We start from the raw sequence: 230,686 nt of genomic DNA, 5'->3' as shown, positions 1-230,686 counted from the left end.
TGGGTGACCGTGGCATTGACGTCTCGCCGCGTGAGCAGCAGCCCCATCGGCCGGCCGATCGTGACGCCGCGACCGACGACGACGACGTGCTTGCCCGAGAAGTCGTAGCCGTTGCGCACAAGAAGCTCGATCACGCCGCGCGGCGTGCACGGCAGCGGTGTGTGGATCGGCGCGTTGACGTTGAGCACCAGCCGGCCGAGGTTGGTCGGATGCAGACCGTCGGCGTCCTTGGCCGGGTCGATGCGCTCGAGGATGGCATCGGTGTCGAGGTGCTTCGGCAGCGGCAGCTGCACGATGTATCCGTGGCACGCCGGGTCGGCGTTGAGCTCATCGATCAGCGCTTCGACCTGCTGCTGGGTGGCATCCGCCGGCAGCTCGCGCTGGATGGAGTTCATGCCGATCGCCTCGGACTGGCGGTGCTTCATGCCGACGTAGAGCTGCGAGGCCGGGTCGGCCCCCACCAGCACGGTGGCGATGCCGGGCACGATGCCGCGGGCACGCAGCGCCGCGACGCGCTCGGTCAGCTCGCTCTTGATCTCGGCCGCAGCGGCCTTGCCGTCGAGGGTCTTCGCCGTCATGTCACGGTTCCTTTCACGGTCGTTCCCTTCCCCTCCCACGAGGAGTCCACTCCCACGAGGGGTCAGAAAACGTCGGGTCCGGGCATGCCCAGGCGACGTTTCTTGACCCCTCGTGGCGCGGGACGGGCCCTCGCGGGGAGGGAACGAGAGGGGGTTACTGCTGGAGGTCGGGGTACAGCGGGAAGGCCGTCGCGAGAGCATCCACGCGGGCGCGCAGCGCGTCGATGTCGGCACCCGGCTGCAGTGCCAGGGCGATCACATCGGCGACCTCGGTGAACTCGGCGTCGCCGAAGCCGCGCGTGGCGAGCGCCGGCGTGCCGATGCGCAGACCCGAGGTGACCATCGGCGGGCGCGGGTCGTTGGGCACCGCGTTGCGGTTGACGGTGATGTGGATCTCGTGCAGCAGGTCTTCAGCCTGCTTGCCGTCGATCTCGGCGTCACGCAGGTCGACCAGCACGAGGTGCACGTCGGTGCCGCCCGAGCGCACCGCGACACCGGCGTCCTTGACGTCCTGCTGCGACAGCCGGTCGGCGATGATCGCCGCACCGCGCAGCACGCGCTCCTGACGCTCCTTGAACTCCGGCGAACCGGCGATCTTGAACGCCGTCGCCTTGGCGGCGATGACGTGCATGAGCGGACCGCCCTGCTGACCGGGGAAGACAGCCGAGTTGATCTTCTTCGCGATGTCGGCATCGTTCGTCAGGATGAAGCCCGAGCGGGGGCCACCGATCGTCTTGTGCACGGTCGACGAGACCACGTGCGCGTGCGGCACCGGGTTGGGGTGCAGGCCCGCGGCGACGAGACCGGCGAAGTGGGCCATGTCGACCCAGAGCAGTGCGCCGACCTCATCGGCGATCTCACGGAACGCGGCGAAGTCGAGGGTGCGCGGGTACGCCGACCAGCCGGCGATGATCACCTTGGGCTTGTGCTCGATGGCGAGCGCACGCACCTCGTCCATGTCGATCTTCGAGGTCTCGGGGTCGACGCCGTACGCGACGATGTCGTACAGCCGGCCCGAGAAGTTGATCTTCATGCCGTGGGTGAGGTGGCCGCCGTGGTCGAGCGACAGGCCCAGCAGCGTGTCGCCGGGACGGGCGATGGCGTGCAGCACGGCCGCGTTGGCCGTCGCGCCCGAGTGGGGCTGGACGTTGGCGAACTCGGCGCCGAAGAGTTCCTTGGCGCGCGAGATGGCCAGCGACTCGGCGACGTCGACCTCTTCGCAACCGCCGTAGTAGCGGCGGCCGGGGTAGCCCTCGGCGTACTTGTTGGTGAGCACCGAGCCCTGCGACTGCAGAACCGAGACGGGCACGAAGTTCTCAGAGGCGATCATCTCGAGGTACGTGCGCTGGCGGTTCAGCTCGCGCTCGAGAACCTCGGCGATCTCGGGGTCGACCTCGGCGAGCGGGGCGTCGAAGTAGCGGTCGGTCATGGCAGTCTCCTGTTCACAGGGGAAATAGGGAATGTTCCTCATCGGCCCAGGCGCGCGGTCGAATCCCATGAGGTCGCTCCCCGGTGGTGACCCACCCAGACGCCAGTCGCGACGCACATGAGTCTAGCGGATCGGCCGGACTTAGACCGTTGCGCGTTTCCCGTGAACCGATAGGTTTTGTTCATGGCCCTTCCAGATTCCCTCCCCCTGATCCCCTCCCCGATCTCGGCCACGGCCGGAGAGGGGCGCCTCGCACTGACGCCGGGCACCCTCGTGCACGGGTGCGAGGCAGCATCCGCCACCCTGATCGATGCCGTCGAGCGCCGTACCGGCACCCGCCTCACCACGTCGGATGCCACCGATGACGCCGCGACCACGATCGCTCTGCGGGTCGACCCGGCGGCGGCCGCCGCCGAGGGCTACACGCTGCGCGTCGCCGAGAGCATCGAGGTGGTCGGCGCCGATGCGGCCGGTCTGTTCTACGGCGTCCAGACCCTGTTGCAGCTGCTGTGCGAGGGCGAGGACGGCTGGGGCTGGCAGCGCGCCGAGGTGGCGGATGCCCCCCGCTTCGCCTACCGCGGTGTGATGCTCGATGTCACCCGCCACTTCTTCCCCGTCGACGAGGTCAAGACCGTCATCGACCGCGCTGCCGCGCTGAAGTTCAACCACCTGCACCTGCACCTCACCGACGACCAGGGCTGGCGCATCGAGATCGATGCCTGGCCGCTGCTGGCAGAGAAGGCCTCGACGACGTCTGCCAACGGCGACGCCGGCGGCTTCTACACGAAGGACGACTACCGCGAGATCGTCGGGCACGCGGCATCGCGGCATGTCACGATCGTGCCCGAGATCGACCTGCCCGGCCACACGCACGCGATCGGCGTCGCCTACCCGGATCTCGTCGAAGAGCCTGTGCTCAACGACGAGCTCGTGCGCGCCACCGAGGCGTGGGGGCAGCAGCTGCCCGTACGCGGCGAGCCGTTCACCGGCTGGGGCGTGGGCCACTCCAGCGTGCGCATCCGCGACGAGCGCACGTACGACTTCGTGCGCGACGTGCTCACCGAGCTCGCCGAGATCACCCCCGGCCCGTACCTGCACATCGGTGGTGACGAGTCGCTGGGCACCTCGGCCGAGGACTTCGCATACTTCGTCGAGCGCGCGACGGCGATGGTGCAGCAGATCGGAAAGACTCCGGTCGCGTGGCACGAGGCCGGCGCTGCCGCCGAGATCGCCTCGGGCACGGTCGGCCAGTTCTGGGGTGCCCTCAAGCCGTCCGAGCTGCACGCGTCCGAGGCGGCGCATTTCGTCGCGCGCGGCGGTGGGCTGATCCTGTCGCCGTCCGACACGATCTACCTCGATATGAAGTACGACGCCGACTACCCGCTGGGCCTGGCCTGGGCGGGCCTGGTCAACGTGCGCCGCTCGTACGAGTGGGAACCGACCGACATGCTCGATGTGCCCGACGAGGCGATCCTCGGCATCGAGGGACCGCTGTGGACCGAGACGGTGCGCACCTTCGAAGACGCAGATCAGCTGATCTACCCGCGCATCGCGGCCGTCGCCGAGCGCGCATGGACGCCCGCAGGATCGCCGCAGCTGACCTGGGGCTCGTTCCGCACCCGACTGGGAGCAATGGCCCCGCTGTGGCAGGCTGACGGCATCCACTTCCACCGCGCAGCTGAGATCGACTGGAGCTCCTGATGACCCCGACCACCGACTTCCGCGGATCGCGGGTCGTCCATTCCGCACGCCTAGTCGACGGAGATGGTTCGATCACCGAGAACGCGTGGGTGCGTTTCGAGGATGGCTACGTCGCCGCCCGCGGTACGGGAACGGACTGGACCGATGCGGACGACGTGGTCGATGCCGTGTCGGTCGCCGGTCCCGGTGCGCTGCTGTGCCCTGGATTCATCGACATCCACGGTCATGGTGGTGCCGGCGCTGCCTATGACGACGGCGCCGAGGCGATCCGCACCGGCCGGAAGATGCACCGCGCGCACGGCACGACGCGTGCCGTGATCTCGTTGGTGACCGCCAGCGTCGACGCGCTCGCGCAGCAGGCCGCCGTGATCGCCGATCTCGCCGAGTCGGATGCCGAGATCCTCGGTAGCCACCTGGAGGGCCCCTTCCTCGATCCCGGCCATCAGGGCGCGCACGAGCCGTCGCTGCTGCGCCACCCGGAGACGGCCGACGTGGCGCGCCTGCTGGAGGCCGGCCGCGGGACGGTGCGTCAGGTCACGATCGCGCCGGAGCTGCCCGGTGGCCTCGACGCGGTCCGTCAGATCGTCGCGTCGGGCGCGGTCGCCGCGATCGGTCACACCGACGCGGATGCGGATGCCGCACGCGCGGCCTTCGAGGCGGGCGCATCGATCCTGACGCACGCGTTCAACGCCATGAACGGCATTCACCACCGCACGCCGGGGCCGGTCATCACTGCCGCGGCCGATCACCGCGTGGTGCTCGAGGGCATCGCCGACAACATCCACCTGCACCCGAACATCATCAAGCTGCTGTTCGACGTCGCGCCAGGTCGCGTGGCGCTGATCACCGATGCGATGGCGGCGGCCGGGAGCGCCGACGGTCACTACGACCTCGGCGCGGTGAAGGTCACGGTGAAGGACGGCGTCGCGCGCACCGACGACACTGGCTCGATCGCGGGTTCGACGCTGACGCAGGACGTGGCGTTGCGCAACGCCGTCGCCGCGGGTGTGCCGTTGGCCGAGGCCGTCCGCGCCCTCACGTCGACGCCTGCCGGCGCGATCGGATACGGCGCTTCGCTGGGAACATTGCAGCCGGGCTTCGTCGCCGATGCGGTGCTGCTGAGCGACGGGTTCGACGTGCAGGGCGTCTGGGTCGGAGCGGCGCCGACGCGCTCTTGCTGAGAAAACGGGGTTCGGGCCGCCGTACTCCCCAGCACGGCGGCCTCGCGTCCCCAGGAGCCGGTCGGACCGAAGGCTCCTCCCCCGAGGTCTTCGGCCCGAACCGGGTCATCGATGCGATACCCCGTGCATCGATGCTGCAACGCCGCCCCCCGGTGGTGCTGCAGTTCGCTCCGAGTAAGGAGACGCCGCTGTATCGGGTTCATTACGCGAGTCCCAACAAATTTCTCGAGAAAGTTCCGCTGCCCGGTTGGGGAGTTCTCCACAGGGTTGGTTTCGATGCTCGTTTGTGACCAGAATTGGGAGGACGCGTGATGAAACGACACTTCACGCGTCTCTTCGTGTGAGCGCGTTCCGATAGGCGCGTGGTGAGGACATCAAGTGGGAGACCAGAAAGCCGATCATTCGGCATCCGCCGATGCAGACCTGGTGTTGCGTGCGCGATCGGGCGACACCGAGGCATTCGCGGAACTCTGGCGACGACACCACGTGTCCGGCCTGACCGTGGCACGGTCGGTGACGTCATCGATCGACCCGGACGACCTGGTGCAAGAGGCCTACGCCCGCATCTACCAGGCGATCCTCAAGGGGGGCGGCCCGAATGGGTCGTTCCGCGCGTACCTGTTCACCAGCATCCGCAACACCGCGGCGGCATGGGGGCGCTCCCGCCGCGAAGTGCCCATCGATGAGATGGACGCGGTCGTCGATCCGCACAGTACCGACTCGGCCGCCGATGAAGCGTTGGATCGCGGGCTGACCGCTCAAGCGTTCCGGTCACTTCCCTCGCGCTGGCAGGAAGTGCTCTGGTACTCCGAGATCGAGCAGATGAAGCCGGCCGAGATCGCACCTCTGCTCGGGATGACCGCCGGCGCGGTCTCCCAGTTGACCTTCCGCGCGCGGGAGGGCCTGCGCGAAGCGTGGATCCAAGCGCATCTGCGCAGCGTCGCTGAGGGCTCCGAGTGCCAGTGGACGATCGAACACCTCGGCGCTCACTCACGCGGCAATCTCGGGCCGCGTGCGCAGCAGCGTATCGACGCGCACCTCGCGTCGTGCACGCGGTGCATCATCGTCGCCGCTGAGGCGAAGGACGTCTCCGGGCGCCTGGCGATCGTCATCCTTCCGCTCGTACTGGGCGCTGGCGCCGCCTCCAGCTACCTCGCCACTTTGCAGGGTGGCGGTGCCCCGATCGTCGCATTGGCCGCGATGCCCGCGGGTGTGGTGGATGTCGCCACAATCGGCGGGACGGCATCAAGTGTCGGTGCACCGACGATCTCCGGTGCGGGTGCGGTACCGCCGAGCATGGGCGGCGCCGAAGCTGCGGGAGCCGCGGGCTCCGGCGGCACTGGCGCGGGTGCGGGTTCCGTCGCCGGAATCGGCGCATTGGTCGGTGCGGGTTCAGCCGCACTGGTCGTCGCCGGCGTCGTCGCCGCCGTCGCGGTGGTGCCGGCGCTGACGTCGGCGGGCAGCGCCACATCTTCACCGAGCGCATCGCTGTCGGACTCTTCGGCGATCACTTCCGAGGTAAACCCCGACACCTCGAAGCCACTGGAGAACCCGCTGGTGATCGAGGTCGACGACGAGCCGCCAGCGGCGCCGTCACCCCTGCCAGGCGTCGAGGCTGCGCCTCCGGCCGACGAGACCACCCCCAGCGAACCCGCCGCACCCGAGACAGCCCCCGCGCCCGACCCGAGCCCGGAGCCGACGGTCACACCCGAGCCGAGCCCGGAGCCGACGGTCACGCCCGAGCCCACTCCCACCGTCACGCCGAAGCCGACGGTCACGCCGAAGCCGACCCCCACGCTCACCGTCACCCCGAAGCCGACACCGACCGTCACGCCGAAGCCGACCGTCACACCGACGGCCCCGCCGACGGTTCGCCCAACGCCAACGCCAACGCCCGTGCCTGAGCCAGAGCAGGATCTCGCACCGATCGTGTGGGACGGTCAGCGCGAGGTCTGGGTCGACGACGAGGGCAAGACCCACTACGTCCTCCCCGTCAGCGGCACCCCGAACGCCGTCGTACAGGCATGGCTGGGTGGCAGCCCCGGCGGAGGCGATGAGATCACTCTCGACTCCCAGGGCGAGGGCCTGATCGACCTGCGCCCGAACGCCTGGCAGATCGCGCTCGGCGCCGAGCTCGGACTGCGCTATGTCGTCGACGGCGAACCCGGTGAGTGGACGTACTTCACCATCAAGGGCTTCCTCAGCCGGTAGCGACCGCTCACCCGGCATCGGCGTGGGCCAGCGCGCCCGCCGAATAGACTGGACTCATGTCCCAGGATCCCGCCACCGAACCCGGTGTGACCCGCCCGAACGTCACCCCGCTCGACATCGTCCGCGTGCTCGTGCTGCTGGCGGCCCTTGCCAGCCTCGCCCTGTGGGGCTTCGCCACGTGGGCGATGCCGTGGAGCATCGTCGTCGGCATCGGTGCGCCGCTGATCGTGCTGGTGCTGTGGGCCCTCGTGCTCTCATCGAAGCCTGTTCTTCGTCTGCACCCGTTCCTGCGCGCCCTGGTCGAACTGCTGATCTACGTGGGTGTCACGCTGGCATGGTGGTCGATGGGCTCGACGTGGATCGGCATCGCTTTCGCCGTGGTGGCTGTCGCAACGGGGGTCATCTCCGGGCGCCGCGCCTTCCGCTGAACCCCGCGCGGCCATGACCGACGTCCTCGCACTGCTGCAGAGCGAACTCGGCGATATCGTCGATACGACGTCCGGCGCGCTCGAAGCCGCCAGGGCCGACCGTAGCGGACATCGTTCTGCCGGGCGCCCTCTGGCCGTGGTGCATGCCAGGACCGTCGACGAGGTGCAGCGCACGATGCGCATCGCCTCGCAGACCGAGACCCCGGTCGTGACCCGCGGCGCGGGTACGGGCCTCGCAGGCGGCGCGAACGCCGGCCCCGGCGAGATCGCGCTGTCGACAGCGGCGATGACCGGCATCCTCGAAGTACGGCCCGATGATCTCATCGCGGTCGTCGAGCCGGGCATCCTCAACGCCGACCTGAACGCGCACCTGGCACAGCACGACCTGTGGTGGGCACCCGACCCCGCCAGCCGCGAGATCAGCACGGTCGGCGGCAACATCGCCACCGGTGCCGGTGGTCTGCTGTGCGCAAAGTACGGCGTCGTACGCGATGCGGTGCTCGGGGTGGATCTGGTGCTCGCCGACGGACGGATGCTGCGCCTCGGTCACCGCACGGTGAAGGGCGTCACGGGCCTGGATCTGACCTCGCTGGCGATCGGCTCCGAAGGCCGGCTGGGCGTCATCGTGGGTGCGACGCTCAAATTGCGCCGGCGCCCTGCGGGCGTGGTCTGCACGCTCACGGCTTCGTTCCCGACAGTGAGCACTGCGGCCGCGGGCGCGGCCGCGGTGACGGCCGCCGGCGTGCAGCCGTCGATCATGGAGCTCATGGACGCCACAGCACTAGCCGCCGTCCACGATCTGCTCGGGATGCCGCTGCCAGCCGCGCGATCCGCGCAGCTGACCATCCAGACCGATGGCTCGGCCGCACGCGACGAGGCTGCCGCGATCGCACACGTGCTCGAAGCGTGCGGCGGCACTGTCGCGGTCACGGACGATCCGGATGCCGGCGAGGAACTCCTGCGCGTGCGCCGCTCCATGCACCCGGCGATGGCCGCACTCGGCACGACGCTGATCGAGGACGTCGCTGTTCCGCGCAGCGCGATGGCGGCGATGTTCGACGAGATTGAGCGGATCGAGCAACAGCACGGCGTCAGCATCCCGACCGTCGCGCACGCGGGCGATGGCAACCTGCATCCGAACTTCATCTTCGACGGCGAGGACGTACCCGATCACGTCTGGGCCGCCGCCGACGATCTCTTCCGCACGGCGGTGCGGCTGGGCGGCACCCTCACCGGTGAGCACGGCATCGGCATGCTGAAGAGCCGCTGGTTGGCCGAGGAGCTGGGCGCTGACCAGTGGCAGCTGCAACGCGATATCGTGCGCGTGTTCGATCCACAAGGAATCCTCAACCCGGGAAAGGTGTTCGATGCCTGATATCCACGTCAGCGCCGCGGTGATCGTCGACCGCGCCGGTCACGCGCTCGTGGTGCGCAAGCACGGCACCACCCGGTTCATGCAGCCCGGTGGCAAGCCCGAACCCGGCGAGACCGCCGCGCAGACGCTCATTCGGGAACTGGATGAGGAGCTCGCTCTGCGGGTCGACGAGACGGCGCTGCAGCCGCTGGGAAGGTTCGTATCGGCAGCGGCGAACGAGCCCGATCACCGCGTGGTCGCCGAGGCATTCGCGCTGCGGGCGGAATCTTCGGACGTCGTCGTGCAGGCCGAACTGGCCGAGCTGCGTTGGCTCGCCCCGGGCGATATGCACAGCGTTCCGCTCGCCCCGCTCAGCGTGGAGCATCTGCTTCCGCTCGCGTGGCGCTGAGCGGAAGCAGATGCCCGCCCGAGGGCCGGTGCTGGCTCAGATGCCCTGCCAGGCGGGCTTGTTCTCGTAGCTGTAGCGGTAGTAGTCGGCAAGCTTCAGTTCGCTGGCGGCGGCCTCGTCGAGGACGACCGTCACATGCGGATGCAGCTGGATGGCAGAGGCGGGCAGGATCGCACTGACGGGCCCTTCAACGGCCCCGGCGACGGCGCGCGCCTTGCCCTCACCGAACGCGAGCAGCACGAGGTGCTTGGCGCGCAGGATCGTTCCCAGTCCCTGGGTGACGCAGTGCCGGGGCACGTCGTCGATCGAGTCGAAGAACCGGGCGTTGTCCTCACGGGTGCGCTCGGTGAGCGTCTTGACGCGTGTGCTGGAGGCGAACGACGAACCGGGCTCGTTGAACCCGATGTGGCCGTCTGTGCCGATCCCGAGGATCTGCAGGTCGACGCCGCCCGCGGCCGCGATCGCCGCCTCGTAGTCGGCACCGGCGTGCTCGACGCTCTCGATGGCTCCGTTGGGCACGCGGATCAGCTCGGGGTCCAGCCCCAGAGGTTGGATGACCTCGCGGGTGATGACCGAACGGTAGCTCTCGGGGTGAGCCGGGTCGATGCCTACGTACTCGTCGAGCGCGAATCCGCGCAGGTGCGATACGTCGTGGCCGGCCAGGCGCTCGCGCAATGCCTCGTAGACCGGCAACGGCGTCGACCCCGTGGCAAGACCCAGCACGGGTTCGGCGACCGTGTCGATCAGTCGCACGATCTCATCGGCGATGAGCGCGCCTGCTTCGGCCTTGCTGGGGAGGATGACGACTTCAGCCATGGGGGACGATCTCCTTGTCGAGTGCGGTGGTATCTGCAGGTGCGCTGCCCAGCAAGGCGGCCCCGATGGCCGCCACCGGCGAGTCCGCCGGAAGCATCTCTATCCTCTCATCGAGGTGCAGCGACCGCAGGAACGGTGACGTTGCCGCATCTGCTCGCAACGCGGTGCGGATGCCGGGCTCGAGCCGTTCGGCGAGGGCGGTGAGTCCGCCGCCGATCACGACGCTCTCGACATCCACCGACAGCACGAGCGCCCGCACCGCCGCCGCCACGCCGCGGAACAGGTCGTCGCGCAGCACGGTCGCAGTCGGGTCACCGGCATCCGCGGCGTCGAGGATGTCTTTCACCGGCAGATCGACCTCGCGTGCCCAGGCGCGAGCCAGCGCTCCCCCGCCGCACATGGTCTCGATGCAGCCGCGCTGTCCGCAGCCGCACACGCGGCCCTGCGGATCGACCGAAAGGTGGCCGATCTCGCCGGCGATGCCGCGAGACCCTCGCCAGATCCGTCCGTCGATGACGATGCCGGCCGCGACCCCCGTGCCGAGGTTGAGGTAGGCGATCGGAGTGTTGTCGTCGCGCAACGACGCCGCACCCAGGGCAGCGGCCTTGACGTCGTTCTCGACGAAGCAGGGCAGGTCGAGAGCGCGCTGCACCTGCGCCGCGATGTCGAGCGATTCCACCCCCAGGTTGACTGCGTGCAGCACTCTCCCCGCGCTCGCGTCGACGAGCCCGGGAATGCCGATGCCGATCGAGCGGATGTCAGAACCGGGCAGCTGGTCGCGGAGGGCACGAGTAGCGTCGAGGATGCCCGCGATGACGGCGTCGCCGCCGATGCCGGTCGGCTGGCGGACGTCGGCGAGGATCGCGCCGTCATCGGCACGCGCGATTCCGGCGATCTTCGTGCCGCCGATGTCGAGGCCGATGCGCACGCCTGGATATCGGTTCACGATCGTCATATTTGTTAGTACACCTTACGAACCGCCTTTCGCGCAACATGGCGCGCCGCGGAGCCCGTGGGTTACCCAAACGTTACGGCGCGCATCGTTTCTTCAGCACCCCATGCACCCCACCCGCAGCACTCGTCATCTACCATGAGTGCATTGCGTCGCGCAATCCGTTGGGGGGCTGTTCCGTGACTGATGTGATCTCCGGACCCGATACGGGTGCCTCTTCCGAGGGCTCCGAGTCGGTCGACACGCGACCCCCCGGTGATATCGACCGCCCCATGGAGTGGGCGCCCGCTGAACCCGCTCCGAAGAAGCGCCGCCTCGGCCTGTGGATCGGCCTCGGCGGCGGCGCAGCGCTGATCGCCGCCGTCGGTGCATCGCTCGTGCTGATCGCCCCGGGTACCACCGTTGCGGGAGTGGCTGTCGGCGGGATGACTCCAGGCATGGCGATGGACGCCATCATCAATCGCGTTGCGACCACCGACGTCACGCTGACCGACATCGGTCAGGAGTCGCAGGTCAGCGGCGCTGACCTCGGCGCGAACATCGACGCCAAGCTGCTCGCGGAGCAGGCGTTCGCCGAACGCCCGATGTGGAACCTCGGCGCCTGGCTGGGCGCGCCCGTCGCCGCCACGGTGACACTCGACGCCGAGACCGCCACCAGCGCGCTGCGCGCCGCGGCCCCGGAGAGCTTCATCGACGCCACGGATGCTGCCGTCGTGTTCGACGACGGCGCGGCCGAGTACGTCGCGACGCCCGCCGCATCCGGCACGGGCATCTCGGTGGACGACCTCGCTGCCGCTTTCACCGACGCCGTCAATGAGGGCGCGACGACCCTGACATTCTCAGGAGCGCCGACGCCCGTGCAACCCCCGATCACCGATGAGAAGGCCGCCGCCGGTGTCGAGAAGCTCAATGGCATGCTCGGCACGATCGGCTTCTACGTCGGTGACGAGCGCACCGTACCGGTGAAGCCGAAGGTGGCCGCGAGCTGGCTGAGCGTCGAGGCCGTCGACGGCGAACTGCAGATCACCGCTGACTCCACTCAGATCCAGACTGTCGTCGACACGCTCGCGGAGTCCGTGAACCGAGAGCCCGAGCCCGCCAAGAACATCGTCGACTCGGACGGAAACGTGCTGCGGACGGAGACAGAAGGCGCCACCGGCCGCGAGCTCGCCGACACCGCCGGTATGGCATCCGAGTTCGCCACCGCGCTTGAGAAGGGCGACGCGGCCTACCCGCTCACGGTCACCGAGACGCCTTTCGAGACCACCGATGTCACCCGTAGCCTCACGGTCGACATCAGCGACCAGCGCACCTATCTGATCGAGAACGGCAAGGTCGTCAAGTCGTGGCTGGTGTCGACCGGGCTGCCCGGCACCCCGACGGACCTCGGGCACTTCCGCGTGCGCGCGCATGTCCCCATCCAAGACATGCGCGGCACGAATGCGGACGGCTCGACCTACGTCACCAAGGACGTGCCCTGGGTGCTCTACTTCAATGGCGACGAGGCCTTCCACGGCACGTGGTGGCACTCCAACTTCGGCAACCGCATGAGCCACGGCTGCGTCAACATGACCTTCGACGCCGCCAAGCAGGTGTACGACGCCTCGCCCCTCGGACTCGAGGTGTGGGTGCGCGAGTAACCTCGGCACGAAGACGTAAAGAGGGCGGATGCTGTCAGCATCCGCCCTCTTCCGCGTCTCGGACGCGACCCGATCAGGCCAGTGCGTCGATGACACCGTTCAGGGTCTGCGAGGGGCGCATGGCCGCCGCGACCTTCGCCGCGTCGGGCCGGTAGTAGCCGCCGATCTCGACGGGTGCACCCTGCACAGCGTTCAGCTCGTCGACGATCGTCTGCTCGTTCGCAGCCAGGGTCTCGGCGACCGGTGCGAATGCAGCGGCGAGCGCGGCGTCCTTCGTCTGCTTCGCCAGCTCCTGTGCCCAGTACATCGCCAGGTAGAAGTGGCTGCCGCGGTTGTCGATCGTGCCAAGGGCGCGGCCGGGCGAACGGTCCTCTTCGAGGAACGTGCCGGTCGCAGCGTCCAGCGTCTCGGCGAGGATGCGTGCACGCTCGTTGCCGACGCGGTCTGCCAGGTGTTCCAGCGACGCGGCCAAGGCGAAGAACTCACCCAGCGAGTCCCAGCGCAGGTAGTTCTGCTCGACGAGCTGCTGCACGTGCTTCGGCGCGGAACCACCGGCGCCCGTCTCGAACAGCCCACCGCCCGCGAGCAGCGGCACGATCGAGAGCATCTTGGCGCTGGTACCGACCTCGAGGATCGGGAACAGGTCGGTCAGGTAATCGCGCAGCACGTTGCCGGTCACCGAGATGGTGTCCAGGCCGTGGCGCATGCGCGCCAACGTGTAGCGAGTCGCCTCTTCGGGCGCGAGGATCGTGATCGTAATGCCGGCGGTGTCGAGCAGCGCGAGGCCCTGGTGCACCTTGGCGATGATCTGCGCGTCGTGCGAACGGTTGGCGTCCAGCCAGAACACGGCGGGTGCACCCGTGGCGCGTGCCCGCGTGACCGCGAGCTTGACCCAGTCCATGACCGCAATGTGCTTGGTCTGCGTGGCACGCCAGATGTCGCCGGCGCCGACGGTGTGCTCGATGAGCACGGTGCCTTCGCTGTCGACGATCTGCACCACGCCGTCCGCGGCGATCTCGAAGGTCTTGTCGTGGCTGCCGTACTCCTCGGCGGCCTGCGCCATCAGGCCCACGTTCGGCACGGTGCCGATCGTGGCGGGGTCGAGCGGACCGTTGGCGATGACATCATCGATCACGGTCTGGTAGACGCCGGCGTAGGACGAGTCGGGGATCACGGCAAGGGTGTCGCCCTCGGCGCCGTCAATGCCCCACATCTTGCCGCCGTTGCGCACGAGAGCAGGCATCGAGGCGTCGACGATCACGTCGCTGGGCACGTGCAGGTTGGTGATGCCCTTGTCGGAGTTCACGTACGACAGGCGCGGGCCATCGGCGATCGCTGCCTCGAACGCGGCGGCGATCTCGTCACCCCCGGCGATGTTCGACAGACCTGCGAGGATCGAGCCGAGACCGTCGTTGGCGCTCAGGCCTGCGTCGGCGAGCTGCTGGCCGTAGCGGCTGAAGGCGTCGGCGAAGAACGCCTTGACGACGTGGCCGAAGATGATCGGGTCGCTGACCTTCATCATGGTGGCCTTGAGGTGCACCGAGTAGAGCACGTCGTCGTTCTTGGCCGCTTCGAGCGTCTCGGCGAGGAAGGCATCGAGGTGCTTCGCCGACAGGAAAGTGGCGTCGATGATCTCGCGCGGCAGGACCTTCAGGCCCTCCTTCAGCACGGTGGTGGTTCCGTCTGCGGCGATGTGACGGATGCTCAGGACGTCGTCGTGCGCGGCGACCCACGAGCGCTCGTTCGACTTGAAGTCGTCGTGCCCCATCGTGGCGACACGCGTCTTCGAGCCCTCGGCGAACGGCTTGTTGCGGTGCGGGTGCTTCTTGGCGTAGTTCTTCACGGCCAACGGGGCACGGCGGTCGCTGTTGCCCTCGCGCAGCACGGGGTTCACGGCCGAGCCCTTGATGCGGTCGTAGCGGGCACGCACGTCGCGCTCATCGAGGTCCTTCGGCTCGTCCGGGTAGTCCGGGACGTCGAAGCCCTGCTGCTGCAGTTCGGCGATTGCCGCCTTCAACTGCGGGATCGATGCCGAGATGTTCGGCAGCTTGATGATGTTGGCCTCGGGCAGCGTGGCCAGTCCGCCGAGCTCGGCGAGGGCATCACCGATCTGCTGCTCGGGGGTGAGCTTCTGGGGGAAGGCGGCGAGGATGCGTCCTGCCAGCGAGATGTCACGCGTCTCCACCTCGATGCCTGCCTGGCTGGTGTATGCCTTGATGATCGGCAGGAAGGACGCGGTCGCCAGTGCCGGCGCCTCGTCTGTGTAGGTGTAGATGATGGCGTCGTCGGTCACCGGATCTCCGTTCACGAGGGCTTTTTATCTCGATACCAAGATACCCGAGTGCATTCGTACGACAGCATTCTCTGCACCGTCGCGCTGTAGGGGCTAGCCTGGGGGCATGTCGGAACTGCGTATGGTCGAACTCTCCGCGACGACGATCGTCGCCGTCAACAAGCTGTCGCTCAAGCCCGGACAGGAGCAGTTCCTCGCTCCGGTCTCCTACGGCATCGCCGCCACGGTCGTGAACCCCCAGACCACGTGGCAGCGCGTCGTGCTCGACGGCGACCAGGTCGTGGGCTTCGTCAGCGCGAGCTTCGACCCCGAGGCGTTGGAAGAGAACTTCCGCAGCGTGCTGTGGCGCATCAACGTGGATGCCGATGATCAGGGCCGCGGTGTCGGTCGCTTCGCTGTGCAGGCTCTGATCGACGAGGCCCGCGCCCGCGGCGTCGATCACGTGAACGTGATCTATGAAGCCGGTGATGGCGGCCCCGAGGCGTTCTTCCGACGCGTCGGCTTCGAACCGGTCGGCGAGACCGAGTACTCCGAGGTCATCGCCGAGATCCGCGTCACGGACTGAACCGGCGGCGGGGTCTCGAATCCCCTCCCCCATCGAGGCCCCGTCGCCGCTCGCCTTTTCTCAGGACGATCGCAAATTCTCAGGACGAATCAGCCGCCAGCATCCTGCAGAAGTGCATTCGTCCTGAAATCGTGCTCCCTCAGTCGCCGTGCACAGGCCCCGGGAACGATGAGTTGTGCACAGGCCGTGGAAACGGGCATCCGACGTGCACGCCCGCCGGGCCATGCTGGCCCGGTGAGATTGACGACGTGGCTCAGTAATCGCGGTGGTATCGGCCACCGCGATGACGCATCGGATGCCGGATTCCCGCCCGCTCGTGTGCGGGCGGCCATCCGCTCCGGAGAGGTGCTGCGGGTGCGCGCCAAGTGGGTGGCACTGCGGTCGGCGCCGCACGATCTGTTGATCGCCGCGCACAGCGGTGGTGTCGTGACCTGCACCACGCTCGCGCGGCGACGCGGCTGGTGGGTCCCACCGGATGCTGATGAGACCGTGCACCTGCACCTTCCGCCACATGAATCGCTGCGCGCCGACGTGCGCGCGCACTGGTCGAAGACGCTCGGTCCGCCACGCCCCCGTGTGCTGGAGGCATCGGTGGAAGACGCCCTGGCGGATGCGGCCCAGTGCCACCCGCTGGACCAGGCCGTCGCGATCTGGGAGTCGGCCATCCGCACCGGTGCCACCACGTGGGAAGCGCTCCACAGCGTGCCCTGGCGTAGCGCCGCCGCCCGGCGATGCATGCAGCATGCCCGGGCCGGCACGGACTCCTCGTTGGAGACGGTGTTTCACGTACGGCTGAGTTCGTGGGGCGTGCCGTTGCGCTTCCAGGTGCATCTCGCCGGGCATCCGGTCGACTTTCTGATCGGCACCCACCTCGTCGTGCAGATCGACGGCTGGTCGTTCCACTCGTCATCCGCTGATCGCACCCGCGATATCGCCCACGATGCCGAATTGCGCATGCGTGGGTTCACCGTGTTGCGCTTCTCGTACGCGCAGGTCATCTACGACTGGGAACACGTCGAGCGCACGATCGCGGCCGCGATCAGCAGAGGGTTGCACCTGGCGCCGGTCGGGTAGAGCGGTCTGCTCGCTCAAGAATCCAGGACGATCGCAACTTCTCAGGACGAAACTGCCACCAGCATCCTGCAGAAGTGCAATCGTCCTGAAAAAGTGAGCCGGGTCAGCGGCTGTCCCGCGGCGGATCGTCACGATGCGGGCGCGTCCACATCCCGAGCACGTCCGACGTGCGGTTGATCACGTCGGTGGTGCGTTCCACGAGAGTGCGCGCGGCATCGCGCAGCGCATCGGCCCCGTCGGGTTGCAGCTTCTCACCGCGCACACTGCGTTCGGCGAGATCGAAGGCGCGCTCGAGGCGCTCCACTGCGTCGCGGTACGCGCCGTAGTCGGATGCCGTCACCCGCTGCTCCTCGTTCGGCCGGAGCTCCCGCGCCTCCTGCACCGCGGCGAGGAAGGCCGCGGTGGCGGGGGCACGGGCATCCGACATCGCGGGGAACGCGAGCAGTTTGTCGGGGTCGGTCTCGTACTCCATCCAGCGAGTGAGAACGGCGTCGTGGCGGTGGCGCATGCGTTCCAGCGGGGCGCCCCCACCATGGCTCAACGCCGTGCGCTCGGCGACCACCCGTGCGCGGGCGGCCTTGACCCGAGCCGTCGCGGCCTTCGAGGCCAGCTGTGCCTCGCGTAGCGCGCGCCGTGCGGCCGCCACGGCGCCGGAATCCGTCCGCGAGGCGGCACGGTCGGCCGTGACCCTCGTCGCCTCGGCGCGAGCCACACGGGCGTTGTCGGCGGCGACGCGGGCGTCCTGCTGCGCCTGGCGCAGCTCGAGCCGCGCCGCGTCGTAACCGAGTCTCTTGTTGCTCACGCTGGCCCTCCGTGACACCACGACAGCGGTGGTCGCCCCGCCGATGACGACGGGTGCGACCCACCACAGCTCTGCTGCCATCGCCCAGAACGGATCCACACCTTCAACCTAACCACGTGCAGCACCGCTCGGAACAGAATCACACCAGAGTCTGCTGCCAGGCCGCGTGAAGCTGCGCGAACTTGCCCGAGCCACCGATCAGCGCCTGCGGGGTGTCGTCCTCGATGATGCGGCCGTGCTCCATCACCAGCACCCGGTCGGCGATCGCGACCGTCGACAGTCGGTGCGCGATGATGATCGCAGTACGGTCGGCGAGCAGCGTCTGCAGCGCATCCTGGATCAGGCGCTCGGACGGGATGTCCAGCGACGCGGTCGCCTCGTCGAGGATCAGCACCGCCGGATCGGCGAGGAAGGCCCGCGCGAACGAGATCAGCTGACGCTGCCCCGCGGACACGCGCCCGCCACGCTTGTTGACGTCGGTGTTGTATCCGTCGGGAAGATTCTCGATGAATCCGTCCGCGCCGACCGCGCGGGCAGCCGCGCGGATCTCATCGAGCGTGGCGTCCGGCTTGCCGAGCGCGATGTTGTCGGCGACCGTGCCGCTGAACAGATACGCCTCCTGTGTGACCATGACGATCGCGCGGCGCAGATCCTTGGGGTGCAGCATGCGCAGGTCGACACCGTCGAGGGTGACCGTGCCGATCGACGGGTCGTAGAACCGCGAGATGAGCTTGGCCAACGTCGACTTGCCCGCTCCCGTCGTACCCACCAAGGCGATGGTCTGCCCCGAGGGGATGTCGAGCGTGAAGTTCGGGAGGATCGTCTTCTCGCCGTTGTACCCGAAGGTGACCTCGTCGAAGCGGATCGCCCCACGCGACTCCCACAGGTCGACCGGCTTGTCGGGGTCGGGAACGGTGGGCACCTCGTCAAGCACTCCCGACACCTTCTCCAGTGCCGCCGTGGCGGACTGGTAGGAGTTCAGGAACATCGCGATCTCTTGCATGGGCGCGAAGAAGTTGCGCACGTACAGCACCGTGGCCAGCAGCACGCCGACGCCGAGAGCGCCGTCCGACACGCGGATGCCGCCCCACAGCACCACAAGAGCGATGGTCAGCGCCGACACGGCCATGAGCCCCGGTTCGAACGTGCCGAACAGCACCATCGAGCGGCGGTTCACGTCGCGGTAGTCGCCGGCGACCTTGCGGAATGTCTCATCGTTGCGCGGTTCCTTGCGGAACGACTTCACGGCGCGGATGCCGGTCATCGTCTCGACGAACTGCACGATCACCTTCGCACTGATCACGCGCGACTCGCGGTACACCAGCTGGGAGCGCTTGTAGAACCAGCGCATCAGCAGTGCCAGCGGAATGCCGGCGAGCGCGAGGATGAGCCCGGACTGCCAGTCGGCGATCACCAGGGCGATGAAGGTGAACACGCCGAACAACACGCCCGAGACGAGGTTGTTCAGACCGCCATCGAGTAGCTCACGGATCGAGTCGAGGTCGCTGGTCTGGCGCGAGATGATGCGCCCCGACGTGTACGACTCGTGGAACTCGAGGCTGAGCCGCTGGGTGTGCACGAAGATGCGCTTGCGCAGGTCGAGCAGCACGGCCTGGGTGATCTTGGCGGCGAGCACGACGTACAGGCCGATCAGCGCCGACCCCAGGATGCCTGCCACCAAGTACACGATGGTGACGGTGATCGCCGGCATCCAATCGGCGTTCTGGAGCAGTTGCGGGAGTGCGCGGTCGAGCGCGATGCCGATCAGGATGGGGCCGGCGACCTGCAGCGCAGTCGACACGACGAGCACGAGCGCGGCGACGACGATGCGCAGGCGAAGCGGCGTCACGAGCGACCCGAGCAGACGCAGTGAGCGCTGGCGGATGGCGCGGCTCTCTTCCCGCGTGTAGTCGGAACGATCCTCGTTCTGGGTTCCGGTGATGCTCATGCCTGCACCTCCTCGTCGTGGGTCTGGTCGTGCGGGGCGCTGCCCGCTTTCTCGTCTTGCTGACGCGCGTGTGCCTCGGCGACGGCGTCGGTGATGATCGGGATCGCGTCGGTGCGGGCGGCCTCCTCGGCTTCAAGACTGGAGATCACGTGCCGGTAGTGCGCGCTGGTGCGCAGCAGTTCGGAGTGCGTGCCGACCGCGCTGATGCGCCCGCGTTCGAGCAGAGCGACCCGGTCGGCGAGCGCGACCGTCGAAGGACGGTGCGCGACGATCAGTGCGGTCGTGTCGGCGAGCACGTGACGCAGTGCTTCCTCGACCAGGGCCTCGGTGTCGACGTCGAGTGCCGACAGGGGGTCGTCGAGCACCAGCACCTTGGGTGCGGCGGCCACGGCGCGGGCGAGTGCCAGGCGCTGGCGCTGTCCGCCCGACAGGCTCAGACCCTCTTCACCGATGATCGTCTCGACGCCGTCCGGGAGCTGATCGACGAAGCCTGCCTGGGCGACGTCGAGCGCCTCGCGCAGCACGCGCTCGGCCTCGTCGCCGTGCAGGTCGAGCTCAGCACGGCCGAGCAGCACGTTCTCACGGACGGACGCCGAGAACAACGTCGCGTCCTCGAAGGCCATCGCGATGTGGCGGCGCAGTTCCGACAGCTGCAGGTCGCGAACGTCGACGCCGTCGAGCGTCACGCGTCCGCCGGTGACGTCGTAGAGCCGGGCCGGCAAGGTCGTCAGCGTGGTCTTGCCGCTGCCGGTGAGTCCGACCAGGGCCATGGTCTCGCCGGGCTCGAGCACGAGATCGATGCCGTCGAGCAGGTCGCGCTCGGCGGCGCCGGCGTCCTGGTAGCGGAAGTGTGCGCCCTCGAAGGCCAGGCGTCCGCGGGGCTCGGCGATGTGCTTCGGGCTCTCAGGATCAGTGATCGTGTTGGTCTCCTGGAAGATGTCGAACACGCGATCGGTCGCCGTGCGGGCGTCGAGCATGAACGAGAACAGGAAGCCGATCGATTCGATCGGCCAGCGCAGCACGGTCGCCATCGCGAAGAACGCGAACAGCTGCGGCACGTCGATCGCACCATCGGCGATCAGCCAGATGCCGGTGATCAGGCTCAGCCCGAACGCGATCTGGGGCATCAGATCGAGCCAGAACCAGATCTCTCCGACGGCGCGAGCCTTGCTCAGCTCGGTCTGGCGCAGGGTCTCGGCTTGACGGCTGAAGCGGGTCAGCGCGTGCTTGCCACGGCCGAACGCCTTGAGCACCCGGATACCGTGCACGCTCTCCTCGACGCTGGTCGCGAGGTCGCCGGCCTGGTCCTGGCTACGGCGCGCGAGCACGCCGTACCGCTTCTCGAAAAGGTAGCCCTGGATCCACATCGGGATGCCGGTGACCAGGAAGATCGTGCCCAGCAGCCAGTGCCAGCGGAACAGCAGCACGGCGCCGATGCCGATCGTGAGGATATTGACCACCAGCAGGATGAGGCCGAACGCGATCCAGCGCCGGATCAGGCCGATGTCCTGCATCATGCGGCTCAGCAGCTGCCCGGACTGCCAGCGGTCGTGGAACGCGACGGGCAGGTTCTGCAACCGCGAGTACAGCTCGGAGCGCATCTGGAACTCGACCTCGGTGGCCGGGGTCAGCACGAACCAGCGGCGCAGCCACACCATGGCCGCTTCGCCGAGCGCGAGTGCGAGCACTCCGAAAGCGCCGACGGCGATCAGACCGGTGACGCCCGAGGCGATCGGGCCCTTCACGATCTGTTCGAGGACGATCGGGATCATCAGGGCGATGACGGCGGCGGCGAGCGCACTGAGCGCACCGCCGATGAGCCGGCCGATGATCGGGCGGACGAAGGGCTTCAGGCGCAGGAGCGCGGCGACGGTGGACAGAGACGACGAAGAAGCGGTGACAGACATGACTCTCAGTTGCGTTGCGAGCGGAAGACGAAGACGATGGCGGATGCCCGTGGCATCCGGTGTGAGGCAGTGCGACGCGCCGTGTCAGTGGCGCGGACCGCGATCAATCACGCAGGCGGGCTGCGCGCGAGCCGAGGGCGATGAACGTGACAATCGTCGTGGCCATGGTGTCCTCCTCAGGCTCGGCTTCGTCGGCCGGTCGGCGCGACAGCCTTTGAGCATATTCCCGCTAACGCATCTACCGCAAGGGAAATTTCCGAACCGGCACCGCACTCGGCGGTGACCTCGTGATGCGCGTTGCGTCCGATGACGGTCTACGCTCCGTCGCCGACAGTTTGTATCCAGTCCAAGTTCTGCGTATTTCGGCGAACAAGTTGACGCGCTGGAGCGCTTTACCCTAGCTTGGGACTCCAGCGGTCTTACCAGTGGCCGTGCATCATTCTTACGTTTCAGAGCGGAGCCGTAATGGGCATTCTCCCTACCCTTTTCCCCTCGGGCCTGCCCCTCGCGGACGACTGGACAACGGATGGCGTCAGCAACGAATCTATCGTCTTCCCGTATGACGGCACGGTTGTCGCCGAGGCGCCGGTAGGAGAAGTGGCCCACGCCGAGCGGGCGCTCGAAGCGGCGCTCGCGGTGCAGCCCGAGGTGGCCGCCCTGAGCGCGGGAGTGCGCCGTTCGATCCTGCTCGATGTGGCGGCCGAACTCGAACAGCACCGCGCCGAACTCGAAGACGTTCTCGTGCTCGAGACGGGCAAGCCGCTCCGTGATTGCCGCACCGAGGTGGATCGCACGCTGTTCACCTGGCATGCGGCCGCAGAGGCCGTGGCTCAGCTGCGGGGCGAGACGGTGCCGCTGGACATCCAGTCCGGCGGCGAAGGACTGATCGGGTACTGGACCCGCAAGCCGATCGGCGTCGTCATCGGCATCGCCGGATTCAACTACCCCCTGCTGCTGTCGAGCCACAAGATCGCACCCAGCATCGCCGCGGGGTGCGCCGTGATCTGCAAGCCGGCACCGCAGACGCCACTGGCCACGCTGTGGCTCGTCCACCTCGTGCGCGAGGTGCTCCGACGACACGGCGCTCCCCTCGCTGCGGTGCAGCTCGTGACCGGCGGCCCCGACGTCGGACGCACGCTGACGACAGACCCCCGCATCGGGGCGGTCAGCTTCACCGGCTCCGCCGCAGTGGGCCATCAGATCGCTCGCGACTGCGCTCCACGCAAGGCACTTCTGGAGCTTGGATCCAATGCGGCACTGGTCGTGGCTCACGACGCCGACCTCGCGGCGGCGGCGAACGCCGCGGTGCAGGGCGGCTTCTACGCCAACGGGCAGGCATGCATCTCGGTGCAGCGCGTCATCGTCGAGGCCGCGGTGGTCGATGAGTTCTCAGATCTCGTCGCACAGCGGATGGCGGATGTCTCCGTCGGAGACCCCCGCGACGAGAGTACGCAGGTCGCCGCGCTGATCGATGAGCGCTCCACCGAGCGCGTCCTGGAGTGGATCGCCGAGGCCGTCGACGGCGGAGCGCGGGTGGTCTCAGGCGGCGGCCGTCGAGGCACAGCCCTGGAGCCGACCGTTCTCACCGATGTTCCGCAGGGCGCACGGGTCTGGGACGAGGAGATCTTCGGTCCGGTGATCTGCATCCAATCGGTCCCGGACTTCGACGCGGCCGTCGCTGCCGTCAACCACTCCCGGTACGGGCTGCAGGCGGCCGTGTTCACCACCTCGCTCAAGACGGCGTTCCGCGCCGTCGAGGAGTTCGAGGTCGGTGGCGTCATCGTCAACCACGTACCCGGCTACCGCAACGACGTCATGCCCTACGGCGGTGTCAAGGACTCCGGCATCGGTCGCGAAGGTCCCCGATTCGCCGCCGAAGAGCTGACCGTCACCCGCATGGCCGTCATCCGGCCGTAGAACGAAGAAGGATCCCATGGACTACACCAACCTGTTCCGTCTCGACGGCCGCAAGGCGGTCGCCGTCGGCAGCGCCAGCGGCATCGGCCGCGAGAGCGCGCTGGCCCTGGCCGCTCACGGCGCGCACGTCGTCTGCGCCGACCGCAACCTCGACGGTGCCGAGGAGACGAGCCGGCTCATCCGCGAGCAGGGCGGCACCGCCGAGGCTCTTCAGCTCGACGTGCTCGACTCGGCGCAGGTCTTCGACGCGGCGGCTGAACACAACGATGCCGACACGCTGCTGTTCACCGCCGCGACCAACGTGCGCAAGCCGCTGCTCGACTACTCATCGGACGAGTACGACCGCGTCGTGGCGCTCAACCAGCGTTCGAGCTTCGACCTCATCCGCGCGTTCGGCGCGAACATGGTCGGGCGCCAGGGCGGCAGCATCATCGGGTTCTCCTCGATCCGCCACGTCGTCGTCGAGCCCGGCCAGGGCGTGTACGCGGCCAGCAAGGCGGCCACTGTCCAGTTGCTCCGCACCGCGGCGGCCGAGTTCGGACACGCCGGCGTGCGCGCGAACGCGATTGCCCCCGGGTGCGTCGACACGCCTCTCACCGACACCATCAAGGCGACACCCGAGTGGTACGACGCGTATGCCTCGAAGAGCGCGCTGGGACGCTGGTCGAAGCCGAGCGAGCTCGCCGGCGCCGTCGTGTACCTCGCGTCGGACGCATCGACGTTCGTCACCGGCAGCGTGCTGTACGTGGACGGCGGGTGGACGGCTGTCGACGGCCGGTTCACGCCCCCGATGAGCTAGACCCGGCCGCCGACCCCGAACCCGCACCCGAGCAGGAGACGATCCCGATGAATGCCCCTTCGCCGCCACCCGCGTACCGCGTCATCGCCGAACGCATCGAGCAGGCCGTGCTGTCCGGTGAGCTCCGGCCGGGTGACCACCTGCCCAGTGAGCGCGAGCTCGTCGAGCAGTACGGCGTGAGCCGGCCGACCGTGCGAGAAGCACTGCGGGTGCTGCAGAGCAACCACGTCGTGGAGTCGCGTCTCGGCGATCGGCGCGGCCCCGTGGTTCTGCCTCTGAGCTCTGCCCCGCTGGAGCGGGCGTTGAAGCAGGCGACGGCGCTCAGCGGCGCGGATCTCTCGTCGCTGTTGCAGTTCCGAATGGTGATCAGCAGCGCCGCCGCCGTCCTGGCCGCGCACCACCGCGATGACGAAGAGCTCGCGGCACTCGAACGCGCCAACGCACGCATGCGCGCCAGCGTCGGAACGAACCCGGTCGCCTTCGGAGAAGCCGACCTGGAGTTCCACAAGGTGCTCGCCAAGGCCAGTCGGAACACGCTGCTCGAGCTGGTCAACGAGGCCGTGCGCGGCGCCGTCCTATCGCTCATGGAGCAGAAGATCTCCTCGGCATCCGACAGCCGCGTGCTGATGCAATCGCTGATCCATCACCACGAGGAGATGCTCGACGCGATCCGGCGACGCGACGGCAAGCGCGCCGCCTGGCTCACCCGCGACGACACCTACTGGCACTACGTCGACTTCGTCGAACCTGAGCAGCAGGAGGCCCTGCGTGCTCTGGCCGACGAGGTCAAACCCCAGTGACGACGCACCCCTGACGTCGCTGCACGCTTCACCTTTACCCGTTCACTGCAATGTCGCATACAGATGGAGAACACCACATGTCCCGTGCTCGTACCCTGACCCTCACGGTGTCGACGCTCGCCGTCGCCACCCTCGCTCTGACGTCGTGCACGGCCGGCAGCTCCGGCGGTGCCACCGCCGATCCGGCCGGCACTGACTCGATCACCGTCGCACTCACCGGCCCGCCCGCGAACCTCGACTTCACCACCACCGCGGGCGCCGCCATCCCCCAGGCGCTCCTGGGCAACGTGTACGAGGGGCTCGTCCAGGTGAACCAGGACGGCGAGCTCGAGCCGCTGCTGGCGGAATCCTGGTCGCTGAGCGATGACCGCACGGTCGTGACGTTCACGCTGCGTTCGGACGTGACGTTCTCGAACGGCGCGGACTTCACCGCCGAAGACGTCAAGTTCAGCATCGATCGCGTGAAGTCGGATGCCTGGACGTCCGGGCTCAAGACGAAGATGGACATCGTCGAGTCGGTGAACGTGCTCAGCGACACCGAGGTCGAGGTGGTGCTCTCGCGCCCCAGCAATGTCTGGCTGTACGACATGGCCACGCGTGTGGGTGCGATGTTCGATGAGAGCGGCGTCGCGGATCTTGCCAATCAGGCCATCGGCACGGGGCCGTTCACGGTCGAGTCGTGGAAGCCGAACGAGGCGATCGACATGGCCGCCCGTTCCGACTACTGGGGCGATGCGCCGAAGGTGAGCACCGCGACGCTGAAGTACTTCGCCGAGGCGACCGCGACGACGAACGCACTGCAGTCGGGCGATGTCGACGTCATCTACAACATGCAGGCACCCGCACTGCTGTCGGCGTTCGAGGGCAAGCCCGAGTTCCAGGTGCTCAACGGCGAGTCGACCGGCGAGATCGTACTGTCGATGAACAACCGCGTCGCCCCCTTCGACGACGTCCGGGTCCGCCAGGCGGTGATGCACGCGATTGACCGCCAGGCGGTGATGGATGCGGCGTGGAACGGCAACGGCACCCTGGTCGGCGCCCCGGTGCCGCCGAGCGACCCGTACTACGAGGACCTCAACGGCGTCTACCCGTTCGACCCGGCGAAGGCCAAGGAACTGCTCAAGGAAGCCGGCGCGGAGGGCGTCTCGATCACCTTCACCGTCCCGACCCGTCCGTATGCGACCGCGATCTCGGAGATCGTCGTCGCGCAGCTCAAGGACGTCGGCATCGACGCCAAGATCGCTTCGGCGGAGTTCCCCGCGGTCTGGCTCGACGAGGTCTTCACCAAGCACGACTACCAGATGTCGATCATCCTCGCCGTCGAGCAGCGCGACGTGCTGACCATGTTCAACAACCCCGACTACTACATCGGCTACGACAACTCGAAGATCGCCGACGCCGCGGCGGCCGCGGACCAGGCGGACGAGGCGGGCTACATCTCGGGCATGAAGGAGGTCGTGCGCACCATCGTCGACGACGCCGCGTCCAACACCCTCTTCCTCTTCCCGAACACCGTCGTCGCCAAGGCCGAGGTCACCGGCATCCCCGCCAACGCGGTCTCCGAGGGCCTGTTCCTCGGAGACATCGGCTGGAACTAGTCGCCCGCACGGCTGCGAGTGCCGGCCCGCAACGGGGCCGGCACTCCCCCGGCACGCACGAACCATACGAAGGAGGCCACGGCATGGTCATGCGCATTCTGACCAACCTCGCCCGGTTCATCATCAGCATCATCGCCGCGAGCGTCATGGTGTTCGTGGTGCTCCGGCTCATCCCCGGCGATCCCGCACAGGTCGTTCTCGGCATCGACGCGAGCCCGGAGCTGCTCGAAGCCAAGCGCGCTGAGCTCGGCACGGATCGACCGCTCATCGTGCAGTACTGGGACTGGGCATCCGGCCTGCCGTTCGGTGACTTCGGCACGTCGCATCTCACCCAGCAGGACATCAGCCCGATGGTGCTCGACAAGCTCCAGGTGTCGCTGATCCTGGTGCTGCTGGCGATGCTGCTGGCCGTGATCATCGCGATCCCGTTCGGCACGTTCGCCGCCATGCGTCACAACCGGGTCTCCGGCGCGATGATCAGCGCGATCAGCCAGCTCGGCATCGCCATCCCCGGGTTCCTCGCGGGTCTGCTGCTGGTGGTCGTGTTCTCGTTGCAGCTCGGCTGGTTCCCGGCCAGCGGCTGGACGCCGCCGGGCATGGACTTCGCCGACTTCCTCTCGCGAGTGACGCTTCCGGTTGTCGCGCTGGCGTCGGTGCAGGCGGCAATCCTGACGCGCTACGTGCGCTCGGCGGTTCTCGAGGTGATGAGCGAGGACTACCTGCGCACGGCCCGGGCGAAGGGCCTCTCACCCCTGGGCGCACTGCTCAAGCACGGGTTGCGCAACGCCGCGATCCCGGTGATCACGGTCACCTCCATCCAGCTCGCGGCGCTGATCATCGGCGCCGTCGTCATCGAGCGCGTCTTCGTCATCCCGGGCCTCGGGTCGATGCTGCTGGATGCGGTCGGCAACCGCGACATGCTGACCGTGCAGTCCGTGGTGATGGTGCTCGTCGGCATCACCCTGTTCGTCAATCTGATGGTCGATGTGCTCTACACGGTCGTCGATCCGCGCATCCGCAACTCCGCACGAGGGAGCAGAGCATGACCACCACGTCGATCGCGGGCGTGTCCGTGAAGCCTTCCCGACGCCGCAACACGAGTATGCTCGTCGGCTCGATCCTGGTGGCGCTCGTCGTGGCCGCCGCGGTGATCTCCTTCATCTGGACGCCATTCGACCCGTACCAGCAGTTCCTCGACAACGCCCACCAGGGGTCGAGCCTGACCCATCCGATGGGCACCGATCGCCTGGGCCGCGACGTGTTCTCGAACATTCTCTACGGCGCTCGCATCACCCTGCTCGTCGGTCTGGTGGCTGTGGGAATCGCCCTGCTCATCGGCACGCCGCTCGGCATCCTCGCCGGCATGCGCCGTGGCGCGACCGAAGAGGTCACGATGCGCTTCGCCGACATCCTGCTGGCGTTCCCCGCGCTGCTGCTGGCGATCATGTTCGCCGCGGTCTACGGCCCTGGCACGGGGTCGGCGATGGTCGCGATCGGCATCGCCTCGATCCCGGGATTCGCCCGCGTCGCCCGCTCGGGCACCCTGCAGGTCATGAGCACGGAGTACGTGCTCGCCGCCCGGGCGTCCTCGCAGCCGGGCATCCGCGTCGCGATCCGGCACGTCCTGCCGAACATCGCCGGCATGGTCGTCGTGCAGTGCTCGGTGACCTTCGCCCTGGCCGTTCTCGCCGAAGCAGCCCTGTCGTTCCTGGGCCTGGGCACGCAGCCGCCGACGGCGTCGTGGGGACGGATGCTGCAGGAGTCACAGCAGTACCTCTGGATCAACCCGATGCTGGCTGTCTGGCCCGGTATCGCCATCGCCATCGCCGTGATGGGGTTCAACATGCTTGGAGACGGCCTGCGGGACCGCTTCGACCCGAAGCTGAACGGAGAGCGTTCATGACCGCCAACGAAAACCTCCTCTCAGTCGAAGGCCTGTCGGTGTTCACCGGCGATGCGCCGCTGGTGACCGACGTGAACTTCTCGCTCGCACGCGGCGAACGGATCGGTCTGATCGGCGAGTCCGGGTCGGGCAAGTCCCTGACGACGGCGAGCCTGATGGGCCTGCTTCCGGATGGCCTGCACGCCACCGGGAACGTGCGCATGGCGGGGCACGACGCCAATTTCGTCACCGCATCGGATGCTGTCATGCGCCGCATCCGCGGACGCGACATCGGCATGGTGTTCCAGGAGCCGCTCACGGCGCTGAACCCCCTGATGCGCGCCGGTGCGCAGGTTGCCGAGGTCATGCTCCAGCACAAGACCGTCCCGTCGCGGCGCGCGGCGAACGCGAAGGCGATCGAGATGCTGGCGTCGGTCAAGCTGCCCGATCCCGCCGAAGCCGCGCGCGCTTACCCTCATCAGCTGTCGGGTGGCCAACGTCAGCGCGTGATGCTGGCGATGGCACTGGCCAATGATCCGGGGCTGCTGCTGGCCGACGAGCCCACGACCGCGTTGGATGTCACCGTCCAGCGTCAGGTGCTCGACCTCGTCCTCGAGTCGGTCGTGGAACGTGGCACTGGGCTGCTGTTCATCACGCACGATCTGGCCGTGGTCGCCAACATGTGCACCCGCGTGCTCGTCATGAACAACGGTCGCGTCGTCGAGCAGGGGCGCACCGAAGACATCTTCACCCGCCCCCAGCATCCCTACACCCGGGGGCTGCTGGCCGCGAGCGATCTGGAGGCCACCGACAGCGACGGGCGCCTGTTCACGGTCGCATCCGCCGCGTCGTACGTCCCGCCCACGCTTGATGACGCACCCGAGGCTCCGACCGCCAGCGCGCCCGCCCCGGCGGATGCGCCCGACGCTCGGGCCACCGAGTCGGAGGCGGAGACCGACGATGCCCCCGTCATCGAGGTGAGGGACCTCACACGTCACTACACGCGCGGACGCTCGTCCCTTCGCGGCAAGCCGGTGACGGTCAAGGCGCTCCAAGACGCCAACTTCCGGGTGATGCCGGGCGAGCGCCTCGGTGTGGTCGGTGAATCCGGATCCGGCAAGTCCACCCTGCTGCGGATCCTCGCTGGGCTCGACCAGCCGACGTCAGGCTCGGTCGTCGTCAGCGGCAACGAGGTCGCCGGCGCACGGGAATCCGAGCTGGTGCAGCTGCGACAGCAGTTGCAGATCGTCTTCCAGGATCCGATGGGATCGTTGAATCCGCGGATGCGGGTCGTCGACATCATCACGGAGCCACTGCTGGTTCCCGGACGCGACGAGACGCCGGCACGGCGTCGGGAGATGGCCGCCGAGATGCTGCAGGCGGTCGGTCTGAGCGCCGACGCGCTGGATCGCTATCCGCATCAGTTCTCGGGAGGGCAGCGACAGCGCATCTCGATCGCACGGGCATTGATCTGCAGGCCCCGCGTCCTCGTCGCCGACGAACCGGTATCGGCCCTCGACGTGTCGGTGCGCGCACAGGTGCTGAACCTGCTCGCCGATCTGGTCGACGCCTACCAGCTCACGCTGGTGTTCGTCTCGCACGATCTGGCCGTCGTACGCCATCTGTGCGACAAGGTCGTGGTGATGCAGTCGGGCGTGATCGTCGAAGCGGGCGAGACCGAGAGCGTCTACACCGATCCACAGCACCCGTACACCGCGAAGCTCATCGCGAGCTCGATGAACCTGCGCTCCGAGATCCGCACCAAGCACCTGGCCGCCGAGGTCACGGCATGATGTCGCGCAGCGCAGAAGGAGGAGTCACCATGTCGCGCAACCTGCACGAGATGTCCGCCCATGAACTGGCGGCCGGCTACGCCGACGGGCTGGATCCCCGGGAGGTGGCCGAGGCGGTGCTGGCCAGAATCGCCGACCGGGAGCCGGTGCTCAACGCCTTCTATCTGCACGACCCGAGCCAGGTGCGCGCCGATGCCGAGGCGTCCGCCCAGCGCTGGGCAACGGGCACGCAGCTCTCCGCATTCGATGGCGTGCCCGCCACGGTGAAGGAGAACATCCCCCGCGCCGGAAAGCCGTTGCCGTCCGGTACGGCCATTCCGAATCCTCCGGCAGCACCCCAGAACGCCCCCATCACCGACCGGCTGCTCGAGTCCGGGCTCGTGATCCTGGGGTCGACGACTATGCCTGACTGGGGCATGCTCTCGTCGGGCGTCTCGTCTTTGCACGGCATCTCCCGCAACGCCTGGAACCCGGCGCTGACCACCGGTGGGTCGAGTGCGGGCAGCAGCGCCGCAGCCGCGGCCGGCTATGGGCCGTTGCACGTCGGCACCGACATCGGCGGGTCGATTCGACTTCCCGGTACATGGTCTGGACTGGCCACTCTCAAGCCCAGCGACGGCCTCGTGCCGTTGCACGCACCGTACCTGGGGCGGGCCGCCGGCCCGCTCACGCGCACTGTCGCGGACGCGCAGGCGCTCATGAGCGTGATCGCCCAGCCGGACGAACGCGATTACACCGCTCGACCGTACCCGCAGATGGACTGGTCCAAGACCCTTCCCGACGTCGCCGGACTGCGCATCGCCCTCCAGTTGGATGCCGGGTCGGGCGCCGACGTCGACGCGGAGGTGCTGTCGGCGGTGCAGGCGGCCGCGGATCTGTTCGCGGCGGCCGGCGCCACGGTCGTTCCCTTGGCGCCGTTCATGACGCCCGAGCAGCTGGCGGGTGTCGACGCCTTCTGGCGCACGCGCTCGTGGGTGGACTACAGCGCGCTCGATGATGAAGGCAGATCGCTCGTGCTGCCCTACATCGCTCGCTGGTGCGGGGCGGGTGCCGCGTACGACGGCGCGCAGACTCTGGTGAACTACGGCAGATTCGGCCAGATCCAGCAGGCCACCCGCGCGGCGACCGCGCCCTTCGACCTCGTGCTCTCCCCCGTCGCTCCCATGGCGGCGTTCCCGGCCGAAGACCCCATGCCGGTGAACGATCCCGACCGTCCGATGGCGCACATCTCGTTCACGATGCCGTACAACATGTCGGGCCAGCCTGCGGCCAGCATCAACTGCGGGTTCACCGCCGACGGCCGCACCATCGGGCTCCAGGTCGCCGGGCGCATCGGATCGGACGATCTCGTGCTGGCTGCCTGCGCTTGGTACGAGAGCGTTCGCGCAGACGCAACCCCGGATTGGTCGCTGATCGCCTGATGCCGCCTCGGGGGCGGTCCGGGCACGACGCACTATCATCAAGCCGATGGTCGTGACGGGGCCGTCCTCACACACGTGACCACGACGACGGCGAAAGGACGCAGCATGGGCGAGGTGCCGACGACGGTGGCGCGAGCCGTTCCGCTGGTCGACGAGATCGCGGCGGTGATCCGCGAGCGCATCTACTCGCATCACTATCCGACCGGGGCCTGGCTCCGCCAGGAACATCTGGCGGCCGAGTTGAACGTCAGCCGCACCCCGCTGCGCGAAGCGCTACGGCGTCTCGAACAGGAGGGGCTCGTCACGCACGAATCGGGCCGGGGCATGCGCATCGTCAGCGGCGATGCGGCCACCCTCATCGACGCGTACGAACTGCGCGGTGCGGTGGATGCCCTCGCCGCACGTCTGACCGCGACCGAGGCCACCGCCTCGGATGTGCGGAGTCTGCGCCGACTCATCGAGGCCCAGCGCGCCACGGTCACGCCGTGGGACGCACGTGCGTACACGAAGCTGAACGTCGACTTCCACGAGATGATCATGGTGATGACCGGCAACCAGTTCGTCATCGCCCAGAGTCCGATCCTGCGCATGACCGGGCAGGTCTTCGCCCCGATCGCGCACACCGGCCCGCGCAACGCGGTGCAGGCCATCCAGGAGCACGTCGAGATCGTCGACGCCATTGAGGCGGGTGACGCCGAGCGGGCCGAGCAGATGGCGCGCACGCACATCGATCGAACCATCACCGAGCTGCGCGCAGAAGCCGACCGGCGCACCACCGACTGACCGGCACGCCGAACACCCCCTCACGAGGGGGCTGTTCGGCGTGCCCGCGCCTGTGAGCGGTGCCGCCGCGGCGCGAAGCCCGAGGGGGTTCTTTTACTTGGACTTCCTACTATATAGTTGGGGGCACTAGGCAAATGGCGCGCAAATGGCGCTAGGCAATCGATGCGATGCCGCATCACGGAAGGACGCTTCACAATGACCCGTGAACTCACCCACTTCATCGGCGGCGAGCACGTCGCCGGCACCTCCGGTCGTTTCAGCGACGTGTACGACCCGTCCACCGGCGAGGTGCAGGCGCGCGTGCCGCTCGCCACCGCGGCCGAGGTGCAGGCAGCCATCGCGAACGCCGAAGAAGCGCAGATCGCGTGGGGTGCGACGAACCCGCAGAAGCGGGCACGGGTGCTGCTGAAGTTCCTCGAACTGATCGCAGAGGCGGCCCCGGAGCTGGCCAAGACGCTGTCCCGCGAGCACGGCAAGACCTACGAGGACTCGCTGGGCGACATCCAGCGCGGGGTCGAGGTCATCGAGTTCGCCGCAGGCGCGCCGCACCTGCTCAAGGGCGAATACTCCACGGGCGCGGGCACCGGAATCGATGTCTACTCGATGCGTCAGCCACTCGGCGTCGTGGCGGGCATCACCCCGTTCAACTTCCCCGCCATGATCCCGCTGTGGAAGATCGGCCCGGCGATCGCCGCGGGCAACGCGTTCATCCTCAAGCCCAGCGAGCGCGACCCCTCGGTCCCGCTGCGCATCGCGGAGCTGTTCCTCGAGGCGGGCCTGCCCGCCGGTGTGCTGAACGTCGTCAACGGCGACAAGGAATCCGTCGACGCGATCCTGCACGACGATCGCGTGCACGCGGTGGGCTTCGTCGGCTCGACCCCCATCGCGCAGTACATCTACGAGACGGCCGCACAGAACGGCAAGCGGGCGCAGTGCTTCGGCGGTGCGAAGAACCACATGATCATCATGCCGGATGCCGATCTCGACCAGGCCGCCGACGCCCTGATCGGCGCCGGCTACGGCTCGGCCGGTGAGCGCTGCATGGCGATCTCGGTCGCCGTCCCGGTGGGCCGTCAGACCGCGGATGCCCTTGCCGTCAAGCTCGCCGAGCGCGTCGCAGCACTGCGCGTCGGCCCCGCACTCGCCGACGGCGTGGACTACGGCCCGCTGGTCTCGGCCGACGCGCTCGCCCGCGTCGAGGGATACATCCAGAAGGGCATCGACGAGGGGGCTCAGCTGCTCGCCGACGGCCGCGGCTACACCGTCGAGGGCTACGAATCGGGCTTCTATCTCGGCCCGACCCTGTTCGACCACGTCACCACCGACATGACGGTGTACAAGGAAGAGGTGTTCGGCCCGGTGCTGTTCATCGCCCGCGCCGACGACTTCGAGCAGGCACTCGCAATGGCCACCGATCATGAGTACGGCAACGGCGTGTCGATCTTCACCCGCGACGGCGACGCGGCTCGCGACTTCGCTGCGCGCGTGAACGTCGGCATGGTGGGCGTGAACGTGCCGATCCCGGTACCGATCGCCTACCACACGTTCGGCGGCTGGAAGAAGTCCGGCTTCGGGGATCTGAACCAGCACGGCCCCGATGCCTTCCGCTTCTACACGAAGACCAAGACAGTGACCAGCCGCTGGCTCTCGCACGATCTCAAGGAAGGCGCGAGCTTCGTCATCCCGACGATGCACTGATCATGTACGCGACACTGACGACAGAAGAGCGCACCGCGCTCGTCGACGCCGTGCGCGACTTCGCGACCGCGCGGCTCGCACCGCACGCCGCGAACTGGGATGCCGACAAGCACTTCCCGGTCGACGCCCTGCAGGATGCCGGAGAGCTCGGCCTCGGCGGCATCTACGTGCGTGAGGACGTCGGCGGCTCCGGCCTGTCGCGTCTCGACGCGGTGGCGATCTTCGAGGAGCTCGCAAAGGGCGACACGACGATCGCCGCCTACATCTCGATCCACAACATGGTGGCGTGGATGATCGATGAGTTCGGTGATCAGCAGCAGCGCGAGCAGTGGCTTCCCGGACTGGTCGCGATGACCGACCTCGGCAGCTACTGCCTCACCGAGCCCGGCGCCGGATCGGATGCCGCGGCGATCACCACGACGGCGACCCGCGACGGCGACGAGTACGTGCTCAACGGCACCAAGCAGTTCATCTCCGGCGCGGGCACCTCGGCGGTATACCTCGTGATGGCGCGCACCGGGGCATCCGATTCCGGCGCGCGCGGCATCAGCGCGATCCTCGTGCCCGCGGATGCGGCGGGCCTCTCGTTCGGCCCGAACGAGCGGAAGATGGGGTGGAACGCCCAGCCCACGCGACAGGTGGTCTTCGACGGCGTCCGCGTGCCGGTGACCAATCGCCTGAGTGAAGAGGGCGAGGGCTTCGCCATCGCCATGAAGGGCCTCAACGGCGGGCGGGTGAACATGGGCGCCTGCTCGCTGGGTGGGGCGCAGTGGACGCTCGACCGGGCCATCGCCTATGTGAAGGACCGCGAGGCGTTCGGCGCCCCGCTCGCGGCGAACCAGTCGATCATGTTCGCGTTGGCCGATATGGAGACCGATCTGCAGGCGGCCCGTGCGCTGCTCTCGCGTGCGGCGGCCCAGATGGACGAGAAGTCGTCGGATGCCGCTTCCGCCTGCGCACTGGCCAAGAGGTTCGCCACCGACGCAGGGTTCCGGGTCGCCAATGAGGCGCTGCAGCTGCACGGTGGCTACGGCTACCTGCACGAGTACGGCATCGAACGCGTGGTCCGCGATCTGCGCGTGCACCAGATCCTCGAGGGCACGAACGAGATCATGCGGCTGATCGTGGGCCGCGGGCTGCTGGCGGGCGCACGATGACGGCGGATGCCACACCGGATGTGCTGATCGAACGGCGCGGGCGGGTCGGGGTGATCACCCTGAACCGCCCGCGCGCGATCAACGCCCTCACCCACCCGATGGTGCTTGCGATGCGCGCGGCCCTGGATGACTGGGCGCAGGACGACTCGGTTCGGACGGTCGCGATCACGGGTGCGGGCGAGCGCGGCCTCTGCGCGGGTGGCGACATCGTCAGCCTGTATCACGACGCCCGCTCGGGTGACGGCGCCGCCTCGGCCGCGTTCTGGTACGACGAGTACCGACTCAACGCGCAGATCGCCCGGTACGACAAGCCGATCGTGGCGGTCCAGGACGGCATCGTGCTGGGCGGCGGGATCGGCATCTCGGCGCACGCCTCTCACCGTGTGGTCACCGAGCGCAGCTCACTCGGGCTGCCCGAGGTGAGCATCGGCTTCGTCCCCGATGTCGGTGCGACCTGGCTGCTCGCGAATGCGCCAGGACACCTGGGCACATTCGCGGCGCTCACCGCCGCCACGCTGAATGCCGCGGATGCGATGCTCCTGGGCCTGAGCGATGCGTTCGTGCCCTCCGAGCGGATTCCGCGACTGCTCACCGCCCTGGAGAGCATGGAAGCGGGTGAGGCCGTGCTGCTGCTCAGCACGGACGCAGGTGCTCCCCCGTTGGCCTCGGCGCGCGAGTGGATCGACGCCGCGTTCGCCGCCGACTCGATCAGCGGCATCGCTCACCGGCTGCGGATGACCGGCGGGGCGGATGCCGACCGCGCAGCCGCTGCGATGGCTCGGCAGTCGCCGATGGCGCTGGCCGTGACCCTGGAGTCGCTGCGGCGCGCCGCGACGCTCGACACTCTGGAGCAGGCGCTCGGGCAGGAGTACCGCGTCTCACGTCACGCGCACGCGGCACCCGACTTCGTCGAGGGTGTGCGCGCACAGGTCATCGACAAGGACCGCCGGCCGCGCTGGCAGCCCTACAACGAACAGGACCGCGCGCTGGTCGACGCGTACTTCGCGCCGCACGGCGATCACGACCTGCTACTCACCACCGCACTCACCTCGTGAAGGGGAACCCTCATGTCTGACATCGCTTTTCTCGGTCTGGGCCACATGGGCGGCCCGATGGCCGCCAATCTCGTGGCGGCCGGGCACCGTGTTCTCGGTTTCGATCCCGTCTCGGCCGCGCGCGATGCCGCACGCGCGAACGGGATCGAGGTCGCCGCCAATCCGAATGCCGCCGTGGCCGGCGCCGAGATCGTCATCACCATGCTCCCGACGGGCGCTCATGTGATCGCGGCCTACCAGGGCGACGAGCACACTCCGGGCCTGCTCGCCTCGGCATCCCCGGGCACGCTCTTCCTGGACTGCTCGACGATCGCCGTCGATGAAGCACGCCGCGCGCACGACCTCGCGCTGACGGCCGGGCACCGTGCGGCGGATGCCCCGGTGTCGGGTGGTGTGATCGGCGCGCAGCGCGGAACACTGGCGTTCATGGTCGGCGGCAGCGACGAGGACTTCGCCGCGGCGCTCCCGGTGCTGCAGATCATGGGCGAACGGATCGTGCACTGCGGCGGATCCGGCCTGGGGCAGGCGGCGAAGGTGTGCAACAACATGATCCTCGGCATCACGCAGATCGCGGTCGCTGAGGCCTTCGTCCTCGGGGAGCGGCTCGGGCTGGGCCATCAAGCGCTGTTCGATGTGGCGTCCAACGCCTCGGGCCAGTGCTGGGCCCTGACCACGAACTGCCCTGTACCCGGCCCGGTCACCACGAGTCCGGCGAACGACGACTACCGACCGGGGTTCGCCGGCGCCTTGATGTCGAAGGATCTGGGCCTGGCCGAGGCCGCGATCGCACTCACCGGTGTCGACGCCCAACTCGGCATCCACGCGCGCGACATGTTCCGTGCGTACGCCGAAGGCGATGGTGCGCACCGGGACTTCTCCGGCATCATCGAGATGATCCGCGCGCAGAGCTCATCGATCGACGGCTGACGGCCGCCCGTTCGATCACAGCGGATCCGGCGGTGCGACGGGGTCGCTGAAGTCCCCCTCGCTCTTGCGGAACCGTGCCAGGATCCGCACGAGCTCCAGAGTGTCGTCGTCGGGCATTCCCGGCTCGGTGAAGACGGCGTTGAGGGCGACGGTGGCTTCTTCGATCAGTTCGCGCCCCGAGGGCGTGAGCACGACCATCGCGGCCCGGCCGTCCTCGGGGTGCGGAGCGCGCTCGACCAGGCCGTCGCTCACCAGCCGGTTCACCGCGTTCGTGACGCTCGTCGGATGCACCTGCAGGCGGGCGATGACGCTCGCCATCGGCATCCGCCCCTCCCGGGTGAACGCGAGCAGGCGCAGCATCTCGAATCGCGCGAACGACAGGTCGAACGGCTTGAGGGTGCGCTCCACTCTGGTGAGCATGAGCTGCTGTGCGCGGATGATGGAGGTCACGGCCGACATCCCCGAGGCGGCATCGGCCCACCCGTGAAGCACCCACTGCCGCTTCGCTTCGGCGATCGGGTCGACGGGTAACGGTTGGCGCTTGTTCATCGGGACTCCTTCACGTTCACGCTATCGCGTGACGTGGATGCTCACACGGAGCCCCTCGCGCACGTCACGCAGCGGTCGTCAACGCCTCGATCTGCGCCTGCAGCGCAAGCACGCGGCGAGCGTGCACGACATGGAGGTGCTCGATCATCTGACCGTCGACCACGGTGACGCCCTCGCCCGCGGCCTCGGCCTGCGAGAAGGCATCGATGACCTCATGCGCCCGTTGCACATCAACCTCTGAAGGGCCGAAGGCCGCGTTGGCCGGCCCGATCTGCGCGGGGTGCACCAGCGTCTTGCCGTCGAAACCCAGCGCACGCCCCTGGGCGGCCTCGGCGACGAAGCCCTCGGTGTCGCGCACGGCGTTGTAGACCCCGTCCAGAACCGCCTTGCCCGACGCCCTGGCCGCAAGGATCGTGTGCGACAGCGACGAGAGCACGGGCATCCGCCCCGGCACATGCAGCGCACCCAGATCGTTCACGAGGTCGTTCGTGCCGATCACGAGCCCCTCGATCCGGTCGCTCGATGCGGCGATCTCGGCGGCGGCCAGCACCGCGCGCGGGGTCTCGATCATGACCCACAGCCTCAGCGTCTGCGGCGCATCGAGCTCGTCAAGGGCATCCGCGAGTCGCGCGGCCTCGTGCGGTGAGTCCACCTTCGGAACCAGAACCCCGTGCGCAGGCGTCGCTGCGACGGCGCGCAGGTCGTCCCAATGCCAGGACGTACCGCGAGCGTTCACGCGCACCAGAACTTCGCGACGGCCGAAGGCCCGGGATTCGATCGCGGCGCAGACGCGCGTGCGCGACGCTTCTTTCTCTGCCGGCGCCACGGCGTCCTCCAGATCGAGAATGATCATGTCAGCGGCTAGACCAGTAGACTTCTCCAGGGCACGGGAGTTCGCACCGGGCACGTACAGAGCAGAGCGGCGAGGACGAACGATCTCAGACATGGCATGCTCACTTTCGTTGTGATTCGCTGATTTTTCAGGCTTCTGCGCCGGATATCCACCCGAGGTCCGAGACTTGACCACCACGCACCCTCGCCCTATCTTCGATTGTATCCAGATTGCATCGGCGATGCCATCGCCGAAGAACGAGAGACAAGGTCGTCTGATGACTGAAGCACCCGCCCCCGAAGCGCCGGCGCCGCTGCGCTCACTGCTCTTCTGCCCGGCCGACAACGAACGCCGGGTGCAGAAGATGAACGAGATCCGCCCCGACGCCGCGGCCCTCGACCTCGAGGATGCCGTCGCCGACGCCAACAAGACCGCGGCACGAGCACTGGCCAGAGCGGGCATCGCGAGCATCCCCGACGTGCGCAGCTACGTCCGGGTCAACCACCCGTCGACCGGGCGCACGCAGGCCGACATCGAGGCCGTCATCCAGCCCGACCTGAACGGCATCGTGCTGCCGAAGGTCGAGGACGTCGAGACGGTGCGCGCCGCAGACGAGTGGATCGGCGAGGCGGAGCGCTTGCACGGTGTGGCCCCAGGCTCGACGCGGATGCTGATCCTCATCGAGTCGGCGCTGGGCATCGCCGACGCACGACAGATCCTCGCGGCGAGCCCCCGCATCGAGACGGCGATCTTCGGCGCACACGACTTCATGCGCGACCTCGACATCGATGGACTCGACCACTCCGACAGCGCGGAGGAGCTGCTCTACGCGCGCTCCGCACTGGTGTTGGCGGCGCGCGCGGCGGGCGTCTCCAAACCCCTCGACGGCCCCTTCATCGCGTTCCAGGAGGACGAGCGTTTTCTCGCGATGTGCCGCCAGGCACGGCAGTTCGGGTTCCGCGGCAAGATGCTCATCCACCCGAACCAGGTCCCCCTGAGCAACCGTGGGTTCGAGGCGTCTGACGCCGAGAAGGCGAACGCCCGTATGATCCTCGAACTGTTCGCCGCCGCAGAGGCAGCCGGCTCGGGGGCCATCGTGCACGATGGCCGACTGGTCGACTACGCGATCGTGGAGCGCGCCGAGAAGATCCTCGGGGTCTGATCGAGCGAGTGCTCACCACCACCACGAAGCCCCTTTCGCCTGCGTTCAGGCGAAAGGGGCTTTCGGCATCTCCGGGCAGCTGCCGGTCAGACGGCGCCGGCGGCGCGCAGTTCGCCGATTCGGGCCTCGTCCAGTCCGAGCCACGACGCGTAGATCTCGGAGCTGTCGGCGCCGAGCTCGCGCCCGAGATGCTCGACTCGTCCCGGCGTGACCGACAACCGGGGCACGGGCACCTGCACACGCATACTGCCGAGGTCGGCATCCGGCATCCGCACGAAGGTCCCACGCGCCTGGTGGTGCGGGTCGGCGAGAAGCTGCTCGGCGTCGTAGACCGGGGCGACGGCGACCTGCTCGTCGGCGAAGATGCGCATGACGTCATCGAACGGGTGCGCGCCGATCCAGTCGGCGACCATGGCATCGATCTCGTCGGCGCGCTGCAACCGCTGCTGCGGATCGGCGTAGGCGGGGTCGTCGACCAGCTCCGGTCGACCGATCGCCTTGTAGACGCGCAACGCGATTGACGGGGCACTGCCCGACATCACGATCCACCGCCCGTCCTGGGTCTTGTACGTGTTGCGCGGCACGGTGATCGCCCAGCGGTTGCCCGTGCGCGCCGGGTTCTCGCCGAGCTGGTCGAAGGTCAGCACCGACTGCTCGAGCAGCCGCGCCAACGGCTCGACCAGATTCACATCGATCTTCTGCCCGCCACCTCCGCGCACGTCGCGGTGGTAGAGCGCGATCAGCACGGCGTACACCGCGTTCAATGATGCGACACCATCCGCCAGCATGAAGGACGGCAGCGTGGGCGGGCCGTCGGCCTCACCCGTGGTGTGGGCGAACCCGCTCATCGCCTCGCCCAGCGTTCCGAACCCCGGACGGTCGGTGTCGGGGCCACCCTCGCCGAATGCGGTGATGTGCAGGTAGATCAGGTGCGGATGCGTCTCGCGAAGCGACTCGTAGTCGAGCCCCCACTTCTCGAGCGTGCTCGGCCGAGTGTTGAAGATGATGACGTCGGCCTCACCGGCGAGCTGCTTGAGCAGCTCCTGCCCCGCGGAGGTGCGCAGATTCGCGGTGACGGGCTTCTTGTTGCGCGCGACGCTCTTCCACATCAGGCCGACGCCGTCCTTGCGCACGCCCCAGGCGCGCAACGCGTCGCCGGCGTTCGGGTCTTCGACCTTGATCACCTCGGCACCGAACTCGGCCAGATAGGTGGCCACCAGGGGTGCGGCGGCGAGCGAGGCCGCGTCGATCACGCGCAGGCCTGCGAGTGCGCTCGTGGGCGTCGTGCCTGTCATGGGTATCTCCTCACGTGGGAAGGCTGGAAATCCTCATGCTAGAACTTCTGGATACAATTTGCCAGCATTCCGTGCCAACCCCGCCGGATGACCCGATTTCGCGAGGAATCTCCGGACTTTGATTGAAACTCAGCGCCGCGTCGGTCATGATGGGGATCACCCAGAGGTAAGACCACTGGCTTCCACTGACTCGAGAGGACATACGCATGGCAAAGGTCGCTGTCGTCGGATGCGGAGCCATGGGCTCTGTCTATGCCGGCTTGATGCAAGAAGCCGGTCACGAAGTGCACGGAGTCACACTGTGGACCGACCACGTCGCCGCGGTGAACGAACGCGGGCTGCGCGTGTACGGCGACAGCGGCGACCGCACGGTACGCCTCGCGTCGATGTCGACGACGACCGACGGCATCGGCACCTGCGATCTGGTGATCATCGCGACCAAGGCATACGACATCGCCGCCGCAGCGCAGTCGGTGGCACCGCTGCTCGCCGAGCACACCATCGTTCAGACCGTGCAGAACGGACTCGGTTCCCCGCAGATCGCTGCGGAGCACATCGACCCCGACCGCATCGCCGTCGGTGTCGTCGGCGGCTTCGGGGCATCGGTGCCGACGCCCGGCGAGGCTCACCACAACGGTCGCGAGATCACGCGGTTCGGCTCGTACCGTGGACTCTCCCGTGAAGCGCTCGAGCGAGGCGGAGAGGTGTGGACCAGCGCAGGCTTCGGCGTAGCACTGTTCGACGACCTCGACCAGATGGTGTGGGAGAAGCTGATCATGAACGCGGCGTTCTCGGGAACCTCGTTCCTGACCGGCCTGCCCATCGGTCGCATCATCGACACGCCCGCCGCGTGGGAGATCGGCGGCGGGTGCGCACAGGAGGCGATCGACGTCGCGTCAGCGCTGGGGGTCACCCTCGATGTCGGCGACCCGATCGACCACATCCGGCACCTCGGCACCAGAATCGGCGACGCCTATCCGTCGGTGCGGCTGGACGGCGTGCTGCGACGGCGCAGCGAGATCGATGCGATCAACGGCGCGGTCGCCCGCGAAGGGCGCCGCGCCGGAGTGCCGACGCCGATCAACGACATGGTCGTCACGCTCGTGCACGCCACCGAGAGCGCCTACATCCACCTGGCGGATGTGACCCGCGTCGGCTGACCGCCCGGCAGTTCAGCCGACACCCACCGCTTCGCGCGCGAGCAGGCGTTGCTTGACCTCCAGCCCCCAGGCGAAGCCGCCGAGCGTCCCGTCGGCGCGCAGCACGCGATGACACGGTACAAACAGGGCGGGTGCGTTGCGGGCACAGATGGATGCCGCTGCGCGCACCGCCTGGGGGCTGCCGAGCTCGACCGCGAACTCGCTGTAGGTCAGCGGGCTGCCCGGCGTGATCCGGCGCAGCGCCTCCCAACCGGCTCGCTGCAGTTCGGTGCCGTGCAGGCGCACGACGACACCGTCGATCGCCGACAGGTCGCCCGCGTAGTACGCGCGGGCAGCGTCGGCAGCATCCGTCGCCCCGTCCGCGATTCCGTCAGGGCGCAACGACGGATGCACCCGCGCGACGATCTGGGCGTGATCGGCGCTCCAGCCAGAGGCGAGCACGCGCTGCTGGGCGTCGGCAAGGATCGTCAGGGCGCCGTCAGGGGTGTCGATGGTCTGGATGAGAGCGGTCATGAGGACTCCTTCAGGGTTGTCTTCGTCTGGCGTGGCGCCCGCACGGGCGCCGCGCGCCAGAGGTGCGCGGTGAGGTAACTGCGCCAGGGCGCCACGCGCGTGGCCCACTCGGCGAGGGGCTTCGCCTCGCCCGGTAGACCGCAGGCGGCAGCTCCGGCGCGCATGGCGACATCGCCGGGCAGGAACACATCGGGGTCGCCGATCACCCGCATCCGCACATAGTCCGCCGTCCACGGTCCGATACCCGGCATCGCGAGCAGCCGCTGCCGCTGCTCGGCCGCGTCGTCGCCGACCGTGAGGGTCAGCGACCCGTCGGCGAGCGCCGCCGCTGCCCCGGTGATCGCGCGGATGCGCGCGGCAGGGCCGCGCAGCACGTCGGTACCGTGCTCGGCGATCGCAGCCATGGTCGGGAACAGCATTCCGCCGTCAGCGGTGCGCTCCCCCAGGTGCTCGACCAGCGCCGTCAGCGCCGTGCGCGCGGCCGCGACGGTGATCTGCTGGCCGACCATGGCGCGGATGAGCATCTCGTGCGGGTCGGCGGCGCCGGGCACGCGGATGCCGGCGAGCGCCGCCACGCGGGGCGCGAGCTGCGGATGCGCGCTGAGCGCCTCGTCAACGGCCTGCGGATCGGCGTCGAGGTCGAACAGTCGCCGCGCGGTCGAGACGAGCGGGGCGAGGTCTCCCAGTCGGGTGACACGAGCACGCAGACGCAACTGCCCTTCTGGGGTCTGCCGCACCTCGAGATGTGCGGGTCCGCCGGGCATCCGCAGGTTCCGCGCGAAGGACGTCGCGGTGGCGACCTCCATCCCGGGCAGCGCACGGTCGGCCATCCAGGCGAACACGCCACCGGCATCCATCGGCGCGCGATGCGGCAGCAGCAGGTCGATGACTCCGCTCTCGGCGCCGATGGCGCCGCGACGCCGGGCCCGCAGCTCACCCGGAGTCATCGCGAAGACCTCGCGGATCGTGTCGTTGCACTGGCGGATGCTGGAGAAGCCGGCCGAGAAGGCGACCTCGGCGACCGGCAGATCGGTGCCGACCAGCAGCATGCGAGCGGTATGCGCTCGGTGCGCACGAGCCAGGGCGAGAGGGCCGGCGCCGAGTTCGGCGTTCAGCAGACGGGTGAGATGCCGGGGCGAGTATCCCAGACGCTGCGCGAGCCCCGGCACGCCCTCGTGCTCCACCGTTCCGGCGGCGATCAGCCGCATCGCCCGCGCGGCCACGTCTCCGCGCAGGTTCCATGCCGGCGAGCCCGGAGCAGCCTCGGGCAGGCAGCGCTTGCAGGCCCGGTACCCCGCTTCGTGCGCGGCGGCACTGGTCGGGTAGAACGTCACGTTCTCGGGCTTCGGGGTGCGCGCGGGGCAACTCGGCCGGCAGTAGATGCCGGTCGAGCGCACCGCTGTGACGAACTGCCCGTCGAACCGCGTGTCGCGCGCACTGATCGCCCGGTACCGCTCGGCGTGCTCGGTTGTGAGGCTCATACGTCCATCGTGACACGGTCACGACCGCCGGGCTGGCGGAAATCGGACACGGCAGTACGGTCTGTTCGCGCTGCTCTCGGACGAGTGCTCAGCGCGCGTCGAGGTGGATGCCTGCGAGCATGCAACGCACGGAACCGCCGGCGAGCTCGATCGGCGCGACATCGACGGGTACGATCCGGCACGATGCCGACAGTGTCTGCACCTGCTCATCGGTCAGACTGCGATAGCCGGTCTCGGAGATCACCAGCATCCGCTCGCCGCCGCGCCCACGCAGTTCCAGCGCGTTCCCCGCGAACGAGGCGACCTGCTGAGCCGTCAGCTCGATCAGCGTGCGCCCGGTCTCGCGGATGCGCCGCGCGATCTCGTCGCGGCGCGCGTCGCCGACGATCGCGTCCAGCCCGATGAGGGCGATGTCGGTGCCGATGCACATCATGACGTTGGTGTGATAGATCGGCACCCCGTCGGGGTCGACCGCATCGAAGACGACCGGTTCATACCCGAACACCGTGCAGAAGCGCTCCACGAGCACCGGGTCGCAGCGGTTCGAGCGCACCGCATAGGCGATCCGTGAAACGTGGTCGAGCACCATCGCTCCGGTGCCCTCAAGGAACAGGTCGTCGGGTTCGAGCCCCGAGTAGTCGATGACCTCCTGCACCCGGTACTGCGCCTTGAGCATCTCGATGATGTCGGCACGACGCTCACCTCGCCGGTTCGGCGTGTACATGGGGTACACCGCGACCCGGCCGCCGGCGTGTGTCGAGAACCAGTTGTTCGGGAAGACGCTGTCGGGGTGGGCGTCGCCCTCGTCCTCGAACACGTGCACGCGCACACCCGCCTCGGTGAGACGCTCGGCGACCTGCGTGCACACGTCGTACGCCTCGCGCGAGACGTCGTGGTCGGCGGGACGCTGGAAGGTGTTGTCGGCGGCCGTCTGCGGGTTCGGACGGAATCGGTGGGGACGGATCATCACCACCGCGCCCGGCGCCTGCGCCGAAGCTGCTCTCACGCCAGTGCGGGCGCGGCGGCGCCCTCGGCGACGAGCGCGAAGAGGTTCTTGGGGTCTTCGGGCTCGGCGATGATGTCGACCTCGGTGTAGAAGTCGGTACCCTCGATCGCGGCGGCGAGGTAGCGCAGGGCCGAGAAGTCCTCGACGGCGAAGCCGACCGAGTCGAACACCGTGATCTGGTCGGCGGATGCCCGACCCGCGGCCTCGCCGCGCAGCACGCGCCACAGCTCGGTGACGGGGTGCTCGGGGTCGAGCTGCTGGACCTCGCCCTCGATGCGGGTCTGCGGCGGGTACTCCACGAAGATCTCGGCGCGGTGCAGAATACGGGCGTCGAGCTCGGTCTTGCCCGGGCAGTCCCCACCGATCGCGTTGATGTGCACGCCGGGGCCCACCATGTCGTCGGTGAGCACTGTGGCGTTGGCCTTGTCGGCCGTGCAGGTCGTGATGATCTGCGCACCCGCGACCGCCTCGGCGGCACTCGACGCACGCACGATCTCGAAGCCCAGCGGGCGCATGTTGCGCGCGAACACGTCGAGCGCGTTCGGGTCGGTGTCCCACACACGCAGGTGCGTGATGCCCAGTAGAGCGCGGAAGGCCAGAGCCTGGAACTCGGCCTGGCTGCCGGTGCCGATCATGGCCATCGTCGTGGCATCCGCCGGAGCGAGCACGCGGGCGACCATCGCAGACGTCGCGGCGGTGCGCAGTGCCGTGAGGATGGTCATCTCGGTCCACAGCGTGGGGTAGCCGCTGTCGACGTCGGCCAGCACACCGAAGGCGGTAACGGTCTGCAGGCCCCGCCCGGGGTTGCTCGGGTGGCCGTTGACGTACTTGAAGCCGTACTGCTCGCCATCGCTGGTCGGCATCAGCTCGATCACGCCGATGTCGGAGTGGCTGGCGACGCGTGCGGTGCGGTCGAACTGCTCCCAGCGGCGGAAGTCCTCCACGAGAGTGTCGGCGATCCCCTCGATGGCACGCTCGATACCGGTGCTGATCAGCCAGCGGCGCATGTTCGGAACATCGACGAAACGGACCATCGCCCATCCTCTCTCTCGTGGAGATCCCAATCTACGAGGCCCGCGATGGCACTTTCAATCAGCAACCTGGATCATTTGCATCGCAGATCATGCAATCTGATTAGTCAGGATGTAAGTTCTGAAGAATGAGTTCCCTCGATGACCTCGATCGCCGCCTGCTGTCTCTGCTGCGCGCGAACAGTCGCGAGTCGGTGGTCAACCTCGCCCGCCGCCTGGGCGTCACCCGTGCCACCGTCGACAGCCGCTTGAAGCGGCTCGTCGAGAGCGGGGTGATCGTCGGTTTCTCGGTGCGCGTACACGACCCTGCCGAGACCTCGATCGTGCGGGCCATCATGCTGATCGCCGTCGAGGGTCGCAACACCCGAGAGGTGATCCGCAGCCTGCGGGGCGTGCCGCAGATCGCGTCGCTGCACACCACCAACGGGCGGTGGGACCTGGTGGCCGACATCAGCTGCGACAGCCTGGCCTCATTCGACGAGACGCTGAGCGTCATCCGCGGCATCGATGGCATCCGCGACAGCGAGACGAGCATCCTGCTGAGCTCCGCGACGATCTGATCCGCCGCCTCACCGCGCCCTGCCTCCACCCCGGCCGGCCCCTATCGCCGACACCCCCAGTACACGCCGAGACCCCCTGCTGCAGGCGCCTGCAACAGGGGGTCTCGGCGATAGATAGGGGTGTCGGCGGGCTGACCCGGGGAGCGTCAGACTCCGAGCCCCGCGTGAGTCAGTGGAAGAAGTGACGCTCGCCGGTGAAGAACATCGTCACGCCCGCCTTGCGAGCCGCGTCGATCACCTCGGCGTCGCGCACCGATCCACCCGGCTGCACGATCGCCGTGATCCCGGCGTCGATGAGCACCTGCGGTCCGTCGGCGAACGGGAAGAACGCATCGGATGCCGCCACCGAACCGGCTGCCCGGTCACCGGCGCGCTCGACCGCGAGGCGGCACGAGTCGACACGGTTGACCTGCCCCATGCCGACGCCGACGGTCGCGTTGCCCTTGGCCAGCACGATCGCGTTCGACTTGACGGCGCGGCACGCCTTCCACGAGAAGATCAGGTTCTCCATCTCGGCGTCATGGGGGCGCTCGCCCGAGACGAGCTCCCAGCCCTTGGCGACCGAGAAGATGTCGTCGGGGAACCGGTCGGCGTCCTGCAGCAGCAGACCGCCCGAGACGAGACGCACGTCCATACGCTCCTGCTGCCAGTCGTCGGGCAGCTGCAGCAGACGCAGGTTCTTCTTGGCCTTGAAGACCTCCAGTGCCGCCGGCTCGAAAGCGGGGGCCACGATCACCTCGGTGAAGATGTCCTTGAGGTTCTCGGCCATCTTCAGCGTCACGGTGCCGTTCGCCGCGATCACACCGCCGTACGCCGACACCGGGTCACACTCGTGGGCGCGCAGGTGCGCGCTGGCGATCGGGTCGAGCGCGTTGGGAGCGGTCGTGGCGATACCGCACGGGTTGGCGTGCTTGATGATCGCCACCGCGGGCAACACCATGTCGTATGCGGCGCGCAGCGCGGCATCCGCATCGACGTAGTTGTTGTACGACATCTCCTTGCCCTGCAGCTGCGTGGCCTGGGCGATGCCGTGACCACCCGCGCGGGTGTAGATGGCGCCGCGCTGATGCGAGTTCTCGCCGTAGCGCAGCGTCGCCAGGCGCTCGGCCTTGACGGTGAGGTGCGCGGGCAGATCGCCGGCCTCGGCGAGGGTGCCCTCGGCGAACCACTGCGCGACCGCGGAGTCGTAGTTGGCGGTGTGCGCGAACGCGCGGGCGGCGAGTTCGCGGCGCTGCACGAGCGTCGTGCCGCCCTCTGTCACCGATTCGATGATCGCCGGGTACGACTCGGGCGAGACGACGATGGCGACGTTGGCGTGGTTCTTGGCCGCGGCGCGCACCATCGCGGGGCCGCCGATGTCTATCTGCTCGACGATCGCGTCGGGCTCGGCACCGGATGCCACCGTCTCGACGAACGGGTACAGGTTGACCACCACGAGTTCGAAGGGCTCGATGCCGAGGTCGGCGAGCTGGCTCTCGTGGTCCTGCAGGCGCAGGTCGGCGAGCAGGCCGCCATGCACGTTCGGGTGCAGCGTCTTCACGCGGCCGTCGAGCATCTCGGCGACACCGGTGACGGCGGCGACGTCGGTCACCTCGTGCCCGGCGTCGCGGATGGTCTGTGCGGTCGAGCCGGTCGAGACGATCTCGACACCGGATGCCGCCAGCGCGGCGGCCAGTTCGAGCAGGCCGGACTTGTCACTGACCGACACCAGCGCGCGCCGGATCGGGACCAGGTCGCGGTCGCGGTACAGCGAGGGGTCAAGGCGGGGGCCGGCCATGAGGGTGCTCCTTCGTTCGTGCGGGTGTCGTTCGGGCGGTCAGGATGCCAGCGGCAGGTCGCCGGTCGCGATGCGCTGCACCACGTCGATGAGCAGGCGCCGCTCGACGGGTTTGATGCGCTCGTGCAGAGTGGCCTCGGTGTCTCCGGGCAGTACCGGGATGCGCTCCTGGGCGACGATGGGACCGCTGTCGACCCCGGCGTCGACCACGATCACGCTGGCGCCGGTCTGCGTCACCCCGGCGGCGAGCGCGTCACGCACGCCGTGGGCGCCGGGGAACTCGGGCAGATACGCGGGGTGCGTGTTGATGATGTTCGGGGCGTACCGGTCGACCACAGCGGCGGGCAGCAGCCGCATGAGTCCGCTGAGCACGATCAGGTCGGGCCGCCAGACATCGAGCTGCGCGGCGAGCTCGGCGCCCCAGTCCTCGCGGGTGGCGTACGCCGTGTAGGGCACCGTGAACGAGGGGATGCCGAACTCCTCGGCGTGCGCGAGACCGGCCGCATCCCGATCGGCTCCGACGGCGACCACACGCGCCGGGAAATCGGGGTGGCTGGCGGCCTCGAGCAGGGCCCGAAGATTCGAGCCGGTACCAGAGATGAGAACGGCGAGCGTCAGCACCCGGTCAGTCTACCGGGGCGGTGAGGGCGGCCATCTCTTCGTTCCAGCGGTCGGTGCGCTCCTCGGCGAGTTCGTCCGGATGGCGCGGCGTCAGCAGCAGGATGGCGCTGCCGATCAGCACCTCGACGCCGACCGCGAGGGCGAACGCGCCGACGTGGGGCCCGGCCTCGGCCATGCGCCCGGGGCCGATGGATCCGGACGCGAGTACCGCAGCAAGAGCGGCGGCTCCCGCCGACAGCAACGCGATCCCACCAGAGATCGCCGCGCGGGGTGCGAACGCGTCGCCCATGCCCTCCCACACCAGTCGCGAGCGCACCATCCAACCGGCGAGCGCACCGCACCCGATGGGGACGAGCACGATCACCAGCATCCAGATCGACGAGTTCTCGGGCACCAGACCGAGCACGGGGAACCCCGGGAGCGGTCCGAGCTCGGTGCCGACCGGCGACACGGAGGTGCCGGTGCCGATCGCGAATCCGGGGCCGGCGATCCACGCGGCCGCCCACACCAGCAGGGTGGGCACGTACGCCAGATGCACGATCGTGAGCATGGTCGCCCCGAGCGCATCGACGTGCGCGGCCTCGAACAGCGCGATGACCTCGCCACCGCGCAGCAGCGTCATCACGGCGAACCCGAGCCCCGCGGCGCCGGTCAAGGCGAGCAGGGCGATGCTCGCCCCGCGGATCGCCTCGCCGGGCACCGGAGACCAGTCATCCCATCCGTCGACGATGTCGTGCAACCAGTCGATGAAGCCGCCGTCGCCCTCGGTCCAGGCATGCACCAGCGCGCCGATCAGCAGTCCCGCGAGATACACGGATGCCGGGATGGCGATCGCCGCCCACAGCGGCGCGCGCAGCAGCGTGGCCTGCGCGGTCAGCGCGACGATCACGGTGATCAGCGTGAAGGTGACGGCGCCCGACGCGACGCCGTACGCCCAGGATCCCGCGACGGCCGCGCGACGACCCGAGCGCGCCGCGAAGAGCGCTCCGAAGGCAAGCAATGCGAGCGGCGGCACGGACAGCGCGAACTGGGCAGCGCTCTTCGGGATCGCCAGTGCAGACAGCACTTCATCCGGCAGAACCACCTCGAGCGGCACGCCATGGCCGAACTGCCACAGCGCACCCGTGAGTGGCCACAGTTCGCCCCATTGCGCGCTCGCGCCGAACGCGAGCACCCACAGCAGGGTGAGTGGCGCGAGCACGACCGCCAGCCCCACGGCCGCCGCGATGGCGGCGTCGAGAGCGGCGAGAAGCAGGACGGTGACGCGTTGCATGACTGTTCGAGCCTACGACGTGGATCGTTGGCATCCGCCCCGGCCACGCGCGCGGGCGCCGACACGATAGATTCACAGCGGAGGTTCTCGATGACAACTGCCCCTACCCGCCCCGACACCGAGCCCAAACCCACCGGCTCACTCGACCGCTACTTCGAGATCACCAAGCGAGGGTCCAGCTTCGGCGCTGAGATCCGCGGTGGTCTGGTCACCTTCGTGACGATGGCGTACATCGTCATCCTCAACCCGATCATCCTCGCCGGCAAACCCGATGTCGCCGGCAACATGCTCGACTTCAACGCCGTCGGCGCGGCCACCGCGCTGACCGCGGGTGTCATGACGATCCTGTTCGGGCTCATCAGCCGCCTGCCGTTCGGCTTCGCGGCAGGGCTCGGCATCAACGCGTTCGTGGCCTTCAGCGTCGTCGGCCAGGTCACCTGGCCCGAGGCGATGGCGCTGGTGATGATCAACGGCGCGCTGATCGTGCTGCTGGCGGCCACCGGTCTACGCAAGGCCATCTTCGATGCCGTGCCGTTCGAGCTGAAGATCGCGATCACCGTCGGCATCGGCCTGTTCATCGCCTTCATCGGCTTCGTCAACTCGGGCTTCGTCACCGCGACCGGCGCCAACTCTCCCCCGGTGGGCCTGGGCGTGAACGGCTCGGTCGCCACCGTGCCGACCCTGCTGTTCGTGGTGACCCTGCTGATCACGGGCGTGCTGGTCGCCCTGCGCGTCAAGGGCGGCATGCTGATCGGTCTGGTCACCGGTACGGTGCTGGCCGTCATCGTCGAGGCGATCTGGAAGATCGGCCCGCGCACCTTCGACGCCGAGGGCAACATCGTCAACCCGGGCGGGTGGGGTCTGACGGTTCCCGCGCTGAACGGCTCCCCGATCAGCGTGCCCGACCTCAGCCTGATCGGTGCCGTCGACTTCACGTTCGACCTGGGCAAGGTCAGCTCGGTCGCCCTGGTGATGATCGTCTTCACGCTGCTGTTCACGAACTTCTTCGACGCCATGGGCACCATGACGGGCCTGGCGAAGGAGGCCGACATCGCCGATAAGAAGGGCGACTTCCCGCGCATCAAGTCGGCGCTGGTCGTCGAGGGTGTCGGTGCGATCGCCGGTGGTGCGACCTCGTCGTCGTCGAGCACGGTGTTCATCGAGTCGGGCGCTGGCATCGGTGAGGGCGCGCGCACCGGATTCGCGAACCTCGTCACGGGCGGCATGTTCCTGATCGCGATGTTCTTGACCCCGCTGACCTCGATCGTGCCGACCGAGATCGCCGCGGCCGCCCTGATCATCGTGGGTGCGATGATGATGGCGCAGATCCGTCACATCGACTTCGCCGACTTCCGCGTGCTGCTGCCGGTGTTCCTGACCGTCACGGTGATGCCGCTGACGTACTCGATCGCCAACGGCATCGGCGCGGGCTTCGTCAGCTGGGTGATCATCCACGCGTTCTCGGGCCGCGCCAAGCAGATCAGCCCGTTGCTGTGGGTGGTCGGCGCAGGCTTCCTGATCTTCTTCGCCCGCGGGCCGATCGAGATGCTCTTCGGCGCCAGTATCTGAGGCGCTTCACACGAAAGGGGTCGGATGCTGGCATCCGACCCCTTTCGTGTATCCGGCGTTGCTCGACGCGGTCGCCACCGCCCGAGCGGCGGAGGTCAGCCCTCCAGCAGGGTCTCGCCGATGTACCCACCCTCACGGCATCCGGGCGGGATCGCGAACACGGCGCTGCCGATCGGGGTCGTCCACAGGTTCAGCAGGTCTGCCTGCGCCAGACGCTCCTGCATCGGGGTGAACTGCCGGGCGACATCGGCCTGGAACGAGATGAAGACGAGTCCCGACTCCGACACGGACGTCCCGGTCGGCGGCACGTCGTAGTTGTACGCGCGTCGGAAGATGCGCTCACGCGGGTCGGATGAGCGCGCCCGACGGATGTGCGCCAGATCGTCGATCACGGGGAACCCGCGCGGGCCCTTGGCCTCGAAGTCCGGTTCGTCGTGCTCATCCGTACCAGTCAGGGGTGCGCCGTTTCCGAGCGTACGACCGATGGAGAACTCCCGGGCGATGCGGTCGGCCTCGTCCCATTTGTCCACGTCCATGCGGATGCGCCGCACGACCATCCCGGTGCCGCCCGCGAGCCAGCCGTCACGGCTCCAGACGATGTCGTCGAACGCCTCTGTACCGGGGCGAACGTTCTCGGTGCCGTCGACCTGCCCGAACAGGTTGCGCATGGTCGTTCCGGGCGCCACGGTGCCGTGGGCGCGACGGAAGCCGTGCTGCAGCCAGCGCACGGTTGCGAAACTGCGGGTGTCCTTCAGGAGCATCCGCGTCGCGTGCGCCACGGTGAGCGGGTCGTCGGCGGCGATCTGCAGCAGCAGGTCGCCATGGCTGAACTCGTCGAGCAGCGCGTCGATCGAGAACGGCGGCAGCGGCGCCAACCAGGTCGGCGCCGAGGCTCCGGCCCGCGCGACGAACGCCGGGCCGAATCCGAACGTCACCGTCAGGTTCGCCGGGGATGCCGCCAGTTCCGGCTCGGAGTCCGCGAGGGCGGGGATGCCCGCGGTCAGCCGTGCGGCGTCGTCCGACAGCAGGCGCATCATTCGGCGCAGCGCCTCGCGGTCCGCCTCAGGGAGCAGGTCGAGGGCGACCAGCGTGGCGTGCGCCTGCGCGTCGGTGCCGATGCCGGCCTGGTGCGTCCCGTGGAAGGGCACGATCCCATCACCGTTGAGCGGCGCCGGAGTGGCGGCCGCGCGCGCGGCTATGCCGCGATCGATTCCGAGTGCCACGGCCGCGCCCGCACCGGCGGCAGCCCCTCCGAGGAGGAGCTGCCGCCGGGTGGCGCCGCGCCGAGGCCCGTTGACCTCGTGCGCCGACATCAGTTCTCGCCGTGCCCTTCGTGGCCCGACTCGTCGTCCATCTCGTGATCCGAGTCGTGGTCCATGTCGTGGTCCATGTCGTGGTCGGAGTACTCCTCCTGCGCGCCGGAGTAGTCCTTCACCGGGGCGGTGAACGTCATGGTGGAGTCATCCGCGAAGGTGAGGGTGAACGAGAGCTCCTCCCCCGCGACGACGGGCCCGGTCAGCCCCATCAGCATGAGGTGGTCCGCGCCGGGCTCAAGGGTGAGCGAGCCGTCGGCGGGAATCGTGAAGCCGTTCTCGACCTCGCGCATGGTCGACTTGCCGGCGTCGTCCACGACGATCTCGTGCAGCTCGGTCGATCCGGCGACCTCGGTGGTCGCCGAGACGACCACGACATCCTCATCGGAATCGTTGGTGAGCGTGCCGAACGCTGCGGTCATCCCCTCGGGGGCCGCCTTGACCCAGCCGTCGGTCATCGTGACGCTCTCGCCCGCTGCTGACGAGGCCTCGGCCACGGGTGAGCAGCCGGTCAGGACGAGCAGCGCTGCGGCGACGATCGAGACGCGGCGGGTGGTGCGCAGGCGGGTGTTGGTGTTCATGTCAGTGGTGCCTTTCGAGACTCTTCTGCGGGCGCGCGGGCGCGCGACCGCGCACGCCGGCTCAGCCGTGCGTGCAGGTCGCCCGTGATCGACGGGCGTCGCCCCGCACCACTCGGAGGGTGGGGGCGCTCAGAGAATCGCGAACAGTGGCGGGCCGCGACGGCCCAGCTGATGCACCACGCGCAGCGCGATGTGCGAACGGACATCGCCCTCCGGCGCGGGCCGCGCGGCGCGCGGACGCGCCTCGACCGGCAGCACCAGGGCGCGCGCGAGCACGGCGACGACCCAGCCGACGACGGTGCGTGCGGCATGCAGCAGTTGCTGGATCGCCCGCTCGCCGCGGTAGAGCAGCAGCGTCGTCGCACCGGCCGCCAGGGCGTGGCCCAGCCACATCCCGGCATCCGGCGCCACGAGGGCGAGGTCTCCCACCGCCGCGGGCAGCACGAGCGGTGCGCCGTGCTGGTGCCCCAGCGCCATGCCGGACGGCGTGATCGCCCCGAGCACGAAGAGCGTGTGGAACAGGAACTGGCTGACCGTCACCGACAGCGACAGGCGCAGCAGCGAGAGTCGACGTCCGGCCAGCACGACGCTGACCATCATCGACAGCAGCAACGGAACGAGTACGCCCAACCATCCGGGCATCTCACCGCCCGCCGCGACGTGCGAGAGCAAGGCGGTGAAGGTGGCCACCGCTGCCGCCGCCGAACCCCGCAGCAGGTGCGGGAGTCTCGACGGGCGCATGTCTCCATTCTGCCAGGCCGGGCGCAGCGTCCGTGCACGTGCCGCGCCCCGTCGCCGGAAACGACGAAGACCCAGGAAACGACGAAGGCCCCCGGGAATGACGAAGGCCCCGAGGTGGAGCTCGGGGCCTTCGTGAATCAGTCTACTCGCTTCAGAGTGCTTACAGCGCCTCGACGATCGCGCGCATCAGTTCGGCGGTCTCGGACGGCGTCTTGCCGACCTTGACACCGGCGGCCTCCAGGGCCTCCTTCTTCGCCTGAGCGGTGCCCGCCGAGCCCGAGACGATGGCGCCGGCGTGGCCCATGGTCTTGCCCTCGGGAGCGGTGAAGCCCGCCACGTAGCCGACGACCGGCTTGGTGACGTTCGCCTTGATGTACTCGGCCGCACGCTCTTCAGCGTCGCCACCGATCTCACCGATCATGACGATCGCCTTGGTGTCGGGGTCGGCCTCGAACGCGGCGAGCGCGTCGATGTGCGTGGTGCCGATGACCGGGTCGCCGCCGATGCCGATGGCGGTCGAGAAGCCGATGTCCTTCAGCTCGAACATCATCTGGTACGTCAGCGTGCCCGACTTCGACACCAGGCCGATGGGACCGCTGCCGGTGATGTTCGCCGGGGTGATGCCGGCGAGCGCCTCACCGGGGGTGATGATGCCGGGGCAGTTCGGGCCGATGATGCGGGTCTTGTTGCCCTTGGACTTGGCGTACGCCCAGGCCTCGGCGCTGTCGCCGACCGGGATGCCCTCGGTGATCACCACGAGCAGCGGGATCTCGGCATCGATGGCCTCGATCATCGCGTCCTTGGCGAACTTCGGCGGCACGAAGGCGACCGAGACGTCGGCACCGGTCTTCTGCATGGCCTCGGCGACCGAGCCGAACACGGGCAGCTCGATCTCGCCCTCGTGCGGCTTCTCGTGCGTGACGGTGGTGCCGGCCTTGCGGGCGTTGACACCGCCGACGATGTTGGTGCCGGCCTTGAGCATCAGTGCGGTGTGCTTGGTGCCTTCACCGCCAGTGATTCCCTGGACGATGACCTTGGAGTCCTTGTTGAGGTAGATCGACATATCTTCTGTCCTTCGCAGTCTCAGTCGGGCTCAGGCGTTCGCCAGCTCGGCGGCCTTGTCGGCACCCTCATCCATGCCTGCGGCAAGGGTGACCAGCGGGTGGTTGGCCTCGGCGAGGATCGCACGACCCTCTTCGACCTGGTTGCCGTCGAGACGCACGACGAGCGGCTTGGTCGCCGCGTCGCCGAGGATCTCGAGCGCCTTGACGATGCCCTCTGCGACAGCGACGCACGAGGTGATGCCACCGAAGACGTTGACGAACACGCTCTTGACCTGCTCGTCGCCCAGGATGACGTCAAGGCCGCTGGCCATGACCTGCGCGTTGGCGCCGCCACCGATGTCGAGGAAGTTGGCGGGCTTGACGCCGCCGTGGTTCTCGCCGGCGTAGGCGACGACGTCGAGCGTCGACATGACCAGGCCCGCGCCGTTGCCGATGATGCCCACCTGGCCGTCGAGCTTGACGTAGTTCAGGCCTGCGGCCTTGGCCTTGGCCTCGAGCGGGTCGGCGGCGTCCTTGTCTTCGAGCGCCTCGTGCGCGGGGTGGCGCACCTCGGAGCCGTTGTCGTCGAGGGTGACCTTGCCGTCGAGGGCGATGATGTCACCGGACTCGGTGCGCACCAGCGGGTTGACCTCGACGAGGGTGGCGTCCTCGCCCTTGTAGACGTCGTAGAGCTTCACGAACACATCGGCGACCTTCGAGACGAGGTCGTCGGGGAAGTTCGCTGCCTTGGCGATCTCGATCGCCTTGGTCTTGTTGATGCCGACCAGCGGGTCGACCTCGATGCGCGCGAGCGCCTCGGGCTTCTCGACGGCGAGCTGCTCGATCTCCATGCCGCCCTCGACGCTGCACAGCGACAGGTACGAGCGGTTGGCGCGGTCGAGCAGCACCGAGAAGTAGTACTCGTCGGCGATCGCGGCGCCCTGGGCGACCATGACGCGCTTGACGATGTGGCCCTTGATGTCGAGGCCGAGGATGGCCTTGGCCGCCTCGTACGCCTCGTCAGGAGTCTTCGCGACCTTGACGCCGCCGGCCTTGCCGCGACCACCGGTCTTGACCTGCGCCTTCACGACGACAACACCGCCGATCTTCTCGGCCGCCGCCTTCACCTCCTCCGGCGTATCCGCGACGATGCCGGCAAGAACCGGCACTCCGTACGATTCGAAAAGGTCTCGTGCCTGGTACTCGTAGAGATCCACTCTGCAGTCCTTCGCTGGTTGCGGCGGGTGGGACGCGACAAATGTGTCGGGTGTCGATATCATTCGACCCGATCCTCAAGCCTACTACCGCCCCGCGACAACGCGAGCACGCCGGGTCTAGGCTTCCGATATGCAGCATCCGACCCCGCTCCACTCCGGCGTTGTCGCCGCCGCCCTCGAGCTGTTCGCCACGCAGGGCTTCGAGGCGACCTCCGTCGAGCAGATCGCCAAGGCCGCCGGAGTCTCGCGCTCGACCTTCTTCCGCCAGTTCGGCGGCAAAGAGGATGTGATCTTCACCGATCACGAGCAGATGCTGAATGACCTGCGCGAGTTCCTCGACCGCCCGCACGAAGACCCGTGGGCCGCCGTATGCGAGGCCTCCGAGCAGGTGTTCACCGCGTTCGTGCAGAACCCCGTTCTGGCGCGGCGCCGCTACGAGGTCGTCCGTGAGGTGCCGGTGCTGCGCGAGCGCGAGATCATCACCGTGTTCCGCTACGAGCGACTGTTCGACGAGTACCTGCGCAGCGCCCTGCCGGGCCTGGCGCCGATCGATGCGGTCGGTTTCTCGGCGCTGGTCACCGCGGTGCACAATCACGTACTGCGGCAGCTGCTGCGTGGGGCGGACGTGCCCGTGACGGTGCTGCGCACCGCCCTGGACGACGTCCGCCGCCGCTACGGCGTGCTTCCGGGCGCTGCCGAGGCGGCATCCGATGATGTCGTGGTGGCCGTCTTCCCGCGATCGATGCCGATCGCCGAGATCTCACGCCGGGTTCAGGCCGAACTGTCGTGAGCGCTGCTCACTCGTCGCAACCGCAGCGGCCGGCCGCGGTCTTGACCATGAAGCACGTATCGCACACGCCGTAGTCGCGCTCAATCGGCTTGGGCTTGACCGCGCGGGGCTCGGCCTTCGGTTTTGCCGCCGAGCTCGCGCGCGACGAGCCGGAGCGCGAACCGGAGCGGCCTGCGGACGGTGCCCCGGGGAGCACGCTGGGGTGGTTGACGTAGAAGTACGGCGCGCGTCCTTCGCTGGGAAGCAGCGGCAGCGCGCGTCCGGCGACGAGCACCTGCTCGTCTTCGGTGAACCCGTTGGTGTAGGTGCGGCCGATGTGCAGTGCGGCGCCGTCGCGACGCAGCGCCTCGATGTAGCGACCGCGGTCGATGTAGGAGGTGACACCGACGGCGTCGGTGACGGCGACGATGAACTCGTGGTTCTCGTCGGGGATCCGGTGCGCGCGTAGCGCATCGGCGAGGGATCGGTACGGGCGGGAGGTTCCTGCGGGGGTCGGCCCCTGGACTTCGTTCATCGCTTCAATTCTCTCACCCCGTAAGCCGCGCCGACAGCCGTTTCCCCGCCCCTGGCCGACCGCCGTGCGACACTGAGGGCATGGCACGGGCGACAGTCATCGGCAGCGGACCGAACGGGCTGGTCGCGGCGGTGTCGCTGGCCCGCGCCGGCTACGAGGTCGAGGTGCTCGAGGCCGCGGCGACGGTCGGTGGTGGTGTGCGCACCGAGCCCGCACCCCTGCCGGGATACGTGTGGGATGTCTGCTCGGCGGTGCATCCGGCGACGGTCGCGTCGCCGTTCTTCCGCGCTTTCGACCTGGCCTCCCGCCTGGAGTGGATCACTCCCGAGATCTCATACGCGCATCCGTTGGACGACGGTCGCGCCGCGATTGCGTGGCGCGATCTGGAGCGCACGGCGGATGCCCTCGGCCCCGACAGCCGACACTGGCGGGCCCTGCTGCGCCCCCTGGTGGGACGCATCGAGGGGGTCGTCGACTTCACCGGCGACACCCTGCTGCGCCTGCCCCGAGACCCGGTCGCGGCGGCGCGCTTCGGCATTCGGATGCTCGAACAGGGCACCCCGTTGGCGCGGACGTCCCTGCGCACCGAGGCCGGTGCCGCGCTGCTGTCCGGCGTGATCGCGCATGCGAATGTGCCCTTGCCCTCGCTCAGCGGAGCGGCGGCGGGACTGCTGCTGGCCGCTCATGGTCACGCAGCCGGCTGGCCGTACCCGCGCGGTGGGGCGCAGCGCATCGCGGATGCCCTGGTCGCAGACCTCGAAGCGCACGGCGGCCGGGTGCGCACGGGTCGGTACGTCGACGACGTGGCGGCGCTCGACTGGGGTGACCCCGCGCAGGGGGATCTGCTGCTGTTGAACTCATCGCCGCGACTGGCGCTGACGCATCCGCGGATCCCCGCCGGCTACGCCCGGGCGCTGCGCGCTTACCGCTACGGCCCGGCCGCCGCCAAGGTCGACTTCGCGCTCGACGGCCCCGTGCCGTGGGCGAATGCGCAGGTGGCGCACGCTCCGACCGTGCATGTCGGCGGCACGCGCGAGGAGGTCTGGGAGAGCGAGAACGCCCTGGCCCGCGGCACGGTCGCCGATCGCCCGTACGTGTTGGCGGTGCAACCGTCGGTGTTCGATGACAGCAGGGCACCGACGGGTCACTCGGTGCTGTGGACGTACATACACGTGCCGGCTGGTTCGCGGCTCGACCCGACCGAGCTGATCACGCGCCAGATCGAGCGCTTCGCCCCCGGCTTCCGCGACCGGATTCTGACCAGTCGCGCCGTCGCCGCATCCGATCGCGCGCTGCTGAACCCGAGCGAGATTGGCGGTGACATCTTCGGCGGTGCGTTCACGATCCGTCAGGCGTTCCGCCGCCCCGTGCTCTCGCCCTCGCCGTGGCGCACGCCGATGCGCGGGGTGTACCTGGCGTCGGCGTCCACCCCGCCCGGCCCCGGCGTCAGCGGGATGGCCGGTTGGCACGCGGCCCGCACCGCGCTGCGCGATGCCGGCACGCCCGTCGCGCTCGACACGCTGTTCCCCTGAGAAGTGGGCGTCCCGAACTGCCGGCGGCACGTCGGGGTTGCGGGCGCCGGCCGCGTGCGGGGTAATGGATGCCATGTACGAGATCCCGGCACCGATGCTGGCCAAGGCCGCGGCATCCGTTCCCGATCCCACGCAGCGTCCGCTGCTCTACGAACCGAAGTGGGACGGCTTCCGCGGGTTGATCGCGTGGGACGGTACGGAGCTTCGGATCGGCTCCCGCGGCGCGAAGCCGCTGACCCGGTACTTCCCCGAGCTGGTCGAGCAACTGCCCGCGCTGTTGCCCGGCCCCTGCCTGCTCGACGGTGAGATCGTCGTCGCCACCGGCGAGGCGGGCGCGCAGCGACTCGACTGGATCGCGCTGAGCCAGCGCATCCATCCCGCCGCCTCGCGCGTCGCGCGACTCGCGGCCGAGACGCCGGCGTCGTTCATCGCCTTCGATCTGCTCGCCGAGGGTGCCGACGATCTGCAGCCGCTGCCGTTCTGTGAGCGCCGGGCACGGTTGGAGCGGATGCTGGCACGCACCGCCCCTCCCCTGCACCTGACCCGCACCACTGACGATCCCGATCTCGCCCGGCGGTGGCTGGCCGAGTTCGAGGGCGCCGGATTGGACGGCGTCGTCGCGAAGCCCCTGGATGATGCGTATGCCCCCGGCAAACGGACGCTGATCAAGATCAAGCACGCCCGCACCGCCGACGTTGTCGCGCTCGGGTATCGGATGCACAAGAGCGGGTCGGGCGTCGGATCGCTGCTGGTCGGCCTGTACGACGCCGACGGTGCGCTGCGTCAGGTGGGCGGCGTGGCGGCGTGGTCGGATGCCATGCGCCGTCAGCTCGTGACCGAGCTGGAGCCCCTCGTCGAACGCGACGACTCGGGGGCGGCCGTGACCGGCGCGGGGGAACGGTCGCGATTCAGCGGTGCGAAGGACGTGTCGTTCGTACGGCTGCGGCCGGAGCGCGTTCTGGAGGTGCGCTACGACCAGCTCGAGGGCGATCGGTTCCGGCACACGGTGCAGTTCGCACGGTGGCGTCCCGATCGCGACGCGCGCTCGTGCACGTACGAGCAACTCGAGACGGTGACCGGGTACGACCTGGCAAGGGTGCTGATCTGAGTCGCCTCACTCGGCGCTGTCATCCCAGTGCGCGGCGACCTTGCGGCTCGGTTGCACGCGCGGCGGCTCGCCGGGCATCTTGGGGAACTCGGGAGGGAAGGGCAGTTCGCCCAGCCCGTTCGCGAGATCGCGCTCCCACCATTCCAGCAGCGTGTCGATGCGCCCCGGCGCCCGATGCATGTCGGCCCACGGGTCGCCCACCTCGGCGAGCCGATGCGGGATGCTGCGCACGGTGTGCCGTGTCGGATCGACGTCATCGAGTTCGTCCCAGTGCAGCGGTGTCGACACCGGTGCGCCCGGAATCGCCCGCGGACTGTATGCGCCGGCCATCGTGCGGTCGCGATTGGCCTGGTTGAAGTCCACGAAGACGCGCTGGCCGCGCTCCTCCTTCCACCAGTTCATCGTCACCCGGTCGGGCATCCGCCGCTCCAGCTCACGCCCGGCGGCGATCACGGCATGTCTGACGACGAGGAACTCCCATGCGGGCTCGATGGGGCAGAACACGTGCAGTCCCCGGTTGCCGCTGGTCTTGATGAAGGCCTCCAGCCCCGCCTCGGCGAGCACCGCGCGCAGCTCGTGCGCCGCGGCCACGGTCTCGGTGATCCCCGTGCCCGGCTGCGGGTCCAGGTCGATGCGCAGCTCAACCGGGTTGTCGGTGTCGCCGGCCAGCGACGCCCACGGATGGAACACGATCGTGTTCATCTGCACGGCCCATACGATCGCGCTGGCGCGGTTCAACACGATCTGCGGATGCCGCCGGCCGCTGTTGTAGGTGACGGTGACGGCATCAACATAGTCGGGTGTGCCCTTGGGCGGGTTCTTCGAGAAGAACCCTTCGGCCCTGCCACCGGATGCCGTTGTCACCCCCTCACGGAACCGCTCCAGCGACACCGGCCGGTGTCCGTTGGATGCCAGGAACGGCACCGAAACCTGCTGCACGTAGTCGGCGTACTCGGCCTTGGTGATTCCGTCGGCGCCGTCGACCGGCCAGATGACCTTGTTCAGGCTCGACAGCGACACGTCGCGCTCGCCGTCGGTGTCGTGCACAGTCACGGTCACGCGTTCGGAGGCCATGCCCCCGACATTAGGCGCTGAGTGCGCGCCGCGACAGACCTTCGCGTCCGGGTGATCAGTCGTCGACGTTGATCGCGAGCACCAGCAGTGCGCTCAGTGCGTCGCGGTCGATCGCGAGCGACGGGCCGCCGAGGTCGACGATCACGCCCGCGATCTCGCTGTGATCGCTCAGCACCTTCGCCAGCTGCTCGGGCTGGAATGGCATCGGCCGGTCGTTGCGACCGAGCGCGACGACCTCGAGCGGGTGCGAGAACACCTGCAGGTACCGGTTGCCGTCGGTGGTGTGCACCTCGGCGATGCCCACCGGCTTGCCGTTGGAACCGTCGTTCACGGCGACCCAGCTGCGGGTCTTGGCCAGTGCCTCGGCGACGCGCACCGGGGTGCCCTCGTCACGGGGAGCGGCGAGCAGGCTCTTGACCGCCATGTTCTCATCGCCCTGCTCGAGCGCCTTCTGCAGCAACTCGGTCGGGAAGACCGCACGATGCGGGGCCGAGGAGTTGTCGATGATCACCCCGGCGAACCCGCCCGAGACGACCTGCTGGTAGACGGCGGTGACCGGCTGTGCGATAGCCGAGGTCGACGCGGCGTCTTCGGCCCCCTCGACCGAGTCGCGCAGCGCCTTGCCCGAGCTGTAGGCGAGCATGAACGAGCGCTCGCCGTCGCGGATGACGCCGACGGCGAGGGGCTGACCGTTCTTGAGCTGCTCGCGGGCATCGCCGTTGACCCGCAGGTACAGGTGGCTCTGCAGCGACTGCCGCATCACGCCGATGAGCTGCTCGTTCGTGGCGCCCTCGGCAAGCTCGGCCAGCGCCTCACGCAGCAGCACGTTGTCGTTGAGCCCATCGACGGTGTGCGTCTGCTCGGGCGGCACAGCCGCGGCCAGCGGCAGGCGCGGCACGGTCTGCTGTTCGGTGGGCATCGCATCGCCGGGAGAGGTCGGGCGCGCGGCTGCGACGGGTGCCACGGGTCGCTGCGGCGTCGCGGATGCCGTGGCCTCGTCGGCGGGCAACGCGACCTCCGGGCCAGCATCGGCCCCGACGCCACGGAACGCCTGCACCGAGATGCCGACCGCGGGAACGGCCTCGGTCGCGGGTGCGTCGTCGACCGCAGACTCGGCATTCTTGGCGTCTTGCTCGCCCGCGGCAGCCGTCTCGGCATCCATCGGAGCTGCGGCGCTCGGCTGCGGGCTCACCTCGCCGGTGGTGTCTTCCGCTGCTGCGGCGTCTTCACCGACGGCGGGCTGATCGACGGACTTCTTGCGGCGAGAGAAGAGGGCCATATCAGCCAGCCTATCCGCCTTGCCGCGCGGTGAGCGCCGGACGACGAGCACCGCATCCCGGGCTACAGCTTCGTGATCGGCGCGATCTTGATGAGCAGCTTCTTCTGCCCGGCCCCATCGAAGCGCACGTGAGCGATGCGCTTGGCGCCCTCACCCGTGACAGCCTCGACGCGCCCCTCACCGAAGTCGTCATGGCGGATCCGGTCGCCGGCGGCCAGTTCGAGATCGCCGTTGTCGCGCACCTTGCCGGTGACTTTGTTCGGAAAGCGATCCATCGCCGTCGAAAGCGGCTTGAGTCCGGCGCCCTTCGGCAGCGCCGTCGGCGCGAAGCGATCACCGGAGCGACCGCCGCTCGCGCCGAACCCTCCGCCGGAACGGCGCGCATTGACGGCCCGCGAGGGCGAGCCGCCGCGCGAGTTGATGTCTCCGGGCGACTGCCGCCAGTCGACGAGGTCGGCCGGGATCTCCTGCAGGAACCGGCTCGGCATCGCGACCGACACCTCGCCGAACTGAGCGCGCGTCATCGCCAACGACAGGTGCAGGCGCTTGCGCGCCCGCGTGATGCCGACGTAGAACAGCCGCCGCTCCTCCTGAGGGCCACCGGGCTCCCCCGCCGAGATGCGGTGCGGAATGAGGTCCTCTTCGACACCGGTGACGAACACCGCGTCGTACTCGAGTCCCTTGGCGGTGTGCATCGTCATCAGCGAGACCGAGCCCGACTCGTCGTCGAGGTCATCGGCATCCGAGACCAGCGCCACCTCGGTGAGGAAGTCGGCGATCGTGCCGTCGGGGTTGTTGCGTGCGAAGTCGCGCGCAACGGCGACGAACTCGTCGAGGTTCTCCAGACGCGCCTCGTCCTGCGGGTCGCGGCTCGCACGCAGCGCCTCGAAGTAGCCGCTCTTGTCGAGCAGCACCGTCAGCGCCTCGGCGACCGCGGTCGACGGCGGCACCTCGCCCGAGGCAGGCAGCAGAATCTCGATCGCCTCGTCGAGCACGGCATCGAGGCGGGTGATCGCCGCCTGGATCTTCGGCCCGACGCCGAGTGACGCCGGCGAGCGCAGCGCATCGCGGAAGCTGATGCCCTGCTGCTCGGCGAACATCGCGATGGACGCTTCGGTGACCCCGCCGATGCCGCGGCGCGGCCGGTTGAGGATGCGACGCACGGCCATCTCGTCGGCCGGGTTCGCCACCGCGATCAGGTAGGCCAGCGCATCCTTGATCTCGGCGCGCTCGTAGAACTTGGTGCCACCCATGATCTTGTATGGCACAGCGGCGCGGATGAAGATCTCTTCCAGCGCGCGAGACTGCGAGTTGGTGCGGTAGAACACCGCCATCTCGGAGTACGGCATTCCGGTGCGACGCAGCGCCTCGACCTCATCGGCGACGAACTGCGCCTCGTCGTGCTGCGAGTACCCGGTGAAGCCGACGATCTTGTCGCCCGCGCCGCGGTCACTCCACAGGTTCTTCGCCTTGCGGTCGAAGTTGTTGCCGATCACCGCGTTGGCCGCCGACAGGATCGTCTGGGTCGACCGGTAGTTCTGCTCGAGCAGCACGACCTTCGCCCCCGGGAAGTCGCGCTCGAACTCGGTGATGTTGCGGATGTCGGCTCCGCGGAACGCGTAGATCGACTGGTCTGAGTCACCCACGACGGTCAGCGACGCACCGGCCTGGGCTTCGGCCGTCTCGGGCTCGAAGATCATCATGCCGTTCGAGGCATACGGATCGGGTGCCTCGGCGGCGACCGGACGGGTGAGCTCATGGATGAGCGCGTACTGGGCGTGGTTGGTGTCCTGATACTCGTCGACCAGAATGTGTCGGAACCGGCGCCGGTACGTGTCTGCCACCTTCGGGAACGCCCGGAACAGGAACACCGTCTGCGCGATCAGGTCGTCGAAGTCGAAGGCGTTGGCCTTCTGCAGCGCCCGCTGGTAGTCGCTGAAGATGTCGGCGAACTTGCGCTCTGCGGGGTCGCTCAGGTTCGCCTGACGGGCATGCCCCTCGGCATCGGTGAGCTCGTTCTTCAGTTTCGAGATGCGCGACTGCACCGCTCCGGGGGTCAGCCCGTACGCGTCGGCCTCGTGCTCTTTCACCAGGCGCTTGAGCAGGGCGCGCGAGTCGCCCGAGTCGTAGATCGTGAACGACTTCGTGAACCCGAATTGCTCGGCCTCACGGCGCAGGATCCGCACGCAGGCCGAGTGGAAGGTCGAGATCCACATGCCGCGCGCGGCCTCGCCCACCAGTCCTTCGACGCGTTCACGCATCTCACCGGCGGCCTTGTTCGTGAACGTGATGGCCAGGATCTGACTGGGCCATGCCTCACGCTGGCGCAGCAGCAGGGCGATCCTGCGCGTGAGCACACTCGTCTTGCCGGATCCGGCACCGGCCACGATCAGAAGCGCGCTGCCGCGATGAGTGACGGCTTCGAGCTGCTGCGGGTTGAGCCCGGCGAGCAGCGGGTCGCCGTTCGGGGTCGAATCGGGCGTTCCGGAAACGATGAGAGGTGCGTCGGTCATGTCATTACGAGTCTAGAGCGGGCCTCCGACGCCGGGTACGCTCGAGCCACGTGAACGCTGGGAGGCCATGATGATCGCGGAGCTCACCGAGCAGGAGTGCCTCGAACTCCTCACGACGACCACGGTCGGTCGCGTCGGATTCGTCGCCGACGATCGCGTGCTCATCCTGCCCGTCAACTACGTGCTCGACGGACGCGACGTCCTCATCCGCACGGCACCCGAGGGCATCCTGAGCCCCCTCCCCGACACCCCCATCGCCTTCGAGGTGGATCACCACGACGACCTTGCGGGCAGCGGCTGGAGCGTACTGCTGAGCACTCGGGCATCCGAGATCGACGCCGCGGAGGTCGCGACCGCTCCCGGCGCCGCACACAAGCACCCGTGGGCAGGCGGCGACCGCTCGCGCGCGCTGCGGCTGACGCCCGAGACGATCTCGGGCCGCCACGTGCGCCGCGACCGCGCCTGAGGCGCGGCCGCAGCCGACCGCTCAGGCGATCCGGGTACCCGGCGGCAAGCGCCGCGCGGGCGTTCTCGTGCGCGCCCAGGCGCCCGCGAACAGACCGCCGGCGATCAGCGCCTGGAGCCCGAGTCCCACGAACCAGCTCGGTACGGTGTCCTCGATCTGCTCCTGGGACGTCGGGCTCTCGATCCACCCGTTCTCGCAGGCGTCCCAGCGCTCGATCTCGGGCGGCAGCTGGGCCAGACGGACGCCGACCTTCACCTGTCCGAAGAGGTCGTTCGGATACCCGTGAGAGAAGGTCGTCGGGGTCGCATCGGCGAGCACCACGAACGGGTTGGCCGCGAGGAATCCCCACACCAGGTCGAAACGGGGCTGGTTGTAATTGACCTCCACCCACTCATCGCACACCGGCTCACCGGTCGTCTCATCCCACGGCCGCTCGTAGCCACGCGCCTCGGACTGGATCGCCGTGCCGCCGAGTCCGAAGGCGATCAGCGTTCCGACGACGAGCGCGGCCACGGCGAGGTAGGTGGTCGCGATCGAGAAGAGCGGTCGTGCGATCAGCCCGCTCAGTCCCACGCCGATCGCGGCGACGACGATGATCTCGGCCAGCAGCACCAGCAACGACACGATCAGCATCCCCGCCGTCACCCCACCACCGAGCATGCTGATGAGCAGGAACGGCACGGCGATCAGCAGGAAGATCGAGCCGGTCGCGACAGCGGCGAGCAGCTTGCCCAGCATGATGTCACCGGTCGTCGCTGCGGTGACCTGCACGGGTGCGAGGGTGGCGGCCTCACGGTCGCCGTTGATCGCGTTGCCGCTCAACGTCGGTGAGACGAGCACCACCAGCAGCAACACGAAGTTGACCACGATCGAGTAGACGCCCGCGTTCGGTTCGCTCTGGAACGAGAACACCATGAACGACAGCAGCGTGATGCCGATCAGCAGCAGTACGAAGACGCCCAGCAGCACGTACCAGCCCACGCTGCGCAGGCGCTGCGTGAGTTCGAGTCGGGCGAGGGTGGTGATGCGTGCGAAGCTCATGCGCCCGCTCCTTCCTGGGGTGCGTCCGGGGTCTGCGGCGGCGTCGGATGCTGACCGCCCGGCTGCCGCAGCGCCAGGAAGGACTCCTCCAGGGCGCTCTGCGCCGGTGCGAACTCCAGCACCGGCAGTCCCGCCGTGATCATGCGGCGCAGCCCCTCGACGGCAGCGGTGTCATCGGTGAACGACACCAGCGCGTCACCCCGGTCGGCCCCCACGCTCTCCGCCGGCAGGCCCAGCGCCTCTGCGACGCCGGCACGGGCATCCGCACCCGCCACCCGCACCCGATACGCGCGCGCCGAGGGCGCTCCCGCGGCATCGACCATTGCCCCGGCGACCATGAAGACGACGTCGTCGACGACTTCCTCCAACTCGGAGAGCACGTGACTGGAGATCAGCACGGTCTTGCCCTGCGCGGCGAGATCGCGCAGCATCACGCGCAGGTGCACGCGCGCCTCGGGATCGAGGCCGGAGGCCGGCTCATCGAGCAGCAGCACCTGCGGGTCGTGCACCAGCGCGCGGGCGAGCCCCAGCTTCTGCTTCTGTCCGCGCGAGAGCACCCGCGCCGGTGACGCCGCGAGCTCGGCGAGACCGACCACATGCAGCAGTTCATCCGCACGGGCGGCCGCGTCGGCCGGCGACATGTCATGCAGGCGCGCGGTGGTCACGATGCTCTCGCGGGCGGTCAGCGACGGCCAGGCGCCCAGCGCATCGGGCATCCATCCCAGCATCCGCCGTGCCGCCGCCGGGTCCGCGACCGGATCGACATCACCGATGCGGATGCTGCCGGCATCCGGCGCCAGCAGCGACGCCAGCATCAGCAGCAGCGTCGTCTTTCCCGCTCCGTTCGGGCCGACCAGCCCTGTGACCCGCCCCGGTTCCGCCCGGAACGTGGCATCCGACACTGCGTGCACCGACCCGAATGAGCGGCGCACCCCCTCCGCACTGATTCCACACATGCCCCGAAGCCTAGGACAGGTGATGCGAGAATCAGGGCATGCGCACCATCCTCAACATCATCTGGGTCATCTTCGCCGGGTGGTCCATGTTCCTCGGCTACGTGCTCGCGGGCATACTGCTGTGCATTCCGATCATCACGATCCCGTGGGCGATCGCGTCGTTCCGCCTCGCGAACTACGCGTTCTGGCCCTTCGGGCGCGACGTCGTCGACCGCTCCACCTCGGGCGTCGGCTCACTGCTCGGCAACATCATCTGGGTCGTGCTGGCCGGATGGTGGCTCGCCATCGGGCACATCGTGACCGGTGTGGCGATGTGCCTGACGATCATCGGCATCCCCATGGGCATCGCCGCGTTCAAGATGGTGCCGATCTCACTCATGCCGCTCGGCAAAGAGATCGTGCGCGCAACGCGCTGACGACGGGCGCGAACCCTCAGCCGCGGAAGAACGCCACGCCCAGGTCGGGGTGGTCGACGAACACGCCATCGACGCCGGTGCGGGCGATCACGCCCCACTCCGACTCGTAGTCGCCGAAGGCGGCCTTGCCGCCACCGGCGCGGTACGGCGCCGACAGGAACGCATTCTCGGGGCGGCACGTCCACGTGAACACGCGCAGGCCGCGTGCGTGCGCATCGGCCACCAGCGTGGAGTCGGATGCCAGTAGCATCCGCTTGTTCACACTGATGCCATCCACCGTGCCCACAAGCGCGTCGAGCCCGGCCGGCGTGACCTCGTCGGCGTACTTGGGAGCGGCACGACCGTGCGCGGTGACGAGGTCGAAGGGCTTGCCCTTCGCCTCGATGAGATAGATGAAGGACGCCGCGATACCGGTCTTTCTGAGGCGGTGCAGCAGCGTCGACTCGAAGGCCTCGACGATCAGCGGCAGAGCGCCGTCGGCCCAGCCGGTCGCGCGCAGATCACGCTCGATGAGCGGCACCAGGTCGAGTCCGATGCCCGCGAAGTAGGTGGCGTGCTTCACCTCAAGCACGACCCCGATCTCGCGACCGTGCTCGGCCGACGCCCGGCGCACCATCTCGAGCAGGTCGGTCAGCCGCAGGATGGGCTGGGCGTCATCGAAGCTCGCGCTCGACCGGCGGATCTTCGGCAGCCGCTCGCGCGTGCGCAGCGTGGCAAGCTCGGCCCAGGTGAAGTCCTCGGTGAACCAGCCGGTCAGCGACTCCCCGTCGATCTTCTTGGTCGTTCGGCGGTCGGCGAACTCCGGCCGGTCAGCGACGTCGGTGGTGCCCGAGATCTCGTTCTCATGCCTCAGCACGAGCACGCCGTCCTTGCTGGCGACGACGTCGGGCTCGACAGCGTCCACGCCCATCGCGAACGCGAGTTCGTACGACGAGCGGCTGTGTTCGGGGCGGTATCCGGGTGCACCGCGGTGCCCGATGACAAGTGGCGATCTCCTGGGCACGTTCTCAGCGTAAACGAGCGTGCTCATAGCCTCGTCCCGGTATCGTGGGGGTAAGCGTTGACCGATCCCTCGGGAGTAGAGGCCACCAATGAGCAACTTCGCATTCAACAACCCGGCGTTCCAGGAGCCGCGCAGCGGCAACGGCGCGTCGACGCAGTACGCGCCCCCGCCGCCGCCGTCGGCTCAGCACGCCGCTGCGGATGCCGCCGCGAACGCGCAGCTGGAGGGCATGTTCGCCGCTCCGCCCGCCGGCGCCATCGAGACCGACCGGATGACCGTCGAGGACACCATCTGGAAGACCGTCGGCCTGTTCGGCATCCTGCTGGTCACCGCTGTCGCGGGCTGGATGTGGACGATGTCGACGCTGTACATCGACCCGACCACCGGGCAGCTCGGCGCTGACCTCACGCCGTGGATTGTCGGCGCCCTCGGCGGGTTCGTGCTCGCCCTGGTCGTGACGTTCACCTCGCGCAAAAAGGTGCGTCCGGCGCTCATCTGGGCGTACGCCGCCTTCGAGGGTCTGTTCATCGGTGCGATCTCGGCCTGGTTCGAGACCATCTTCCCCGGCATCGTCATGCAGGCAACCCTCGCTACCCTCGCCGTCGTGGGTGTGACCCTCGCCCTGTTCGCCAGCGGCAAGATCCGTGCCTCGAAGAAGATGACCAAGATCTTCATGATCGCCATGTTCGGCTACCTGGCGTTCTCGGTGCTGAACCTCATCCTGATGTGGGTCGGCGTCCCGATGGCCGGTGGCGCCTTCGGTATGCGCAGCATCGAGGTCGCGGGCATCCCGCTCGGCCTGATCATCGGCGTGCTCGTGGTCTTCATGGCCGCGTACTCGCTGGTGCTCGACTTCGACCAGATCCAGCAGGGTGTGCGCAACGGCGCCCCCCGCAAGTACGGCTGGCTCGGAGGCTTCGGCATCATGGTCACCGTCGTCTGGCTGTACATCGAGATCCTGCGGATGATCGCGATCCTGCGCGGCAGCGACTGACGGACGTTCTTCTCGAAAGGGCCGCTCTCCTCAGAGGGCGGCCCTTTTCATGTGCCCGGGGCATTGTTGTCGTCACCACGTCCCGCCGAGAAACCACTTCCCGCATGAGAAACCACCTCACGCGTGGTTTCTCAGACGGGAAGTGGTTTCTCAGCGGATGACGGGTGCCAGAGACGAAGAAGGGGCCGCTCTCGCGACCCCTTCTCTCACTCCCACTCGATGGTTGCCGGTGGCTTCGACGTGACGTCGAGCACGACCCGATTGACCTCGCGCACCTCGTTGGTGATGCGGTTCGAGATCTTCGCGAGCACGTCGTAGGGCAGGCGGGTCCAGTCGGCGGTCATGGCGTCTTCCGACGACACCGGACGCAGCACGATCGGATGCCCGTAGGTGCGTCCATCGCCCTGCACGCCCACCGAACGGACGTCGGCGAGCAGCACGACCGGGCACTGCCAGATCGTCTGGTCGAGGCCGGCCTTGGTGAGCTCCTCGCGCGCGATGGCGTCGGCCTCGCGCAGAACCTCGAGGCGCTCGCGAGTCACCTCGCCGATGATGCGGATGCCGAGGCCGGGCCCCGGGAAGGGCTGACGCCCGACGATCGCCTCAGGAATGCCGAGCTCACGACCGATCGCACGAACCTCGTCCTTGAACAGCGCGCGCAGCGGCTCGACGAGCTCGAAGTCGAGGTCGTCCGGCAGGCCGCCGACGTTGTGGTGCGACTTGATGTTCGCGGTACCCGATCCGCCGCCGGACTCGACGACGTCGGGGTACAGCGTGCCCTGCACGAGGAACTTCACGGGCGCGCCACCCGTGGCCTTGGCCTCTTCGACCAGATCGCGCTGCACCTGCTCGAACGCACGGATGAACTCACGGCCGATGATCTTGCGCTTGGTCTCGGGGTCGGTGACCCCGGCCAGGTGCCCCAGGAACGTGTCGACGGCATCGACGGTGATCAGACGCACACCGGTCGACTCGACGTAGTCCTTCTCGACCTGTTCGCGCTCGCCCTTGCGCAGCAGACCGTGGTCGACGAAGACCGCGGTCAGCTGGTCGCCGATGGCACGGTGAACCAGGGCGGTCGAAACCGCCGAGTCGACACCGCCCGAGAGCGCCGAGATGACGCGGGCGTCGCCGACCTGCTCGCGGATGCGCTCGATCTGCTCGGCGATGACGTTGTCGCTGTTCCAGTCGGCGGGCAGGCCCGCCCCCTTGTGCAGGAAGTTCTCGATGATGGCCTGGCCGTGATCGGAGTGCTTCACCTCGGGGTGCCACTGCACACCGTAGAAACGACGGTTCTCGTCAGCGAACGCCGCGACCTTGGTGGCATCGGTCGAGGCGAGCACCTCGAAGCCCTCGGGCGCGCGGGCGACCTGGTCACCGTGGCTCATCCACACGTTCTGCTCGGCGGGCTGGTCGCCCAGCAACGTGCTGCCCTCTGCCGTGATGTGGGCGTCGGTCGCGCCGTACTCGCGCAAGCCGGTGTGTGCCACCTCGCCGCCGAGCGTCTGCGCCATGTACTGGAACCCATAGCAAATGCCCAACGTGGGCACACCGAGATCGAACACGGCCGGGTCGAGCTTGGGGGCGCCGTCCTCGTACACCGACGAGGGACCGCCCGACAGGATCAGCGCCACCGGGTTCTTGGCGGCGATCTCTTCAGCCGTCGCCGTGTGCGGCACGATCTCGCTGTAGACGCCGGCCTCGCGGACGCGGCGGGCGATCAGCTGGGCGTACTGTGCGCCGAAATCGACGACGAGCGCGGGGCGCTGCTGGGTCTCGGTCTGCTCGGTCACCGGGCACCTTCCGTTTGAGAGTTCTGAGGTTCTGCTCCAGCCGCGACGTCGGCGGCCTCCCGCTCGGCGAGGTACGTCTTCACGTCGCGCGCGACCCGCGCCTCCATGATGAACGACAGGAACGGGATGACGCCACCGAGGGCGAGCCAGATGAATCGCAGGAACTTCCAGCGCATCAGGCTCCACATGCGGAAGCAGGCGAAGAGGTACACGACGTAGAACCAGCCGTGCACGATGAGGACGCCGAGCGACAGGTTGATCCCATCACCGGTCGATTCCAGGCCCTCGGGACCTTCGATGACATCGGCGAACCAGAGGAATCCGCCGGACCCTCCGAGGAAGAGTTCGAGACGGATCGGCGTGTACTTCAGCACCATCTCGGCGACGAGCAACAGCAGCATGACGCCGGTGATGATCGATGCGATCTGATAGAACTTCAGCGCTCCGCGGATCGCCGGGAAGCTGGCGACTCTGGGCTCGGGCATGCCCTCCATTCTAGCCGCCGAGCGCGCGGGCGATTGGCGCGTTGTGCGGGGCAACGCGAAGGCCCGCCGCAGACGTGTCGTCTGCGGCGGGCCCGTGGCTTTCAGCCCTGGGGAATCATCCCTCGAGCGTCAGCCGGCATGCACTCATGCCCGCATGCGGCGGCGGATCAGCACGAGCGCCCCACCGGCCACCAGCAGAAGCACGGCCAGCACGATGAAGGCGGTCGAGTCGGCACCCGTGGTGGCGAGGTCGCCGTCACCGGAGCCCGTGTCGCCACCGGCCGCGGTGACCGTGAGCTTCGCGCTCGCCTCGGATCCATCGGTCAGGATCGCGACGATGCTGTGCTCACCGGCCGCGGTGCCCTTCGGGATCATGACCGTGGCCGACAGCGTGCCGTCCTCACGAACGGTCGCCGAGCCGAGCTGAACCGGCGTGGAACGCAGCTCGAGCATGACCTTCTCGCCGGCGGGGAAGCCCTCACCCGAGATCGTCACCGACTCGCCCGCCGCGACCGTGGAGCGGTCGAGCGAGATCGTGCCCTCGGCAACCTCGGCGGCGATGCGGAACGGCACCTGCACGACCGTGCCGGTCGAAGCGACCGCGACGGTGAGCGTCTGCGCACCGGTCACGTCGTCCGGGACCGTGAACGTCAGGCTCGCACGCCCGACCTCGTCGGTGGTGTCGACGACGGCGGGGTCGATCGCGCCCGACGCCAGCTGAGTCGCGCCCAGCGACAGCGTGACCTCGCCCGGTGCGGGCTCACCGGCGCTGAACGCCAGCGACGACAGCGAAACGGTCACCTCGGTGCCGGCGCTGAACTCGTCATCTGCCGGGTCGAGCACCACGCCGACTGCACGCTGCGCGTAGTCGGGGGTCGCGGTGCCGTTCGCGTCGAACCAGTCGACCATCGACTGCAAATCGATGCGGCCGGTGTCGCGCTTGTCGGTGCCCTCGGCGAGCGTGGCGAAGTTGTCGCCACCACCGGCGAGGAACGAGTTGGCCGCGACGGTGTAGCTGGCCGACATGTCAATCTCCTCACCGTCGAGCATCATCGAGGTGATGCGCTCGCCCTGAGCGGCGGTCGGGTCGTAGGTGTACACCAGCCCCTCCGAGACGCCGAGCTTGAGGAACGGACGGCTGGCGCCCTCGGGCTGCCACTGCTCTTCGAGCACGCTCTTGAGCTGCGCACCGGTGAGCTGCTGCGTGACCAGCGTGTTGGCGAACGGCTGCACCGTCGCCGCCTCGCGGTAGGTCACGTTGCCATCCGGGTCCTCGGCGCCCGAGGACGCGAAGGTGAGGTTGGCCCGCAGACCACCCGGGTTCATCAGTGCGACGTCGGCGTCGGTCGCCCACTGCTGCACGTCGGCGACGAAGTTTCCGATCGTCGACTCGCCACCGCGGTTCTCGGTGGTGCCGTCGCTCTGGCGTGCCCGCAGGAAGTCGGCGGTGATGTCGCCCACCTTGACGGCACCGAGCACGTCGGCCTCCGCTACGGCGGCGTCGACGATCTGCTGCACCTCGGGAACGGCCGGGTAGTTGCCCTCCCACTGGCGCGGTGCGACCTCGGTGGCCAGCGGACGGATCTCGTTCTCGATCGAGAGCAGCTCCTTGGTGTCGCGGTCGACCTGCAGGTTCATCACACCGAGGTTCTTGCCGTACTCACCGGCCGAGATCACCGGGCGTCCGTCGATCACGTGGTTGTAGGCCAGGTGGGTGTGGGCCGAGACGATGGCATCCACGTCGCCGTCGACGCCGTAGACGATCTCGCCCAGCGGGGTGTCTGGGGTGATGTCCTCGACCACGACGGTCGACGCGCCCTCGTGCACCAGCAGGATGACCACGTCGGCTTCGCCGTTGGCGCTGTTGCCGTCACGCAGGTCGTCGGCCACGGCGTTGACCGAGTCGACGATGCTGCGCACCTCGAGGTCGGCGATGCCCTCGGGGCGGACCAGCGAACCAAGATCCTCGGTCACGGCGCCAACGAAGCCGACGCGCACGCCGTCCATCTCCTTGACCCAGGCCGGGGCGAGCGCAGGCTGACCGGTGTCGGTCAGGAACACGTTCGCCGCGATGTACTCCCAGTCGGCCCGGTCCTGCACACGGTCTCGCAGGTCTTCCCAGCCCTGGTCGAACTCGTGGTTGCCCGCGGCGCTCACATCGAGCCCGGCGGCGTTGAGCGCGTCGATGGTCGGCTCGTCGTTGTTGATGAACGACGTGAACGTCGATGCGCCGATCAGGTCACCGGCGGCGGCGAAGATCGTGTTCGGGTTCTCGTCGCGCACGTGCTGCACCGCACCGGCCAGGACCGCGGCACCAGCCGCAGCACCATCGGCTTCGATCCGACCGTGGAAGTCGTTGATCGTAGCGATGTCGATGCTCACCGGCGGGGCCGACGCCGAGACGCCGACCAGAATCGGGTCGTGGTCGCTCGAGCGGTAGGGGGTGCCGGTCTCGGCGGCGCCGAAGGCGTAGCCCCGGTCGCTCCACTCGGGCGAGTTGATGGACCATACGGCCGCGTCGGTGATCGACGGCGCCAGCGACGGCGAGGCGATCACGTGGTCGAGCGAGCCGAGCTCACCGTCGAACGTGTAGGTGTACTGGCCGTCGGTGCGGTCAGCGACCAGGCTGCTCCACCCCTCCGAGGCGAACACGTCGATCGGGTCTTCTTCGCTGTAGGCGTTGAAGTCGCCGATCAGCAGGATGTCCTCGCTGCCCGCGTCATCGGCGAGCTGCTCGGTGAAGTCCAGCAGCGACTCGGCCTGCTCGACGCGCTCGGCGTTGAAACGCCCCTGTCCGTCGGCCGGCTCAGCACCGCTACCGCCCTTGGACTTGAAGTGGTTCGCGACCACGGTGACGGTGCGGCCGTCGATGTCGAACGCCTGCGCGATCGGCTCACGAGCGATGTTCCACACCGTCTCGTCGACGATCGAGGCGCTGTCGCCGATGGTCGAGACCGCATCCTTCTTGTAGATGATCGCGTTCGTGATGAAGTCGGTGATCGCGGCGTTGTCCAGCACCTCGGGCGTGGGCACGTAGTCCCAGACCTCACTGCCGGCGGCGGCGTTGAGCCCGTCGACGAGGTCGGCGAGCGCTGTGTCGACGGGGTCGCCGAACTTGACCGAGTTCTCGATCTCCATCAGCGCGACGATCTCAGCGTCCAGATCGTTGATCGCCGTGACGATCTTCGACTTCTGGATCGCGAACTGCGCCGCGTCGCCGGCGCCACGGGCATCCGAGTTCTCGGAGCGCAGCGTCGTGAAGTAGTTGTAGACGTTGAACGCCGCGACCTGCACGTCGCCACCGACGGCCGGAACCTCGGGGCGCGGGTTCTTCGTCTCGAAGGTGACCTTCTGTGCCGCGGGCGACTCGCTGTTCAGCGGAGTCGTGGGCTGCAGACGCCAGTCGTTGAAGCCGTACTGCAGCACGAAGCCGTTGTCGCCGAAGTCGACGACGTCGCCGTTGCGCACGACGACATCCTTCGTGAAGTACGGCTGACCGCCCGGGTGGGCCGCGTTGCTGACCTGGATGCTGTAGCCGTCGTCGAGCAGGATGCGCTCAGCACGGTTGGCCGCCGCGACGGCGTCGGCGTCGGCACCGGGCCGGTGCATCTCTGTGCTCTTGACGTTCAGCTCGCCGGGGTTCAGCCACAGCGTTCCGTAGTTGTACAGCTGGTGGCTGGAAGCCACCGCGTAGTCGCCGGTCGGCACGACGAGCATGCTCTCGTAGGCCTCGCGGTCGTCGCCGACGACCGTGGCGGGCAGCGGGGTGAGCGCGGGCAGGCCCGCCTCGGCGGTCACGACGGTGACATCGGATGCCGACGCCGGCGTGATCTGGGTCTGACCGAAGTACTCTCCGACCACTCCCGTCACCGAGACGAGATCGCCGATCTCACCAGGAACACTCTTGCCGTTGAGGTAGACGAACACGCCGTCGGATGCTTCGCGCGCGGCGTCGCTGCCACCGGAACCGGCGGTCTGGATGACGATGCCGTTGTATCCACCGGTGCGGTGGTCGGCGGTGATGACGCCCTCGACCTTGACGGTCTCGTTGACCCACGGAGACGCACCGCCGGTGCCCTGCACCTCGGCGATGGTCGCCTCGATCACGGCGCCACCGTCACCCCCGTCGCCGCCGTCACCACCGTCGGTCTCGCCGCTGGTCTCGCCGGCGGCGTTGGTCGGAGTGATGTCGACGGACAGCGAGAAGTCGGCGCTGTTGTCGTCGGTATCGACCGCGTCGGTGCGGTTCAGCGACTTGACGTCGGTGTTGCTCGACGGCGCCGTCGCCGCGGCGGTCTCGAACGTGTTGGAGGTGCCGTAGCCGAGCAGGTCGATGACGTTCTCAGCACCCGCGGAGGAACCGGGCGTCAGCGTGATCGCCGTGGTGCCCTGCACCAGCGCGAGGGTGCCCTTCGTGCCGCTCGGCGAGAGGGAGGTCTCGGCATCGGCCGTCGGCAGTGCTGCACCGTTGGATCCGTTGCTGTTCGCCTGCACCAGGAAGTAGCCACCGGCAGGAATCGTGCCGGTCAGCACACCGAGCCCGGTGAACTCCCCCGTGCCGCCCGAAGAGCGGTACTGCAGCGACATGCCGTCGAGGACGATGTCCTGGTCGGTCGGGTTGTACAGCTCGACGAACTTGTGCGTGAACGCAGCGCCGGCGCTTCCGCCGGACAGGTACGCCTCGTTGATGACCACGCCCGTGCCTGCCGGGTTGGCGAAGGCGGGGGTGGCGACGAGCGTTCCGAGGCTCATCGCGCATGCGGTCGTCAGTGCGAGTGCGCCCCAGCGCGCTCGCATCCGGTGTCGGGGTGCGGAAGCCGTGCGGCTCGCGTCCCGGAGATCGGGCATCATCGTTGCAGTCTCCTCCATCGGTGAACGGTCAGGAGGTGCTGTGAACCCCGCGACCGACGCGTGCCACGGGAACACGCGCATGAATGCGACCATAGGGGTCGGCGCCGACACCGGGCAAGCACCAAAGCGTCGCCGGGGTGAACGGCAGCGGAACAGCTGTCGCGCGCGTCAGCCTGCGGCGCGGCCTGGTGCGAAGAACCCGCTCAGGCTGCGCTACTCGTGGCGTCCTCGAACTCCTCGACCTCGCGCTCCCACGCATCGCGCGCAAGGCGATACCAGAGGTAGAACGCGAAGCCGGCGAAGACCGCCCACTCGATGGCGTAGAAGATGTTGAGCCAGTTGATCGGCGACTTCAGCTCGGGTGCCGGCGAGCTGATGTCGACCAGCCCCTGCGGAGCCTCGATCGAGGCCAGGTACGGCCGGTAGACATCGAGCTGCTCGGTGTCGTGCCAGCGGCTCAGCAGCGCTGCGGGAGACATCCGATCCAGCCGCATCGGCTCGGTACTCGGCGGCACCTGAACACCCTCGTCGTCGATGAGTCGCCCCTGCAGCTCAGCCGGTACGGCGCCCGCCTGCGTGAGGGACGCGACGGCGGCATCCGCCTGCTCGCGCGTCGGAGCCCACCCGAGCGCCACGGCGATCGACGTGCGCTCAGCGACCCGCAACTGGCCGCTGACCCAGTAGCCCTCGGCACCGTCGTTCACGCGCGACGAGATGACGATGAAGTCCTCGGGCACCCACGTGCCGCTGGTGGTGACCTTCTGCCCGCCCAGTTCCTCAGCGAGGTATGTGCCCGGTTCGATGACCTCGGTCAGCGAGAGCACCTGCTCGGTCGCACCGGGCGGAGGCGGGTCGGTATCGATCGCACTGGCCAGCTGCCACTGTCCGAGCCAGGCGAACACGCCGGCGACGATCAAGCACAGCCCGAGCACGCCCATCCAGCGCGGACGCAGCATGACCTCGCGCAGCGTGGGGGCGAATCGCGGTGTCGCGTCGGGCTCCGTCGTGCTCATCCCGGCTCGTGTCGTCATCCCAGTTCGTACGGCGCCAGCACGACCTCGACCCGCTGGAACTCCTTCAGGTCGGAGTAGCCGGTGGTGGCCATCGACTTGCGCAGCGCGCCGATCAGGTTGGCGGTGCCGTCCGCGACCGGGGCCGGGCCGTACAGGATCTCTTCAAGGTTCGCGACGCGGTCGACCGCCACACGGCGTCCGCGCGGAAGCTGCGGGTGGTGCGCCTCAGCACCCCAGTGGAAGCCCTGACCGGGTGCATCCGTGGCACGCGAGAGCGCGACGCCCAGCATGACGGCATCCGCACCCATCGCGAGAGCCTTGACCATGTCGCCGGAAGTGCCCACGCCGCCGTCGGCGATCACGTGCACGTAGCGTCCGCCCGACTCGTCGAGGTAGTCGCGGCGCGCCGCGGCGACGTCCGAGACGGCCGTCGCCATGGGGGCGTGGATGCCGAGGGTCACGCGCGTCGTGGATGCTGCTCCCCCACCGAAACCGACGAGCACACCAGCCGCTCCGGTGCGCATCAGGTGCAGCGCCGCGGTGTAGGTCGACGCGCCGCCGACGATGACGGGCACATCGAGGTCGTAGATGAACTTCTTCAGGTTCAGCGGCTCGGTGACGCTGGAGACGTGCTCGGCCGACACGGTGGTGCCGCGGATCACGAACAGGTCGACACCGGCGGCCACGACGGTCTCGTACAGCTCCTGCGTGCGCTGCGGGGTCAGCGAGCCGGCCACGGTGACACCGGCTTCGCGGATCTCGGCGAGGCGCTGTTTGATGAGCTCGGGCTTGATCGGCTCGGAGTAGAGCTGCTGCATGCGCACGGTCGCCTGCTCGGCAGGCAGAGCGGCGATCTCGTCGAGCATCGGCTGCGGGTTCTCGTACCGGGTCCACAGGCCCTCGAGGTCGAGCACGCCGACGCCGCCGAGCTGGCCCAGCATGATCGCCGTCTGCGGGCTGATCACCGAGTCCATCGGCGCGCCGATCACCGGGATGTCGAACGAGAACGCGTCGATCGTCCAGGCCGTCGACACGTCTTCGGGGTTGCGGGTGCGTCGCGACGGCACGACCGCAATGTCGTCGAACGTGTAGGCGCGTCGCGCACGCTTGCCTCGGCCGATCTCGATGTCCATGCTCACCCCTCCACCCTACCCGTCGGGCCGACATCGCCCTTCCGTGCGGTCACCGCCCCGATCTCGCCGGGCGTGCTCGCACTTGCCCGCGCTGCCCGCACGAGAACAGGCCCGTTGCTGAGAACAGGCTGATTCTGCGGCATCCGCCCTGTTCTCAGCATCCGTCCTGTTCTCGGTGGCGCCGCCACCCGGCGACGCGGCGCGGGGCGGCGTCGCACACAGTAGCGATCTGCGCGCCGCCGGCTACTCCGTGCACGAGATGCGGAGCGCAGTCGAGGCCAGCAGGGCCGAGCGGGTGCGACGCTCCTGGCTCGTCACGCCGCAGTGTTCTCGTGCGCACCGCGCGGCGGCTGAGGTGAGCGGCCGTGTGACGTGTGTGACGGCGGCGAAGCGGCTCGGACTGTGGTCTACCGATGATCCCCGGGTGCACCTCGCGATCCCGTCGACGTCGTCGCGGATCGGGGATCACGAGCATGTGCTGCACTGGGCACCGGGCCCGGCGCCCGTCGCGCGCTTCGCCGTGGAGGATCCGATACTGAACGTGCTCTACCACGTGGGTCGATGCCAGGAACCCTCGGATGCGACCGCGATCTGGGAGTCGGCCCTGCGCATCGGTCTCGTGACGCTCCCCCAGCTGCGCCGCACGGCATGGCACAGCACCGCGGTGCAGAACGTGCTCGACGTCGTCGGCACCCTGTCGGACTCTGGTGTGGAGACCCGGTTCCTGGCGATTGCGCGCAGCTGCGGAGTCGCGGTGCAGCAGCAGGTGGTCATCGACGGGCACCCTGTGGACGCGCTGATCGGCGAACGTCTGGTGGTGCAGCTGGACGGGTTCACACATCACCGCAAGCCGAAGGACCGCCGCCGAGACCTGCGTCAGGACGCCCGGCTGGCCTTGCTCGGGTACACCGTGTTGCGCTTCGACTACCAACAAGTGATGTTCGACCCGACCTACGTGCAGCAGACGATCATCAACGCCGTCGCCCAGGGGCTGCACCGGGCGCGCAGGTGAGGTGTGGGCATCGCGTCACCGAGAGCAGGACGAATCCCGAGAACAGGACGGATGCCCGAAATCCAGCCTGTTCTCGGTAACGAGCCTGTTCTCGTTCACGGGCGCACGCCGGCCGGGTGCGGAAGCCCCCGCCCGCTCCTCACCGGGCGCGGACCACCCGTTTCTCGTCCCAGACCGGGGCATCCGACTCGTACACGTCACCGTCCTCGCCGAAGACCAGGAACCGGTCGAACGAACGCGCGAACCACCGGTCATGGGTGACGGCCAGCACGGTGCCCTCGAAGCGCGCGATGGCCTGTTCGAGTGCCTCGGCGGATTCCAGGTCGAGGTTGTCGGTGGGCTCATCGAGAAGCAGCATGGTGGCCCCGCTGAGCTCCAGCAACAACACCTGGAAGCGTGCCTGCTGACCTCCGGAAAGCTGCTCGAACGCCTGCTGCGCCTGCCGGACCAGACCGTAGCGGTCGAGGGCCGAGCTGGCCGCATCGCGAGGCATCCCCGCGCGCCGGTCATCGCCGCGGTGCAGGATGTCGAGCAGGGTGCGTCCGACGAACTCCGGGTGGGCGTGGGTCTGCGCGAACAGGCCGGGCACGACGCGTGCTCCGAGCACGGCCGCGCCGCCGTGCGGAACGGGAAGCAATGCCTCGGATGCTGTCGTGAGATGTCCCCGGGTGGGATCAGGGTCGCTGCCGCCGCGGGCCAGCAGGCGCAGGAAGTGCGACTTGCCAGAGCCGTTCGAGCCGAGCACGGCCACCCGATCGCCGAACCAGATCTCGGCATCGAACGGCCGCATCAAGCCCGTGAGCTCGAGCCCGGTGCACACCAGCGCCCGTTTACCGGTGCGCGCACCACGCAGACGCATGTCAAAGTCCTGTGCGGGTGGGCGCTCCTCGGGCGGGCCCGCCTCTTCGAACCGGCGCAGTCGGGTCTGCGCCGCTTGGTAGCGCGAGGCGAATCCGTCGTTGGCGGACGCCTTGACCTTGAGAGTGGCGACGAGTGCCTTGAGCTTGGCGTGCTGTTCGTCCCAGCGGCGCCGCAGCTCGTCGAGGCGGTCCATGCGATCGCTGCGCGCCTGATGGTACGTGGCGAACCCACCGCCGTGCACCCACGCCGTAGCGCCCGCTCCCCCGACCTCCAGGGTGATGATGCGATCGGCCGCTCTGGCCAGCAGCTCGCGATCGTGCGAGACCAGCAGCACGGTCTTCGCGCTGTCGCGCAGAGATTGCTCCAACCAGCGCTTTCCCGGTACATCGAGGTAGTTGTCGGGCTCGTCCAGAAGCAGCACGTCGTCGGGACCGCGCAGCAGTGCCTCCAGGGCGAGCCGCTTCTGCTCGCCACCCGAAAGGCTGTCGAGAGAGCGATACCGGGCACGGTCGTAGGGCACACCGAGCGCGGCCACCGTGCACTGGTCCCACACGGTCTCGTGCTCGTAGCCACCGGCATCCGCGTAGTCGGCGAGCGCGGTCGCGTAGGCCATCTGCGTGCGCTCGTTCTCGGCGTCGATGAGCGCGTTCTCGGCGGCATCGAGTGCTTCGGCGGCGGCCCGGATGCGCGTGGGCGCGACGCTCGCCAGAAGATCCTGGACGGTCATCTCGCCGTCGCCGTGACCGACGAACTGATCCATCACCCCGAGGGAACCGTCGATGGTCACCGCACCGGCATCCACTGCGAGTTCGCCGCGGATGATGCGCAGCAGCGTCGATTTGCCGGCGCCGTTCGGCCCGATCAGCGCGCTGGTCACGCCGGAGCCGACGCGGAACGTCACCTCATCGAGCAGGGGGCGTCCGTCAGGGAGGGTCAGTGAAAGAGCACTGACGTCGATGTGGGCCACGGTGGTTTCCTTCCGCCCACCGAGTGGCGAGCCTGCCAGGCTATCAGCCGCGGGCATCCGACGCCGTCGCGCTCACGCTCCCCGCGTACCGCGCGTCCCTCACCGTTCGCTACTCGTCCCCACCGCGCACTTCCCTGCACCGAGAACAGGACAAATCCCGAGAGCAGGATGGATGCTCGAAATCCAGCCTGTTCTCGGCAAAGAGCCTGTTCTCGTGCGGGGCGCAGGTCACCGGGCTAGGACCACACGGCCCACGGCACGGCCGCCGGCCCAGCCCCGATCAGCGCGGATCCGACAGCCGCGCCAGCAACTCTGACAGGAGCGCCTCGGCGACCGGCGCCGGGAGAAGCTCGACCAGCGCCATCAACGTGGCCAGCGGCGCATCGGCCGATACCTTCGCGGCCCCGGCCAGGCGCAGCAGGGTCCACGCAGCGCGCGGCCCCGGCACGCGACCGCCGTGACCGTACCCGAGCGCCGTCACGACCCGGGCGAGAGCCCGCGCGTCAGCGGGCGGCACACCGCGCACCTCATCGGATGCCGCAGCCAGCGCCCCGGTGAACTCGTCGATGCCGTCGTCGAGCGCCGGTGTGAGCGTGAGGTGCGCGCTGTGCAGAATGCGCACGCCGTCGGACTGCGTGAATCCTGGCTGGTGCTGGATCTTCCAGCCGTGCCGGGTGAGGGCATCCGCCAGGCGATGCGGGTCCACGCGGTGCGCGGACGGAACGGACTCATCGGCGACGACGGCGATCGCGGGTCCGACCGGATCGCCGAGCACCGCGAGCCCCGGAATCTCGTGCACCGCACGCCGCACGGCTGTCGCGGCACGGCGGATCGCATCGGTCAACTCGGCGTAGCCGTCGCCACCCAGATGCTGCGTGATCGCCCAGGCGGCGGCGAGCGGAGAGGCCGAGCGCGAACCCAGCAGCGTCGGATTGACGACCGGGTACCCCGCCCAGCGTGTGGTGGCGAAGAACTGGGCGCGGCGGCGCCGGCGCGCCTGGGGTCCGCCGTGCAGCAGCACCGAGACGCCCTTGGGTGCGTAGCCGAACTTGTGCAGATCGGCCGAGATGCTGGTGACACCGCGCACCCGAAAGTCCCACGCCGGCAGCTTCGGCCACCACGGCAGGACGAAACCTCCGAAGCAGGCATCGACATGGCACGGGATGCCCCGGTCGGCGGCGGCGGGGGCGACGGCGCCGACCGGGTCGAGCAGGCCCGTCGGATAGCTCGGTGCAGAGACGACCACCAGCGCCACATCGTTGCCCATCCGCCCAATGATCTCGGCCGGATCAACCGACCCGTCCGGCGCGCACGGCACCGGATCGAAGTCGAGGTCGAACAGCGCCGCGGCTTTCTGGAACGCGGCGTGAGCAGTGGCCGGAGCCACCAGCCGCGGCCGCTTTCGTGCGGCATCCGTCGGGTTCTCGGCACGCCAGAGATCGCGGGCGGACTTGACCGCGAGCAGGCAGCTCTCGGTCCCGCCACTGGTGACCGTGCCGACGACAGAGCGCCGGCCGTGCAGCATCCGCCGCGCGAAACCGATCACGTCACGCTCCATCGCGGCGATCGACGGGAACACCGTGGGGTCGAGGCCGTTCAGCGGCCGCGCCAGGCGCGCGGCGGCATCCGCCAACTCATCGAGCTCGGTCACGCCCGAGTCGTAGACATACGAGAGCACTCGCCCACCGTGCGTCGGCGCGTCAGCGGCGCGCAGGTGGTGCAGCCGGTCGAGAACGTCGGCCGGACGCGGCTCCCCCGCGCTCATGCCGACGTCCCGATGATGTCGTGCTCGCGCAGGCGATAGCGGGCCAACGTCGCGAGACTGACCAGCATCAGTGCGGCGGGCAGCAGGCTGAACGCGACCGCGATGCCGGTGACGGCGGCATCCGGCTGGACGACCTCGACGTTCGCGGTCGTCTCGATGTACCCGGTGGCCGCGAGCACGATCGACAGCACCGTCGCACCCAGCGCCATGCCGGTGGTCTCACCCGCGGTCCACACCCCGCCGAAGATGCCGGAGCGGTTCGCGCCACCGGTCTCGCTGCGGTCGTGGGCGATCACATCCGGCAGCATCGCCATCGGCAGCGTCTGCATGCCCGCGTAGGCCGCGCCGGCGAGCGCGACCGGCAACAGGATCCACCACCCGGGCATCCACACCATCGCCGTGAGCACCAACGTGGCGACCAGGAAGATCATGCTGGCCAGGCGGAACCCGCGTTCCTTGCCGACCCGGTCGGCGATCTTCTTCCAGACCGGGGCCATCAGCAGGGCGGGCGCGATCAATGACGCGAACAGCGGCGTGACGGCATCCTCATCGTTCAGCACCCACCGAGCGACGAACTGCGCGGCGGCCAGCATCAGGCCCGTGGCGAGACCCTGCAGCATGAACGTCGCCAGCAGCGCGCGGAACGGCTGGCTCTGCCGCAGCACCGCGATTCCGTCGCGGTAATGGGTGCCGATCGACGCCCCCGGGTGCACCGGAAGCAGCGGACGCTGCGGCGCAACCGTCGACGCGATGTAGAGCCCGATCCCCAGCACCACAGCGGCGACCAGCGCCATCACCAGATACCCCAGCAACGGGTCGTCCGGGAACATGCCCCGGATCTCGGGGCCGCCGGCGCCGAACAACAGGATCGCGACGGTGAGCATCACCACCCGCCAGGTCAGCAGCCGCGTGCGCTCACGGTAGCCGTCGGTGAGTTCGGCAGGCAGGGCGATGTAAGGCACCTGGAACAGGCTGAAGCAGGTCGCCGCGGCGATGAATGCGATCAGCACCCAGATCGCGGATGCCGCAGGGCCGATCCCCGCTGGCACCGCGAAGGTCAGCACGAAAGCGATCGGCAAGCCGATCGCGCCGATCCGCATCAGCCCGCGTCTGCTTCCGGTGCGGGCGAGGCCGTTGTCGCTGAGCCCGCCGATGACCGGATCGATCAGCACGTCCCAGACCTTGGCCGCGGTCACGATCGCCCCCGCGGCAAGCGCCGTCACCCCCAACGAGTCGGTGAGGTAGTAGACGAGCACCAGACCGGGCAGGGTGGCGAACCCGCCGGTACCCAGTGACCCCATGGCGTATCTGGCCACCTGCCCGCGGGTCAGGTTCGACGCTGAATCCATGAGCCCACTCTATCGACGGGCATCCGACGCTCTGATCAGGGCGAGCCGGGCCCGACGCGCCCTGCGCTCGCCCGCAGCAGACTCAGCTGAGACGGCCCGAGACCGGGACGGTGTTGGCGAACAGATCGAGCACGGGGCAGCGCTCCTCGACGAGCGTGCGCAGCTTCTCGTACTGCTCGGCGCTATCGGGTCCGGTGATGTCGACGCGCACGCGCACATCGTGGAAACCGGCACGGCCGGACTCGTCGATGCCGAACAGCTTGCGCACATCGAGGTCGCCCTCAGCCTCGATCTCGATGTCGTCGATGGTCAGGCCGAGCGCCTCGGCGTACAGCCGGAAAACGACGATCTGACACGAGATCAGCGCACCGAGCGCGTACTCGACCGGACTCGCGGCGGCGTCATCACCGGCGAGCGCGCCGGGCTCATCGACGAGGAAGCGGTGCTTGCCGGCACGGATCTCAGTGCCGACCGCCCCAACCCCGCGCCCCGTGACCCGGTAGGTCAGCTGCGCGTTACCGGCGTCGCGTGCGATGCGCTCGTTCCAGGTGGTGCCGGCCTCGGCGAGGCGCTGCGAGCGCTCGGCGGCGGTGACGTCAGAGATGGCGGCGAGTTGCTGGGTGAGAAGGGTCATGCCGAGACGGTAATCGGATGCCCGACGCCGGCGCCACGGCATCCGTCATGCCCCGCAACACGCCGTCACAGGATGCAACACACGGGCCCGCCTGTGGCATCCGCCCTTGCCTTCGGGGCGCACCCCGCTGCCTGCACCCGAGAACAGGACGGTTAACGAGAACAGGACGATTCCCGCGGAATCGTCCTGTTCTCAACAACGAGCCTGTTCTCATGCAGCGCGAGCCGGGTCAGCGGCCCACGCGCAGACTCACTTCTTGTAGTTCGGCGCCTCGACGACGATCTGCACGTCGTGCGGGTGCGACTCCTTGAGTCCGGCGGCGGTGATGCGCACGAACTTGCCGCGCTGCTTGAGCTCTTCAATGGTGCGAGCGCCGACGTAGAACATCGACTGACGCAGGCCACCGATGAGCTGGTACGCCACCGCCGACAGCGGGCCACGGTAGGGCACCTGGCCCTCGATGCCCTCGGGGATCAGCTTGTCGTCGCTGGGGACGTCAGCCTGGAAGTAGCGGTCCTTCGAGTACGAGGTCTGCTTGCCGCGGGTCTGCATCGCGCCCAGCGAGCCCATGCCGCGGTACTGCTTGAACTGCTTGCCCGCCTGGAAGACGATCTCGCCCGGCGACTCGTCGGTGCCCGCCAGCAGCGAGCCCAGCATGACAGCATCCGCACCCGCGACGAGCGCCTTGGCGATGTCGCCGGAGTACTGCAGCCCACCGTCGGCGATCACCGGAACACCGGCGGGGCCGGCTGCGAGCGAGGCCTCGTAGACGGCGGTCACCTGCGGCACGCCGACACCCGCGACCACGCGGGTGGTGCAGATCGAGCCGGGGCCCACGCCGACCTTGACCGCGTCGACACCGGCATCCACCAGCGCCTGCGCACCCTCACGCGTCGCGACGTTGCCGCCGATGACGTCGATGTGGTCGAACGAGGCGTCGGCCTTGAGACGCTGAACCAGGTCGATCACACCCTGCGACTGGCCGTTGGCGGTATCGACGACGAGCACATCCACGCCGGCGTCACGCAGTGCCTCGGCGCGCTCCCACGCGTCGCCGAAGAAGCCGATCGCTGCGCCCACGCGCAGGCGTCCCTGGTCGTCCTTGGTCGCCAGCGGGTACTTCTCGCTCTTGTCGAAGTCCTTGATGGTGATGAGCCCGGCGAGCTTGCCGGCGTCGTCGATCAGCGGCAGCTTCTCGACGCGGTGCTTCGCGAACAGCGAGATGACCTCGCCCGCGGCGACGCCGACCTTGGCGGTGACCAGGTTCTCGCTGGTCATGACGTCCTTGACCTTGGTGGTCTGACGCTCGCGACCGGTCACGAATCGCATGTCGCGGTTGGTGACGATACCCACCAGGCGTCCGTCGCCGTCGACGACGGGCAGACCCGAGATGCGGTACTTGGCGCAGAGTCCGTCAACCTCTTCGACGGTCGCCTCGGGATCGGTCGTGATCGGGTCGGTGATCATGCCCGACTCGCTGCGCTTGACGCGGTCGACGTCGGCGGCCTGATCGGCGATCGACAGGTTGCGGTGCAGGATGCCGATGCCGCCGGCCCGTGCCATGGCGATGGCCATGCGCGCCTCGGTGACGGTGTCCATAGCGCTGGAGAGCAGGGGGGTGGCGACGGAGATGCGGCGGGTGATCCGCGACGAGGTGTCAGCGTCGCTGGGGATCACATCGGTATGACCCGGCAGCAGCAGCACATCATCGTAGGTGAGCCCGACGAAGCCGAAGGGGTCGTTCTGCTGCATGAGACTTGCTCCTCTGCGCCGTATCGGCGCCGTGTCGTGGCGGATGCGCTTCGGCGGAGCGGGGACGGCCCGACTCCGTCGTGTTATCGATTCTAAGCGCCAGACGCCTGCAGGTATTCCGAGAATGAACCCGCCCGGAATCTCGATACGGACACGGATGGTGCGGATTTCGTATCGGGCGGGTTACGCTCAGTGCGACGTCCGTCACCGAACAGCCACCCGGAGCTGTTCGGAGCACTCGATGTGGAGGATGCGTGGGACTCAGATCAACGGCGCTTCGGCGTCCCCGAAACGGGCTGATCGCGCTGTTGACAGCGCTACTGGCCGCCTTTCTCGTGCTCGCGATACCCGCGGGATCTGCTTTCGCAGAGACGACCGATGACGGGCAGGAGGTGACGGACTTCTACTTCGCCGGCAACATAACCTTCGAAGGCCAGCCGATCGACGGCGTCGGCGTATCAGTCGAGGGCAACGGTTTCGAAGGCGAGACCACAACGGATGCCGAAGGCCGTTGGCGCCTCTATGTGCCCGAGAAGGAGCAGTACACGATCTCGATCGATGAAGACACGCTGCCCGACGGCGTGATCGTCGATCCGGCACTGCTTCCGGAAGGTGTGAGTGCCGTCGAGGGCACGAGCGGGTCGTTCGAGGCCGAGTTCGGCCTCACCGGCACGAAGATCGTGAACCTCTTCCTCGGCCAGGGCGAGCGGGTCACCGTATCGTTCCTCGACCAGCTGATCTCGCGCACCGTCGGCGGCATCAACTTCGGTCTGCTGCTGGGTCTGGCGTCGATGGGCGCCGCGCTCATCTACGGCACCACGAGGTTGTCGAACTTCGCACACGGCGAGATGGTCACCTGGGGTGGCGTCGTCGTGGTGCTGGTCACCTCGTTCTGGCAGCTGCCACTGTGGCTCGGCCTGATCGCAGCGGTGGTCGCAGGTGGAGCCCTGGGCTGGGCGATGGATGCCGGCCTCTGGCGCCCGTTGCGCCGGCGTGGTCTGGGCATCGTGCAGCTGATGATCGTCAGCATCGGCCTCTCGCTCGCGCTGCGCTACACGATGCAGTACATGATCGGTGGCGGCACGCACCAGGCGCCCGGCGCCAGCCCGACGCCCATGAAGCTGGGGCCGATCACCCTGTCGTACATCGACCTCATCGGCATGGCGATCAGCATCGTCGTGATCCTCGCGATGGCGTACTTCCTCACCCGCACCCGCATCGGTAAAGCGACCAGGGCGATCTCCGACAACCCGCAACTGGCTGCGGCCTCGGGCATCGACGTCGACAAGGTCGTGCGGATCGTGTGGATCATCGCCGGTTCGCTGGCGGCGCTCTCGGGCATCCTGTGGACCTACTTCCGTCCCGGCGTGAAGTGGGACATGGGTATGCAGATGCTGCTGCTGATCTTCTGCGCGATCACGCTCGGCGGCCTGGGTTCGGCGATCGGCGCTCTGATCGGATCGCTCATCGTCGGCATCGCCGTCGAGGTCTCGACATTGCTGGGAGTGCCGTCGGATCTGAAGTACGCATCCGCTCTGGTGGCGCTGATCGTCATCCTGCTGGTCAGGCCGCAGGGTCTGCTCGGGCGCAAGGAAAGGCTGGGCTGACACATGGACTTCGGATCGATCTTCGGCAACACCGCCGCCTACCTGTTCAGCCCCGTCACCATCGCCTACGCGCTGGCGGCGACCGGCCTCGCCGTGCACTTCGGCTACGCCGGACTGCTCAACTTCGGTATGGCCGCCTTCATGGCCATCGGGGCGTACGGCTACGCCATCCCCGTCCTGATGCTCGGGGTTCCGTGGTGGGTGGGCATGCTCATCGGGCTGTTCGGCGGCGCCGTGTTCGCCCTGCTTCTGGGCATCCCGACTCTGCGTCTACGCGCCGACTACCTCGCCATCGCGACGATCGCGACGGCAGAAGTGGTACGGCTGCTGTTCCTCACCCAGCTGTTCGAGGACGTCACCGGCGCGGCCGGTGGCCGCTCCGGTTATCACAGCAGCTTCCGCGCGGCGAACCCCTTCCCCGAGGGCGTCTACGGCTTCGGCCCGTGGACGTACAGTGCCACCGAGCTGTGGGATCGCGTGTTCGGGCTGTTTCTGCTGGCCGTCGCCATCCTGCTGGTCTGGGCGCTGATGCGCAGCCCGTGGGGGCGCGTGCTCAAGGGCATCCGCGAAGATGAGGACGCCGTGCGTTCGCTCGGCAAGAACGTCTTCTCATACAAGATGCAGGCGCTCGTCATCGGCGGTGTCATGGGTGCCGCCGGCGGCATCGTGTTCGTACTGCCCTCCGCGGTCGTGCCGGGCAGCTACTCGACGTCGCTGACGTTCTTCCTGTGGACCGTGCTGCTGCTCGGTGGTGCCGCGACCGTGTTCGGTCCGACGCTGGGAGCCGTGCTGTTCTGGGTGCTGTTCGCCTTCCTCGGCAACCTGCTGCCGCAGATGGCGTCGGCCGGATACCTGCCGATGTCGACCACACAGGCCGAGGTGGTGCGCTGGATCCTCGCCGGCGTGGCACTGATGCTCATCGTGATCTACCGCCCGCAGGGCATCCTCGGAGACAAGAGGGAGATGACCTTTGTCAAGTGAGAAGCGTCAGAAGTCGACCGGCCTCGCGGCCGGTCCGGCTAAGCCCGGTGTCGCAAAAGTCGACCCGATCCTCGTCGCCGACGGCGTCGAGCGGCACTTCGGCGGCCTGACCGCCGTCAACGTCGAACACCTCGAGATCCCTCGCGGGGCGATCACCGCACTGATCGGCCCGAACGGTGCCGGCAAGACCACCCTGTTCAACCTGCTCTGCGGATTCGACAAGCCCAATAGCGGCACATGGCAGTACAACGGCAAGAACCTTGCCGGCGTCCCGTCGTTCAAGGTGGCCCGCATGGGCCAGGTGCGCACGTTCCAGCTGACCAAAGCCCTGTCGCTGCTGACCGTGCTCGAGAACATGAAGCTCGGTTCGCCCGAGCAGCCCGGAGAGCGGTTCTGGGTGAGCCTGTTTCCCGGACTGTGGCGCAAGAAGGAAGCCGAGATCGAGCAGAAGGCGCGCGAGCTGCTGACGCTGTTCAAGCTCGATGCGAAGGAGAAGGACTTCGCCGCCGCGCTCTCGGGCGGGCAACGCAAGCTGCTCGAGATGGCACGCGCGCTGATGAGTGATCCGCAACTGGTGATGCTCGATGAGCCGATGGCCGGGGTCAACCCGGCCCTGACGCAGTCATTGCTCGATCACATCCTCGGTTTGAAGGATCGCGGCATGACGGTCTTGTTCGTCGAGCACGACATGCACATGGTGCGTCACATCGCCGACTGGGTGGTGGTGATGGCCGAGGGCCGTGTGGTCGCCGAGGGTCCGCCCGAGACGGTCATGGAGGATCCCGCTGTCGTCGACGCGTACCTGGGGGCCCATCAGGATGTCGACCTCGGCGAGGTCACTGGACGCATCAGCGTCGTGTCGGATGCCGACGCGTCGCGCGTACGCAAGAAGATCGAGGCCGAGGCCGAGGCTGAGCTCGAAGAGGAGGAGAAGAAATGACGGATGCTGACGCAGGCGCCGCACCCGAGGATGACCGCGATGTCGTCGTCGAGCTGAAGAACGTGCACGCCGGGTATCTTCCGGGCGTGAACATCCTCAACGGCGCGAACCTCGTCGCCCGCCAGGGTGAGCTAATTGGAATCATCGGCCCGAACGGCGCCGGAAAGTCGACGCTGTTGAAGTCGATCTTCGGCATGGTGCAGGTGCGCGAGGGAGACATCACCGTCAACGGCGACAGCATCGTCGGGCTGAAGGCCGACAAGCTGGTGTCGAAGGGCGTGGCGTTCGTGCCGCAGACCAACAATGTCTTCCCGTCGTTGACGATCGCCGAGAACCTGCAGATGGGGTTGTACCAGAACCCCAAGATCTACAAGGAGCGGTTGGCGTTCGTCACCGACATCTTCGCCGAGCTGGGCGCGCGGTTGAATCAGCGCGCCGGTTCGCTGTCGGGTGGTGAGCGCCAAATGGTGGCGATGTCGCGCGCTCTGATGATGGATCCGTCGGTGCTGCTGCTCGACGAGCCCTCAGCCGGCCTCTCCCCCGTGCGGCAGGATGACGCCTTCATCCGTGTCTCAGACATCAACAAGGCCGGCGTCACGACGATCATGGTCGAGCAGAATGCACGGCGTTGCCTGCAGATCTGCGACCGTGGCTACGTGCTCGATCAGGGCCGTGACGCCTATGAGGGCACCGGCCGCGAGCTGCTGGAGGATCCGAAGGTGATCGGCCTCTACCTCGGCACGCTGGGCCAAGACGCCGCATAGCCGCGCCGCCGCCGTCGCGCCGCCGTCGCGGTCGTCGCACCACGCCTTCCGCTGAGAAACCACCTCCCGTGTGAGAAACCACGTGGGAGGTGGTTTTTCGTGCGACAAGTGGTTTCTCACCGGATGACGAGCGGATGCCGGCGGCCAGCCCTACGTCTCCTGCCGCAGCCTGCGCGCCGCGCCGCGCTGCCCCGCCTCGCGCCCCGTCCACCCCGTTGAGAAACCACTTCCCGTGTGAGAAACCACGCGGGAGGTGGTGTTTCGTACGGGAAGTGGTTTCTCAGCGGAAAGGCGCGAAGCGGCGCGCGAAGCACGGAGCGAAGAGCGGCGCGGCGCGCGAAAAGGCCCCGGATGCTGGCATCCGGGGCCTCTTCTACCGCGACTTACTTGATGCGGGTGTGGATGTTGCCCTCGCCGTACTCGTAGACGCCGATGGCTGCGCCCTTCGGGTCGTTGTTCTCATCGAACGTGATCGATCCGGACAGGCCCTCGTAGTCGGCGACGCCGCCGTCGTTGATGATCGCGGCGCAATCGGCGAACGTCGTGCACTGTTCGCCGTCGCCCTCGCCACCCGAGACCTCCCGCATCTTGCTGGCGATGTCGGCGCCCTCGACCGACTGTGCGGCCAGTGCCGACAGTGCGATCAGCATCGTGGCGTCGTACGCCTCGGCCGAGTAGGTCACGGCGTCGATCGGGTCGTTGCCCTGGCCGGTCCAGATCTCGTTGAGCTGGTCGATGAAGTCATCGGGCAGCACAGCACCGGCGCGGGTGCCCTTCGATCCGGTCAGGTCGACCGGCAGGTCGGGCCAGTCCTTCAGGTTGCCGTCGACCAGGTACAGGCTGCCGGTGTCGACGCCCGCGTTGCCGAGCAGCGGGGCGATCGTGGCGAACTGGTCGTACGAGACGATGGCGACCGCGTCGGGGTTGGCTGCGGCGACCGTCTCGACCTGGGCGTTGTACTGGCCATCGCCCTGGTTGTACGACGCCTCGGCGACGACCTCGCCACCGGCGGCGGCGAATGTGGCACCGATGGCCTCGGCCAGGCCCGTACCGTACGGGTCGTTCTGGTAGATGATGCCGAGGGTCGTGTGACCGTCCTCAGCGATCTGGTTGCCGAGCACCTCGCCCTGCAGGTTGTCGCTCGGAGCGGTGCGGAAGTACATCGGGCTGAGACCGGTGAAGTCCGCCGAGGTGTTCGACGGCGAGACGGTGACGATGCCGGCACCGACGTTGCCGTCGAGGATCAGCTTCGACACGCTCGACGACGCGGCGCCGACCATGGCAGTGATGCCCTCGCTCTGCAGACGCGACACCGAGGTCTCGTAGGCCTTGTTGTCGAGGTCGCCCTCATCGGCGGCGGACAGTTCGACGGTGATGCCGGCGTCGGCCTCGTTGATCTGCGCGATGGCCAGCTGCACACCGGCCTCCATCGGCGCGCCCAAGAACGCGAGCGTACCGGTGGCCGGCAGCAACGAACCCATGCTGAGCGTCAGGTCGACCGCTGCGGGCTTTTCGGCGGAATCATCCGGCTCTTCGGAGGGCGTGCTGCTGCAGCCCGAGATGACGAGTGCGGACGCGCTGACCATTGCCGCGGCCGCGAAGATCCGCGCGGTGCGCGAGCCCTTCATTGCGTTCATGTTGCTCCCTTGCGTAACTGAACGTGGTTTACCACTTGCGGGTGACTCTCACCTTAGGACGTTGGCTGCCCGTCGCAACGGGTCTTCTGTCTCGGTCGCTTAACGATCTGAACCGCTCTCACACCAGAGGCGCAGGCCGCTGACGTCGTCCCCGACGGCGCTGCAGCAGCAGATCCACCACGAACACGACGATGGCGATCCACACCAGCACGAACCCGGCCCAGCGCTCGAGCGGCATGGGCTCACCGAGCACCGCCCAGCCGACGAGGAACTGCATCACCGGTGCGATGAACTGCAGCAGCCCGACCAGGCTCAAGTCGATGCGTCGCGTGCCGGCGGCGAACAGCAGCAACGGCACTGCCGTGGCGACACCAACGAAGGCGACCAGTAGCGTGTGCACCGGCGACACCGTTCCCAGCGTCAACCCTGCGGCCTGCCCGACGACGACCAGCGAGACGACGGCTACCGGAATCAGCCAGAACGACTCGAGCGTCAGCCCGCTGACGGCATCCACCGCCGAGCCGATCCGCTTCTTGACCAACCCGTACAGGCCGAACGTCAGCGTCAGCCCCACCGCGATCCAGGGGAAGTCGCCGTAGGCGACGACGATCACGACGACGGCGATCGCCGCGATGCCGATCGCGGCGGTCTGCAACCGGGTGATCCGCTCGCGCAGCACGAGCACCCCGAGAAGGACCGTGAAGATCGGGTTGATGAAATAGCCGAGGCTCGTCTCGATGACCCGATCACTGAGCGCTCCGATGAGGAACACCTGCCAGTTGACGTAGATGAGCAGCCCGGCCAGCACCGTCCATCCGAGCAGCTTCGGCCGTTGCAGAATGCCCCAGAGCGGCCGCCACCCCCGTGTGACGGTCAGGAGCACCAGGCAGAAGGCGAACGACAGCAGCACGCGCCAGGCGACCACCTCCCACGGCCCCATCGGTGCGAGCAGCACGAAGTACAGCGGCAGCACACCCCACATCAGGTAGGCACCGATGGTGTAAGCGACACCACTGCGCGAGGTTCCGCGGGCCGCAGGGCCCGACACGGAGAGGTCGGATGTCACCCTTGCACCCTATTGCCTGGGCGCCACACCGGGGGCGCCTACGCGCGTAGATCACTCTTCCCAACGCCTGAGGAAAGTCCTATAGTGGGCGCCAGATCCAATTTCTGGACGACTGGGGATTCGGCGGAAGTGATGGGCGAGTCGGAGTACGTACTCGCGCTCGACGTAGGCACGACCAGTGTGACGACGGTGTCGGCCAGCGCCGCTGCGCGTGGAGGGTTGCAGGTGGTGCCCCTCGCGGTGGGACGCGAGAGGGCCGATATCGCGGTGGCCGCGTATGTCACCGAAGAAGGTGACGTGCTCTTCGGCGCCGAGGCCGCCGAGCGCGGGCTCGATCACCCCGAGCGGCTGGTGCGCGAGTTCACGCGTTCGGTCGGCGATGCGGTACCGATCGTCGCGGGCGGCTACGCCGTGCACGCCGAGGAGCTGGTCGCGCGGATGGCGCTGTGGATCGTGTCGACGGTGGTCGCCGAGCGCGGTTTGCGTCCCGGCGCCGTCGCGATCGCGCACCCCACGTCGTGGGCGGGGCACCGCATGGATGCCGTTCGCCGGCGACTGCGCGAGGCGGGCCTCGACGATGTGCTGCTGGTTCCGTCGGCGGTGGTGGCCGCCGAGCAGTTCGCCACGGGTGAGACGCGCGCCCATCGCGTCGGCGTCTACGACCTGGGCGGCAGTACGTTCGAGGCCAGCGCCCTGCGCGGGCTCGACCTGTTGAACGACCCGCAGCCGCTCCCGATCGGGGGCGCCGACATCGATGCGGCGCTGCTGCGGCATGTGCTGCCGTTGACGGGCGTTGGCGGGGCGATCGCCGACAGCACGCGCGCCGAGTTGCGTGGTACGCACCGCGCGATCGTCACGGCGAAGGAGGCGTTGTCGTTCAGCACCGGTGCGTCGGTGGCGATCACGCTCGCGGGGGCGACCCCGAGCGTGCGTGTGACGCGGTCCGAGTTGGATGCCATGGCGCGGCCCACGATCGATGCGACGATCGAGGCACTGGAGCAAGCCGTCGAGGCGGCCGGGCTCGATATGTTGGCGCTCGACGAGCTGATCCTGATTGGTGGTGCGGCGCGGATGCCGCTCATCGCTCAGCTGTTGTCGGAGCGGTTCGACCTGCCGCTGACGATGCCGGAGAACCCGCAGTACGCCGCCGCGACGGGCGCGGCGCACGCCGCGTGGACGCGTCTCGAACGATCGGATGCTGTCGCCGGCCTGCCGGTGGGCCAGGCACCGGCATCCGCTGCAGTGGGAGCCGGGACGTCGGCGATGGTGCCGGCGTCAGCCTCGGCGATGACAGCGGCGAGCGCGACGGACGTGGTGCCGGCGGCGAGCGCATCAGATCGAGTACCTGCCGGGGACGCGGGTGCTGCGGTGGTGCGTCCGTCGAGGTTCCGGATCTCGTACGGCGGTGCGGCGGCGCTGGCGGCCGGCGCGGTGGTCGTGGCGACGGGGATCGTGTTCGCCTCGACGACGCCGCTGGGCGGTGGCGCGGAGGCGGCCAAGGGCGCTTCGGCCGAGAGCGGGGAGGGGCCGGGGACGATGTCGTTGCTGCGTTCGGCGTCGGCGTACTCGGCCCACGAGGCGACGACGGTCGCGGATGCTGACGACGCGAGCAGCGCTGAGTCGCGCGCGGATGCTGCGGATGAGTCGTCGGCATCCGACTCTTCCCGCATTCCGAAGTCGGCGCCCGGCGTGGGCGGTCCCACGGTGGAGGCGCCTGAGGAGCTCGGTTCGGATCCCGCTCCCCCGGCCCCGCAGCCCGCGTCGGCGGGCGGCCCGCAGGTCGAGAACCCCGACCCGACTCCCACACCCACACCGGATCCGACACCGGCCCCCGCGCCTGACCCGACCTCGAATCCGGCACCCGACCCGACGCCCGACCCCGCGCCAGATCCCACTCCCGACCCGACGCCCGATCCCACTCCCGACCCCGCACCCGATCCGACACCCGACCCCGCACCCGATCCCGACCCTGCGCCGGCACCCGACCCGACACCCGATCCCGCGCCCGACCCGACGCCGGATCCCACACCCGACCCGACGTCCTCGGCTGCCCCGACTGATCCCGAGCCAACACCCTCAGACGCTCCCACCGTGAATCCGACCCCCTGACCGGAAGTGCTGAGTCGCATGTCTACGCTCATCGTCGAGAGTCCGTCCACGGGCGGGCCGCTGACATGGGAGCGCCCGTTGCGCCCTGCACTCGACGCCGTCACTCACCGCATCCCCCGAGCCGCGCTGGTGGGCACCGCGGGATCCGGAAAGTCGACAGGGCTGAATCACCTTCATGATCTGCTCGTCGAGGACTCGCGAGAGGTCGTACTCGCCCACGATGCCGTCGACGCGCTCGACGACGTGCCCGCCGAGCACGTGCTGCTGGTCGACGACCTGCATCTGCTCTCCGAGACCGAGCTGACGCAACTGGGCGCGCGCGCCGAGGATCCGTCAGCGGCGCTGATCATCGCCCGACGCCCCTGGCCGGCACGGCCCGCGGTACGCGCCATCACCCGGCGCCTCGAGCAGCAGGTTCCTGCCATCGTGCTCGGCCACGTGTCGCGCTCGGACGTGCTCGACCATCTCGAAGCCCTCGATCTGACGATGAGCGACGAGTGCATCAGCCACGTGCTGCGCAGCACGTGCGGCATGTCGTGGTTGGTCGCCGCCGCCGTGCAGCACCATGATCAGCGCGACTGCGCGTTCGATGGCTCTCATGTGGCGCTCGATCGTGCGCTGAGCGAGTTGGTGGCGCACCGCCTCGACAGCCTCGACGACGCGCTGCGGCGCGCTGTCGAGACGGTGTGCGTGAGCGCGGCGGGTGAGGCGTATCCCGCATCCGACGCTGCCGCCGGCGCGGATGACTGGGCGTTGCAGGGGTACGCGCAGGGGTTGCTGCTGCGCAGCGGCGACGCCGCACCACTGGTGCGCACCGCCGTACGCGAGGCGATGCCGACGCGCCGTCTCATCGATCTGTACGCGCACCACCCCGACGCACTGACTCAGCGCGAGGATGAACGGGCGCTGCGCGATCCGCGGCTGGCTGAGGCGCTGATCGCGTCGGCCGACCGGATGCTGGCGGACCGCCCCGACCGCGCGGCCGAGCTCTACGACACCGCCGCCGAGTACGGCGCCCCGCCCCGGCAACTGGCGGCCCGCCGCGCGCATGCGGCCTGGGCGACGGGTGATCTCGAAGGGGCCACAGGCTTCGTCGATGAGGGGGTGCGCTCGGCATCGCCCGACGAGCTCTCGCCGATGGCGGACGTGTCCGCGGCGATGTGGTCGTCGCGCGGCATGATGGCGCAGGCGCACGAGGTGTATCAGCTCGTACGCCCGAGCACCGTCAGCGCCCTCATGAACGCCACGATCGCGGCCCTCGGCGTCGGCGAACAACCGGCATCCGTCCCTCCTGACGACCCGGAGTTGCCGACCGCGGCCGGGGTCTCGATGCGATTGCTGCGCACGGGCCTGCTGGGCACCGTGTCGCCGGGCGCTCCCGAGGCCGCGTTGCCCGAGCTGGTGCGCGCCGCCGAGATGTACTCCAGTGCGCAGCGCACGGATGCCGTCGTCGAGCTTCCCGCGGTGATCACCACGATCGTCGCGCTCAATCTGGGCCGCCTCACGACCGCACAGAGCGTGCTCGAAGATGCCGTGGAGCGCGACCATGGCGGCCCGTGGGCGCGCACGCGACTACTGCTGTGGAGCGCGTGGGTCGCGGTGCAGCGCGCGCACCCGGTCGACGCCAAGGAGCTGCTCGAACGGGCGATGGCGACGGCCCCCGCGGCATTGAGCGCCCGCGATGCAGTCCTGTTGCACAGCGTCCGTGTCGCGATTGCACGCCGCTACGATGACGCAGCGGGGCTCGAAGCTGTCTGGCGTGAGGCGCGCGGTAGCCTGCTGCGAATCGATGTCGACCTGTATCTGTTGCATCCGCTGGCCGAGTTGATCAGCGCCGCGGCGCGCGTCGGCGACGCAACCCGGGTGGCGCCTCTGCTCGACCGCGCACAGCGGATCGTCGCGGGTCTCGGCGATCCGTCGACCTGGGCGGCGCACGTCCACTGGGCGGGCATCCAGCAGGGCATTCTGCTGAGCCGACCCGATCTGCTCGCTCCGCATGCGAAGGCGCTGGTCGCCGCTGCCGGCCGTAGCCGTGTGGCGGCGAGCATGGCGCGCGCCGGCAGGGTCTGGACCGACGTGCTCGCTGGCTCGGTCGATGCGGATGCCGTCGCGAGCGCCGCCGAAGGTCTGGCCTCGGTGGGCCTGATGTGGGACGCGGCACGACTGGCCGGACATGGCGCGGCCAAGACCGACGACCGCAAGACGGCAACGCAGTTGCTCGCCTGTGCACGGGAGCTTCATCCCAACGACGGCACGCGCCGGCCCGCTCCGAACGCGGGCGATGACGCCGAGAGCGCAGCGCAGTCACCGCCGGAAGAGGTGCTCAGCGAACGCGAGATCGAAGTCGCCAGGCTGGTCGTGCAGGGCAAGACCTACGCCGAGATCGGCGAGTCGATCTTCATCTCGCCGCGCACAGCCGAACACCACATCGCACACATCCGACGCCGGCTCGGTGCGACCTCCCGGTCCGAGTTGCTGGCGCGGTTGCGTCAGTTGCTCGGTGACGGCGGGATCGGCGCGGGGTATTCGACCGAACCCCCGTGACCCCCCTACGCGGTATCGGGCAATCCCCCGATGCCGTGCGAGGACGAGGGCGCATACGATCCAAACAAGATGTGGTTCCGGCCGCCGGAGGGGGTAGAGCCGGGATGCGAGAAATGATCACACATGTTGAAGGGGGCTGCAGATGACTTCACCAGTTGAGACGATCGCGGACGCACTGTTCGCGTTCATCTTGAGTCTGCTCAGAGATCAGGAGGCCGCCGACGAGTTCGTCGCGCGGCCCACCGCTACGCTCGCCGACAATGGCCTGCAGGACGTCTGCATGGCCGATGTCGCGGCCGTACGGCCGGTCATCGTCGATCACCCACGGGTGATCCATCACGACACTCCACCTCCGCCGCCGCCTCCCGGCCCGGACAACCACGAGACGGTGCGCGAGATCGTCCGCATGGTGCAGCAGTACACCACTGTGGATGCCCGCTCGACGATCGTTGACCAGTCGGTGAACCAGAACATCTGGACCGAGGGCGGCGACGTCACGCAGCTGTTCGATCAAGAGGCCGTGGTCGCTTCGGGCGACGATTCGATCGCCGCGGGCGACGATGTGTCGGTCGTCGACTCCGACGTCGACATGACGGTCGGCGACGTCTCGATCGGCAACGAGACCAACGACGGCAGCTTCAACCAGACCGGCACGGTGCCCGAAGAGGGCGCTGTGGTCGAGGGCGCCGCGAGCGGCGAGGCTGCCGACGCAACGGCGCCGGAGGAAGCCACGCCTCAAACGGCCGCGGCGACGACGGATGCCGCCGTCACCCAGGTCACCGAGGCCGCGGCCCCCGCCGCCGCTCCCCCGCCGCCACCGGCCGATGTACCGGAGCCCGCGGACGTACTCGAGAGCGACATGACCGCTGGCGAGGGCGACTCGTACGGTGCGGAGTCCTCCGCCCCCGTGGACGACGCACCGCTGGATGCACCGCTCGAGGATGACTGACGCATCCCGCAGGACCGACCCGCCGCCTCCTCCTTCTCGGGAGGGGGCCGGCGGGTCGGTCGCGCGGTATGGCGCGCGCGAGTTGCCAGCCCGGCCGACGCTGGCGAGCCCCAACCAGCCTCCGGTGGTGATCAAGGCGACTCCGCCGTTCTCGATCCGACTGAGTCAGTTCCTGTGGATCATCAGCTTCGCGGTCGGTGCCTTCACCATCGTCTACCTGTTCGTCATCCGAGAGGATCTGCTGCCCGAGATCGTCGAGGTCGCTCAAACGGTGACCGAGGATCGGGCCGAGGCCACCTATGAGAGCGCTGCCGACATCGTCTTCTGGGTCGTGTTCGGGCTGCTGGTGGCGGTGCTGTTCATCCAGCTGACACTGCTGGTGTCGTTCATGGGCCGACGCCCGCACATCCGCTGGTGGCAGTTGCTGACCTTCGGGCTGCTGGCGTTGATGGTGCTGATGTCACCCGAGTGGATCGCGCTGGGCGCCAAAGGGGAACCACTGCAGCCGCTTCTTGCGGCGCAAGCCGCGCTTGTCGCTCTGGCTCTGCTGGCCAGCGTCATGCCCCGCGCCATCGCCTGGTCCGCTCGCCGATTCGATGTGCGCCGCGGGCCGGAGGGCCCGGGCCAACCCGAGCTCTGAGACGATCCCTGCCAGGGTCCGAAGAACGGCTTCGTACACCGCTGCCGCGTTACGTTCGACCAACGGTGACGCGGCGAGCGCGCGCCACCGATCCATCTCTGCGAAGGCACGTTCACCGATGTCCACCGGAGTGGCGTCGGCAGGCAGGGCGAGGCGATCGGACGCCGTCACGCCGCCCGCCCCGAGGATGCGTGCCGCGTCGGCTGCTTCCGCTTCGCCCAACGGCAAGCCAGTGGAACGCGCCTCGGCAAGCAATGCGAGTTCACGCAGGACGTGCGCGGAGGCGGTGAACCGCTCAATACCTGCGCGGATGCGATCGGTGCCGGGACGCGGAGCGCGTTGCACCAGTGCCTGCAGCTGCAGGACGACACCGCGCGCCTTCAACGTCTCAGAACGGGGCTGGAACTGCGTATACACGAACTGCTGCAGTTCGATCAGCCCGCTCTGCTGCACGAGGGCATCCGACAGCTCTGACGAGGTCGTGACACCGCCGCGGATGATCGCGGTCGCCAAGCGCACCCCGAAGATGCCGAAGCGCGCGAGCAGCTCTTCACGCACCGTGACGCTGAGTCCGGTCGCCTCGCTGGGGCGGGTGAAGCGGTCGGCCGAGACGAGCAGCCGCTCACGTTCGTCGCGTTCGAGCCCGGCGAGTGTGCGGAGGGCGATGAACTCACTCTCACGCAGGGTGCGCGCCCCCTCGGCCAGCAGCCCCGCGACAGGGACGACGCCGAGGGCGAGTGCCGACAGGGCTCCGTCGCGCTCGTAGCGCGCGGCGACGCGGCGTGCCGACAGCAGCGAGTCGATGCGGCCCGAGCCGATCTCATCGGTGCGCGAGAGCACGGCCACCGCGCACACGCTCTGCGCGGCGCCGGCGGCGGTGTCACGGAACGCCTCGAGGAACCGCACGTCCGAACCATGCAGATGCCGCATGAGATAGACGACCGCGTCGGCCGCTGAGGGCGAGTCCTCGGGGGTCAGAAAGCGGGCCGTCCGCGCCGAGGTGTCGCCCGACAGCGAGGCGATGCCGGGAGTGTCGATGAGGATCAGCGACTCCAGCCCGTCCAGCGGCCACCCGACGTCGATCCAGTCGATATCCTCGGCGGTGCGGCCACCGAGGTCGAACACGAGCAGGCCCTGGTCACGCCGGATGGGCATCCGCTCGGTACGCCCATCCCGGAGGTGCACCGTGATGACGGGGGTCGATGAATAGCGGTACCAGGTGACGATCCGCGTGCACTCAGCGGTGTCGGTCGCGGCAATCCGCTCGCCCAGCAGGGCGTTCAGCAACGTGGATTTGCCTGCCTTGACGATCCCGGCCAGCGCCAGCCGCAACGGTTCGTGCAGCCGCACCTCGAGCTGGTCGATCAACGCGGTCGCCTCGCGGTCACCCTGGTAGACGATGCGACTGGTGCGCAACAGCTCTTCGGTGTCGGCGATCACGTCGTCCGTCACCGGCTCGGCGGCCGTTGCGATCATCGTGCCGCCTTCGCACCGATCGCGCCGGCGGGTTGCGCACCGGCCCGCACGGCGGGTTCCGGTACGGGTGGCAGCGCCGGGATGGCCTTGCGCACGCTCTCGAGCTCCGCCAGGCGCGAGCGCAGTGCGACGACCCGTTGGTCACGGGTGGTGGTGAATCCGGATGCTGCCTGCTTGGCCCGTTGGAGCGCCTCGGCCAGCGAACTGTGCAGTTCCTCGGCGAGAGCGCCGAAGTGATCGCGTGTTCCCCGTTGCACCAGGCGCAACCGGTCCTTGAGCTGTTTGCCGACTTGGAATGTCACCTCGTCGATGTACTTGCGTACGATCACCTTCGCCTCCTGCTGGCGGCGACTGAGCCGATTGCTCATGTCCTCGCGGTAGGCACGGCGGCCGACGAGCACACCGGCCAGCAGCGACAGCGGGTTGATCAGCGCCATACCGATCAGTCCGGTCGCCAGGCCCACCATCAGCACACCGCCATACGACCCGCGCACGCCGATGTACATCTTCTCGGTCGCGCTGAGCTGTCCGGGGTCCAGACCGGCGATGTCATCGACCGGGTCCAGCACGCCCTGGATGTCGGAGACATCGTGGATCGGGATCTCGGATTGGTCCTGGCTGAACAGGTCGGCGACCTCTTCGGCCAGCCATCGCGAACGCTCATCGGTCCAGACGAACGTCTCCGACACCGCCGCGGTCACCCGCTGGTCCAACCACTCCCTGATCTGGTCCCAGACCGGCCCCGGATCGCCGTCGTCGATCGCCTTCTCGGCCTCGCGCTGCACCTTGCGCAGCCGATCGCGCACATCGTGTTCCATATCGGCGACGAGGTCGGCGATGCCGTCGGTGAGGGTGACCTGCCATCGGGCCGAGCGGCCGCGGAACTCGTCGGCCTTCGCCTTCGCGTTCTCGAGCTCGGCGATCATGCGTGGGGTGTCTTCTGGGTTCACCAGGGCGTTCAGTTCGGCCTTCAGCGACATCTCCAACTGGTCGACGACCGAAGCGAGTTCATGTACAGCGCTGCGCTCATGGATCACCTCGGCACGGCCCAGAACCTCTCGCCGCAGATGCGTGACGAGGGCTGGAAAGCCGGACTCCTCGTTGAGCGTGCGGTCCTGCAACTCGGCCGCGAGCAGGCGCAGGTCGCTGGAGACCGAGAAGATCGGCACGTCGTCGTGGCCGGTCAGGTGCTCGCGGTCTATTCGTTCGATGCGCCGCCACTCGGGGTACAGGTCGGTCTTGGCGAGCACGGCGGCCACGTTCGGCGAGATCCGCATGGCGTGTTGCAGGAACTGTACCTCGGGTTCGGTGTACTCCTGCGAGGCGTCCGAGACCAGCAGTACGGCATGCGCGGACGAGAGCGCAGCGAGCGTGGCCAACGAGTTCGACGACTCCAGCCCGCCGACCCCCGGCGAGTCGACGAGCGTCAGTCCGCCGCGCAGGATCTCGCGCGGCAGCAGTACCTCTGCCGCGAGCACTCCGCGTTCATTGTCGGGATTGCCGCGCTCCGAGACGTACTCGGCGAGCGATTCGAGCGATATCTGCCGCCGCTGCGGTTCGCTCTGGTCGTCGTCGCGTTCGAGCACCCATGCCGACGGCTGGTCGGCGTACCCGACCGTGGTCGGCACGCTGGTCGCGACGTCGTCGTCAACGGGGCAGGCCGGGGCATTGACGAGTGCGTTGATGAGCTTGCTCTTGCCCTGTTTGAACTCACCCACGACGATCACGCGCACGGCTGGGTCCGCCAAGCGGGCGCGTGTGTTCGCGAGCCGAGTGGCGAGGTCGTCGCGTCCCGCCGACGCGGCGAGATCGCCGACCTCGTGGATGACGTCGACGATCTTGTTGTCTGTGGATCTGCGCTGCTCCGGCACGTGTCCCCCTCTTGCGCCCGTCAGGCGAGCGGATCGGCGTCGGGTGCGTCACCGCCCGGGTCGACGATTCCCACGGCGTCGTCTTCCCAGAGCAAATCGGCATTTCCCCAGACGGATTCGTCGATGCCTGCCAGCTCCTGACTGAACGAGTCGGTGGAGAGCGGGTCGAACAGGGCGCCGTCTCCCCAGACGGGGCCCGGCAGGCCTTCTGCCCCTCGGTCGTCGTGTTCGTAAGACATCGCTCTCGCTCCGGATCGGGTGTTTCAGGAGTGTAGTGGTGTGCCCGGCCGTCCACCAGAGTGGACAGCCGGGCCGGTCGTGCGAGTTGCGCGGCTCAGAGGTCGATGTCGAGCTCGTTGGCGTCGCCGAACGGGCTGCCGATGTTCGAGTTCTCTACCTCTACGTCCAACTCGGCGTTCATCGAGTGATCGTTGAACGAGTCGTTCACCGACCAGTTGTCCGAGAAGTCGTCGTTGAACGAGTCGGTGTTCCACGTGTTCCCGATTGAGATGTCCCCCACCGAGATGTCGGTGTCGATGTTGTTGATGGTGACATCGTCACCGGCCGCCACCGAGTTGTCGCCCGACGAGATGACGCTGCTCTGGCCGAAGTACTGTCCGACGTTGCCGCCGGTCGCGTCTCCGCCCATCGCTCCGGTGTGACCGGTCGTGGCGTCTCCGCCGCCACCGCCGAGGCCCAGCGATCCAGCGCCGCCGGCATCACCGGTCGCCCCGCCGTCGCCGCCCGAGCCACCGGTGCCGCTGCCGAGTCCGCCGATGCCGTCACCGCCGTCTCCGCCAGCACCGCCGTTGCCGCTGTCACCACCGGCCGCACCCGAGAGCGCGGGGCCTCCCCAGCCGCCGTCCGCGTCTCCGCCGACCGCGATGGCTGCGCCACCGCTACCCGACGAGGTCGAGATGTTCTGATTGACCGACTGGTCGTTGACCGTGGAACGGGCATCGATGTCGACGTCGACGTCAGCACCGCCACCGCCCATCATCTTCGACCATCCGCCACCGCCGCCACCAGAGAGGCCGATGTTGAGCTCGTTGATACCCGTGTCGTACTGGCGGATGCCGGCGTTGACCGAGTGGTCGTTGAGCGTCTGGTTGCCCGAGTCGTGCACGGAGTTGTCGTTGTAGGAGTCGTTGGTGGATTCGTCGTTGTTGAACGAGTCCCTGACATCGGTGTCATTGTGCGACATCCAGTCCGAGTTGTCGGAGTTGTCGGAGTTGTCGTTGAACGAGTCCTTGACGTCGGTGTCATTGTGTGACATCCAGTCCGAGTTGTCGGAGTTGTCCGAGTGATCCGAGTTGTCGGAGTGGTCCGAGTTGTCGGTCATCGAGTTGTCGTTCCCCGAGTCGGACACGTCCAGGCCCAGATTCCACTGAGCTCCGAGGACGTTGATGTTGTCATCAGCAGCCATGATTGATTCCCCTTCATCGTGAGTGCCAGTTGGCGCTTGATTAGAGTGTGCGGCGTCTGCGTCGATGCGGCATCGGGGGCCATCCCGAGCATTGTCGGGACCCCCCGGGGGTTCGATGGGGGTGTCATGGGGGACGGTAGGGGAAACGCAGAAAGACCCGGATGCCGAAGCATCCGGGTCTTTCTGAGAGCGGGGTTCGTCAGCGGACGACGACCGCCAGCACGTCGCGGGCCGAGAGCACGAGGTACTCGTCAGCGCCGAACTTGACCTCGGTGCCGCCGTACTTGCTGTAGAGCACGCGGTCGCCGACGGCGACGTCCAGCGGAACGCGGTTGCCGTTGTCGTCGATGCGGCCGGGGCCCACTGCCACGACCTGGCCCTCCTGGGGCTTCTCCTTCGCAGTGTCGGGGATGACCAGACCGCTTGCGGTGGTCTGCTCTGCCTCGACCTGCTGGATGACGATGCGGTCCTCGAGCGGCTTGATGGAAACCGACACGGTGTACCTCTTCTTTCGTGACTGAGATCAGAAGACTGTTAGCACTCTCATGCCGAGGGTGCTAACTCCAGTGTATGCCGATGGCTGGCACTCATGCAATGCGAGTGCCAACCCAATGATGGTGCGCAATAGGCTTGACCTGTGGAGATGTCTGAGCTGACCGCGTTGCTCACCCGCGAAGGGCTCGACCTGCTCGAGGCGGTCGGGCCGTTGGAGTCATCGGCCGAGGTGGCGAGCGCCGTCTCGCGACTGCGCGCCGAGGGCCACTCCCCCGACCTGGTCTCGGCCGTGGTCGGGCAAGCGCACCTGCGCGTGCGCGCGCGAGCGAAGTTCGGCGAGTTCGCCGGACGGATGCTGTTCACCCGCGCCGGGCTCGAACAGGCCACCCGCCTGAACGTCGCAACACTGCACGCCGTGCGCATGCGCCGGGCCGGCATCACGCGCGTGACCGATCTGGGCTGCGGCATCGGCGGCGACAGTCTGGCGTTCGCGGCGGCCGGGCTCGCCATAACGGCCGTGGATGCCGATGAGGTCACCGCGGCGATCGCCTCCTACAATCTGGCCCCCTTCGGGGCGACGGTGCGGCAGGGGCTGGCCGAGGACGCCGTCCCCAACGATGGCGCTGTGTGGCTCGACCCCGCCCGCCGTACGGCCGGTCATGCCGAGACGCGGCGCACAGCAGCATCCGATTGGTCGCCGTCCTTGGCGTGGTGCCTCGAGGTCGCCCGCGCCCACCCGACCGGCATCAAGCTCGGGCCGGGACTGGATCGCGATCTCATCCCCGACGATGTCGAGGCGCAGTGGGTCAGCGCCGACGGCAGCGTCGTCGAGCTGGTGCTGTGGAGCGGCGCGCTGGCGCGCGAGGGCATCCGACGTTCCGCGCTCATCGTGCGCGACGGTGAGACGCACGAACTCACCGCCCCCGCGGATGCCGACGACGCACCCCTGCGCGAGCTGGGCGCGTTCGTGCACGAGCCCGACGGCGCGGTGATCCGCGCCCGCCTGATCGGCGAGGCCGGGCGGATGCTGCAGGCCGGCATGCTCGACGAGAAGATCGCGTACCTCACCGGCGATGCCGCACTGACGAGCCCGTTCGTGCAGTCGTTCCGGGTGCGCGAGACGATGCCCGCCCACGTGAAGGCGATCAACGCGGTGCTGCGCGCGAACGATATCGGGCGTCTGGAGATCAAGAAGCGCGGCATGGACGTCGACCCGGCGGTCTTCCGCAAGAAGCTGTCTCTGAAGGGCTCGCAGGCGGCGACGCTGATCCTCACCCGCACGGGAGCAGGTCGCGTGGCGATCCTCGCCGACCGGGTGTGAGCGGCTGATCAGTCGATGATGTCGCCGGTGGTGTCGTCGATCGTCGCCTCGGCTGCATCGCGGATGACCGTCAGCACGGGCCCGCGGGGGTCGGTCATCAGCACACTGTAGGTCGCATGGGGCATGACCAGGCCCAGTGGCTCGGTCGCGGTCGGTTGCCCGCAGGCCTCGGCGATCAGCTCGTCCGCTGTCGCGACAAGAATGCAGGCGCGGTCGGACTGATGCAGCCAGATGGGCGTGTCGCCGTCGTAGCCCATGACCTGGAGCACCTGACCGTCGTAGCCCGCCGCATCGAGGAACTCGGCGATCGGCAGCTCGGTCTCGGAATACACCGAGCGCCAGTCCCACGTTGCACTCTGGTACTGCATGAGCACGGTCAATTCGCCGCGCACATCGCGCCCCAGCGACGCCCACAGGTTGAGATGCTCGCCGTCCCTCTTGACCGTAGTCACGGCGTGCAGGCCCAGTCCCGTGTCGGAGCCCTCCGCGCTCACCGGCTCGCAGGTGGGAACCGTGCGCTCACCGACGGTGAGCACCAGGCACTCGAGCGTCTCCTCCTGACGCGTGGCGTACCAGGCATCGGCGCCGAGCTCCGCGCCCAACAGCTGTATCGATCCATCGTCATAGTCGCCGCTGCCCCGCAGCTGCGCCCAACTCTCGCGCTGAGCGTCGGTCATCGGCACGGGGTCGCCCCGCCCGAATACGAGCCAGCCTCCGCCGAACCCGAGCACCAGCGCGGCCAGGATCGCCAGGGGCGCCAGCCAGCGCCGGCGCGTTGCGCCGGACGCCGGGTCTTCGGACGCCGGGTCGTCGGATGCCACAGACTCGGATGCTGCAGACTCATCGAAAAGAGTGTGCTGACCCTGCACAACGGGCTCTGGAGCCGTGTCCTCGGGCGCCGCGCTCTCCGACACCGGTGCTTGCTCAGCCACCGGCTCTTGCTCGACCACGGGCTCTTGCTGGGGCACGGGTTCCCGCCGGCTCAGCACCTGCAGTTCGTGAGCTTCAGCATCCGTCAGTCCACCGCCGGGAGCGTAGGCCCGGCGTTCCAGCTCACGTCGTCGTGCGCTGTGCGGCATTGCTCACCCCATCATCTCGAACTGCATCGTGGCCCAGATCAGCCACCCTGCGCTGAACAGCGTCGCGCAGCACCCCAGCACGAGCGCCCAGACCGCCACGCCGCGGGTCTCGACCGGGCTGCGCAGCGACATGATCGACGCGATCACGGCAACGATCGCCACCGGAATCCCCCAGCCGACGAACATCGACGTCGCCAGCGCGACGATCGCGGCGAACAGCGCCCAGGGCGCCAACCGTCCGTCATCGGCGGGTTCCGGAGTCCATTCACGCGGCGTGAACTCGTCGGCCTCGGGCGCCGTGAATCGGGTCGCATCGGTGGGCACCGGCCCGGTCGGCAGTTCGCCGTACCCCTTCGACGCACCGGGCAACGAGGCCGCCCCCTCGGGTCTGACGACCTCGGGTGTCGGCCCCTCGATGCGCGGCTCGGTCATGCCGGACTCACCTGGATCTCGGTCACCGGCAGAGTCGAGTCGGCGCCGAACGCCAGAGTCGACGGGCGGCGACCGCTGGAGATCAGCTCGGCTGCCAGCCCCGCGATCATGGCGCCGTTGTCGGTGCACAGCGACAGCGGTGGGATGCGCACGGCCACGCCGGCCGCCGCCGCGCGTTCGAGTGCCACATCGCGTAGACGCCGGTTCGCGATCACGCCGCCGCCGAGCAGCAGCCGGGGCACCCCGCGGTCCTCGCACGCGGCGAGCGCCTTGGTGACGAGCACGTCGACGACCGCCTCGCGGAAGCTCGCGGCGACGTCGGCGAGCGGCACGTCGTCGCCGTTCGCCTCGGCTCGCTCCACCCAGCGCGCCACGGCGGTCTTCAGACCCGAGAACGAGAAGTCGTAGCGGTGCTTCGCCATGTCAGATGCCTTCGACAGGCCGCGCGGAAAGCGGATCGCCTTGGGGTCGCCGTCGGCAGCGACCCGGTCGATGTGGGGTCCGCCCGGGTATGGCAGTCCGAGCAGGCGGGCAACCTTGTCGAAAGCCTCGCCCGCGGCGTCATCGACGGTCTCGCCGAGCAGCTCGACGTCGGTGGTGAGGTCGCGCACGTGCAGCAGCGAGGTGTGCCCGCCCGAGACGAGCAGCGCGATCGTCGGATACTCCAGCGGCGCCGACTCATCGGCACCATCGTGCAGGATGTCCGCCGCGATGTGCCCCACCAGGTGATTCACGGCGTACAGCGGCTTGTCGAGCGAGACGGCCAGTCCCTTCGCGGCGCCGACGCCGACCATGAGCGCACCGGCCAGTCCGGGCCCACTGGTCACGGCCACGGCATCGAGGTCTTCCAGACGCACCTGGGCCTCGGCGAGCGCGCGGTCGATCGACGGTTGCAGTGCCTCCAGGTGGGCGCGCGCAGCGACCTCGGGCACCACACCGCCATATCGGGCATGCTCGTCCATGCTCGACGCGATCGTGTTCGACAGCAGGCGGCGTCCGCGAACGATACCGATGCCGGTCTCATCACAGCTGGTCTCGATGCCCAGCACCAGGGGCTCAGTGGTCATGCGGTGGCCTCCTCAACCCTCGCCCACCGGCGCAGATCGAGCCGCATCACGACGGCATCCACGTCGTCGGGCTGGTAGTAGCGCGGGCGGCGCCCCAGTTCGGCGAAGCCCTCCGACAGGTACAGGCCCATTGCGACAGGGTTGTCGGCCCGCACCTCCAGGAACACCTCTTTCGCGCCGCGCTCGACGGCCTCGTCCAGCAGGGCGCGCAGCAGCATCCGCCCCCGGCCCTGCCCGCGCACCTCAGCGTCGAGCGCGATGGTCTGAATGTCGGCATCTGTCCCACCCGGCAGGGCGCGCAGCCCGCCGTAGCCGACGATGCGGCCGTCCTGCTCGTCGACGAGGTAGTGGTTGTGAGCACTGGCGATCTCGGTGCCCATGGTCTGTTCGCTCCACGCGTCGGTGGGAAAGTTGCGGCGCTCCAGCGCCATGACGGCGTCGAGATCAGCGAGTGTGGCGAGGCGCAGAGTCATGCGCCCACCCGCTTCGGTGCGCCCGGCTGCACCACGTCGGGTGAGCGCAGGTAAAGCGGTTCGGCGTCGGCGAGCAGGCGGCCCGCAGCGAGAGCGCGGGCACCGACCGTGGCAAGAGCGGATGCCGACAGCACCTCGGTCACCTGTTCACCGTCGCGCTTTCGCAGATGGGCGGGTTCGACCAGGCGCGGGATGCCATCAGCATCCACCCCGTCGAAAACGCTCACCGCGATCTCGCGTCGCCGCGCATCGGTGATCACGGTGATCGGACCGGTCGCGCCGTCGTCAAGCGCGGCCTGTGCGATGGCGAAGTGGCTGGGCACGGGAATCACCTCGATGCCGCGGCCGAGCGCGAAGGCGCGGGCCGCGGCAATGCCGATGCGCAGCCCCGTGAAGGGTCCTGGCCCCATGCCGGCGACGACATGCGTGATGCCGGGGCGGGTGACCTCGGCCATCAGGTCGCCGATCACCTCGGCGTGCCCGAGCGGGTCGGTGGTGGCCGACGCGGCGAGCGTGCGCCCGTCAGCATCGATCACGGCGACGGCCGTGCCGAGAGAAGTATCGACGGCGAGGATCACTCCTCCAGATTAGTCGCCCCGCCTGGGGCGTCTCCGCAGAGAGTGCCGCTCAGTCGATCGGGTGGGTGATCGTCACGAAGCGGGGCGCGTCGGCGTCGAGGTCCTCGTCGGCGACGTCGGCTCCACCGACGGGGCGTTCGATCTCGATGTCCCACCACGTGTCGGCGACGGCGGATGCCATCCCGCGCCCCCACTCGATGACGACGACCGAACGCGCGAAGTCGATGTCGAGGTCGTCGAGCTCGGCGGCGGATGCCAGCCGGTAGGCGTCGACGTGCACCAGCGGCGCGCCCTCGACGAGCGACGGGTGGGTGCGGGCGAGCACGAAAGTGGGGCTCTGCACGGGCCCGCGCACGCCGAGGCCGTCGGCCAGGCCGCGGGTGAAGGTGGTCTTGCCGGCGCCGAGCGGGCCGGTCAGCACGATCAGGTCACCGGCCTGCAGCTGCTCGCCGATGCGGAAACCGAGGTTCTCCATGGCATCCGATGTGGCGATCTCGTGCCGACCGAGAAAGGCGGGGTCGATGCTCATGACGCGCTCCGGCGGGGCACCCGCGCGCCGATGCGGGTGACGATCTCGTAGTTGATGGTGCCGGCGGCATCGGCCCAGTCGGTGGCGCTCGGCTGCCCGAGCGTCGGGTCACCGAAGACGATCACCTCGTCGCCCACCGATACCGGCTGATCGCCGACATCGACGACGAACTGGTCCATCGCGATGCGCCCCGCAACAGTATGCGGGCGCCCACCGATCAGCACGGGTCCGGCGCCCGAGGCTTGGCGCGGAATGCCGTCGGCGTAGCCGAGTGGCACGAGAGCGAGGGTGGTCTCGTTCTCGCAGCGGTAGGCGTAGTCGTACGAGACTCCGGCGCCGGCAGAGACGCGGCGCACCGCGGCGACCGATGCCCGCAGCGTCATGGCAGGACGCAGGCCCAGATCCGACGAGCTTCGGTCGGCGAACGGCGACAGCCCGTACAGACCGATGCCGATGCGCACGGCGTCCAGGCGCGCCTCGGGGATGTCGATGGCACCGGCCGTGGCAGCGAGGTGACGGAACTCGGGGCGGATGCCGACCGACTCGGCCTGCGCGATCACGTCCTGATAGCGGGCGAGCTGAGCGAGATCGTCGTCCCGGCTGGTGCCGGAGAGGTGGCTGAAGATGCCGACGATGCGGATGCGGCCGATGCGTTCCAGCCGGGCGGCTTCCGCGAGCACATGCTCGAGAGCGTGGGTCGCGATGCCGTTGCGTGAGAGCCCGGTATCGACCTTGAGGTGCACGGATGCCGGCGGCCGGCCGACCTCGGATGCCGCGACGAGTTGATCCATCGACGACACGCCGATCTCGATGCCGGCCTCGACGGCGTCGTCGAACCGGCGGCCGGGCTCATGCAGCCAGGCCATCAGCGGTGCCGTGATGCCGGCGCGGCGAAGCGCGAAGGACTCGTCGAGGGTGGCCGTGCCCAGGCGGGTGGCACCGCCCGCCAGTGCGGCCGTCGCAACCGCCGGCGCACCATGACCATACGCATCGGCCTTGACGATGCCGAACACCTCGACACCCGTCAGCGCGCGCAAGTGTCGCACGTTGTCGGCGATGGCGTCGAGGCTGATCGTCGCTTCGCGGAAGGGGTTCATCGGGTTGCTCCCGTCATCGTGCGTCCGGTCGGGGTCTGTGTCTTGTGCTGGTGCCGGTGCTGGGTCGGCGCCGTCTCGCCCCGTTGCCTTCGCCGAGACCCCCAGTTGTCGCCCAGACCCCCACCTGCGGGCGCCCACACGTGGGGGTGTCGACGCGAAGTAGGGGTGTCGGCGAGAGGATGCCGGTTCATCGGGCGTCCGTCCGCTCGGCGATGACGTACGCGGCGGCAAGGCCCGCGTCGTGCGTCATGGTCAGGTGCAGGGCGGTGATGCCGCGCTCGGCGACGACGGCAGCCGTCGAACCGCTGAGGACGAAGTGCGGGCGCCCGGAAGGTTCGGAGGCGATCTCGATCTCGGTCCAGTACACACCGTCGCTACCGCCGAGAGCCTTGATCAGCGCTTCCTTCGCGGCATAGCGCGCAGCGAGCGAGCGCAGCTTGAGCTGCTGCTCGGCCGGAGTGAACAGGCGCTCCAGCAGGCGGGGCGTGCGAGTGACCGAACGCTCGAACCGCGCGATGTCCACGAGGTCGATGCCGGTACCGATGATCACCCGATCAGCCTACTCGGGGCGCGGAGCCGGGTGAGAAGCGCGGATGCCCGGCGAAGAACGCGGATGCCCGAGTGAAAAACCGAATGCCGGGCGCGGCCGCCACCCCTCGTAGCATCCGCACCCGGCATCCGGGATCTTGCGCCGGTCAGGCTCCGGCGAGTTCTTTGCGCACCTCGTCGCGCAGGCGTCCGAGGTTCTCGGGCTCGGGCGCCGCGTTCAGCAGGCGCTTGGTGTAGTCGTGCTGCGGGTTGAGGATGACCTCGTCGCTGGGCCCACGTTCGACGACGTCTCCGCGGTAGAGCACCATGATCTCGTCGCTGAAGTGGCGGGCCGTGGCCAGATCATGGGTGATGTACAGCACTCCGAGGTCGTCTTCGCGTTGCAGATCGGCCAGCAGGTTCAGCACACCGAGACGGATCGACACATCGAGCATCGACACCGGCTCGTCGGCGACGATGAACCGGGCGCTGGGCGCGAGAGCGCGGGCGATGGCGACGCGCTGACGCTGACCACCCGAGAGCTCGTGCGGACGCCGGTCGGCGAAGCTCTCGGCCGGGCTCAGGCGCACGCGCTCGAGCAACTCCAGCACACGCGCGCGCACCTGGTCGCGGCTCAGCTCGGGGTGGTGGATGCGCAGCGGACGCGCGAGGTGATGCCCGATCGAGTGGTACGGGTTCAGCGACGCGAACGGGTCCTGGAAGACCATCTGCACGTCGGAGCGGTAGCGGGCGACATCGCGTCCACCGGTTCCGGTCTCGCGGCCGTTCAGCAGGATCTTGCCCGACGTGGGCGTCTCGAGCTTCATCAGCATCCGCGCGATCGTGGACTTGCCCGACCCCGACTCGCCCACCAGCGCGATCGTCTTACCCGCCTCGAGCGTGAACGACACGTCGTTGACGGCCTTCAGCTGGCGGGTGCGCAGGCCCGAGCGCAAAGTGAAGACCTTGTTCAGGTCGCGGGCTTCGAGAGTGGCCGGAGTGCTCATCGCACCTGCTCCTGACTGGGTCGGCTGCCATGGCGCACGAAGTCGCCGCGCTCGCCCCGCAGACTCGGGAAGCTGGAGAGCAGCTTCTTGGTGTACTCGTGCTGGGGGTTGCGGTAGATCTCCTCCGCGCTGCCCTGCTCGACGATCTTTCCCTGCAGCATCACCGCGATGCGGTCGCTGATCTCGATCAGCATCGGCAGGTCGTGGGTGATGAAGATCACCGCGAACCCGAGCTTCTCGCGCAGGCGCATGATCTCGCGGATGATGTCGCGCTGCACGACCACGTCGAGCGCAGTGGTCGGCTCGTCCATGATCATGACCTGCGGGTCGAGCGCGAGCGCCATCGCGATCATCATGCGCTGGCGCATGCCACCCGACAGCTCGTGCGGAAAGCTGGTGAGCCGGTCGGGATCGACGCCCACCAGGGTGAGCAGCTCTTCGGCGCGGCGCTTCTTCTCGGCGCGCGAAGTGCCGGGACGGTGCGTGTCGAAGATGTCGTAGATCTGCGCCTTGACGCTGATCACCGGGTTGAGCGAGTTCATCGCCCCCTGGAACACCATCGAGATCTTGTCCCAGCGGAACGCGCGCAGCTGCTCGTTTCCGAGCGAGACCACGTCGATGTCCTCGCCGCTGCGGTCGTGGAAGACGATCTCGCCCGACTCCATCAGGGCCGGTGCCTTGAGCAGGCGGTTCAGTCCGTATGCGAGTGTCGTCTTGCCGCAGCCGGACTCGCCGGCAAGGCCCAGGATCTCGCCACGGTGCAGGGTGAGCGACACGTCGCGCACAGCCTTCACAGGTGGGTCGACCTCGTACTCGATCGAGACGTTGCGTGCGGTCAGCACGGGTTCGAGCGCTGTCGCGGTCATGCCGATGCCCCCTTCGTCTTGGCAGCCTTGCGAACGCTGCGGGCGGCCTGCGGCGCGTTGCGCAGCTTGGGGTTGATGACCTCGTCGATCGAGAAGTTGATCAGCGCGAGGCCGGCGCCGAGCCCGGCGATCATGACCCCCGGTGGGACGAACCACCACCAGGCGCCGCGACTGAGCGCCTGACCGGACTGCGCATCGTTGAGGATCGTGCCCCACGTGATAGACGAGTTGGGTCCGAGCCCGAGGTACGACAGCCCTGCCTCGTTGAGGATGGCGAAGATGATCGCGAACAGGAACTGAGCCGTCAGCAGCGGCAGCAGGTTGGGCATGAGCTCGACGAGGATCGTGCGCCACGACTTCTCACCGGCGACCTTCGCGGCGTAGACATAGTCGCGCGAGCGCAGCGAGCGCGCCTGCAGGCGCAGCACGTAGGCGGCGCCGGCCCAGGAGGTGATGCCGAGGATGACGGCGACGAGCTGCCAGCTGCGGTTCGAGACGAACGAGGCGATGACCATCACCAGCGGCAGGCCGGGGATGACGATCATGACGTTGGTGATCAGGGCGAGGGCGTCTTCACGCCAGCCGGCGAGGTAACCGGCCAGCACACCGAAGATCAGTGACAACACGATGGCGATGCCACCGGCGAGAACGCCTACCAGCAGCGAGCCGCGGGCGCCGGTGGCCAGCTGCGAGAACATGTCGTTGCCGAGCTTGGTGGTGCCCAGCCAGTGCTCTGCGGACGGCGGCTGCATGGACTCGTTGCCGGTGAAGGTCGGATCCTGAGCGAACATCGGCGCGATGACCGCGAACAGCGTGATGCCGAGCACGAGCGCGAGGCCCGTGACGAACTTGGCCGAGCGCAACGGGGATCCGCTGCGCACACGGCGGATGCGCGAGGTGGCGAGCGCGGTCGTGCTGGCCGGGCCGGTGGTCGGCGCGTCGACGGTGCTCTCCTGCGCTTGGGCGGGTGCGATCTTGGTTTCAGACATTCTGGCGAGCCCTCGGGTCGATGAACCCGTACACCAGGTCCATGAAGAAGTTGGCGCCGAGCACGGCGATCGTGATGACGAGGAACAGCCCCTGCATGAGGGCGTAATCGTTCATGGTGACCGCCTGGAACATCAGCTTTCCGACACCCGGGTAGGTGAACACCTGCTCCATGACGATGGAGCCGGCGACGACGAAGCCGAGCGTGATCGAGAAGCCTGAGATCGACGGGATGGCCGCGTTACGCGCGGCGTAGGTGGTCATGACGCGACGCGGATGCAGTCCCTTGGCCTCAGCGGTGAGGACGTAGTCCTCGGCGAGGGTCGACACCATCATGTTGCGCATGCCGAACAGCCAGCCGCCGACCGAGCTGATCACGATCGTCAGCGCCGGCAGGATGGCATGTCGAACAGCATCCGCGAAGAACGCCCAACTCGCCTCTGGTCCGAACGGGAACTCGAAGACGTCGTACCCGCCGAAGATGGGGAACCATCCCAGCGTCACGGCGAAGACGAACACCAGCACCAGTGCCATCCAGAAGTACGGAATGGACTGCAGCACAGTGGTGGCCGGGATGAGGTGGTCGACCCAGGTGCCGCGCTTCCAGCCGGCGAAGGCGCCGAGGCCGACACCGAGGATGAACGAGATGAGCGTGGCGGTGCCGACGAGGATCAGCGTCCACGGCAGCGCCTCGGCGATGAGTTCGGCGACGGGCTTGGGGAAGTCCGTGACCGAGACGCCGAGGTCGCCGCGGAACATCTGGCCCCAGTACTGGAAGTACTGCTGCCAGAGGGGGATGTCTTCGCTTCCGAGCAGCAGCTGGATGTTGCGGATGGTGGTCTCGGAGACCTCACCGCCGGCTCGCTGCATCTTGGCGATCATGATGTCTGCCGGGTTCCCCGGCATGAGCCGGGGAAGCAGGAAGTTGAGTGAGATCGCGGCCCACAGCGTGAACGCGTAGAACCCGATCCTTCGTGCATAGAACTTCATCTACCTGGACTTCCTACTTCCCCGACTGGACATCATGTGGTCTTTACCGGCCTCAGCCGACCGGCTCGAGCTGCTGCAGGATGTAGCCGGTGGCGATCGAACCCCACGAGGGCGGGAACGCGTACAGGTCGTCCTCGGTGGGCCAGCCGGTGAAGTCCTTCGAGTTGTAGAAGGTCTGGGTGGCGTTGATCACCAGCGGAATGTAGGGAACGTCGTTGACGATCTCTTCCTGGATGGTGCCATACAGCTCCTGCTTGGTGGCTTCATCGTTGGTGCTGGTCGCCGCCAGGATCGCCTCGTCGACGATCGGGTTGCTGTAGCGGCTGAAGTTCCAGCGCCCCGGGGGCACCTCTTCGCCGACCACCGAGGTGGACTCGACGAGCTCACCGCCGAACCAGTCGCGGTAGATCTGGAACGGGTCGGCCACCGAGGTGCCGATGGAGCCACCGACGATCAGCTCGTACTGGCCGCTCTGACGGGCATCCGAGAACTCCTGCCACTGCACGGTCGAGACGTTGATCTTGATGCCAGCGGCCTTGGCCTGCTCACCGATCAGCTTGGCGGCGTCGTTGAAGTCGGTCCAGCCGTCGACCGAGGTCAGGCTGAGCTCGAGCGTCTTGCCGTCCTTGGCGTAGAAACCGTCCGAGCCCTTGGCGTAGCCGGCCGCCTCGAGGATCTCACCGGCCGCAGCGGCGTCGGCCTCTTGCGGGCTGAGCTGGTTGGCGGGGTCTGCAACCCACTTCTCGTCACGCGGCAGGAGCGCGTAGGTGGGCGAGATGTCGCCGGTCAGGCCGACGAACGCCTTCTCCTTGATGGTGCCGCGGTCGACGGCGACGTTCAGCGCCTGGCGGACGGCGACGTCGGTCTGCGCACCGGCGCAACCGAGGTCGGCATTCGAGCACGTGTAGAGCACCACCGGGTCTTGCGGGGTGTTCAGCCACTCGATCTTGCCGTTGCTGGTAACCGAGTCGGGGTTCGGGATGAACATGCCGGCCCAGTCGAGCTTGCCGGCGGCGAGCAGGTCCTGTGCGGTCTGGTTGTTGTCGACACCGACGTACTGCACGGTCTTGACACCGAGCTCGTCCGCGTCGCGGAAGTTCTCGTTGGCGACCAGCATGTACGACTCGCTGTTGGTGGTCTTCACCACGTACGGGCCGGATCCGACGGGCTCTTCGTTGGCGAAGTTCGCGAAATCGTCGACCTCGCTCCAGATGTGCGCGGGCAGGATGTAGGTCGAACCGAGGCGCTGGAACTCGGTGGTGTACTGCGCCGATGCGTAGGTCAGCACGACGGTGGTGTCGTCCGTGGCCTCGGCCGAGGTCAGTCCGTTGCCGGTGGGGTTGTTGGCCTCGTAGTTGAACGAGAAGGCGACGTCTTCTGCCGTCAGCGGCTCACCGTCCGACCATTTCAGGCCGCTCTTGACCTTGATGGTGATCTGCGTGCCGTCTTCGTTGTACTCGTACGACTCGCCGATCAGGCCGACCGGCTCGGTGTCGGCGGTCTTGTTGAAGAAGAACAGCGGTTCGTAGATCGGACCAAGGGCGCCGTGCAGGACGGTGGGCGCGAACGGGTTGTAGTTCGCGGTGATGGGCGTCTGGCTACCTGCCCAGACGCGCAGCGGGCGCTCATTCGCCTCTCCCGAGTCACCCGCGTCGGCGGGGGAACAGCCGGTGAGTGCCATGGCGAGGACGGATGCCCCCGCGGCGGTGGTCAACGCGATCTTGCGCGTCTTGGTGCGGATCATTTCAGATTCCTCTCGGTGCTGCATTGCAGGAGGGAGCCCTCCGGGCGGAGGCAAACCCGCGGGATGGGGTTTGTTAGGACAGCAACCTAACAAATAAAGACGAGTGGAGCCACCTGCCCTCCGATAACGATTGGGACTCGGCGACAAAACCCCCGATCGCGCGTCCGCAGGGCGCCCGGCCGGGCGCGTCGAACAGGCGCGAGGGCATGCCGAAGCAGCGCCCTCCGCGTGGGGAGAACGCCGTGGCGGATGCCTGCTACCGGGCGATCACGAGATGCCGAGCTGCGCGGCGAGCACCATCACCGCAGCGCCGTGCAGCACGATGTCGGGCTGAACGGTGCGGTGGATCGTGATGTCGTCGAACACGCCGTCGAGGGTGCGCTCATGCAGCGTCTCGAGCGCAGCGGCGATGAAGACGTCGTCGAGCAGCTCCGCCGGCCCGGACAGGATGATGTCCGACAGATCGAGCGCTGCCACGATGGGGGCGATGCCGATCGCCAGGCGCGCTCCGGCATCCCGCAGAATCTCCTCGCGTGAGGCGGGGTCGTCGGCGATCGCCGAGCGCAGGCGCACGACATTGACCCAGGCTTCCAGGCATCCGTCCCTGCCGCACACGCACCGCGGCCCCCCGTCGGTTCCGACGACGACGTGACCGATCTCGCCCGCCGCGAAGCGGCTGCCGGTCAGGGGTTGGCCGCCGGTGATCAGCCCCGCGCCGACGCCTCGTCCGACCTTGATGAGCATGAAGTCACTGCGGTCGCCGCCGAAGGTGTACTCGGCGAGCACGGCCGCATTGGCGTCGTTGCCGACGATGACGGGCAGATCGAGTTCGTCGCGGGTGCGGTCGCGCAGCGGCATCCCCTGCCACCCCAGGTTGGGCGAGCTGAGGACGACACCGTCGGCGCTGACGACTCCCTGGGTGCCGATGCCGACGCCGAGAATGGGGCGATCGGATGCTGCGATCATGCGCCTGGCAAGCTCGAGCATCCCGGCGAATCCGGCTTCGCCGTCATCTCCCGGCGGACGGTCGATCGTGTCTCGCGCGATGACCTCGCCGTCGAGGTTCATGACCGCACCTTCGAACCGTGACGGACCGGAGAGGTCGATGCCGATGATCTGATGCCCGCCACGGTCGATGTCGATCAACGTCGCGGGTTTGCCGGGCCCAGACGACTCTCGGGTGCCCTTCTCTTTGACGATCTCGTCAGCGATGAGCTCAGAGACGAGGTCGGAGATCGTGACCCTGGTCAGCCCGGTCTCACGGGCGAGGTCGGCGCGACTGAGCTCGCCCGCGTGGTACAGCGTCTGCAGCACGAGGGCGCGATTGTGCGCGCGGGCGTATTCGGGCAGCAGCTTGACCCGGGAGCGCAACTCACGCGAGGGCCCGAAGGCACTGCCGAAGCGATCACCACGGGTGTCGTGGGGTCTGTTCATCTCACACCTTTGTTAGCAACCCTTACGAACAAAAAGCGTACAGCGCTTAGGGCGACACTACCGCGCGCCGCGCACGCTCTCTCCCCCACCTCGCCCTACGTACGTTTGCCAGGAGTTCGTACGGATGCAGGCGAAACCACCGGCGTGTCCCCCGGCAGACGTACACACTCCCGCCAAACGTACGGTGCACAGTCGCTGTCCCCAGTCACTAGCGTCACCCGAGTTCTCCCCGGGCGCTGCGATCGAGCATCCGAAAAGCCACACGAACCTGCAGGCTGACCGCATGCCCGCTCCGACTGCCATCACCGCCCGTGAACTCGTCAATCGGTTCGGGGCGCTCGCGCGCGGGCGCCAGCTCACCGCGTTCGGATTCACTCGCCGCGATCTTGCGGATGCTGTCGCGCGTGGCGAGATATCCAGGATCCGCCGCGGCGTGTTCGCGACCGATGCTCTATCACCGCAGGTGCGCACAGCCGCGAGCCACGGCGGCGCGCTCACGTGCGCGGGTGCGTTGCGCCTCCACGGCATCTGGACACTTCGAGACGACGCCGTTGCGCACGTGTGGATGGGTGCGGCGGGACGGGAGCACCACGTCGGATGCTCGTGCGTCGCCCACTTCCGTCCGGGCCACATGGCGCTCGGCGTCGCCGACGTGGAGCACGCTCTGGTGCATGCATTCCATTGCTACGGAGAGGAGTTCTTCTTCTGTGCATTCGAGTCGGCGTGGAACAAGAGGCTCCTCTCGCCGAGTGCACGGGCGCGGGTCCGTGCGGCACTCCCCCGCGCGGCGCACTGGCTCGTCGACTTCGCTCACGACGGCGCGCAAAGCGGGCTGGAGTCGCTGGTGCGCCTGCGGTTGCATCTGCTCGGCATCGCGGTGCAGACCCAGGTCGTCCTGTCGGGCGTCGGCAAGGTCGACATCGTCGTCGCAGGACGGCTGATCATCGAAACGGACGGCCGCGCGAATCACGAGGCCGAAGACAAGATGCACAGGGATCGGGTTCGGGATGCTGCAGCATCCGCCCTGGGGTACGAGACCCTGCGCTTCGACTACGACCAGATCATCAAGCACTGGCCATCCGTGCTGTCCGCGATCCTCGCCGCGCTACGACGCAACCAGGACTGACTAATGCCCCGAACGCCCCGATAGCCCCGTACGTTTGGCGGGAAATCGTACGGATGCAAGTGAAACTACCGCCGACTCCCCCGCCAAACGTACAAACTCCCGCCAAACGTACAGCGGGACGCCCCTCACTCGACGGTGACGGACTTCGCCAGGTTCCTCGGCTGGTCGACGTCGAGGCCCTTCGCGGTGGCGAGCGCCATGGCGAAGATCTGCAGCGGCACGACGGCCAGCAGCGGCTCGAGCATCGGCGAAGCGAGCGGAATGCGGATGACCTCGTCGGCGTACGGCAGCACGGCGGCGTCGCCCTCTTCTGCGATGACGATCACGCGGGCACCGCGGGCGCGGATCTCCTGGATGTTCGAGACGACCTTCGAGTGGATCAGCGCCGAGTGGCGCGGCGACGGCACGAGCACGAACACGGGCTGGCCGGGCTCGATCAGGGCGATCGGGCCGTGCTTGAGCTCACCGGCCGCGAAGCCCTCGGCGTGGATGTACGAGATCTCCTTGAGCTTGAGCGCACCTTCGAGGGCGATCGGGTAACCGACGTGTCGTCCGAGGAACAGCACCGAGCGGGTATCGGCCATCCAGCCCGCGAGCTGGGTGACGTGCTCGGTCTCTTCAGCGAGCACGTGCGCCACGTGTCCGGGCAGCTCCTGCAGTTCGGCGACGACATCCGAGGCAGAGGCGGGAAGAACCCCGCGCACGCGCCCCATGTGCAGGCCGAGCAGCAGCAGTGCGGTGATCTGCGCCGAGAATGCCTTGGTCGAGGCGACAGCGACCTCGGGTCCGGCGTGGGTGTAGACGACGGCATCCGATTCGCGCGGGATCGTCGCGCCTTGCGTGTTGCAGACCGACAGCGTGCGCGCCCCGCGCTCGCGCGCGTACTTCACGGCCATCAGGGTGTCCATGGTCTCGCCCGACTGGCTGATCGACACGACGAGGGTGTCCTCGCCGATCACCGGGTCGCGGTAGCGGAACTCGTGGGCGAGTTCGACGTCGACGGGCACGCGCGCCCACTGCTCGATGGCGTACTTTCCGACGAGCGCAGCGTAGGACGCGGTGCCGCAGGCGGTGATGATGATGCGGCGGATGCCGGTGAACAGGGCGTCCAGTCCGTCGAGCTCGGGGATGACGACCTCGCCGTCGGCGATGCGTCCGCGGATGGTGTTAGCGACGGCATCGGGCTGCTCGGCGACTTCCTTGGCCATGAACGACGGCCAGCCGCCCTTCTCGGCGGCGGCGGCGTCCCACGAGACTTCGAACGGCTGCGCCTCCACCGGGTTGCCATCGAAGTCGGTGACGGTCACCTCGGACGGAGTGATCGCGACGATCTGGTCTTGCCCGATCGCGAGTGCGTTGCGGGTGTGCTCGACGAAGGCGGCGACGTCGGAACCGAGGAAGTTCTCGCCGTCTCCGAGGCCGATCACCAGCGGCGAGTTGCGACGCGCTCCGACGACGAGGCCGGGCTGGTCCTCGTGCATGGCGAGCAGGGTGAACGCGCCTTCGAGGCGGTTGACGACGTTGCGGAACGCGGATTCCAGGTTCTCGGATGCCCGGTACTCGCGCCCGAGCAGTGCGGCGGCGACCTCGGTGTCGGTCTCGCTGCGGAAGGTGACGCCTTCGGCTTCGAGCTCGGCGCGCAGTGCGGCGAAGTTCTCGATGATGCCGTTGTGGATGACAGCGAGCTTGTCGTTGTCAGAGAGGTGCGGGTGGGCGTTGAGGTCGGTGGGTCCGCCGTGGGTGGCCCACCGGGTGTGCCCGATGCCGGTGCTGCCATCGGGAAGGGCGCTATCGGCGAGCGAGTCGCGCAGCGCCGAGAGCTTACCGGCCTTCTTGCGCATGCCGAGTTCGCCCCGCTCGTCGATCACGGCGATTCCTGCCGAGTCGTAGCCGCGGTACTCGAGTCGCGAGAGCCCTGAGAGAAGGATGTCCTGGCTGGGCCGCAGGCCGACGTATCCGACGATTCCACACATGGACTACAGCGTAAACGTCGCTTTTTGCGAGGGATCCATGCGTAAATGCTGGCGGTCTGCACAAATCGGCGAACGCAGACAGGGTGCCCGCCGTGTGGACACGGCGGGCACCCTGACTGGTGCGGAGCCCGGTGGTCAGCTGTCGACGTGTGCGTCGTGCAGCGCCGCGGGCGGCTCACCCACCGAGATGTCTCCGTCGAGCGGAATAGGAGCGCTCCGCGGCGCGATCGAACGCGCCTGCTGCGTCGGCGGGAGGCACGCGTCATAGCGCAACGCGCCGATGCCGACGTGCTGCGACCGCGCTCTGCCGTCGCGGCCCGCGCGGTACCGCACCGTCACCTGCTGCACCGTGTTGCTCCACGTCAGCGTGACGCGTCCCGCACCACCGCTGATCGGCGTGTCTCCCCAGGCGTCCGCGGTGAACGGCGCGGACGTGGTGCCGTTGCCGACGACGTTGCTGCCGCGCTGGGGCGTGAACCCGGCCGGCGAGACCACGACCTCGTCGACCCAGCTGACGCGCCCACCCGATCGGGACTTGTCGATGTCGTGGATGATGAACGACAGCCCCGTCACGGGCTGGCTCAGCGCGATCGTCATCTCGACCCAATCGCCTCCGTCGAGGTCCTCGACGAGCTGCAGCTCGAGGTATCGCCAGCTTGGGCTGGTCGACGTCGCAGCCACCTTGCCGGTGTCGCCTGGCGTCGAATCCCCGCCGCTGGCGGTGTAGCTGAGGCTCGCGGTGACGCCAGATGGCTCGAACGTCAGCATCGAGGGGCGTGATCCGACCCGCAGGTTGTCGAAGCTCGTGGTCTCGACGCACGAGGCCGCGGCGATCGGAACGGTGGCGGCGACGGCGATGGCCGGCACGCTCCAGGCGACGGCCTTGGCGACGGTTCGGCGGCTGATACCCGTTTCTTGGGCGCGCTCAACGTCATTGTTCATATGTTTCCCCAGTCCGCGTGTGCGGTGGCTCCCCACGAGCTATTCGACACACACGCGATTCCGACCCTAGCGGGATCGACAGCCGGCGTTCAAGACTGAGTCGCTCACACCTTGCGCAGTTGCACGCTCTCGACGGCGTGGTCGGCGCCCTTGCGCAGCACGAGGGTGGCGCGGTGTTTGGTGGGCATGACGTTCTCGACGAGGTTGGGCATGTTGATCTCGTTCCAGTACCCCAATGCCGTGGCGACGGCTTCGTCGTCGGTGAGGTGCGCGAACACGTTGAAGTACGACGAGGGGTTGCTGAAGGCCCCCTTGCGCAGCGCGAGGAACCGGTCGATGTACCAGCGCTCGATGTGTTCGGTGTCGGCGTCGACGAAGATCGAGAAGTCGAACAGATCACTGACGGCGGGATCGTGCGGCGCGGGCGGCGGTTGCAGCACGTTGAGACCTTCGACGATGACGACGTCGGGGCGACGCAGCACGACGTGTGCGTCGGGCACGATGTCGTAGCGCATGTGCGAGTAGAAGGGTGCACGCACCTCGGGGGCGCCGCTCTTGACCTCGGTCAGGAACTGCAGCAGTGCACGTCGGTCGTAGGCCTCGGGGAAGCCCTTGCGGTCCATGATCCCGCGGCGCTCGAGCTCGGCGTTCGGGTACAGGAATCCGTCGGTGGTGACGAGTTCGACGCGGGGGGTGCCGGGCCAGCGGCTCATCAGTTCACGCAGCAGGCGGGCGATGGTCGATTTGCCGACGGCGACCGATCCAGCGACGCCGACGACGAACGGCGTAGTGGTGTCCTCTTCTTGCAGGAAGGCGCTGGTTGCTGCGCCGAGTGCACGGGTCGAGCTGGCGTAGAGACTGAGCAGTCGACTGAGCGGCAGGTACACCTCGCGCACCTCGGTGAGGTCGAGGCGGTCACCGATTCCGCGCAGTTCGACGATCTCAGTCTCGCTGAGCGGCTGGGTGAGCCCTGCGGCCAGGCGCGCCCAGTCAGCTCTGTCTATCTCGCGGTACGGAGACAGGGGCAGGGTCGGGTCTGCGGCGGTCACGCGCTCCATCGTAACGGCGGACGCGCAAGCCCCCGGCGAGTAGTCTCTTTCCGTGCGTTTGGGAATTCTCGACATCGGTTCGAACACGGTGCACCTGCTGGCGGCGGATGCCCGCCCAGGGGGCCGTCCGCAGGCGACGACGAGCGATCGCAGCGTCGTGCGCCTGATGCGCTTTCTGACTTCCGATGGGTCGATCAGCGAAGAAGGTGTTCACGCCCTGGTCTCGGCGGTGCGTCGCGCCCGGCAGGTCGCTGAACAGGAGCGCGTCGAGACGCTGCTGGCGACGGCGACGAGCGCGGTGCGTGAGGCGCGCAACGGCGAGGACGTGATCGCGCGCATCGAGGATGCCCTCGGCCAACCGCTGCAGGTGCTCACCGGCGTCGAAGAGGCCGAGCTGACGTTCCTGGCTGTGCGACGCTGGTTCGGCTGGGATGCCGGGCGCATCCTGCTGCTCGACATCGGCGGTGGGTCGTTCGAGTTCGCCGCCGGCGGCGACGAGGTGCCCGAGGTGGCCGAGTCGGTTCCGCTGGGGGCAGGACGCATGACAGTGGAGTTCATGCCGCAAGATCCTCCGGGGGAGGATGCTGTCGAGCAGCTTCGTGCGCACGCGCGCAGCGTGCTGGCTCCGGTGGTGGCGAAGTTGAGAACGTTGGATGCTCCGGATCACCTGGTCGGTTCGTCCAAGGCGATCCGGTCATTGGCGAACCTCGCGGGACGAGAGGTGTCAGGTCTGGGGTTCGATCGCACGGTGATGTCGCGCTCGGCGCTGAAGTCGTGGATTCCGCGGTTGGCCCGGCTTCCGGCATCCGCCCGCCAGGAGCTTCCGGGCATCACGCCCGACCGCACTTTTCAGATCGTCGCGGCCGCGGTGTGCCTGCACACCGCTATGAAGATGCTGAGCATCGACGAGCTGGAGGTGTCTCCGTGGGCGCTGCGCGAGGGTGTGCTGTTGCGTTACACAGAATCAATGCACCTCGACCGTTCATACTGAGTGCATGACTTCGAGCGATTCCGATTTCGCCCTCGACGCAACGCCGCGTCGTCGGCGTCGCTGGCCGTGGGTGATCGTGTTCGTGCTGGTCGGCGCGCTGCTGGCCGCCGCTGCGACCGCTGGCGTTTACCTGTGGAATCTGAACGCGTCGTTCGAGAAGGCCGAGAAGCTCCCGGCCGCGAAGGTGTTCCCCACGGTGCGTCCGACGGCGGCGAACCCTGAAGCGGTGAACATCCTGATGCTCGGTTCGGATTCGCGCAGCGGCTTGGAGGGCGATCTCGAGGGCATCCGCGGTCAGCGTGCCGACTCGATCCTGCTCGTGCACATCCCCGCGGATCGTTCGGGTGCGCAGGTGATCTCGTTCATGCGAGACAACTGGGTCGAGATCCCGGGGCACGGCGAGCACAAGCTCAACGCGGCACTGGCTCTGGGCGGCGTGCCGCTGCTGATCGAGACGCTCGAGGGCATTATCGACGTGCCGATCGATCACGTGGCGATCACGGATTTCGAGGGGTTCAAGGGACTCACCGAGGCGCTCGATGGTGTCTCGGTGAACAACTCGATCCCGTTCACGTCTGAGGGCTTCACGTTCGAGCGGGGCGTCGTCGATGTGCGCGGTGACGAAGCGTTGGCGTTCGTGCGCGCCCGGTATCCGTTCACGGACGGCGACTATCAGCGGGTGCGCAACCAGCAGTCGTTCATCAAGGGCGTGATCGACAAGATGCTCAGTCGCGAGACGCTGACCGATCCGGGCCGTATCGCCGCGTCGGTGGATGCGATGTCCCCATACCTGACGGTGGATTCCGGACTCGATGTGGCCACGATCGGCGCACTCGGTTTCAGCCTGCGCGGTATCGATCAGGGCGACATCATGTTCATGACGTCGCCGACGCTGGGCACCGGCATGGTGGGCGATCAGTCGATCGTACGGCCCGATTGGGAGGGCCTGGCGGCTCTGTCTGAGGCGCTCAAGAACGACACCGTTCCCGAGTTCGCTGCGGCGGGCTGACCCGCGCGTTAACCAGTTGATCGCGGGCGCAATAGATTCGAAGCCCTGGGGTGTGCGCCCGCGATCGTGGCGCTGGGGGACGCCGTTACTGGGGAGATGCCAGGATATTGCGGCCGCGATCGCCGATGGTACGTCCGAACGGCGAGACTGCAGTGGACTTTCGTCTAGGTCGCTGTCAGGGGCGTGCGCGTCAGGTCACGGGAAGGCGTGCGGAGACGCGCCATTGCTGCCCCTCGGCGCCGGTGGCAAAGTCTCCGCTGGCACCGATCACGCGCTCTGCCATCCGGTTCAGCCCGGTTCCGCTCGAAGGCACATCTTTGCGAGGTGTCTCGGCGAGCGGGCTCAGCATGGTGAGCGAGACGGTGTCGTCGTCCGTCTCGACACGGATGACCACATCGCCGTGACCTGCGTACTTGAGGATGTTCGTGGTCGACTCGCGGACGATACGAGCCAGTACGATCTCGGCCATCCGCGGAATTCGGGCATCATCCGGCGCACCCTCGGTACGCACCGTGTGACCGGCAGCCTCGATCTCGCCTGAGGCCTCGGCGATCGCCGTGGCGAGGTCACCGGAGTGCACTGCGGAACGCGGCCCGTCGTCAGCGAGGTCGATCACGAAGCGAAGGTCGGCCATCGCCTTGCGGGCGGCGATGCGGATCGCATCCTGAGACTCCGCACGTGCGCTCGGGTCGTCGAGCAGCTGGACGTGCAGGGACACGACAGTGAGATGGTGGGCGATGCTGTCATGCAGTTCGCCGGCGATCCACCGTCGCTCGGCGAGGACGGCCTGCCGCTCCTGCTCGGCGCGCTCAGCCAGTTGCTGCTCCAGGCGCTCGCCTCGGGCAGAAGCGAGTCGCAGCGCGAAACCGATGGCGCCGGCGACGGCGGCCACGACAAGATTGATGCCGATGTTCGCTGCCTCATCGGAATCGACGAGGGCGACCACAGCGGCGGCGACAAGAAAGCCAGCGGCGTAGGACAGTACGAGTGCCGTCGCCCCCAGGCGCAACACCAATCCAGCAGCAATCGCTGCGGTGAAGAGCACTGCGGCCTGCTCTCCAGCACCGACCGAGACGACGAATACGAGCCCGAGAACCGCCGTGGCCGTGGCAGGCCACCAGAGGTACAGAATGAATACCGCCGTAGCAGTGAGGCTGAACAGCGAGCCCGCAAGATCCGCGCCCGACGTGACGACAAGGTTGAGGATGTCGATGCCGATCACAACGACGAGGAAGCAGAGCACGACGATCCGCTCGACGGCGGTCAGACGTTCACCTCGGTTCAGCCGCAGGCGACCCTGATCGTCGCGCGATGGCAGGCGGAGGGACATCGCCCCAGTATCGCCCAGGTCGACAACCCTGGCGGATAGACTCATCCGATAGCACCGAAAAGGCGGGCAAGACGCTCCCAGAAGGACATGGAATTCACCTCCACAAGTGAACATTTGGCCAGGTACCTATTGATCCTCTCGGTTGGGCCGAGAGAGCACATCTGTCTCGTGGCCATACTTGATTGCCCAAACGTCTACATCTCTTTCTGACCTTCTGGCAGCCCTATTAGGCTCGAGCCATGCCCGAGATCAGAGTCCTCATCGTCGACGACGACCCGCTGGTGCGCTCCGCGCTGTCGCACTTCGTGTCACGCGATCCCGAGGTCGAGGTCGTGGGCCAAGCCGAGAACGGGCGCGAGGCGATCGCCTTCCTCGAACGCGATCTGCCCGACGTGGTGATGATGGACGTGCAGATGCCCGAGATGAACGGCATCGAGGCGACGACGGTGATCGCCAAGCGCTGGCCCGACGTGCGCATCCTCGCGGTGACCACGCTGGACGGCAGCGAGACGGTGCTTCCGATGCTGAGCGCGGGGGCATCCGGGTACATGCTCAAAGACTCCAGCGCCGAGAACATCCTCGCTGGAGTGCGCGAGGTGCACAGCGGCGCGAGCTCGCTGTCGCCGCGGATCGCCTCACTGCTCGTGCGTCATGTGCGCAGCACGGCACCCTCGAGCGAAGCGGGCGCGCTGGAGAAGTTGACCGAGCGCGAGACCGAGGTGCTGCAACGGCTGTCGCAGGGCATGTCGAACGCCGAGATGGCGCACTCGCTGATCGTGTCTGAGGGGACGGTCAAGGCACACCTGGGGCGCATTATGGCGAAATGGCATGTGCGCGACCGCGTGCAGATACTGGTCGTGGCGGCACGCGCAGGGCTCATCGACTTCCGGTGACACGGCGAAGGGCGTGGCAGGCTGTCGCTAGCCTGTAGCTGTGACTGACACCACGCGTTCGATGCACCCGGTATCGAGCCGAACCGACCTTCCTTCGACTCACGAAGCCCCCGGACGCGCGACTCGGCCATCTCCCCCGAACCCCGAACCCACGATGGCGCTCACCCGGCGCGAACGCCGGCTCCGAGAGGCCACCCCCAGCCCGCCCACGGCAAAACGACCTGTGGGTGAAGCTCCTGTGTCATCGACGTCGCGCTCCGAGTTCTCGCTTGCCTCCGTGTTCTCCGGCGATGCCGAACGGGTGCCGGACGGGCAACCGAACATCCTCACCGTCTGCACCGGCAATATCTGTCGCTCCGCGCTTGCGGAATCCGTGCTCGCGACGCGTGTGGACGACCTGGACCTGCGCGTGCACAGCGCGGGAACGCATGCGCTGGTCGGGCGCGGGATGCCTGCACCTGCTCGCGGCCTCGCTGAACTGGATGGCGTCGCGGCGGAGCGCACCACGTCGCACACGGCGCGCATGCTGACAGAGACGATGCTGCGGGATGCCGATCTGGTGCTGACGATGACGGCGCAGCACAGCGCGCACGCGATGCAGCTCGCGCCGAGCCGCATGCACCGTATCTTCACCGTGCGCGAGTTCGCGCGGCTCGTTGCGACATTGGACGACGAGCAGTTGCGTGACGCCGCGGCCTCCTTCGCCGAAGCCCGGCCACGTCTCAACGCGGTCCTGCAGCATGTCGCGGACCAGCGCGCCACCGCGCCGCGTGCGACGGGTGACGAAGACGTCGTCGACCCGTTCCGCCAGTCGGATGCGGTGTATCGGGAGTCTGCCGAGCAGATGGCGCCGGGGCTCAACGCCGCCGAGCGCGTCCTGCGTGCGGCGCTGGGCTGACCTTCATCGACTCAACGCAGGGTGACCCGCGCGTACCTCAGCAGCGCGGCGAACCCCCGACGCCACCGTAGCGCCCGGTGCTGCCACGCTTCGCGGCGCGTCGGCAGGCGGTCCGGGTCGTTTCGTGGGATGTCCGCGCGCGAGATCCACGCGGCGCGCAGGATCACGGCCGGTTTTCGCGCCAGCGGTGCGGAGCGGACAGCATCGAGCCACGAGACCGTGGCCCCGTCCTCGACGGTTTCCCTGTTGAGCTGCCAGACGCGGCGCTGATGTTCATCGGCATCGGTCTGCCAGCGTTCTCCGAGCTGGTCGTAGAGATCGCGCAGCACCCACTGCGCACACCCCACCCGGGCGACGTCGAAGAATTCCGTCCGTTCCTGGGAACTGAAGTCGTCGCGCAGCCGTTCAACGACGTCTCGCAGCTCCAGCGAATGCCGTTCAGACTTCGAATAGCGCACCGCGTGCAGCGCTGCGATCACCGCGCTGGCGCCCCGCGACGGTACGGCGACGGTGGTGTTGGCGATGATCATCTGCTCCCGGCTCTGCCACAGACGTTCGAAGACCGAAGCATCCGTGGCGAAGAAGCCGGGAAAGCGATGATGCGCGTCGATGTCATTCGGCCAGTCATCACGGATCAACGTGACAGAGTGCTGGCCGGTGAGCGAGGGGACCTCCCTCTCTCGTCGCACGTGCCACCCGCGAAGCGCGAGCAACTCGCAGAGATCATCGCGTCGAGCGGGGTCGACCCACACGTCGGCATCCGCCGCCACACGCGGCACACGCAGCCGGTAGCGGTCGGCGACCAGCCCCTTGATCGACAGCACACGAATGCCGTTCTCCGCCGCGACATGCGCGACCTGTGCGTGAGCGAGCTCGTTCGCCTCGTCGAGCGAGAAGCCCCCCACGGCGGGATCGGCGGCCAACGTCATGGCACCAACAGCCGACTCTCGACCAACCGCGCCACGACGGTCTCGACGTCCTGCCGGATCTCGCTCTCGGTCGTCTCGAAGGCCGAGGCCAGACTCGTCAGCAACGCATCGATACAGATGTCGTCGCGCTCCGCTATCTCGTGCCAGATCGACGCCGCGCTCGCCTCCAGCGCAATCGGGGCCGACGCAGGCTCCGCGAGGTCCAGAACGACCACACGTCCGCCGTTGTGGGTCCATGCCACACTGTCCGCGATGCGCACGCCTGCTCACCCCCGTTCCCGTCGCTTGGTAGCCTAGCGATAGTCGACCGCGCGCCGTGCCGGTTGTCAGTCTCGGACACTCCGCCTCTGCACATGACACATTCGCGCGTAGCTTCGCTCCTGTCGTCGCATCTGGGCCTCAGCGCCCACGATGCGGGTCTGGTGAGCACCCGAAGATTTCGTTCGATCGTCGTCACTCACCATCAGACGCCTCAGGCGCCGTGGCGATGGCCCTCGTCTCCCCCGCCTTCGCCGCATGCGGCCGTCGTCTTCGCCACCGACGGCGCATCGCTGCCGACCGGACCGACAACGACGATCCGCCCCGCGCCGATCGGCTGCGTGCTGCCATCGGATGCCGCCGAGACGGTCTCGTGGACGTCGGGGGCCGAGGCTCTTGTGCTCTGGGTTCCCGAGCTGCTGTTGAGCGAGTTCACGGACGGAATACGGCCTCCGACGACCCCGCTGGTCTCATCGCCGCTCACGGTCGGTTTCCGCACCTTCGCCCATTCTGTGCTCCGCCACAACGACGAAGGTTCTTCGATGTCGCGGTACGCGGTCGAACGACTACTCGCCGAGATGACATTCGGTTCGTTGGTCGAACAGCAGTCCGTCGAAGCAGAGAGACGGCCCAGTTCACTGATCGAGCGGGCACGCACCGTCATTCTGATGCGGCGGGAAGATGCCGGTTTCTCGACGTCGCAGTTGGCTGCCGAGCTGCACGTTTCACCGCGCCAACTGCAGCGAGCGTTTGCCGCCATCGGCGAGACCCCCGGGGATCTGCTGCGCAGAATGCGTGCGGAGCTGGCCGAGTCGATGCTGCGCAACCCGCTGTACGCGAGCCTCACCGTGGATGAGGTCTCACAGTTCTCGGGATTCACCTCGTCGTTGCAGATGCGGCGAGCGCTGCATGCTGCCGGCGTACCGACGCCGACTGAGCTGCGTCGAGCCATGGGTACCCCGAAGACCGTCACCTGAGCACCACCTGCGCGCGATCGCGCTCACCGACGGTTGAGCGCCCCCGCTTCAAGGAGCTGTTCGAGCGCTTCGCCGACCAGGACGCGCACATCGCCGCGGGGAGGCAGACCGTACGCGGCCACGACGTCTTCAGTGATCGCGTCGAGATCCGATCCGGTTGCCGCGGCCTGCCAGATGACGGGCGCGACGCCACCGAGCACCTGAAGCCGATCGCCGACCATGACCACGACGGCGCCGTCCGAGATGATCGCATCGCTGACAGCATCCGTCGTGAACGGCCCCGCCGACGTCTGACGCGGCCATGACCGCCACGTACTGGCATGTGCCGAGGGCTCGAAGACCTCGGGCATCAGAGCGACGACGTCCGAGGCCTCCGCGTAGCGGAGCCGGCGCACGCCGCCGACGGCATCGCACAAGCGCGCGATCCGTTGCAGCGGTTCGGCGTGCGCGCAGAGGTAGCTCATCTGCGTGACGAGTTCCGGTAGAGCCTCGACGAGCGACACCGCTTCGAGCGTCGGTGTCTGGTACTCGTCCGCGCGGTCGAGGATGATCAGTGTGCCAAGCCGCAGTGGGGCGTCCGGCAGGCTGCGCAGCCCTGCCTGCTGGGGTGAGACCTGCTGCTTCGGCGCAGCGTCGCGTACGAGCGAGAGCGGCTTGCGGTATGCCTGGACTCGGTGCTCCGCGTCCACAGCGATGGTCTCGTCCGACACGTAGCCGAAGTGCGTACCGAGCTCGCGGCTCAACGTGGTCTTCCCCCGCCCGGAGGGACCGACGAGCGCCGCGACACGTCCCTGAGGATCGGCGACGCCGCCGGCATGGAACAGCAACGCGCGTCCTCGCCGGGCCTCCAATGCGGCGAGCGTGACGTCCACTGTGATGCGTTCCATGGCCGCATCGAACGGTTCATCCGCGCGCAGGTGCACCTCGCGTTCGGCGTCTCCCCGGTCCGTGCTCAGCGCTCCGGCCCACGCGGCCCGCAATGCGCCGTCCGCCGCGGGCGCCCCGGTTCCGTGCACCCGTACGCGCACGCCGAACGCGTCGACGTCGAACGGAGCCGTCATGACACGCGGTGAGTCGACCGCCGAAGCGGAGCGTCCGGCGCTTCGGCGTCTCGTGTCCCCTCGGCCGTATCCGTGCGACCGAGCACCGACTCGGCTGACGCGGGCGCTTCATCCGATGCGAGCGCCTCGTCCGGCGCGCGATAGTAGTCGCCGTGGTACTGGTACCCGTAGTACGCGGCCCCGGCACCACGTTTAGGCACGCGGTTGAGCACGATACCCAGCGCCCTCGCGCCAGCCCGCTCCAGGTTCCCCAGCGCCTTGCCAAGCACCTCGTAGGTGGTCTTTCCGATCGTCGACACGACGATCGCGCCATCCGCACGATGCGCGAGCACGGACGCATCGGTCACAGGGATCAGGGGCGGCGCATCGATGATAACGATCGCCTCGGCCGCAATCGCATCGAGCAGGTCCTTCATGCGCTGCGAGCCGAGCACCTCGCTGGGGTTCGGGGGGATCTTTCCGGCTCCGATCACCAGCAACCGGCCGTGCGCGCCCACACGGTGTGCGACATCGGCGAGATCCGCGCGCCCGGCGAGCACATCCGACAGACCCGCTCCACGAGGAAGCCCGAAGATGGTGTCGATCATCGGGCGCCGCAGGTCGCCATCGATCAGCGCGACCCGCTGACCGCTCGACGCAAGGGTGATCGCGAGGTTCGATGCCGTCGTCGATTTGCCGTCACCAGGCAACGGGCTCGTGACGACCATGACTCGAGGAGGGTTGTCGACATCCATGTACTGGATGTTCGTGCGCAGTTCGCGCATCGCCTCGGCGATCGAGAACAGGTGCGCGTTGGCGCTGCCCGACGAGTTGCCGCCGTCGAACGGTATCAGTCGGTTGTCGACCGTGAAGGTCTTCTCTTCGGGGACTGTTCCGACGACTGCGACTCCGGTCTCGCGTTCCACCGCGTCCACGCTTCGGATGCGCCTGTCGAGAGTGTGGCGGAGCAGGCCGTATCCGACCGCGAGGACGATACCGGCGAACCCTCCGATTGCGAGCACGAGGCGCATGTTGGGAGACGACGGGCTCTCTGGGAGTCGCGCCGAGTCGACCGGGCTGAGATAGACCGCCCCGGTCGTAGTCGCATTGGAGGTCTCGAGCTCATTGACGACTGCCGCCATGCCGCGCACCCATGCCTCGGCGATATCGCGCGCGGCCTGCGGGCTGCCCGCCTCGGCGGACACACGCAGGGACGTCGTGTTGAGCGGGTTCGAGACGCTGACATCGCCGACCAGCGCGGCCGGCGACCGATCGAATCCCAGCTCGTCGATGACGATCTCGGCGACAGCCCGAGAGCTACCGAGCTCGACATACGTCTTGACCTTCTGATTCGCGATCGTGTTGCCGACCGACTGCGAACCGAGGTCATCGGCAACGGTCTTGGCCTGCACGATCGCGGTGGCATCGGCCGTGTACACCTTCGGCTGCAGAAGAGCCCACCCGAAGGTGATCAGGAGTGCGGCGGCGACGATGAGCACCATGCCCAACCAGTGGGCCCGGACGACACGCAGGTAGTCCCTCAATTCCATGTGGGCGCGGCCCTCTCATGATTCACGAACGCGACAGCGCCCCCGAATCTATCAGTCACCTCACGAGCGAACGGCCGCTCAGGCGTCCGCCCGATGCGTCACATGCGGTCGGCGGTCGGGAACTGCGGCGATGTCGCTTCGTGCAGAACCGCTCGCACCATTCGGGTCGCCACCCTGCTGATGAAGGGATCCGCGGGTGGGTTCCCGACCGGCTTCTGTTCGACCAGAGAGCCGATGAATGCGCGGACTCCCGCGGTCAAAGAGGTGCCGGGCAGTGCGATCCCAGGGAACTGCGGGCCGCTCGCGGCGAGGTCGCTCCACGGAATCCACAGGGCGACGATGATCGCGCCGCGGGGCGCGACGACGGTGGTTTCGCGGTCGGGGAGCAGAAGGAGCGCGTCGTCCGGGTACACGTCGACGGCCGCGTGTGGCGCACGCACTCGCAGGGAGGCGTCCGAGAAGAGCATGCCCGCAAGGGACGCGGTACCCGCGGTCCACGTCCACTCGCCTCTGCGAGACATCGCGTGCCGCGTCACCAGAACGCCGTCGTACGCACGGGCCGCGGCGCGCGGATTCCACGCATTGCCCAGCAGACGCCTGGCAACGGCTTCATCGGCCGGATTCCCCAACGCGGACCTCCCCAGATCCCCCGCGAGCAGCATCCCCATGCACACGTACCCGCTGTACACGAGCCTAGCGCCAATCGCGCCGCACCCGGTGGAGCGGTCACGGGCGCAGCGATCACTTTCCGTCGGCTTTCGATCATTGCGCGACATTGCAGCACGGCCGCCGGGCCGACTCCGCCAACCTCGATCGTGTCGCTGTGACTACGACCGCCGCGAGAGGCCTCCATCTTCGAAGGCCGCCGGCCTGATCCCCAGGAGAATCATGACTGCTGAGAGCACTGAACTTTCGCGCCGCACCCTCGTCAAGGGCGCCGCGTGGTCGCTGCCCGTCATCGCCGCTGTTGCAGCGACGCCGATGGCCGCCGCGTCGACGGTCACCAACGTCGGCGACTTCCAGGTCGATGGCTCGTGTGGCGTCCTCGGCCTCCTCGGCCCGGGCTTCACCATCACGGCGGGCGCGGAAGCGCTCCCGGCGGGCACGGTCATCACCATCTCGACCTCGGGTATCGCGAACATCGGTCTGTTCTCGATCACGGGTGGCCTGGCCGACATCCAGCTCATCGGCAGCACGGGCAACCGGGTCGAGCTGACGGCACCGCTCGCCGCCGGCGCGACCGCAGACCTCCGCTCGCTGGTGTCGCTCGGTGTCGGTTCGACGATGACCGCTGTGCTGACCCTGCCCGCGGGCTACACCGCCGGCACCGGCGCCAAGAGCTCCGGCGGCGTCGAGCAGACGCTGGTCCTCTGCTCGGCCAGCTGAGTTCCCTCGACGACGAAGGGCGCGCTTCCCGTGGAGGCGCGCCCTTCGTCGCACTGCGGCGCGTCGCCCCCGCACATGGGCGACAATGAGTGAGATGTCCGGCACGGGAGGATAAGGCATGCGTCTGTCTGTCATTGGCTGCGGCTACCTGGGAGCCGTGCATGCGGCGGCAATGGCATCCATCGGTCATGAGGTGGTCGGTATCGACATCGACCCGGGCAAGATCAAGACCCTGTCCGACGGCGACGCTCCGTTCTTCGAACCGGGATTGCAGCAGATCCTCACAGAGGGCATCGCTTCCGGGCGGCTGTCATTCTCGACGGAGTTCGCGGCGGCGGCCGGAGCCGACGTGCACTTCATCGGTGTCGGAACGCCTCAGCAACCCGGCGGACATGCCGCGGATCTCACGTACGTTCACACGGCTGTCGATTCCCTCCTGCCCCACCTCTCTGAAGGCGATGTGGTCGCCGGCAAGTCGACCGTGCCCGTCGGCACCGCGGCGAGCCTCGCTCCCCGTGTTGCCGCGACAGGCGCCACGCTCGTGTGGAATCCGGAGTTCCTGCGCGAGGGGTGGGCGGTCGCAGACACCATCACTCCGGATCGGCTGGTGGCCGGAGTACCGGACGGGCCCTCCGGCGAACGCGCTGCGGAAGTGCTGCGTGAGGTGTACCACCCCGCAGTGGCCAGCGGTATCCCGTTCATCGTCACCGACTACGCCACGTCCGAACTGGTCAAGGTCGCGGCCAACGCATTTCTGGCGACGAAGATCTCATTCATCAATGCGATGGCGGAGATCGCCGAGGCCTCCGGCGCGGACGTGACGCAGCTCGCCGACGCGATCGGGCACGACGAGCGCATCGGCCGACGTTTCCTCGGGGCGGGAATCGGCTTCGGCGGAGGTTGCCTGCCGAAGGACATCCGTGCGTTCGCCGCTCGAGCGGAGGAGCTCGGCAAGAGCGAGTCGGTGACGTTCCTGCGCGAAGTGGATGCGATCAATCTGCGCCGTCGTGACCGCGCGGTCGAGTTGGTGGTTCAGGCCCTGGGCGGGAGCGTCTTCGGAAAGAAGGTGACGGTGCTCGGCGCAGCCTTCAAACCGCACAGCGACGATGTCAGGGACTCCCCCGCGCTCGACGTGGCCGTGCGACTACGAGGACTCGGTGCCGATGTGATGGTCACGGATCCACAGGCCATCGACAACGCACGGCGCCTGCACCCGCAACTGGCGTACGAACCGGACCGTGATACCGCGATCCGCGATGCCGACGCGATCGCCCTGGTCACCGAATGGGACGAGTATCGGCGAGAGCTCACTCCCGAGCACGCGTCGTCGCTGACATCGGGACGAGTGGTGGTCGATGGCAGAAACGGCCTCGACGCCGCGGCCTGGCGAGCCGCTGGGTGGCAGTACCACGGCATGGGACGCCCCTAGTGACGGGTCTCCTCGTTCACGAGTGGATCGAGTCCTCCGGCGGCGCCGAGAACGTCCTCGAGGCGATGGCCCGCACCTTTCCGGACGCCGACGTGCAATGCCTGTGGAACGACGCACCTCAGCGATTCGCCGAGCGCACGGTGCGCGAGACCTGGCTCGCACGCACGCCACTGCGCCGACACAAAGCGCTGGCACTTCCCTTCGCGCTCGGCGCATGGCGCGGCCTTGAAGCGGGCGGCGACTACGAGTGGATGCTGGTCAGCTCGCACCTGTTCGCGCATCACGCGACGCTGAAGCGGCAGGACGTTCCCAAATACGTGTACGCGCACACGCCCGCCCGCTACATCTGGAATCCCGAGCTGGACGAGCGAGGCAGCAGCGCAGCTGTACGGAGCGTCTCACCGTTCTTCCGCCGCATCGACCGCCGCCGCGCGCAAGAGGCGACGGCGATCGCCGCCAACAGCGAGTTCGTCCGCCAGCGCATCCGTGATGCCTGGGACCGCGACGCCGAGGTCATTCACCCGCCCGTCGCCGTCGAACGGATCCTCTCGCACCCCGACTGGCGGACGCAGGTGACGGATGATTCGGAGCGCCGTCTGCTCGACGCGCTCTCACGCCCGTTCATCCTCGGCGCATCGCGGTTCGTTCCGTACAAGCGTCTCGATCTGGTGATCGCCGCCGCAGAGCAGGCGGGTATGCCCGCCGTCATCGCCGGCCGCGGGCCGGAAGAGAGCCGGTTGAGAGCGCTCGCCGAGCGGGCGACCGTCCCCGTCGAGATCGTCGTCTCCCCCTCCGACGCGATGCTCTACGCCCTACTGCAGCAGGCGCAGGTCTTCGTCTTCCCTCCGGTGGAAGACTTCGGAATCGTCCCTGTCGAAGCGCAGGCGGCGGGTACGCCGGTGGTCACCGGCCCCGTCGGCGGACAGGTCGAGACGTTCCGCGCCGGCGTGAGCGGAGTGAGCGCGGATTCTGCATCCGCCGCAGACCTCGCCCGTGGCATCCGTCGCGCACTCGACCTCGACGCTTTCGATCCGCGCACCGCAACCGCTGCGTTCAGCGAGAATGCCTTCCGCCAACGCATCGAGCAGTTCGTCGCATGATCGCGATCAACTGCAGGTTCCTGACCCAGGACCTCACCGGTGTGCAGAGATTCGCCGAAGAGATCACGACGCACCTCGCGCAGTCCCGCGACGATGTGCGCCTGGTCGCCCCGCCCGGAGAGCTGCGGCACAGCACGCTCGGAGGGCGCGTCGTCGAGCAGATCGGCTCGACCACGGGGCATCGGTGGGAGCAGTGGGATCTGCCCCGGCTGCTGCGGCGCGACCTGGGAGCACCCCTGTTGCTGTCGCTGATGAACACCGGGCCGGTGCTGTACCGCCCTCAGATCGTCACGCATCACGATGTCACTTACGTGCGCCACCCGCGCACCTACGCCCTCGGCTTCCGGCTCTCGTACCGGCTGCTATCGGCCATGACGTTGACGCGGGCGAACCGCATCATCACGGTCAGCGAGTTCTCGCGTCAGGAGATCGCTGCCGCCTACCGCCTGAATCCGCGACGCATCTCGGTCGTGCCGAACGCGGCCGGTGCCGAGTTCGCGCGCACCCATCAGGAGGCGACGCCCCCGTACCTGCTCGCTGTCGCTTCCTTCCTGCCGCACAAGAACATCGACCGGCTCGTTCACGCATTCGAGACGTATCGCGCGAGATCCGGCACCTCGACGGTGTTGAAGCTGGTCGGGAGCGCCCGCCCCGCCGCGATGGCGGGGACGAACGGATCACCGCGCAGCGCGGACGGCGTCGAGATGCTCGGGCGCGTCGACGACAGCCGCCTGCAGGATCTCTACGCAGGCGCCCGCGGCTTCGTCTTCCCCTCCCTGTACGAGGGCTTCGGTGTACCGCCGTTGGAGGCACAATCGGCGGGGTCTCCGGTCGCGGCATCGGATATTCCCCCGGCGCGGGAAGTGCTGGGGCACTCCGCGCTCTTCTTCCCTCCCGACGATGAGGAATCCATGATCAAGGCCCTGGCCACCCTCGACACGAGTCGCACCGAACGCGACCGACTGCGCGACCTCGGATTCGCGAATGCCGCGCGGTACTCGTGGGGCGAATCGACGCGGCTCGTCTCGGCGCTCCTCGACGATGCCGTGCACGCGGGGCGTCACGCCCCGGCAACTGCGGAGGTCATCGAATGAGCCGTCGTGTCATCTTCTTCGATCATGCCGGTACCCCCGGAGGCGGTCAGCTCTCCGCAGCAAGGCTGCTGCCCCTGTTGCAGGAGGTCGAGCCGATCGCCCTCTATCTGACCGGCGGATCCGTCGCCGAGCAGATGCGCGAGAGTGGCATCCGCACCACCGTCCTCGAACCGACCGGCGACTTCTCGACAGCCGCGCTGTTCCGCTACGCCCGCACAGCGGCGCAGTACCTGCGCACGGTGGACCCGAGTGTTCCCGTCGTCGCGATGAGCACCGCGGCCGCACAGGTGCTCGCGCTCGTGCCGCGCGGTCGCAGGCCTCGGCTGCTGCGCTTGAGCGAGGACATGCAGCGGTATCAGCAGCGAGGCATCAAGAGCCTCGCCTATTTCCGTCTGATCTTTCCGCGCTTCGATGGGTTCCTGTCCAACAGTGAATGGACGTCATCGACCATTCCCGCGTCGCTGCGGACGATCCCCGTACGGCTGGCGTACCCGCTATCGGGGGTGCAGCGCACGGCGCAGAGAAGCACCCCCGTGCTCGAGGAGCCGACGGTGCGCATCGCGTGCTTCAGCCGTGCTGCGCGCTGGAAGGGACTCGACCTGGCGATCGACGCGGTCGGGCGGCTCACCAGCGGTGACAGACCTGTTCAGCTGACGATCTTCGGAGGCGAAGCACAGTCGGAACCGGACTACGCCGCCGAGCTCCGGCAGACGGCGCAGCGCTCCGGAGCCGAAGTGGTCTTCGCGGGGCATGTCGACGACGTGCTCACCGCGATGCAGGACGTCGACATCGTGATCATGCCGAGCCGGCTGCCCGAGCCGTTCGGTCAGGTGACCGTGCAGTCTCTCGCCGCCGGCTGCCTCACTGTGGTGTCAGCGCATGGTGGCTCGCTCGAGATCGTCGAGGATCAGCGCACGGGATTGACCTTTCCCCCCGATGACGCGTCGGGGCTCCACAGGGTCCTGGCGGCGGCTCTGAACGACTCCCGCACGGCGAGCTCCGTCGCCGAAGCGGGCTGCTCTTCGGCATCGCGCTTCACGGATGCCGCGCTGGCGCGCGACTTCGAGAGTGCGATGCTCGCGTTGCTGAGCTGACCGGCATCCGACGGTTCGTGTCGTTCGCGGCGCGCGCTCCGCGACAGTCGCCGTGTGCGCGGCGGAACGGCTTCGTCTGTTCCGAAGAGGGCGAGTGCCACGGGGATCACCGAGACGGTGAATAGCACGTTGTCGCTCTCCGGTCGCCAGACCGTCTCGCTGATTCCCGCGGTGAGCGCCACGACGAAGAACACCACGAAGGGCAAGGGCGGGATGCTGCGGCTGTGCGTCGCTCGGTGCCACGCGAGCACGTACGCGAGCACGACGAGGAGCAGCCCGACGACCCCGATCCTCACCAGCATCGTGATCATGTCGTTGTGTCCGTGGAAAGCTGCGGCGTTGAAGATACCGACCTCTGTCGGCACGATCTTGTCGTACCAGGACGGGGACAGCCCCCAGAGTGCCTCTCCACGAAGATGCTGCAGGCTGAACATCCAGATCTCGCCGCGGCGGGTCAGCGCGGCAGGATCCTTCGTCACCACCGGGATGTAGACCGCGGCGCCGAGGAGCACAAGCACCGCCGCGCCGCCGAAAAGGCGCTGGCGACGCGGCGCGAACAGCAACAGGACAGCACCGATTGCGAGCCCGATCCCCGCAGCCAGGAGCGCGGTCCGCGACGCCGTCCACAGCAGTGCGGCCGCGACGATCGCGAGCGCCCAGAACCAGCGGCGCAGCAGCAGGACGAATGGTGCCGACAACGCCAGGAACAGACCGAGCAGGTTCGGGTGCGTGAACGGACCCGCGAGCAGCCGTCCTCCGATCAGCGCCTTGTCGTTGGCGGCAGACTCCGCGACCATGGCGAAGCCGGGCCAGAACAGTCCCATCGCGATGCTGAGAATCGCCGTCGCCACGGCGAGCATCCCCAAGACCCTGAACACCTGCATCGGCGGCGAGACCATCCACAACGCGACCAGCAGCCCCGCTGAGGCGATCGTCGCCGGGGCGACCGTGCCAACGGTCGCGTAGTCCCTCACCATCAGCAGCACCAGTGGCGCTTCGAGAAGCAACAGCGTCCATACCGGTCGGCGGGACTGCCGAAGGAAACGCAGGAGGACATAGGCGGCGAACAGCGCCAAGGAGAGCAGAACCGCCAATGTCGCCATCCGACCGAACGACGACGAGGACGCGACCTCCTCACCGAGCGTGCGCACGCGGCGCCCGTCGACGAAGACGGTCACCGCGTTGCGACCCGCGACGGTTGCGACCAGCAACGTGAGGATCACAGCGCCCGTGGTGTAGCGTTCCCGCAGTGAGATGCGGGAACGCGCGGCGTCTCGGGGTGGCGGCGCCTCAGACACGTCTCGTTCCTTCCTCATCTGCGCAGTGTGCCGATCATCGCGGCGATGTGCCGACGGACGGGCGGTACCAGGGCGAACGCACCAACGGGCAAGGCCCATGCGACGGCTCCGACCAGGAGCCGCGTGAAGGATGTGCTCTGCGAGATCAGCGCCTGAGCGCCCACGGATGCGCCGAACGCCAGACCGCATACGAGGACGGGAACGACCGCGGCGCGCAGCAACCGCAGGCCGGGCAACCCAAGGCGCTGCGCGAAGACGGTTCCTGTCACGAGCATGACGGCCTGCCCAGCGGTCATCACCCAGGCGACGGCGGTCACGCCCGCGGGCGCCGCCACGATTGCTCCGATGATCATGACCGCCCTGCCCGGCAGTTCAGAGAGCAGCAGCACACCAGAACGCCCATCCGCGAGATACGCCCAGTAGAAGATGTATGCAACGGCCTGCATCAGCGCACCGATGCAGAGGATGAGCAGTATCTCTCCGGTCTTCTCCCACGGCGGACCGAGGAAGACGACCACCAAGGGCGTCGACACCGCGGCGAGCAGTGAGATCAGGAGGGGCAGCACAGTGGAGATCATTCCCTGCAGCCGCACCAGTTGAGCATCGAAGCGCTCCCGGTCCTTTCGCAGCTCGACGAGACGGGGCAGAACCACGCGCGTCAGGGGCGTCACGAGCTGCTGGAACGCCATGGCGATCAACTGGGTGGCCCGGGAGTACAAGCCGAGCTCGGTAGCCCCCTGAGCACGCCCCACGGCCATCACATCGACGCTTCGGCTGAGCATGTTGGCGAGCTGCAGCAGCAGGTTGTGGCTGCCGAAACGCAGCAGCCCCGCAATAGGTTCCGCACGGGCATATCGCCCAGGGCGCCAGCCCGCCGTCGCCACAGCGAGCGCAGTGGTCAACACCACGGGAACGACGGTGAGCAGTACCAGCGCCCAATAGCCCCAGCCCAGCAGGGCCCCCGCGACCGCCGCGACCAGCCCGGCGCACGCGGCGACAACGTCCTGGACGGCGAGCGCGAAGAATCGGCGGGCTCTGTTGATCTCGACCCGGAACTGCACGCCGATCCCGCCGATCAACAGCGACCCGGCGATGACGCAGCCGATTCCCCACAACCGGGGCTCGTCGTAGAACAGCACCAGGGCCGGCGAGCCCGCGACGACCAGCACAGCGCCGATGGCCCCCGCCGCCGTGTTCAGCCAGAATAGGTTGTTCTTCTGCCCGTTCGTGAGTTCGTCGGCCTGCAGACCCGCAAGCGAAAGACCGAAATCAGCCACCAATCCTGCGAGATTCGCCACGACGACCACCATGGCGATGAGGCCGAAGTCGCTCGGTGGCAGGAGCCGCGACAGCACGACGAAGCCCACCACCTGCAACACCAGCCGAGCCCATTGGCTGGCGAGCGTCACACGGGCGCTGCTCGCCCAGGTCGTTTCTCGCGCAGTCCCGGTCACGTCCCCACCCGCGGGGATGCGGCCGGGGCGGTTCCGGTGCGGTGCGCCACAGCATCGGCGTAGACGTCGCGGTAGCGGCGGCCGAGGTGCTCCCAGGAGCGCTCCTCCATCTCAAGTGGCCTGCGATACTGCGCGGCCTCGCTGTACTCGGTGTATGCCGCTGCGAGCGCCGGGCCATCGAGGTCGCCGTCGAAGGTCATCACCCATTCCCGACCGAACTCGCGTTGCAGGTCGGCTGCCGCCGGGCACTCCGGAACGAGCACAGGACGATCCAACGAGAGTGCGAGGAGCACGACGCCCGAGTTGTAGAGCCGACGGTACGGGAGCACGATGAGTCCCGAGGCCAGGATGCGCTCGTGCAGCTCCGCATCTGTCACGGCCTCGAGGTGCACGGATATCCCGTCTGCTCCCTGCTCCACGGCCCGTGTGACGTCATCGTGCTGCGTCTGATCCCAGGCGCGGCCCACGATATCGAGAGTCACTCCACGACCTCGCAGGCCGCTCTGTTGGAAGGCGCGCACGACCTGGGGGACGTTCTTGTAGGCCCGGATCAAGCCGAAGAACAGCAGTGATTGCGGGTTCTCGGTCGGAAAGCTGCGTTCACGGATTGTGGTTCGGTAGTGCCCGTGCGGGATGACCGTTGTGATCGCGTTCGGCACCCCAGGATCGTGTGAGCCGTTCAGCAGCACGACGTGATCAACTTGTCTCATCAGCGCGCCGAGCGCCCGGGAGCTCCCGCGGTTCATCTGCTCGTGGGATTCAAGATTGTGAAGGGTGAGCACGATCGCGTTCCTGCGCTGAGCAGCCCGCAGCAGCACGAGCCTGAACGCGATGCGCTTGAGCAGTGATCTGAGCGCGCCGCGTCCGTGAACCAGTTTCTCCGGCCATTGAAAGTGGATGACCTCGTCGCGGCCGGCCAATGCTCGCCGCCAGGAGAAGAACGACGAGTCGACGGTCGGTGGAAGGGAATCGACCATCAGATTCACGAAGGGGTTGGTCTTGTCGTCCGACGGCACGACGGTGTGTAGGACTGTGACCACCAGACTTCTTCCGTTCCCGTTATGCGTGTTTCGTTCGAGCTGCCGGGCCGCTGCGCCGGCCTGCTCGCGTGCCCGGACAAGTCTGACACGTCACTGTCGGCAGGCCCGTCGGCGACGCATCTGCGACTCCCCGCAATGTGCCAGAATACTGGGGTAAATGGCGGGTCAGTATTCTGCGTACCGCTGATTTCACGATTTCTCAGACACCGCGAGATTGGCGAGAATGCGACGCAATGAGTGTGCCTCGTGACGGCATCGACGACGGCATCGCGGATGCCGGCGCCACGACAGACCGAGAAGAGGCTCACCGGATACATCGCGCGTCTCGCGGTGACCGACGCGGTGGTCGTCACCGGCGCCGTGTTCGGTGCGCACCTGCTGCGATTCGGGTTCAGCAATGAGCCGCTCGTCATCGGTGACAGCATCCTCGATGTCAACGTCGAGGTGGGCTATCTGGTCACGTCGTTGCTGTTCGTATCCGGCTGGCTGTTCGCCCTGCAGCTGTTCGGCACCCGAGACAGCAAGGTCGTCGGGAGCGGCTCACTGGAGTACCGACGGATCTCGGATGCGACAGTGCGCGTCTTCGGGGTGCTCGCGATCCTGTCACTCGTCTTCCAGATCGAGTTCGCCCGCTGGTACTTGCTGATCGCGCTGCCCAGCGGACTGATCCTTCTGATTCTCAGTCGATGGATGTGGCGCACCTGGTTGCGAACGCGCCGTACGCAGGGACGATTCCTGCAGCACGCGCTCGTCGTCGGAGATCGACCGAAAGCGACGCACATCGCGTCTCAGATCCGGTCGGACCCCGAAGCGGGCATTCGGATCATCGGAGCGGTGACCACCCACGGCACGCACGAAGACCTCGTCGACGGGGTCCCGGTGCTGGGCGACTTCGATCACGTGCTGGACGTGCTCGATGACGTCGATGTCGACGCTGTGATCCTCTCGACGGCGGATGCGATCACTCCTGAGCGCGTCCGCAGGTTCGGGTGGATGCTCGATCAGAAGCGCATCGATCTGATCGTTGCCCCCTCCCTCACCGATGTCGCCGGGCCGCGGATCCACACCCGACCGGTCGCCGGCCTGCCCTTGATCCACGTCGAGTACCCACGATTCGAAGGACGCCAACGGCTGGCCAAGCGCAGCTTCGACATCATCGGATCGCTGGCGCTGATCGTCCTCTTCGCCCCCGTCATGGCAGCCGTCGCGGTCGCCGTCAAAGCCACGAGCAAGGGCCCGGTCTTCTACAGCCAGGAACGTGTCGGTCTGCGCGGGAAGCCGTTCAGAATGTTCAAGTTCCGGTCGATGATCGTCGGTGCCGATGACCATCTGCAGTCCCTGCTCGACCAGCAGGGCACGTCCGATCAGCCACTCTTCAAAGTCACCGATGACCCGCGCATCACACCGGTCGGGCGTTTCATCCGTCGATACTCGCTCGACGAGCTCCCGCAGTTCTTCAACGCTCTCCTCGGCACGATGAGTCTGGTGGGGCCGCGACCGCAGCGTGCCGCGGAGGTCGAACTGTACGACGATGACGCTCACCGGCGTCTGCACATGAAGCCGGGCATCACGGGACTGTGGCAGGTCGGTGGCAGGTCTGACCTGTCGTGGAACGATGCCATCCGACTCGATCTCTACTATGTCGAGAACTGGTCTGTGGCCAGCGACGTTATCGTCGTCGCCCGCACGGCCGCCGCGGTCGTCAAACCCTCCGGGGCGCACTGACGGCAACGGCCGCGATCAAGCACCGGTGAGGATGCCCTCGCCGGTCAGCTGATCCATCGTCGACTCCACGATCACGCGCGCGTCGCCGTGCGGCGGCTCCCCGAACTCGTCAGTGACCGCGCTGACGACGCCGTCAAGGTCGTGGCCGGCGCGAAGCGCATCCCACATCACCGGGGCAATGCCGTCGAGCACCTGCACGCGCCGGCCGGTGAACAGCACGGCACGGTCGCCGAAACGCACCGCATCGAGCACGGGGGCCGCGGTGTACTTGCCGCCGAGCACCGTGCCCTGCGGAGCGGGAACCGCGTGCCACGTCTCACCCGCGCCGCGGTGGTCGAGCAGCCCCGGCACCAGCGGAGCCACCGCGCCGACATCCGAGTACCGCAGCCGCGTGAAGCCGCCGATGCGATCGACCGTTGACGCGAGGGTCTGCAGCGGCACGGACAGGTCGGCCAGATAGCTCATCTGCGGCACGATCTCGGCGACCGCATCGCAGAAATCGACCGACTCGACAATAGGCGTCTCGACCGTGGCATCCCGATCAAGAATCGTGAGCGCCTCCAAACGCAGGCGAACATCACCCGCATCCACCAAACCGAACGCGCGGGGCGCGACCTGCTGCTTGGGCGCACCGCGGCGCACCACCGACAGCGGCTTGCGGTACGGCAGCACGCGCCCGCCCGGTTCGGCACCGACCGTCTCGTCCGAGACGTACCCGAAGTGCTGCCCGAGCGTGCGAGCGAGGGTGGTCTTGCCGCGACCGGACGGGCCCACGAACGCCGCGACCCGGCCGCGCGCATCGGCGATCCCCGCCGCATGGAACATCAGCAGCTCTCCGCGCCGCTGCCGCAATGCCGCGAGCGTCACCTCGACGGTGAGGCGCTCGGCCATGGCGTCCGGTTCGCGTTCGGCGGTGACCGGCACGAGGGCATCCGGTGCTCCGGGTGTACGCAGCGCCGCGTCGATCCATGCGCTGCGCACGGCCTCGACGGTCGCGGTGGGTACGTCGTCGTCGAAGGCCAGCCGCACTCGGGAGCCGAGAGCCGCGATATCGAACACGTTCGTCATGTGCGCGACTCCCCCTTGCTCCCCGATCGAGCATCCGCTCTGAACCTACTACAGCGGCGCGGCGGCTCTGCCGGGCGCGGCGACGGCAGGGCAGGATGGGAGCATGACCGACGCTGAACGCCCCTCCCCCACCCGATGGCGACGCGTCACCGGCAGCGCGTGGTTCCACCTGGCGCTGGCGTGCGTGGTGGTGGGTGCGTTGCTCTCGTTCGTCGCAAAACCGTACTGGGTACCGTCGGGGTCGATGGAGCAGACCCTGCTCGTCGGCGACCGCGTGCTCGTCAATCGACTCGCGTACGTCGGCGACGCACACCCGAGCACCGGCGAGATCATCGTCTTCGACGCCGACGAGACCTGGGGTGCCGAGGCCCACCTCGACGAGGGTCCCGTCAAGAGCGCGCTGCGCTGGCTGGGCGAGGTGAGCGGATTCGGCCCGTCGGGTCCGCACACCCTCGTCAAGCGGGTGATCGCCGGTCCCGGTCAGACCGTCGCGTGCTGCACCGCAGAGGGCGCAGTGATCGTCGACGGCGAGCCGCTGGACGAACCGTACGTGTTCGACGATCTCGACTTCGAACCCGGCGTGCTCGATTGCACGACCACACCGGCATCGCCCCGGTGTCTGCCTGAGGTCACGGTTCCCGAGGGGCGCTACCTCGTGCTCGGTGATCACCGCTCGCTGTCCGCCGACAGCGCCCAGCACTGTCGCAGAGACGCGGACAACGACAGCGGATGCTGGCTGTGGGCCCGCGACGAAGACATCGTCGGCCGAGCGAGCGCTATTCTGTGGCCGGCGTCGCGGTGGGGCGGTCTGTAAGAGTCAGCGATCGGATGCCCGCGGCCGGCGCCGGCATCTCCAACGGCCCAGCCCCCGGTGTGATCGTGCCGAGGATGCGCGGTTGCGGCGCCCCGGTTCCGCCCGGTACGACCGCGGCGACGCCGTTCATCGTGCACCAGCCGATCACGGCGAACAGGATCGCCTCTTTGGCATCCGCCGGCAGGCCCAGCGCGTCCGACAGCACGACCTCGGTCTCGGGCAGCGCGGCGCGCAATCCGTCCATGATCAGCGGATTGTGGCATCCGCCACCCGACACCGCGAGGTAGTCGATCCCGGCTGCACGCACGTCCTGAGCCACCGTGCGCACCGTGAGCTCCGTGAGCGTGCGCACCACGTCTGCCACCGGGATGGAGCGCTGCTGCGCAGCCAGATGCTGCCGCACGTAGTCGAGGTGGAAGTGCTCCTTGCCCGTGCTCTTCGGCGGTGTCAGTGCGTAGTACGGGTCGTCGAGCATCGCGGCGAGCAGCGACTCGTCGATGCGACCGGAGCGGGCGATGCGCGCGTCATCGTCGTAGCCGAGATCGTTGAGCTCTTCGGCGACGATCATCGCGTCGATCAGGGCATTGGCGGGGCCGATGTCGTAGGCGCTCAGAGCGTTCGGGCCCACCACGGTCATGTTCGCGATGCCGCCGAGGTTGAGCGCCGCCGACGTGCCCGCGCGCGAGCGCAGCAGCAGATCATCGAGGAACGACACCAGCGGCGCGCCGTGACCTCCGGCGGTGATGTCGCGCACGCGCACATCCGAGACGACGGGGGCGCCGACCCGCTCGGCGATCCACGCGGGCTGCCCGATCTGCAGCGTGCCGAGCGCGTGCGCGCCCTGCACCCAGTGGTAGACGGTCTGCCCGTGCGAGCACACGGCATCCACCCCACCCGCGCTGTCGGCCACCTGAGCGGCGACCTCGGCGAACGCCTGCCCGATGAGCGTGTCGAGTTCGCACACCTCGGCCAAGGTCGTCGGTGCCGGGGGCAGCGCGTCGATCAAGCGTGCACGCAACGGCGCGTCGTACGGCACACTCGCAGCGGCGATCACCGTGCCGCGCAGATCGACCCTGCCCGTGGCATCCGCACCGCTCACCACGAGATCGACGACAGCCGCGTCGATGCCATCGTGCGAGGTGCCCGAGAGCAGTCCCAGAACGCGCATCAGCTCTGCCCCGCTTCGGCGGCGAGGGGCTGTGCGGGACGTTCGCCGTGCAGACTCTCGTAGATGTCGTCGACGAACCCGAAGATATCGTGCGATCCGACCACCGGCCCTCCGGCCAGCAGGCCGTCCAGGCCGAAGAGCACCGCGGTCGGCGTGGCGTTCTGCCCGATCGTCTGGCCCACGTATCGGTGCGGGTCGTGCAGCGAGGGCGACTCGCCCTTCTCGGTCCACGCGGAATCACCCGGCTCCTGGGTGAGCAGCAGACGAACGCTGACCTCGGGCAAAGTCGTGCGGATCGCATCCAGACGCTCGTAGATGTCGACACACGAGCCGCATCCGGGGTTCACCTGCAGCGTCAGGAGCGGACGGCCTGTCATGCTCAGCGTGCGCAGATCGGTCAGCTCGCCTCCGGCGAGCGTTACCGGGACGGCGGGAGTGCGCGAGCGGATGTAGTCGAGATCGTCATCGGATGCCGATGCGCCGCCCACCTCGGTCATCGGCTGTGCGCCGGTCGAGGTCTCTTCAGGTGCGGGCCACATCGTGATGGCAACCGTGATGGCGGCCGCAAGCAGGCCGAGCGCCCACAGCCAGCTGTCGCCACGCAGCGCCAGCATCGGGCCGCCCCACAGCGGGTTCGCCCAGGTCGTCGCGGCGGCCGTGACGGCGAGCGCCACGTACCAGGCGTTGCGCGTCACCGTCGCACCGGTGACGCGCTTGCGCGCGCCGAAGCAGGCGCAACTCGCATCGGTGCCGCTGCGCACGATGCGCGCGACGAAGACCAGATAACCCGCCATCAGCGCTACGGCGGCGAGGGCGGCGAGTTCGCCGAGCAGGCCGCCGAGTAGCGCCAACGCCAGACCGAGCGCGATCTCACCCCACGGGTGCAGTCTGAGCAACCAGGTGCGCCGGAACACCGCCGGAACACCCAGGTCGACCCATCCGGCGAGATCGTCGGGTCGACGGAGCTTGGCGACTCCGCTGGCGACCAGCACGGCGGCGAGCAGCAGTGGCGAAATGACGGTCAACGGTCCTGGCACAGCTTCATTCTCTCGCGAATGAGATCACACGGGCCGGCCACGCCTCACTTGCAGTTGGTGCTCGACGACATGTGCGCGCCGATCTCGGCCGGCGCCACGAGAATCCCGCAGGTGGACGTCACCCAGCGATAGTGGACGCGCATCGAGAACTCGTTGGCGCTGCCCATCTCGGAACCGACGAACCAGAGGTTGAGGCTCGCACCGGGGGCGAGCACGATGCTGCGGTATCCGTCGCATCCGACGACGTCGAGACGCGGGCCGCAACTGTGCTGCGTGCCGTGGTTGGCGTAGATGCCGCCCAGCGGCGACCAGTTCGCCGGCGGAGCTCCGTGTCCGATCCACGACTTCTGGCCGAGCACCTGGAACTGCACGGTCATCGCGGTCGGATTGGTGATCGTGAACGGCACCTGGGGCGTCTTCCGCGCACCCGCGCAACCGCCTCCGCTGCCGGTCGTGGCGCAGCCGCTCGACCACGCGAAGACCGGCGGCGGCGGTTCGTTCACCGACGCGGCGGCGATCGGCACGGCGGCGGCAACGGCGACGGCGGGCACTGCCCACGCCATCGCCCTGGTCACGGTGCGACGGCTGACGCCGCCCGGCTCTACGTTCTCAGACATCGAGTTCCCCTCCGGATGATCCCTCGCCCCATCCCCCAGGATGATCGACAGGCGAACGCGACGAGATCCGGTGGGCTCGCGGCGCACGCTGATGCTACCGCATACTCGACGCGCACCTACCACATCGCCCGTCGAGGGGTTAGACTCGGCCGAAGATCCCGTTTGGGGCGGGATCGTCGCTCGATGACTCGAACATCGAGGTTCATCTCTGCGGGGGCAGAGATGTGTGAAGTACGGATCCTCTGGGGAGGGGTCGTGGTTTTTTCTGGGGACTTCGCTCTGCGCGGCAAACCGCGCATAGCCACACCGTCGTTCGAAGCGCGCCCGGCTACAGTGCGGCCGGTCGAGGCGCCGACCCGCGGTAGCGCCGCCGCGGCAGCATCCACTGTCAGCTGGCAGCGCACGTACAGCCGCCGTCTGGCGTTCACCGACACGATCATCGTCATCGCCGCCGTGTTCGGCGCGCAGCAGTTGCGCTTCGGCGCCCCCGCCGGACTGCACATCCCCGGGCTCTCGGGCGACGGCTTCAATCTCGCCTACACATTCGTCTCGCTGATCGTCATCATCGCCTGGCTGGCGACGCTGAAACTGCTCGGCACGCGCTCGGTACAGCGGGTCGCCAGCGGCTGGGACGAGTACCGCCTGGTCGTCGACGCCAGCCTGCGCATGTTCGGTCTGTTCGCGATCGCGGCGTTCCTGCTGCGTGTCGACCTCGCCCGCGGCTACCTGCTGCTGGCCATGCCGGTCGGCCTGGTCGCCCTGGTCGTCAGCCGCTGGGTATGGCGCCAATGGCTCGGCAGACAACGTGCACACGGCCGCTATCTCGCCCGCGCGATCGTCGTCGGCGAGCATGGCAACGCCCAGCATGTCGCGGGTGAGCTGGCCCGCGACCGCGCCGCCGGGATCGTCGTCTCGGGCGCGATCACCAACCGTGCCGACGACGAGCTGCTTCCCGGTGTGCCGCTGATCGGCGGACTCGACGACATCGTCGCCGCGGTCGAACGCTCGGGCGCCGACACCGTCGTGTACAGCGGTTCCGACCTGATCTCGCCCGCCAAACTGCGCCAGTTCGGCTGGGATCTTCAGTCGCACGGCATCGAGCTGGTGCTCGCGGCCGCGCTGACCGACGTCGCGGGCCCCCGTTTGCATGCGCGGCCGGTCGCAGGTCTCTCGCTGCTGCACGTCGACTCCCCCGAGTTCACCGGCTCGCGCTACATCACCAAGCGCGCGTTCGACATCATCGCCGCGGGGCTCGGACTCATCATGCTCAGCCCACTGCTGTTGTTCATCGCCCTGCGCGTGCGCGCCGACGGCGGTCCCGCGCTGTTCCGTCAGCAGCGCGTTGGCCTCGACGGTCGCACGTTCACGATGCTCAAGTTCCGGTCGATGGTGCCCGACGCTGAAGCACGCCTGCCCGAACTGCTCGCGCACAACGACGGCAATGGCGTGCTGTTCAAGATGCGCGACGACCCGCGCGTGACGCCGATCGGGCGCGTGCTGCGCCGCCTCAGCCTCGACGAGCTGCCCCAGCTGATCAACGTGGTCCGCGGAGACATGTCGCTGGTCGGTCCACGCCCGCCGTTGCTGAGCGAGGTCAGCGACTACGAGAGCTGGGCCGAACGCCGTCTGCTCGTCAAGCCGGGCATCACTGGGCTGTGGCAGGTCAGCGGGCGCTCAGACCTGTCGTGGGAAGAGAGCCTGCGCCTCGACCTGTACTACGTCGAGAACTGGTCGCTGGCCGGCGACCTGGTGATCATCTGGCGCACCGTGCGCGCCGTCGCCGAGCGCCGCGGTGCGTACTGATCGGTATGTGCCGGATTCCCGCGGTTCTCGGGCACGACGTGCCACGATGAACACATGAAGGGGATCATTCTCGCCGGCGGCTCGGGAACCCGTCTGCATCCGGTCACGCTCGGCGTCTCGAAGCAGCTGGTGCCGATATACGACAAGCCGATGGTCTACTACCCCCTGTCGACGCTGATGTTGGCGGGTATCGACGACATCCTGGTGATCACGACGCCGCATGACGCGGCGCATTTCGAGCGTCTGCTCGGTGACGGCTCACAGTTCGGCATCCGCCTGTCGTTCGCACAACAGCCCTCGCCCGACGGGCTCGCGCAGGCATTCACGATCGGCGCCGACTTCATCGGCGACGATTCGGTCGCCCTCGTGCTCGGCGACAATCTGCTCTACGGCCCCGGCCTCGGCACCCAGCTGGCGCGGTTCCGCGATATCGACGGCGGTGCCGTCTTCGCGTACTGGGTCGCCGAACCGCAAGCCTACGGCGTGGTCGAGTTCGACGGCGACGGCCACGCCGTCTCGCTCGAGGAGAAGCCGGCCGTGCCGAAGAGCAACTACGCGGTGCCGGGCTTGTACTTCTACGACAACGATGTGGTCGAGATCGCCCGGTCACTGCAGCCGAGCGCCCGTGGTGAGTACGAGATCACGGATGTGAACCGCGAGTACCTGCGACGCGGCAAGCTGCACGTCGAGGTGCTCCCACGCGGAACGGCGTGGCTCGATACCGGCACGTTCGACCAGATGACCGATGCCGCCGACTACGTGCGCACCATCGAACGCCGCACGGGCATGAAGATCGGTGCGCCCGAAGAGGTCGCCTGGCGGCAGGGGCTCCTCTCAGACGGCCAGCTGCGCGAGCGTGCCGAGAAGCTGGTCAGGTCGGGATACGGCACCTACCTGCTGCAGTTACTCGAGAGGGGCGAGCGGTGAGGATGCTCGTCACCGGCGGGGCCGGGTTCATCGGAGCGAACTTCGTGCACCACGTCGTAGCGCACACCGACCACCACGTCACGGTGCTCGACAAGCTGACCTACGCGGGAAACCGTGCGTCGCTGGCGGGGCTGCCCGATGACCGTGTCACGTTCGTGCGCGGTGATATCGCGGACGCCGAGTTGGTGGACGGGTTGGTGGCGGGGGCGGATGCTGTCGTGCACTACGCCGCCGAGTCGCACAACGACAATTCGCTGGCTGATCCGCGGCCGTTCCTCGATACCAATATCGTCGGCACGTACACACTGCTCGAAGCGGTGCGCCGGCACGATGTGCGGTTTCATCACATCTCGACCGATGAGGTGTACGGCGACCTCGAGCTCGACGACCCCGAGCGGTTCACCGATACGACCCCGTACAACCCGTCGTCGCCGTACTCGTCGACGAAGGCGGCGTCCGATTTGCTTGTGCGGGCGTGGGTGCGTTCGTTCGGTGTGCACGCCACGATCAGCAACTGTTCGAACAATTACGGGGCGTACCAGCACGTCGAGAAGTTCATCCCCCGCCAGATCACGAATGTGATCCGTGGCATCCGCCCCAAGCTCTACGGAGCGGGACACAACGTGCGGGACTGGATTCACGCCGATGATCATTCGTCGGCGGTGCTCGCGGTGCTCGATCGGGGGCGCATCGGCGAGACGTATCTGATCGGCGCCGACGGCGAGAAAGACAACAAGTCAGTGATCGAGCTGATCCTCACGCAGATGGGGCAGAGTCCCGACGCGTACGACCACGTCACCGACCGGGCCGGGCACGACCTGCGCTACGCGATCGATGCGTCGAAACTGCGCGACGAACTCGGCTGGACCCCGCAGTATGGCGACTTCGAGGCGGGATTGGCCGCGACCATCGACTGGTACCGCGGCAACGAGGCGTGGTGGGCGCCGGCGAAAGACGCGACCGAGGCGTTCTATGCGGAGCGGGGGCAGTGATGCCGATGCGTTTCGTCTCGCTGCGCTCGCTCAACGACCGGGTAGGGACACCCAGGCGAACGCGTTTCGTCTCGCTGCGCTCGCTCAACGACCGGGTGGGGGCGGGCCGCTGATGGCGATCACTGAGACGAGGATTCCGGGGCTGGTGCTGGTCGACCTGCCCCTGCACGGCGATAACCGCGGATGGTTCAAAGAGAACTGGCAGCGCGAGAAGATGATCGCGGCGGGGCTGCCCGACTTCGGGCCGGTGCAGAACAACATCTCGTTCAACGATGCGGTCGGCACCACCCGAGGGATCCATGCCGAGCCATGGGACAAGTTCGTCTCGCTCGCCACCGGTCGCATTTTCGGCGCCTGGGTCGACCTGCGTGAAGGCCCCACCTTCGGTGCCGTGTTCACCGCCGAACTCGACCCGTCACGGGCGATCTTCGTGCCCCGCGGAGTCGGCAACGCCTACCAGACACTTGAACCCGGCACCGCGTATACGTACCTGGTCAACGATCACTGGTCGGCCGAGAACACCGACTACGCATTTCTGAACCTCGCTGATGAGACCGCCGCGATCGACTGGCCGATCCCGCTCGACCAGGTCGAGATCTCTGCCAAAGACAAGAACCACCCGCGTCTGCAGAATGTCACTCCGATCGCCCCGCGCAAGATCCTGATCACCGGCGCCGACGGCCAGGTCGGTCGGGCACTGCGCGCAGAGTTCGGTGACGCCGCGCACATCGAGTACGCCGGCCGTGAGCAGCTGGACCTCACCGACCCCGAGCTGGGCACGGCACGCCGGTGGCGGGACTACGGGGCGATCATCAATGCGGCCGCCTACACCGCCGTCGACCGCGCCGAGACAACCGAGGGGCGCCTAGCGGCCTGGCAGGTCAATGCGGCAGCATCCGCTCGCCTCGCCGCGATCGCAACCGAGTTCGCACTCACCCTCGTGCACATCTCCAGCGACTACGTCTTCGACGGCAGCGCCGCAGGCGCGTACGACGAAGACACGCCGTTCGCGCCGCTCGGCGTCTACGGGCAGAGCAAGGCTGCCGGCGACCTCGCGGTAGCCACCGCACCCCGGCACTACATCGTGCGCACCTCGTGGCTGATCGGCGACGGCGACAACTTCGTGCGCACCATGGCGTCACTGGCCGAGCGCGGCATCGACCCCAGGGTTGTGAACGATCAGACCGGGCGGCTCACCTTCGCCGACGACATCGCCCGCGGCATCCGCCACCTGCTCGGCACGGCGGCGCCGTACGGCACGTACAACCTCACCGGCGGCGGCGAACCGCAGACGTGGGCCGACGTCGCCCGCGACGTCTACCGCCTCACCGGCCACGACCCGGCGCGCGTGAGACTTGTCAGCACCGCGGAGTATTTTGCCGACGCCACCGACCCGATCGCTGCGCGACCGGGCAACAGTGTGCTCGATCTCCGCAAAATCGGGGCGACCGGCTTCGTGCCCGCAGACAGCGCGATCCGACTCGCCGAGTACCTGCGCTGACGCTCAGCGGCCGGTCTGCAGATGTCGCGGTGGTCCTTCGACGCGGGCGATCGCGATCTTCACCTCGACGAGCTCATCACTCATGCGGTCCATTCGCGCGCCGAGCTCATCACTCATGCGGTCCATCCGTGCATCGAGACCCGCGCTCATGCGGCCCATCCGTGCATCGAGATCTCTTGCGATGCCATCCATTCGGTGAATCATCCAGCCGAACCCGCCGGCGATCGCGAGCAGCACAGACGCGATCCCGATCAGGATCGTGATGCTATCGACGGACATGTACACCCCTTCATTGTGCCCCAGCGTCCGCCAGTTCGGGCGGCGTATTCGAGACTATGGATGCCGTCGGCCGCGCGACTGCTCGGAAGGCGGCCGCTGGGGACAACTCGCCGAGCCACCATGCCTGTGGACAGGCTCAGCAGGTGTGCGGGTCGCGAGCTGCCGCGGCTCCACTCGCGGCTCAGGGCGCTCCCATGCAGCATCCATAGGCTGAGTCGCATGCCGTCTGCACGTCTTCCGTTCCTCGCGATCGTCGCGCGCGTCATGCTCGTGCCCTACGGCGTCGCGCTCGCGCTGATCGTGTGGTTGCCGGCGACGGCGGCCTCAAAGGTCACCGGCATCGTCTACCGGCTCGCGCAGTTCGTCAGTTCCCGGTTGGACGTGTCGATGACGACGACCTACACGCTGTTCGAGTTCCTGGCGAACATCGCCCTGTTCATGCCGCTCGGATTGTTGCTGGTCGCGGCCTTCCCCCGAAACAGCGCATGGGTGGTCCTTCTGCTGGGTTACGCCACGAGTGCGACGATCGAACTGGTGCAGACCATGATGCCCAGCCGCTACCCGACCCTGTCTGACCTCATCGCGAACACACTCGGCACAGCGATCGGATGCCTCGTCGCCCGCCTGTTCGTGCGGCGCCATCCAGCGCGTTCGCGCCGCGTGCCGCCGCTGCGCGAATCCGTCGACGCCTAGGCTGAGCAGATGTCAGAACACGCCGAGCGGATGACAGCGGGCTCGGCGCCGCGCCCGCTGACGCGCCGTGATCGCCGTCGCATGCAAGAGGGAGCCCTCGTGCGCATCCTGACGGTGTGCACGGGCAATGTCTGCCGGTCCCCCGTCGCCGCGACCGTATTGGCCGCGCGGCTGGCCGATCTTCCGGTCGTGGTGCACAGCGCCGGCACGCACGCCCCGGTCGGGCAGAGCATCACACCGCAGTCCGGGCGCATCGCCGCCCGTGCCGGGGCAGACGACGACGCCATCGCGAGTCATCGCGCGCGGTACCTCGTCGAACCGATGATCGCCGAGGCCGATCTGGTCCTGGGCATGACCGCCGAGCACCGAGACGCGGCCGTGCATCTGATGCCACGCAAGCAGCGGAACGTACTGGCGGTGCGCGAGTTCGCCGCGCTGAGCGCGACGTTGACCGATGACCAGATCGCCGCGACCGCCCACGCGGCGGGCCCGATTCCCGCGCAGCGCGTCGCCGCTGCTGTCGCGGCGGTGACGCGGTCGCGCACGCTGTCGGAGGCGCAGGACGTTATCGACCCTTATCGGCAGTCGGATGCCGTCTACGAACAGATGGCGAACGAACTGCTCCCCGCGATCGATGAGGTCGCCCGGGTGATCCGCGTGGCTCTGCGGGGGTAGCGTCGGCGCGATCAGTCGTGGTCGTCGACCACAAGCGCGCCACGGCGCACGAGATCGGTGACGAACGCCTCGACATGCCCGGCGATATCTTCGGGGCGCTGCCCGGTAGCATCCGCCACATATGCCACAGTGTCGTCGATCTGCGGATCAAGCGCGGTCTGCCAGATCAGTGCCGAGACTCCGTCGAGCACGAGGACGGGCCCGTCGGGCAACGGCGCGACGTACACGATGTCATCTTCGTCGATGACGGCGCACAGGTCGCTCGGGCGTACACGCTTCATCGCCGGCCTCGCAGTCTGCGGCCGATCATGCTCGCCGTCTCGCCGAACCCGCGTGCCGCACGGTGAAAGAACTCCACGATCACCTGGCGCCGGGTCGGCGCATGACCGAGCCTGCGGCTGAGTCGGTCGGTGTTCACCAACGGTGCCTGAACCGCAACGCGCAGACTCCCACCGATCGTCGGCTGTGCGCGCACGCGCGCCCACCATTCGACCACGCGTGGCCCGCCCTGCGACGTCACCTTCCACAACAGGTACTCGCGGTGGTCGCGGTAGTCGTCAAGATCTCCCGAGGCAGCGGCGAACGCGACGTCGGCGTGTAGCTCCTCGACGAGCCCGCGCACACGTGCGCGCGCGTCGTCGTCGAGTTCGTGCCAGACCGGGGGCATCCCGCCTTTTCCGCGCGCGGCGTTGAGCACCAGGATCATGGCCTGCGCATCGATGCCGGGGGCCCAATAGGTTCTGCCGGCGGATGCCCGCGGCGAGCGCTGCGCCCACAGCAGGTCGAATGCCTGCTGATCGGCGAGCCCGATGCCCGGAAACCGGCGATGCAGGTCGAAGTAGCCCCAGGTGTCGTGCAGATAGGTCTGCGCGTGTTCGAACGATGAACCGAACCGGAACGTGCTGTAGACGCGCCATCCGTGCGCGAGCAGCGTGTCGTGCATCGCACGGATCCGGCGCGGGTCGACCAGTGCGTCGACGTCGGTGCCGTACCGCGGTACGGCACGCAGGGAGGGATCGATCGCGTCGCCCTTGATGTGCAGCATCCGCGCCCCGGCTTCCTCGGCCAGCGCCTGCACCGCGGCGCGGGCGAGGCGCAGTCGGATGCTGGCGGGCACCGCACCTGCACGGCGCTCGGCAGCCGCCTCCGGCGCGGGTTCGATCACGCCGTCAGCCTAGACGATCACGGGGTGCGAGCCACCACGGGCTGAGCGTCGGGCACCTGGAGCGCGGCGAGCGATGCGCCGACCGTGCGCATGCTCGGCGCCGTGCTGCGGGCGGCACGTCCTGTTGCTGTGTGGCGGTCGGCGGCCGCCAGGGTGATCACGTCGCGGTAGACGCCCGCGTGAATCGCGGCGATCTCGGCATCACCGAGCAGACCCGGGGTGCGCACGGCGGTGGCACTCAAACGCTGTCGCAGCACGGGGTCGTCAGCGAGACGACGCAGTGCGTCAGCCAGGGCACCGGTGTCGCGCGGCGCGGCCCGCAGGCCGTTGTGCTCGTGCCGCACCCATTCGGTCGGCCCGCCCTCGTCGGCGACGACGACCGCGGTGCCGGCTGCCAGGCACTGCAACACGTTCTGCCCCATCGGCTCGGCGCGCAGCGAGTACTGCACGGCGACGTCCCACGTCGCCAGCAAGGGGGCGATGTCGTGCACGTGTCCCAGCAGATTGACCCGATCGGCGATGCCCAGCTCCTCGGCATGCACGCGGAGCTCGTCGGCGAACTCGGCGTGCTCGAACAGCGCGGCACCGGCCAGGTCGAGCTGTTCGTCGCCATCGGGGAACGCCTGCGCGAACGCATCGAGCAGCGCGAGCTGACCTTTCCAGGGGTCGAGGCGCGCCAGCATCCCGATGCGCAGCGGCCCGTCGCCGCGCGAGTGCCGCTGCAGGCGTCCGAGGCCGGACGGGCTCGGGATGACCGCGACGACAGCGTCGTCGTGGAGGAACTCACGGGCCGTGTCGAGCGTGCCTCGCGAGTTGGCGACCACACCGTTGGCGCGCGGCAGCACCAGGCGCGTCATAATGCGGTAGCCGACTGCGCCGAGTGCCTCAGGAGAGATGTGGTCGCGCAGGTGCACGACGAACGGTCGCCGCGTGCCCAGCACCGCAAGCGCACCATAGGCGGCCGAACGCGTGGAGTTGGCGACGACGAGATCGCTGTGGCGGACGGCCGGATGCCAGCGTGTGATGCCGGCCTGCACGAGCAGCCGCGTGCCGAGTCCGAGCGCACGCAGTGCTCCGCTGCGGCTGGCTCCGGACAGTTGACGCACACCGCCGGTCGAGGTGCTGACGCCGACGAAGACGTTCTCCTCTTCTTCGGCGGGGATGAGCAGGCTCGGCTCCCAGTCGGGCTTGGTGTCGAGCAGTCGCTTGAGCGCCAGCTCTGCGCCGCCGGCTGCGGTCGTGTGCGCGAGGTGCACGATGTGCGGGCTCGCGGAACGTGAGAGTCCCATCCCCAGAATTCCCCAGCAATCCCCAGATCACGGCTCCCCAGCCGTGCTTCCTGTCCCCAGAACAGATGTCATCCCCCGACGACATCTGCATGCAGTCCGCGCCCACAGGAAGAAGAAGCGCAGTCTATTGTGGTGCTTAGCCTACAGGGGAGTCGGGTTGCGCGTACTGAGAATTTCTCACAGCGCCACGGTGGGGCCGTGGCGCACGCGGGAGCGAACACTGGCTCGCCGCGGAGAGGACATCCGGCTGGTCACTGCCCGAAAATGGCATGCCGGTGGGGTGCCGGTGTCACTTGATACCGATGCCGAGCAGTGGGTGCTGCCGGCTCGCACCTTCGGACGGCACCCTGCATTGTTCCTCTACTCCCCCCTCGCGCTGTGGCGTGCGCTGGGTGGCGACTGGGATGTGATCGACCTCCACGAGGAGCCATTCGCCGTCGTGACCGCCGAGGTGCTGCTGCTTCGTTGGCTGCGCCGCCAACGGGCACCTTACGTGCTCTACTCCGCACAGAACATCGCCAAGCGCTACCCGGTGCCGTTCCGGTGGTTCGAGCGGGCCGCGCTGCGCGGCGCGGCGGGACTATCGGTGTGCAACAGCGCGGCCGGTGAGATCTGCGTCGCGAAGGGGTTCCCCGGGGCACCGACGCTGATCCCGCTCGGGGTGGATGCCTCGACGGATGCCGAGGCGGGCGCTCCTGCGGATGCCGGCGTGGACGCCGATCGCGGGTATCCGCGTGACGGCGGCCCGGTTGTGGTCGGATTCGTCGGGCGTCTCGTCGAAGAGAAGGGCGTGCAGGTGCTGCTCGAGGCGGTGTCCGCGCAGCCGCGGCTGCGGGCACGTCTGGCCGGCAGCGGGCCGCTGGCCGCCGAGATCACGTCGCGGGCTGAGGTGTTGGGCGTCGCCGATCGCGTCGAGCTCGTCGGCGCCGTGGCCCCCGAACGAATGGGTGAGTTCTACGCGTCGCTCGACGTGCTCGCCGTCCCGTCTGTGCCGACCGCGCGCTGGACCGAGCAGTTCGGCCGCGTGGCCGTCGAGGCGATGGCGACCGGTGTTCCGGTGGTGTCCAGCGACGCGGGTGCCCTGCCCGACGTGGTCGGTGGGGCGGGCCTCGTCGTGCCGCACGGTGACCCGACCGCACTCGCCGGCGCTCTGCTGCGGGCGGCCGGTTCCGAACGCGACGCATTGCGCGCGGCGGGCTTCACGCGCGCCGCGGAGTGTTCGTGGGATGCCGTCACTGACCAGTACCAGCGGCTCTACCGTGCGGCGGCCAGAACGTCGACGGATGCCGGCCACCGCGAGCTGCGGATCGTCGTGGTCGCCTACGGCGGGCCCGAGATGCTGCGGCGCGCGCTCGAACCGGTCAGCGGACTACCTGTGACGGTCGTCGACAATTCGTCGATGCCCGAGATCCGCGAGCTGTGCGCCGACCTCGGCGTGCGCTACATCGATCCCGGCGCGAACCTCGGCTTCGGCGCGGCCGTGAACCTCGCCCTGCGCGAACCGGACCACGCGGATGCCGATGTGCTGCTGCTGAACCCCGACGCCGTGATCGGTGCCGAAGACGTGCGGCTCCTGCACCAGCGGCTGCGCGCGGGTCCGACGCTCGCGAGCGTCGGACCGGCGCAGGTCGATGAGAGCGGCACGTCCGCGCGGGTGCGGTGGCCCTTCCCGTCGCCGTTCGGGTCGTGGGTGGATGCCCTCGGGCTCGGGCGGATGCGCTCGGACCGCCACGGATTCGTCATCGGTTCGGTGCTGCTGCTGCGCGCCGAGGCGCTCGCGCAGGTCGGCGGGCTCGACGAGCGGTTCTTCCTGTACGCCGAGGAGACCGACTGGGCGTACCGGGCACACCTGCTCGGTTGGCGACACGGTGTCGTCGAAGAGGTGCAGGCGATGCACGTGGGAGCGGGCACGAGCTCGGATCCGCGCCGCCGGGATGCGATGTTCTTCGCCTCGCAGGAACGTTATCTGCGCAAGCACTTCGGCGCCGGAGGGTGGGCATCCGCTCGCCTGGCCGCGTGGTGGGGGGCATCCGTTCGTGCGCTCGTGTTGCGCGGCGAGCGCGGTGCCGCCGCGCGACGTCGCGCCGCGCTGTACCGCCTCGGCCCGGTGCGCGTCGAGGCGCGCTTCCGAAAGGAGGCGTGATGCACATCGTGCAGATCATCCCCGTGATCGGATCGGGGTCCGGCGTCGCCGGCAGCGCGAACCAACTGGGCGCGCACCTGCGCGAACTCGGGCACACGGTCGAATCGTTCACCGCCGACGACGCGCGCGGGCATGCGCGCAAACGGTTCCGTTCATTGTTCCTGCACCGCCTCTCACGCGTCTGGTACGCCATCGACTTCTCGATCGCCGGCACGCGCAAGGCCAAGCGATTCCTCGCCGAGCGGCCCGGCGCGGTCTCGATCTGCCACAACGCGGTGATGACCGGCGATCTCTACGTCAACCACGGGGTGGTGATGGCGGCGATGCGCGCCCGCGGCGACACCGTGTGGCGGATGCTGCGCAATCCCCTGCATACCTTCACGTTCGTGCGTGATCGCCTGCGCTACCGAGGGCACGCGCACCGTGGCATCGTCGCGCTCACCGACCGCGAGGTCGACGTGCTGCGCGACGTGTACGGCCGGGTCACGCCCCCGGTGACCGTGATTCCCCATGGCGTCGACCTCGACCGTTTCGCTCCCCCGACGTTCGAGCAGCGGGCGCAGGCGCGCGCCGCGTTGAACCTCGACGACGAGCACCGCGTGGCGCTGTTCATCGGGCACGAGCTCGACCGCAAGGGCGTGCCCATCGCGATCGACGCGCTCGTGCACGCGCCCACCGTGCTGCTGCTGATCGTCGGCGGGTATGCATCGGCCATCGAGCGGATGCGCAAGCGCGCCGAGGCAGCCGGCGTCGCCGATCGAGTGCTGTTCGTCGGGCCGCGATCCGACCTGCCGGCCTACTTCGCGGCATCCGACATGTTCGTCTTCCCGAGCGTCTACGAGTCGTACGGTTTGGTGATCACCGAGGCACTCGCTAGCGGTGTGCCGGTGATCTCGGCGCCGGTGGGGTGCGCGCCCGATGTGATCGCGGACGGCGAGAACGGCTACCTGGTCGAGCGCTCGGCAGCGGCCTTCGCCGACGCCATGGAGCGCCTCGCCGCGACGGACGTCGCGGACTGGCACGAGGCCTGCCGGGCGAGCGTCGAGCACCTGTCGTGGCGGGCCACGGCCGAGCAGTACGTCACGCTACTCGAACGTGTGGCGCCCGAGCGTGCCGGGCGGGTGGCCTCATGACGCCTCTGCGGATTCTGCACGTGATCGTCTCGGACCGGTTCGCAGGGGTCGAGCAGTTCGTACGTCGCCTGGCGATCGTGCAGGCCACCGACGGGCACGACGTGTTCGTCGCCGGTGGTGCGTCCGATGCGCTGGCCGGTCCCCTGCGCGACGCGGGCGTACGGTTCGTGCCGGTGACGAGCATCCGCGCGGCGGTGAAAGCGATCCGCTCGATCGACGTCGACGTCGTCAACTCGCATATGACCGCCGCCGACATCGCAGCGGCGACAAGTCGCCTTGGCGGTCCGCGACAGGCTGCGTTGGTGTCGACGCGGCACTTTGCACTGCGTCGCGGAACCCGCGGACCGGGGCTGCCGTATCGCGTGGTGGAGCGGATGCTGGATGCCGAGATCGCGATCAGCCGCGCCGTCGCCGACTCGATCCACGTGCCGTCGACAGTCGTGCACTCCGGGGTGGATCCGGTAGAACTCTCCGGCCTCGAACGCACGCGAACGGTGCTGATGGCGCAGCGACTGCAGCCCGAGAAGCAGACCGCGCTGGGCATCCGAGCATTCGCGGCGTCGGGGATCGCCGCCGATGGGTGGACGTTGCAGATCGCGGGTATCGGGGCGCAGGAGGCCGAGTTGCGCGCGCTCGTCGCCGAGCTGGACATTGCGGACGCCGTCGATTTTCTCGGCTTTCGAGACGATCTGCCGCACCTGATGCAGACGTCGGGAATGCTCGTGGCGACGACGCCGAACGAGGGACTCGGGCTGACCGTCATCGAGGCGATGGCGTCGGGACTACCGGTTGTCGCGAGCGCGGCGGGAGGGCACCTCGACACGATCGGAGGCGTCGAGGGTGGCGCGCTGTTCGCTGCCGCAGACGTCGACGGGGCGGCTTTACGGTTGCGGGAGTTGGCATCAGACGCGCAGCGGCGCGACGAACTGGGCGCCGCACAACGGGACGTGCAACGCAGCAGGTTCACGTTGCGCGCGCAGGCCGATCAGACCGAGGCGGTCTACCGCGCCGCAATCGCGGGAGAACGTCGATGACCGAACTTGTCGTGGTGTCACTCGAGGCGTGGGACGACGTCTGGCGGCGCAATCAGTACCTGGTGTCGGGGCTGCTCGCGCGTGACCCCGAGCTGCGCGTGCTGTTCGTCGAGCCATCGGATGACCCGCTGCACGCCGTGCGCGGCGGGTCACGACCCTCGTTCGGGCACGCGCCGCGTGAGGTGATGGAGCGGCTGTGGACGTTCCGTCCGGTCAAGCCCCTGCCCCGACGGGTGGATCGTGCGGCGGATGCCCGGATCGCTCGGGCCGTGATTCGTGCGGCGCAGCGACTCGGTATGAGTCAGCCGCTGCTGTGGATCAACGATCCGGGCGCTGCCGCCGTTGCGCAGCTGACCGACTGGCCGACGCTGTACGACATGACTGACGACTGGGTGGTCGCCGATCGTCCGGATGCCGAGCGCGCACGGTTGGTCGGTGGCGAAGAGTGGTTGTTGCAGCACGCGGCAAGCGTGGTTGCCTGCTCGCCGGAGTTGGTGCGCCGCAAGAGCGGCCAGCGTGATGACATCGTGCTGGTGCGCAACGCGGTCGATGTGGAGCGCTACCGGGTGCCGATGGAACGGCCGGCTGATCTGCCCGCAGGACGCACCGCGGTGTACGTCGGGACTCTGCACCGCGACCGGTTGGATGTGGAGTTGTGTGTCGAGACCGCCCGAGCGCTGGGCGCGGAGGGCACGCTGGTGCTCGTCGGACCGAACGCCCTGGGCGTCGAAGACACCGCAGCCTTGCAGAGGAACGGCGTCGTGGTGCTCGGGGCCAAGCCTCGCGATGCGGTGCCGGCGTATCTGCAACACGCCGACGTGCTCGTTGTGCCGCACGTGGTGACCGACTTCACCGAGAGCCTCGACCCGATCAAGCTCTATGAGTACCAGGCCGTCGGCAAGCCGGTCGTGTCGACGCCGGTCGCGGGGTTCCGAGACGCCCCGAACGTTGTCGTCGGCAATGCGTCGTCGTCGTTCTCCGGTGAGGTCGCCGACCTCCTTGCTCGCCTCGCGGCGGACTCCCTTGAAGCCATGGCCTCAACCGATGCCCTGGCTTCGGCGGGCTGGACGGATCGGGTGGATCAGCTCCGCGAAGTCTTCGAGAAACTCATCACGCCGACGTCCGACCGGCGGTAGCTCCCGCGCACGCATCGCAGGAGCTTCCTCGCGATCAGCGCGCGCAACGTCCGATCGGGTCGGGGGTCTTGTCGCAGTCCGGCGGGGCGTTGACACGAGTCGGGCTCTGCGCGTCACCGTCGATGCTGTAGTAGATGTCGAGGAAGTTCGCGCTATTCGACGAACTTCCTTGGATGATCACGCAACCGTCGACGCCGACCTGCTCGGAGCCTTGCCAGATGGTGATGCCACTGTTCGACACAACCTTCGTGATCGTGATCGTCAGCGATCCGATCGGGCAGGCCGTTCCGCCTGCGCACACGCGGAGGAAGTAGTACCAGGGGCTGTTGGTGCTCTGCCCCGGACACTTACAGCTACCCGGCCCCAGACTGATTGTCGGAATGCACGACGCGGCTGCCGTCGGTACCGTCGATGCGACGGCCACAGCCGGAACTGCCCAGGCCATAGCCTTGGTCACCGTGCGCCGGCTGATGCCGTTCTGTTCGGTTTCAGACATGTGATGCCCCCAGTGTCATGCATCCCGCCGTTTGCCCCAGTGCGTGATGCAGAATCCCATGACGCGGCCGCGCCAACGCGACAATGCTAGCGTATGGCAAGGCCCACGGAAACCCCGTGATGCCGCGAAATGTAGGGGTTCCGGGATGGCTGACGTGCACAACAACCCGGGTGTAGTCGCGCAGATGCTGGCGCTGCTGAGAGTCACCGGCGCAAAGCCATCACGCTGGATCGTCACCACCGTGATCGCCTCGGTCATTCTCGCCGCGCTCGATCTGGTCGGCGTGGCCGCCATGATCCCGCTGATGCAGCTCGTCACCTCGTCGGGTCCGTTGGAGGGCGCGAACCGACTCATCGCCGATCTGCTCGGCACGACCGACCTGCAGGTCCTCATTCCCGTCGTGGCGGGTGGTGTCGCGCTGGCATTCGTCTTCAAGAGCGCAGGCTCTTTGCTCTTCCGCTGGTGGCTGCTGGGTCGCACGACGCGACTGTCGGCTCTGGCATCGGTCGAACTGATGCGGCGGTATGTGCTCGCCCCCTACGGTCAGCATCGTCAGCGCAGTCTGAGCACGGTCTACCGCAACATCAATGACGCGACCAACCAGTCGGCCAGCGTACTGCTGGCCGGGCTGACGCTGTTCACGGATGCGCTGGTTCTCACCGCGATCGTCGCAGTGCTCCTGGTCAGCTCACCCGGTGTCACCATTTTCGCGGTCGCGCTCTTCGGCCTTTTGGTGTTCGGCGTTCAGCACGTGCTGCGCCGACGCCAGCTGCGCATCGGAGAGAACCTCGCCGAAGCCGGACTGCGGGCGTGGCAATCGCTGATGCCGGGGCTCGACGGGTTTCGCGAGACCCGTCTGACAGGCAGCGCCGACCGGTTCATCGACGGATATCGCCGAGCCAAGCTCGACGGAGCGCACCAGTCTCGGCTGATGGCCGTACTCTCGGACATCCCGCGGTACCTGCTCGAGGTCAGCTTCATCCTGGCGATCGTCGGCATCGCCGTGCTGTTGTTCGCGACGGGCCAGGCCGACCAGGTCCTGCCCGTCCTCGGACTGTTCGCTGCGGCATCCATGCGCGCGCTACCGACTCTCAACCGCATCACCGCGAACGTCGGGACCATGCGCGCGGGGCGCGCCGGACTCCGCATCTTCACCGAGGCGCTCGCAGAGCTCGAGTCCGACGGCGTACACGACGCACGCGCGACGGTCGGCGCGCCGTACCGCGGCGACATCGAGCTCGACCACGTGACGTTCCAATACGCCGACGCGGATCGCCCGGTGCTGGACGGGCTCTCGCTGCGCATCCCGGCGAACGAGACGACCGCGTTCGTCGGTTCGAGCGGTGCCGGCAAGAGCACTCTGCTTGATCTGATCCTCGGACTGCTCTCCCCCACCTCAGGAACCATCTGCTGCGGTGGACGCCCGATCGACGAGGATCTGGCGACCTGGTACTCAGGACTCGGTGTCGTGCCGCAGGAAGTCTTCCTATCGGACGACACTGTCGCCGCGAACATCGCCTTCGGCATCGCCCCGAAGGACATCGATCCCGACCGCATGCGGGAGGTAGCCTCGGTCGCGCAACTCGATGCGCTCATCGCGGACCTGCCGCACGGATTCGACACGATGGTCGGCGATCGCGGCGTGCGCCTGTCGGGAGGGCAGCGCCAGCGCATCGGCCTGGCACGGGCGCTGTACCGTCGGCCCCGGGTGCTGGTGCTCGATGAGGCGACGAGCGCGCTCGACAACGCGACCGAGCACGAGATCGCGACGACCTTGGATCGTCTGCGGGGAAGCATGACGGTGCTGATCGTCGCGCACCGGCTGTCGACCGTGCGAAACGCCGACACGCTGATCTTCTTGGAGTCGGGTCGCATCGCGACGCGTGGCACGTTCGACGAAGTGCGTCAGGCGAACGAGGAGTTCGCGCGGCTCGTGGAGCTGGGAAAGCTCGAGTAGCCGGGCGCCGACTCAGTGGAAGCCCGCGAGCGCAGTCCATCTGGGATCGAGCTGGTGCGCGTCGGTGCCGTGCGCCATTCGCGCGTGAAAGCGGGGCATCACGATCTCTACGTCGGGGTGCAGGGCGTCGGCGATGTACGCACCCCAGTACGAGAACGTGGAGTTGGCGCCGATAAGCCGCCGCGCGCTGGCGAGTGCCAGAAGATTCTGCAGCGGATCGGGAGCGGCGTACTCGACGCCACGGAACCGCGACCTCAGGCGATCTCCGAGGTGGCACCGACACCACTCCGGGTCGTCTGAGACGACCAGTACGCGCTGCTCAGCAGGGAAGCGCTCCACTGCCGCCGTCGTGTAGCCGATGACGTCGAAACCGTGCTTCGCCTCGAACTCCGTTCCATAGAAGTCTCCGCGCCGAACGTTGACGACCAGTCTCTCGTCCACGACGCCCGCAGCACGATCCGCGAACACGTCATGGATGAACGCCCGAAGCTCCGCGCGCTCGAAGTCCACGCCGAAACGCTGGTAAAGCCAGTTCGCGTCCCATTCGCGTCGGTCTGAGAACCGGACTTCTGCCCGTGTGGCACTCAACGACCGCAGCGCAGGGAACTGCTCCCACCAATCCTGCATGCCTTGTGTCTCCACGACGACGACGGGTGATCCGATCGCCGACTGTTGATGCGCATGCAGCCACAAGTACAGCAGGTTTCCGAGCCTGAGGCCCGCTTGTGGCGCCCACACCACAGAGTTCTCGCCTCGCCTGAGCGTGTCAGCAGCGGCGCCCAGGCGCTGTCGACCGTTGTCGATACTGTGCCGGGTCAGCCGCTTCACGCGGCGCGCGAAGCCCATCACTATTCACCCGCCGCAGTCCTCACCGAGTAGTCCACCCGAATCGGGCTACCGCCCGGTGGTTCCGCGACACGCACGAGCCGATACCGCGCGTCGCCCTTTCGACGCAACGGCGTCATCAGCACCGTCAGCAGCGGGTGCTTCGTTCGCCAGAGCCACCGCCTCAAGACGGCAGGAGGGCGCATGGCGTGCGTGTGCCCGGACCACCCGAACTTGCGACGGAGGACATCCAGATCGCGCACCCAAGAGAAGTGCAGGATGGCCTGCGACGCATCCACAGTCGTGTGCACCGGCGAATCCCTCCTGCGCCACGGGTCTGTGTTCCGTGTCCTGAAGTCGACCCGGAACAGAGGCACGTCGGCCTGACGCGCGTGACGCAACCGGGTTCCGGCTCGCACTGCGACCGGGCCCGGGTACGAGGCTGCTCGTCGCCACCATCTATTGCTCGCTTCGAGATATCGTCCGCGTCCCGTGCGGGTGTAGAGCCAGCGAGCCGGATAGTCGAGCCCTCCAGCTCCCGCTGCGGCCGCCCGCCGCAGCATCACGAAGAAGGTCTGCGGGTCGCTGAGAACCTCGTCCGTATCGAGCTGCATCACCCAGTCCGCACCGTCCGATGCCTGGTCGAGCGCCACCTGTCTCTGATGCGTATCGTTCTCCAGCGGCGTGTGTTCGAGGCGCGCAAAATCGCCCGGGGCAAGTATGCACTTGCCCTCGACATCGACCTCAGAGATGATCTCGAGACACTGCTCGATCGGCAACGGGGTGCCCGTCCACGAGGTCGCGGTGCGATCGTACGACACCACTATGCGCTCCACGCTGGAGTAATACGCGCCCAGGCTCTCGCGCAGATAGCTCGGATCAGCGACGAGCACGTAGGCGTTGATCCGCAGTGCGTCTGGGTCGCTCATGCAATCAGCCTGTCGAGAGAGTCCATCAGCGCACCGCTACGGTCTGCATCGATCTTGCGGCAGAACGGCGCACCGGATGCGAGGAGTCGATCGAGATCATTATGCGTCCAGGTGATCGTGGTATCAAGCACAGGGTCCCACTGATACAGGGTCACCGGCGGCAGATCCGCGGGCGCACCTCGCCAACTGAGGGGGGTTACCAACGCAGACTCGTCGGGGATGATGGTCCTTCGGTAGAACCGCCGCAACCGTGAGCGCGGCGCCAAGTCCTCGTCCAGAAGAACGTCAAGCTCGTGCCGGCGAAGAGCTACCCACTGCGCGCCGATATGGCAGGGCATCGCACGGGTGAACGGCGTCGGGCGCCGCACTCCGAAGTACCGTCCGCGCCCTCGAGTAACGTAGCGAACCCCGAACACCGGTTCGAGCCGGACGGCGAGTGCCCTGCGCACACGAGACGCAAACGCGCGGAGCCATTCGGGCAGACCGAACGCCCTGTTCTCGTCGGACGCACGAAACCAGAAGAACGTGTATCGGTTCAGCCGGTCGTCGCCCTCGCCACGCCGACGACCCCAGCGAGGCCGATACGTCAGCGCATGAGCTTCTCCGATCCAGCCGGACGCCGCGAGCGCCTCTCGTTCCCAATCCGGCAGGCGGCGCATCGGATAATCGTCGCCCGAGATCAAGGTAACCAGTTGCGGGTCCCAGAGCTCCCGCGCCCGCTCCATCGCGCGTAGCGTCGCCTCGACAAGCTCCCACGAGCCCCAGTCGCACTCGAGCCCGTGCACGAACACGCGAATACGCGGGTCATCAACGTGCGCGGGAAACACTTCGCTCCGCGCATCGTGCGCGAGCAGCACACGCGCGTCCGGGCTGGAAGCCAGTATCGCGCCGGCGAGGCGGCGCACCTGCGCCCAGTTCCGGTGAGTCAGCACGACATACACGGCCCGGACAGGGCCGTCGTTCAACTCGCCTTCCATTCCGACGACGCTGAGTGCGCGCGGTCGTTCGGTTTGAGTGACGCGCCAAGACCGACACAGGTACCGACGAGATCGGCACCGGCTCGCGCCAGCCCTCCGCCGAGCCGACGCACCTTCGCCCGAGCGGTCGGCTTGGCGACTGTTCCGGTCACGCCTTCCCACATTTCACGTACAGCCATACGCAGCACTCGGGCGATGTGCCGCAGCAGGTGGGGGTCCCGCCAGCCGAGCACCGTGGTCAACAGAAGGACATGGTTGCGCGCCGCATAGAACCGGTAGCGCAGATCGAAGCGCTTGCCCTTGGCGTACTCGCCCGCAACATGCAGGACGACCGCTCGGGGTGCGAACACCACACGGTATCCGGCGAGCTTGACGCGCAAGGCGAGGTCGGAATCCTCGCGCAGACATGTGCCGGGGTAGTAGTCGTGTATACCTCCGATGGCGCGCAGTGCGTTCGAGCTCACGCTCATGTTGGCTCCGAGCATGTGATCGGTCTCGACGATCCGCCCGGGGTCCGCGCCGAAGTTGCCCGTCAGAGTGCCGTTGGGCAGAAAACGACCGATGCGGTCCCAGCCTTCCCGTTCCTCTTCCGGACGGTTGTTATCTGCCCTGCCGCCGACCGCGCCCACCCCGGGCGTCTCAAAGGCTCTCAGAATCTCGGCGAGCCATTGCGGCTCTGCATATGCGTCGTCATCGATAAACGCGATGACGTCCTCTGTCGCGCCCTGAACACCGATGGCCCGCGACGCAGCCAGCGTCCCGATACCGAGATCATTGCGCCGGTAGTCGACTTCGGGGAACTCTTCGACTACTGCCTCGGTGAGGATGTCTGGCGACGCATCGACGACCACGATACGTTGCGGTTTCCGTGTCTGCTGCCGGATGTGCTCGAGGCACGTCCGGACGTGATCCGGTCGCTTGTACGTTGCGACGACGACGACCGCACTACGTTCGTTCACAAGATCCCCATCCTCTTCCTCTACTCCGAGGCCCCCGTCTACCATAGGCGAACCGTCGCCGGCCACCGTGGGTATCCACCCGCGTGCATACTTGTGCCATGCGCAGTCGTCCGAGAGCCCACACAGTGCCGGCCTTGTCATGACGTTCCCCGCGGTGTCTGTGGTCATCTGCGCACGAAACAGGGCCAGAACGCTCCGGCAACAACTGGATGCCCTTGCAGCCCAAGTCGATGCCCCACCCTTCGAAGTCGTCATCGTCGACAACGGCTCGACCGATGGGACCGCTGCGGTCGCGTACGAGTGGATCCGTTCGGGTATCGGAAGCGCTGCAGATGCGTTCGTGGTCGACGCCTCCGACCAGGAGGGAGTCGGGTTCGCCCGAAACGTCGGTGCAGCATCCTGCTCCGCCGCCGTGATGGCGTTCTGCGACAGCGATGACGTGGTCGGGCCGCGATGGGTATCCGCAGCAGCAGAGAGCATCGCGGCGGGCGAGTCCGTTGTGACGGGCCCCATCTTCGAGCTCACCCCGGATGGCTCTCCCGGGCAGCTTCTGTTCGCTGGCGTCGACGCGCTCCCGCCAGACGCCGGAGCTGTCCGAGCGCTCCCCTTCTTCCGAGGGTGCAACTTCGCCATCACGCGATCGGTGTTCACACGCGTCGGCGGGTTCGATGCGGGGTTTCCTCCGTACGGAAGCGACGATACCGACATCGGTATACGCCTGGTCGGGGCAGGTATCGATATCGGGTTCAACGAGCGCATGACCGTTGCGTACCGGCTCACCCGAGGCTGGCGGCACCGGGTGATTCGACGTTTCCGAGGCGGCCTCTCGCACGCGATCCAATGGTCGCGACATCCGCACGTGTACCCGTCGCCCCCATCGAGCATGAGACGTGTGGCGAGCGCGTTCTGGCAGCCGTTGTTGTGCGTCGTGCGTGGGCAAGGTCGTCTCTCGACAAGGGTGCTTGCGGGCGGCGAGTCGGCGGCCTTCCATCTCGGTACGGTCCGCGGGGGTTCGCCGTCGAGCGTTCGACGGTACGGCAACCCGCAGCCCGCGGATCGCGAACTCGACCGTCGATCTGCCCGTCGCTTGCCTCCTTCTCCGAGCCTCGCGCTGATCACCCCCGTACGCCACCCGCTCAACAGCGTCGACTATGGCGCGGTGGAGCAGACGCTCCGGGAATCTGTGGACGCATGGCTGAAGCAGACCGACCCCAACATCATCGTCATCGTGGTTGCCTCCGAGCACCCGCCGCTGCCGGATGACCCGCGCATCACGGTAGTGACCGTAGATTTCCCGCCACCTTCAGCGGAACGCACTGCGAGGACCGGAGACGCCGCAGTACTGCGAGACAAAGGCTGCAAGAACGCGATCGGGCTGAGCGTCGCGAAGCACTTCGGAGCACGGCACATCATGTTCGCCGACGCAGACGACTTCGTCTCCCGCAAGCTCGCCGCGCATTGCGCAGCGCATCCCGATCATCCTGGCTGGACGATCACCGCCGGGTGGCGATACAGCCGTGCGCGCAGAACGATCAGAGCCCATCGCGGTGACTTCCATCTGCAGTGCGGAACCTCGCATATCGTTCGGAGTGATCTGTTGCCCGACTCCGGCCTCAGCGTTGATGCCTCGCAGACGCAGCTCTACGAGGCCTATGGCGACAAGCTCGAACGTTGGATGGGCTCGCACATGTTCCTCCACGACGATCTGCCCCTCACCTCGCTGCCTTTCGCCGGCGCGCTCTATCAGGTCGGTACGTCGAACTCCCAGTCCGGAAATGCTCTGGGTGGCCAAGGCCGGCCGATCTCACAGGCGGTCGCTGCCGAGTTCGGCGTTCGCGCGACCTCGCACACGCCCTGGGGGCTCGCACAATCGTTGTTTCCATCGCGGCGCGCTATCGCCGAACGCGTGCGTCGAGTCATGCGACGCTCCTCCTGAGCGCCGCCGTGACTTATCCTCAAGTCACGTGTGCGTGTAAAGGGGAACGAACATGAAGCGACCTCGGATCGGGGGGCTCGACGCGTTGCGCGGGTTGGCAGCGCTGGCCGTGTTCATCTGCCACGCCGCTGCATACTGGGGTGGGCTCGGCCTTCCGCGGCTTGTCTCTTCCGCCACGCAGGTCGGAGCCCACGGTGTCGACGTCTTCATCGTGCTGTCCGGCTTCGTCCTGACGCTGCCGCTCGTGGCACGTGGCCGGTCTTTGAACGTCGGACAGTTCTATGGGCGCCGCATGTGGCGTATCCTCCCCGCGTACTGGACGGCGCTCGCGATCGCCGCAGTCCTCGCGCTGGGCCCGGCCTGGGATCTCGTGGTGGCAGAGCGGGCGAGCGTGCGAGATCTGCTGCTTCATATCTTCGCCATTCAGACCGTGTTCCCATCGAACCTCGGTGCGATCAACGGTTCGCTGTGGAGCGTCTCGCTGGAGATCCTGCTGTATCTGCTGTTCCCACTACTCATCGTGCTGTTGCACCGCGTCGGCGGTACGGTCCTCGTGCTCGCTGCTATCGCGCTGAGTTTCAGCACCTGGTGGGTCGGTTCACAACTGAGTTCCGGCAATGCCGTCGACGCATTCTTCAGCTCCAGTCATACCCTGCCGATTCGCCTCGTGCAGTTCGTGATGGGCATGGTGCTCGCCATGGTGTTGATGCGGCCGGGGTCGACGGCGCTCGATCCGACGCACCGAAACCGCACCCTGGCGATGCTCGCGGTCGGCGCGACGACGCTCGCTGCGGTCGCGGCGAGCACCCTGGACGTGCCACCGGGCATCAACCTGACGTTGTGGGGCGTATGCGGTGCAGCTCTGGTCTGGCTGTTCGCGCTCTTCGCTCAATCCCCGGTGGTGCGCACCCTCGACAAGGCGGGCACGCGTTCGTACAGCTTCTACCTGATGCATCAGCCGATCGTGCTGCTGATGTGGCCGATCATCGCCGTGCTTCCGGGGAACCCGGTCGTGGTGCTCCTGTACGGCGGCGTGGTGGTGTTGGTGATCGTGAGCTGTGCTGCCGAGGCGCTGTATCGGCTCGTCGAGCGCCCCAGCCACAGGTATGCGGTGCGGCGCTTCCCCCACGTAGTGCGCAGAGCAGACGAGCCCGTCCCTCATCCATGATGGAACGGGGCGAGAACACTCGGGGGTCCATATGTCACAGCCACGGCTCAGCATCGCGCGCATCGCGACAGACACACCGATGGGTGCGCAAGCTTACGAAGGGCAGGTGATCGCGCGCGCGGCGGATGCCATGGGACCGGCGTGGTCGATGCGTGAGCTGGTGTTCCGGTCGATGCGCTCCCCCTTACCCGGCAATCGGCGCCTGCCCATGGGGCGAGTGGCGAAGGCACCGGCATCCGTCCGCCGTGAGCTGGGCCGCGCATTGTTCCGCGGCGACGCGGTGTCGCACCGTACCTCGCTCGAGCTGCCACCGTCACCGCACGCCGACGTGATCACGCTGCACGATGTGGTCGCGTGGCGCTTCGCCGACGAGTCGGCTCCCGTACCCGCCGCCGCCGAAGAAGCACGGCGGGCGGCCGCAGTCATCTGCGTATCGGAGTTCACGGCCACCGAAGCCGTCGAGTTCTTGGGGGTGCGAGATCCGCATGTCGTTCCGAATGGTGTCGATCCGCGCTATTTCACCGCGGCACCACTCGACGCCGCAGATCGCGCACGGCTCGGCCTCGAACGGCCCTACGTGTTGCACGCTGGAGGAGCCGCTACGCGCAAGAATCTCGCGGCACTCGCCGAGGCTTGGCCACGGGTGCACTGTGAACGTCCCGGCTGGACGCTCGCCCTTGCCGGCCCGGCCCACCCCCGCCGTACGCAGTTGTTCGACGGTATGCCGGGCACCGCCCTGCTGGGGCGGCTCCCCGATGAGCTGATGCCGGGCGTCGTGGCGTCAGCGGCGGCGGTCGTCGTGCCCTCGCTCTACGAAGGATTCGGGTTGCCGGCGCTCGAGGCCATGGCCGCGGGCGTGCCGGTGGTCGCAGCGGACACCAGCAGCCTTCCCGAAGTGGTCGGCAAGGCGGGACTCCTGGTCGCCCCGACTGCTGAAGGTGTGGCCGACGGCCTGCTGCAGGTGACGTCGGCGGATGCCGCGGTCTCTGCACTCATCGACGCGGGTCGCTCTCGCGCCGCCGAATTCACCTGGGAGCGCTCAGCCGCGGGCCACGCCGAGGTGTGGCGTTCGCTCGCTTGACGCCTACGCGCCGCGCACCCCGAGCGGAAAGCGGGGGCCAGCGTGTGTCAGGCCGGCGAGCGACGCTTCCAGTCCTCGCAACAGCTCCGCCACACGTGACGCATCGGCCGCCCACGCAAAGCGCTGCACGTCGTCCAGGGTGCGCAGGTCGTCGAAGTCGACGTAGCGGGTGCGTCCGGGAGTGACGGCTGCCTCGTAGTCGTGGAACTTGAAGGTGCCGCCGGTGAGCGCCGGTTCGAGAGCGGTCCACACCGCGGGGATGCCGTACGCGTCGGCGGTGATCAGCCCGTGCAACGACGTCGTGAGCACGGTCTCGCACATGACGATCTCGCGCACAGTCGGCGCCGCCTCACGGTGCACGTTCACATCGCGCACGCGCCCCGGCTCGCTCTTCAGCAACGCGGTCAGACCGGCATGAGAGCGGTGATGTCCGTGCGGCACCACTGCGATGGCGGCGCGGCGCGCGGGTCGGGCGACGTGACGGGAGACCAGTAGACCCGGATCACCGTATGCCACCCCCGACACATCGATACGTTCCGCGGTCAGCGGGCCGCGCACGGCGAGCACCTGCACGTTGGGCATCCGCCGTTCGACATCGGTCATCAGCCCCGTGCCCCAGACGGCTCCGTCGTAGTCTTCTGCGCAGAACTCCAGCAAGCTGCCGACGCCGATCAGGCGCGCATGGCGCGGCTCACGGTACAGCGGCACGATCCCGTATTTCGGTAGCAGCCACGGAGTGAGGGCATCTCCGAAGTTCGGGTGGCCATCCCACCAGTACGTCGGCACGACCGGCGCGCCCCAGGCGCGGGGTTGCAGCGCCGCTGCCCCCAGCCGACGCGCCTGGCGCATGCGTCGTCGCACTGCACCTTCGTATCTCATCGGGAGGGCTCCGTTGGCAGTTGGTCGTACAACCGCAGGTACTGCGAAACCACAGCAGGCCAGGTGAAGTCGCGCACCCGCGCCGGCCCGTTCGCCCGCAGTCGGTCGGCGAGCTTCGGATCGTTCCCCACCTGTGCGAGCGCTTCGCTCAACGCCTCGACGTCGGTCGGGTCGACGAGAACGCCGTCCTCACCGTCACGCACGAACTCGGCAGCGCCACCGCGGCTGGTCATCACCAGCGGCGCCCCCGCACGCCAGGCCTCCAATGCGACGATGCCGAAGGCTTCGGAACGCGAGGGAACGACCACGGCGACGGCGCCGCGCATATAGGCGTCGACCTGCTCGGACGCGAGCTGACCGACGAACGACACGCGCTCCGCGAGCCCTGCCGCTTCGGACTGCTTCTGCAGCGCATCGCGCTCGGGTCCATCACCGCCGATCACAAGCCGAACGCCTTCGTGCTGCAGCCGCGCGAATGCCTCGATGAGCAGATCGAAGCCTTTGACGTACCCGAGGCGCCCGACGGCGAACAGGTAGTCCCCTTCGTCCGGGGTGTCCCCCTGCCGGACCGCGAGATCCACTCCGTTCGGCACGACGACGCCGGAGTGCAGGCCGTACCGTGCCCGAAGGTCATCAAGCACGTACTCGCTGGGAGCGGTGACCGTCTGCGCCGAGACGATGGCGCGGCGCAGACCCGCCCGTAGCAACGCTGATCTCTCGTAGACGCCGTTGTCGTCGCCCATCGTCTCTCCGTGCGAGGTGATGATGAGCGGAGTGTGGCGCTGACGGTGAAGCGCCTCCGCGTAGATACCGTTCGGGCCGAAGCAGTGCACGTGCAGCAGATCCGGACGCAGGCGCCGGTGCGCGCGGCGCCAGGCCGCCCAGGCAGCCGGCCAGCGCCCTGCGAATCGCAGCATTGCGGGAAGCGAACGCGCGGGAAGAGGCGTGGGCAGGTATCGCACGGCTATCTCGACACCGTCCGCACCGAGCAACGGATGCTGCGGGGCCGCTCCTCGATCGACGGTCCAGACCTCGACGACGTGTCCGCGCGCGGTCAACTCGCGTGCGACCTGCGCGACGTGCTCTTCGACGCCGCCAACATGCGGGGCGAAGGACGACGTAATCAGCGCGATGCGATGCGCGGCACTATCAGCCATTCTTCGAGCTGCGCTGCTTGCGGCGCACAGGGGCCTCGACCGCCGCGCCGCGCAACAGCTCGTCGAAGTCCTCGGCGTCGGCGGCGTCCTCGCTCGCGGGTTCCGGGGCCGAGCTCTTCTTGGCGGGCCGTGGGCGGGACGGTTTCGGCGCAGGGGCGGGCTCCGGTAGCGGATCGTCGTCTTCTTGCGCTACGGACGACAAGCTGCTCTGCTTCGACGTGCTCGGCTTCGACGGCCATCCACGCTTCTTGTGCCCCGTCCCTGACGCGTACTCGTACGTGTAGACAGACGACTCCGAGCCCGTCAGCGGGGCCCGGTTGAGCACCACGCCGAGCAGTCGACCGTGCACCTTGGTCAGGGCATCCTGCGCCTTCTCCACCAGATCGTAGGTGGTCTTTCCCACCGAGACGACGATCAACGCGCCGTCGGCCTGGTGCGCAAGCACAGCGCCGTCGGTGACGGCGAGCAACGGCGGCGCGTCGACGATCACCGTCGCGTACTCGGCGAGTTCGTCAAGCGTGGCTTTCATCTTCGCCGACCCAAGCACCTCGCTCGGGTTCGGTGGGATGGTGCCGGCGACGAGCACGTTCAGGTTCGGTTCATGCGGCGAACTCTGCAAGACGTCCACGAGCTTCGCCCGCCCCGCGAGCACATCCGTGAGCCCGGCAGTTCCCGACACCCCGGTTGTCTTGGCGACCGTGGGACGCCGCAGATCACCGTCGACGAGCACGACGGGCACACCGTTGGCGGCGAGTGTGGCAGCCAGGTTGGCCGAAACGGTCGACTTGCCCTCGCCGGGCAAGGCGCTGCTCACGACGATCACTCGCGGCGGATCATCGACGTTCATGAACTGCAGATTCGTCCGCAGCACGCGCAGCGCCTCGCGCATCGCATAGCTCGACTTCGTTCCCGTCTGATCGCCAGCCAGAAGTCGCTGCCCGTCCTGCACCTCGCCAGCGGCGGGCAACGTGCCGACGACGGCCAATCCCAGACGCGCTTCCACGTCATCGCGGGCACGAACACGGCGATCCGAGACTGCACGCACGAGGGCGAACGCGATCCCCATGCCCAGGCCGAGCACGCCCCCGACCATCAGTGCCATGCGCTCGTCGGGGAACGATGGCGCCGACGGCAGCGCCGCCGACTCAGCCAGTTCGACGGTGATCAGCGCCGACCCCAGCTCTTCGACCCCCTCGCGCTCGTCGATCGTCGCAGCGAGTCCGACGACCCAGGCCTCAGCAAGGTCGCGTGCGCCCTCTGCCGTCGGGCCTTCGGCGGTGATCTTGATGATGGGTGTGCCATCCGGGTTATCGACAGTGATACGCCGCACAAGTTGCTCTGGCGCCACGTCGAGTCCCAGCGCGTCAGCTGCCTTCTCTGCGACATTGCGCCAGGTCGCCATCTCGACGAACGTCGGCACGCGCGACTTCGCGATGGAGTCGTTCGCTCCCGGAATGAGCTGCATCTCGGGATCAGGATCCGTAGCGACCGTGACCACACCGCTCGCATCGGCCTGGTACACCGGTGTCTGCAGCGCGGCCCAGCCGTACCCTGCCGCCAGCCCGAATATCGTCATCAGCACGATGCCGAGCCAGTGTCGCTTCAGCGCGTTCGCATAGTCGCGGAGTTCCATGCCACCCCCATCTTCCCCTGGGTCTCGATCTTAGAAGACTGCGCGCGACGACCGCCGAGTGGTTGTTCCCACGTATTCGGATTCTGCTCACGCCACCACACGTGGCCCCCCAGGCAGATTCCGGCGATCAGGAACGGGATCGACACCTGCGCGGCAACCCAGAACAGGTCGAACTGAGCGGTCACCAGACGTGAGATCACGACGGCGAACGCGAGGGCTCCGAAGGAAGGGTGCGCGGTCCAGAACTTCCACAGCACGATCAGGATGCCAAGCCACATGACGCCGAAACCCGCGAGACCGACGAGCCCTGCCGATGCGACGACTTCGAGTTCTGCCTGTGGCGGCTGGAAGTTCGCCGTCGGATGCACGTACCAGTAGCGCAGTCCATGGCCGAAGATCGGCTCGTGCTTCCAGAGCGCGTAGACCTCACGCATCCATTCCAGGCGCTGATACGTCGAGTTGAACCTGTTCTGCGACTCGATCTGACCGATCACGCTGTCGATGATGAGTGCGGCACCGGGTACAGCGAGAAGTACGACCAGTAGCTTGTGCCGTCCCGCACCGGAACGCAGCACGTACAGCAACATACCGACGATGAGTCCGATCACCGCTTGCCGGGACTGCGTCAGCGCCAATGCCGCGAGCATGACCCACAGAGACGGGACTGTCAGCTTTCGAGGCAGGTGGGCATGTGGCGGTTTGATGAAGACGACCAGGATCGCGAACGCCAGCGCTGCGCCCGCGAAGTTCTTGTGCATCGGCCACGGCCACCGGGGGTAGATTGGCCGCACTCCCTCGGTGACGAACACGATGGCGCCGGTGGCGATCGTTCCGAGCGCAACCACGAGGCCAGTGGCGACGATCAGGATGAGCCCGGTACGCATGAGTCCTGCCCGGCCGATCCCCCAACCGAGCAACAGGGCTCCGCTGATCAGCATCCACGCGTGGAACCACTCGACCGTGTTCTGTGGATACGGGTTCACGATGACGGTGAACAGTGTGGCGAACTGGTAGACCGCGTTCAGCCACAGCATCGCGCGCATGGTCGGACTGAAATCCCGACGCGACAGCAGCACGACGATGACGAAGCCGAGAGCGATCGCCAGGTCAGAGACGGTGAGATCGCCGACGCCGATGCTCACGCGGGCAGTCACGAACGCACCGGGAATGGCCAGCAGAGGCAGGATCATCGGATGCCGGGGGGTGAGCACCACCCCGATGACGATCACCGCGAGCGCGATCGCGGTGGTGGCCCCGTCTGCGAGCCCCCGGTCGAGCAAGAAGTACACAGCCAGCAACGTGGCGATGGCGAACAACGTCCAACGCCAGAGGTTCGCCCAGGCGCGGCCGAGGGCATCGACAACGGCAGTACGACGAAGCACCATTGCGTTCCCCTTCCCCGCGGAGCCCCTCAACGTCTCAGTATCGCACTCGCCCACGGGAAGGACACGACGATCAGCATCCCGCATCCGAGACAACGAACGAAGGCGGCCACCAACGGTGACCGCCTTCTTCAACGCGTGATCTCAGAGCGTCAGGTGCTTGCGCACGACATCGGCGAGTGATGCGGCGTGGGCATTCGCGGTTTCCGCATCCGCCGCCTCGACCATCACACGCACGAGCGGCTCGGTGCCCGACTTGCGCAGCAGCACGCGGCCCGACTCGCCGAGGCTGGCCTCGACCGACTTGACCGCCTCTTGCACGCCGAGGTGATCGGATACGGCATCCTTGTCGACACCCGTGACGTTGATCATCACCTGCGGGTACACCGTCATGATCGATGCGAGCTCGGCCAGCGTCTTCTTCTGACGGGCCATCTCGGCGACCAGGTGCAGACCCGTGAGCAGTCCGTCGCCGGTGGTGGCGAAGTCGCTCATGATGACGTGGCCCGACTGTTCGCCGCCGAGCGAGTAGCCGCCGGCGTTCATGTCTTCGAGCACGTACCGGTCACCGACAGCGGTCTTGCGCACCGTGATGCCGTTCTCGCGCATGGCGATGTGCAGCCCGAGGTTGCTCATCACCGTCGCGACCAGGGTGTCGTCAACGAGCTTGCCGCGGCTCTTCATCGCCACCGCGAGGATCGCCATGATCTGATCGCCGTCGACGATGGTGCCGTCAGCATCCACCGCCAGGCAGCGGTCGGCGTCGCCATCGTGGGCGATGCCCACGTCGGCGCCGACGCGCACGACCTCGGCGGCCAGCTTGTCGAGGTGGGTCGAGCCCACGCCGTCGTTGATGTTGAGCCCGTCGGGGTCGGCCCCGATGACAGTCACCTTGGCGCCCGCGTTGCGGAACACCTCAGGGGATGCCCCGGAAGCTGCGCCGTTGGCGCAGTCGAGCACGACGTGCAGGCCATCAAGGCGATGCGGCAGCGACGCCAGCAGGTGCATGACGTAGCGGTCTTCTGCGTCGGAGAAGCGGCTCACGCGCCCGACATCCGCGCCCGTCGGCTGCAGTTTGGTGCCGGCTTGCATCGTGTGCTCGATGCGCTGCTCGACCTCGTCGGGCAGCTTCACACCACCACGAGCGAAGATCTTGATGCCGTTGTCGGGCGCCGGGTTGTGCGACGCCGAGATCATCACGCCGAAGTCGGCGTCGATGTCAGAGATCAGAAAGGCCGCTGCCGGGGTCGGCAGGGTGCCAGCATCCAGCACATCCACACCCGACGACGCGAGACCCGCCTCGACCGCGGCGCTGAGGAAGTGACCGGAGATCCGCGGGTCGCGAGCGACCACAGCGGTGAGCCGCTTGCCGGCGACACGACGCGCCTCGGCAATACGGCCCTGGCCCAGGACGACAGCAGTCGCCTGGGCCAGGGTGAGCGCGAGTTCGGCGGTGAGGGGGCCGTTGGCCAGCCCCCGCACGCCATCTGTACCGAACAGTGCCATGGAAGGAACTGAGCGGATCAGCGCTTCGAGTACTGAGGAGCCTTACGGGCCTTCTTGAGACCGGCCTTCTTGCGCTCGATGACGCGAGCGTCGCGCGAGAGGAAGCCGGCCTTCTTCAGGGTCGGGCGGTTGTTCTCGGCGTCGATGTTGTTCAGCGCGCGAGCGATGCCGAGACGCAGAGCGCCGGCCTGGCCCGAGTCGCCGCCACCCGAGATGCGCGCGATGACATCGTACGCACCCGTGAGGTTCAGCACCGTGAACGGGTCGTTGATCAACTGCTGGTGCAGCTTGTTCGGGAAGTAGTCCTCGAGCGTACGGCCGTTGACCGTGATGGTGCCCGAGCCGGGAACCAGGCGCACGCGGGCGATGGCCTGCTTGCGACGGCCCACGGCAGCGCCGGGAACCGAGAGAACGGGGCGAGGAGCCGACTCCACCGTCTCGGCCTCAGGGGTCGAGGTGGAGAAGTTCTGCGGGAAGTCAGTGGTTTCCTGGATGTCAGCCACGAGTATGTCCTTAGTCTTTACGGCGCTTACTGGGCGACCTGGTCGAGGGTGTACGGCGTGGGCTGCTGAGCGGCGTGCGGGTGCTCGGCACCGGCGTACACCTTCAGCTTCGACAGCTGCTCACGGCCCAGGGTGTTCTTCGGGAGCATGCCGCGGACGGCCTTCTCCACGGCGCGAACCGGGTTCTTCTCGAGCAGCTCGGCGTACGAGACAGACTTCAGGCCGCCCGGGTAACCCGAGTGACGGTAAGCCATCTTCTTCTGGAGCTTCTGACCCGTGAGGGCGACCTTGTCGGCGTTGACGATGACGACGAAGTCGCCGGTGTCGACGTGGGGAGCGAAGGTCGGCTTGTGCTTGCCACGCAGGATTGCTGCTGCGTGCGAAGCCAGGCGGCCGAGAACGACGTCGGTGGCGTCGATGACGATCCAGTCACGCTGGACCTGCCCGGCCTTCGGGGTGTAAGTGCGCGTCACGATAGTGCTGCTTTCATAGATTCGAACGGAGAGGTTCGTGAATCCCACTCCGGGGTGGGTTTCGCCTCAGCGAAACACGCGCCAGTGGAGGGCTCACGTTCGTCGTGCCGGACACCCGAGCGAGTCGGATGCAGGCACCAAAGGGTTAGCTTACAGCATCCGATGCACGCAACCAACCGTGCGGCGTCGGCGGCACAGCCCGGGCTCCGCCGCCTACGCCGTCTCAGCCGTGACCAGAATCGGCCGGTGGTCGCTGGTGCCTTGGGGCAGCGTCGTGATCTTCGAAATGTCTATGCCCACCGAGGTCGCGAAGTCGTAGTGCCCGCGGAACACCCGGTACCGCGTGTACGTGTGGTCGTCACTGAGGGTGAGCATGTATCCGTGTTCGCGCACGGTCTGCCCGAGGTTCTCTTTGAACACCGGGTAGTTGTAATCCCCCACCATCAGCACGGGCAGGTCGGGGCCGAGCGCCTGCAGTTCGCCGAGCGCCGCACGGATCTGATTGCGCCGCAGCGAGTTCAGCGCGGTCAGCGGCGCGGCGTGGAACGACGCCACGATCACACCGCGGCCGGTGTCGATATCGAGCAGCCGCGCCCCCAGCACCCGCTCGTGCGCGGGTTTGAGCACCATGTCGTGCAGCGACTTCTTCAGCCCGATCGTGCGCACCGACTCGACGCGGAACGTGTTGCGGCGCAGGTACATCGCGAGCCCCAGCCGGTTGCCGCTGGTCGCCTCGACCAGCGAGAGCCCGCCGATGCTCTCGGGAAGGTCCTGCGTGTCGCACTCCTGCAGGCACAGGATGTCGGGGTCGTGCGCGCTGACCAGATCGGCGAGCTCACGCGCCGCGCGGTGCTTGCGCAGGTTGTACGAGATGACCCTCATGCGTCAAACGTACCGCCGTCGCGTGGTGCGTTGTCGTCGTGCTCGCGGTCACGCCGCGCACGAGTCTGCTCGGCCCGGGTTGCCAGCAGTTCATCGGCCGGATACCCGACCTCTGCCAGCGTCAGCCCGCGCGCCGGCAGCACCTTGAACGCGCTCGTGCGGGTGAGCTCGTCGCGCAGCCGGGCGACGTCGGCGACCTCGAGGCGCCCCTCCCCCACGGCGGCACAGGCGCCCACCAGCGCGCGCACCATGCTGTGGCAGAACGCGTCGGCCTTCACCTCGGCGATGAGCACGCCCTCGACGTCGCGGTGCCAGCGGTAGTCCAGCAGTGTGCGGATCGTCGTGGCCTCCTCGCGCGGTTTGCAGTACGCCGCGAAGTCGTGGAGTCCGATGAGGGTCTGAGCGGCAGCATCCATCCGCTTCTCGTCGAGATCGGCACGCAGCGTCGTCGTGTCGTTGCGCCGCATCGGGTCGTATCCGACCCGATTGTCGGCGAGGCGGTAGCGGTAGCGCCGCCAGACCGCCGAGAAGCGCGCGTCGAAGCCTTCGGGCGCGAGGCTCGTGCGCGTCACCGTGACGTCGGGATAGTTGCCGAGGACACCGCGGATGCGACGCGCCAGAGACCCGGCAGGATCGGATGCTGCCTGCCCGTGTCGCGTACGCACGCGCGCCCACTGCGTCTCATCGAGGTCCACGTGCGCCACTTGGTCAGAGGCGTGCACTCCGGCATCCGTCCGCCCGGCGACCACGAGCCGCGCCTCGGAACCGACGATGCGCGCCAGGGCCGCCTCCAGCGTGCCCTGCACCGTGCGCATGCCGGGCTGGGTCGCCCAGCCGCGGAAGTGGGTGCCGTCATAGGCGATGTCGAGGCGGATGCGCACCGAACCAGCCTAAACCGCGCGTTCCCGCGCACGCACGAGTTCCCACACGCGGATGCTGAACGCCGGCCCTGCATTGGTGCTGACCGACCCGGTGGGAAATCACAGACCACCCGCCTGCCGGTCGGCGTGTCGGTGCGGGACACGCCGTACACAACCCGAATGGTCTGGGATTTCCCACACGGTTTGAGGCTGGCACAGGCCCGAACCCCGATCAGGCCACGGCCACCTTGGGCTTGGCCCACGAGCGTCCGCGAGTGTCTTTGAGGATCGTGTACTCGGCATCGACGTGCGGCTCGATCGCACTGTACTTGTCGTTCGGCGCGCCGATCACCAGTTGGAAGCCCAGTCCCCGCCAAGCACCGATCGCCCGTCGCGTGAAGTGGGCATCGGCCTTGATCAGCGCCTCGTCCATGAACACCGGCGCATAGCGCGGACGCTCGGCCCCAGCATCCCCGAGCTGGTAGCGCAACGCGGCCCCGACGATGAACGCCACCAGCTCCTGCGACTCACCACCCGACTTCTCACCGATGTGGTCGTACAGCGCGACGTGCTCGCGAGTGTCGGCCCGAACCCGCTCGGCGCTGACCCGCACGTGATTGCGCACGTCGATCAGCTCGGCGAAGTCGGGCGCCGAGCGCCGCATCTTGGCGATCAGACGGCTCATCCGCCGGTAGGCGTTCTCACGTTCCTCGTCGGTCGACGCCGTCTCGATCAGTCCGCGCACCTCGCGCAGGTCACGACGGAAGCGCTTGCGCGCCTCGGACTGGTTCTCACGCGGTGTGATCTGCAGTCGGTGGTCGTCGTCGTAGAACGGCAGTTCTTGCATGATGCGGTTGATCGGCTCGATGCGGTCCCTGATCTCGCGCACCGACCGGCTCAGCGTCGAATCCAGGCTGGTCAGGTCGTTGCCCGACAGGCGCAGCAGGCTGTCGCGCCATTCGCTCTCGAGCTCATGCAGGCCGCTGGTGCGCAGCGCCTCAAGAATCCGCACGAATTCGTCGACCGATTCGTCGGGGTCAGGCAGCAGGTTCAGGTTCGGCCAGCGTTCCAGGAACGACACCATCAGCTGACGCATCCGCTCACGCTGCTCGTCATGCCCGTCGAGTGCCGCGCGGCGATCCGCCGTCAGCCGCGCCGCAGCGGTCTTCAGCGCCAGATCCAGCCGTGCCAGCCGGTCCGAAGCGCTGCCGGCGTCGGCGTCTCCCCCGAGCAGGAACCGCTCATCGAGGAACGCCGCCTGTGTGGCATCGAGCACAAGTTCTGCGTCCGAACCGGCATCCACGATGCGCTGACAATCGTCGACATCGTCGGTCACCTCGCCCCACTGCGCCTCGACGCGGTCGCGCTCGGCGACGAGGGCGCCGATCTGAGAACGCAGCTCGGATGCCGTCACGCGCAGCCCCTCGGCGCGTTCCTTCAACTGCCCCACCTCGGGGCTCGCATCTGTCACCTCGGCCTCGACGGAAGCCCAGCGCTCGCGCTCGGCCTCCAACGACGCCACGTCGATCTGCTTCCAGGTGACGTCCTCGATCAACGCGAACGCCTTCAACCGGTTCTCGATGGCATCCAGCGCCGCCTCGGCGGCCTCGGCCGTCTCGGTGGCCGCCGCGAGCCGGGCGTCGGCACCGGCAACGAGCTCGTCAAGATCGCGCAGTCGGCGCTCGTTCGAGAAACCCAGCACGTTCTCACGGCCGTGACCGCCGTGTGCACCCCGGCTGCCCTGCGACATCTGCCCCGTGATGGTCAGCGCCATCCGGTGCTCGCCGAGCTGCGCCGACGAGTCGACGCACACGAAGTCGAACCGCTCCTCAAGCCGCTGCTGCAGCCACCCCGTGAAGGGCGTCGCCCGGTGCTCGAGCCGCCCCGGAAGCGTGCGATCGGATGCCGGCTTCGACTCTGCGATGCCCGCCGTAACCCCCTCGTAGCGCAGCCGCACCGGGCTGCGCAGCTCGTCAATCGCCGCGCGGAACGCCGGCAGGTTTTCACTGTCGATCAGCAGCGTGGTCGCGAAACCACCGAGGGCGAGGTTGAACGCCTCGCGCCACGGCTCGAACTCGGTGCGCACCTCGATGAGCTCGCCGACGAACAGCAGCTCATCGGCATCGAGCCCGGCAGCCTCGGCCAGCAGCATCCGCGCCTCATGCAGAGCCGACGGGATGCTGCCGCGCAGCTGCCCGGCGCCCTCGCGCTCGACATCCATCTGCTCGCGTTCGCGCACGAGCGCGCGCCGCGCCGTCTCGGCATCGGCGAACGCCGCCCGCGCCGCCCGGCGCCCACCGTCGGCCTGCGCGGCGCGTGCCTGCGCGGCCACCTCGGCGAACTGCTCTGATGTCTCGGCCTGCACGCCGAGTGCGCGCAGCGCCGCGTCGACGCGATCACGCTCGCGCCGCACATCGGCCAGGCGACGCTCGACCCCGCGCAACTCACGCTGGGCGGTCTCCAGACGGTCACCGCCCGACTGACGAAGCAGGTCGAGCAGGCCATCGCGCTCCGCCTCGGCACCGTCGACAAGCGCGTGCTTCTCTCGGATGCTGAGATCGAGCGCCCTCTTGCGCTCCCCCAGCTCGGACTCGACCTCGCGCAGCAGATCCAGACGCCGCTGCGCCCGCCACAGCGCCGCGCGCGACGACGGCTCATCAAGGTCACCGACCTCGTCGATCAGACGCACCCGCTCGGCCGCGCCCGTGATGCGTTCACGGATGCCCGCGATCGGCTCCAGCGCGCTCACCTGCTGCCGCGCGGTGATCATGCTCGTGCGCGTGCCCTCGAGCTCATCGAAGTGGGCCACGACAGCATCTGCCGTCGCCATCGTCTCAGGCTCTTCGAGCACGAGACGCTTGTACAGGTCATCGACCGTCGTGATCTGCTGACCGGCCTGGATGCGCGCCAGCAGGCTCATCGCCTTGCCACCCGACCCCGCGGCGCCGATGCCGAGCACCGTGTGCAGGCGCGCCGTGAACTCCCGGTCTGTTCCGACCGGTTCGAGGCCGCGCTCACGCAACGACGCGTCCGTCAACCGCTGTGCGGCGGCGGATTCGAGTTCGGCGAGATCAAAGCGCCCCTCGCACGTCGCGCGCACCCGCACGGTGTCCTCGAGAATGCGTGCGCCGGCGGGGATGTACCAGGCCCGCACGGCGGTGAACCGCGACCCGTCATGGTCGGCCCAGGTCATGGCAATGGCAGTCCAGGTGTCTTCACCGTCACCGCGCAGCACCCGCAGCTTCGTGCCCTCATCGGTGCGGGACTCGTCGATCTTGCCGCGTCCGTACGACAGGATGTTGCGCTGCTCCTCACCGCGAGGACGCCCGGTGATGCCACCATTGGACGCACCGTTGAACGGCGTGGTGTGCGGCATCATCAGAGCGATGTAGGCGTCCATCAACGTGGATTTGCCCGAGCCGGAACCACCGCAGAGCATCGTCGCGTTCGGCGAGAAACGCACCCGATGCGGGCCGCCATCGTAACCGCCCCAGTTCACCAACTGCAGGTCCTCGGCGACCCACTGCTGACCGCGCGACTGCGCAGGGATGAGACCGAAGAGAGTGTCGAGCATCGTCACAGGGCGGCCTCCGGCTGCACGTTCTGGGGCTGGGGCTGGGCCTGCTGGGTTTGGGTCTGCTGGGGCTGGGCCTGCTGGGCGCGCAGCCAGGCGCGCAGCTCGGCGAGCTTCTCGGCGCTGAGCACGACCTCGACGAGCGAGCTGATCCGGTAGCGTCCGGTGGTCTCCTCGTCGACGACGCCCTCGCGGTCGAGCCGGTCGAGCGCCGCGCGGATCGCCCGCTGCTGCCGCGCCGTGCTGCCGTCGGCGTCGGTGAGGTAGCTGAGCACGGTCTGCTCGACGTCTTCGATGTCGATACGCGGAGCGGACTCCCCGGCAGCCGTCTCACGCTGGAAGACCGTGCGCAGGTGCACCAGCACCAGCGTCTCGGTGCGGTTGTACGGCAGGTCCTTCAGCAGAATCGGTACCTCGAACTCGTCAGAGCGCACCTGCTGCTTGTAGGCCAATCCGCGACCCGGATCAACCACGAGACGCAGGTAGAGATCGTGCAGACGCGACTCGATGATCTGCTGGTGCTCGAGCAGCAGCGCCCACTCGGCACGGTTGCCCTCAGCACTCAGGAACCGCTTCTGCAGCACCTGCGCCAAAACCCGGCGCACCTCGGGATCAAGCGTGCCGCGATCCCCCGGGAAGTGCTCGACGAGGTCGTCCTCCATCGCGACGGGGGTGACGAACGGATCGCGTACGTCAGCATCCGATACGGCGCGCATGTCAGCATCCGACGTCGTCTGCGCGGGCGCGTCGACGCGCCCGTCGGTGTCGGAAACGGTCGTCGTGTCAGTCATCGTCGTCCTCCTTCAGTGCGTGGGCCGTGACCGACGCGAATGCGAACCGCCTCGTCGTGCCGTCGGGACGCAGCGTCTCGACGGTCGACACCTGGTCACCCTCGGTCATGCCGTTGCGGTGCGCGATCTCCAGCAAGCCGACGAGGTCGACCGGCCGGCGGGTGTCGTCCGGAGCGCCGGCGAAGGCCTCACCCAGATCGAACACGTCGCCGAGCCCGGCGACATACGCCTCCAGCTCGTCGTAGCGCGGCCCGCCCCACGAACGCGAGTCGCCCTCGACGTACTCGACGTCGTCAGCATCCGCCAGCGGAGCCGGAGCGCCCGGCGGACGCACGTCTCCCACGCTCTGCCTCAGCCGACCGAGGTCGATCAGCGGCAGGCTGCGCACCGGATCGACCGGAGCCGTGGCCGGAGCCGTCCTGGCCCAGTCGTGCAACCCAGAGATGACGTCGCGCAGCAGATCGTCGATCTGGCGGTCACGCAGCGGGTCGTGGGTCTTCACCTGGCCGGTGATGACGTGGGATGCCCGCCGCTGCGCGGCCAGAACCTCTTCGACACCCAGCTCGACACGGCGGCCGATGGCGTCGAACTCGGTGCGCTGCGCGGAATCCATGTGGCGGGCGAACGGCTGCGCGAGCAGCGTGTGCAGCTGCTCGTTGAGCGCGTCAATGCGCTCGGGGTCGCCGATCAGGCGCAGGGCCCCCGCGAAGGCCCGCCCTTCGGGAGTCGACTGCATCACGTCGCGGGCGCGCTGCAGGTATTCGCGCAGCACCTCCCCCGTGGGACGCTCGTCGCGCCGCAGGTGCGCCACGACATCACGCTGCATCTGCTTCAGCGATTCCGCGACACGGGTGAAATCGGCGGGCAGCTCACGCGCCAGGTGCAGCACGTTCTCGGCCTGCTCATGCAGTTCCTCGTCGTCGACGTCCACCGTGCCCTCGGCCTGCACGCGCAGGATCTCGGCGTCGAGGGCATCACGCTCGGCCGTCAGTCGCACGATGCGCTTGATCGGGTCAGCCTCGGCGCTGTCCGACAGTCGCTCGACCGTCTCGAGCAGCGTGCGCACCCGCGAGTTCGACACGCGCGTGCGCCCAGCGCCGGTGCGCCCGGTGATCTCGAGCGCCTCGACCGCGTGCGCCGAGAGTCGGTACACCTCGACGTCGTCATCGATCTGCTGCACCAGCCAGCCCTGCTTGGCCCACGTGCGGCACACCTCACGCCCCGCGCCCGCCGGAATGCGCCTGTCATCGTCGTCGTAGCCCGCCGCGCGCAGGTCGTCGAGCGCCGCAGCGACCTCGGCGTGCGCGTCGGCGATCGGCACCGCGGGGCGATCCGCTGAGAACAGCGTCGTCAACGCTGAGACGACGAACGGCGCGTGGCGACCGTGCAGCAGCCCCAGGGTCGGGGTTCTGAACGCTGCAAGAGAGCGGATGTATGCCGCCTCGGCACGCGTACCTGTCACCTGAGAAGCCTACCCGGGGTCCCTGTGCACCCTCCAACGAAGGTGCAGGATCGGGCGCGGGGGCCGCGCGCGAGTGCGGCCTATAACCCCGGCCCGGGCCGGAGGCCGGGGACGAGAAAACCCCCGGCGGTTTGCCGAGGGTTTTGTTTCTGTAGCGGAGGCGGGACTCGAACCCGCGACCTCACGATTATGAGTCGTGCGCTCTCACCATCTGAGCTACTCCGCCGCAATCGCCCGAACCAAAGTGCAGACGGTACGAGCCCCGAGTCAGGATTGAACTGACGACCCCTTCCTTACCATGGAAGTGCTCTGCCACTGAGCTATCGGGGCGTGCTGCCCCTCGCGGGGCAACCAGATGAGATTATCACCTCTCGGTGCATCTCGCGAAATCGAGCGAATCAGTACTCGTATCGACCCGCATTTTCGCGCATCCACGGCAGCGGATCGATCTGCGAACCGTTGATGATGATCTCGAAATGCAGGTGCGCACCGTACGACCGACCGGTGTTGCCGACCTTGCCGATGATGTCGCCGACCTTGACCTTCTGGCCGGACTGAACCTGCAACGAGCCGTACTGCATGTGCGCGTAGTGGCTCGTGATGACCTGACCATCGATGACGTGATCGATGTAGACGTTCACTCCGTACGCGCCACCCGCCTCGGTCGCCGTGCGCACGACACCATCGGCGATCGCCTGGATCGGAGCACCGTTGCCGGGCACGAGGTCGATACCCGCGTGCAGACGACCCCAGCGCGGCCCGTACGGCGAGCTCATCGCTACACCGACGATGAACGGCCACTGGATCGCCGCATCGGGATCGTTCGTGTACAGACTCTCCGAGAACTTGATGCCCTCTTCTGCGGCCACCTGACTGAGCGACACGCTGGAGAAGTCATCCGACCGCGCGAGAGCGTCGCCCTCGACGTCCGACGAGGCGACGAACGCCTGGATCTCACCGTCCGCGACCTGCTGACTCGCCTGATCACCGGCTGTGGCCAGCGAGGTCGATGTGCGAGCATCCGCTCCCTGCGACGCAGCCACGGCACTGACCGGAAGCGTCATCGAGACGGCGATCAATCCAGCAACGCCCATCACACCGAAGCTGGCTCCCGCTGCGACGACGCGTCGAAGCATCCGCCGTGGGCGTGGCTTCACCATGTGCAGCGGCGCTGCGCCCTCGACAACCGGCTCGTCCGCGACGGGAACGGTCGACTCAGACGACGCCTCGGCCTCAGCCTCTGAGACTGCCTCGGTGTCGTCCTCGATAGTCACAAAGCCGAACATCTCGGATGCCGCCGCGAACGCGTCGACATCCGAGGCAACATCGTCGGACGCGACGACGGGCGCCGCAACGGCTGCGGTGGTGGCCTGAGGAGCGGACTCGACCGCGACGGGGGCCGTTCCGGTGGGAACCGCCTCTTCGAAGATCGGACGCGCTAGAGAAATCGGTTCAGGAACAACGGTGACCGACTCGACGGGAGCGGACTGCGTGGGGCTGGCAACGACCTCAGCGGGAGCGGTCATCGGTTGCGCGGTCGGCGTGCCGGAGGCCGCCAGACGTCGTGCGCGGCGACTGGTTGCGGCCGTCGACACGGCGGTCGCGACTTTCTCGGCCGCAGCGGCTGCGTCTGTCACGATCTGTGCGGCGTCCGGGGTAGCCGAGTCCGCTGAACCCGCCTGTGAGGCGGCGCGAAGTCGATTGGCACGACGCGTGGGCACAGCGCCGTCCTCGGAGCGTTCAGGGTGCAAATCAGATCTCTCGGGTAGAAGTCAAGCCGGTACTTGATCACTTCGCCTCGGGTCGGCGAAAGTAACGATCGGATAAACCGTACATGTTCCATGCTGGGAAAGCCATGAACTATACGAATTCAATCACATGTTGTTCTGCGCGCCCCCGATCAAGCGCTGCAGTTCGGCATGAACCACCGGGCCACCCGCGATCACCATCGGACGGGGCGCATCGAGCTCCAGCCTGCTGACGAGACCGCCTGCTTCGTGCACCAGGATCGCACCGGCCGCGAAGTCCCACGGGTTCAGACCGCGCTCGAAGAAACCGTCCAGGCGTCCGGCCGCGACGTAGGCCAGATCGATCGCGGCCGACCCCATCCGGCGCAGGTCGCGCGCGATCGGCATCACCTGCCGCACCATCGCCAGGTCACCGTCGTGCGTGGCCGGGTCGTACCCGAAGCCGGTCGCCAGCAGGGCTCCGGCGGGCGTCTCGGTCGTGACGGAAAGTCGGACGCCGTCGAGCCAGGCCCCCTCGCCGCGCGCAGCTGTGAACAGCTCGCCGAGGCCGGGGGCGCACACGGCGGCCGCCACCCCCTGCCAGCTCTCGGGGTTCGGCTCACCCTCGACGACGGCGATGCTGACCGAGTACGTGGGGATGCCGTAGGCGTAGTTGACGGTGCCGTCGATGGGATCGACGACCCAGGTCAGCCCGCTGGCTCCGCGCTCAGCGCCGGTCTCCTCCCCCAGAAAGCCATCGTCCGGACGCTCAGTGCGGATCCGATCGCGGATGAGCTGCTCGACCTCGCGGTCAGCTTCGGTCACGATATCGGCCAGCGTCGACTTCGTCGCGGCCAGCGAGACGCCCTCGGCGCGCCGGCGCTTGGCGAGGTCGCCGGCTTCGCGGGCGATGTCGGCGACGAGCTCACCGACCTGCACCGCGGTCACTGACCTGCTCCCGGAGCCGGCGGGACGGGAGGCGCGGGCGGCGCAGGTGGTGCCGCAACCGCGTCGGGCGCCTGTGACGCGGGCGCAGCGCCCTCCGAGTACACGGGGTACGCCGGCGCATCGCTCGCCCGCGGAGCGTAGTAGGCCACCTGGGCTGACGGGGGCACAGGCGTCGGGTATCCCGTGTAGTACGCGCCCCAGTCGGGCGATCCGTCGGGCATCACGGGCAGCGGGGTGCGTCCGTCCGAATACGTCGGCCACGCGCTCAGCGGTTCCGTGGGCACCGGCGGCGTCGCCGGGTGGTGCGCTACGGGCGTGCGCGCGATCGCGGGCTCGAACGACGTCGGCATCGGCCCCGAGGGCATCGGACGCGGACGCCGGCGCGGTGCGAACAACGCGTTCAGCAGCGGGATCAGCGTCGTGCCCACAGCCGCCAGGATCGCCAGCGCGATCACGATGCGCCAGTAGATGTCGCGATAGTCGAACACCTCGGGGAAGGTGAGGTAGAACACCAGCATCGCCACCAGCGCACCGAGCATCACGAACGTGACGATCACGATCACCCGGGTGAACGTGGTGACGTACCGCTGCGACGCCTTCAGGAACAGACGCACGTGCACCAACGCGAGCTGCATGATGCCGATCACCAACACGAACTGGAACAGCCGCTCACTCATCCACCCGAACATCGGGGACGGCTCGGGCATCCAGATCTTCACCGATCCGACCAGCAGCGCGACGATCCACGTCACCATGCTCGCCAACGCCAACCACTCCGGCCGTCGCTCCGCCAGGTGCGACTCCGCGATCGCGACGCCCGCGAACAGCGCCAGCAACAGGATCGTCAGGAACGCACGCGCGATGATGCCGTCCTGATTACCGATCAGCACCCACACGACGCACACCAGCGCTGATGCGATCAGCGCCCCGATCGCGATCCAGATGGCGCCGCGCAACAGCTTCGAGTTCATCGGCTGCTGTTCGTCGGCACGGGGCGTGACGTCTGTCATGAGAACCTCCCGGCGGTGTCGGGTCTCATCCTCCCACGTGCGCCCACGTCCCGCGGGGGCCTGTGGACAACGTCTCAGCGACCGCCCGCGCGCGACGCAGCGAACCCGGCGACGCGAGCCTTGGCATCCGCCGTCTCGAACGCCGCACCGATCGAACGCGCCTCCTCGGCGAGCTGCTCTGCGAACGAGCGCGACGGCTGCGAGCGCACCAGACGCTTCGCCTGTCCGTATGCGCCGGCAGCTCCGGTCAGCCAGAATCGGGCGATCTGCTCGGCACGCGCGCGAACGGCATCCGCCTCTGCATCAGCATCGGCCGCCGCGACGGCTTCGGCGACAAGCCCCCATTCCACGGCCTCCTCGGCGCTCAGCAGGCGATCTTGCAGCACCAGTTGCAGCGCGCGGCGCTCGCCGACGGCGCGCGCGAGCTGCGCCGAGACCGACAGGTCGGGTGTGAGACCGATGTTCGCGTACAGGCTGCCGATCTTCGAGCTCGCGCCGACGACGGCGTAGTCACTGCACATCAGGATGCCCAGGCCACCGCCCGCGGTGGTGCCGTGCGCGGCGGCGACCACCGGGATCGCCGACTGCGTCAACGAGAGGATGCCCTCATTGATCACATGTGCGAGCGAGGTGATGTCAGCTCCGCTGCCCATGGTGGTGGCCATCGCGACCACGTCTCCGCCGGCGCAGAACGCGCGGCCGGCGGCATCGAGCAGGATCGCCCGCACGTCGTCGCGGCCGACCGCCTCGGCGGTGACATCGCGCCACGCCATGGCCAGATCGGCGTCGAACGCGTTCAGGCTGGCGGGACGGTTCAGCGTGAGACGGGCAAGGCCATCGTCGACGGTGAACAGGATCGGGTCGCTCATGGATCTCCTTCGATACGCAGGACGGAGTCTCAGCCTACCCGGGACTCAAGTTCAATCATCGGCGAGGACGCGGGCGACGAAGTCCTCCATGCGATGCCGGGTTCCGTCGAGCCGCCGATCGGCCTGGCCCGAAGCCCGCACCTCATTCGGAGCCAGCGGATGCGCCAGGCGCACGTTCTCGTGGCACGACAGGTCTGCGCAGATGTAGGTGCCCGCGCTATCGCCACGTCGCCCCTTCGCACCGGCACGGCGCGCAGTGAGCAGCGCCACCTGATTACCCGGCTGCAACGACCGGCAGATGTTGCACATACCTGAACGCACCCGCGCCGGGTCGGTGGCACGCAGCACGATCCCCTGCGCGAGGCCATCCCGCTCGACGATCACGATGCCGCGCCGGCTGGACTCGGGGTCCCGCCAGGCGAGGAAATCCAGGTAGTCCCAATCGGTGAGGAGGAAGTCATGGGGCATCCCGATCTCAGCGATCTCGTCGGCATCCGCGTTGCGGATCGCCGCACGCACCTGTTCTTCGGTCAGCGGTCGCATCGAACCAGTCTATGAAGCCGCCTCCGGCACCGGCTCCGTTACGGGCCGCTTCTCACGGATCAGGAAGCCGAACCCGAACGCCACGAAGAACATCAGCACGCCATAGACCGCTGCCGGCAAGCTCAGCTCCATCGAGCCGAGCACCGACTGCGCGATCACGATCGCGAGCGTGGCGTTGTGGATGCCGATCTCGAACGACGACGCGATCGCCTGGCGGGTGCCGATCTTCAGCATCCGCGGCACCCAGTAGCCGACTGCGAGACTGATGACGCAGAACAGCACCGTGATCAGCGCGAGGCGGGCGAAATTGTCGACCAGCAGCTGCCAGTTCGACGCGACGGCGCCGGCGATGACAACGACCAGGATGATCACGCTCGCGATGCGCACCGGCTTGTCCATGCCCTGTGCGAAGCGCGGCCAGAACCGGCGGATCAGCATTCCCGCCGCCACCGGCAGCAGCACGATCGCGAACACCTCCAGCGCCTTCGACCACTGCAACCCCAGCTGATCATCGAACGGCTCGAAGTACCAGATCGCGAAGTTGGTGATCACCGGCAGCGTGATCACCGCGATCACCGAGTTGACCGCCGTCAGCGAGATGTTCAGCGCGACATCACCCCGGAACAGGTGGCTGTAGAGATTCGCGGTGGTGCCGCCAGGGCTCGCCGCGAGCATCATCATGCCCACCGCCAGCACGGGCGGCAGCTGGAACGCCAGCACCAGCCCGAAGCAGATGACCGGCAACAGCAGCAGCTGGCACGCCAGCGCGACGACCACCGCTTTCGGCTGTTTGAGAACGCGCGCGAAGTCGGCGGGCGTGAGGCTCAGCCCGAGGCCGAGCATGATGATCCCGAGGGCGACGGGTAATCCGATGGTGGTCAACGCTGATCCCATGGCACTCAGTGTGGCCGACAACGCACCCCAGTACCAGCCCTACCCTCCGCCCCCGCGCGCCCGCCTCTCGCGACTCTCACGCTTCTCACGCTTCTCACGCCGGCGAGAAACCACTTCCCGTTCGAAACACCACCTGGCACGTGGTTTCTCACACGGGACGTGGTTTCTCAGCGACGCGGACACCTGGACGCCGGGACGCCGGTGCCTAAGATCGTGGATGCACCCCTCGCCGACAGAGACGGAGAACCCATGGGCAGCATCGAGATCCATCGCTCGCGCTCGGAGGCGCACAACCAGACGGTCGGAAACGGCGGATGCGCGTGCAGCGCACCCACTCAGCCGAGCGCCGACCACGACTCGCGAGCTGCGGCAGCACGACCGCAGGCCACCCGGACGGACAGCAAGAGCTGAACATCCGCGAACGACTGACGCCGTGAGCGACTGAGGGCCCCCGCGATGCGGAGGCCCTCAGTCAGGTGTGTGGCGAGTGAGGGATTCGAACCCCCGAATGCAATGCAGGCTGATTTACAGTCAGCTCCCTTTGGCCGCTTGGGTAACTCGCCAGTGCACACCCGTCCGGCTTTTCCAGCCAACCGGGGGCGCGAGTATCAAGCATACCGGTCAGCGGCGGTCTCAAGAAATCGAGCCGTCAGCTACCGAATACACCGCGCTCGGGGTCGCCCAGAGCGTCGGGCGTGCGCAGCAGTCCTCCCTCGGAACGCACCGTCGCCGCCGCGATCTGCATGGCCCGGTCCAGTAGCTCCTGCCACCCGGCATCCGACATCGGCGCACCGTCGGCGAGCCCCGCAGCCACGGCCGCGAGCGTGGCATCACCCGCGCCCACCGTGTCGACAATCGCACCGGGCAGGCTCGCCACCGGCGCCGTGAAGACACCGGCATCCGACTCCAGCACCGCCCCGGCCGCTCCCGCCGTCGCCAGCACCGCACCCGCCCCCATCGCACGCAAGCGAGCGCGCAGAGCGTCAAGATCGCCTTCGTAGAGCAACTCGACGTCGTCGCCGCCCACCTTGACCAGGTCGGCCGTCGCCGCAAGGCGCTCGAAGCCGCGCACGAACTCCGCGCGGTCGCTGAGCATGCCCGCACGCGGATTCGGATCGACCGTGACACGAGAATCGCCAAGCGCGTCGACGAGCGCGTCGACCTCAGACGGCACGTCGAAGGGAAAGCAACTGATCGCCACGACGTCGGCTGCGGACAGCGCCGCGCGCGCGTCGACACCGTATCGGATGCTACGCCGCTGCGCGGCCTCGTTGAACGCGTACTGGGGTTCGCCGCTCGGCGACCACGTGACCACAGCGCGGGATGACCCCCGCGGCGCCGGGCTGGCGATGAGCTCCACACCGTGATCACGCAGGTACTCACGGATGTGCTCGCCCGGTTCATCATCGCCGACCATCGCGATCAGCGTCGTCGGGACGCCCAGCCGCCGCAGCCCCACGGCCACATTCAGCGCAGCACCGCCGACCAGTTCGCGCACACCACCGGCATCCCGGATCTCGTCGATCAGGGCGTCACCGATCACGACCGCCCGTCGCTGTGTCTCGCTCATTCCGTGAGACTATCGCGAGCCGGCGACATGCAGCATCGGGCCCGGAAGCGCCGCCCCGGGGCCGGAACCGTCACCCAGAACAGGCTCGTTCACGAGAACAGGCTCAATTCCGCAGAATCAGCCTGTTCTCGGCATCCGTCCTGTTCTCGATGACGCAAGCGCCCCGTGCGGCTCTCACGCGCAGCCACACACCCCGAAAACGGGGCGAGGCCCCGGGTTCCGAAGAACCCGGGGCCTCACCGACACTCACTGACTCAGTTGTACGAGCCGGGCGTGATGTCGTCCGTCGAGAACGCGTCGAAGTCGACGTAACCGAAGTCACCGTCGGCGTACGCACCGTCGGATGCGAAGATCCGGTTCGGGTAGCGCTCGCTCTTGGCCTCTTCCGTTGCCTCGACCGTGATGTCACGGTAGCGACGCAGACCGGTTCCGGCGGGGATGAGCTTACCGATGATGACGTTCTCCTTGAGACCGATCAGCGGGTCGCTCTTGCCCTCCATGGCGGCCTGCGTGAGCACGCGGGTCGTCTCCTGGAACGATGCGGCCGACAGCCACGATTCGGTCGCGAGCGACGCCTTCGTGATACCCATCAGCTCGGGACGACCCGATGCGGGGCGCTGACCACCGGTCACGGCCTCGCGGTTGATCGTCTGGTAGCGCTTCAGGTCGACCATCTCACCCGGCAGCAGCGTGGTGTCGCCGTGGTCGACCACGGTGACCTTACGCAGCATCTGGCGCACGATGACCTCGATGTGCTTGTCGTGGATCGGCACACCCTGCGAGCGGTACACACCCTGGACGCCGTTGACGAGGTAACGCTGCACCTCGCGGGCACCCATGACGCGCATGACCTCCTTGGGGTCGAGCGTTCCGACCTGCAGGGGCTGACCGACCTCGACGTGCTGGCCGTCCTCGACGAGAAGCGTCGCACGCTTCAGCACCGGGTAGACCACTTCTTCGTCACCGTTGTCGGGCGTGAGGATGACCTTCTTGCCCTTGTCGTTCTCTTCGATCGTGATGCGGCCGTCGGCCTCAGCGATCGGAGAGGCACCCTTGGGCGTACGAGCCTCGAAGAGCTCCTGCACACGGGGCAGACCCTGGGTGATGTCATCAGCCGATGCCGAACCACCGGTGTGGAACGTACGCATCGTCAGCTGGGTACCGGGCTCACCGATCGACTGCGCCGCGATGATGCCGACGGCCTCACCGATGTCGACCGTCTTACCGGTCGCGAGCGAACGGCCATAGCACTGCGCGCAGACACCGACGGCCGAGTCACAGGTCAGCACCGAGCGCACCTTGATGGTCTCGATACCGGCCTCGACCAGCTTGTCGATGAGCACGTCGCCCACGTCGTCGCCGGCCTCGGCGACGACCTCGCCGGCCTCGTTGACCACAGCGGATGCCAGCGTGCGAGCGAACACCGAGTTCTCTACGTTCGGGTCGCGGACCAGAACACCCTGCGAGTTCGGTGCGGCGATCGGCAGGGCGAGGCCCTTCGACGTGCCACAGTCCTGCTCGCGGATGATGACGTCCTGCGACACGTCCACCAGACGACGGGTCAGGTAACCCGAGTCGGCGGTACGCAGAGCGGTGTCGGCCAGACCCTTACGGGTACCGTGCGTCGCGATGAAGTACTCCGCCACCGACAGACCCTCGCGGTACGAGGAGATGATCGGACGCGGGATGATCTCACCCTTGGGGTTGTTCACCAGACCACGCATACCCGCGATGTTGCGGATCTGCAGCCAGTTACCACGAGCACCCGAGGTCACCATGCGGTTGATGGTGTTGTCGTCCGGGAAGTGCGCGCGCATCGCGGCCTGCACCTCGTCGGTCGCCTCGGTCCAGATCTTGATGAGCTCCTGGCGGCGCTCAGCATCGGTGGTCAGACCCTTGTCGTACTGCGACTGGACCTTCGCGGCCTGCTTCTCGTAGGTCGCAACGATCTCGGCCTTGTTCGGCGGGGTGAGGATGTCGCTCAGCGCGACCGTGACGCCCGAGCGGGTCGCCCAGTGGAAACCGGCATCCTTGATGCGGTCCAGCGTGGCGGCCGTCTCGACCTTCGGGTACTCCTCGGCCAGCTTGTTCACGATCTGCGACAGCTTGCCCTTGTCGGCGACGCCGCGCACGAAGGGGTAGCCCTTCGGAAGCGCGCCGTTGAAGATCGCCTGACCGAGCGAAGCGTCGACGAGGCCGTGACGTTCGTAGCCCTCGGGAGCCTCACCCTCGAGGAAGGTGAGACCGGGGATGCGGATGCGCGCCTTGGCCTGCAGGTCGAGCGTGCCCTCGTCGCGGGCCAGGATCGCCTCGGAGACCGAGCCGAACGCACGGCCCTCACCGGCTGCGCCCTCCTTGACCGTGGTCAGGTGGTGCAGACCGATGATCATGTCCTGCGAAGGCAGGGTCACCGGACGGCCGTCCGACGGCTTGAGGATGTTGTTCGAGGCGAGCATCAGCACGCGGGCCTCGGCCTGCGCCTCGACCGACAGCGGCAGGTGCACAGCCATCTGGTCACCGTCGAAGTCGGCGTTGAAGGCCGCGCAGACGAGCGGGTGCAGCTGGATGGCCTTACCCTCGACGAGCTGCGGCTCGAACGCCTGGATGCCGAGACGGTGCAGCGTGGGTGCACGGTTCAGCAGCACGGGGCGCTCGCGGATGATCTCTTCGAGAACGTCCCAGACCTCGCCGCGGGTGCGCTCGACGGCACGCTTGGCCGCCTTGATGTTCTGCGAGTGACCCAGGTCGATCAGACGCTTGATCACGAACGGCTTGAACAGCTCCAGGGCCATCTGCTTGGGCAGACCACACTGGTGCAGCTTCAGCTGCGGACCGACGACAATGACCGAACGGCCCGAGTAGTCGACACGCTTACCGAGCAGGTTCTGACGGAAACGACCCTGCTTACCCTTCAGCATGTCGCTGAGAGACTTCAGGGCGCGGTTGCCGGTACCGGTGACGGGGCGACCACGACGGCCGTTGTCGAACAGCGCGTCGACGGCCTCCTGCAGCATCCGCTTCTCGTTGTTGACGATGATCTCGGGAGCACCGAGGTCGATCAGACGACGCAGACGGTTGTTGCGGTTGATCACACGGCGGTACAGGTCGTTCAGGTCGCTGGTCGCGAAGCGGCCACCGTCCAGCTGCACCATCGGACGCAGCTCCGGCGGGATCACCGGAACGACGTCGAGCACCATCGCGGCCGGGCTCATGCCGGTCTCGAGGAACGAGTTGACGACCTTCAGGCGCTTGATCGCACGGATCTTGCGCTGACCCTTGCCCTCAGAGATCTGCAGGTGCAGGCTCTCCGCCTCGGCCTTCAGGTCGAAGCTCTGCAGACGGCGCTGGATCGCCTCGGCGCCCATGTGGGCCTCGAAGTACTGACCGAAGCGGTCCTGCAGCTCGTGGAAGACGTCGTCCTCGGGGCGCAGCGCGCCGACCTCGAGCGTGCGGAAGTCCTCCCACACGCGCTCGAGCTTGGCGATGGCCTCGTCGGCACCCTTGCGGGTGAGGGTCATCTCCTTCTCGGCGGCGTCCTTGACCTTCTTCTTCGCGTCGGCCTTGGCACCCTCGGCCTCAAGGGCCGCGAGCTCCTCTTCCAGCTTGGCCATGCGCTCGGAGATCTTCGCGTCGCGGCGGTCGCCGAGCGTCTTCAGCTCGAGCCGGATGTTGTTCTCCTGCGTGGCCAGGTCGCGGTGACGTGCGTCCTCGTCGACCGAGATGACCATGTACGCGGCGAAGTAGATGACCTTCTCGAGGTCCTTCGGCGCCATGTCGAGCAGGTAGCCCAGTCGCGACGGCACACCCTTGAAGTACCAGATGTGCGTCACGGGGGCGGCCAGCTCGATGTGACCCATGCGCTCGCGACGGACGGAGCTCTTGGTGACCTCCACGCCGCAGCGCTCGCAGACGATGCCCTTGAAGCGGACACGCTTGTACTTGCCACAGCCGCACTCCCAGTCGCGGGAGGGGCCGAAGATCTGCTCGCCGAAGAGCCCGTCCTTCTCGGGCTTCAGCGTGCGGTAGTTGATCGTCTCGGGCTTCTTGACCTCACCGTAGGACCAGCCGCGAATGTCTTCAGCGGTGGCCAGGCCGATTCGAAGCTCATCGAATGTAGTTGCGTCGAGCACTAGTTCTCCTAGTTAGAAAAATCTATGTATTTAGGGACGCGGTCCCTGAGCTGTGCCTGCGATCAGATCTCGTCGATCGATGCGGCTTCGAACCGGCTGGAGATGTTGATGCCGAGCTCTTCCGCTGCACGGAAGGCCTCGTCGTCGGTGTCCCGCAGGTTGACGGCGGTGCCATCGGCCGAGAGCACCTCAACGTTCAGGCAGAGCGACTGCATCTCCTTCATGAGCACCTTGAAGGACTCAGGGATGCCGGGCTCCTGGATGTTCTCGCCCTTGACGATGGCCTCGTACACCTTGACGCGGCCAAGGATGTCGTCGGACTTGATCGTCAGCAGCTCCTGCAGTGCGTACGCGGCGCCGTAGGCCTCGAGGGCCCACACCTCCATCTCACCGAAGCGCTGTCCACCGAACTGCGCCTTACCACCGAGCGGCTGCTGGGTGATCATCGAGTACGGACCCGTCGAACGCGCGTGGATCTTGTCGTCGACGAGGTGGTGCAGCTTCAGGATGTACATGTAGCCGACCGAGATGGGGTCCGGGAACGGCTCGCCGGAGCGGCCGTCGAACAGACGCGTCTTGCCCGAGCGGTCGATCAGGCGCTCACCGTCGCGCGTCTCGCGCGTCGAGTCGAGCAGACCCGAGATCTCGTACTCGGTGGCGCCGTCGAACACCGGCGTGGCCACCTTGGTGTTCGGGGCGACGTCGTAGGCCTCCTCGGGCAGCGCCGCTGCCCACTCCGGGTTGCCCTCGATCTTCCAGCCCTGCTTGGCGATCCACCCGAGGTGGGTCTCCAGCACCTGACCGAAGTTCATTCGACCCGGGATACCCAGCGGGTTCAGCACGACGTCGACCGACGTGCCGTCCGCGAGGAACGGCATGTCCTCGACGGGCAGGATCTTGGCGATGACACCCTTGTTGCCGTGGCGGCCGGCGAGCTTGTCACCCTCGGTGATCTTGCGCTTCTGGGCGATGTAGACCACAACGCGGCGGTTGACGCCCGAGCCCAGCTCGTCGTCGCCCTCTTCGGCGTTGAACTCCTTGACGGCGATGATCGTGCCCTGCTCACCGTGCGGGACCTTCAGCGAGGTGTCGCGAACCTCACGGCTCTTCTCGTTGAAGATGGCGCGCAGCAGGCGCTCCTCGGCCGAGAGCTCGGTCTCGCCCTTCGGCGTGACCTTTCCGACCAGGATGTCGCCGGGGCGCACCTCGGCACCGATGCGGATGATGCCGCGCTCGTCGAGGTCCTTCAGCAGCTCGGGGCTGACGTTGGGGAGGTCACGGGTGATCTCCTCCTTACCCAGCTTGGTGTCGCGGGCGTCGACCTCGTACTCCTCGATGTGGATCGACGAGAGGGTGTCGTCCTTCACCAGCTCCTGGCTGAGGATGATGGCGTCCTCGAAGTTGTGACCTTCCCACGGCATGAACGCCACGAGCAGGTTCTTTCCGAGCGCCAGCTCGCCGTTCTCGGTGGCGGGACCGTCGGCGATGACCTCGCCGGCCTCGACGCGCTCACCGGCGTTGACGATCACGCGCTGGTTGTACGACGTGCCCTGGTTCGAGCGCGCGAACTTGCGCAGGTAGTACTCCTGCGTGCCGCCCTCGTCGAGCATGACCACGACCTTGTCGGCCGAGACCTCGCTGACGACACCGGCCTTGGCGGCGGTGACCACGTCACCGGCGTCGATGGCCGTGTAGCCCTCCATACCGGTACCGACCAGCGGCGAGTCCGAGCGCAGCAGCGGCACGGCCTGGCGCTGCATGTTGGCACCCATGAGTGCGCGCTGCGCGTCGTCGTGCTCGAGGAACGGAACGAGCGAGGTCGCCACCGACACCATCTGGCGCGGCGAGACGTCCATGTAGCCGATCTCTTCGGGCAGGAACAGGTCGACCTCACCGCTACCGCCGCGGGGGCGGGCCAGCACGTGGCTCTCGCGGAAGCGACGCTCCGCGTCCAGCGGCGCGTTGGCCTGCGCGATGTTGAAGTCGACCTCTTCGGCTGCCGTGAGGTAGTCGATCTGGTCGGTGACGACACCGTTCTCGACCTTGCGGTACGGGGTCTCGATGAAGCCGAACGAGTTGATGCGCGCGAACGTCGCGAGCGCACCGATCAGACCGATGTTCGGGCCTTCCGGCGTCTCGATCGGGCACATGCGGCCGTAGTGCGACGGGTGGACGTCACGGACCTCGACACCGGCGCGGTCACGCGAGAGACCACCGGGGCCGAGCGCCGACAGACGGCGCTTGTTGGTGAGGCCGGCCAGCGGGTTGTTCTGGTCCATGAACTGCGACAGCTGCGACGTTCCGAAGAACTCCTTGATCGCTGCCACGACGGGACGCACGTTGATCAGGGTCTGCGGCGTGATCGCCTCGATGTCCTGCGTGGTCATACGCTCGCGGACGACGCGCTCCATGCGCGACAGACCGGTGCGGACCTGGTTCTGGATCAGCTCACCGACGGCGCGGATGCGACGGTTGCCGAAGTTGTCGATGTCATCGGTGGCGATGCGGATCTCGGTCTTCTTGCCGCCGCGGATGCCCTCGAAGGTCTCGTCGCCGCTGTGCACGCGCACCAGGTACTTGATCGTCGCGACGATGTCGTCGCGCGTGAGCACCGAGTCGGTGAGCGGGTTGGCGAGGCCCAGCTTGTGGTTGATCTTGTAACGACCCACCTTGGCCAGGTCGTAGCGCTTCGGGTTGAAGTAGAAGTTGTCCAGCAGCGAACGCGCGGCCTCGGCGGCGACCTGCTCGCCCGGGCGCAGCTTGCGGTAGATGTCGCGGAGGGCGTCTTCCTGCGTGAGGATGGTGTCCTTCGCGAGCGTCTCCTCGATCGAGGGGTAGCCGGCGAACTCGGTGAGGATCTCTTCGCTGGTCAGGCCAAGCGCCTTCAGGAAGACGGTGACGGACTGCTTGCGCTTGCGGTCGATGCGCACACCGACCTGGTCGCGCTTGTCGATCTCGAACTCGAGCCAGGCACCACGACTGGGGATGACGCGAGCGGTGACGATGTCCTTGTCACTGGTCTTGTCGGGAGTCTTGTCGAAGTAGACACCGGGCGAACGCACCAGCTGCGAGACGACGACGCGCTCGGAGCCGTTGATGATGAACGTTCCCTTGTCGGTCTGCAGCGGGAAGTCGCCCATGAAGACCGTCTGAGTCTTGATCTCACCGGTCTGGTGGTTCATGAACTCGGCCTCGACGTACAGCGGCGCGGCGTAGGTCTTGCCGCGCTCCTTGCACTCGTCGATCGAGTACTTCTCGGGCTCGAGGTACGGGTTCGTGAACGACAGCTGCATCGTCTCGCCGAGGTCCTCGATCGGCGAGATCTCTTCGAAGATCTCACCCAGACCCGAGATCTCGGCGACGTCGGTGCGGCCGGCCTTCTTGGCCTCGGCCACGCGGGCCTTCCAGTCGTCGTTGCCGACGAGCCAGCCGAACGATTCGGTCTGCAGCGCCAGCAGGTCGGGGACCGTCAGCGTGTCGGAGATCTTGGCGAACGAGAGGCGGGAGACTCCGCGGCCGTTCTTGTTGGTGGTGGATGTGGATGCGTTGGGAGCAGCAGCCAAGGGAGTAACCTCCGTCAGCCCGGGCAAGGGGCTGGTCGATTCCTGGACGTCGGTGAGTGCGCTCGAAAACTCAACGGGATGCCGACCACCATATGAGGGCACGGAGAAGCGAGCGCAACTCTTTACTATAAGCCCGATTGTGCGACATGGCAAGCGTAATCCTTGACCAATTCCGCAACCTGCGGTATTGGCACGGGGCGGGCGCATCGCGCCCGCCCCGTGGTCACGACGCGATACCCAGCTCGTTGCCGGGGATGGATGCCAGCAGCGTGCGCGTATAGGGGTCACGCGGGTTGGTGAAGATCTCTTCGCTGGTGGCCGCCTCGACCAGTGCGCCGTCCTTCATGACGCACACGTAGTCGCTGATCAGACGCACAACGGCCAGGTCGTGCGAGATGAACAGGTAGCTCAGGCCGTACTCCTTCTGCAGGTCGCCCAGCAGCGTGAGGATCTGGTCCTGCACCAGCACGTCCAGCGCCGAGACGGGCTCGTCGCACACGATCAGGTCGGGCGAGAGCGCCAGCGCTCTCGCGATCGCAACGCGCTGGCGCTGCCCACCGGAGAGCTCGGACGGGTAGCGCTGCATCATGGATCCCGGCAGCGCGACGTCATCGAGCAGCTTGAGCACCCTGGCGCGGCGCTCGGCACGATTGCCGCGCTTGTAGAACTCCAACGGCTCACCGATCAGTCGCCCGATGGTGAACATCGGATTCAGGCTCGAGTACGGGTCCTGGAAGATCGGCTGCACGCGCTGCCGGAACTCACGGTCCTGCGCCTTGTCGAAGCTCTGAATGTCGCGCCCCTCGAAACGGATCGTGCCCGCCGTCGGCTCGATCAGCTTCAGCAGCATCCGCGCCGTCGTGGTCTTGCCCGAGCCGGACTCCCCCACGATCGCCACGGTCTTTCCGCGCGGGATCGCGAGCGAGACATCGTCGACCGCGATGAAGTCGTCGGCACGGCCGCGCACCGGGTACACCTTGCGCAGCCCCTCGATCTCGACGATATTCGCGGCTTCGCTCCCCTCGGGCGTCGCCGCACCGGCATCCGCTTCTGCGCTCTCGGCGACCTGCGCGCCTTCGAAGACCTCTGGTTGCAGGCGCGCCGCCGCGATCGACGGCGCCGCACTGACCAGGCTCTGCGTGTACGCGTGTTGCGGGTTCTCGAGGATCTGGCGGGCGTTGCCCTGCTCGACCACACGTCCGCGGTGCATCACCACGACGCGCTGCGCCCGCTCGGCGGCCAGCCCCAGGTCGTGCGTGATCAGCAGCACCGCGGTGCCCAGCTCACGCGTCATCTCGCCGAGCTGATCGAGGATCGTCTGCTGCACCGTGACGTCGAGCGCGCTGGTCGGCTCATCGGCGATGAGCAGCCGCGGCCGGCACGCGAGTCCGATCGCGATCAGCGCGCGCTGGCGCAGGCCGCCCGACAGCTCGTGCGGGTACTGCTTGGCCCGCCGCTCGGGATCGGGCAGGCCGGCCGCCGACAGCGCCTCGACGACCTTCTGCTTGACGTCTGAGCGCGTGGCGAGGCCGTGCGCGAGCAACGTCTCGGCGACCTGCGTGCCGATCTTCGCCACGGGGTTCAGATTCGACATCGGGTCCTGCGGAACCATGCCGATGTCACGTCCGCGGATCTTCTGCATCTCGGATTCGGATGCCCCGACCAGTTCGCGTCCGTCGAGACGGATGCTGCCGTCGGCCACCCGTCCACCCGACGCGAGCAGACCGATCACGGCCATCGCCGTGGTCGACTTGCCCGAGCCCGACTCGCCGACGATCGCAACCGTCTCACCGGGCGCGATCTCCAGGTCTACGCCCTCGACGGCGTGCACGACGCCGTCCATGGTCGTGAAGTCCACGGCCAGGCCCGACACCTGCAGCAGCGGCTGCGCGCTCATCTGCTTCTCCTTCTCGGTCATCGCGCTCTCGTCCTCGGGTCCATCGCCTCGCGCAGCGCCTCACCGAACAGGGTGAAGCCCAGCGCGGTCACGGCGATGCAGATACCGGGCAGGAACGCCAGCCATGGCGCGATCGCCAACTCGCTCTGCGCGTAGGTCAGCATCCGCCCCCACTCCGCCGTGTCGGGACCGCCACCGCCGAGACCCAGGAACGACAGCGCGGCGGCGTCGATCACCGCCGTCGCCAGCGTCAGGGTCGCCTGCACGATGACCGGACCGATCGCGTTGGGCAGCACGTGCGACATCGTGATGCGGCCGCGTCCGAGACCGAGGGTCTGCGCCGACAGCACGTACTCGCTGGTGCGCTGCTGCAGCATGGAGGCCCGCAGCAGACGCGCGAAGATGGGCACCTGCGACGCTCCGATGGCGATCATCACCGCCTGGGGCGTCTGCCCCAGGATCGCGGCGATCGACACGGCCAGCAGCAGGTTGGGCACCGACAGGATGATGTCGACGATGCGCATGATGACGGTGTCGACCCAGCCGCCGAAGGTGCCGGCGATGAGTCCCAGCAGCATGCCGCCGAGTAGACCCAGCGCGGTCGAGACCACACCGACCATCAACGACGCCTGCGCACCCCAGATGAGTTTCGACAGCACATCGCCGCCGAAGCGGTCGAGGCCGAGCGGGAACTGCGGCAGCTCGCCGGGCCCGGGGATGTGCGTCGGGGTGATGTACTCGGCGCCGGGCAGCGCCGTCTCGGGGTACGGCGCGATCAGCGGAGCCAGCACCGCAACTGCGATGAACAGCACGACGATCGCCCCGCCGATCCACGCCGTGACATTGTGTCGCAGCCGACGCAGCACGTCGCTCCAGAAGCTGCCGCTCTTGTGCAGCTCGGCCTGGGCGACGGTGACCGTCTCGGGCGATCCGCCGCTCTGCGGGCCCGCGCCCGGACCCTGTGCGGGGGGAAGCACTGCGCTCATCACTGAACCCTCACTCTCGGATCGATCAGGCTGTACGACACGTCAACGGCGAGGTTGATCAGCGCGTACGCGATGGCGATGAAGATGATGAACCCCTGCAGCACCGGGAAGTCTCGCGCGAAGATCGATCGCGCCAGGAACGAGCCGATGCCGGGGAAGGCGAACACCGTCTCGGTGAGCACCGCCCCCGAGATCAGCAGCCCGGTCTGCAGGCCGATCGTGGTGATCACCGGCAGCATCGCGTTGCGCAGGATGAAGCGGTTGCGCAGCGTGGGCGTCGAGACGCCCTTGGCCTTGCCGGTGCGCACGTAGTCGGCGTTCTGCACTTCGAGCACGCTGGCTCTCGTGATGCGCACGATGATCGCCAGCGGGATCGTGCCGAGAGCCAACGCCGGCAGGATCAGATGCTGGATGGCATCCCATGACGCGTCGAACTCGCCGGTGATGATGCCGTCCCAGACGTAGAAGCCGGTGACGTGTGTGGCATCTATTCGCGCGCTCTGGCGGCCGTCCGAGGGAAGCCATCCCAGCTGCACCGCGAAGATGTACTTCAGGATGAACGCCAGGAAGAACACCGGGATCGTGATGCCGATCAGGCTGAACACGACCGCGGTGTGATCCGTCCATTTGCCGTGGCGGCGCGCCGCCCAGTAGCCCAGAGGAACGCCGATGCCGATCGCGAAGATCAGCGCGAGCACACTGAGCTCGATGGTCGCCGGGAACCGGCGGAAGAACTCCTCGGTCACGGGACGCCCCGTGACGATGGATGAGCCGAAGTCGCCCTGCAGCAGGCGACTGACCCAGATGAAGTACTGCTCGTACAGCGGACGATTGAAGCCGTAGAGCTCGTTGACCTGCTCGATCGCCTCGGGTGTCGCCTTCTCACCGAGGAGGGCGACGGCCGGCCCTCCGGGAAGAGCACGGACCCAGGCGAACAGCAGAATGCTGAGGCCGAAAAGGGTGGGGATGAGCAGCAGAAGCCGCTTGCCGATGGTTCGCAGCAAGGTGGTCTCCGGGTATGGCGGGATCACGCGTCCTGGCGCCCTCGTGGGGCGTCAGGACGCGTGATCGCCGCGTGGACGGCTTACTTGGTGAGCACGATGTCGGTGAAGACCTCGTCGTTCACCGGGCTCGCCGGGTAGCTCTCCACCCGCTCGTCGAATGCCAGGGTCGGAGCCGGGTGCGCGATCGGCACGCCGGGGATGAACTGCGCGACCTGCTCGTTGATCGCCTCGTACAACGGCGTCTGCTCGTCGATGCTCGACACACCGCGGGCCTCGGACAGGGCTGTGAACAGCTCGGGGTTGTCGAAGCCCCACTCGGAGCTCTGCTGGCCGAAGAAGACGCCGACGAAGTTGTCGGTGTCGTTGTAGTCACCGGTCCAGCCGAGCAGGTGGATGCCGTGGTCGGGCGTCGCGGTGATCTTCTCGAGGTAGTCCGGGTTCCATGCGTCGGTCTCGGGCGTGATCTGCACGCCGACCTCTTCGAGCTGGCGGGCCAGCACGGTGAAGATCTGCTCGGGGTCCGGCATGTAGGGGCGCGAGACGTTGACCGGGTAGTTGAAGGTCAGCGACAGCGGGTTGTCGGCCGTGTAACCGGCATCCTCGAGCAACGACTTGGCCATGTCGGGGTCGTAGTCGTACGTGGTGACGCCCTCGTTGTAGCCGTTGACGACCGGCGGCACGAACTGCGTCGCCTTCTCGGTACCCTCGGGCAGCACCTGCTTGATCAGCGCGTCCTTGTCGATGGCGTACGACAGCGCCTGACGCACCTCGAGGTCCTGCAGCTCGGGAACGGCCTGGTTGAAGGCGAGGTAGAGCACCGTGAACGGCGGGCGCGACACCATGGTGAAGCCCTTGTCTTCGAGCGCCTGCGTGTCGGCCGGGCCGACCAGGTCGTAGCCGTCGATATCGCCGGCCTCGAGCGCCTGGCGGCGCGCCGTCGGGTCGCCGATCACGCGGAAGATGACCTCTTCGATCTGGCCCTGCTCGCCCCAGTAGTCGCTGTAGGCGGTCAGGGTGACGTTCTCACCCGGGGCCCACGAGTCGAACTGGAAGGGACCGGTACCGACCGGGTGGCCCTGCGCGTACTCCGAGAGCACGGGCGCCTCGGCGGTGCCGCCGACCTCGTCGGCCGAGAACTCCTCGAGCGCCGAGGGACTCTGCATGGCGAAGGCGGGGAGCGAGAGGGATGCTACGAAGCCGGCGAACGGCTTGTTCAGCTCGATCGTGACCTTGTCGTCGCCGTCCGTCGTGCACGACTTGTACACGGCATCGTCGGGGTTGGACGCGTAGCCCTTGAAGAGCTTGTTGTAGTAGTAGCCCACAGCCTCGGAGGCCAGCACGCCGGTCCAGTTGTACCAGCGGTCGAAGTTGAAGCACACGGCCTCGGCGTTGAACGGCGTGCCGTCGTGGAAGGTCACGTCCTGCTTCAGCGTGAAGGTGTGCGACATGCCGTCCTCGGATGAGTCCCATTCCTCGGCGAGCAGCGGAGCCGGGTCAGCGGTGCCCGGCTCGGTGCCCACCAGACCCTCGAAGATCTGACGCGAGACGCGGAAGGTCTCGCCGTCCTGGGCGAGGGAGGGGTCAAGGCTGGCCGGGTCGGACGACGCCGCAAAGACGAACGTCGTGTCAACGTCGGATCCGCCACCGTCATCGGCGCTGTCGTCGCGCTCGCTGGCGACGCATCCGGTCAGCAGCAGGGCCGCGACACCGGCTCCGGCTGCGAGGGCGAGCCCTCGTCGGCGCAGGGGGCTGTGGGTCATGATGAACCTCTCTTGTGAACGCTTCATTGCGCGGTCCGGGTGCAGCATCGCACCCTCACACGTGATGCTCCGAAGGTACCCAGCCGACGCGGGGATTCCAAACCTCCGAAGGTTGCGATCCGGTATCGGCTTGAGCCGGACCCCGTCGCAGCCGTCGCGCTCCCGGTCGCGACGACTATCCGCGGCGCTGCGCGACGCGGACGAACAGCACATCGACGAGTGCGAGCAACGCGATCCGACTCGACATCGCCGCGCCACGGAACGACGAGTCGCGTGCGTGCGTGATCAGCACGACGTCGGCGACCGTCGCGACCGGAGCACCGGCGGCGCTCGTGATCGCCACCGTCAGTGCGCCTGCCGCGCGCGCAGCCTCGAGCACGCGAATGGTCTCGATCGTCTCGCCCGTGTGCGAGACGCCGATCGCGACGTCTCGCGGGCCGCGCAGAGCCGCCATCGTCAGCGCCATGTGCGGATCTGCCGAGTGCGACGCCACGCACCCGATCCGCGCGAGCTTGAACTGCAGGTCCTGAGCCACCAGAGACGATCCACCCTGGCCGAAGACGTCGACGCACCTGGCATCCGCGACCGCCTCGGCGACCCGATCGAGCGCCGCGACGTCGAGCGTCCGCGCGGCCGTCTCGATCGCGTCGATCTCACGCGCAGCCAGCTTCGCGGCGACCTGTGCGGTGCTGTCGTCGCACGAGATCGCGGTGGTCTCCAGACCGAATCGCACCTGCTGCGCCTGCTGCAGCGTGAGCGAGCGCGCCACCGCGACCCGCAGTTCCCGGTATCCGCTGAAGCCGAGTGACTGCGCGAAGCGTGCGACGGTGGAGATCGAGGTCGAGCACAGCTTCGCCAGGTCGTTGATCGCGAGATCGATCACAACCGACGGGTCGACGAGCAACCGCTCGGCAACCTTCTTCTCAGCTGCGCTCAGTCCGGGTATCGAGCGCCGAACCTGCTCAAGAACGTCATCGTCCACGGAGGTTCACGGCTTCACCCCGTGCGCCCGAGCAGCATCTCCCGTGTGAGGCGCGCGCTGATCCGGCTGGCTGCTCCGACCTCGACCGTCGGCAACGGCAGCGGCTCCCGCGCTGCCAGGCCCACGTTAACGACGACGGCACCCGGTGCACGTACGGCGGCACGCTCGACCAGCTCGCGCTGCGCAGCGCTGGTGTCGGGCGAATCCACCAGGATGACCGGCAGAGCGGATGCCACGTGCGCAGCATCCACAGCGGCGTCCTGCTCGTCGGCCGAGGCCGTGGTGACATCCAGTCGCACGCACGCGCCATCGCCGGCCAGCGTCCGCGAGACATACGATGCGGCGCTGTCGACCGCGAGGGTCGAGCGTCGACGTGCGTCGAGCACGTACAGGTCGGATGCTGCCGGCAGGGCGCCCGTGACCGAGATCGCACGACGCACGATCGGGTCGAGGTCGAGTGGCTCGGCGCCTTCGTTCGGGGACTCGCCACGGAGCTTGGTCGCCAGCGCAGCCACACGGGCTGCTGCTTCTTCAACCCGCTCCCGAGAGAGCGAACCGTCGCGCAGGGCCGCGATGATGCCGTTGCGGGCGGCGTGGAAGTCACGCTCGTCCTGATCGGGGAACGCGGCGTCGCCGGGGTTGGTCGGGTTGCCGATGCAGAGCAGGTCGGCGCCGGCGGCGAGGGCGCGGGCTGCTCCCCCACCCAGGCCGACCGTCTCGCGAATGGCGGCCATGTCGAGGGCATCCGTGATGATGACGCCCTCGAAACCGGCCTCGCGCAGCATACCCAGCACGTGCGCGTTCAGCGTCGCGGGCTGCTCGCCCCACGCCGGAATGACGATGTGAGCGGTCATGACGGCATCCACTCCGGCCGCGACCGCGGCGCGGAACGGCTCGACATGCACCCGGTCGAACTCGTCGACGTCGAGAGTGATCACCGGAAGATCATGGTGCGAGTCGAGGTGGGTGTCACCGTGCCCAGGGAAGTGCTTGACACACGCGGCGACACCCGTGCCCTGGATGCCCTCGAGCGCGGCCACGGTGTGACGCGCGACGACGGCCTCATCCGAGCCGAAAGAGCGCGCCCCGATCACGGGGTTGCGCGGGTCGGTGTTGACGTCGGCGACGGGCGCCAGCGCGACGTTGCCACCCACGGCCTGAACGCGGCGCGCGATCTCAACGCCGTTCGCCTTCGTGGCGGCGACGTCATCCAGACGGCCCAGCTGGTAGGCGCTGGGCAGGGTCGATCCGTCGACCGCCTCGAGGCGGGTGACGCTGCCGCCCTCCTCATCGACGCCGATCAGGGCGTCCGGGTTGGCGGTGAGGATCTCGGTGCTGAGATCCGACAGGCCGGGGCCGAGGTTCTGCCCGAAGTACACCACGCCGGCGAGGCCACGGCCCAGCTCGTGCTGCAGCCAGTCCGGAGCGGTCGTGCCGAGGAAGCCCGGCCACAGCACACCGTTCGCGAGGCGCTCGAGTTCGTCGATGTTCATCCCTTGACCGCCCCTGCAACCATGCCGGCCGAAAGCCGGCGCTGAACGATGATGAAGAAGATCATGACCGGCACGGTGATGATCGTCGAGGCGGCCATGATGTAGCCCCACTCGTTGGAGTGCAATCCGAAGAACGACTTCAGACCGATCGAGACGGTGTACTGGTCAGTCGCTCCGCCGAGGATCGTCATCGCGAAGATGAACTCGTTCCAGGCGGTGATGAAGCTGAAGATGCTCGTAGCGACCAGACCCGGCATGACCAGCGGCAGCAGCACCGAGCGGAACATGCGCCACCAGCTGGCGCCGTCGATATAGGCGGCTTCTTCGAGCTCGACCGGAACGGCGGCGACGAAGCCGCGCAGCATCCAGATGCCGAATGCGAGCGAGAGGGCGACGTAGACGACCATCAGGCCGAGGATGCTGTTGAGCAGGCCCAGGCTCTTGACCTGCAGGAACAGCGGGATCACGAGCGCTTCGAGCGGCACCATCTGCACGATGAGGATCATCATCAGGATCATGGTGCGGAACTTGAACCGGAAGCGGGCGACCGCGACGGCCGCGAGCAGGCACACGAGCGCGCTGACCAGCACGGTGACCAGCGCCACGATCGCCGAGTTACGTAGGTAGGTGCCGAAACCGCCGTCGGTGAGCACGTAGGCGAAGTTGTCGAACGTGAACTCCTGCGGCACGAGCGACTGGCCACCACTGGAGGCCTTGGCGTCGAGCGCGCTGGAGACCATCCAGTACACCGGGAAGAGCGTGAAGACGAGGACGGCGACGACCGCGACTCCGACGCCGATGCGCGAGCTGAGACGAGGGCGGGGGTTCACAGCTCGTCCTCCTTCATGAGGAAGCGGATATAGACGATCGTGATGCCGATCAGCACCAGGGTGAGCAGCACGGCCAGTGCGGCTCCGAAGCCGTACCGGTTCTGCCCGAACGACTCGACGTACGACCAGACACCGAGGTTGAGCACGGCGCGGTTGCCGCCGCTACCACCCGGCATCAGGTACACCTGCGCGAAGACCTTGAAGTCCCAGATCGTCGACAGGATGATGACCACGGCGAACACGGGGCGCAGGGTCGGGAAGGTGATGCGCCAGAAGCGCGTCCAGGCGTTGGCGCCATCGATCGCGGCTGCCTCGAGCATCTCTTTCGAGACGCCCAGCAGACCGGCGAGCACCGTGATGGCCACGAACGGGAAGCCGTGGTGGACGACGTTCAGCAGGACGATCGCGTAGAACGACCACTGGTTGGTGAACCAGTTCACCGACTGGTCGATCAGGCCGAGGTCCTTGAGGACCGCGTTGAAGATGCCGCGGTCGGCATCGAAGATGAACGTCCAGACGTACGTGCCGGTGACGGCCGGCATCGCCCAGGCGATCATGATGCAGCTGGACACGATGGTCCGCCACAGCGTGCTCAGGCGCGCAAGAAGCAGCGCGACGAGCGTGCCGACCGCGACCGTGACGAACACCGCCACGGCCGCGAAGCCGACCGTGTTGGGCAGCACCACAGTCCACAGCGTTGGATCGCTGAGTGCCTCGACGTAGTTGCCGAGTCCGATCCAGTTGTTCTCGCCGGTGTTGATCTGGCGCAGGCCGTAGTCCTGCAGCGAGTAGATGAACACCTGGACGAGCGGCCAGAGCATGAGCACCGCGAGGATGATCAGCCCGGGGGCCAGCAGAAGCCAGGGACGTGCCGCGACCAGGGACAGGCCCTTGCGGTTGCGGCCGCCGGCCACGGGAGCGGGAGAGTTCTCCGCTTCCGTGGCCAGCGGTGGTGCTTGCACCATTGACATGGGGGTGTCGTGCCTTACTTGTTGAGCAGGTCGGTCATCTCAACGGCGGCTTCCTTGGTCGCCGTCTCGACGTCCTTCTGGCCGCTGAGGATGGACTGCAGCATTGCGTTGGTGGTCTTCTTGGCCTGGACGGCACCGAAGTTCGGGGTCACCGGCACGGATGCGCCACCCTCGACCATCTGCTGTGCGAACGGGGCGATCAGCGGGTCGGTCGAGGCGAGTGCCTCTTCCATCGCCGAGGCGACGCCGGGGAAGTAGCCGGTCTCGGCAGCCCACTGCTCGGCGAACTCGCCCGTGGTCATCAGCTTGACGAACTCCCAAGCCAGGTCGGCGTTCTTGGTGGTGTTGAACACCGAGAGGTGCGAGCCACCCAGAACCGACGGGGCGACGCCGCCGTCCTGCGCCGGGATGGTCGCCGCGCCGATCTTGCCCTCGAGCTCGGGGTTGGCCTCGACGAGTGCGTTCGGGGTCCACGAGCCGTTCAGCATCATCGCGACGTTGCCCTGCGAGAAGGCGTCGCTGAGGTCGGTCTCGCGCCACGTGGTGGCACCGGCCGACGAGAAGCCGTGCTTGGTGGCCAGGTCGGTGTAGAACTGCAGGCCGGCGCGCGACTCGGCGCTGTCGAGCTCGCTGGTCCAGGTGTCGCCCTCGAGCGTGGCGATCTCGCCGCCCGCGCCCCAGACCCAGGGGTAGACCTGGAACTCGGCGTCACCGGGAACCGGGAAGGCCATCATCTCGGGCTTGGCGGCCTTGATGGCCTCACCCGCGGTGACGATCTCGTCCCACGTGGTGGGGACCTCGAGGCCCAGCTCTTCGAACACGTCGGTCCGGTACATGAGGGCGCGCACACCGGCGTACCAGGGCATGCCGTAGAGCTCTTCGCCGTAGGTGCCGGCCACGGCCAGGCCCTCGACCAGGTCATCACGCAGGCCCGACTCGGCGTCGACGTACTCGTCGATCGGCAGCAGCGCGCCGGCGTCGGCGAACTCGGCGGTCCAGGTGGTGCCGGTCTCGGCGATGTCGGGGGTGGTGCCACCGGCGATCGAGGTCACGAAGCGGTCGTGAGCGTCGGCCCACTGCACTTCCTCGATGGTGACCGTGGCGCCGGTCTTCTCTTCGAAGGCGTCCGAGACGGCGTCGTAGAATGCGGATGCGTCGGGGTTGGTGCCCTTCATGATCCAGACGGTGAGCTCCTGACCCTCGCCGTCGGTGGCGCCGTCGGCGGAACCGCTGCCGCCGGTGCATGCCGCGAGGCCGAGGGTGGCCACTGCTCCGAGAGCAATGACCGGAAGAATGCGCTTGTGCATCGGGTGATCTCCTCTTTGAAACGTCCTATGGCGCCCAGCGCCTCCGTATTAGAAAGTATCCATTACTAATTAATTCACTGCAAGTTGTTCCCAGCGGCGTGGCCGAGTCGTGATAATTCCTTCCGAACGCACAGTGCAGCACCTCGCCCATGCGCGGAAAGGCGCGCAGCGGGCTGGCTAGGCTTCTGGCATGGGCAGATCACGCGGGCGCGAGCACGAGAACCCGCAGGCGCGGCTCGACCACGGCGGATCGGCCGAGATCGCAGCGTCCGAGTTCACGAGCGGGTTCGAGCTGATCGTCGACGGCACACCGCAGTCGCACGTCGACCTCGACGATCCCACGCACCTGCACTTCGAGTACATCGTGCGGATGGGCGCCGTCATCGACCAGCTCGGCGCGACAGCATCCGCCCCACTCAGCGCGGTGCACCTCGGCGCCGGCGCAATGACCCTCCCCCGGTACATCGCCACCACCCGCCCGGGCTCGCGCCAACAGGTCATCGAGTGGGAGGCCCCGCTCGTCGCACTCGTACGCGAGCACCTGCCGCTGCCGCGGGGCGCGGCGATCCGCGTGCGCATCGGCGACGCCCGGGAGGGGCTGAGTCGGATGCCACCCGCGCTGACCGGCCACTGCGACCTCGTCGTCTCGGATGTGTTCTCGGGGGCGCAGACCCCGGCACACCTGACGAGCATCGAGTTCTACCGCGAGATCGCCGGCCTGCTCTCGCCCACCGGCGTGCTGCTGGTCAACGTCGCCGACGGCCCCGGGCTCGCGTTCGCCCGGCGCCAGGTCGCGACGGTCTCGAACGTGTTCCGCGAGGTGGCCCTGCTCGCCGACACCCAGGTGCTGAAGGGACGCCGCTTCGGCAATCTCGTCCTGGTCGCTTCGACGAGCGAACTGCCCACCGAGTGGTTGCCGCGGCTGCTTGCGGCCGGCCCCCACCCCGCGAAGATCGCCCAGGGCGACGAGGTCGCGGCCTTCGCCCGCGGAGCCGCGATCGTGACGGATGCCGACGCCGTGGCGTCCCCCCGACCCGATTCCGGTCTGTTCCTGAAGTGAGGCGCCTCACACGCGCCGGATGGTTGGCGCGCGTCGGGCGTGGCTCCCCCGGTTCCGTGTCCGGCGGGGCAGACTGGACAGCGGTCACGGAGAGGAGCCGACGTCGTGAATTTGATCCAGGGATACGACCCCGACACGCTTCGTGAACTGGTGGATGCGCGCGAGTGCATGGCGCGCCTGGCCGAGATCGAGAACCAGCGCAGCCTGCCGGTGCTGCTGGAACGCGTGTGGTTGCTGAAGGTGCTCGACCGCCTTGACGAGGCGCTCGCGCTGGCCGAAGAGACCGTGCGTCAGGCTCGGATGGCCGGCACCCGCAAGGACCTGCTGCGGGCGCGCGTGCTGCATGCCACCGTGCTGCAGAACCGCGGATCCCACGCCGCAGCCGCGCAGGAGCTCGCGACTTGCGCGCATGAGGCTGAGGGGCAGGGCTGGGCCGGAATCGCCGCCTTCGCCTACCAGCACCACGGCAAGAACGCTTACGAGGCCGGCGACTTCGACGAGGCGCGCGACAGCTTCAAGCAGTCGCTGTTCCTGCGTCGCTCGGCCGGTGCCGACGACAGCGAACTCGAGAAGGCCCTGCGCGCGATCGAGGCAGCCGAGCGCCGCAGCGCGGTCGAGCCCAGCGTCTTCGCCTGAGTCGACGCCGCCGACCTGGTCGGCAGCCCGCCGAGGATTGGGGCTGCCCGATGTCGGTCGCCCGCCCTACTCTGATCACATGGCCGATCTGAACCGCGTGCGTGTGTGGGGTGAAGCGCTGATCCGCATGCATCTCGACGATTCGTGGACCTTCGACTTCGACCATGCCAAGCGCCGCGCGGGCCTCTGCGACTACCAGCGCAAGCGCATCACCGTGTCGCGCTATCTGGCCGCCCGCTTCGATGACGACGAGATCCATCAGACCCTGCTGCACGAGGTGGCCCACGCGCTGGCCGGGCACGGCGCCGGGCACGGCGCGGAGTGGAAGCGCGTAGCGCGCCGCCTGGGGTACGTCGGCGGCACGACGCATCACGGCGAGACGGCCACCGAGCTGGCGCCCTGGGTCGGCCAGTGCCCCTCGGGCCATGTCGCCTACCGCCATCGGCGGCCGGCGCGCGAGACGTCGTGCGCCAAGTGCTCGCGGCGATTCGACCGCCGATACCTGTTCGAATGGCGTCGGCGCGAGATCACCGCGGCCGATCGCCTCGCGGCGCAGATGCCGCGCTGACGCAAACCTACGACTCGGTCGTCGGCGCCTCGGCGGGTGCCCGGAACCTGCGCACCAGCATCGTGATCAGCCGCCAGCCCAGCAAGAACGCACCCAGCACCAACGTCGCGACGATGATGAACGGCGTCTCGGCGGTGTCCCCCGTGGCGATGCGCAGCAGCATCCCTCCGGCGACGGTGACCACCCACACGATCACTCCCCAGCCCAGTGACCACGGACGCCGCGGACGCGCCGGAACCAGTGCGGCAATCGCATGACCCAGCACGAGTGCGATCAGGAATGGCCAGGCGGTGAGCACGAATCCCAGGGGATCCTCATTATGCGAGGCCCGTCCGATAGCGGCGAAAACGAGCACCAGAACGGCGTCGACGATGAGCGCGGGCAGGTACCTCATGTCATCAGACCCTACGCGCCTGCGGCGCCCCGGCGCGGCGGCGCGCGGGCGCTGGTCTGTCGGGCTCAAGCGAACGGGACGAAGACGCCACCCTGCAGCTCGGGCACCGTTTCGGTGGCATCCGCAGCGGCGCACTCCTCGATGGTCGCGGGGCGGATGCCATCGGCCAGCATCCGCTCGGTCGACGCAACACCGTCGGCCAGTTCCCGCCCGGAGGCGCTTCCGATCAGCAGATGACGCAGCCCGCGCCGCAGCGCACGGAACGATTCCGCCGACACCGCGGCCTCGGGAGAGGAGTGATCGATGCCCAGATCAGACAGCGCGGCGATCACCGCGCCGGCCCCGAGCTGGTCCTCGACGGCGAAGCGCAGCCGCCCGTCCGCATCACGCTCCCCCGCCGCGACGACACTGACCGAGGTACGGTCACCGCGCCGCTCCTGCAGGGTCATCACCGCGCGCGCGGTCGCCGAGGCGTTGCGGATGCCACCGATCAGCACCACTGGGGCCACCCGCGCCGCGGCGCCCGCGACCTGGGCGCCGTTGGCCGACCAGGCCAGTGCACGCTCCAGTGCGATGGGAGCCTGCGCGACGGCGTCCGCCATCGTCGAAGAGAACCGCAGCACATCGACGACGATGACCACGTCGGCGGGGGCGAGCCGCGCGAGCCCGTCGGCACCCCACTCGAAACGCACCTGGTACGACGACTGGGTCAGCGGTGTCTGCGACGTCGGCTGTGGCATCCGATCAGCCTAATCGGGGCGCTCGGGGCGCTCGATGTGACAGGCGCCGCACGAATGGCGGGAGCTTGTACGAATGGCGGGAGATTCTGCGGCGTGTCCCCCGCCCGACGTACACACTCCCGCCATCCGTACGGGCGGCTTACTCGGCGGCGAGCGCCTCGACGGGTGCGACGCGCGTCGCCAAGCGCGTCGGGGCGACAGCGGCGACGAGGGCGAGCACGGCTGTGGCGGCCACGATGATCGCCACGGGCATCCACGGCACGGCCGGAGCCACGAGCCCGGCGGGCTCGAAGTCGGGCAGTACCGGAACCGAGCCCAGCAGCGACTGCGCCGCCACCCAACCGTAGACAATTCCGAGCACGAGGCCGCTGAGCGTCGCGGCGACGGTGACGTGCACGGCTTCCAGCAGCACCATGCGCCGCACCTGGCCGCCGGTCAGACCGATCGCCCGCAGCAACCCCAGCTCGCGGGTGCGCTGCACCACGCCGATCGTCAGCAGGTTCACCAACCCGACCGCGGCGATCACCCCCGACACCGCGACGAGCACCATCATCACCGCGGCGAACCCGTCGAGCACCGCGAAGGTCGTCTGCAGCGTCTGCTCATCGGCCTGGCGTCCCAGCAGCATCTTCGTCGATTCCAGCGCGACGGCGAACATCGTCACCAGCGTCACCCCCATCACCACGCCGATCGCCATCCGGCTCGAGCGCTCGGGGTAGCGCAGGGCGTTCTCGGCTGCGAGACGAGCCGTGGCCGAACGGCCGAACGCGCGCCCCACCAGTCGCAGGATCGGCGGCATCACCATCACCGATCCGAGCGCGAGTCCGGTGAACGACAGCAGTCCGCCGAAGAACGCCACCACCACACCCAGCGGTGTGACGAGGCCGAGCATCACACCGAATGCGAGCAGCGCCGCGCCCAGGATCAGCAGGATCAGCGCCCCGACATGACGCCCGGTGCGCGATGAGACCTCGTCGTGAGCGCGCTCGACCGATCCGCCCAATGCCTGCAACGGTGTCACCGTCAGCACCCGCCGCGAGCCGACCCAGGCCGCCAACCAGGTCGTGAGCGCCACACCGATGAACGGCAGCAGCACCGCGGGCTGCATCGGGCTGACGCCTTCGGGCGCCCCGGCGAGCAGCTGATCGGCAAGCAGCATCCCGGTGGCCGACGCGCCAACCCCGATCACGAGGCCGATGGTCGCCCCCAGCAGGCCGACCACGAATCCCTGCGACGACACCTCGGAGCGTTGCGACCGCGCCGAGGCACCGATCAGCCGTACCAGCGCGATGCGCCGGGTGCGCCCGGCGATGATCGTCGAGAAGGTGTTGGCGGTGACGATCGCGGCGACGTACATCGCCACTCCGGTCAGCAGCACCGACAGGATCGCGACCACGATGGCCAGAGTCTCGCTGTCGCCGATGTACGGGTCGGCCTGCAGGAAGGCCCCGATGTAGACGGTCGTCTCGACGAGGATCACCCCGAACGCGGCCGAGAGCGCGGCAACGAGGATGCTGGCACCCATGCCGCGTTCACGGAGCCAGGCCAGACGCGACGCACGTGGCCTCGACAGGTCGGCCCCCGCCGTGACGCTGGCGCCGGTAGCCCCCGCAGCGACGGCGGTCATGCCGCCACCTCGGCGGCGAGCATGTACGACGAGATCTGCTCGGCGCTCTGCCGCGGGTGGTCTGCGACGATGCGCCCATCGCCCAGGAACAGCACCCGGTCGGCGTGGCTTGCCGCCACCGCGTCGTGCGTCACCATGGCGATCGACTGCCCGTGCTCGCGACTGGCCATTGCGAGCAGCTGCAGCACCTCGCGTCCCGTCGCCGAGTCGAGGTTGCCGGTCGGTTCATCGGCGAAGACGAGGTCGGGCGCGGTGGCGAGCGCACGGACGATCGCGACGCGCTGCTGCTGCCCACCCGAGAGCTCGTGCGGACGGTGCGTCAGACGAGCACCGAGCCCCAGCGTCTCGATCAGACCGTCGATGCGGGCGCGCTCGATCGCAGACGGCCTGCGCCCGTCGAGTTCGAACGGCAGCAGGATGTTGCCGAGAGCATCGAGGGTCGGCACCAGGTTGAACGACTGGAAGATGAACCCCACGCGACGGCGCCGCAGAATGGTCATCTCCAGGTCTCCGAGGCCGGTGATCTCGGTGTCACCGATCCACGCCCGCCCTTCGGTGGGCGAATCGAGCCCCGCCATGATGTGCATCAGGGTCGACTTGCCCGAACCGGACGGTCCCATGATCGCCGTGAACTGGCCGCGGCGTATACCGACGCTGACGCCGTCGAGGGCGCGCACGGCGGCATCCCCGGTTCCGTAGGACTTGGTGAGGTGCTGAACGCGCGCGGCGAGGCCGAGTTCGGAGGTCGTGATCTGCATGCCTTCGACGCTATGAGCGCCCCTACCCGGGCCGCATCGCCCCGGCGGATCATCCGGCATACATCGGCAGAATGATCTCGGATGCCCGTCGTCGGCCGTTCGGATGCCCGCAGCGGGCGGATCAGACCAGACCGTGCTCGAATGCGAAGACGACCAGCTGCACCCGATCGCGCAGCAGGAGCTTGCCGAGAATGCGACTGACGTGCGTCTTCACCGTCGCCTCGCTGAGGAACTCGCGCGCCGCGATCTCGGCGTTCGACAGGCCGCGCGCGGCGAGCGCGAAGATCTCACGCTCGCGCTCAGTGAGCTCGGCGTACTGCGCAGGCACGGGTTTGGTCTCGCTGGTGAAGTGGGCGAACAGGTCGCGGGTGGCCGCGGCGGCGATCACGCTCGACCCGGCGTCGACCGTACGGATCGCCGCCAGCAGGAACTCCGGGTCGGCGTCCTTGAGCAGGAAACCACTGGCCCCCTGCTGGATCGCCCTGGCCGCGGCCTCGTCGAGGTCGAAGGTCGTGAGCATGACCACGCGCGGCGGGTTCGGCTGCGTCAGCAGTTCGGCCGTGGCCGTCAGGCCGTCCATCACCGGCATCCGAATGTCCATCAGCACCACGTCGGGTCGGGTGCGTGCGATGACGTCGAGGGCCTCGCGTCCGTCGCCGGCTTCGCCGACGACGTCCATATCGGGCTGCGATGCGACGAGCATGCGGATGCCCGCGCGAAACAGCGCCTGGTCATCGACGAGCACGACCGAGATCATGGAACCTCCAGCAGATCAGCGGGCGCTGTCGGCAGCGGAGTGCTGCGGCCCGATCGGAAGCGTGGCGCTGACGGTGAAAACACCGGCATCCGCCCCGGCCACGAGCGTACCGCCCACCAACTGCGCGCGTTCGCGCATGCCGACCAGGCCATGCCCGGCGTGACCCGCCCCGACCGCCTGCGGGATCGCCCCGGTGCGGGCCATCGCCACCGCGCGTGGCGGCAGTGGCGTGCGGATGCTGTTGCGCACCCTGATCTCGACCCGGTCGGCCAGCCACGCCAGATGCACATCGACATCACCTGTGCCATGTCGCAGCGCATTGGTGAGTGCCTCCTGCAAGATGCGGTACACGGCGAGCTGGATCGCACCGGGCGGCTCCCCCGGCGGCATCGGATCGACGGTCACACGGGGCTCGACACCCGCGTGACGCACCTGTGCGAACAGAGTCTCCAAGTCGGCGAGGGTCGGTTGCGGACCGTCGCCCTGGCGGTGCCGGAGCTGTGTGAGCAGCATCCGCACATCCGACAGCGCAGACCGCGCCGTCGTCGCGATCGTGCCCAACGCCTCCTGCGCGAGCTCGGGCGCCGCCGCGGCGGCATAGCGCGCCCCGTCTGCCTGGGCGATGACCACCGCGAGCGAATGCGCGACGACGTCGTGCATGTCACGCGCGATGCTGAAGCGCTCCTGCTCTTCGGCCGCGAGCGTCTCGGCACGCAGCTGCGCCTCACGCGTCTGCTGCCCGTGCCGCACCAGCCGCCACAGCAGCCCCGCTCCCCACGAGATCACCAGCGCGAACCCGATCGTGATCCCCAAGAGCAGCGCCAGCAGCACGACGCGCAGCTCAGGTGGCGCCGGCGCGACCACCGACGACGCATCGAACTGCACGACCGCGATGTAGAAGCCGGCGAGGATGCCCCCCAGCAGCGTCGAGGCGCCGCCCATCCACAGCAGCCGCTGGGACCCCCACGCGGCAGTGCCGAACAGCACGCCGAAGATGGCGATGTTGTACGCCGCCGGCGGCAGCCCCGCCGCCATCTGCACGATCGCCGCGCCCCAGGCGATGATCAGCGCCAATGCGGGCGAGAGCCGGCTGATCGCCGCGGCGCCCCACATCACGATGGCGATGAGGATGTGCAGTGTGACCGACAGCCATGCCGGGTGCACCCACATGCTCGGCGACTCGACGGCGAAGGCGAGCGACATCGGCAGGGTCAGCAGCACACCGAAGACGGCGCCGACGATGTCGAGCACGAGCCAGGTGCGGGGAACGGGGCGGAACACCCTCTCACGCTACGGGAGCGGGTGCCCCCGACGCGTCCATCTGCGGATGTATCCGCGTGCACCGTGCCAGCCCCGTACGCAACTCCGGAGAAACAGGCTCCCCAGGCTCCCACAGCCCCGAGTTCGCCCCGGAACCCCACGTTCTTCCGGAGTTGCGAACGGCGGCCGGGGCCTGCCCGGGGTCAGGCGCGGCAGAGGGTCAGGCGCGGCAGAGGATCTCGCCGTGCGGCACCAGGTACCAGCCGTCGCCGTCGGATGCCCACGCGCGCCAGGCAGCGCTGATCCGGCGCAGGTCGGCATCCGTCGCCATGCCGGCCGCCGTGAGCTGCTCGGCGAGCGCGGAGTGCAGAATGCGGTCGGCCCACATGCCGCCCCACCACTCGCGCTCGGCCTCGGTCGCGTAGCACCAGGTGGATGCCGTCGCCTCGATCTCGGTGAACCCGGCCGCGCGCGCCCAGGCGAACAGTCGCCGACCGGCATCCGGTTCCCCGCCGTTCGCCCGCGCCGCCGCCCGGTAGAGCTGCAACCACTCGTCGAGTTCGGGAAGCAGCGGGAACCAGATGAACCCCGCGTAGTCGGCGTCCCGCGCCGCGACGATGCCACCGGGCTTCGTGACACGGCGCATCTCGCGCAGCGCCTGCACGGGGTCCGCGACGTGCTGCAGCACTTGGTGGGCGTGCACGACGTCGAAGGCACCGTCGGAAAAGCTCAGCGTGTGGACGTCCTCGATTGAGAAGTCGATGTTCGTCACGCCGCGTTCCGCGGCGAGCGCCCGTGACAGACCAAGCGCGTCGGCGTTGATCTCGGTCGCGGTGACATGGGCCGCCCGGTTCGCGAAGTCGACGGTGATCGTTCCGGGGCCTGCTCCGATGTCGAGCAGCCGCGTCGTGGCGCTGAGATGCGGCGCGAGATAGGCGGCCGAGTTCGAGACGTTGCGGGTGTTGTGCGAGCGCAGTACCGAATCGTGATGCCCGTGCGTATAGGTCGCCATGCGCCCAGTCTGCCGGGTCGGCGACCGCGTCACCCGCGCGCGAGCCGGCGAAGCGCTTCGCGGTCGGGTTTTCCGGATGCCAGCAGCGGCAGCTCGGGCATGGTCTGGATACGAACGGGTCGCGCGTGCCTGCCGATCTCGTCGGCGACGCGTTCGCGCACGTCGTCGAGACGGTTCGCCGCGTCGGCGCCGGTGGCGAAGACGACGGATGCCTCGCCCCAGCGCTCGTCCGGAATGCCGACGACGACGGCCTGCTCGAAACCGCGGATGCTGCGCACGACCCGTTCCACACGATCGAGCGACACGTTGATACCACCCGAGATGATCACGTTGTCGATGCGCCCGGTGATGCGGAGCCGCCCGTCGGCGACGATTCCGGCGTCACCCGTGCGGTACCAGCGGATGCCGTCGTTGTCACTGACGAACGTCGCCGCGGTGAGCGCGGCATCGCCCAGATACCCGGTCGCCAGGTGCGGACCGGCGATGCGGATCTCACCATCGACCTCCGCGAGTCGCACGCCCTCCAGCGGAACGCCGTCGTAGACGCAGCCCCCCGCCGTCTCGCTCGATCCGTAGGTGCGCACGATACGCACTCCCGTGTCGACGGCCCGCCCGCGTACCGAGTCGGGGAGCGCCTGCCCGCCGATGAGGATCGCACGGTACGAGCGCAGTGCGTCGAGCACCCGTTCGTCATCATCGGCGGCGTCTAGCAGCGTCTGCAGCTGCGCCGGCACGAACGACGTGAACCGGTCGACGTCGGCGCGCAGTCCCTCCGTGGCGCGGATGAAGGCGTCGGGCGCGAAGCGCTCCACCAGCAGCACCGGCTCGTATCCAGCGAGCTGCGAGCGGCCGATCACCTGCACCCCGGCGATGTATGCGGCCGGGAGTGCCAGCATCCACTGCCCCGTGCCGATGCGCGCGGCCGTCGCCTCGGCGCTCGCGCGCAGTGCGGCGGCGCTGAGCACGACCCGCTTCGGGATGCCCGATGACCCGGACGTGGCGATCACGACGGCGGTGCCGTCCGGCACCACCTCGTCGGGTGCGGGCGTGAAGCCCAGCGCGATCGGCGTGGTCCCCGCGAGCGCACCCGGCAGGGCGTCGCTCACCGCCGCCGCGCGCCCCCCGTCAACGCCGCCGAGCGTCAGCATCCACTCCCCCTCCCCACTGCGTCCCCCGCCGCGCACCCCGCCGCGTCCCCCGCCGCGCACCCCACTGAGAAACCACTTCCCGTCTGAGAAACCATGTCGCACGTGGTTTCTCGAACGGCAGATGGTTTCTCACGGAACGAGGCCAGGGGCGTGGAGTGCGGCAGGGGCACGGGCGTCAGTAGTGGTAGGGGTACGGGGACCAGTCGGGGTCGCGCTTCTCGAGGAACGCATCACGGCCCTCGACAGCCTCATCGGTGCCGTACGCCAGACGCGTCGCCTCGCCGGCGAACACCTGCTGACCCACCAGACCGTCGTCGACCGCGTTGAAGGCGAACTTCAGCATCCGGATCGCCGTCGGCGACTTCGTCAGAATCGTGCGTGCCATCGAAATGGCCTCACGCTCAAGCTCGGCATGCGGCACCACACGGTTGACCGCACCGGTCTCATAAGCGCGCTGAGCCGAGTACTCCTCGGCGAGGAAGAACACCTCGCGCGCGAACTTCTGACCGGTCTGACGGGCCATGTACGCCGACCCGTAGCCGGCGTCGAAGCTGCCCACATCGGCATCGGTCTGCTTGAAACGGCCGTGCTCGGCACTGGCGATCGTCAGGTCGCACACCACGTGCAGCGAATGCCCACCACCGGCGGCCCAGCCGGGCACGACGGCGATGACAACCTTGGGCATGAAGCGAATCAGTCGCTGCACCTCGAGGATGTGCAGGCGCCCGGCGCGCGCGGGGTCGTGCACCTCGGTGGTCGACTCACTGTACTTGTAGCCGTCGCGCCCACGGATGCGCTGGTCGCCACCCGAGCAGAACGCCCACCCGCCGTCCTTCGGACTCGGCCCGTTGCCGGTCAGCAGCACGACTCCAACTCGCGGATCCTGCCGCGCGATATCGAGCGCCCGGTACAGTTCGTCGACCGAGTGCGGGCGGAATGCGTTGCGCACCTCGGGTCGGTCGAACGCGATGCGGGCGATGCGTCCATCGTTCGAGACGTGTGCGGTGATGTCGGTGTACGCCTCGGCGCCCGGCGCGAGCGTCCACTCGGTCGGGTCGAAGAGGTCAGAGACGAATGCGGAGCTCACAGCATCCACTGTATTCCCGCTTGCACCCGCGCACGCAGGAAGCCGATCGAGTGGTCGCGTACGATCGTGCCGTGCTGACTTCTCGCGTTCGTCGTTCTCTGCTCGCCCTCGCCGCCGCCGGCGCCCTCGCGCTCACCGGGTGCGCGTCAACAACGGATGCCCCGCAGCAGACCTCATCGGCGGAAGCACCGGTGGCATCCGGCGAGTGCAGCTACCCCGCCGACGGACGCACCCCGGCTAAGACGGTCACCGCGCCTCCCGCCGACCCGAGCGCCTCGGGTGAGGTGTCCGCCTTGATGACAACGAGCGCCGGCGCCCTCAACGTGACGCTCGATGCCGACGCGACGCCATGCACCACCAACAACTTCCTGTCGCTGGCCGAACAGGGCTATTTCGACGGCACGAGCTGCCACCGCCTCACCACGCAGGGCATCTTCGTGCTGCAGTGCGGCGACCCGACCGGCACCGGAACGGGCGGCCCCGGCTACTCGTTCGCCGACGAGCTCTCCGGCACCGAGACCTACCCCGCCGGCACCCTGGCGATGGCGAACGCCGGCCCCGATACCAACGGTTCGCAGTTCTTCATCGTCTACGCCGACACTCAGCTGCCGCCCTCGTACACCGTGTTCGGCAGCCTCGACGCCGACAGCGTCGCCGCCGTTTCTGACGTCGCCAAGCAGGGCACCGAATCCGGCGGCCCTGACGGCACACCGAAGCAGCCCGTGACCATCGAGTCGGTCACCGCCGGCTGAGGTCCGGCGGGCGTGCTCGGCGCTGCGGGGCCCGGCTACACCTCTACAGCGCCCAACGGCGACGCACGCGTACGTAACTCCGGAAAAACACCTGGTTCTGCCGCCCGGTGGGCGGTTTCCCGTCTGATCCGCAG

196 protein-coding genes, 3 tRNA genes, 2 pseudogenes and 1 riboswitch (1 of these 202 cut by a window edge) are annotated in these 230,686 nt (G+C 68.0%); of the genes and pseudogenes, 73 read left to right on the top strand and 128 right to left on the bottom strand.

Translation table 11 applies throughout. The annotated features are described in order from the left end of the window. Positions 1–578, bottom strand: partial view of a bifunctional methylenetetrahydrofolate dehydrogenase/methenyltetrahydrofolate cyclohydrolase gene (locus ACLD0U_RS02575; protein WP_410339742.1) — the 5' portion only. The gene continues 298 nt to the left of window position 1, outside the view; 578 of the gene's 876 nt are visible here — the first part of the coding sequence; its start codon is at positions 576–578; its stop codon lies off the left edge, out of view. A 154-nt stretch (positions 579–732) separates the two neighbouring features. Next, entirely contained in the window at positions 733–2,007 is a 1,275-nt protein-coding gene (gene glyA / locus ACLD0U_RS02570) for a serine hydroxymethyltransferase (protein WP_206550304.1), read from the bottom strand. Between the two features lie 37 nt (positions 2,008–2,044). Then, positions 2,045–2,127, bottom strand: a riboswitch (ZMP/ZTP riboswitch). Positions 2,128–2,190: 63 nt separating this feature from the next. Between glyA and ACLD0U_RS02565 the strand changes: the two genes are divergently transcribed. From ACLD0U_RS02565 to ACLD0U_RS02540, 6 genes are all read left to right on the top strand, one after another. Continuing rightward, complete coding sequence (locus ACLD0U_RS02565) at positions 2,191–3,708, top strand: family 20 glycosylhydrolase (protein WP_410339741.1); 1,518 nt, start codon at positions 2,191–2,193, stop codon at positions 3,706–3,708. Beyond that, a complete protein-coding gene (locus ACLD0U_RS02560; RefSeq protein ID WP_410339740.1) occupies positions 3,708–4,889 on the top strand; it encodes an N-acetylglucosamine-6-phosphate deacetylase in 1,182 nt (393 codons plus the stop codon). Before ACLD0U_RS02565 ends, ACLD0U_RS02560 begins: the two co-directional genes overlap by 1 nt. A gap of 378 nt (positions 4,890–5,267) precedes the next feature. After that, the gene (locus ACLD0U_RS02555) at positions 5,268–7,100 is read left to right on the top strand and encodes a sigma-70 family RNA polymerase sigma factor (RefSeq protein ID WP_410339739.1); all 1,833 of its coding nucleotides are present in this window, start codon (positions 5,268–5,270) and stop codon (positions 7,098–7,100) included. 56 nt (positions 7,101–7,156) lie between these two features. Next, positions 7,157–7,528: a YrdB family protein gene (locus ACLD0U_RS02550; protein WP_179411515.1), complete on the top strand. Its 372-nt coding sequence runs from the start codon at positions 7,157–7,159 to the stop codon at positions 7,526–7,528. Positions 7,529–7,541: 13 nt separating this feature from the next. Further along, on the top strand, positions 7,542–8,903 hold the full coding sequence (locus ACLD0U_RS02545; RefSeq protein ID WP_410339738.1) for an FAD-binding oxidoreductase: 1,362 nt from the start codon (positions 7,542–7,544) through the stop codon (positions 8,901–8,903). Next, positions 8,896–9,291, top strand: a complete 396-nt coding sequence (locus ACLD0U_RS02540; RefSeq protein WP_410339737.1) for an NUDIX hydrolase — start codon at positions 8,896–8,898, stop codon at positions 9,289–9,291. The genes ACLD0U_RS02545 and ACLD0U_RS02540 overlap by 8 nt, the downstream gene beginning before the upstream one ends. A gap of 36 nt (positions 9,292–9,327) precedes the next feature. Here the strand turns inward: ACLD0U_RS02540 and ACLD0U_RS02535 are convergent, their stop codons facing one another. Together ACLD0U_RS02535 and ACLD0U_RS02530 are read right to left on the bottom strand one after the other, a co-directional pair. Then, the gene (locus ACLD0U_RS02535) at positions 9,328–10,107 is read right to left on the bottom strand and encodes a glucosamine-6-phosphate deaminase (protein ID WP_410339736.1); all 780 of its coding nucleotides are present in this window, start codon (positions 10,105–10,107) and stop codon (positions 9,328–9,330) included. Beyond that, entirely contained in the window at positions 10,100–11,062 is a 963-nt protein-coding gene (locus ACLD0U_RS02530; RefSeq protein ID WP_410339735.1) for an ROK family protein, read from the bottom strand. The genes ACLD0U_RS02535 and ACLD0U_RS02530 overlap by 8 nt, the downstream gene beginning before the upstream one ends. Positions 11,063–11,238: 176 nt before the next feature. Here ACLD0U_RS02530 and ACLD0U_RS02525 point away from each other — a divergent pair, with 176 nt between their 5' ends. After that, positions 11,239–12,699 carry a L,D-transpeptidase gene (locus tag ACLD0U_RS02525; protein WP_410339734.1) on the top strand — a complete coding sequence of 487 codons (1,461 nt, stop codon included), beginning with the start codon at positions 11,239–11,241 and terminating at the stop codon, positions 12,697–12,699. Positions 12,700–12,772: 73 nt separating this feature from the next. On the opposite strand, the gene ACLD0U_RS02520 is transcribed toward ACLD0U_RS02525, so the two are convergent. After that, positions 12,773–14,992, bottom strand: coding sequence for an NADP-dependent isocitrate dehydrogenase (locus ACLD0U_RS02520; RefSeq protein ID WP_206551254.1), 2,220 nt, complete (start codon positions 14,990–14,992; stop codon positions 12,773–12,775). Between the two features lie 106 nt (positions 14,993–15,098). On the opposite strand from ACLD0U_RS02520, the gene ACLD0U_RS02515 reads away from it, so the two are divergent. Both ACLD0U_RS02515 and ACLD0U_RS02510 read left to right on the top strand, forming a co-directional pair. After that, complete coding sequence (locus tag ACLD0U_RS02515; protein WP_206550313.1) at positions 15,099–15,557, top strand: GNAT family N-acetyltransferase; 459 nt, start codon at positions 15,099–15,101, stop codon at positions 15,555–15,557. Between the two features lie 234 nt (positions 15,558–15,791). Next, the gene (locus tag ACLD0U_RS02510) at positions 15,792–16,631 is read left to right on the top strand and encodes an endonuclease domain-containing protein (protein WP_224817417.1); all 840 of its coding nucleotides are present in this window, start codon (positions 15,792–15,794) and stop codon (positions 16,629–16,631) included. A 103-nt stretch (positions 16,632–16,734) separates the two neighbouring features. Here the strand turns inward: ACLD0U_RS02510 and ACLD0U_RS02505 are convergent, their stop codons facing one another. From ACLD0U_RS02505 to ACLD0U_RS02495, 3 genes are read right to left on the bottom strand one after another with little or no spacing between them, the layout of a single operon-like run. Continuing rightward, positions 16,735–17,532 (bottom strand): hypothetical protein, encoded by a 798-nt coding sequence (locus ACLD0U_RS02505; RefSeq protein ID WP_224817416.1) that lies wholly within the window; start codon positions 17,530–17,532, stop codon positions 16,735–16,737. 40 nt (positions 17,533–17,572) lie between these two features. Continuing rightward, a complete protein-coding gene (locus tag ACLD0U_RS02500) occupies positions 17,573–19,381 on the bottom strand; it encodes an ABC transporter ATP-binding protein (RefSeq protein ID WP_179411522.1) in 1,809 nt (602 codons plus the stop codon). After that, complete coding sequence (locus ACLD0U_RS02495; RefSeq protein ID WP_179411523.1) at positions 19,378–21,288, bottom strand: ABC transporter ATP-binding protein; 1,911 nt, start codon at positions 21,286–21,288, stop codon at positions 19,378–19,380. The genes ACLD0U_RS02500 and ACLD0U_RS02495 overlap by 4 nt, the downstream gene beginning before the upstream one ends. 465 nt (positions 21,289–21,753) lie before the next feature. Between ACLD0U_RS02495 and ACLD0U_RS02490 the strand changes: the two genes are divergently transcribed. The 13 genes from ACLD0U_RS02490 to mmsB all read left to right on the top strand — a co-directional run bounded on the left by ACLD0U_RS02490 (position 21,754) and on the right by mmsB (position 37,118). Then, positions 21,754–23,205 (top strand): aldehyde dehydrogenase family protein, encoded by a 1,452-nt coding sequence (locus ACLD0U_RS02490; RefSeq protein WP_410339733.1) that lies wholly within the window; start codon positions 21,754–21,756, stop codon positions 23,203–23,205. Between the two features lie 16 nt (positions 23,206–23,221). Further along, entirely contained in the window at positions 23,222–24,004 is a 783-nt protein-coding gene (locus ACLD0U_RS02485; RefSeq protein ID WP_206550317.1) for an SDR family NAD(P)-dependent oxidoreductase, read from the top strand. Positions 24,005–24,051: 47 nt separating this feature from the next. Then, positions 24,052–24,804, top strand: coding sequence for a FadR/GntR family transcriptional regulator (locus tag ACLD0U_RS02480; protein ID WP_179411526.1), 753 nt, complete (start codon positions 24,052–24,054; stop codon positions 24,802–24,804). Between the two features lie 77 nt (positions 24,805–24,881). Next, positions 24,882–26,402: an ABC transporter substrate-binding protein gene (locus ACLD0U_RS02475; RefSeq protein WP_206820883.1), complete on the top strand. Its 1,521-nt coding sequence runs from the start codon at positions 24,882–24,884 to the stop codon at positions 26,400–26,402. Positions 26,403–26,485: 83 nt separating this feature from the next. Beyond that, positions 26,486–27,448, top strand: a complete 963-nt coding sequence (locus tag ACLD0U_RS02470; protein ID WP_179411528.1) for an ABC transporter permease — start codon at positions 26,486–26,488, stop codon at positions 27,446–27,448. Next, positions 27,445–28,305, top strand: a complete 861-nt coding sequence (locus tag ACLD0U_RS02465) for an ABC transporter permease (RefSeq protein ID WP_179411529.1) — start codon at positions 27,445–27,447, stop codon at positions 28,303–28,305. The genes ACLD0U_RS02470 and ACLD0U_RS02465 overlap by 4 nt, the downstream gene beginning before the upstream one ends. Continuing rightward, the gene (locus tag ACLD0U_RS02460) at positions 28,302–30,077 is read left to right on the top strand and encodes an ABC transporter ATP-binding protein (RefSeq protein WP_179411530.1); all 1,776 of its coding nucleotides are present in this window, start codon (positions 28,302–28,304) and stop codon (positions 30,075–30,077) included. The genes ACLD0U_RS02465 and ACLD0U_RS02460 overlap by 4 nt, the downstream gene beginning before the upstream one ends. A gap of 29 nt (positions 30,078–30,106) precedes the next feature. Then, the gene (locus ACLD0U_RS02455; protein ID WP_410339732.1) at positions 30,107–31,498 is read left to right on the top strand and encodes an amidase; all 1,392 of its coding nucleotides are present in this window, start codon (positions 30,107–30,109) and stop codon (positions 31,496–31,498) included. A 75-nt stretch (positions 31,499–31,573) separates the two neighbouring features. Next, on the top strand, positions 31,574–32,281 hold the full coding sequence (locus ACLD0U_RS02450; RefSeq protein WP_206550322.1) for a GntR family transcriptional regulator: 708 nt from the start codon (positions 31,574–31,576) through the stop codon (positions 32,279–32,281). Between the two features lie 195 nt (positions 32,282–32,476). Next, positions 32,477–33,979, top strand: a complete 1,503-nt coding sequence (locus ACLD0U_RS02445; RefSeq protein WP_410339731.1) for a CoA-acylating methylmalonate-semialdehyde dehydrogenase — start codon at positions 32,477–32,479, stop codon at positions 33,977–33,979. Between the two features lie 2 nt (positions 33,980–33,981). Then, positions 33,982–35,136, top strand: coding sequence for an acyl-CoA dehydrogenase family protein (locus ACLD0U_RS02440; protein ID WP_274368518.1), 1,155 nt, complete (start codon positions 33,982–33,984; stop codon positions 35,134–35,136). Further along, complete coding sequence (locus ACLD0U_RS02435; protein ID WP_179411533.1) at positions 35,133–36,191, top strand: 3-hydroxyisobutyryl-CoA hydrolase; 1,059 nt, start codon at positions 35,133–35,135, stop codon at positions 36,189–36,191. Before ACLD0U_RS02440 ends, ACLD0U_RS02435 begins: the two co-directional genes overlap by 4 nt. 12 nt (positions 36,192–36,203) lie before the next feature. Further along, positions 36,204–37,118, top strand: coding sequence for a 3-hydroxyisobutyrate dehydrogenase (gene mmsB / locus ACLD0U_RS02430; RefSeq protein ID WP_410339730.1), 915 nt, complete (start codon positions 36,204–36,206; stop codon positions 37,116–37,118). Between the two features lie 15 nt (positions 37,119–37,133). On the opposite strand, the gene ACLD0U_RS02425 is transcribed toward mmsB, so the two are convergent. Both ACLD0U_RS02425 and ACLD0U_RS02420 read right to left on the bottom strand, forming a co-directional pair. Continuing rightward, positions 37,134–37,667, bottom strand: a complete 534-nt coding sequence (locus ACLD0U_RS02425; RefSeq protein ID WP_179411535.1) for a MarR family winged helix-turn-helix transcriptional regulator — start codon at positions 37,665–37,667, stop codon at positions 37,134–37,136. A 64-nt stretch (positions 37,668–37,731) separates the two neighbouring features. Further along, positions 37,732–38,613 (bottom strand): HpcH/HpaI aldolase/citrate lyase family protein, encoded by an 882-nt coding sequence (locus ACLD0U_RS02420; RefSeq protein ID WP_410339729.1) that lies wholly within the window; start codon positions 38,611–38,613, stop codon positions 37,732–37,734. 163 nt (positions 38,614–38,776) lie between these two features. Here ACLD0U_RS02420 and ACLD0U_RS02415 point away from each other — a divergent pair, with 163 nt between their 5' ends. Beyond that, positions 38,777–39,661 (top strand): HpcH/HpaI aldolase/citrate lyase family protein, encoded by an 885-nt coding sequence (locus ACLD0U_RS02415; protein ID WP_206823083.1) that lies wholly within the window; start codon positions 38,777–38,779, stop codon positions 39,659–39,661. An 86-nt stretch (positions 39,662–39,747) separates the two neighbouring features. Here the strand turns inward: ACLD0U_RS02415 and ACLD0U_RS02410 are convergent, their stop codons facing one another. Next, a complete protein-coding gene (locus tag ACLD0U_RS02410; protein WP_410339728.1) occupies positions 39,748–40,956 on the bottom strand; it encodes a CaiB/BaiF CoA transferase family protein in 1,209 nt (402 codons plus the stop codon). 206 nt (positions 40,957–41,162) lie between these two features. Between ACLD0U_RS02410 and ACLD0U_RS02405 the strand changes: the two genes are divergently transcribed. After that, positions 41,163–42,116: a ketopantoate reductase family protein gene (locus ACLD0U_RS02405; RefSeq protein ID WP_179411539.1), complete on the top strand. Its 954-nt coding sequence runs from the start codon at positions 41,163–41,165 to the stop codon at positions 42,114–42,116. A 12-nt stretch (positions 42,117–42,128) separates the two neighbouring features. Here the strand turns inward: ACLD0U_RS02405 and ACLD0U_RS02400 are convergent, their stop codons facing one another. The 4 genes from ACLD0U_RS02400 to ACLD0U_RS02385 form a co-directional block, all read right to left on the bottom strand. Continuing rightward, positions 42,129–42,629 carry a methylated-DNA--[protein]-cysteine S-methyltransferase gene (locus ACLD0U_RS02400; protein WP_410339727.1) on the bottom strand — a complete coding sequence of 167 codons (501 nt, stop codon included), beginning with the start codon at positions 42,627–42,629 and terminating at the stop codon, positions 42,129–42,131. Next, entirely contained in the window at positions 42,626–44,110 is a 1,485-nt protein-coding gene (locus ACLD0U_RS02395; protein WP_410339726.1) for a DNA-3-methyladenine glycosylase 2 family protein, read from the bottom strand. The genes ACLD0U_RS02400 and ACLD0U_RS02395 overlap by 4 nt, the downstream gene beginning before the upstream one ends. An 88-nt stretch (positions 44,111–44,198) precedes the next feature. Then, entirely contained in the window at positions 44,199–45,077 is an 879-nt protein-coding gene (gene ctlX, locus ACLD0U_RS02390) for a citrulline utilization hydrolase CtlX (protein ID WP_206823075.1), read from the bottom strand. Positions 45,078–45,112: 35 nt separating this feature from the next. Then, positions 45,113–46,150, bottom strand: a complete 1,038-nt coding sequence (locus ACLD0U_RS02385; protein ID WP_410339725.1) for an ornithine cyclodeaminase — start codon at positions 46,148–46,150, stop codon at positions 45,113–45,115. Positions 46,151–46,275: 125 nt separating this feature from the next. Here ACLD0U_RS02385 and ACLD0U_RS02380 point away from each other — a divergent pair, with 125 nt between their 5' ends. After that, positions 46,276–46,707 (top strand): Lrp/AsnC family transcriptional regulator, encoded by a 432-nt coding sequence (locus ACLD0U_RS02380; protein ID WP_179411544.1) that lies wholly within the window; start codon positions 46,276–46,278, stop codon positions 46,705–46,707. A 169-nt stretch (positions 46,708–46,876) separates the two neighbouring features. On the opposite strand, the gene purH is transcribed toward ACLD0U_RS02380, so the two are convergent. From purH to ACLD0U_RS02365, 3 genes are read right to left on the bottom strand one after another with little or no spacing between them, the layout of a single operon-like run. Further along, positions 46,877–48,484 (bottom strand): bifunctional phosphoribosylaminoimidazolecarboxamide formyltransferase/IMP cyclohydrolase, encoded by a 1,608-nt coding sequence (gene purH / locus ACLD0U_RS02375; RefSeq protein ID WP_410339724.1) that lies wholly within the window; start codon positions 48,482–48,484, stop codon positions 46,877–46,879. Between the two features lie 39 nt (positions 48,485–48,523). After that, the gene (purN, locus tag ACLD0U_RS02370) at positions 48,524–49,105 is read right to left on the bottom strand and encodes a phosphoribosylglycinamide formyltransferase (protein WP_179411546.1); all 582 of its coding nucleotides are present in this window, start codon (positions 49,103–49,105) and stop codon (positions 48,524–48,526) included. A 4-nt stretch (positions 49,106–49,109) separates the two neighbouring features. Next, the gene (locus ACLD0U_RS02365; RefSeq protein WP_206820896.1) at positions 49,110–50,378 is read right to left on the bottom strand and encodes a DUF6350 family protein; all 1,269 of its coding nucleotides are present in this window, start codon (positions 50,376–50,378) and stop codon (positions 49,110–49,112) included. 90 nt (positions 50,379–50,468) lie between these two features. On the opposite strand from ACLD0U_RS02365, the gene ACLD0U_RS02360 reads away from it, so the two are divergent. Beyond that, positions 50,469–51,947 carry an NCS2 family permease gene (locus ACLD0U_RS02360; protein ID WP_179411548.1) on the top strand — a complete coding sequence of 493 codons (1,479 nt, stop codon included), beginning with the start codon at positions 50,469–50,471 and terminating at the stop codon, positions 51,945–51,947. A 95-nt stretch (positions 51,948–52,042) separates the two neighbouring features. Here ACLD0U_RS02360 and ACLD0U_RS02355 read toward each other — a convergent pair whose 3' ends face one another. From ACLD0U_RS02355 to sucC, 5 genes are all read right to left on the bottom strand, one after another. Next, complete coding sequence (locus ACLD0U_RS02355; RefSeq protein WP_410339723.1) at positions 52,043–53,260, bottom strand: Dyp-type peroxidase; 1,218 nt, start codon at positions 53,258–53,260, stop codon at positions 52,043–52,045. After that, the gene (locus ACLD0U_RS02350) at positions 53,260–53,841 is read right to left on the bottom strand and encodes a copper chaperone PCu(A)C (protein WP_410339722.1); all 582 of its coding nucleotides are present in this window, start codon (positions 53,839–53,841) and stop codon (positions 53,260–53,262) included. Before ACLD0U_RS02350 ends, ACLD0U_RS02355 begins: the two co-directional genes overlap by 1 nt. A gap of 129 nt (positions 53,842–53,970) precedes the next feature. Beyond that, positions 53,971–54,582 carry a hypothetical protein gene (locus tag ACLD0U_RS02345; RefSeq protein WP_410339721.1) on the bottom strand — a complete coding sequence of 204 codons (612 nt, stop codon included), beginning with the start codon at positions 54,580–54,582 and terminating at the stop codon, positions 53,971–53,973. 160 nt (positions 54,583–54,742) lie between these two features. Further along, a complete protein-coding gene (sucD, locus tag ACLD0U_RS02340) occupies positions 54,743–55,645 on the bottom strand; it encodes a succinate--CoA ligase subunit alpha (protein ID WP_179411552.1) in 903 nt (300 codons plus the stop codon). A gap of 30 nt (positions 55,646–55,675) precedes the next feature. Then, entirely contained in the window at positions 55,676–56,842 is a 1,167-nt protein-coding gene (gene sucC, locus ACLD0U_RS02335) for an ADP-forming succinate--CoA ligase subunit beta (RefSeq protein WP_206823063.1), read from the bottom strand. A gap of 130 nt (positions 56,843–56,972) precedes the next feature. Between sucC and ACLD0U_RS02330 the strand changes: the two genes are divergently transcribed. Then, positions 56,973–57,632: a TetR/AcrR family transcriptional regulator gene (locus ACLD0U_RS02330; RefSeq protein ID WP_179411554.1), complete on the top strand. Its 660-nt coding sequence runs from the start codon at positions 56,973–56,975 to the stop codon at positions 57,630–57,632. Positions 57,633–57,639: 7 nt separating this feature from the next. Here the strand turns inward: ACLD0U_RS02330 and ACLD0U_RS02325 are convergent, their stop codons facing one another. Further along, entirely contained in the window at positions 57,640–58,146 is a 507-nt protein-coding gene (locus tag ACLD0U_RS02325; protein WP_179411555.1) for a hypothetical protein, read from the bottom strand. An 80-nt stretch (positions 58,147–58,226) separates the two neighbouring features. Here ACLD0U_RS02325 and ACLD0U_RS02320 point away from each other — a divergent pair, with 80 nt between their 5' ends. Further along, complete coding sequence (locus tag ACLD0U_RS02320; protein WP_410339720.1) at positions 58,227–59,678, top strand: phytoene desaturase family protein; 1,452 nt, start codon at positions 58,227–58,229, stop codon at positions 59,676–59,678. A gap of 73 nt (positions 59,679–59,751) precedes the next feature. Then, on the top strand, positions 59,752–60,786 hold the full coding sequence (locus ACLD0U_RS02315) for an ATP-dependent DNA ligase (protein WP_410339719.1): 1,035 nt from the start codon (positions 59,752–59,754) through the stop codon (positions 60,784–60,786). A gap of 6 nt (positions 60,787–60,792) precedes the next feature. Here ACLD0U_RS02315 and ACLD0U_RS02310 read toward each other — a convergent pair whose 3' ends face one another. The 3 genes from ACLD0U_RS02310 to ACLD0U_RS02300 all read right to left on the bottom strand — a co-directional run bounded on the left by ACLD0U_RS02310 (position 60,793) and on the right by ACLD0U_RS02300 (position 65,652). Continuing rightward, positions 60,793–61,860, bottom strand: coding sequence for a DNA polymerase domain-containing protein (locus ACLD0U_RS02310; RefSeq protein ID WP_410339718.1), 1,068 nt, complete (start codon positions 61,858–61,860; stop codon positions 60,793–60,795). Between the two features lie 55 nt (positions 61,861–61,915). Next, entirely contained in the window at positions 61,916–63,139 is a 1,224-nt protein-coding gene (locus tag ACLD0U_RS02305) for an SseB family protein (RefSeq protein ID WP_410339717.1), read from the bottom strand. Positions 63,140–63,201: 62 nt separating this feature from the next. Beyond that, positions 63,202–65,652, bottom strand: coding sequence for an ATP-dependent helicase (locus tag ACLD0U_RS02300; RefSeq protein ID WP_410339716.1), 2,451 nt, complete (start codon positions 65,650–65,652; stop codon positions 63,202–63,204). Positions 65,653–65,719: 67 nt separating this feature from the next. Between ACLD0U_RS02300 and ACLD0U_RS02295 the strand changes: the two genes are divergently transcribed. Then, complete coding sequence (locus tag ACLD0U_RS02295) at positions 65,720–66,118, top strand: pyridoxamine 5'-phosphate oxidase family protein (RefSeq protein WP_224817382.1); 399 nt, start codon at positions 65,720–65,722, stop codon at positions 66,116–66,118. A 21-nt stretch (positions 66,119–66,139) separates the two neighbouring features. Here the strand turns inward: ACLD0U_RS02295 and ACLD0U_RS02290 are convergent, their stop codons facing one another. Both ACLD0U_RS02290 and ACLD0U_RS02285 read right to left on the bottom strand, forming a co-directional pair. Then, a complete protein-coding gene (locus ACLD0U_RS02290) occupies positions 66,140–67,159 on the bottom strand; it encodes an ABC transporter permease (protein ID WP_206550358.1) in 1,020 nt (339 codons plus the stop codon). Beyond that, positions 67,156–68,115, bottom strand: coding sequence for an ABC transporter ATP-binding protein (locus tag ACLD0U_RS02285; RefSeq protein WP_410339715.1), 960 nt, complete (start codon positions 68,113–68,115; stop codon positions 67,156–67,158). The genes ACLD0U_RS02290 and ACLD0U_RS02285 overlap by 4 nt, the downstream gene beginning before the upstream one ends. Before the next feature lie 38 nt (positions 68,116–68,153). On the opposite strand from ACLD0U_RS02285, the gene ACLD0U_RS02280 reads away from it, so the two are divergent. Further along, the gene (locus tag ACLD0U_RS02280) at positions 68,154–68,531 is read left to right on the top strand and encodes a YccF domain-containing protein (protein ID WP_179411562.1); all 378 of its coding nucleotides are present in this window, start codon (positions 68,154–68,156) and stop codon (positions 68,529–68,531) included. A 16-nt stretch (positions 68,532–68,547) separates the two neighbouring features. Here ACLD0U_RS02280 and ACLD0U_RS02275 read toward each other — a convergent pair whose 3' ends face one another. Continuing rightward, on the bottom strand, positions 68,548–69,534 hold the full coding sequence (locus ACLD0U_RS02275) for a glycerophosphodiester phosphodiesterase family protein (RefSeq protein WP_410339714.1): 987 nt from the start codon (positions 69,532–69,534) through the stop codon (positions 68,548–68,550). 88 nt (positions 69,535–69,622) lie between these two features. Between ACLD0U_RS02275 and ACLD0U_RS02270 the strand changes: the two genes are divergently transcribed. Beyond that, positions 69,623–70,528 (top strand): Bax inhibitor-1/YccA family protein, encoded by a 906-nt coding sequence (locus ACLD0U_RS02270; RefSeq protein WP_410339713.1) that lies wholly within the window; start codon positions 69,623–69,625, stop codon positions 70,526–70,528. A 206-nt stretch (positions 70,529–70,734) separates the two neighbouring features. Here the strand turns inward: ACLD0U_RS02270 and guaA are convergent, their stop codons facing one another. The 5 genes from guaA to ACLD0U_RS02245 all read right to left on the bottom strand — a co-directional run bounded on the left by guaA (position 70,735) and on the right by ACLD0U_RS02245 (position 79,803). Further along, complete coding sequence (guaA, locus tag ACLD0U_RS02265; protein WP_179411565.1) at positions 70,735–72,321, bottom strand: glutamine-hydrolyzing GMP synthase; 1,587 nt, start codon at positions 72,319–72,321, stop codon at positions 70,735–70,737. Then, the gene (locus ACLD0U_RS02260) at positions 72,318–72,806 is read right to left on the bottom strand and encodes a DUF3817 domain-containing protein (RefSeq protein ID WP_222445387.1); all 489 of its coding nucleotides are present in this window, start codon (positions 72,804–72,806) and stop codon (positions 72,318–72,320) included. The genes guaA and ACLD0U_RS02260 overlap by 4 nt, the downstream gene beginning before the upstream one ends. A 144-nt stretch (positions 72,807–72,950) precedes the next feature. Beyond that, the gene (locus tag ACLD0U_RS02255; protein ID WP_410339712.1) at positions 72,951–77,657 is read right to left on the bottom strand and encodes an ExeM/NucH family extracellular endonuclease; all 4,707 of its coding nucleotides are present in this window, start codon (positions 77,655–77,657) and stop codon (positions 72,951–72,953) included. Positions 77,658–77,860: 203 nt separating this feature from the next. Then, on the bottom strand, positions 77,861–78,670 hold the full coding sequence (locus tag ACLD0U_RS02250) for an SURF1 family protein (protein ID WP_410339711.1): 810 nt from the start codon (positions 78,668–78,670) through the stop codon (positions 77,861–77,863). A gap of 14 nt (positions 78,671–78,684) precedes the next feature. Further along, complete coding sequence (locus ACLD0U_RS02245; protein ID WP_206551259.1) at positions 78,685–79,803, bottom strand: GuaB3 family IMP dehydrogenase-related protein; 1,119 nt, start codon at positions 79,801–79,803, stop codon at positions 78,685–78,687. A 424-nt stretch (positions 79,804–80,227) separates the two neighbouring features. On the opposite strand from ACLD0U_RS02245, the gene ACLD0U_RS02240 reads away from it, so the two are divergent. After that, positions 80,228–80,815 (top strand): endonuclease domain-containing protein, encoded by a 588-nt coding sequence (locus tag ACLD0U_RS02240; RefSeq protein ID WP_410339710.1) that lies wholly within the window; start codon positions 80,228–80,230, stop codon positions 80,813–80,815. 139 nt (positions 80,816–80,954) lie between these two features. On the opposite strand, the gene ACLD0U_RS02235 is transcribed toward ACLD0U_RS02240, so the two are convergent. The 5 genes from ACLD0U_RS02235 to guaB form a co-directional block, all read right to left on the bottom strand. Continuing rightward, positions 80,955–82,643 (bottom strand): ABC-F family ATP-binding cassette domain-containing protein, encoded by a 1,689-nt coding sequence (locus ACLD0U_RS02235; protein WP_410339709.1) that lies wholly within the window; start codon positions 82,641–82,643, stop codon positions 80,955–80,957. A gap of 280 nt (positions 82,644–82,923) precedes the next feature. Further along, positions 82,924–84,408 carry a pyridoxal-dependent decarboxylase gene (locus ACLD0U_RS02230; protein WP_410339708.1) on the bottom strand — a complete coding sequence of 495 codons (1,485 nt, stop codon included), beginning with the start codon at positions 84,406–84,408 and terminating at the stop codon, positions 82,924–82,926. Next, positions 84,405–85,757, bottom strand: coding sequence for an MFS transporter (locus ACLD0U_RS02225; RefSeq protein WP_179411571.1), 1,353 nt, complete (start codon positions 85,755–85,757; stop codon positions 84,405–84,407). The genes ACLD0U_RS02230 and ACLD0U_RS02225 overlap by 4 nt, the downstream gene beginning before the upstream one ends. Positions 85,758–85,839: 82 nt before the next feature. Next, positions 85,840–86,391, bottom strand: a complete 552-nt coding sequence (locus ACLD0U_RS02220; protein ID WP_410339707.1) for an OsmC family protein — start codon at positions 86,389–86,391, stop codon at positions 85,840–85,842. Between the two features lie 249 nt (positions 86,392–86,640). Continuing rightward, on the bottom strand, positions 86,641–88,143 hold the full coding sequence (gene guaB, locus ACLD0U_RS02215; RefSeq protein ID WP_206550367.1) for an IMP dehydrogenase: 1,503 nt from the start codon (positions 88,141–88,143) through the stop codon (positions 86,641–86,643). A gap of 254 nt (positions 88,144–88,397) precedes the next feature. Between guaB and ACLD0U_RS02210 the strand changes: the two genes are divergently transcribed. Genes ACLD0U_RS02210 through ACLD0U_RS02195 form a run of 4 tightly spaced genes read left to right on the top strand, consistent with a single transcriptional unit; the run spans position 88,398 to position 92,435 of the window. Beyond that, entirely contained in the window at positions 88,398–89,750 is a 1,353-nt protein-coding gene (locus ACLD0U_RS02210; RefSeq protein ID WP_224817370.1) for an ABC transporter permease subunit, read from the top strand. 3 nt (positions 89,751–89,753) lie between these two features. After that, positions 89,754–90,731, top strand: coding sequence for a branched-chain amino acid ABC transporter permease (locus ACLD0U_RS02205; protein ID WP_224817369.1), 978 nt, complete (start codon positions 89,754–89,756; stop codon positions 90,729–90,731). Beyond that, positions 90,721–91,671, top strand: a complete 951-nt coding sequence (locus ACLD0U_RS02200) for an ABC transporter ATP-binding protein (protein ID WP_410339706.1) — start codon at positions 90,721–90,723, stop codon at positions 91,669–91,671. Before ACLD0U_RS02205 ends, ACLD0U_RS02200 begins: the two co-directional genes overlap by 11 nt. After that, complete coding sequence (locus ACLD0U_RS02195) at positions 91,668–92,435, top strand: ABC transporter ATP-binding protein (protein ID WP_179411576.1); 768 nt, start codon at positions 91,668–91,670, stop codon at positions 92,433–92,435. Before ACLD0U_RS02200 ends, ACLD0U_RS02195 begins: the two co-directional genes overlap by 4 nt. A 383-nt stretch (positions 92,436–92,818) precedes the next feature. Here the strand turns inward: ACLD0U_RS02195 and ACLD0U_RS02190 are convergent, their stop codons facing one another. Both ACLD0U_RS02190 and rarD read right to left on the bottom strand, forming a co-directional pair. Further along, positions 92,819–94,072, bottom strand: coding sequence for an ABC transporter substrate-binding protein (locus tag ACLD0U_RS02190; RefSeq protein WP_206820907.1), 1,254 nt, complete (start codon positions 94,070–94,072; stop codon positions 92,819–92,821). A 118-nt stretch (positions 94,073–94,190) separates the two neighbouring features. Continuing rightward, a complete protein-coding gene (rarD, locus tag ACLD0U_RS02185) occupies positions 94,191–95,138 on the bottom strand; it encodes an EamA family transporter RarD (protein ID WP_410339705.1) in 948 nt (315 codons plus the stop codon). Between the two features lie 132 nt (positions 95,139–95,270). Between rarD and ACLD0U_RS02180 the strand changes: the two genes are divergently transcribed. The 3 genes from ACLD0U_RS02180 to ACLD0U_RS02170 all read left to right on the top strand — a co-directional run bounded on the left by ACLD0U_RS02180 (position 95,271) and on the right by ACLD0U_RS02170 (position 100,740). Next, the gene (locus ACLD0U_RS02180) at positions 95,271–97,247 is read left to right on the top strand and encodes an Hsp70 family protein (protein ID WP_410339704.1); all 1,977 of its coding nucleotides are present in this window, start codon (positions 95,271–95,273) and stop codon (positions 97,245–97,247) included. Between the two features lie 18 nt (positions 97,248–97,265). Further along, the gene (locus ACLD0U_RS02175; RefSeq protein WP_410339703.1) at positions 97,266–99,791 is read left to right on the top strand and encodes a LuxR C-terminal-related transcriptional regulator; all 2,526 of its coding nucleotides are present in this window, start codon (positions 97,266–97,268) and stop codon (positions 99,789–99,791) included. Positions 99,792–99,933: 142 nt separating this feature from the next. Beyond that, entirely contained in the window at positions 99,934–100,740 is an 807-nt protein-coding gene (locus ACLD0U_RS02170; protein ID WP_224817365.1) for an IniB N-terminal domain-containing protein, read from the top strand. A gap of 460 nt (positions 100,741–101,200) precedes the next feature. Here the strand turns inward: ACLD0U_RS02170 and ACLD0U_RS02165 are convergent, their stop codons facing one another. From ACLD0U_RS02165 to groES, 5 genes are all read right to left on the bottom strand, one after another. Beyond that, positions 101,201–102,856 (bottom strand): GTPase, encoded by a 1,656-nt coding sequence (locus ACLD0U_RS02165; RefSeq protein ID WP_410339702.1) that lies wholly within the window; start codon positions 102,854–102,856, stop codon positions 101,201–101,203. After that, positions 102,853–104,727 (bottom strand): dynamin family protein, encoded by a 1,875-nt coding sequence (locus ACLD0U_RS02160; protein ID WP_410339701.1) that lies wholly within the window; start codon positions 104,725–104,727, stop codon positions 102,853–102,855. Before ACLD0U_RS02160 ends, ACLD0U_RS02165 begins: the two co-directional genes overlap by 4 nt. Before the next feature lie 20 nt (positions 104,728–104,747). Then, the gene (locus ACLD0U_RS02155) at positions 104,748–104,966 is read right to left on the bottom strand and encodes a hypothetical protein (protein ID WP_179411582.1); all 219 of its coding nucleotides are present in this window, start codon (positions 104,964–104,966) and stop codon (positions 104,748–104,750) included. A gap of 95 nt (positions 104,967–105,061) precedes the next feature. After that, entirely contained in the window at positions 105,062–106,153 is a 1,092-nt protein-coding gene (locus tag ACLD0U_RS02150) for a hypothetical protein (RefSeq protein WP_410339700.1), read from the bottom strand. 199 nt (positions 106,154–106,352) lie between these two features. Next, entirely contained in the window at positions 106,353–106,649 is a 297-nt protein-coding gene (gene groES / locus ACLD0U_RS02145; protein WP_099196502.1) for a co-chaperone GroES, read from the bottom strand. A 141-nt stretch (positions 106,650–106,790) separates the two neighbouring features. On the opposite strand from groES, the gene ACLD0U_RS02140 reads away from it, so the two are divergent. Continuing rightward, complete coding sequence (locus ACLD0U_RS02140) at positions 106,791–107,969, top strand: THUMP-like domain-containing protein (RefSeq protein ID WP_410339699.1); 1,179 nt, start codon at positions 106,791–106,793, stop codon at positions 107,967–107,969. An 8-nt stretch (positions 107,970–107,977) separates the two neighbouring features. Here ACLD0U_RS02140 and ACLD0U_RS02135 read toward each other — a convergent pair whose 3' ends face one another. The 14 genes from ACLD0U_RS02135 to ACLD0U_RS02070 form a co-directional block, all read right to left on the bottom strand. Next, positions 107,978–109,048 carry a hypothetical protein gene (locus ACLD0U_RS02135; RefSeq protein ID WP_410339698.1) on the bottom strand — a complete coding sequence of 357 codons (1,071 nt, stop codon included), beginning with the start codon at positions 109,046–109,048 and terminating at the stop codon, positions 107,978–107,980. Positions 109,049–109,051: 3 nt separating this feature from the next. Then, on the bottom strand, positions 109,052–109,480 hold the full coding sequence (locus tag ACLD0U_RS02130; RefSeq protein ID WP_179411587.1) for a DUF4190 domain-containing protein: 429 nt from the start codon (positions 109,478–109,480) through the stop codon (positions 109,052–109,054). Then, entirely contained in the window at positions 109,477–110,547 is a 1,071-nt protein-coding gene (tsaD, locus tag ACLD0U_RS02125; protein ID WP_206823009.1) for a tRNA (adenosine(37)-N6)-threonylcarbamoyltransferase complex transferase subunit TsaD, read from the bottom strand. Before tsaD ends, ACLD0U_RS02130 begins: the two co-directional genes overlap by 4 nt. After that, positions 110,544–111,020, bottom strand: a complete 477-nt coding sequence (gene rimI, locus ACLD0U_RS02120) for a ribosomal protein S18-alanine N-acetyltransferase (protein ID WP_410339697.1) — start codon at positions 111,018–111,020, stop codon at positions 110,544–110,546. Before rimI ends, tsaD begins: the two co-directional genes overlap by 4 nt. Further along, on the bottom strand, positions 111,017–111,598 hold the full coding sequence (gene tsaB, locus ACLD0U_RS02115; protein ID WP_410339696.1) for a tRNA (adenosine(37)-N6)-threonylcarbamoyltransferase complex dimerization subunit type 1 TsaB: 582 nt from the start codon (positions 111,596–111,598) through the stop codon (positions 111,017–111,019). The genes rimI and tsaB overlap by 4 nt, the downstream gene beginning before the upstream one ends. 49 nt (positions 111,599–111,647) lie before the next feature. Further along, positions 111,648–112,127, bottom strand: a complete 480-nt coding sequence (gene tsaE / locus ACLD0U_RS02110; RefSeq protein WP_206550381.1) for a tRNA (adenosine(37)-N6)-threonylcarbamoyltransferase complex ATPase subunit type 1 TsaE — start codon at positions 112,125–112,127, stop codon at positions 111,648–111,650. Beyond that, positions 112,124–113,224 (bottom strand): alanine racemase, encoded by a 1,101-nt coding sequence (gene alr / locus ACLD0U_RS02105; protein ID WP_224817356.1) that lies wholly within the window; start codon positions 113,222–113,224, stop codon positions 112,124–112,126. The genes tsaE and alr overlap by 4 nt, the downstream gene beginning before the upstream one ends. Before the next feature lie 187 nt (positions 113,225–113,411). After that, positions 113,412–113,774 carry a holo-ACP synthase gene (locus tag ACLD0U_RS02100; RefSeq protein ID WP_206820919.1) on the bottom strand — a complete coding sequence of 121 codons (363 nt, stop codon included), beginning with the start codon at positions 113,772–113,774 and terminating at the stop codon, positions 113,412–113,414. Positions 113,775–113,919: 145 nt separating this feature from the next. After that, positions 113,920–114,759 (bottom strand): ABC transporter ATP-binding protein, encoded by an 840-nt coding sequence (locus tag ACLD0U_RS02095; protein WP_206550384.1) that lies wholly within the window; start codon positions 114,757–114,759, stop codon positions 113,920–113,922. Then, complete coding sequence (locus tag ACLD0U_RS02090) at positions 114,756–115,625, bottom strand: ABC transporter ATP-binding protein (protein ID WP_410339695.1); 870 nt, start codon at positions 115,623–115,625, stop codon at positions 114,756–114,758. Before ACLD0U_RS02090 ends, ACLD0U_RS02095 begins: the two co-directional genes overlap by 4 nt. Next, on the bottom strand, positions 115,622–116,614 hold the full coding sequence (locus ACLD0U_RS02085) for an ABC transporter permease (RefSeq protein ID WP_410339694.1): 993 nt from the start codon (positions 116,612–116,614) through the stop codon (positions 115,622–115,624). The genes ACLD0U_RS02090 and ACLD0U_RS02085 overlap by 4 nt, the downstream gene beginning before the upstream one ends. After that, positions 116,607–117,602, bottom strand: coding sequence for an ABC transporter permease (locus ACLD0U_RS02080; protein WP_206550387.1), 996 nt, complete (start codon positions 117,600–117,602; stop codon positions 116,607–116,609). Before ACLD0U_RS02080 ends, ACLD0U_RS02085 begins: the two co-directional genes overlap by 8 nt. Before the next feature lie 52 nt (positions 117,603–117,654). Beyond that, the gene (locus tag ACLD0U_RS02075) at positions 117,655–119,346 is read right to left on the bottom strand and encodes an ABC transporter substrate-binding protein (protein ID WP_410339693.1); all 1,692 of its coding nucleotides are present in this window, start codon (positions 119,344–119,346) and stop codon (positions 117,655–117,657) included. 267 nt (positions 119,347–119,613) lie between these two features. Beyond that, on the bottom strand, positions 119,614–120,780 hold the full coding sequence (locus ACLD0U_RS02070) for an ROK family protein (RefSeq protein ID WP_410339692.1): 1,167 nt from the start codon (positions 120,778–120,780) through the stop codon (positions 119,614–119,616). A gap of 283 nt (positions 120,781–121,063) precedes the next feature. On the opposite strand from ACLD0U_RS02070, the gene ACLD0U_RS02065 reads away from it, so the two are divergent. Further along, positions 121,064–121,906 carry a DUF559 domain-containing protein gene (locus ACLD0U_RS02065; RefSeq protein WP_410339691.1) on the top strand — a complete coding sequence of 281 codons (843 nt, stop codon included), beginning with the start codon at positions 121,064–121,066 and terminating at the stop codon, positions 121,904–121,906. A 125-nt stretch (positions 121,907–122,031) separates the two neighbouring features. Here ACLD0U_RS02065 and glmS read toward each other — a convergent pair whose 3' ends face one another. The 3 genes from glmS to coaA all read right to left on the bottom strand — a co-directional run bounded on the left by glmS (position 122,032) and on the right by coaA (position 125,879). Next, positions 122,032–123,879 (bottom strand): glutamine--fructose-6-phosphate transaminase (isomerizing), encoded by a 1,848-nt coding sequence (gene glmS, locus ACLD0U_RS02060; RefSeq protein WP_410339690.1) that lies wholly within the window; start codon positions 123,877–123,879, stop codon positions 122,032–122,034. Between the two features lie 135 nt (positions 123,880–124,014). Continuing rightward, on the bottom strand, positions 124,015–124,821 hold the full coding sequence (locus ACLD0U_RS02055) for a hypothetical protein (protein ID WP_224817348.1): 807 nt from the start codon (positions 124,819–124,821) through the stop codon (positions 124,015–124,017). Positions 124,822–124,925: 104 nt separating this feature from the next. Then, complete coding sequence (coaA, locus tag ACLD0U_RS02050) at positions 124,926–125,879, bottom strand: type I pantothenate kinase (protein ID WP_179411610.1); 954 nt, start codon at positions 125,877–125,879, stop codon at positions 124,926–124,928. Positions 125,880–125,922: 43 nt separating this feature from the next. On the opposite strand from coaA, the gene ACLD0U_RS02045 reads away from it, so the two are divergent. Together ACLD0U_RS02045 and ACLD0U_RS02040 are read left to right on the top strand one after the other, a co-directional pair. Continuing rightward, positions 125,923–126,861 carry a Ppx/GppA phosphatase family protein gene (locus ACLD0U_RS02045; RefSeq protein ID WP_410339689.1) on the top strand — a complete coding sequence of 313 codons (939 nt, stop codon included), beginning with the start codon at positions 125,923–125,925 and terminating at the stop codon, positions 126,859–126,861. Positions 126,862–126,865: 4 nt separating this feature from the next. Beyond that, positions 126,866–127,870 (top strand): LCP family protein, encoded by a 1,005-nt coding sequence (locus ACLD0U_RS02040; RefSeq protein WP_224817346.1) that lies wholly within the window; start codon positions 126,866–126,868, stop codon positions 127,868–127,870. 190 nt (positions 127,871–128,060) lie between these two features. Here the strand turns inward: ACLD0U_RS02040 and ACLD0U_RS02035 are convergent, their stop codons facing one another. Then, positions 128,061–129,200 carry a sensor histidine kinase gene (locus ACLD0U_RS02035; protein WP_410339688.1) on the bottom strand — a complete coding sequence of 380 codons (1,140 nt, stop codon included), beginning with the start codon at positions 129,198–129,200 and terminating at the stop codon, positions 128,061–128,063. A 239-nt stretch (positions 129,201–129,439) separates the two neighbouring features. Here ACLD0U_RS02035 and ACLD0U_RS02030 point away from each other — a divergent pair, with 239 nt between their 5' ends. Both ACLD0U_RS02030 and ACLD0U_RS02025 read left to right on the top strand, forming a co-directional pair. Next, positions 129,440–130,093 (top strand): response regulator, encoded by a 654-nt coding sequence (locus ACLD0U_RS02030; protein ID WP_410339687.1) that lies wholly within the window; start codon positions 129,440–129,442, stop codon positions 130,091–130,093. Between the two features lie 238 nt (positions 130,094–130,331). Then, positions 130,332–130,991 carry a low molecular weight phosphatase family protein gene (locus tag ACLD0U_RS02025; protein WP_410339686.1) on the top strand — a complete coding sequence of 220 codons (660 nt, stop codon included), beginning with the start codon at positions 130,332–130,334 and terminating at the stop codon, positions 130,989–130,991. 11 nt (positions 130,992–131,002) lie between these two features. Here ACLD0U_RS02025 and ACLD0U_RS02020 read toward each other — a convergent pair whose 3' ends face one another. Both ACLD0U_RS02020 and ACLD0U_RS02015 read right to left on the bottom strand, forming a co-directional pair. Beyond that, positions 131,003–131,920 carry a nucleotidyltransferase family protein gene (locus ACLD0U_RS02020; protein WP_410339685.1) on the bottom strand — a complete coding sequence of 306 codons (918 nt, stop codon included), beginning with the start codon at positions 131,918–131,920 and terminating at the stop codon, positions 131,003–131,005. After that, positions 131,917–132,180, bottom strand: a complete 264-nt coding sequence (locus ACLD0U_RS02015) for a PqqD family protein (protein WP_410339684.1) — start codon at positions 132,178–132,180, stop codon at positions 131,917–131,919. Before ACLD0U_RS02015 ends, ACLD0U_RS02020 begins: the two co-directional genes overlap by 4 nt. 162 nt (positions 132,181–132,342) lie before the next feature. On the opposite strand from ACLD0U_RS02015, the gene ACLD0U_RS02010 reads away from it, so the two are divergent. Continuing rightward, the gene (locus ACLD0U_RS02010) at positions 132,343–133,155 is read left to right on the top strand and encodes a helix-turn-helix domain-containing protein (protein ID WP_410339683.1); all 813 of its coding nucleotides are present in this window, start codon (positions 132,343–132,345) and stop codon (positions 133,153–133,155) included. Between the two features lie 23 nt (positions 133,156–133,178). Here the strand turns inward: ACLD0U_RS02010 and ACLD0U_RS02005 are convergent, their stop codons facing one another. The 3 genes from ACLD0U_RS02005 to ACLD0U_RS01995 form a co-directional block, all read right to left on the bottom strand. Further along, entirely contained in the window at positions 133,179–134,216 is a 1,038-nt protein-coding gene (locus ACLD0U_RS02005) for an ATP-binding protein (RefSeq protein ID WP_410339682.1), read from the bottom strand. Then, entirely contained in the window at positions 134,213–135,745 is a 1,533-nt protein-coding gene (locus ACLD0U_RS02000; protein ID WP_410339681.1) for a polysaccharide biosynthesis tyrosine autokinase, read from the bottom strand. The genes ACLD0U_RS02005 and ACLD0U_RS02000 overlap by 4 nt, the downstream gene beginning before the upstream one ends. Before the next feature lie 98 nt (positions 135,746–135,843). Further along, positions 135,844–136,413 carry a hypothetical protein gene (locus tag ACLD0U_RS01995; RefSeq protein WP_410339680.1) on the bottom strand — a complete coding sequence of 190 codons (570 nt, stop codon included), beginning with the start codon at positions 136,411–136,413 and terminating at the stop codon, positions 135,844–135,846. A gap of 220 nt (positions 136,414–136,633) precedes the next feature. Here ACLD0U_RS01995 and ACLD0U_RS01990 point away from each other — a divergent pair, with 220 nt between their 5' ends. From ACLD0U_RS01990 to ACLD0U_RS01970, 5 genes are all read left to right on the top strand, one after another. Next, the gene (locus ACLD0U_RS01990) at positions 136,634–137,131 is read left to right on the top strand and encodes a hypothetical protein (RefSeq protein WP_410339679.1); all 498 of its coding nucleotides are present in this window, start codon (positions 136,634–136,636) and stop codon (positions 137,129–137,131) included. Between the two features lie 118 nt (positions 137,132–137,249). After that, positions 137,250–138,560, top strand: coding sequence for a UDP-glucose dehydrogenase family protein (locus ACLD0U_RS01985; protein ID WP_410339678.1), 1,311 nt, complete (start codon positions 137,250–137,252; stop codon positions 138,558–138,560). Beyond that, positions 138,560–139,660 carry a glycosyltransferase gene (locus ACLD0U_RS01980; RefSeq protein ID WP_410339677.1) on the top strand — a complete coding sequence of 367 codons (1,101 nt, stop codon included), beginning with the start codon at positions 138,560–138,562 and terminating at the stop codon, positions 139,658–139,660. Before ACLD0U_RS01985 ends, ACLD0U_RS01980 begins: the two co-directional genes overlap by 1 nt. After that, positions 139,657–140,754, top strand: coding sequence for a glycosyltransferase family 4 protein (locus tag ACLD0U_RS01975; protein WP_410339676.1), 1,098 nt, complete (start codon positions 139,657–139,659; stop codon positions 140,752–140,754). The genes ACLD0U_RS01980 and ACLD0U_RS01975 overlap by 4 nt, the downstream gene beginning before the upstream one ends. Continuing rightward, on the top strand, positions 140,751–141,848 hold the full coding sequence (locus ACLD0U_RS01970; RefSeq protein WP_410339675.1) for a glycosyltransferase family 4 protein: 1,098 nt from the start codon (positions 140,751–140,753) through the stop codon (positions 141,846–141,848). Before ACLD0U_RS01975 ends, ACLD0U_RS01970 begins: the two co-directional genes overlap by 4 nt. A gap of 275 nt (positions 141,849–142,123) precedes the next feature. On the opposite strand, the pseudogene ACLD0U_RS01965 reads toward ACLD0U_RS01970, so the two are convergent. From ACLD0U_RS01965 to ACLD0U_RS01955, 3 genes and pseudogenes are all read right to left on the bottom strand, one after another. After that, positions 142,124–142,645: pseudogene (locus tag ACLD0U_RS01965) on the bottom strand (O-antigen ligase family protein); the annotation flags it as partial. A 515-nt stretch (positions 142,646–143,160) separates the two neighbouring features. Continuing rightward, positions 143,161–144,555: a lipopolysaccharide biosynthesis protein gene (locus ACLD0U_RS01960; protein WP_410339674.1), complete on the bottom strand. Its 1,395-nt coding sequence runs from the start codon at positions 144,553–144,555 to the stop codon at positions 143,161–143,163. Positions 144,556–144,596: 41 nt separating this feature from the next. Then, on the bottom strand, positions 144,597–145,640 hold the full coding sequence (locus ACLD0U_RS01955; protein WP_410339673.1) for a hypothetical protein: 1,044 nt from the start codon (positions 145,638–145,640) through the stop codon (positions 144,597–144,599). A 246-nt stretch (positions 145,641–145,886) separates the two neighbouring features. Between ACLD0U_RS01955 and ACLD0U_RS01950 the strand changes: the two genes are divergently transcribed. Further along, positions 145,887–147,365, top strand: coding sequence for a sugar transferase (locus ACLD0U_RS01950; protein ID WP_410339672.1), 1,479 nt, complete (start codon positions 145,887–145,889; stop codon positions 147,363–147,365). A 15-nt stretch (positions 147,366–147,380) separates the two neighbouring features. Here the strand turns inward: ACLD0U_RS01950 and ACLD0U_RS01945 are convergent, their stop codons facing one another. Further along, the gene (locus ACLD0U_RS01945) at positions 147,381–148,433 is read right to left on the bottom strand and encodes a hypothetical protein (RefSeq protein ID WP_410339671.1); all 1,053 of its coding nucleotides are present in this window, start codon (positions 148,431–148,433) and stop codon (positions 147,381–147,383) included. A gap of 103 nt (positions 148,434–148,536) precedes the next feature. Here ACLD0U_RS01945 and lepB point away from each other — a divergent pair, with 103 nt between their 5' ends. Then, positions 148,537–149,247: a signal peptidase I gene (gene lepB, locus ACLD0U_RS01940; RefSeq protein WP_410339670.1), complete on the top strand. Its 711-nt coding sequence runs from the start codon at positions 148,537–148,539 to the stop codon at positions 149,245–149,247. Here the strand turns inward: lepB and ACLD0U_RS01935 are convergent. From ACLD0U_RS01935 to ACLD0U_RS01925, 3 genes are read right to left on the bottom strand one after another with little or no spacing between them, the layout of a single operon-like run. After that, positions 149,210–150,415, bottom strand: coding sequence for an anhydro-N-acetylmuramic acid kinase (locus ACLD0U_RS01935; RefSeq protein ID WP_410339669.1), 1,206 nt, complete (start codon positions 150,413–150,415; stop codon positions 149,210–149,212). The two genes, lepB and ACLD0U_RS01935, sit on opposite strands and share 38 nt — an antisense overlap. Beyond that, positions 150,415–151,452 carry a MauE/DoxX family redox-associated membrane protein gene (locus ACLD0U_RS01930; protein WP_410339668.1) on the bottom strand — a complete coding sequence of 346 codons (1,038 nt, stop codon included), beginning with the start codon at positions 151,450–151,452 and terminating at the stop codon, positions 150,415–150,417. Before ACLD0U_RS01930 ends, ACLD0U_RS01935 begins: the two co-directional genes overlap by 1 nt. Before the next feature lie 44 nt (positions 151,453–151,496). Further along, positions 151,497–152,069: a hypothetical protein gene (locus tag ACLD0U_RS01925; protein WP_206820943.1), complete on the bottom strand. Its 573-nt coding sequence runs from the start codon at positions 152,067–152,069 to the stop codon at positions 151,497–151,499. Between the two features lie 255 nt (positions 152,070–152,324). On the opposite strand from ACLD0U_RS01925, the gene ACLD0U_RS01920 reads away from it, so the two are divergent. The 4 genes from ACLD0U_RS01920 (at position 152,325) to ACLD0U_RS01905 (ending at position 157,292) form a co-directional block, all read left to right on the top strand. Next, positions 152,325–153,872, top strand: a complete 1,548-nt coding sequence (locus ACLD0U_RS01920; RefSeq protein WP_410339667.1) for a sugar transferase — start codon at positions 152,325–152,327, stop codon at positions 153,870–153,872. Between the two features lie 54 nt (positions 153,873–153,926). Beyond that, positions 153,927–154,799, top strand: coding sequence for a glucose-1-phosphate thymidylyltransferase RfbA (rfbA, locus tag ACLD0U_RS01915; RefSeq protein WP_410339666.1), 873 nt, complete (start codon positions 153,927–153,929; stop codon positions 154,797–154,799). Positions 154,800–154,801: 2 nt separating this feature from the next. Beyond that, positions 154,802–155,791, top strand: a complete 990-nt coding sequence (gene rfbB / locus ACLD0U_RS01910) for a dTDP-glucose 4,6-dehydratase (RefSeq protein ID WP_410340260.1) — start codon at positions 154,802–154,804, stop codon at positions 155,789–155,791. A 112-nt stretch (positions 155,792–155,903) separates the two neighbouring features. Then, complete coding sequence (locus tag ACLD0U_RS01905; protein ID WP_410339665.1) at positions 155,904–157,292, top strand: sugar nucleotide-binding protein; 1,389 nt, start codon at positions 155,904–155,906, stop codon at positions 157,290–157,292. A 3-nt stretch (positions 157,293–157,295) separates the two neighbouring features. On the opposite strand, the gene ACLD0U_RS01900 is transcribed toward ACLD0U_RS01905, so the two are convergent. Beyond that, positions 157,296–157,571, bottom strand: coding sequence for a response regulator (locus ACLD0U_RS01900; protein ID WP_410339664.1), 276 nt, complete (start codon positions 157,569–157,571; stop codon positions 157,296–157,298). Positions 157,572–157,790: 219 nt separating this feature from the next. On the opposite strand from ACLD0U_RS01900, the gene ACLD0U_RS01895 reads away from it, so the two are divergent. Then, positions 157,791–158,264: a VanZ family protein gene (locus tag ACLD0U_RS01895; protein ID WP_410339663.1), complete on the top strand. Its 474-nt coding sequence runs from the start codon at positions 157,791–157,793 to the stop codon at positions 158,262–158,264. A gap of 9 nt (positions 158,265–158,273) precedes the next feature. Continuing rightward, positions 158,274–158,939, top strand: coding sequence for a low molecular weight phosphatase family protein (locus ACLD0U_RS01890; RefSeq protein ID WP_410339662.1), 666 nt, complete (start codon positions 158,274–158,276; stop codon positions 158,937–158,939). Positions 158,940–158,950: 11 nt separating this feature from the next. Here the strand turns inward: ACLD0U_RS01890 and ACLD0U_RS01885 are convergent, their stop codons facing one another. From ACLD0U_RS01885 to ACLD0U_RS01875, 3 genes are read right to left on the bottom strand one after another with little or no spacing between them, the layout of a single operon-like run. Then, positions 158,951–159,220 (bottom strand): PqqD family peptide modification chaperone, encoded by a 270-nt coding sequence (locus tag ACLD0U_RS01885; RefSeq protein WP_206550423.1) that lies wholly within the window; start codon positions 159,218–159,220, stop codon positions 158,951–158,953. Continuing rightward, positions 159,217–160,104, bottom strand: a complete 888-nt coding sequence (locus ACLD0U_RS01880) for a hypothetical protein (RefSeq protein ID WP_410339661.1) — start codon at positions 160,102–160,104, stop codon at positions 159,217–159,219. The genes ACLD0U_RS01885 and ACLD0U_RS01880 overlap by 4 nt, the downstream gene beginning before the upstream one ends. Positions 160,105–160,121: 17 nt before the next feature. After that, a complete protein-coding gene (locus tag ACLD0U_RS01875) occupies positions 160,122–161,393 on the bottom strand; it encodes a glycosyltransferase family 4 protein (RefSeq protein WP_410339660.1) in 1,272 nt (423 codons plus the stop codon). Positions 161,394–161,679: 286 nt separating this feature from the next. Between ACLD0U_RS01875 and ACLD0U_RS01870 the strand changes: the two genes are divergently transcribed. From ACLD0U_RS01870 to ACLD0U_RS01855, 4 genes are read left to right on the top strand one after another with little or no spacing between them, the layout of a single operon-like run. Then, positions 161,680–163,536, top strand: a complete 1,857-nt coding sequence (locus ACLD0U_RS01870) for a glycosyltransferase (protein WP_410339659.1) — start codon at positions 161,680–161,682, stop codon at positions 163,534–163,536. Further along, positions 163,536–164,669, top strand: a complete 1,134-nt coding sequence (locus ACLD0U_RS01865; protein ID WP_410339658.1) for a glycosyltransferase family 4 protein — start codon at positions 163,536–163,538, stop codon at positions 164,667–164,669. The genes ACLD0U_RS01870 and ACLD0U_RS01865 overlap by 1 nt, the downstream gene beginning before the upstream one ends. Further along, complete coding sequence (locus ACLD0U_RS01860) at positions 164,666–165,703, top strand: glycosyltransferase family 4 protein (RefSeq protein ID WP_179411643.1); 1,038 nt, start codon at positions 164,666–164,668, stop codon at positions 165,701–165,703. Before ACLD0U_RS01865 ends, ACLD0U_RS01860 begins: the two co-directional genes overlap by 4 nt. Then, a complete protein-coding gene (locus tag ACLD0U_RS01855; protein ID WP_410339657.1) occupies positions 165,700–166,839 on the top strand; it encodes a glycosyltransferase in 1,140 nt (379 codons plus the stop codon). The genes ACLD0U_RS01860 and ACLD0U_RS01855 overlap by 4 nt, the downstream gene beginning before the upstream one ends. A 34-nt stretch (positions 166,840–166,873) precedes the next feature. Here the strand turns inward: ACLD0U_RS01855 and ACLD0U_RS01850 are convergent, their stop codons facing one another. Then, entirely contained in the window at positions 166,874–167,335 is a 462-nt protein-coding gene (locus tag ACLD0U_RS01850) for a hypothetical protein (RefSeq protein WP_179411645.1), read from the bottom strand. A 145-nt stretch (positions 167,336–167,480) separates the two neighbouring features. Here ACLD0U_RS01850 and ACLD0U_RS01845 point away from each other — a divergent pair, with 145 nt between their 5' ends. Then, positions 167,481–169,292: an ABC transporter ATP-binding protein gene (locus ACLD0U_RS01845; RefSeq protein ID WP_410339656.1), complete on the top strand. Its 1,812-nt coding sequence runs from the start codon at positions 167,481–167,483 to the stop codon at positions 169,290–169,292. Between the two features lie 12 nt (positions 169,293–169,304). Here the strand turns inward: ACLD0U_RS01845 and ACLD0U_RS01840 are convergent, their stop codons facing one another. The 4 genes from ACLD0U_RS01840 to ACLD0U_RS01825 form a co-directional block, all read right to left on the bottom strand. Next, complete coding sequence (locus tag ACLD0U_RS01840) at positions 169,305–169,919, bottom strand: alpha-1,2-fucosyltransferase (protein ID WP_410339655.1); 615 nt, start codon at positions 169,917–169,919, stop codon at positions 169,305–169,307. A gap of 221 nt (positions 169,920–170,140) precedes the next feature. Beyond that, positions 170,141–171,046: a hypothetical protein gene (locus tag ACLD0U_RS01835; protein ID WP_224817310.1), complete on the bottom strand. Its 906-nt coding sequence runs from the start codon at positions 171,044–171,046 to the stop codon at positions 170,141–170,143. Then, positions 171,043–172,023 carry a hypothetical protein gene (locus ACLD0U_RS01830; protein ID WP_224817309.1) on the bottom strand — a complete coding sequence of 327 codons (981 nt, stop codon included), beginning with the start codon at positions 172,021–172,023 and terminating at the stop codon, positions 171,043–171,045. The genes ACLD0U_RS01835 and ACLD0U_RS01830 overlap by 4 nt, the downstream gene beginning before the upstream one ends. Then, complete coding sequence (locus tag ACLD0U_RS01825; protein ID WP_410339654.1) at positions 172,008–173,048, bottom strand: glycosyltransferase family 2 protein; 1,041 nt, start codon at positions 173,046–173,048, stop codon at positions 172,008–172,010. Before ACLD0U_RS01825 ends, ACLD0U_RS01830 begins: the two co-directional genes overlap by 16 nt. 73 nt (positions 173,049–173,121) lie before the next feature. Here ACLD0U_RS01825 and ACLD0U_RS01820 point away from each other — a divergent pair. From ACLD0U_RS01820 to ACLD0U_RS01805, 4 genes and pseudogenes are all read left to right on the top strand, one after another. Continuing rightward, positions 173,122–173,790: pseudogene (locus ACLD0U_RS01820) on the top strand (glycosyltransferase family 2 protein); the annotation flags it as partial. 84 nt (positions 173,791–173,874) lie between these two features. Then, the gene (locus tag ACLD0U_RS01815; RefSeq protein WP_410340283.1) at positions 173,875–174,918 is read left to right on the top strand and encodes a hypothetical protein; all 1,044 of its coding nucleotides are present in this window, start codon (positions 173,875–173,877) and stop codon (positions 174,916–174,918) included. Positions 174,919–174,970: 52 nt separating this feature from the next. Next, entirely contained in the window at positions 174,971–176,086 is a 1,116-nt protein-coding gene (locus tag ACLD0U_RS01810; RefSeq protein WP_410339653.1) for an acyltransferase family protein, read from the top strand. A 79-nt stretch (positions 176,087–176,165) separates the two neighbouring features. Then, positions 176,166–177,167: a glycosyltransferase family 4 protein gene (locus ACLD0U_RS01805; protein WP_410339652.1), complete on the top strand. Its 1,002-nt coding sequence runs from the start codon at positions 176,166–176,168 to the stop codon at positions 177,165–177,167. A 3-nt stretch (positions 177,168–177,170) separates the two neighbouring features. Here the strand turns inward: ACLD0U_RS01805 and ACLD0U_RS01800 are convergent, their stop codons facing one another. From ACLD0U_RS01800 to ACLD0U_RS01640, 33 genes are all read right to left on the bottom strand, one after another. Next, positions 177,171–178,028 (bottom strand): hypothetical protein, encoded by an 858-nt coding sequence (locus ACLD0U_RS01800; protein ID WP_410339651.1) that lies wholly within the window; start codon positions 178,026–178,028, stop codon positions 177,171–177,173. Between the two features lie 14 nt (positions 178,029–178,042). After that, on the bottom strand, positions 178,043–179,203 hold the full coding sequence (locus ACLD0U_RS01795; RefSeq protein WP_410339650.1) for a glycosyltransferase family 4 protein: 1,161 nt from the start codon (positions 179,201–179,203) through the stop codon (positions 178,043–178,045). Then, complete coding sequence (locus ACLD0U_RS01790; RefSeq protein ID WP_410339649.1) at positions 179,196–180,836, bottom strand: polysaccharide biosynthesis tyrosine autokinase; 1,641 nt, start codon at positions 180,834–180,836, stop codon at positions 179,196–179,198. The genes ACLD0U_RS01795 and ACLD0U_RS01790 overlap by 8 nt, the downstream gene beginning before the upstream one ends. Then, positions 180,806–182,221, bottom strand: coding sequence for an O-antigen ligase family protein (locus ACLD0U_RS01785; protein ID WP_410339648.1), 1,416 nt, complete (start codon positions 182,219–182,221; stop codon positions 180,806–180,808). The genes ACLD0U_RS01790 and ACLD0U_RS01785 overlap by 31 nt, the downstream gene beginning before the upstream one ends. 141 nt (positions 182,222–182,362) lie before the next feature. Continuing rightward, positions 182,363–183,724 (bottom strand): phosphoglucosamine mutase, encoded by a 1,362-nt coding sequence (gene glmM / locus ACLD0U_RS01780; RefSeq protein WP_224817301.1) that lies wholly within the window; start codon positions 183,722–183,724, stop codon positions 182,363–182,365. Positions 183,725–183,741: 17 nt separating this feature from the next. Further along, complete coding sequence (rpsI, locus tag ACLD0U_RS01775; protein ID WP_179409015.1) at positions 183,742–184,227, bottom strand: 30S ribosomal protein S9; 486 nt, start codon at positions 184,225–184,227, stop codon at positions 183,742–183,744. A 26-nt stretch (positions 184,228–184,253) separates the two neighbouring features. Next, positions 184,254–184,700 (bottom strand): 50S ribosomal protein L13, encoded by a 447-nt coding sequence (gene rplM / locus ACLD0U_RS01770; protein WP_179409016.1) that lies wholly within the window; start codon positions 184,698–184,700, stop codon positions 184,254–184,256. 213 nt (positions 184,701–184,913) lie between these two features. Continuing rightward, entirely contained in the window at positions 184,914–185,582 is a 669-nt protein-coding gene (locus tag ACLD0U_RS01765; protein WP_224817300.1) for an endonuclease/exonuclease/phosphatase family protein, read from the bottom strand. Beyond that, positions 185,579–186,463, bottom strand: coding sequence for a tRNA pseudouridine(38-40) synthase TruA (gene truA / locus ACLD0U_RS01760; RefSeq protein ID WP_410339647.1), 885 nt, complete (start codon positions 186,461–186,463; stop codon positions 185,579–185,581). Before truA ends, ACLD0U_RS01765 begins: the two co-directional genes overlap by 4 nt. 211 nt (positions 186,464–186,674) lie before the next feature. Then, positions 186,675–190,022: an ATP-binding protein gene (locus ACLD0U_RS01755; RefSeq protein ID WP_410339646.1), complete on the bottom strand. Its 3,348-nt coding sequence runs from the start codon at positions 190,020–190,022 to the stop codon at positions 186,675–186,677. Further along, the gene (locus ACLD0U_RS01750; RefSeq protein ID WP_410339645.1) at positions 190,019–190,807 is read right to left on the bottom strand and encodes a DUF4194 domain-containing protein; all 789 of its coding nucleotides are present in this window, start codon (positions 190,805–190,807) and stop codon (positions 190,019–190,021) included. Before ACLD0U_RS01750 ends, ACLD0U_RS01755 begins: the two co-directional genes overlap by 4 nt. Next, positions 190,800–192,269, bottom strand: a complete 1,470-nt coding sequence (locus tag ACLD0U_RS01745) for a DUF3375 domain-containing protein (protein WP_410339644.1) — start codon at positions 192,267–192,269, stop codon at positions 190,800–190,802. Before ACLD0U_RS01745 ends, ACLD0U_RS01750 begins: the two co-directional genes overlap by 8 nt. 152 nt (positions 192,270–192,421) lie before the next feature. Continuing rightward, positions 192,422–192,495, bottom strand: a tRNA-Met gene (locus tag ACLD0U_RS01740). A 32-nt stretch (positions 192,496–192,527) separates the two neighbouring features. Then, a tRNA-Thr gene (locus tag ACLD0U_RS01735) sits at positions 192,528–192,599 on the bottom strand. A 68-nt stretch (positions 192,600–192,667) separates the two neighbouring features. Continuing rightward, positions 192,668–193,906 (bottom strand): M23 family metallopeptidase, encoded by a 1,239-nt coding sequence (locus ACLD0U_RS01730; protein WP_307858859.1) that lies wholly within the window; start codon positions 193,904–193,906, stop codon positions 192,668–192,670. Positions 193,907–194,143: 237 nt separating this feature from the next. Further along, on the bottom strand, positions 194,144–194,944 hold the full coding sequence (locus ACLD0U_RS01725) for an inositol monophosphatase family protein (RefSeq protein ID WP_410339643.1): 801 nt from the start codon (positions 194,942–194,944) through the stop codon (positions 194,144–194,146). Beyond that, positions 194,941–195,954: a hypothetical protein gene (locus ACLD0U_RS01720; RefSeq protein WP_206550450.1), complete on the bottom strand. Its 1,014-nt coding sequence runs from the start codon at positions 195,952–195,954 to the stop codon at positions 194,941–194,943. The genes ACLD0U_RS01725 and ACLD0U_RS01720 overlap by 4 nt, the downstream gene beginning before the upstream one ends. Positions 195,955–196,028: 74 nt before the next feature. After that, positions 196,029–196,823, bottom strand: coding sequence for an enoyl-CoA hydratase/isomerase family protein (locus tag ACLD0U_RS01715; RefSeq protein ID WP_224817293.1), 795 nt, complete (start codon positions 196,821–196,823; stop codon positions 196,029–196,031). A 51-nt stretch (positions 196,824–196,874) separates the two neighbouring features. After that, the gene (locus ACLD0U_RS01710; protein WP_410339642.1) at positions 196,875–197,366 is read right to left on the bottom strand and encodes an FBP domain-containing protein; all 492 of its coding nucleotides are present in this window, start codon (positions 197,364–197,366) and stop codon (positions 196,875–196,877) included. A gap of 9 nt (positions 197,367–197,375) precedes the next feature. Beyond that, positions 197,376–198,260, bottom strand: coding sequence for a bile acid:sodium symporter family protein (locus ACLD0U_RS01705; RefSeq protein WP_410339641.1), 885 nt, complete (start codon positions 198,258–198,260; stop codon positions 197,376–197,378). Positions 198,261–198,741: 481 nt separating this feature from the next. Continuing rightward, positions 198,742–198,823, bottom strand: a tRNA-Tyr gene (locus ACLD0U_RS01700). A gap of 86 nt (positions 198,824–198,909) precedes the next feature. Further along, positions 198,910–199,830, bottom strand: a complete 921-nt coding sequence (locus ACLD0U_RS01695; protein WP_410339640.1) for a carbohydrate kinase family protein — start codon at positions 199,828–199,830, stop codon at positions 198,910–198,912. A gap of 254 nt (positions 199,831–200,084) precedes the next feature. Further along, positions 200,085–203,960, bottom strand: a complete 3,876-nt coding sequence (gene rpoC / locus ACLD0U_RS01690) for a DNA-directed RNA polymerase subunit beta' (protein WP_179409028.1) — start codon at positions 203,958–203,960, stop codon at positions 200,085–200,087. 62 nt (positions 203,961–204,022) lie between these two features. Continuing rightward, on the bottom strand, positions 204,023–207,523 hold the full coding sequence (locus ACLD0U_RS01685; protein ID WP_206820977.1) for a DNA-directed RNA polymerase subunit beta: 3,501 nt from the start codon (positions 207,521–207,523) through the stop codon (positions 204,023–204,025). Between the two features lie 223 nt (positions 207,524–207,746). After that, a complete protein-coding gene (locus ACLD0U_RS01680; protein WP_410339639.1) occupies positions 207,747–209,441 on the bottom strand; it encodes an ABC transporter ATP-binding protein in 1,695 nt (564 codons plus the stop codon). Next, the gene (locus tag ACLD0U_RS01675) at positions 209,438–210,406 is read right to left on the bottom strand and encodes an ABC transporter permease (protein WP_224817289.1); all 969 of its coding nucleotides are present in this window, start codon (positions 210,404–210,406) and stop codon (positions 209,438–209,440) included. The genes ACLD0U_RS01680 and ACLD0U_RS01675 overlap by 4 nt, the downstream gene beginning before the upstream one ends. Beyond that, complete coding sequence (locus tag ACLD0U_RS01670) at positions 210,406–211,410, bottom strand: ABC transporter permease (RefSeq protein WP_274368391.1); 1,005 nt, start codon at positions 211,408–211,410, stop codon at positions 210,406–210,408. Before ACLD0U_RS01670 ends, ACLD0U_RS01675 begins: the two co-directional genes overlap by 1 nt. 80 nt (positions 211,411–211,490) lie before the next feature. Further along, entirely contained in the window at positions 211,491–213,170 is a 1,680-nt protein-coding gene (locus tag ACLD0U_RS01665) for an ABC transporter substrate-binding protein (protein ID WP_410339638.1), read from the bottom strand. 175 nt (positions 213,171–213,345) lie between these two features. Next, complete coding sequence (locus tag ACLD0U_RS01660) at positions 213,346–214,152, bottom strand: MurR/RpiR family transcriptional regulator (RefSeq protein WP_410339637.1); 807 nt, start codon at positions 214,150–214,152, stop codon at positions 213,346–213,348. A 14-nt stretch (positions 214,153–214,166) separates the two neighbouring features. After that, complete coding sequence (locus ACLD0U_RS01655) at positions 214,167–215,645, bottom strand: glycoside hydrolase family 3 N-terminal domain-containing protein (RefSeq protein ID WP_410339636.1); 1,479 nt, start codon at positions 215,643–215,645, stop codon at positions 214,167–214,169. Next, complete coding sequence (locus ACLD0U_RS01650; protein WP_206550461.1) at positions 215,642–216,475, bottom strand: carbohydrate ABC transporter permease; 834 nt, start codon at positions 216,473–216,475, stop codon at positions 215,642–215,644. The genes ACLD0U_RS01655 and ACLD0U_RS01650 overlap by 4 nt, the downstream gene beginning before the upstream one ends. Continuing rightward, positions 216,472–217,446: a carbohydrate ABC transporter permease gene (locus ACLD0U_RS01645; RefSeq protein ID WP_179409037.1), complete on the bottom strand. Its 975-nt coding sequence runs from the start codon at positions 217,444–217,446 to the stop codon at positions 216,472–216,474. The genes ACLD0U_RS01650 and ACLD0U_RS01645 overlap by 4 nt, the downstream gene beginning before the upstream one ends. A 14-nt stretch (positions 217,447–217,460) precedes the next feature. Then, positions 217,461–218,753, bottom strand: a complete 1,293-nt coding sequence (locus ACLD0U_RS01640; protein WP_274368385.1) for a sugar ABC transporter substrate-binding protein — start codon at positions 218,751–218,753, stop codon at positions 217,461–217,463. A 190-nt stretch (positions 218,754–218,943) separates the two neighbouring features. Between ACLD0U_RS01640 and ACLD0U_RS01635 the strand changes: the two genes are divergently transcribed. The 3 genes from ACLD0U_RS01635 to ACLD0U_RS01625 all read left to right on the top strand — a co-directional run bounded on the left by ACLD0U_RS01635 (position 218,944) and on the right by ACLD0U_RS01625 (position 221,017). Beyond that, positions 218,944–219,813, top strand: a complete 870-nt coding sequence (locus tag ACLD0U_RS01635; RefSeq protein ID WP_206820982.1) for a spermidine synthase — start codon at positions 218,944–218,946, stop codon at positions 219,811–219,813. Positions 219,814–219,918: 105 nt separating this feature from the next. After that, positions 219,919–220,449 carry a hypothetical protein gene (locus ACLD0U_RS01630; protein WP_179409040.1) on the top strand — a complete coding sequence of 177 codons (531 nt, stop codon included), beginning with the start codon at positions 219,919–219,921 and terminating at the stop codon, positions 220,447–220,449. A 79-nt stretch (positions 220,450–220,528) separates the two neighbouring features. After that, positions 220,529–221,017, top strand: coding sequence for a SprT-like domain-containing protein (locus ACLD0U_RS01625; protein WP_179409041.1), 489 nt, complete (start codon positions 220,529–220,531; stop codon positions 221,015–221,017). Positions 221,018–221,024: 7 nt separating this feature from the next. On the opposite strand, the gene ACLD0U_RS01620 is transcribed toward ACLD0U_RS01625, so the two are convergent. From ACLD0U_RS01620 to ACLD0U_RS01580, 9 genes are all read right to left on the bottom strand, one after another. Further along, entirely contained in the window at positions 221,025–221,411 is a 387-nt protein-coding gene (locus tag ACLD0U_RS01620) for a DUF3054 domain-containing protein (RefSeq protein WP_179409042.1), read from the bottom strand. Positions 221,412–221,476: 65 nt separating this feature from the next. After that, positions 221,477–222,151, bottom strand: coding sequence for a 2-phosphosulfolactate phosphatase (locus ACLD0U_RS01615; RefSeq protein ID WP_410339635.1), 675 nt, complete (start codon positions 222,149–222,151; stop codon positions 221,477–221,479). Between the two features lie 139 nt (positions 222,152–222,290). Beyond that, positions 222,291–223,778, bottom strand: coding sequence for an FtsX-like permease family protein (locus ACLD0U_RS01610; protein WP_410339634.1), 1,488 nt, complete (start codon positions 223,776–223,778; stop codon positions 222,291–222,293). Beyond that, entirely contained in the window at positions 223,775–224,536 is a 762-nt protein-coding gene (locus ACLD0U_RS01605) for an ABC transporter ATP-binding protein (RefSeq protein WP_179409044.1), read from the bottom strand. The genes ACLD0U_RS01610 and ACLD0U_RS01605 overlap by 4 nt, the downstream gene beginning before the upstream one ends. 121 nt (positions 224,537–224,657) lie before the next feature. Further along, entirely contained in the window at positions 224,658–225,293 is a 636-nt protein-coding gene (locus ACLD0U_RS01600) for a response regulator (protein WP_179409045.1), read from the bottom strand. 15 nt (positions 225,294–225,308) lie between these two features. Then, positions 225,309–226,574: a sensor histidine kinase gene (locus ACLD0U_RS01595; RefSeq protein WP_410339633.1), complete on the bottom strand. Its 1,266-nt coding sequence runs from the start codon at positions 226,572–226,574 to the stop codon at positions 225,309–225,311. A 199-nt stretch (positions 226,575–226,773) separates the two neighbouring features. Further along, complete coding sequence (locus ACLD0U_RS01590) at positions 226,774–227,565, bottom strand: class I SAM-dependent methyltransferase (RefSeq protein WP_410339632.1); 792 nt, start codon at positions 227,563–227,565, stop codon at positions 226,774–226,776. Between the two features lie 29 nt (positions 227,566–227,594). After that, positions 227,595–228,713 carry an AMP-binding protein gene (locus ACLD0U_RS01585; protein WP_410339631.1) on the bottom strand — a complete coding sequence of 373 codons (1,119 nt, stop codon included), beginning with the start codon at positions 228,711–228,713 and terminating at the stop codon, positions 227,595–227,597. Positions 228,714–228,888: 175 nt separating this feature from the next. Next, on the bottom strand, positions 228,889–229,800 hold the full coding sequence (locus tag ACLD0U_RS01580; RefSeq protein WP_410339630.1) for a 1,4-dihydroxy-2-naphthoyl-CoA synthase: 912 nt from the start codon (positions 229,798–229,800) through the stop codon (positions 228,889–228,891). 71 nt (positions 229,801–229,871) lie between these two features. On the opposite strand from ACLD0U_RS01580, the gene ACLD0U_RS01575 reads away from it, so the two are divergent. Beyond that, entirely contained in the window at positions 229,872–230,552 is a 681-nt protein-coding gene (locus tag ACLD0U_RS01575; protein ID WP_410339629.1) for a peptidylprolyl isomerase, read from the top strand. The last annotated feature ends 134 nt before the right edge of the window (positions 230,553–230,686 follow it).

Origin of the sequence: Microbacterium sp. 2216-1 (assembly GCF_046507855.1) — a bacterium.
GTDB lineage: Bacteria > Actinomycetota > Actinomycetes > Actinomycetales > Microbacteriaceae > Microbacterium > Microbacterium esteraromaticum_C.
The sequence above is the reverse complement of the archived record's forward strand: the minus strand, read 5'-3'. Positions and strand labels throughout refer to the sequence as shown.

Excerpts from the sequence above, each read along its gene's own strand:
- glyA (WP_206550304.1), bottom strand. The coding sequence starts at position 2,007 with ATGACCGACCGCTACTTCGACGCCCCGCTCGCCGAGGTCGACCCCGAG.
- ACLD0U_RS02565 (WP_410339741.1), top strand. The coding sequence starts at position 2,191 with ATGGCCCTTCCAGATTCCCTCCCCCTGATCCCCTCCCCGATCTCGGCC.
- ACLD0U_RS02560 (WP_410339740.1), top strand. The coding sequence starts at position 3,708 with ATGACCCCGACCACCGACTTCCGCGGATCGCGGGTCGTCCATTCCGCA.
- ACLD0U_RS02550 (WP_179411515.1), top strand. The coding sequence starts at position 7,157 with ATGTCCCAGGATCCCGCCACCGAACCCGGTGTGACCCGCCCGAACGTC.
- ACLD0U_RS02545 (WP_410339738.1), top strand. The coding sequence starts at position 7,542 with ATGACCGACGTCCTCGCACTGCTGCAGAGCGAACTCGGCGATATCGTC.
- ACLD0U_RS02540 (WP_410339737.1), top strand. The coding sequence starts at position 8,896 with ATGCCTGATATCCACGTCAGCGCCGCGGTGATCGTCGACCGCGCCGGT.
- ACLD0U_RS02535 (WP_410339736.1), bottom strand. The coding sequence starts at position 10,107 with ATGGCTGAAGTCGTCATCCTCCCCAGCAAGGCCGAAGCAGGCGCGCTC.
- ACLD0U_RS02530 (WP_410339735.1), bottom strand. The coding sequence starts at position 11,062 with ATGACGATCGTGAACCGATATCCAGGCGTGCGCATCGGCCTCGACATC.
- ACLD0U_RS02515 (WP_206550313.1), top strand. The coding sequence starts at position 15,099 with ATGTCGGAACTGCGTATGGTCGAACTCTCCGCGACGACGATCGTCGCC.
- ACLD0U_RS02500 (WP_179411522.1), bottom strand. The coding sequence starts at position 19,381 with ATGAGCATCACCGGAACCCAGAACGAGGATCGTTCCGACTACACGCGG.
- ACLD0U_RS02495 (WP_179411523.1), bottom strand. The coding sequence starts at position 21,288 with ATGTCTGTCACCGCTTCTTCGTCGTCTCTGTCCACCGTCGCCGCGCTC.
- ACLD0U_RS02490 (WP_410339733.1), top strand. The coding sequence starts at position 21,754 with ATGGGCATTCTCCCTACCCTTTTCCCCTCGGGCCTGCCCCTCGCGGAC.
- ACLD0U_RS02485 (WP_206550317.1), top strand. The coding sequence starts at position 23,222 with ATGGACTACACCAACCTGTTCCGTCTCGACGGCCGCAAGGCGGTCGCC.
- ACLD0U_RS02480 (WP_179411526.1), top strand. The coding sequence starts at position 24,052 with ATGAATGCCCCTTCGCCGCCACCCGCGTACCGCGTCATCGCCGAACGC.
- ACLD0U_RS02475 (WP_206820883.1), top strand. The coding sequence starts at position 24,882 with ATGTCCCGTGCTCGTACCCTGACCCTCACGGTGTCGACGCTCGCCGTC.
- ACLD0U_RS02470 (WP_179411528.1), top strand. The coding sequence starts at position 26,486 with ATGGTCATGCGCATTCTGACCAACCTCGCCCGGTTCATCATCAGCATC.
- ACLD0U_RS02465 (WP_179411529.1), top strand. The coding sequence starts at position 27,445 with ATGACCACCACGTCGATCGCGGGCGTGTCCGTGAAGCCTTCCCGACGC.
- ACLD0U_RS02460 (WP_179411530.1), top strand. The coding sequence starts at position 28,302 with ATGACCGCCAACGAAAACCTCCTCTCAGTCGAAGGCCTGTCGGTGTTC.
- ACLD0U_RS02455 (WP_410339732.1), top strand. The coding sequence starts at position 30,107 with ATGTCGCGCAACCTGCACGAGATGTCCGCCCATGAACTGGCGGCCGGC.
- ACLD0U_RS02445 (WP_410339731.1), top strand. The coding sequence starts at position 32,477 with ATGACCCGTGAACTCACCCACTTCATCGGCGGCGAGCACGTCGCCGGC.
- ACLD0U_RS02440 (WP_274368518.1), top strand. The coding sequence starts at position 33,982 with ATGTACGCGACACTGACGACAGAAGAGCGCACCGCGCTCGTCGACGCC.
- ACLD0U_RS02435 (WP_179411533.1), top strand. The coding sequence starts at position 35,133 with ATGACGGCGGATGCCACACCGGATGTGCTGATCGAACGGCGCGGGCGG.
- mmsB (WP_410339730.1), top strand. The coding sequence starts at position 36,204 with ATGTCTGACATCGCTTTTCTCGGTCTGGGCCACATGGGCGGCCCGATG.
- ACLD0U_RS02425 (WP_179411535.1), bottom strand. The coding sequence starts at position 37,667 with ATGAACAAGCGCCAACCGTTACCCGTCGACCCGATCGCCGAAGCGAAG.
- ACLD0U_RS02420 (WP_410339729.1), bottom strand. The coding sequence starts at position 38,613 with ATGTCTGAGATCGTTCGTCCTCGCCGCTCTGCTCTGTACGTGCCCGGT.
- ACLD0U_RS02415 (WP_206823083.1), top strand. The coding sequence starts at position 38,777 with ATGACTGAAGCACCCGCCCCCGAAGCGCCGGCGCCGCTGCGCTCACTG.
- ACLD0U_RS02410 (WP_410339728.1), bottom strand. The coding sequence starts at position 40,956 with ATGACAGGCACGACGCCCACGAGCGCACTCGCAGGCCTGCGCGTGATC.
- ACLD0U_RS02405 (WP_179411539.1), top strand. The coding sequence starts at position 41,163 with ATGGCAAAGGTCGCTGTCGTCGGATGCGGAGCCATGGGCTCTGTCTAT.
- ACLD0U_RS02400 (WP_410339727.1), bottom strand. The coding sequence starts at position 42,629 with ATGACCGCTCTCATCCAGACCATCGACACCCCTGACGGCGCCCTGACG.
- ACLD0U_RS02395 (WP_410339726.1), bottom strand. The coding sequence starts at position 44,110 with ATGAGCCTCACAACCGAGCACGCCGAGCGGTACCGGGCGATCAGTGCG.
- ctlX (WP_206823075.1), bottom strand. The coding sequence starts at position 45,077 with ATGATCCGTCCCCACCGATTCCGTCCGAACCCGCAGACGGCCGCCGAC.
- ACLD0U_RS02385 (WP_410339725.1), bottom strand. The coding sequence starts at position 46,150 with ATGGTCCGTTTCGTCGATGTTCCGAACATGCGCCGCTGGCTGATCAGC.
- ACLD0U_RS02380 (WP_179411544.1), top strand. The coding sequence starts at position 46,276 with ATGAGTTCCCTCGATGACCTCGATCGCCGCCTGCTGTCTCTGCTGCGC.
- purH (WP_410339724.1), bottom strand. The coding sequence starts at position 48,484 with ATGGCCGGCCCCCGCCTTGACCCCTCGCTGTACCGCGACCGCGACCTG.
- ACLD0U_RS02365 (WP_206820896.1), bottom strand. The coding sequence starts at position 50,378 with ATGCAACGCGTCACCGTCCTGCTTCTCGCCGCTCTCGACGCCGCCATC.
- ACLD0U_RS02360 (WP_179411548.1), top strand. The coding sequence starts at position 50,469 with ATGACAACTGCCCCTACCCGCCCCGACACCGAGCCCAAACCCACCGGC.
- ACLD0U_RS02355 (WP_410339723.1), bottom strand. The coding sequence starts at position 53,260 with ATGTCGGCGCACGAGGTCAACGGGCCTCGGCGCGGCGCCACCCGGCGG.
- ACLD0U_RS02350 (WP_410339722.1), bottom strand. The coding sequence starts at position 53,841 with ATGAACACCAACACCCGCCTGCGCACCACCCGCCGCGTCTCGATCGTC.
- ACLD0U_RS02345 (WP_410339721.1), bottom strand. The coding sequence starts at position 54,582 with ATGCGCCCGTCGAGACTCCCGCACCTGCTGCGGGGTTCGGCGGCGGCA.
- sucD (WP_179411552.1), bottom strand. The coding sequence starts at position 55,645 with ATGTCGATCTACCTCAACAAGGACTCCAAGGTCATCGTCCAGGGAATC.
- ACLD0U_RS02330 (WP_179411554.1), top strand. The coding sequence starts at position 56,973 with ATGCAGCATCCGACCCCGCTCCACTCCGGCGTTGTCGCCGCCGCCCTC.
- ACLD0U_RS02325 (WP_179411555.1), bottom strand. The coding sequence starts at position 58,146 with ATGAACGAAGTCCAGGGGCCGACCCCCGCAGGAACCTCCCGCCCGTAC.
- ACLD0U_RS02320 (WP_410339720.1), top strand. The coding sequence starts at position 58,227 with ATGGCACGGGCGACAGTCATCGGCAGCGGACCGAACGGGCTGGTCGCG.
- ACLD0U_RS02315 (WP_410339719.1), top strand. The coding sequence starts at position 59,752 with ATGTACGAGATCCCGGCACCGATGCTGGCCAAGGCCGCGGCATCCGTT.
- ACLD0U_RS02310 (WP_410339718.1), bottom strand. The coding sequence starts at position 61,860 with ATGGCCTCCGAACGCGTGACCGTGACTGTGCACGACACCGACGGCGAG.
- ACLD0U_RS02305 (WP_410339717.1), bottom strand. The coding sequence starts at position 63,139 with ATGGCCCTCTTCTCTCGCCGCAAGAAGTCCGTCGATCAGCCCGCCGTC.
- ACLD0U_RS02300 (WP_410339716.1), bottom strand. The coding sequence starts at position 65,652 with ATGACCGACGCACCTCTCATCGTTTCCGGAACGCCCGATTCGACCCCG.
- ACLD0U_RS02295 (WP_224817382.1), top strand. The coding sequence starts at position 65,720 with ATGATGATCGCGGAGCTCACCGAGCAGGAGTGCCTCGAACTCCTCACG.
- ACLD0U_RS02290 (WP_206550358.1), bottom strand. The coding sequence starts at position 67,159 with ATGAGCTTCGCACGCATCACCACCCTCGCCCGACTCGAACTCACGCAG.
- ACLD0U_RS02285 (WP_410339715.1), bottom strand. The coding sequence starts at position 68,115 with ATGTGTGGAATCAGTGCGGAGGGGGTGCGCCGCTCATTCGGGTCGGTG.
- ACLD0U_RS02280 (WP_179411562.1), top strand. The coding sequence starts at position 68,154 with ATGCGCACCATCCTCAACATCATCTGGGTCATCTTCGCCGGGTGGTCC.
- ACLD0U_RS02270 (WP_410339713.1), top strand. The coding sequence starts at position 69,623 with ATGAGCAACTTCGCATTCAACAACCCGGCGTTCCAGGAGCCGCGCAGC.
- ACLD0U_RS02260 (WP_222445387.1), bottom strand. The coding sequence starts at position 72,806 with ATGCCCGAGCCCAGAGTCGCCAGCTTCCCGGCGATCCGCGGAGCGCTG.
- ACLD0U_RS02255 (WP_410339712.1), bottom strand. The coding sequence starts at position 77,657 with ATGATGCCCGATCTCCGGGACGCGAGCCGCACGGCTTCCGCACCCCGA.
- ACLD0U_RS02250 (WP_410339711.1), bottom strand. The coding sequence starts at position 78,670 with ATGAGCACGACGGAGCCCGACGCGACACCGCGATTCGCCCCCACGCTG.
- ACLD0U_RS02245 (WP_206551259.1), bottom strand. The coding sequence starts at position 79,803 with ATGGACATCGAGATCGGCCGAGGCAAGCGTGCGCGACGCGCCTACACG.
- ACLD0U_RS02230 (WP_410339708.1), bottom strand. The coding sequence starts at position 84,408 with ATGAGCGCGGGGGAGCCGCGTCCGGCCGACGTTCTCGACCGGCTGCAC.
- ACLD0U_RS02225 (WP_179411571.1), bottom strand. The coding sequence starts at position 85,757 with ATGGATTCAGCGTCGAACCTGACCCGCGGGCAGGTGGCCAGATACGCC.
- ACLD0U_RS02220 (WP_410339707.1), bottom strand. The coding sequence starts at position 86,391 with ATGACCCTTCTCACCCAGCAACTCGCCGCCATCTCTGACGTCACCGCC.
- guaB (WP_206550367.1), bottom strand. The coding sequence starts at position 88,143 with ATGCAGCAGAACGACCCCTTCGGCTTCGTCGGGCTCACCTACGATGAT.
- ACLD0U_RS02205 (WP_224817369.1), top strand. The coding sequence starts at position 89,754 with ATGGACTTCGGATCGATCTTCGGCAACACCGCCGCCTACCTGTTCAGC.
- ACLD0U_RS02195 (WP_179411576.1), top strand. The coding sequence starts at position 91,668 with ATGACGGATGCTGACGCAGGCGCCGCACCCGAGGATGACCGCGATGTC.
- ACLD0U_RS02190 (WP_206820907.1), bottom strand. The coding sequence starts at position 94,072 with ATGAACGCAATGAAGGGCTCGCGCACCGCGCGGATCTTCGCGGCCGCG.
- ACLD0U_RS02180 (WP_410339704.1), top strand. The coding sequence starts at position 95,271 with ATGGGCGAGTCGGAGTACGTACTCGCGCTCGACGTAGGCACGACCAGT.
- ACLD0U_RS02175 (WP_410339703.1), top strand. The coding sequence starts at position 97,266 with ATGTCTACGCTCATCGTCGAGAGTCCGTCCACGGGCGGGCCGCTGACA.
- ACLD0U_RS02170 (WP_224817365.1), top strand. The coding sequence starts at position 99,934 with ATGACTTCACCAGTTGAGACGATCGCGGACGCACTGTTCGCGTTCATC.
- ACLD0U_RS02165 (WP_410339702.1), bottom strand. The coding sequence starts at position 102,856 with ATGATCGCAACGGCCGCCGAGCCGGTGACGGACGACGTGATCGCCGAC.
- ACLD0U_RS02155 (WP_179411582.1), bottom strand. The coding sequence starts at position 104,966 with ATGTCTTACGAACACGACGACCGAGGGGCAGAAGGCCTGCCGGGCCCC.
- ACLD0U_RS02150 (WP_410339700.1), bottom strand. The coding sequence starts at position 106,153 with ATGGCTGCTGATGACAACATCAACGTCCTCGGAGCTCAGTGGAATCTG.
- ACLD0U_RS02135 (WP_410339698.1), bottom strand. The coding sequence starts at position 109,048 with ATGCCGCACAGCGCACGACGACGTGAGCTGGAACGCCGGGCCTACGCT.
- ACLD0U_RS02130 (WP_179411587.1), bottom strand. The coding sequence starts at position 109,480 with ATGACCGAGCCGCGCATCGAGGGGCCGACACCCGAGGTCGTCAGACCC.
- tsaD (WP_206823009.1), bottom strand. The coding sequence starts at position 110,547 with ATGACCACTGAGCCCCTGGTGCTGGGCATCGAGACCAGCTGTGATGAG.
- rimI (WP_410339697.1), bottom strand. The coding sequence starts at position 111,020 with ATGACTCTGCGCCTCGCCACACTCGCTGATCTCGACGCCGTCATGGCG.
- tsaE (WP_206550381.1), bottom strand. The coding sequence starts at position 112,127 with ATGAGCATCGACCCCGCCTTTCTCGGTCGGCACGAGATCGCCACATCG.
- alr (WP_224817356.1), bottom strand. The coding sequence starts at position 113,224 with ATGAACCCCTTCCGCGAAGCGACGATCAGCCTCGACGCCATCGCCGAC.
- ACLD0U_RS02095 (WP_206550384.1), bottom strand. The coding sequence starts at position 114,759 with ATGAGCACTCCGGCCACTCTCGAAGCCCGCGACCTGAACAAGGTCTTC.
- ACLD0U_RS02090 (WP_410339695.1), bottom strand. The coding sequence starts at position 115,625 with ATGACCGCGACAGCGCTCGAACCCGTGCTGACCGCACGCAACGTCTCG.
- ACLD0U_RS02085 (WP_410339694.1), bottom strand. The coding sequence starts at position 116,614 with ATGTCTGAAACCAAGATCGCACCCGCCCAAGCGCAGGAGAGCACCGTC.
- ACLD0U_RS02080 (WP_206550387.1), bottom strand. The coding sequence starts at position 117,602 with ATGAAGTTCTATGCACGAAGGATCGGGTTCTACGCGTTCACGCTGTGG.
- ACLD0U_RS02075 (WP_410339693.1), bottom strand. The coding sequence starts at position 119,346 with ATGATCCGCACCAAGACGCGCAAGATCGCGTTGACCACCGCCGCGGGG.
- ACLD0U_RS02070 (WP_410339692.1), bottom strand. The coding sequence starts at position 120,780 with ATGAACAGACCCCACGACACCCGTGGTGATCGCTTCGGCAGTGCCTTC.
- ACLD0U_RS02065 (WP_410339691.1), top strand. The coding sequence starts at position 121,064 with ATGCCCGCTCCGACTGCCATCACCGCCCGTGAACTCGTCAATCGGTTC.
- glmS (WP_410339690.1), bottom strand. The coding sequence starts at position 123,879 with ATGTGTGGAATCGTCGGATACGTCGGCCTGCGGCCCAGCCAGGACATC.
- ACLD0U_RS02055 (WP_224817348.1), bottom strand. The coding sequence starts at position 124,821 with ATGAACAATGACGTTGAGCGCGCCCAAGAAACGGGTATCAGCCGCCGA.
- coaA (WP_179411610.1), bottom strand. The coding sequence starts at position 125,879 with ATGGAGCGCGTGACCGCCGCAGACCCGACCCTGCCCCTGTCTCCGTAC.
- ACLD0U_RS02040 (WP_224817346.1), top strand. The coding sequence starts at position 126,866 with ATGACTTCGAGCGATTCCGATTTCGCCCTCGACGCAACGCCGCGTCGT.
- ACLD0U_RS02035 (WP_410339688.1), bottom strand. The coding sequence starts at position 129,200 with ATGTCCCTCCGCCTGCCATCGCGCGACGATCAGGGTCGCCTGCGGCTG.
- ACLD0U_RS02030 (WP_410339687.1), top strand. The coding sequence starts at position 129,440 with ATGCCCGAGATCAGAGTCCTCATCGTCGACGACGACCCGCTGGTGCGC.
- ACLD0U_RS02020 (WP_410339685.1), bottom strand. The coding sequence starts at position 131,920 with ATGACGTTGGCCGCCGATCCCGCCGTGGGGGGCTTCTCGCTCGACGAG.
- ACLD0U_RS02005 (WP_410339682.1), bottom strand. The coding sequence starts at position 134,216 with ATGACGGCTCCGTTCGACGTCGACGCGTTCGGCGTGCGCGTACGGGTG.
- ACLD0U_RS02000 (WP_410339681.1), bottom strand. The coding sequence starts at position 135,745 with ATGGAATTGAGGGACTACCTGCGTGTCGTCCGGGCCCACTGGTTGGGC.
- ACLD0U_RS01995 (WP_410339680.1), bottom strand. The coding sequence starts at position 136,413 with ATGGGGATGCTGCTCGCGGGGGATCTGGGGAGGTCCGCGTTGGGGAAT.
- ACLD0U_RS01990 (WP_410339679.1), top strand. The coding sequence starts at position 136,634 with ATGACTGCTGAGAGCACTGAACTTTCGCGCCGCACCCTCGTCAAGGGC.
- ACLD0U_RS01985 (WP_410339678.1), top strand. The coding sequence starts at position 137,250 with ATGCGTCTGTCTGTCATTGGCTGCGGCTACCTGGGAGCCGTGCATGCG.
- ACLD0U_RS01975 (WP_410339676.1), top strand. The coding sequence starts at position 139,657 with ATGATCGCGATCAACTGCAGGTTCCTGACCCAGGACCTCACCGGTGTG.
- ACLD0U_RS01970 (WP_410339675.1), top strand. The coding sequence starts at position 140,751 with ATGAGCCGTCGTGTCATCTTCTTCGATCATGCCGGTACCCCCGGAGGC.
- ACLD0U_RS01945 (WP_410339671.1), bottom strand. The coding sequence starts at position 148,433 with ATGACGAACGTGTTCGATATCGCGGCTCTCGGCTCCCGAGTGCGGCTG.
- lepB (WP_410339670.1), top strand. The coding sequence starts at position 148,537 with ATGACCGACGCTGAACGCCCCTCCCCCACCCGATGGCGACGCGTCACC.
- ACLD0U_RS01935 (WP_410339669.1), bottom strand. The coding sequence starts at position 150,415 with ATGCGCGTTCTGGGACTGCTCTCGGGCACCTCGCACGATGGCATCGAC.
- ACLD0U_RS01925 (WP_206820943.1), bottom strand. The coding sequence starts at position 152,069 with ATGTCTGAGAACGTAGAGCCGGGCGGCGTCAGCCGTCGCACCGTGACC.
- rfbA (WP_410339666.1), top strand. The coding sequence starts at position 153,927 with ATGAAGGGGATCATTCTCGCCGGCGGCTCGGGAACCCGTCTGCATCCG.
- rfbB (WP_410340260.1), top strand. The coding sequence starts at position 154,802 with ATGCTCGTCACCGGCGGGGCCGGGTTCATCGGAGCGAACTTCGTGCAC.
- ACLD0U_RS01905 (WP_410339665.1), top strand. The coding sequence starts at position 155,904 with ATGGCGATCACTGAGACGAGGATTCCGGGGCTGGTGCTGGTCGACCTG.
- ACLD0U_RS01900 (WP_410339664.1), bottom strand. The coding sequence starts at position 157,571 with ATGTCCGTCGATAGCATCACGATCCTGATCGGGATCGCGTCTGTGCTG.
- ACLD0U_RS01895 (WP_410339663.1), top strand. The coding sequence starts at position 157,791 with ATGCCGTCTGCACGTCTTCCGTTCCTCGCGATCGTCGCGCGCGTCATG.
- ACLD0U_RS01890 (WP_410339662.1), top strand. The coding sequence starts at position 158,274 with ATGTCAGAACACGCCGAGCGGATGACAGCGGGCTCGGCGCCGCGCCCG.
- ACLD0U_RS01885 (WP_206550423.1), bottom strand. The coding sequence starts at position 159,220 with ATGAAGCGTGTACGCCCGAGCGACCTGTGCGCCGTCATCGACGAAGAT.
- ACLD0U_RS01875 (WP_410339660.1), bottom strand. The coding sequence starts at position 161,393 with ATGGGACTCTCACGTTCCGCGAGCCCGCACATCGTGCACCTCGCGCAC.
- ACLD0U_RS01865 (WP_410339658.1), top strand. The coding sequence starts at position 163,536 with ATGCACATCGTGCAGATCATCCCCGTGATCGGATCGGGGTCCGGCGTC.
- ACLD0U_RS01860 (WP_179411643.1), top strand. The coding sequence starts at position 164,666 with ATGACGCCTCTGCGGATTCTGCACGTGATCGTCTCGGACCGGTTCGCA.
- ACLD0U_RS01855 (WP_410339657.1), top strand. The coding sequence starts at position 165,700 with ATGACCGAACTTGTCGTGGTGTCACTCGAGGCGTGGGACGACGTCTGG.
- ACLD0U_RS01850 (WP_179411645.1), bottom strand. The coding sequence starts at position 167,335 with ATGTCTGAAACCGAACAGAACGGCATCAGCCGGCGCACGGTGACCAAG.
- ACLD0U_RS01845 (WP_410339656.1), top strand. The coding sequence starts at position 167,481 with ATGGCTGACGTGCACAACAACCCGGGTGTAGTCGCGCAGATGCTGGCG.
- ACLD0U_RS01840 (WP_410339655.1), bottom strand. The coding sequence starts at position 169,919 with ATGCAGGATTGGTGGGAGCAGTTCCCTGCGCTGCGGTCGTTGAGTGCC.
- ACLD0U_RS01835 (WP_224817310.1), bottom strand. The coding sequence starts at position 171,046 with ATGAGCGACCCAGACGCACTGCGGATCAACGCCTACGTGCTCGTCGCT.
- ACLD0U_RS01830 (WP_224817309.1), bottom strand. The coding sequence starts at position 172,023 with ATGGAAGGCGAGTTGAACGACGGCCCTGTCCGGGCCGTGTATGTCGTG.
- ACLD0U_RS01810 (WP_410339653.1), top strand. The coding sequence starts at position 174,971 with ATGAAGCGACCTCGGATCGGGGGGCTCGACGCGTTGCGCGGGTTGGCA.
- ACLD0U_RS01805 (WP_410339652.1), top strand. The coding sequence starts at position 176,166 with ATGGGTGCGCAAGCTTACGAAGGGCAGGTGATCGCGCGCGCGGCGGAT.
- ACLD0U_RS01795 (WP_410339650.1), bottom strand. The coding sequence starts at position 179,203 with ATGGCTGATAGTGCCGCGCATCGCATCGCGCTGATTACGTCGTCCTTC.
- ACLD0U_RS01790 (WP_410339649.1), bottom strand. The coding sequence starts at position 180,836 with ATGGAACTCCGCGACTATGCGAACGCGCTGAAGCGACACTGGCTCGGC.
- ACLD0U_RS01785 (WP_410339648.1), bottom strand. The coding sequence starts at position 182,221 with ATGGTGCTTCGTCGTACTGCCGTTGTCGATGCCCTCGGCCGCGCCTGG.
- glmM (WP_224817301.1), bottom strand. The coding sequence starts at position 183,724 with ATGGCACTGTTCGGTACAGATGGCGTGCGGGGGCTGGCCAACGGCCCC.
- ACLD0U_RS01765 (WP_224817300.1), bottom strand. The coding sequence starts at position 185,582 with ATGAGGGTCATCTCGTACAACCTGCGCAAGCACCGCGCGGCGCGTGAG.
- ACLD0U_RS01750 (WP_410339645.1), bottom strand. The coding sequence starts at position 190,807 with ATGACTGACACGACGACCGTTTCCGACACCGACGGGCGCGTCGACGCG.
- ACLD0U_RS01720 (WP_206550450.1), bottom strand. The coding sequence starts at position 195,954 with ATGACAGACGTCACGCCCCGTGCCGACGAACAGCAGCCGATGAACTCG.
- ACLD0U_RS01715 (WP_224817293.1), bottom strand. The coding sequence starts at position 196,823 with ATGAGCGACCCGATCCTGTTCACCGTCGACGATGGCCTTGCCCGTCTC.
- ACLD0U_RS01710 (WP_410339642.1), bottom strand. The coding sequence starts at position 197,366 with ATGCGACCGCTGACCGAAGAACAGGTGCGTGCGGCGATCCGCAACGCG.
- ACLD0U_RS01705 (WP_410339641.1), bottom strand. The coding sequence starts at position 198,260 with ATGGGATCAGCGTTGACCACCATCGGATTACCCGTCGCCCTCGGGATC.
- ACLD0U_RS01695 (WP_410339640.1), bottom strand. The coding sequence starts at position 199,830 with ATGAGCGAGACACAGCGACGGGCGGTCGTGATCGGTGACGCCCTGATC.
- ACLD0U_RS01680 (WP_410339639.1), bottom strand. The coding sequence starts at position 209,441 with ATGACCGAGAAGGAGAAGCAGATGAGCGCGCAGCCGCTGCTGCAGGTG.
- ACLD0U_RS01675 (WP_224817289.1), bottom strand. The coding sequence starts at position 210,406 with ATGAGCGCAGTGCTTCCCCCCGCACAGGGTCCGGGCGCGGGCCCGCAG.
- ACLD0U_RS01665 (WP_410339638.1), bottom strand. The coding sequence starts at position 213,170 with ATGACCCACAGCCCCCTGCGCCGACGAGGGCTCGCCCTCGCAGCCGGA.
- ACLD0U_RS01655 (WP_410339636.1), bottom strand. The coding sequence starts at position 215,645 with ATGAACATCGACGAACTCGAGCGCCTCGCGAACGGTGTGCTGTGGCCG.
- ACLD0U_RS01645 (WP_179409037.1), bottom strand. The coding sequence starts at position 217,446 with ATGTCAATGGTGCAAGCACCACCGCTGGCCACGGAAGCGGAGAACTCT.
- ACLD0U_RS01640 (WP_274368385.1), bottom strand. The coding sequence starts at position 218,753 with ATGCACAAGCGCATTCTTCCGGTCATTGCTCTCGGAGCAGTGGCCACC.
- ACLD0U_RS01635 (WP_206820982.1), top strand. The coding sequence starts at position 218,944 with ATGGGCAGATCACGCGGGCGCGAGCACGAGAACCCGCAGGCGCGGCTC.
- ACLD0U_RS01625 (WP_179409041.1), top strand. The coding sequence starts at position 220,529 with ATGGCCGATCTGAACCGCGTGCGTGTGTGGGGTGAAGCGCTGATCCGC.
- ACLD0U_RS01620 (WP_179409042.1), bottom strand. The coding sequence starts at position 221,411 with ATGAGGTACCTGCCCGCGCTCATCGTCGACGCCGTTCTGGTGCTCGTT.
- ACLD0U_RS01615 (WP_410339635.1), bottom strand. The coding sequence starts at position 222,151 with ATGCCACAGCCGACGTCGCAGACACCGCTGACCCAGTCGTCGTACCAG.
- ACLD0U_RS01610 (WP_410339634.1), bottom strand. The coding sequence starts at position 223,778 with ATGACCGCCGTCGCTGCGGGGGCTACCGGCGCCAGCGTCACGGCGGGG.
- ACLD0U_RS01605 (WP_179409044.1), bottom strand. The coding sequence starts at position 224,536 with ATGCAGATCACGACCTCCGAACTCGGCCTCGCCGCGCGCGTTCAGCAC.
- ACLD0U_RS01600 (WP_179409045.1), bottom strand. The coding sequence starts at position 225,293 with ATGATCTCGGTCGTGCTCGTCGATGACCAGGCGCTGTTTCGCGCGGGC.
- ACLD0U_RS01590 (WP_410339632.1), bottom strand. The coding sequence starts at position 227,565 with ATGGCGACCTATACGCACGGGCATCACGATTCGGTACTGCGCTCGCAC.
- ACLD0U_RS01585 (WP_410339631.1), bottom strand. The coding sequence starts at position 228,713 with ATGCTGACGCTCGGCGGCGTTGACGGGGGGCGCGCGGCGGCGGTGAGC.